The organism is Bradyrhizobium rifense, from assembly GCF_008123425.1.
GTDB lineage: Bacteria > Pseudomonadota > Alphaproteobacteria > Rhizobiales > Xanthobacteraceae > Bradyrhizobium > Bradyrhizobium rifense.
In genome coordinates this window covers 57223-286081 of record NZ_VSSS01000067.1, presented here as the reverse complement: position 1 = coordinate 286081, position 228859 = coordinate 57223, and the positions used below count along the sequence as shown (strand labels likewise).

Below are 228859 nucleotides of genomic sequence, written 5' to 3'. Positions count from 1 at the left end.
CGCATCGGCCGCATCCGGCTTTCCTCTCCGGCACACGCCCCAGCCGGAGAAAGCCCGTGACTCGCCGCCGCAAGATCATCCTCCTCACCACCACGATCGCCTGTGCCGGCCTCGCGCTCGGCGCGGCGCGGGCGCGCGATGTGCCGAAGGTTGCGACCGGCTTCATCGCCGACACGCTCTGCTCGGAGACGTTCGTCTCCGGGCTCGATCCCCAGCGCAACCTCACCGAGACCACCGATGCGATGCCGGGCGCGGGACTGTTGACCTGGGCGATGGATGTTCAGGTCGATCGCACGCGCAAGGATGTCACGGTGACGCTGTTCGGCATCGGCCGCAGCCATGCCGTCTATCGCGAGGGGCTCGGCTGCACGCTCGAGCACGGCCAGGGGATCGCCGACGTCGCGCCGCCGCCGGACGACAAGCAGCCGGCGTTGCTCCCTGAGATCGCCGGTCCGGGACTCGTGCCGCCGCAAAGCGAGGACCTGTCAGCCGCGCTCGACCGCGCCTTCGCCGAGCCCGCACAGCCGCCCTATCGCCGCACCCGCGCGATCGTCGTCATGAAGGCCGGCCGCATCATCGCCGAGCGCTACGCGGATGGTGTCGGACCGGAGACGCCGCTGCTCGGCTTCTCCATGACGAAGTCGGTGATGTCAGCGTTGACGGGCATTCTTGTGCGCCAGGGCAAGCTCAAGCTCGACGGGCCCGCGCCAATTGCCGCCTGGCAAAATCCGGATGATCCGCGTCATGCCATCACCGTCGATCAGTTGCTGCGTCACACCGCAGGCATTGCGCTCGGAAGCTCGCTGCAGGCCTCGCTCGGCTCCGCGCTCGAGCCGGTCAACACCATGAAATTCGCGGAGGACGATATGGCCACGTTTGCCGAGCGCGCGCCGTTCGCAACGGCGCCGGGCACAGCCTGGAATTATCACGACGGCAATTTCCTCATTCTCGCGCATCTGATCCGCAACGCTGCCGGCGGCAAACCTGCAGATGCGCTGCGCTTTGCGCGCCGCGAGCTGTTCGCGCCGCTCGGCATGAATCACGTCACGCTCCAGCTCGACGGTGCCGGCACGATCGAGGGCTCCAGCGAAATGCTCGCATCCGCGCGCGACTGGGCGCGCTTCGGCCAGCTCTATCTCAACGACGGCATCGCTGGCGGCAAGCGCATTCTCCCCGAGGGCTGGGTGAACTATTCCGCGACGGCCACGCCAAATGCCTGGGTCGGGATCGGTGCCGGCTTCTGGACCAACCAAGGCGACAGCTTTGGCGCGAACTTTCGCGTGGAGCACGGCTGGCCGCGCGATGCCTTCTTCGCCAAGGGCACCATCGGGCAGTATACGATCATCATCCCCTCGGAACGCCTCGTGATCGTACGCCTCGGCCGCTCGCCGAACGCGCCGCCGGAAGCGGACGGCGTGTTCGATCTGGTGCGCGATATCGTGGCGACAACGCGCGAGAAGGGGAAGCTGGCGGGAGCGAACTAGGCGACCTACTGCCGCCCGAGCTCTGTCGCCTTCGCCACGCGATCGAACCGCTCCAGCGTCATGATGGCATCGGCGAATTTGTCAGCCCGTGCATTCAGCACGGGCCGCGCCAAGGTCAGAAACTTCTGCTGCATCGCCTGCGCATCCGGGAATGATGTCGGCTCGCCCGAGGGATCAGCATAGAGGCGCTCGTGCACGCCGTCGTCGGTGGTGATGCTGACGCGTGCGCCAAAGGGATGGGTGCGGCCGACCTCGAGCCGGTCGTCCTGCACCACGTCGAACTTGTCGGCGAGCGCGTCGATCGCGGCGTCGCCGAGGCGGTTGTAATCGTCCCAGCCGAACGAGCCCTGGTCGAGCGCGAGCGCGCCGGTGAAGAACATCGAGAACTGGCCGCCGACGATCGAGGTCGGATGCCGCTTGGTGGCGGCATCGCCGGTCAGGGTGATGCCGTTGCGGTGCAGGCCGATCTCGACGCGCTTGACCTGGTCGGGCGTCAGATTGTGCTCGCGCCGCATCGCGATCAGCGCGTCGATCGCGGCATGGGTGTAGCGGCAGCTCGGATACGGTTTGACGCCGATCTTCATGGTCTCATAGCTCCTGCCGAGCCCGGCGACCGCCTTGTCGGGATGCGCGTCGTCGGTGTAGCCGGCGAGCAGGCCGTGCTTGCCTTCGACCGATTCCGTTGCGCCGACGAAATCATTGCGCGCCAGCGTCGCGGCGATCACGCCGTTCATTGCGGCAGCCCCGACCTGGTAGCGCTTGTTCCAGGCGCCGTTCATCAGAAATTGCAGCGAACCAGCGGCCTGGCTGCCGGCAACGCCGAAGGCGGCGATGATCTGCGTCTCGGAGAGGCCGTAGAGTTTTCCAGCGGCCGCCGCCGCGCCATAGGTGCCGGCGGTCGCGGTCGGATGAAAGCCGCGCGCATAATGCGACGTCGGGTCGAGCGCGTTGCCGAGCCGGCAGCACACCTCATAGCCCGCGACGATCGCCGTCAGCACGTCGCGGCCCGATGCCCCGACCATTTCGCCGACGGCAAAGGCGGCCGGAACCACCGGCGCGCTCGGATGCAGCGAGGAATCCGCATGCGTGTCGTCGAAATCGAGGGAATGGCCGAGCGCCCCGTTGAGCAGGGCCGCCACCGCCGGTGTCCAGGTCTTGGCATCGCCGAACACGGTGGAGTCGCCCTTGGTGTCGAGCGCGAGCGCTTCCAGCATCTTCAGGATCGACGGGGTCGATTCCGCCTCGCTCCGTGCCCGGATGGCGCTGCCGAGGAAATCCAGCGTCAGCACCTTGGCGCGATCCAGCACCTCCGCCGGAATATCCTGATATTTCAGGTTGGCGACATAGGCGGCAAGCGTTGCGGTTTCGTGAGCCATCGTGTTTCCTCGTTTTGGCCGGCAAGTTAGGCGGGGTGATTTTGCCTTTCAAGCGGGCTTGGGGCCGCGGGCAGCAGCTATGCTTTTGGCTGGTTACGAGGATCGGGACGTTTGACGATGACACTCGCAGGACAGCTGTTCGACTGGGTCGGGTCGCGAAAGACGCAATTGGGGCTGGCGGTCCGGGTCACGGTCGCGGCCACCGGGGCCTATGCACTTGCCACCGCTCTGCATCTGCTGTTGCCGCTCTGGGCCGTCCTCACCTCCATCATCGTGACCCAGATGAGCGTCGGGCGCTCGCTGAAGGCGACGCGCGACTACATGCTCGGCACGATCGGCGGCGCGATCTATGGTGGCGCTATCGCAATCCTGATCCCCTATTCCGGCGAATTGGGTCTTCTGGGTTTGCTGGTGCTGGCCGTCGCGCCGCTTGCCTTTGTCGCAGCGATCTATCCGAACCTGAGCTCTGCAACGGTGACGGCCGTGATCGTGCTCGTGCTTCCGAGCATGCATCATGCCGATCCCATGGCCTCGGCGATCGACCGCGTCAGCGAGGTCTCGGTCGGCGCCATCACCGGGCTCTTGGTCTCCTTCCTGGTGCTGCCGTCGCGCGCGGTGCGGCAGATCCGCGCCAGCGCGGCAAAACTGCTCGAGCTGATCGCGGAGGCTTTTACGGAACTGCTCGCCGGCCTCACCCGCGGCCGCGACAACGATGCGCTGCACCGGATCCAGGACGGCATCGGCACCGCCATGGTGGGCATGAATGCAATCGGTGCCGAGGCTGAGCGCGAGCGTTCGGCGCGGCTGTCCGGCGGTCCCGACACCGGCCCGCTGCTGCGCACGATCCTGCGGCTGCGCCACGACGTCGTGATGATCGGCCGCGCCACCGTGGTGCCGCTGCCGGTCGAGGTGCAGGTCAGGCTCGCCGGCCCGCTGGCGGAGGTCAGCGCGGCAATCGTGCGCTTCCTGAAGTCGGCGGCCGAAGCCATCCGCGCGGGCGCCGGCGCGCCGCCGATCCATCCGGTGCACGTCGCGCTTCAGCATTACGCCGAAGCGGTTGCAGCGGTGCGTCAGGACGGCGTGATCCGCGGCCATCCCGGCGACACCGCGGAGCGCTTCTTCGCGCTCGGCTTCTCGCTGGAGCAGATGCACCAGAATCTCTGCGATCTCGACCGCGTCGTCGGCGAATGGTCGGAGGTTGCGGCCGATGGGCCGGTGAAGGTCGCGGAGTGAGCTATCGTTTCGTCAGGCCCTTGCTTTGCAGGCGCCAGACCAGGAGATCGATCCGGTCCTGGCCGAAGAACGGCTCGTTCTCGAACGCGAAGGTCGGCACGCCCCAATGGCCCGACACCGCGTGGTCCTTTTCGTTCTCGGCAATCACCTGCTCGTAGCGATCCGGATCGGCGCTGATGGCGGCATCCATTGCGGTGAGATCGAAGCCGGCCTTCCCGGCGGCGCGCGCGAGATGATCGCCCTCGTTCCAGCCGGCGACCGAGCCGTCCCAGAGCACGCGCGCGATCGCATCGGTGAATGCGAGCGCGCGGCCTTCGAGCTGCGCCATCGCTCCCAGCCGGGTGAGCCGGTGGATGTAAGGCTGCTCGGCCGCGACATCGAACGTCACCTTGTCCTGCACGATCGGATCCGGTCGCGGAAAGCGGAACGGAATGCCCTCATGCTGCGCCACGCGCGTGCTGTCGAGCACGACATAGCGAATGAAATTTGGACTGGCCTTCTTGAAGAAGCCCGGCACGCGCACCGCGAGCGGATAGACCGGCCGCAGGTTGACCGCGAGATCATACTCCGCGACCAGCTTCAGCGTCTTCGGCAGCGCCAGATAGCTGAAGGGGCTGCGGAAGGAAAAGAACAGGTCGACGGACAGCGTCATCGCGCCGGCTCCACGATGCTCCCCATCATGCTGCGGGCTACGAGCTTGTGGAACGGCGTGATGAGCGCGAGGTAAGTCCGTCCGAGGAAATTGTTCGTTTTCACCAGAGTGGTCACGGTGACGTGGCGAAGCGTCGCTTCGCCGGCGACATCGACCACGATACGGAAATCGAGATGATAGTCGTCGAAGCCGGCGACCAGCCGCTCCGGCGTCTCGCTCACCACCGGAAACAGGCCAATCAGGCCGCCGGGCGCGTAGGCGCCTTCGCCCGATTTTTTCAAGCCGAAGGGTGTCACCAGAATGTTGCGCAAGCGCGTCAGCGCATCGATCCAGCGCGGCCCGTGCAGCACCATTCTTGTGCAGGCCTCGCGGGCGCTCAATTGCGTCGCGCCGACCTCCGCACGAAAGGCGTCAATGAATTGCGCGCCTGATAGCACCGTGCCGGCGTCGACATTGGGGGTGACTTCGTGAACTTGTCCGGTCATCCCGCCAGTTTGCGCGTCAGCATCGCAAAGCGCAAGATCAACAGGCCGGCATAGACGAACGATCCGATCGACAGCCCGATCCAGACGCCGACCGCACCGTGATGGGCGTGGAAGGCCAGCGCCCAGGCGATCGGGAAGCCGACGCACCAATAGCCGATCGCCGCGAACACCAGTGTCATCCTTGTGTCATTGATGCCGCGCAGCGCGCCGCCCATGATGGTCTGCAGTGCGTCCGCAATGAAGAAGGTCGCGCCGACCAGCAAAAGTGTTGCGGTCAGCTCAACGGTTGGCGCGCTGGCCTCGCTGCTGCCGAGGAACAGCCGCCCCAGTTCATAGCGGCCGAGGATGATGCCGACAGTCAGGGCCGCGACGAACGTAATCCCGAGCACCGCCGCGACGAGGCCCGCGCGGCGGACGCCGGCGGGCTCGTTACGGCCAAAGGCGTGGCCGACCCGCACGGTCGCAGCCATGCCGATGCCAAGCGGGACCATGAACAGCACGGCCGTGACCTGGAGCGCGATCTGGTGCGCGGCCAGCGCGCTGGTCGAGATCAGTCCCATCAAGAGCGCTGCCGAAGAGAACAGGCCGTATTCCAGCAACAGGGAGAATGAGATCGGCGCGCCGATCGCGATGAGCTGACGCATCAAGGGCCAGTCGATCCGCCACGGCTGGGCCAGCGGATGATAGTCGGCGAACGGCTTGCGCCACGCCGCGATGGCGAGCGCGGCGATGAAGGTGCCGAGATTGACCAGCGTCGTCGCCAGTCCGGCGCCGAACAGGCCGAGCTCCGGCAGGCCGAACAGGCCATGGATCAGGCAGTAGACCAGCACGAAATTCGCGGGGATCGCCGCGAGCGTGATCCACAGCGGCGCCTGCGGCCGGTTCACCGCGCTCATCATGCTGCGCAGCGCGATGAAGCCGAGTGCCGGCGCGATGCCCCAGGCGAGGCCATTCAGATAGCGCTGCGCGAGCGCGGCCGAATGCGGCGCCTGTCCGAGCGCAATCAGGATGTGCTGGCCATAGAGCGGCGAAGCCATCATCGGCAGCGAGATCAACAGCGCGACCCAGAGGCCGACGCGCAAGGAGAGGCGGATGCGTCTGACATCGCCGGCGCCGAACGCCTGCGCGGCCAGCGGCGAGACCGCCGCCACCAATCCAAGTCCGAAGGTGAAGCTGACGAAATAGACGGTGTGCGCAAGTGCCGCAGCGGCAACCGAATCCTCGCCGAGCCTCCCGATCAGCGCGAGATCGCTCGTGATCATCGCGATCTGTCCGAGCTGCGTCAGCATCATCGGCACGGCCAGCCGCAGCGTCTCGACGAACTCCTGCGCGAGATGGCTTTGCACGCCGGCCTGCGGCTGCGGATGAGGTTCGACGGTGTCGAGCATGGCCGCTCAATAGCACGGGCAGGCGTCGAAAACATGGCCCGAGAGCGAGACGGGTGAGGGACTCTACCCGCGAGCTCGGTTTCGTAGGGTGGGCAAAGGCGCACTTGCGCCGTGCCCACCATCTATCAAGGCTTCGAGAGAAATGGTGGGCACGCTACGCTTTGCCCACCCTACGATACTGTCGTCGCGGAGAGATCTCCTACAAGGGGAAAGACCCTCAGCCCTTCCGCTCGGGCACGCGCCGGATCTTAGCACCCAGCGCGTTCAGCCGTTCGTCGATGCGCTCATAACCGCGCTCGATCTGGTCGGCGTTGTTGATGGTGGAGGTGCCTTCAGCGCAGACGGCGGCGAGCAGCATCGCCATGCCGGCGCGGATGTCGGGCGAGCTCAGCGTCGCGCCATGCAGCCGGCTGGGGCCTGCGATGATGGCGCGATGCGGATCGCACAGCACGATACGCGCGCCCATCCCGATCAGCTTGTCGACGAAGAACATCCGCGACTCGAACATCTTCTCGAACATCAGGATCACGCCTTCGCACTGCGTGGCGGTGACGATCGCGATCGACATCAGATCGGCCGGGAAGGCCGGCCAGGGCTGGTCCTCCAGCTTCGGGACGTGGCCGCCAAAGTCGTCCTGGATCTTCAGCGTCTGGTTCGACGGCACGATGAGGTCGTCGCCCTCGACGCGGCAGACGATGCCGAGCCGCTCGAAACCCATGCGGATCGAGCGCAGATGCTCGACGCCGGCGCGCACGATACGCAGCGGCGAGCGCGTCACGGCGGCGAGACCGATCAGCGAGCCGACCTCGATATGGTCGGGCTGAATCCGGTAGGTCGTTTCGCCCAGCGTCGCCGGTCCATGCACGATCATGGTGTTGGTGCCGATGCCCTCGATCTTGGCACCGAGCGCGACGAGGAAATTGGCGAGGTCCTGCACATGCGGCTCGGAGGCCGCGTTGCGCAAATGGGTGACGCCGTCAGCCGCGACGGCGGCAACCAGCGCGTTCTCGGTCGCGGTGACGCTCGGCTCGTCCAGGAACACGTCGGCGCCGGTGAGCTTGGGGCAGCGGAATTCCAGCCGGTCGGTTGCGGTGACCTTGGCGCCAAGCTGTTCCAGCGCGAGCACATGGGTGTCGAGCCGGCGCCGGCCGATGACGTCGCCGCCGGGCGGCGGCAGCATCACCTCGCCGCAGCGCGCGAGCAGCGGGCCTGCGAGCAGGATCGAGGCGCGGATGCGGACGCAGAGCTCCGGATCGAGATCGGCGGCGCGAATGCTCTTGGCGTGGATGTGAAGCGTGTTGCGGGCGGTCCATTCCGCCGCCGCGCCGACCGAGCGGACCAGCTCGACCAGCGTCTCGGTGTCGCGGATCCGCGGCACGTTCTCTAGCGTCACCGGATGCTCGGTGAGCAGGGCGGCCGCGATGATCGGCAGCGCCGAATTCTTGTTGCCGGCCGGCTCGATCGAGCCCGAGAGCCGGTGACCGCCCTCGACGATATATTGAATGGGCGCCACGGGTTCTCTCCGTCCTGTTGCGGTGGGGCGGGCTGCTTTGGAGGCGGAAACTACCGAGATTTGGGCACGGTAGCAATTCGGGCTTGATGGGCGCCACGAAGGTGGTGCGCTCCCTCTCCCGCTTGCGGGGGAGGGCGGGGTGGGGGTGTCTCCGCGGTGGGGTTGTCGAAGTTTACAGAGAATATCCCCGCGAGGAGAAAGCCCTCACCCGCCGCGCGGGACGATGCTTCGCATCGCCCGGGGCGCGTCGACCTCTCCCGCAAGCGGGAGAGGTGCAGCGAGGTCGGGCTAGATATCGATCGTCGCGCTGAGTGAATGTTCCTGGATGAAGTCGCGGCGCGGCTCGACCACGTCGCCCATCAGCTTGGTGAAGATGTCGTCGGCCTCGTCGACCTCCTTGACCTTCACCTGCAACAGCGATCGCGCATTGATGTCCAGCGTCGTTTCCCAGAGCTGCTCCGGGTTCATCTCGCCCAGACCTTTGTAGCGCTGCAGCGTGACGCCCTTGCGGCCGGCGTCGGTGACCGCCTCGAACAAATCCACCGGTCCGTAGACCATGTGCTCGGTGTCCTTGCGGCGCAGCTTGCCGGGGCGGGCATAAACGTCCTGCAGCTTGGTCGTGTACTCGTCGAGCTTGCGCGCCTCGACGGATCCCAAGAAGGCATCGTCGATGAGGGCGGCTTCCTTGACGCCGCGCACCGTGCGCTCAAACTGGAAACCCTGTCCCTCGACGTATTGGCCGACCCAGCCGCGCTCGACTTCCTCGGCCTGGCTGTCCAGCCGGCCTGCGATGTACTGCGCAGCGGCAGCAGCTTTTTCCGGATCGCCGTAGATCGTCTTGTTGAGCACGCCGGTGATCGCCGCCTGCTCGATCACCTTGCGATTGTAGCGGCTGTGCAAATTGCGCAGGACGCCGCGGACAATTCGGGCATCGTCGACCAGCGAGCGCAGATCGCGGCCGGTGCGATCGCCGCCGTTGCCGGGGATGTAGACGCAGTCGTCGAGCCCGGTGTCGATCAGATAGTCTTCCAGTGCCCGCTCGTCCTTCAGGTACTGCTCGGACTTGCCGCGGCTGACCTTATAGAGCGGCGGCTGGGCGATATAGAGATAGCCGCCGTCGATGATGTCGCGCATCTGCCGGTAGAAGAAGGTCAGCAGCAGGGTGCGGATGTGGGCGCCGTCGACGTCGGCGTCCGTCATCACGATGATCTTGTGATAGCGCAGCTTCTCGATCGAGAACTCGTCGCTGATGCCGGTGCCGAGCGCGGTGATCAGCGTGCCGATCTGCTCGCTCCCCAGCATCTTGTCGGGGCGCACGCGCTCCACGTTGAGGATCTTGCCGCGCAGCGGCAGCACCGCCTGGAATTCACGGTTGCGGCCCTGCTTGGCGCTGCCGCCTGCCGAGTCGCCCTCGACGATGAAGAGTTCTGATTTCGCCGGATCCTTTTCCTGGCAGTCGGCGAGCTTGCCGGGCAGCGAGGAGACCGAGAGCGGGCTCTTGCGGGTCAGCTCGCGCGCTTTTCGCGCAGCTTCGCGGGCAGCGGCGGCCTGAATCACCTTGCCGACGATCATCTTGGCTTCGCCGGGGTGCTCCTCGAACCAGGCCTGGAGCGCCTCGTTGAGCACGTTCTCGACCACGGGGCGCACTTCCGAGGACACCAGCTTGTCCTTGGTCTGCGACGAGAATTTCGGATCGGGCACCTTGACCGACAGCACGGCGGTGAGGCCTTCGCGGCAATCGTCGCCGGTCAGCGCAATCTTTTCCTTCTTCGCATTGGCCTCGGCATAGCCGTTGACCTGACGCGTCAGCGCGCCGCGGAAGCCGGCGAGATGGGTGCCGCCGTCACGCTGCGGGATGTTGTTGGTGAAGCACAGCACGTTCTCATGGTAGCTGTCGTTCCACCACAATGCGGCCTCGACACCGATGCCGTTCAGCTCCGCGCGCACCATGATCGGTGCCGGCACGATCGCCTTCTTGTTGCGGTCGAGATATTTGACGAACTCCTCGACGCCGCCGGAATAGTGCATCTCCTCGCGCTTCTCGACTGCGTGACGCATGTCGGAGAGAGCGATGTTGACGCCGGAATTGAGGAAGGCGAGCTCGCGCAGCCGGTGCTCCAGCGTGGCGAAATCATATTCGATGTTCTTGAAGGTCTCGGTCGAGGCCTGGAACGTCACCTCGGTGCCGCGCTTGCCCGGCGCGTCGCCGACGACCACGAGCGGTGCCACCGCATCGCCATGGGCGAATTCGATGTAGTGCTCCTTGTTGTCGCGCCAGATGCGCAAGCCGAGCTTGCTCGACAGCGCGTTGACGACGGAGACGCCGACGCCGTGCAGGCCGCCCGAAACCTTGTAGGAATTCTGGTCGAACTTTCCGCCGGCGTGCAGCTGGGTCATGATGACCTCGGCCGCGGAAATGCCTTCGCCCTTGTGGATGTCGACGGGAATGCCGCGGCCGTCGTCGCGCACGGTGACGGAATTGTCGGCGTTGAGCACGACGTCGACGCGCGAGGCGTGGCCCGCCAGCGCTTCGTCGATGGCGTTGTCGACAACCTCGTAGACCATGTGGTGCAGGCCCGAGCCGTCATCGGTGTCACCGATATACATGCCCGGACGCTTGCGGACGGCATCGAGACCCTTGAGCACGCGGATCGATTCCGCCCCGTAATCGCTTGGATTTGAGGGCTCGTTTTCGGCAGGCGTCTGCCGAGCAGGTTCTGTCATGAGAGGCCTTCGAGATGTCGCCCGAATCAGCCGCGCAAAAGGCGCTGATTTGCAGGCTATTTGTGCCATGAAAGAGAGATTGCGCCTAGCGCAAAGTATCCTCCGGCAACCCTTTGATCAGATAGGATTTTTGGGCCGGTTTTCAAGGCGTCTGAGGGCCGATTTGGAGGCTCGCGAAAAGCCCGATTCGAGGGGTCGTTTTTGGCTTCCGAAAGGCGTGGATTTTGCGGGGACGAGAGGGTGGTTCCGAGGCGCTCCCGATCAGGATGATGCAGGGCTCAATACAGCAGCAGCGGCGACCATTCCTCGCCGTCGCGCCCGACCGTGAGCTCCCAGGTATCGCCGGCGGCAAGGTTAAGGACGTGCGTGGTGGCCGGGTGGCCCGGCACGCTCACCTCGTAGGAATATTTGCCGGGTGACAGATCCAGCGACACCGCGCGGGTGCCGGCGGCGCGCTTGAGGGTCCGGTCGTTGATGGTGAGCGTGGCGTCCGTCTCGCTGATATTGGAGAACACCAGCTTGGCCTGGCCGGGTTCGGGCATGACGTTCGCGTTGGTCGCGACAGATGCGTTCTTCTGCACGAGGTTGACAGTGGTGCTGCTATCCCTGCGGTCGAGCGCCAGCATGCCGGGTCCAACCGGGGAGACGAAGGCAAGCTGGACGTGATCGGCGGAGACCACCGCGCCGTCGCGCAGTTCCTGCCAGCCGAGCTTTCCGAGCTCGGTGCGGTAGAAGGCGAGCACGTTGCCGAGCTCAGCGGGCACGGTCGCCTCTAACGTGGTGCGGAGCGGCGTTTCAACGCCCTGCACGACGGTGGTGTGGATTCCCCGGTAGCTGTAACGGGTCGGCGCGGGCAGCTTGGCCTCGGGATCCGGCGTCAGCTCACCTGCGAACAGCGTCGCGAGATGCGGCATCCAGGCGCTGGCGGTGGCCGCGAGCATGCAGCTTGCGAGGAAGGCGAGGCCGCACACAAACGCTCGCCATCGTGCCGGAGCTTTCGCTCCGAGCCTTACCGTCCGCATGGTCACTCCTCAAGGACATCGCGCGCTGTGAGATCGCCGCGATTGCAACGGCTGCGACACCGTCGGTGCGGCCTCAGGGAGCTAGTCGCGACGGGAAATGGTCGGGTTCAACGACGGCGTCTATCGCCGGGCGGAAACGCGTCCGCTCTCGACGTCAAAGACTTCGCCGCCGGCGCCGATCTCGGCAAACGCGGCCGGGTCCGCGCCGGTCAGCCACACCTGCGCGCCAAGCTTGCGCAGCTCGTCGAAAAGCGCGGCGCGGCGGTTCGGATCGAGATGGGCGACGACCTCGTCGAGCAAGAGCAGCGGCACGATGCCGGTCATCTCGGCGACCAGCGTCGCATGCGCCAGCACGAGGCCGATCAAAAGCGCCTTCTGCTCGCCGGTCGAGGCGTCGCGCGCCGGCATGGTTTTCGGCGCATAGATCACCTGAAGATCGGTCAGATGCGGGCCGTCGGTGGTGCGGCCGGCAATCGCATCGCGCGGGCGGTTGTCGCGCAGGATCTGGCGGTAGCGGTCCTCGACCGAGGTCGCGGTCTCGGTCAGCAGCGCGTTCTCCATCCAGCCGTCGAGCGCGATCTGTGCCGACGGAAACGCGGATGCCAGCGCACGCGCGTTCAGCATGCCGGTGAGCCGCGCCGCGGTCTGGCCGCGCGTGGCGGCGACCGCGACCGCGAGCTCGGCGGTCTCGCGCTCGATCGCGTCACACCAATGGTCGTCGTAATTGCGCGTCTCGAGCAGGCGGTTGCGCGATCGCAGCGAACGTTCGAGCGCGTTGATGCGGCTGGAATGCTCGCTGTCGATCGCCAGCACCAGGCGGTCGAAAAAACGCCGCCGCTCGGAGCCCGCGCCCATGAACAGCCCGTCCATCGCCGGCGTCAGCCACACCATCCGGATATGGTCGCCGAAGGCGGCCGCCGAATTCACCGGCTCGCGGTCGATGCGGCAGCGCCGGCTGACCGCGGTATCTGCGCGCGGCGGCTCGAGGCCGGTGCCGAGCGTGGCAAGCCCCAACGCGCCCTCGACCTGCGCGGAGACGGCCCAGGAGCCGTCGCCCTGGTTGTCGGCGACGTCCTCCAGCGTGGCGCGCCTCAAGCCCCGACCCGGCGACAGGAACGAGATCGCCTCGATGCAATTGGTCTTGCCCGCCCCGTTCGGCCCGACCAGCGCCACCATGTCAGCCGCCGTCTCGAGCCCCGCCGCCCGATAATTGCGAAAATGCGTCAGCGTCAGGCGATGAATGCGGGAGGGGGTCATTTTAGCTCGTCAGTGCCAGTACCCACGTTCTTGGGCTCTCAAGACGTGGATGGCCGGGACGAGCCCGGCCATGACGGATGTAGTTAGTATGTGGCGAGGCTGGAAGGTCTCACACCCGCATCGGCATCAGCACGTACAGCGCGCTCTTGTCGTCCTTGTCCTGTACCAGGGTCGGCGAGCCCGGATCGGCGAGCTTGAGCGTCGCGACGTCGCCTTCGATCTGGGCGGCGATGTCGAGCAGATAGCGGGAGTTGAAGCCGATATCGAGCGCGTCGGAGGCGTACTCGACCTCGAGCTCCTCGGTCGCGCTGCCGGAATCCGGATTGGTGACCGACAGCACCAGCTTGCCCGGCGACAGCGACAACTTGACCGCGCGGCCGCGCTCGCTCGAGATGGTCGAGACGCGGTCGACCGCGTTCTCAAAATCCTTCTTGTCGACCACGAGCTCCTTGTCATTGCCTTGCGGAATGACGCGGCCGTAATCGGGGAAGGTGCCGTCGATCAGCTTCGAGGTCAGCACCACATTGCCGATGGTGAAGCGGATTTTCGCCTGCGACAGCTCGATCGTGACCTCGGCCTCGTTGTCCTCGATCAGGCGCTGCACCTCGCCGACGGTTTTCCGCGGCACGATCACGCCCGGCATGCCCTCGGCGCCCTTGGGCTGGACCAGGTCGAGCTGGGCGAGGCGGTGGCCGTCGGTGGCGACGCCGCGCAGGGTCGCGGCTTTCGCGGTGCCGGCGGCATGCAGATAGATGCCGTTGAGATAATAGCGCGTCTCTTCGGTCGAGATCGCGAACTGGGTGCGGTCGATCAGCCGCTTGACGTCCTTGGCGGCGAGATTGAACGAGTGCGACAGGTCGCCGGTGGCGAGATCCGGGAAATCGTTCTCCGGCAGGGTCTGCAGCGTGAAGCGCGAGCGGCCGGCGCGGATCGCCAGCACCGCGCGGTCGCCGTCGGCCTCCAGCACGATCTGCGAACCGTCCGGCAGCTTGCGCACGATGTCGTAGAACATGTGCGCCGGGACGGTGGTGGAGCCGGCGGTCGCGGTTTCCGCCGGCAGCGTCTCGGTCACCTCGAGGTCGAGGTCGGTCGCCTTCAGCGACAATTTCGCGTTCTCGGCGCGGACCAGCACGTTGCCCAGGATCGGAATTGTGTTGCGGCGCTCGACCACGCGATGGACATGGCCCAGCGACTTCAGGAGTTGCGCGCGTTCGACCGTAACCTTCATTGCACTACTCGCCCGATCCCCAAAGATGGAAAAAGCCGGGCGGAGGAAAGCGCGCCGCGGCACCGAAGACCCCGGAAAGCCGGATCATCCAGCCGATATGACCAAAGCCGTCAGGGTCGCGCAAGGTGGCTCGGATGGCCCCCGGATTCAAGGGATCGGGGGCAGTTCCCCACGATTTACCCGTAGAAACGCGACCGCCGCCCAGGCGTGGCCGGGCGGCGGGAGAATGGCAGGAGCGCCCTAGGCGTTTATTCCTGAAGCTGGCGCTTGAGCGACTCGACCTCCTCGGACAGCGCATTGTCCTTGGACACCAGGGCCTCGATCTTGCGCACGGCGTGCAGCACCGTGGTGTGGTCGCGGCCACCGAAGCGACGGCCGATCTCGGGGAGCGAGCGCAGGGTCAGCGTCTTGGCGAGGTACATCGCCACCTGGCGCGGCCGCACCACATTGGCGGTCCGGCGCGAGGACAAGAGGTCGGAGCGGCTGACATTATACTGCCGTGCCACCACGCGCTGGATGTCCTCGATCTTGATCCGCTTCGGCTCCTGCGGCCGGATCAGGTCGCGCACCTCGTGCTCGGCCATCTCCAGCGTTACCGGACGGTTGTTGAGCTTCGAGTGCGCCAGCAGGCGGTTGATCGCGCCTTCGAGGTCGCGGCCGTTATGAGTGATCGCCCGGGCCAGATAGGTCAGCACCTCCTCAGGCACCTCGAACGTTGCATGATGGGCGCGGGCGGCTGCGACGCGCGACTTGAGAATGCCGTGGCGCAACTCCTCGCCGAGCGAGGCCATCTCGACCACGAGACCGCCGGCCAGACGCGAGCGGACGCGGTCATCCAGGCTTTCGAGATCGGACGGCGGACGGTCGGCCGCGATCACGACCTGACGACCGGCGTCGATCAGCGCGTTCAGCGTGTGACAGAACTCGGCCTGCGTCGACTTGCCCTGCAGGAACTGGAGATCGTCGATGACGAGAACGTCGATGCCGCGCAGTGCTTCCTTGAAGGCGAGCGCCGTCTGCGTCTTCAGCGCGGCGACGAAGCCGTACATGAATTTTTCCGCGGTGAGATAGAGCACCTTGTGCTCGTTGCCGGAATTGCCGGCCCAGGTCACCGCCTGCAGCAGATGCGTCTTGCCCAGCCCGACGCCGGCATGGATGTAGAGCGGGTTGAACATCACGGGGTCGCCGCGACGTCCCTCGGCGACTTGACGCGCGGCGGCATGCGCCAGCGTGTTGGAGCGGCCGACGACGAAGCTTGCAAAGGTCAGACGCGGATCGAGCGGCGAGCCGCCGAGCGCATCATGATTGGCCGAGACCGGCACGGTCGCAGTCGAACGCAGCTCGGCCGCCGGCGCACGACGCGTCTCGACCAGTGCGGGCGCTTCCTTCGACTGCACCACGGGGCGCACTGCGGAGCGAACGGTGAGGTCGATGCGATGCACCTCCGGCGCCTCGGCCTGCCAGCACGACAGCACGCGCTCGGCATAATGGGCCTGGATCCAGCTCTTCAGGAAGCGGGTCGGAACCGAGAGCCGCACACTCTCCTCCTGCACGCCTTCGAGATCCATGCGCGCGAACCAGCTCGTATAGACGTCTTCACCAACGTTCGAGCGCAGCCGGCTCTTCACGCGTGACCAGCGATCCTGTTCCGATGTCGTCATCATTTGAGAACTTTTCTTGAGAGATATGGTTGCGTTGTGAGCGCCATGCAGAGTTCCTGCCAGCAGGGGTGCTGCAATGGCGCGACCTCGAGCGATTCCATCCGCGGACATAGCTTGGCCGTTCGGCGCGAACGCCGCGGTCAGATCAGCGATGTCAGAGAGGGAGTGTTCGCGAGGTCAGCGCGTACTCGGCGCCTCGTCACACGCGGGAGGCTGGAGGTCCGTGGGATCCAGAACGGCATCGTTGGAAATGGAAAATGGTTTCAATACCGCGTTGAGTCCGTAAGACATGATACCTCCCCGTCCTGCCGTGATTGCTCACGGCAAGGTCCTGCGTGTCCTAGAAGACAACTGCGACTGAAGTCGCCGATGCCCTGCCCGTCTGCACTGTTCGTCCGCTCGGCTTCGCCATCATGCGTGTCGGGGTAGCTTCATGACGTCCCTCATTTGCGCCTGGCGCGAGCGGGATTGAGAAAAATCCCGCTTGGAGACATTCAGACAAAGAACTACCGTTCCCACATTGCTATAGGTTTTGATCCGACAATCGCTTGTTGAAGCGTCGCCTACGTGCACACCGCCGCCGATTTGCACGCTCGCCCCGTTTCCAAAACCGCGCTGGTCTCAAGATCGTGGGCGCCGCGAACGACTTAAGGAATACACCAAGCGGAAAGACTCGCAACGAAATTGATTCACACTTGAGGCGTTTAAAATCTTGACCAGCGTTAACGCCGCGCAGGAGTTGTTCACAGGCTTGAGACCAAGTTTCTGGATTCGTGCACAGATTCGAAAATGCGGCGCGTCATGTGACAACAACTCCCCTACCGCCAAAAAATTTTTACAAAAGCGTCACGCACGCACCGCGCGCACGAATTTTCCAAATGCTTGGCGCCGCTATGTCGATAAGTGATTAGCGAGACATCGCTTTTTGAGTCTCGTTTCACAGGGTAACCCCAGAGCGAAACCTGTTCCGGTGAAACTACGGTGTGCAGAACTCTCGCGCGAGACAATGCGACTTAGCCCCGCCCCGCAGGGGTTTTTCGCACCGCAGTGAAAGTTTCCACTGTTGCAAAAACACGCAGGTAAAATTACGGAGCGCGCAGCATGGCGCACACGATAAAAGTCTTCCAACGGATGATTGGTCGCCCAAAGACCGCAAGCGGGAATTGTGACAGACAACAAAAAGCCCGGCGCGAAGCCGGGCTGATTGACGAACGCGATGTTCGCTTCAGCCGATCGGATGAGACGATCGACAGACTTAAGTCGCAAACTTACTTGGCAAGCTTGGCGATCTGCGCGGTGAGGCGCGAGACTTTGCGGCTGGCGTTGTTCTTGTGAATGATGTTGCGCTGCGCGGCGCGCATCAGAGCGGGCTCGGCATCCGCCAGCGCCTTCACGGCAGCGGCTCGGTCGCCGGTCGCGATGGCTTCCTCGACGGTGCGGACGCTGCCGCGCATCTGGGTGCGGCGCGACTTGTTGACGGCGGTGCGGCGGGCGATCTTGCGCGTCGCTTTCTTGGCGGAGGTGGTGTTGGCCATGGTCTCAATGTCCTTTGCGGGTACCGGTCGCGTCTTGGTCGGGTAGCGCCGGCAGCTTGACCGCGGAATCGACGCTCGGATTTAGGGTGTTCGGTTGCTGGGCCGTTCCCGGAACATGAGCGATAAGCCTTGCGGCCATCTCTGAGGCTCAAAAGAGCCTGCAACTGCTCAAAGAACAGCGGCGGCAGGATTGCGCCCACCGCCAGTTGGCGCCCTTATAGAGGGGGTCTTTGGCACCGTCAACGCTTTAGGGGCTGGAAAAGCAGGCCTGGAAGCGTGCCAAAGGGGGCCGTAACGCCCTGATGAGGTTGAATTTCTGCCGTCTCCCGGCTATTGGCTGACGGCGTTTATTGGGGTCGTCCGATCGGATGGCCTGAGAGGGTGGGGTATGATCCGCGGCTTTTTCCGACTGATTGGGCTGTTGCTGCTGGCCGGCGGGTTCTTCTTCATGGTCTATGACGGCGCCCGCTGGGTGGCCGACCAGACCCTGCGCTTCACCCGGTTCGGCCAGTTCTGGAACGATATCAACCAGGCCAGCCAGTCGGCCTTCCGGACCTGGGTCGAGGCCAAGGCGCCCTGGCTCTGGACCTCGGTGATCCGCCTGGTGCTGGACCAGCCGGTGTTCGCCGTCCTTGGCCTTCTCGGCATTTTGCTGATGATCCTGTTCCGCCCGCGCAAGCCGCTGATCGGCTATTCCCGGGATTGATCTTTCAATTCCCGCCGGGATTGATCTGCAAACGAGGCGCGGCGTAACAACACTGCCGCTTGCTGCGTAAAGACCTATATTCCCACTCGATCGCGAGCACGCCGCCCGAGCACCTGGCTCAGGCGCGCGACAGCTCGTTTTTTCGGAGATCCGATCATGCTGTTCATGCGCAAGACCACCGCACTGCCGAGCACAGCTGACGCGCTGCCCGGCCGCGCGCAACCGATTCCGACCGCGAGCATCCATTTCGTCAACGGCGCGAAGCTGGCGCCGCCTTATCCCGCAGGCCTCGAGCAGGCCGTGTTCGGGCTCGGCTGCTTCTGGGGCGCCGAGCGCAAATTCTGGGAGCTCGGCGACGGCATTTACACCACCGCGGTCGGCTATGCCGGCGGTCACACGCCGAACCCGACCTATGAAGAGACCTGTTCGGGACGCACCGGCCACACCGAAGTGGTGCTGGTCGTGTTCGATCCGAAGAAGATCCCTTTCGAGAAGCTCCTGAAGACGTTCTGGGAGAGCCACAATCCGACGCAGGGCATGCGCCAGGGCAACGACGTCGGCACGCAGTACCGAAGCGCGATCTACACGACCTCCGACGCGCAGAAGAAAGCGGCCGACGCGTCGAAGGCGCTCTATCAGAAGGCGCTCAGCGCGAAGGGTCTCGGTGCCATCACCACAGAGATCGCGCCGGCCGGCCCATTCTATTTCGCCGAGGACTATCATCAGCAATATCTGGCGAAGAACCCCGCCGGCTATTGCGGCCTCGGTGGCACCGGCGTGTCGTGCCCGATCGGTGTTGGTGTGAGCGCGTAAGTACGACTCTTTTTTACCCTCCCCTGGAGGGCAGGGGAATCGCATGTGGGTTTTACGAAGATTGTGCGGGCTTGCTCCGCCTCTCCCGCTTGCGGGAGAGGCCGACGCGCTCGCAGAGCGCGGCGGGTGAGGGCTCTCGCAACGCAGGGACATTCTCCGCAATCCGCGACAATCCCGACGCGGAGACAACCCCCACCCCAGCCCTCCCCCGCAAGCGGGAGAGGGAGCACCAGTGCCGACGCCGCTGCCTCGTGCACTCCATATGCGATTGCCCTGCCCTCCAGGGGAGGGTGCGACCGTCGCAAAAGGCCCCCCCTCAACCCTTTGTTAACCATAACAGGTGCATCACTTGAGCTGTCTCGTTCCGAGGGATGGCTCCGGTGCCGGTTGCACGCGCGTTTCGATGGTCGATCCTGGCAGCGTCCGCCGCGCTGGCCCTGGGCGGCTGCATGCAGACCGCCGGCCCCGTCGCATATTTGCAGCCCCATCCCGATCTCGACACCATGGCCTATGGCCAGCCCTATAGCGCACCGCAGCCGGTCGTCGTTGCCAACAGCGGCGGCGCCATTGCCGCGCTCAGCAATTCCTTTGCGTCGGGTCCGGTGCCGGTCGCCTATGCCGCGCCGATGATGGCAGCACCCGTGCGCTACGACGCCTCCTATCACCTCGATGCCGGCGACAAGCTGCGCGTCGTGGTCTATGGCCAGGAAGGTCTCACCAACAGTTACGCCATCGATGCCGGCGGCTCCATCACCATGCCGCTGATCGGCGCGGTGCCGGCGCGTGGCCGCACCACCGCAGGGCTAGCCGGTGAAATCGCCGCGCGCCTGCGCAACGGCTACATCCGCGAGCCGTCGGTCGCCGTGGAGATCGAGTCCTACCGCCCGTTCTTCATCCTCGGCGAAGTCGCAGCGCCCGGCCAATACCCCTACGTGCCCAACATGACGGTCGAGAGCGCTGTCGCGATCGCCGGTGGTTTCTCGCCGCGCGCCAAGCGCGACGTGGTGACTGTCACGCACACGGAAGGCGGCGGCGCCATGCGCGCAGTGGTGCCGCTCGGCACGCCCGTCAGCCCCGGCGACACCGTGTTCGTCGGCGAGCGCTGGTTCTAGGCGCTCTCGCTTCGCGTCGTTCACCGCCTGAAATCGAGCCGCCCGTTCGGAAAGCATCCGTCGATGCGCGTGGCATCGACCACGAGCCCGACCCATGGCCGCATGATTGGTCAGGTTGATGTACTTCCCGACCAGGCGATTACCGCCCTCGCGGCGCGCATCGATCAATCCGTGCCGTCGGCCGTCATCCCAATCGAACCGCAGATAGATCCGCTCGCCCATGACGCGGACCTCCGCGCGGCCCTGCTTCCATGTCTCCGGCGTATCGCCGGCGATGGTCGGATCGGCGCCGCCGTTCCAGCGGTTCGCCCAGATGCCGTCGAGCGGATCGGATGATGGGGGAATGGACGCCCAATGCGCCGCATTGCCGTCGGCGGCATCGCCGGCAAGCCGGGCGGTTGCAGCATAGTCCATGACTTCGGAATTGCCGGGCTCCGGCACGTCCATGGCGCCGAACGGATTGCGGATCACGAGGTTCGTGTTGGCCTGCTGCATGACGCTCTCCCGGCGTGACCTGGCTTGATCAGCCAGCTCTATCGCCGCGCGCCATGCTGCAGCCACCCGATTCCTGCTTGAAGAATGACGCCTACCGCGTCATTTCAAATGCTTCGCGAAAAACGCCAGGCTGCGCGGCCAGGCGATCTCGGAGCTGGCCTTGTCGTAGCTCGGCCGCTCGTCGCAATGGAAGCCGTGCTGCGCGCCGGAATAGATGAAGATCTCGACATCGGGCCGCTTCGCCTTGACGGTCTCGACATCCGTCAACGGAATACCGGCATCCTTCTCGCCGAAATGCAGCTGCGTCGGCACCTTCGGCTTCTCGTCCGCAAAGCGCACGACGGCGCCGCCGTAATAGCCGATCGCGGCCGTCAGGCCGTTAAGCCGCGTCGCCGCGACAAAGGCGACGCTGCCGCCGAGGCAGAAGCCGATGATGCCGACCGGGCCGACGCTCTTCACCGCATCGATCGCAGCCTGGGTGTCGCGCAGCATCGCCTCCCAATCCGGATTGGCGACGAATTTTCGCGCCGCCGCGACTTCATCGGGCGTATAGCCCGACTGGAAGCCCGGCGTGGTGCGGTCGAAGATCGACGGCGCGATCGCGACATAGCCTTCGCCTGCGAGGCGGTCGCAGACCGAACGGATGTGATGATTGACGCCAAAAATCTCCTGGATCACCACCACCGCGCCATTCGGCGCACCCGAGGGATCAGCGCGATAGGCGCCGAGCTGGAAATTATCCGACGCCGTCAGTTTGATGTCTTGTCCCACGCGGGTTGTCCTTTTTGATTGTCGATCTGAAATTCGCTTTCGCGCCTCATCCTGAGGAGCGCGCCCTTGCGCGCGTCTCGAAGGATGAAAGGCCGAGATGCGAGAGCGGGGCCCTTCATGGTTCGAGACGCGCCTGCGGCGCTCCTCACCATGAGGAGATACACTTCACTCCCACATCCAGTTCTCGCCATAATCTTCCTTCCATCCTGCCAGCCGTCCATGACGGAATTGCAGGAACAGGCGGTGGCGGTAAGGGATCAGTCCGCTGCCGCCGACGTCGCGGAGCGCAAGATAGATCTCGTTGCCGGGGCGCCCTTTGACGTATTGCAGGGGCTGTCCGAGGACGTGCGCGGTCTGCTCCGCATCCATCCCGAACGCCAGAGGCGTGTTGTTCGACAAGGTGTCGACGAAGGGACGGCGCTGCGGCGCCGTGCCGAACGGCTCGGCCTGCACCGACGCTGCCATTGAGAGAAGCGCTGCGCCTGCAGCCAAGATTGCCCGCTTCATTGCCGTCATCCCTGTCTCGCCGCCTATCCCGGCAAGTTCTTCAGGAAAGGCACCACGGCGTCAACAAAAGCCTTGGGCTGATCGATGTTGACGGCGTGTCCGGCCGCGGGGATCACGACCTTTTGTGTGCCGGGGATCTTTGCTGCCATGTAGTCCGACGCCGCCAGGAACGGCGTGTCGTCGGCACCGACCACGATCAGCGCCGGCACTTTGATGTCGGGGAGCAGCTCCATCACCTTGGCATCGCGCTGGGTCAGCATGCCGCGCGCGGCCAGCGCCAGGCCCTTGGCGTTGCGATGGCTGGCGGTGGCACGCTCGCGCGTCGCCGCCTTCAGCACGTCGAGCCCTTCACGATCGAGCTTGTCGGCAGTGGCGTGCGCGCGCGCATTCCAGGCCTCGCGCGCGTCGTCCTTCCTGAAGCCGGGGCCGGTGTCGATGATCAGCAGCGCGCGGGCGGTTTGCGGATGGGCGCGGTAGAACGCAAGCGACATGTAGCCGCCAAGCGAGAGCCCGCCGACGACGGCGCGCTTGGCGCCGACCGCATCGAGGATCGCCGCCATGTCGCCAACGGTCAGCGCTTCGCTGTAGGCTTTGGGATCATCGGGATAGTCGGACTGGCCGTGGCCACGCATGTCCCACAGGATCAGCTTGTAGTCCTGTGAAAGTGCATCGACCTGCCCATGCCACATCGCCGAGGTCGACGAATAGCCGTGGGTGAGCAGCAGCGGCGGTCCATCGCCATGCACTTCATAATGGATCCCGACGCCGTCCCGATCGATCCTTGGCATTGCTTCCGCCCTTGTTTTTCTAGCTTCTCATTCATCCTAGCCCGCGTGGTTACTCAGAGGAAACCGTCGCGGTCGCGATAGCATGCATGCCGAACGCACCGCTTGTTGTGTCCAGTCGCTAACATCAGCGCTGCTATCGCAACGCACAACAATCAGTCTCGATCGATTCCAAATTGCATTTGCCTCTGCGCGCGAACCCGATCATTCTCGCGCGCAAGGCGGCCGCCGACCCGGTGGGCGTCCGCTATACAAGTTGCCGCCGTAAGCGGCTTCATTGCACCGGCAAGGGAAGACGCCTATGCCAACGCTCACCATCAACGGGCGGAGTATGTCCGTGGATGCGGCAAACGACACGCCGCTCCTTTGGGCCATCCGCGAACAATTGCAGATGACCGGCACGAAATTCGGCTGCGGTGCCGGGCTGTGCGGTGCCTGCACCGTGCACGTCAACGGCGAAGCCGTACGCTCGTGCCAGACCATGGTCGGCGATGTCGCCGGCAAGAAGATCACCACCATCGAAGGTCTTTCCGCCAAGGGCGATCACCCCCTGCAGAAGGCATGGGTCGCCGAGCAGGTGCCGCAATGCGGCTACTGCCAGTCCGGGCAGATCATGCAGGCGGCGTCGCTGCTGGCGAAGAACGCCAATCCGACCAAGGAAGAGGTCGTGGCCCATATGGACGGCAATCTCTGCCGTTGCATGACCTATTCGCGGATCCAGAAGGCAATCATGCGCGCCGCCACCGAGATGCGCACCGCATCCGCCGCCGGCAACGAGCGGAGGCCCACATGAATCAGCACGTGAAAAACGTCACACCCGAGACGTCAGATCTCAGCCGCCGTTCCTTCCTGGTCGGCACCGCCGCCACCGGCCTCGTGCTCGGCTATGCCGGCGTGCCCGGCATCGGTGAAGCACTCGCTGCGGCTCCCGCCAATTTCGAGCCGAGCGTCTGGTACGCGATCTCGCCCGATGGCCTGGTCACCGTGACCTGCGGCAAGGCCGACATGGGACAGCACATCGCCTCCACCATGGCGCAGATCGTCTGCGAGGAGCTGGGCGCGAAGTGGAGCGACATGCGGGTCAACCTCGCCTCCAACGATCCAAAATTCAACGACCCCGTGCTGGGGGCGCAGATCACCGGCGGCAGTTGGTCGACCATGATGAACTTTGACGCGATGAGCCGGGCGGGCGCCGCCGGACGCATGGCGTTGACGGACGGTGCGGCCGCCGCGATGGGCGTGCCGGCAGGCGAGCTCGCAGTGCGCGATTCCATGATCGTGCATGCGAAGTCGAAGAAGCAGATGTCGTTCGCCGATGTCGTGAAGAGCGGCAAGGCGACAAAGACCTTCACGCCCGACGAGCTGAAGGCGATCAAGCTGAAGACGCCGGATCAGTACACCATGATCGGTGTGTCGGTGCCGCAGATCGACATCCCCTCCAAGACCAACGGCACGGCCAAATACGGCATCGACGTGATGATTCCGGGCATGGCCTATGGCGCGGTGGTGACGCCGCCGGTGCGCTACGGCGCGACCGTGAAATCGGTCGACGACAGCGATGCGAAGAAGGTGCCGGGCTTCATCAAGGCCGTCACCCTCGACGACAAGACCCAGACCACGACCGGCTGGGTGGTTGCGGTCGCCAACACCTATGCCAACGCCAAGAAGGCGGCCGCGGCGCTGAAGGTCAGCTATGACGGCGGCCCGAATGCGAAGGTGTCGAGCGAGTCGCTGCTCGAGGAAGCCAAGCGGCTCCAGAAGCTGGACGATTCCGGCCAGTTCTTCGTCAAGGACGGTGATCCCGCAGCAGCCCTCGGCACGGCGGCCAAGGTGCTGGAGGCGGAATACACCACCAGCATCAACATCCACGCGCCGATGGAGCCGATGAACGCCACCGCGGAGTTCAAGGGCGACATCCTGCACATCTATTCCGGCAACCAGTTCGGGACGCGCTCCGGTGCGATTGCGGCCGGCGCGGCCGGGATCGATCCGAAGTTCGTGGTGATGCACCAGATGTGGCTCGGCGGCGGTTTCGGCCGCAGGCTCGATGCCGACATGATGGTGCCGGCAGTGCAGGCGGCCAAGGCCATCGGCAAGCCGGTGAAGGTGATCTATACGCGCGAGAACGACATGACGATGGATTTCTCGCGTCCGCTCACCTACCAGAAAGTGAAAGCCGGCCTGGACGGCGACGGCAAGCTTGTCGCGCTCAGCCACGACGTGGTCTCGGCCTGGCCGACGCAGCGCTGGGGCATTCCCGACTTCCTGTCGCCTTCGGTCGACAAGAAGGGGCCGCTCGATGCGTTCACGGTGAACGGATCGGACTTCTTCTACACCGTGCCCAACCATCACGTGCGGGCGATCAAGAACGAGATGGCGCACAACGCCACCCCGTCTGGTCAGCTCCGTTCGGTGGCGCCGGGTTGGACCTTCTGGGCGGTCGAAAGCATGATCGACGAGGTGGCGATTGCGGCCGGCAAGGACCCGGCGCAATACCGCATCTCGTTGCTCGACGGTGCCGGCAAGAACGACGGCGGCGCGCAGCGGCTGCGCAACACGCTGCTCGCCGCGATGGGCCTCGCCGGCTACGGCACCAAGAAACTCCCGAAGGGAGAAGGCATGGGCGTGGCCTGCGTGTCGTCGCAGGAACGTGCGACCGCAAGCTGGACCGCTTGCGTCGCGCATGTTGCCGTCGCGCCGTCGGGCGAAGTGACCGTGAAGAAGCTCACGGTCGCAACCGATGTCGGCACGCAGGTGCATCCCGACAACATCCGTGCCCAGGTCGAGGGCGCGGCGTTGTGGGGCCTGTCGCTGGCGATGTACGAGAAGGCGACGCTGAAGGACGGTGGCATCGAACAAACGAACTTCGATGGCTACACGCCCTTGCGCATGAGCCAGATGCCGGAGGTCGCGGTCGCCGTGATCGCCAATGGCGAGAAGGCCACCGGCGTCGGCGAGCCCGCGGTGACGGTCGTGGCGCCCGCCATCGGCAACGCCATCTTCAACGCATCCGGCGCCCGCGTCCGGGGCTTGCCGATCACGGCGGAAGCCGTGAAGGGGGCGATGAAGGCGTAAGGCTGGGCTTGCGATTGAGAACAAAAAACGATCCGCCGGAGGGCAGCCTCCGGCGGTTTTTTTTGTGTGGTAGCGAAACGCTCATTCAGGCGTGCCAGAAACGGCGCCCCCGTCCGATGGTCTCTCCGAACTAGCCGGCTTGCGTGTGCAAAACCTGACCGAGGAATTTCTTGGTGCGCAGGCTTTGCGGAGCATTGAAGAACTGGGTCGGGTGAGCGACCTCGACGATCTCACCTGCATCCATGAAGATCACCCTGTCGGCCACCCTGCTCGCAAATCCCATCTCGTGAGTAACGACAAGCATCGTCATGCCGCTCTCGGCCAGTTCTACCATGACATCCAGCACCTCGCTGACCATCTCGGGATCCAGCGCTGATGTCGGCTCGTCGAACAGCATGATCTTTGGGCTCATGCAAAGCGAGCGAGCGATGGCGACCCTCTGCTGCTGGCCGCCTGAGAGTTGGATCGGATACTTCTGCGCTTGCTCAGGGATATGAACGCGCTCGAGAATTGTTCGAGCGGTCGCCTCCGCCTCCGCCTTCGAAACGCCGCGTACCCTGGTGGGCGCCAGCGTGCAGTTCTCGAGAACCGTGAGATGTGGGAAGAGATTGAAGCTCTGAAATACCATGCCGATTTCGCGGCGGATGCCGTCGATACCCCTGAGCCCGCCATGGACCGTTGTCCCGTCGATGATGATCTCGCCGGCCTGATGCTCTTCGAGCTGGTTCAAGCATCGAATCAGTGTCGACTTCCCGGAGCCTGATGGACCGCAAATGACGATGCGCTCGCCACGTGACACGGAAAGATTGATACCGCGCAGAACCTTATAATTGCCGTAGGACTTTTCGACGTTGCGCATTTCGATGATCACGTCGCCGATCTCATGACTGGCAACTGAAGGCGCATTCTCCGACATGGCGGCATCCTGAACTAATGGCTAAAAAGACCGATCGCAGATGATCTGCGTTCGTCGTACGGGGACCGTGAAGCACCTGCCCCTGCAATGACGAGCGGCTGGAGGCACTGGCTTCCATATCAGCCCCGGCATTTGTGAATGTTTGAAGCTGCGGACCTTCAATCCCTACGATTGGCTGCCGGCGGTGACGATCGAAGCGAGGGCGACGGGCGTGATGGCGTCGTCGACCTTCGCAGGTCTCTCCAGGCGCGACGACAGTCGCTGCCCAAGAATAGACACTGCCGTGCACATCAAGAAGTAGGTGAGGCCGACGACAACGTACACCTCGATGAAATTTCCCCGCCAACGAACATCGATCAGCGCCAACTTTGCCGAGTTCATGAAATCGAAGATTCCAAGCACGGCCAGGAACGAAGTGTCCTTGACGATTCCCACTGCCTGATTGACCAGTGAGGGAGCGCAAGCCCTGAAGGCCTGGGGCAGCACGATCAGGCGATTCATGTCCGTCCAGCGCAATCCGAGCGACTTCGCGGCGTCAAATTGGCCACGCGGTACGGTCAGCAGGCCGCCGCGAAAAACCTCCGATATGTATGCAGCATTGAACAGGACGATCGCCGTTGCAGCTCCATAGAGCTTGTCGAAGCTGGAAAATCCGGAGAGGAAAAGCGGCAGGACCAGAGTTGCAAAGAACAGCAACGAGACAAGGGGCACGCCCCGGATCGATTCGACCAGGACGAGAGCCAGGGAGCGCAGCATGACGCGGCCGCTACAACGTGCGAGGGCAACCGCAAGGCCGATCGGGAATGAAAACAAAATTGCAGCTTCAGACAACAGGAGTGTGAGCGGCAGTCCGCCCCAGTCGTGGGGCTCTACGTAAGTCAGGCCAAAGAGGCGACCATCGAACAGGCCCGTTGCGATGACCAAGGCGATCGCCCAACTGCATGCCAGGGCCGGCAAGCTGGGGCGGATCAATGGAATAACGAACGCTCCGAGGAGAACAGCAGTCGCGACCGAAGGACGCCAGATCTCGGCGAAAGGATAGGTGCCGAACAAGACCAGCTTCCACTGGCTCGTGATGACCGCCCAACATGCGCCGCTTGCCGCCCGGCAGTCATCGGGGCTCGCGGTGATAAAAACCGACTTCAAGAGACCCCATCGCAATAGACACGCAATGATCAGCGCCAGAATGCCGAGTCCGACCCAGCGGCGCACCGCAGAGCTTCTCTGAGTCCGGATTCGATAGACGTCCTGAATAGCGCTCATCTCGGGGCGCGCTCCGCCGGTTCACCGAAAACGCATTGCGAGACGAAAGATACGGCCAGCGAGATCGCAAGATAAGTCGCCAGGATTAGCGCAATCGCTTCTACGGCCTGACCGGTCTGATTCAATGCCGTGTTCGAGACCGTCACGAGATCAGGATAGCCTACCACGATGCCAAGGGACGTTGCCTTGGTGACGTTGACGTACTGGTTGACCATCGCTGGCGCGATACCGCGGGCGATTTGCGGGGTCATGACGAGGAAGAAGAACTGCGTCCGGGAAAGGCCAAGGGCGAAGGCGCCTTCGACCTGGCCGCGCGGAAACGATTCGATCGAGCCACGAACGATCTCCGTCACGTAGCCACCGGTGTAGAACGCGAGCGCAAGCACGAGCGCGCAGAATTCCGGCGTTATGACCCAGCCGCCCACATAGTTGAAGCCGCGCAGGACGGGCGCATTCATCGGCAAGAGGAGAAGCCAAACGAAGATGCCGCCGATGATGGATGCGGCGAGCCATGATTTCGACCAGCGCCCCATGAACAAACGAGTTACCACAATCATGCCGATTGCCGTCGCCAGTCCGATCGCAGGCTCGATCAGACCGCCATGGCCCTGAGGAATAGGTAGGATCAATCCGCGATTGCTCAGAACGATGGAGCCGAACGTGAATGCACCACGCGGGGGCGGGAGGCCTTCGCGAAACAGAGCATACCAGACCACGAGATGGAGAAGTACCGGCACGTTGCGTGTCAGGCCGACATAGCGCTTGACGGATGCTCGCCCAAACTCTCCGCCGAACGCCAGAACCAACCCGGCGCAGAGTCCAATGAGGGTGATGAGAATGCCGATTGCAGTACTGGCGACGAGCGTGTTGACGAGACCCACGAGAAGCGCTCGTCCGATGGTCATTTGCGACGAATAACGAATCCACGTTTCGCCAATCTCGAACCCTGCGGCTTGCGACAGATACCCGAAGCCGCTCGCGATGTTTCGAGCCCGGAGATTTGCCGACAGATTGACGGACGCAAGCGCAACGCCGCCGAAAATCAAGATAAATAGCAGGAGTGAAGCGATCCGCTCCGCTCCAAAACCTCGCCGCAGGAGTCGGCTCAGAGACTGCATATTGTCCTCAGCGGAACGACGGGGCGAAGATGAGGCCGCCGTCGCGCCAACTGCGGTTCGGGCCGCGCGGCAGGCCGAGTGCACTCAGATTGCGATTGTAGAATTCGTTGTAATTGCCGATCGCAGCGACGACCTGTGCCGCCCAGTCGTTTGGCAGCCCAAACGCCTTTCCAGCTTCTCCTTCAAGTCCTCGCATTCGACGGACTTCGGGGTTATCGCTCGCTACATTCGTGTCCTTGATGGTGTGGCTATCGACGCCGAGCTCATCGGCGTCGATGATGGCATTCACCACCCAACGCACGAGCGTCAGCCATTGGTCGTCACCTTGGCGGACCACCGGAGCAAACGGCGACTTCGAGATGATCTCGGGCAGAATGACCCAATCCTCCGGTGACTGGAAGCTGCGCACCTTCATTGCCGCGAGGGCCGTCAAATCCGTTGTGTAGACGTCGCAGCGGCCGGAATTGAGCGCGGAGACGATCTCCTGCTGCGATTCAATCATGACCGCCTTGAACTGCATGCCGCTCCTGCGGAAGTAGTCTGCGGCGCCTGGCGCAGCGTCCGATGCAGGCTGCAAACAGACGCTCGCGCCTTCAAGCTGCTTTGCCGATGTGACATTCAGCTTCTTCGATACGACAAAGCCCTGGCCGTCGTAGAAGTACGGATTGGCGAAGATCAGCCCCAGCCCGGTATCGCGCGAGAAGTTCTGGGTCACGGCATAGATCAGGACATCGATCGTGCCGGATTGCAGCGCGACGAAACGTTGAGTGGGGGAGGTGGTGACAAAGCGAACCTTGGCGGGATCACCGAAGATCGCAGTCGCGATGCCCCGGCACAGATCTGCGTCCATGCCGCGAAAAACACCCTGGGCATCGGGCGCCGAAAAGCCGAGCAGCGCGGCCGTGACGCCACAGTTCAAGACGCCGCGCTCACGCACTGCGGTCAGTGTGGATTCCGCCTTGGCGTCAACAGCAAAGAAAGCAGTGACAAGTGCCAGCGCGATCGCGAAGCCTCGCATTTTGTTCTCCCCTTTGAAGCAACCAAGCCTACGGCTTGAGCAAAAGGCGAGTCAACCGTAATTTTCTAGTAAGAAAAAGTTTTTCGATCGAGAGCTACATCTAAATTCGGACTTCTCAACCTCGCGCCGACCGACGAGAGGGGAGAGAGGCATCTATGAATTCTTCTGCAGTGCGTTGCTTGTGCTTGGGATCGTAGCAGATCGAGAGCATGCGCGCAGGACCGGGGCTGCACGCGACAAAGGCGTGGCGCATGCGGCTATCGATGTAGGCGCTTTGACCCTGCTTCAATCGAAACGGAGCGTAGTCGGAAAGGCGAACTTCGATCTCACCTTCGAGCACGAAAATGAACTCTTCACCGTCGTGCTGGCTCCAATCGGAAGGATTAGGCAGTCCTCGCGCCCGGATCTCCATTTCCAGCGGCACCATCGCCTTGTTCGCCAGATCGCTGGCGTGAACGCGATAGTCATAGCGGCTGCTCTTGAACTTCAGGACCTGACGTTCGCGCGTGATCGTGCGGCGAGCTGAGGTCGCCTCCGGACGGTCACCAGAGATCAATTCCTCGAAGGAGAGTTCCAGACCCTCGGCGATCCGTTTCAGCGTGCCGTACGCTGGAGCGGCTTGTCCGGTCTCGATCTTTGAAAGGGTGGACAGTCCCACGCCGCAGAGTTTCGAGGCGGCCTGAAGGGTTAACTTCCTCTCGAAGCGGATCGCGCGCAATCGGTCGCCGATGCTGACCTCAGGAGACGTTGATTTCGAGCGACGGCTGGAGGCGGGGGCTTGCACTTGTGAATTTTCCAACTAGAAAAGAATTTCCCTATAGTCGGTCATTCGCCTGTTTCGGTCAACCCGGTATCGCCAAGAACACCATGAGCAGTATTGTCAGTTCGGTCCCAAGGTTTGATCTCGATCTTCGCAGCGACATCGTGGCTCCGGCATCGGCTGCCGTTGCCAGCGCTGTCGCAGAGGCGGCGCGCAGGCCAGGCGAGTTCGCTTGGCGGGAGGATCCGATCGAGCGGGCCCTCGAACATCGTGTCTGCGATATCTTGGGTAAGTCTGCGGCGGCGCTTTTTCCAACGTGCACTGCTGCGAATATCGCAGGCCTTTTGGCCCTGGGTGCTCGCGAGCGCGCTCTCGTTCTGGAGGATACGTGTCACCTCATGACAATTGAGATGGCAGGCCTGGATTGGCTTGCAAGGCCGCGCGTTCTCTCCTACGCCCAGCACGGCGGCAGGCTTGATCTCGCCAACGGCTTGGATCAGGCGGATGCGATTTTCTGCCTTGAGAATACGCACAACCGGCGAGGCGGAACGGTGCTGAATGCTGAGGAAACCCGTGAAATCGCACAACAAGCCAAAGACAGGGGGTGGAGCGTCTTTCTCGATGGGTCGCGGCTTTGGAACGCCTCGGTAGCGTCGGGCGATTCGCCGGCCTCGCTTGCCGCCCCCGTCGACGTCGTGAGCGTGAGCTTCAACAAGGGTCTAGGAGCCCCGAATGGTGCAGCCTTGGCCGGAAGCAAAGAGACGATCAGGGCGGCCGTGGAGACGTGGCGTCTTTTGGGCGGGATTTGCCGGCCCAGCCACGTGCTGGCCGCTGGAGCGCTGGCAGCGCTCGAAGACATTCCGCTTCTGGGCAAAGATCATCGTCTCGCACGAGAGACGGCCTCCGCCATCGCTCTGCTCGGCGGCTTTTCTGTCGCCCAACCGCAGACAAATATCGTCCTGATTTCGGGGGATGAGCTCGGTTTCGACGGAACCAGGCTGTCCGCCTCTCTCGGCCAGGCTGGTTTGGGCTGCCTCGCCTTTGGTCCGCGACATGTTCGCCTGGTCTTTCATCGCGGCATCCCTCCGGACAGCGCGCCGATGATTGCTGATATCTTTCGTAAGATAGCCGGGGGCCAACAGAACGATCGAGTATCGGGCACTCACTAAGGCAGCATGGACTCCGGTTGCCACTTCCTTGTCGTAGGACATCGGCCAACTGCTCCCTGCGTGAGAGCTGCTTTACACCACGCAAAGGTCGTCTTGACTGGGCTGATGCGGGCCTCGCCTGGAGACATCGGCTCGGCCTCTTGCCTTGCAGATTTTGGCGTCGCATATTTTTCTTTCTAGAAAATATTTTTTGATATACCAATAAGCCGAACTCGTCCAATTCAGGAACGTCTATGCCCGATCATCTTTGGACGCGGTCCTCTCCGATAGAAGCCTTCGGCGCAACGGAGGCCGCAGTCATTAATCCGGCCTTGGCTGCTGCGGCGGAGAAGGAGATCAGCAGTTGGTCGCACTACCAACCCAGCCCGCTATACAGCCTGGGAGAATTGGCAAGAGCGTGCGAAGTGAGGGCGATCGACTACAAGGACGAGGGAAACCGCTTCAATCTCGGGAGTTTCAAGGCTCTCGGCGGTGCCTATGCGGTTCGCTCGATCGCCCAACGTGCACAGGACGGAAGCGGCCGAGGGACGACCGTCGCTTGTGCGACGGACGGCAACCACGGCCGATCAGTTGCTTGGGCTGCTTCGCGCTTTGGCCTCAGCGCCGCGATTTACGTTCACTCCGAGGTCAGCGAACGTCGGAAATCGGAAATCGAGCGTTATGGTGCAAGGGTTCACCGCGTCGGTGGCGTTTACGACGATGCGGTCAGGCAAGTCAAACTGGATGGGGAGCGCTTTGGCTGGACGATCGTTTCGGACACATCCTACCCAGGGTACACGGAGATTCCATCCATTGTCATGCAGGGCTACACGGTCATGCCTGCGGAAGCGGCGCGTCAACGCGAAGAGCTGCCGACCCATGTGTTCTTGCAGTGTGGGGTGGGCGCGTTGCCGGCTGCGATCTGCGCATATTACCGGGCGATTTACGGAGACGCCGCGCCGAAGATCGTTGTCGTCGAGCCGGATAACGCCGCGTGTCTGCTGGCCTCGGCGCGCGCGGGAACGCTCACCGAGTTGAGGGGTGACATCAGCACCGTCATGGCCGGCCTGGCCTGCGGACGTCCCTCGATGCTGGCGTGGGAGATCCTCTCCCGAGGCGCATTCGGCTTCATGTCTGTGCCCGACACCGAGGCGGTTCAGGCCATGCGGTTGCTCGCATCCGGCAACACGGGAGCCGCACCTATCGTCGCCGGCGAGACCGGCGCAGTTGGCCTCGCAGGCTTTCAATTTGCGAACAGATATCCGGAAATGCGTGCGCGCCTTGGAATCGACCGTTCGAGCCGGATTATGGTGATCGGCACGGAAAGCGACACAGATCCCGAGCTCTATCGTCGGATCATGAACCTGCGGGAGGACGAGGTTTCCTCCTTCTGCGAAAATCGCGCCTGGTCGCGCGCCGGGTCTTCGTAGCACGCCGTGTCTTTGCGGTCTTGGGTCGCCGTAGCCTTGGCGAAGCCAGCAGGCGGGGCATCGCGTACGCACGATGATGGACTTGTCTCGCTGTTTTGCCCGACTCCTCAAATGTCGCCGGGAGCGATGCGGCCTGTCCCTATCCGACCCATCGCGCGCTTACGGCACCAGCGAATAGCTCGTACTGCGGCCACCGGCGGCGTCCCTCTGAAGGATACTCTTGTCGATCAGATCCTCGATGTCGCGAGCAGCGGTCGCTTGCGAGACTTTGACGATCTGGGCCCATTTCGACGACGTGAGCTTGCCCTCAAAGCCATCGAGCAGGCGGTTCAGCATCAACCGCTGGCGATCGTTGAGGGAGCTCGCGCGATGGCGCTCCCAGAATCTTGCCTTGTGCAGCACGTTTCCGATGATCAACTCGGCGCCGTCGAAAGCGCGATCGAGACAGCCGAGGAACCATTGCAGCCAATTGGTGATGTCGAGCGTTCCGCGCTGGGTTCTTTCGAGGATGTCGTAATAGGCATTGCGCTCTTTGTGGATTTGAGACGACATGCTGTAGAAGCGCTGCGCACTCTGTTCCGAACGCGCGAGGACGAGATCGGTTATTGCGCGCGCAATACGGCCATTGCCGTCCTCGAACGGATGAACGGTCACAAACCAGAGATGAGCAACCGCGGCCTTGATCACAGGATCTGAGTCCCGATCGGCGTTGAACCAGCCGAGGAGTGCGCTCATCTCATTCTCGAGCCGGTTGGCCGCGGGTGCTTCGAAATGAACGTGCTCGCGGCCGACTGGCCCGGAGACGACCTGCATGGCGCCCGACTGTTCCGTGCGCCACCCGCCAGCGACTATTTTCAACATGTCGCTCCGACCCGTCGGGAACAGGGCGGCGTGCCAGCCGAACAAGCGCTCGGCGGTGACGGGCTGATCGAATTTCTGGGTGGCGTCGAGCGTCATGTCGACGACACCCTCGACGTTTCGTTCGACAGGCGCGAGCGCGCCGATATCGATGCCGAGCCGGCGGGCGATCGACGACCGGACCTGATTGCGATCGAGGATCTCACCTTCGATCTCGCTCGATTTGACGACGTCTTCCGTGAGCGTCTGGAGCGAGGCTTCTGCCTTCAAGGTGAAGCCGAGATTTTCCATCCGGCCAAGCAGGCGGCCCTGCTTGTGACGTACCTGGGCCAGCCGCGCCGCCAGCCGGTCTGCGCTCCACTGAAACGCCGGCCAGTCGGGTCTGTCGTGGATATAGACCATATTCTCTGCATCCTATGACGAGAAAATGGGGGCTATTCTCGTCATGGTCAAGCTATTCTCGTCACCTTTCGATGAGAATGGTCTGGCCCGTCTACTGTGCATGGGGTTGTTTTCGCAGTTTTGCTGAAGCCCCGCGGAACCCGAAATCCGTAAAATTGCGCCCAAATCCGACAGGTTCCATTGAGCACGCCTCTTAAGGGCCGGAGAACCTGATCCGGCTTAGGCTGACGCCAAATACACTCCCGTGCCTTTGGGGAAGCCATGAACGCGCCAGCCAAATCCGCCGCCAAACGCCGGCTTCTGCTCGCCTCCGACCGGAGCGATGCGAGCACTGAGCTCGCCAGCATTTTGAAGGCAGTCGGCGATGTCTCGACGGTGACGACGCAGGAGATCCCTGACCAGCCGTCGCGCGAACTCTCCGGCCTCGTGGTCGACATCAACCTGCGCTCGCCCGAGAGCGTGCAGCGGGTGCGCAACAAGCTGCGCGCCGAAGGCTATCGTTCGATGCCGCGTCTGTTCGTGCTGGCCGATGCCCTGCACCACGGCACCATGCAGGCCTGGGCGCTCGGCGCCACCGACACGATCTCGCGGCCGCTGCAGCCCGAGGCGATCCTGCAGCGCATCCGCGCCGCATTCCCGGACACGGCGACCTATGACGCGACCGATCGCGGCAAGACGCTCAACCGCGGCGTCGAGGCGGCGCATGCGGTGCTGAAGAAGATGTTCGAGAAGCTGCCGCTCGGCGTGCCCCTGACGTTCGACGACGTCATCGCCGCCGAGAGCAAGATTTTGAAAGCGATCAAGCACTCGTCGCTGCGTGAATGGCTCACCACGGTGGGCTGCCACCATGTCGGCAGTTATCGCCACTGCCTGTTCGTCACCGGCTTTGCGGTGTCCTTCGCGCAGCATCTCGGCATGCGCGAGGACGACCAGCGCCGGCTGACCCGTGCCGCCCTGCTGCACGATGTCGGCAAGGCCTTCGTTCCCTCCGTGCTGCTCGACAAGCCCGGCAAGCTCACCGACGAGGAGATGGCCGAGGTCCGCCAGCATCCGCGCCGCGGCTATGACGCGCTCGCAGCCCAAGGCGGCTTCCCGCCGGAAATGCTCGATGTCGTGCTGCATCACCACGAATTCCTCGACGGCAGCGGCTATCCCAACGGGCTGTCGTCGAACCAGATCAGCGACATCGTGCGGCTGACGACGATCGTCGACATCTACGCCGCCCTGGTGGAGAAGCGCGCCTACCGGATGCCGTTCACCCACTCGCGTGCCTTCACGATGATGGAAGGCATGGGCGGCAAGCTGGATCAGCAGCTGCTGCAGGCGTTCCGCCCGGTGGCGCTCGGATCGTTCTGATCCGCCGCCGCTACCCCACCATCTTCCGCAACTCCGCCTTCGCCACCTTCTCCAGCGTCGAGCGCGGCATGTCGTCGACGAGCCTGATCTCGCGCGGCACCTTGAAGTCGGCGAGGCCCTTGCGGCAGGCCGCCATCACGCGGTCCTGCAGGTCCGGCGCCGCGCCCGCGACACCGCCATGCGGGATGATGAAGACGACCGGCACCTCATCCAGCATCGGATGCTTCTTCGCCACCACCGCGGCCTCGCGCACGCCGGGCACGATTGCGATCACCTGCTCGATCTCGGAGGCCGCGACGTTCTCGCCGCCGACCTTCAGCATGTCCTTGGCGCGGTCGCCGAACCTGAGGTAGCCCTTCTCCAGCCGCGTGATGCGGTCGCCGGTGATGAAATAGCCGTCCTCATCAAAGCTCTCGCGCGTCGCCTTCTCGTTGTGCAGGTATTCAGCGAACAGCGACAGGCCGACAATACCCTTGATCGAGAGATTGCCGGTGTCGCCGGCTTCGGTCGGCCGTCCGTCATCATCGGTGATGCGGATCTGATATTCCGGCGCGGCGCGGCCGATCGACATCGGGATGTTGGGCTGGTCGACCTCGCCGATGATGCCGTGGGTGATGGTCTCGGTCATGCCCCACCAGCCGATCATCTTGACGCCGAACGCGGCAAACGCCGGCGGCTCGTTGATCGCGGTGCCCCACAGGCGGAATTTGTGGTCCCGCGGGATCTCCTGCTCGAGCAGAGCCTTCATGCAGAACGGAATCGTCGAGGTCCAGGTCGAGCCGTGCTCGCGCGCGACGCCCCAGAACCGGCTCGCGGAGAAGCGCGGCTGAATCACGCAAGTCGCCCCGACCCACAACGTCGCCAGCATGGAATAGGCCAGCGCATTGGTGTGGAACAGCGGCAGATAAGTCTGGTGCACGTCGCCGGCGTGCAGGTCTTCATGCTCCGCATTGATCTTGGCGCCCCACAGCGCGTTGGCGTGGGTCCAGAGCACCGCCTTCGGCCGCGATGTCGTGCCTGACGTGTACTGCACGCTGCATGGCGCCAGCGGATCGGTCGCGCGCTTCGGCCGGTCCGCGCTGTCGGCGAACAGCTCGTCAAAACGGTCGCCGCGTGAAATGGTTTGCGCGGCGCCCGCATCGTGCGAGGTCACCGCCATCCAGCGAATGTTGCGGCAGTTCTGCGCGACGATCTCCGCATAGGCCGGCTGCGTGATCGCGGCGACCGCGCCGCAATGATCGGCGAAATATTCGATCTCCGCCGGCGCCGACCGCGTGTTGGTGGTGACCGCGATGGCGCCGAGTTCGACGCAGGCAAACCACGCCAGCAGCGCCTCGATGCAATTGTCGAGATGAATGAGCACATACTCGCCGGGCTTGATGCCGCGCTTCGACAGCCCCGCCGCGAGCGCGCCGACCCGCTCGTGAAACTCGCCATAGCTCCAGCGCCGTGCCGGTGCCTCGAACGGCGCCCAGATCAGGAATGGATGGTCACGGCGCACCTCAGCGCGCATCCTCAGCAGCCACGGCACGTCGAGCCCGTCGAACGGGCCGACGATTCCAGCTGCGGTCTGTTGACTGGACATGGATCCCTCCCGTGCAGCCTGCATCTTGATGGCGGCTGCCTTTTGATTATTGCGTCTTCCTGCCATCGGATGGCGCGGGGCGCAAATCACGGGGAGGAGCGGGGCCGTCAGCACGTCTTGGCGGCGTGCTAATCCTCGTACGACGAAATCTCGATCAGGCTGCCATCCGGATCCCGGCAATAGACCGAGCGCAGCGTGCCGCGGGCGCCCTGCTTGGGCACCGGACCTTCCTCGATCGCGACGCCATGTGCCTTCAAATGCGCCACCACCTCGTCGGGTGTCGCGGAGGTGAGGAAGCACAGATCCTCGCTGCCGGCGGTCTGGTGGTCGGCGGTGAACCACTCCACCTTGTCGGCGTCGCGTGGCCGGACGTTGATCTTCTGTTGACCAAACTGAAGCGAGGTCCGCGGCGCTTTGCCGCCACCGGGATCGAACACCTTGACTTCCATGCCGAGGATATTGCGATACCACTCGGCGGTAATCGCGACGTCGGCGACGTTGATCACGAGGTGATCGAGGGCCTGAACCTTGACCGGCATGCCTTATCCTTTCGTCGCCATGAAGCTTGCGCACTTTCCGCGCGTGGCGGGCTTTGTTACAACGCCGCTGACGCCACGATCAAGAACAACGCCCCCTTTTAAGAACAACACTTGGGAGAACCCTTGAGATGATCACTCGCCGTTCCGCGCTCGGCCTGCTTGCCGCCACGCCTCTTGCAGCCAGCCCGCTGTCGAAAGCCTTCGCCGCCGACTATCCGTCCCGGCCGGTGAAGTTCGTGGTCGGCTATCCGCCGGGCGGCGCCACCGATATTCTGGCGCGGCTGATCGGCCAGCGGCTGTCGGAAAAGTTCGGCCAGCAATTCGTGATCGAGAACAAGCCGGGCGCCGGCAACAATATCGGCACCGAATCCGTTATCAACTCCGAGCCCGACGGCTACACCGTGCTGCTGGTCAATCCGGCCAACTACATCAACGCCACGCTCTATACGAATCTCAAGTTCAACTTCGTGCGCGACATCGCGCCGATCGCCTCGTTCCAGCGGACGCCGAATGTGATGACCGTCAACAAGGACGTGCCGGCGCAGACCGTCGCCGAGTTCATCGAGTACGTGAAGGCCAATCCCGGCAAGGTGAACATGGCTTCCTCCGGCAACGGCACCTCGGTGCACCTGTCCGGCGAGATGTTCATGTCGATGACCGGCTGCAAGATGCAGCACGTGCCCTATCGCGGCGCGGCACCCGCGATCACCGACATGCTCGGCGGCCAGGTGCAGGTGATCTTCGACAACATGCCCTCGATCATCCAGCACATCCGCTCCGGCTCGCTTCGCGCGCTCGGCGTCACCACGGCGCAGCGCTCGCCGCAGCTGCCGGACGTGCCCGCGATCGGCGAGACCGTGAAGGACTACGAGGCGAGCGCGCTGTTCGGCATGGGTGCGCCGAAGAACATGCCCAAGGACATGATCGCCAAGCTCAACAACGAGATCAATACGCTCATGAAGGAGCCCGACATGACCAAGCGCCTGGTGGAGCTCGGCGGCGACCCGCTGGTGCTGACGCCGGAGGCGTTCGGCCAGGAGATCGAGGCCGAGACCGCGAAGTGGAAGAAGGTCGTCGAGTTCGCCGGCCTCAAGGTGGAATAACGATCTCAGGAGTGACCGTGAATGGAGCCCCGCCGGAGGCGGGGCTTTTTTCTTGCGTGCTTCCCGCTTGACGGGATGGCGTTTGCGCCTATACTAAACCTTATGGTTAAGTATCAGGACGAGACGCTTGATCGTACCTTTGCGGCGCTGTCCGATCCGACGCGGCGTGCGCTGCTTGCGCGTCTCGGCGAGAAGGAGAGCCTGTCGGTGAGCGATCTGGCGGCGCCGTTTTCGATCTCGCTGCCGGCGATCATGAAGCATCTCGACGTGCTCACCGATGCGGGTCTGATCGTGCGTGAGAAGACCGGGCGCACAGTCTCCTGCAGGCTCACCGCGCAGCCGATGGAGCAGGCGATGAACTGGCTCAATCGCTACGCGCAATTCTGGTCCGAGAGTTTCGATCGCCTTGCCGCCTTTGTGGAGGACAAACCATGGCCAACGCAGCCGTCAACGCCGATCCCCGCAGCGCCGAACGCGCAACCGAAGGTCCAAGCCTCACGCTCACGCGTCGGCTCCGCGCGCGGCCGGAAAAGGTCTTCGCCGCCTGGACGCAAGCCGAGCAGCTAGTGCAATGGTTCGGACCGCCGAACATGAAGCCGGCGACGTTGGATGCCGAGCTCGATGTTCGCTCCGGCGGCCGCTACCGCATCTCGTTCACGCGCGAGGATGGCGAATATTTCGAGGCGGGCGGCCTCTATCGCGAGGTCGTGCCGAACGAGCGGCTGGTCTTCACCTGGGCCTGGCATTCGACGCCGGAGCGCGAATCGCTGGTGACGATCACGCTGAAGCCGGACAGTGCCGGCACGCTGATGATTTTTCATCACGCCCAGTTCTTCGACGAGACCGCGCGCGACAACCACCAGCGTGGCTGGAGCTCGTTCTTCGACAAGCTCGACACTTTCGTCGCCTGACCTCAAGGGGACCTCAAGGAGGACATCATGCAGCAACATCAGATCGTCTCGCGCGAGCAATGGGTCGCCGCCCGCAAGGCTCATCTTGCGCATGAGAAGGCGTTGATCCAGGCCCGCGAACGCCTTGCCGAGGAGCGCCGCGCATTGCCATGGGTTAAGGTCGACAAGAGCTATGCGTTCGACGGGCCGAACGGCAAGGTCACGCTCGGCGATCTCTTCAAGGGCAGACCGCAGCTCGTGGTTCAGCATGTGATGTTCGCGCCCGACTGGGAGGCCGCCTGCAAGAGCTGCTCGTTCTGGGCCGATGGTTTTGAGCGCATGGTGCCGCATCTGGCGGCGCGCGACACCACCATGGTCGCGATCTCGCTGGCATCAGTCGACAAGCTCGAGGCGTTCAAGCAGCGCATGGGCTGGAGCTTTGACTGGGTGTCTTCAGGCCACAACGACTTCAACTATGATTACGAGGTCTCGTTCACGCGCGAGCAGATCGATCAGGGCGCCCCGAAATACAATTTCGGCACCACGCCATTCTATGGGCCGGAGCTGCCCGGCATCAGCGTGTTCTATCGCAACGAGGCCGGCGAGATCTTTCACACCTATTCCTGCTTCGCCCGCGGCCTCGATATGATGAACGCGGCCTATCAATATCTCGATCTCACCCCGCTCGGCCGTCACGAGGAGGGTCTGCCCTATCCGATGGACTGGGTCCGCCTGCGCGACCAGTATGAGCCGCAGGCGAAGGGCGCATGCTGCCACGGGTGAGGGGGGCGGCTGCGCTGGTCCCTACAATAAGGTGTCATCGCCCGACTTGATCGGGCGATCCAGTACTCCGAGAACGCAGCGATAGAATCGACAGGCCGCGGCGTACTGGATTCCTCGCCTTCGCGGGAAGGACAGCGGTGATTGACGCGGCAGCCCGCTCTACTTCTTCGCGTCCGCCTGCTCCGTACCGGTACACGAGATCAGCATCGTGTAGGCCCGCGCATTGCCGGCGATGTCGGTGGTCTTCAGCTCGCCCTTCGGCTCGGCCGTCTGGTACGGCACTACGGAATTGTCGAGAAAGTCGCGCAGTGCGCCGGTCTTGATCGCGAAGTTGATGTTTTCGGGGATGGTGCCGGTCGCAGCGGCGATGCGCAGTACGGGGATCTTTGCGGTGACCACGCCCACGATCTGACCAGTGGTGTCGAACAGCGGGCCGCCGCTGTTGCCGGGCTGCACGGGCGCACTGATTTGCAGGAAGCGCGAATCGTTGCGCATGCCGCTGAGCGAGCTGACGATGCCCGTCGTCACGGTGAAGTCCGAGGTGAGCAGTCCGTGGAAGGGGAAACCGATCGCGACGACGGAATCGCCGGATCGGATCGAGCGGTCGCGGATCCGGGCAAACTCCTTGAATGTCGCGGTCGACGGCGCCTGCAAAAGGGCGAGATCGTTGTTCACGTCGCTCGACACGACGCGCAACACCATCGCGGCCTCGCCGGTGAGATTACCCTTAAGGTCGCTGCAACCGTCGATCACATGGTTGTTCGTGACGATGTGCCCGTTGGAGCTGACGACGAAGCCAGTGTCGAAGCCGGAGCTACTCTTGGCCTCTCTGCCGGGCTTGCTGGCAGGCGGCGCGCCTTGTTTGTCCGCCGTGGCTGCCGGTTTCGCCGCGCCTTTGGTGAAATCGCTGGCCTTGCTGAGCCCGTCGGCCTTCACGCGGGTCACGCAATTGGCCAAGGCTGCGATCACCGGCCCGGTTGAGGCCAGGTCGAAATTCAGGACTGTACGGCCGCTCGTTGCGACCATCAGGCTCGCCTTTTGGAATGTGCGCACTACATTGACAGGCATAATGGCCGTGAGCATGTTGGATTGATACGCTGTGGCGTAAAGCCTGGCTTGCTCCTGCCCGTCAAAGGTCACGTCGATCGCGGCGTTCTCGCCCTTGTTGAAGTGATAGCTGGGGCTCGCAAAAGCCAGCGACCATGTGCCGGCTGCATTTTGGCTGACGACGAGGATGACACCGCTCGCATACGGCGTTGTTGCGGCGCAATGCGAGAAGGCGCCCGTTTCATCATTGCTGAAAGCGCCACCGATCCAGTTGCCGACATTGACGGAGCCGAACGGTCCCGCCGCATGCGCCAGTTCGCCAAGACTCAGTTGCAACAGAGCCGCAACGACAAACGATCTTAACCACATAACTTCCCCCCGGAACGCTTCGGCCGCATCTTAACTGCGCGGGCAGGTGGCGCGCAACCGGCAGTTGTCCGATCGGGTCGCGTCCCTTGCGGACGACTTTCAGGCTTGCCTTTACTTTGTAGCGCGGTATACTTTGCGATACAAAGTGATCGGGCAATGCCGGTCCGTGAACTGGGTGGAGCGGAGTTTTGGCGTTGCCGATGCGCGATCTCGACAAGGCACTGGCCGACATCGTGGCGATCCGCAGCCAGATTGCGGCCGGTACGGCGTTCCGCGGTTACGGTCCGGCGACGATGGCTGCGACCGGTGCTGTCGCGCTTGTCACCGCAATCCTGCAATTCTGGCTGCTCGGCGATCCCACCGGCGCGCCGCTCGGCTTCTTTCTCGGCTGGTTCGTTGCGGCTGCGCTGTCCGGCCTGATCATCTGGATCGAGATGCGCGCGCGTTCGCGTCGTCATCATTCGGGCCTTGCCGACGCCATGATCCACCAGGCGGTCGAGCAGTTCTTGCCCGCTGGCGTCGCCGGAATCCTGCTCGCGGTGGTGATGTGGAAGTTCGCGGCCGAAACGCTGTGGCTCCTGCCGGGGCTGTGGCAGATCCTGGTGTCGCTCGGCATTTTTGCCTCGGTCCGCTCGTTGCCGCGCAGCGTGGCATTTGCCGGGGCCTGGTACTTCATCTCGGGTTTTGCAGTGGTGGTGCTGGCGAGCCGGACTCACATGCTGTCGCCATGGACCATGGGACTACCTTTCGTGATCGGCCAGTCGGTGATGGCGGCCATTCTGTATGTCGCGTCCGGAGAGAATGATGTCGAAGAGTGACAGCGCGCCTTTCTCCTATGAAGGGCTCGACCGTGTGATCCACGAGAAGGCGAGGCTCGGGCTTCTGACCTCGCTGATGGCGCACCCGAAGGGGCTTGCCTTCGCCGATCTCAAGCAGCTCTGCGGCCTCACCGACGGCAATCTCAGCCGGCACCTCGCCGTGCTCCAGGAGGCCGGCCTGGTCGAGGTGACCAAAGGCTACGAGGGCAATCGCCCGCACACCACTTGCCGTCTGACCAAGACCGGCCGCCGCCGCTTTCTCGACTATCTCGCCGTGCTCGAGCGTCTCGTGCGCGATGCCGCCAAGGCCGCCGGCCGCGAGGCACCGCCACTTGGCCGCCTCGGCATTCTCCCGACCTGATCGTCCCCCTTTTTGACTGGAGGCTTTGCAATGCAAAGTGACGTCACGTCCCACAATGAGAAGCTTCATGTCGGCATCATCATGGACGGCAACGGACGATGGGCGACGCGGCGCGGCCTGTCGCGCCTGCGCGGCCACGAGGCCGGCGTCGAGACCATCCGCCGCATCGTCGAGGTCGCGCCTAAGCAGGGCATCGGCACGCTGACGCTCTATGCGTTCTCGACCGACAATTGGCGCCGGCCGAAGGCCGAGGTCGCAGCGCTGATGACGCTACTGCGGTTCTATCTTGCCAATGAGGTGCAAAGCCTGGTGAAGAACGGCGTGCGGCTCAACGTGATCGGCCGCCGCGACCGCTTGCCGGACGGCATTGCCACCGCCATCGCGCGCGCGGAGGCGGCCACTGCCCACGGCACCTCGCTGCACCTGCGCATCGCCGTCGATTATTCCGCGCGCGATGCCATCCTGAATGCCGCGGCGAAGGCGGCCGCGCTGACCAGCCTCACCCGCGAAGCCTTCTCGCAATTGGTTACCGGTGAGGCCGGCTTGCGTGACGTCGATCTCATCATCCGCACGTCAGGCGAAAAGCGCCTGTCGGACTTCCTGCTTTGGGAAGGCGCCTATGCCGAGCTGCATTTCACCGAACGGATGTGGCCGGAATTCGATGCGGGCGATCTCGCCACGGCGCTCGCCTCGTTCCACGGCCGCGAGCGGCGCTTTGGCGGCCTTCAGGCCATCATGCCTGAGGAGGTGCCCTCACTTTCTCGGGTGTGAGGCTGACCAAGCGGAGCCGAGCAAGGGGTCTCCGCAGCAGTCACGCACGATGTCTTCGGGTTCAGTCGGGGGATTGGGCTTCTTCGTAGAAGTGGGACGGACGATCACGCCAACCAAAGCGGGAGCGAAAGTCCATGCGTGTTCTTCTTATCAACGTGCCTCATCCCTCGATCGGAAGCCGGATTCCGGACGATCATCTGCCGCCGCTCGGCCTGCTTGCGATCGGCGGGACCGGCGAATGCCAGTTTCTGGCTGTCGCTGGATTTGTGCAAGATTTATTGCAGCTTGAGCAGCGTCCCTGACGGCCGGGTTTTGATCTGGGCGATCGCTTGCGCGGCTGCAGTGATATAGATCATCGGCCGCCCCCTGCCGAATTCAATTCTTGAAATGGCTCATGTGCAAACATCACCCCAGTGAGATTTGGTCCGACCCACTCGGAGCGAGGAATATTCGCGAGAAGAGGGCTATCGAGTAGCCCTTCGGAAATCTCTGAAATTATGATGCGCGCGCCTGCTTGTGAGATGCGTGCGATATCGGATTCGTTGATCCAGATCTTGCACACCGGACCTAAGTTGCTCTCACTATTCGGATCGTCCTTTTGTTTGCCAACGAACGCTCCTGCTCGATAAGCGTGAAATTCAAAGGCGAGACCGTGCCCGGAAAACTCGAAGATCCATACTCCGCGCGCCGAAGCGCCAAAGAAGCCCAGCTTCGTTTTCGCGTCGTTCTGAACGTAATATTGCACTGGCTACTCCGAAGGATCGAACCGATCAGGCCAATCCCGAACTCCGTGGATCTCATGAAAGAACTGCCAAGTCATCGTTTTGCCCAACTTTGTTCGATGGAACAGCTAAGCTGTCGAGCGACTACGTGTGTCGCCGCTCTTTTCCAACTCTACGAGCAACTTCAAGTCCAGCCAGAAACACGCCAGAATCTTTCTGGATTTCGTATCCCGGTCAACACTTTCGCCAAGGCCAGGCATGAACATCAAGGCCATGCCGCGCGTGCTGGTCTATGGCGGCGTCTTCTCGATCCATCACTGGCGCGACATCCCGCGAGATGAGCCCTATTTCGGCGTGATCGTATTGGCTGGGAATTGATCAATCGTACGCGCTACAGCTATTGGGGCGGCATGCGCGCCGTGGTCGCGCAGTTCTCGCGCGGCTGCCCGCATCTGTGCAATAGATGGGCCGCAGGGTCTGGCCGCACGAGATCCTCGAATTCCTGCGCGCGCGACGGCTGAGATGGGGGCCCACGGTGCGGGAGTTCTGGGGCCGGCCGCAGGACGCCGAGGAGCAGTCGATGACGGCAACACGGCCCGAGCGGCGTGTCGGCAAGCGCGAAGCTGCATGAGCGCGCCCCCTGTGTGATGTCGGGCACAGGACAACGCGCTGTTCGCTTCTGGCCGCGAGATTGGCAGCCCTGTCCAAGCGGCAAATACGCGGCCTCGGCTAGGTGTGCGGTCCACGCAACCTGCCGAGAGCTTCGCGCATGTCACGGCTGTCTCCGGATGCCGTTGTTGAGCCGAATGAAACGAATGGTGCAGTCTGGATCAGGGCTGCCAATGCATCCGACGTGGAGAGCCTCTCGATCTATTTCACCGGCCTGTCCACGACAACGCGCAACAAGCGCTTCATGGGGGCGCGGGCGGACCTGGCCGTCGTCGCGGCCGAATGCGTAGCCAAGGTCAGCGATCCCGATTATTTCACCTTGCTTGCGGAGCTCAGGCTGGATGAGGGGCAAAGCACCATCATCGGAGAAACGCGATACGCTTATGACGCGGTCGCCCGTCATGGCGATTTCGCTATCTCGGTTGCCGATGTCTTTCAGCGGAAAGGCGTCGGCCTGCAGATGATGACAGCGATGGAGAGACGCGCGAGCGATCTCGGTCACGAGATGATCGCGGCTGAGACCGCGCGGGCTAATGCCGAAATGCGCGGTCTTGCGAAAAGGGCGGGCTTTAGCGACACTGGCCTTGGGGACTGGCAATCAGTGCACTTCGCAAAACGCCTATCGGAATAGCCGGACGCAGGTTGATTTGCCGCATGGCATGGATCGTGCTCTAGTATCGCCAGGGTATCCCCAGCGATGGGAGCTTTCGGCGATGCGCGCAGTTCTGGATTATTGCACCGGTGGGACGGAGCGGCAGGTTGCGGCCGGTACGCATCTGGTGACCGAAGGCGGGGCCTCCGGCCATCTCTATGTGCTGATGAGCGGCAAGCTCGAGGTGCTCAAGGGCGAGATGGTGGTCGCCACCATTGCCGAGCCCGGTGCGGTGCTGGGCGAGATGTCCGTGCTGCTGGGGCTGCCGCACACGGCGACGGTGCGGGCCTGTTCCGACACGGTCGTCTACGAATTCGAGGATGCTGCCTCGCTCTTCAGGCGGGAGCCTGAGGTCGCGCTGTTGATCGCGCGCATGCTGGCGCAGCGGCTCAATGCCGCCAACACCTATCTCGCCGATCTCAAGCGGCAATATGCCGGCCACGGCACGCATCTCGCCATGGTCGGCGAGGTGTTGCAGAGCATGATCAACCTGCCGCCGCTCGAGGTTTCGCCAGGCTCGGATCGGCAATCCGACCCAAGGATGTAAGCCAGTCCGGCGGCTCCTCGATGTAAGAAGCCGGCCGCTTGAGCGGCGCGTCGAGATCGATCCACTGCGCCTCGCCTGCCGCCAGCCAGAACGCCTTGTTCTCATCCAGGTCCAGCACGATGTGCGTCGGCGGCCGTCCGGGCTGCAGGCCGGCATTGAACACCCAGGTCTGGCCCAGCCGGTCGAACCACGAGCCGTCCGTGATGAAGGGGGATTGATGCACATGGCCCGAGATCACCATCGACGGCTGATACTGCATGATCCACTGCACCAGCTCGACATCGCCGAAGAAGCGCTTGCCGCCCCAGCTTGTCGGTGAATTCGCCGGCGGTGCGTGATGCGCCCAGATCCATCGCTGCGGACGGTTGCGCGAGGCATCGCGCAGCTGGTCGGCGATGCGCTGCTTGACCAGCGGCCCGTCCCACCACGGGCACACCGTGAACAGCGTATTGCCGATAGTCAGATTGTCGCCGTCGCAGGCGATGCCGAGCTCTCGCACCTCCGAGATCCAGCGCGAGATCTTCTCGCCCTCCGCGTTGCGCTCGTCGAGGTCGTGATTGCCGGAGCAGAGAATGACCCTGGTCTGGGCCCCGATCAGCGCGAGGTACTTCTTCACCACCACGATCTGGGCGCGGAAATCCACCATCGAGCCGATGTCGAGCGCATCGCCGGCGAAGATCACAAGGTCGAATTGCGGCGCCGCGCTGACCAGCCAGTCGAGCTGCGGCAACGAGTAGTGCAGGTCGGCCACGACCAGGCAGCGCATCGGGAATCCGTCGGAGAGAGTGTGAAATGTCTGGGAATTCCAAATTGTTATCAAGCAAGAAGCAGACCAGCGCGGCCGCCTCGTTCGGCCAAACCGGCAAGACGGAAGCATGCTGCGACGCGCGGGAGCGCGCAAGTGGCGGTGCGTCGCAGGGCTGGACCGGATCGTCGAATTCTGGTGTCGTGGCACGCCTTCAACGCGAGTGATCGCATGACCTCCTTCAAGACCATTCGTGCCCGTGCCGAGAAGCGCAAGGGCGGGCCCAAGGCGCTCGACCAACTGATGCCCGACAAGCCCGACCTGAAGGGTCTTGCAAAACTCGGCGACGATCGCATCCTTGCGGAGATGACCAGGCGGGTGTTTTGCGCGGGCTTTGCCTGGAGCGTGATCGATGCGAAGTGGGATGGCTTTGAAGACGCCTTCCTGCGCTTCCAGCCGGCCAAGCTCAGCTTCCAGCCCGAAGATTATTGGGAAGCCCTGCTGCGCGATACGCGGATCGTGCGCAATGGCGCCAAGATCATGTCGGTGCGCGACAACGCCGCCTTCGTGCAGGAGATCGCGAAGGAGCACAGCAGCTTCGGCAAGTTTCTGGCGAATTGGCCGCCGTCCAACGAGATCGCTTTGCTCGATCTCCTGACCAAGCGCGGCTCCCGGCTTGGCGGCAACACCGGCCAGATGCTGCTGCGTTTCGTCGGCTGGGACGGTTTCGTCACCTCGAAGGATGTCGTCGCCTGCCTGCGCGACGCCGGGCTCGACATCGCCGAAGAGGTCAGGTCGAAGGGCGATCTCGCCAAGGTGCAGGCGCAGTTCAACGCCTGGGCGGAGGAGACGGGCCTGCCCTACACCCATCTGTCACGCATCTGCGCGCTGTCCGTTGGCGAAAATCGGAGCGAGCATTAGCTCCGTCGATCAGATCGTGGACATCGTGTGGCGATCTCGTGCCGTCGGCGCGGCAGATGCAACACGCGATCACGAAATGCATTCTGCAGGAACATTTGTGCGCAGCACCCGTTCGGGAGTTTGAGCCAGGCGACACAGGTGCAGGGAACATGCGCTCCGGCCAGGCCTTGGTTCAAGCCATGAAACCGACATGACAGAAACGGAGCAGCTCATGAAGCTCACATCCGAACAGGTGAAGCAGACCGTCAACCAGCTCGGCGCCCAGGTGCTGCCCGACGAGCATCCCGCCATGCCGCAGCTCCACAGCATGTTCGGGGAACACACTTTCTTCGTCGACGAGACGGGATTGAAAGTTCTCGAGCCAACGCCGTCGGTGAGTGCGGAACGTCAGACCGGTGAAGTCGTCAGCCTCGCCGACTGGAGCGATGCGGATCTGACGCGCCTGATGGCGCACGAGCCCGAGCCGACCGGCGTGATCGTGGTGTTCGAGCATGTCAGGCACTGAGGCCGCGAGGACGAGGGCCGCGTACGGCCCCCGTCCCGATCGCAGCTGAGATCAGGGGCGGTCGAGCGGACGGCGAAGATCGCCGGGGCCGCCGAGCAGGCCACGGAAGAAGCCGGCAATGCTGCCCCAGAAACTTCCACCGGCGATCGTCTCGAGCTCCGTCTCCGTCAATTCGCGAGCCATGTTCTGCATGGCAGTCTCCTCATTTCAGATCGCGCGGACCATTCCGCGCGATGCGAGAAGAATGATGCCGGGAGGCCGTGCCGCCGTGACTCGGGACACAGAGGAGAACCAATACCGCTCCAGCCACCTTTCGGCGTCCCGAAGGGTGGCTGGATCAGGCGTATGGTGCGTCGCTGAAATCAGATCCGGTCGTTGAGCAGGACGCCGGACAGCGAGGGGTCGGCGGGATTGGACGTTCCGTTCGATCCCGTCCCGCTATAGGTCGAATCCGCAAGCGAGGCTTTCAGCGATTCCAGGAATTTCTCAAGCAGGTCTGTCGTCGAAGTGCCGGTCGACGACGACGCGTTTGCACCGGTCGTGTTGCCCTGGTCCGTTGTGCCGGACGAGGTCGAACCCGTCAGCGAGCTTTGCAGCGTCTGCAGGAATTGCTGCAGCAGGTCGACGACCGAGTTGGCACTTGACGAGCTGTCGCTGCCGCCGGCCGGCGGCGGTCCGCCTGCTCCACCCGGGCCGCCCGGTCCGTGCAAGAACGCAGACTTGAAGACACCTTGCAGCTCGGTGGCCTGCTGGCCGGTGAGCTTGCCGGACGATACTTCCTGCTGGATCAGATCATCGATCTTCGACTTGATGCCGTCGGGTCCGCTGCCGCTGGATTGATCGCTTGTCCCGTCTGATTGCAGGGAGGAGTCGATATCGTTGAGCGCGGAGGACAGCGCCGACTGATCGGACGCACTGATCGTGCCGGAACTGACTTCCGATTGCAGCTCGTCTTGCAGTCGCTGCGACGGTGACGTGTGCTGGTGGTGATGGGTGGAGAGCGCCGAAATCGAGGTCATGGTTGCTTTCCGTGCTTTTGGTGGACTTGGACTGATCGTGCCGAAGTCACATCCGGTCCTGGGTTCGCAGTCCTGAGTTCACAGTCCTGATTTCACCTTGGGCGGTTGGATTTGCCCGGTCGGACGGTGGTAGGCACGGGAGCTGGCGCGGAGCCGTTGCAACCAGGCGGCACCGGTTGCCAAATATTGCCATTGAACAATCAGAAACATTCAGAAACAAATAGATGAGCTTGATGCGATACTCTTTCCTGTCCCTTTCCCAAAGACGATCTCAATCGGACCGCTGAATCGCATGTCGACCCTGGAAGCCGCATTGCGAGGAGGAGCGGTCGTCATTCTTCTTTTTCGCGTCGCGATTGCCGCGCGCGATGCACGGCGCAATCCCGTCAGCCGCTATTCCGCACTGCTGAATTTGAGCATCGCGGCCTATATCATCGGATCGGCATCCGGCTTCGAGACGTTGTCTCTGCCACTGCGCGTTCCGGTCAATCTCGTCAGCGGCGGCATGCCGGCCGTATTCTGGATTGCGGTGAGCGCCATCTTCGTCGATGAATTTCGGCTGCGCTGGTACCATTTGCTCGGCGGGCTCGCATTGATGGGGCTCGCATGGATCGACATGTCCAGGCATCCGATGTCCGTCGATGTGGCGCGCACCGCTCTGTCCGTTTCGCTTCTGTCGCTCGGCATCTGGCATGCGCTGTCGGGACGCGCGTCCGACCTGGTGGAGAAGCGGCGACGGCTCCGCGTCTGGTATGCAATTGTCACCGCGCTCTATGCCCTGTTCATCATTGCCTCGGACTGGCTTTGGCCCGGTGGTCTCTCGGCGTCATCGCTCAGCCTCGCCAACGCAGCCGGCCTGATGGCGCTGATCTTTCTGTTCGCCGTGCTGGGCACGCTGTCCTCGACTGAACCAACGCCGGTGCCCGTGCCTGTGCAGGCAAACCAGCCGGTCGCGATTTCGCGTGATCAACCGGCAGCAGTACCCGCAGCCGAACCCGACGCAGCCCAATTCGCGGCGCTGCGCCGCCTGCTCGACCACGACAAGGTCTTTCGCGAGCCCGACCTGAGCATCGCAACATTGTCACAAAAGCTCGACATTCCGGAATACCGCCTGCGCCATCTGATCAACCGGCAGCTCGGCCATCGCAATTTCAGCGCCTTCGTCAACAGCTATCGCCTGGCTGAGGCCGAAGCCGCGCTGAGCGATCCCTCGCAAGCCGCCGTGCCGATCCTGACCATTGCGCTCGACGCCGGCTTCGGTTCGATCGGGCCCTTCAATCGCGCCTTCAAGGTGCATACCGGCCTGACGCCGTCCGAGTATCGGCGGGCTCGCGCCGGCGGCATGACAGGGGCCGAAACCTAGCCGTTTCCTGATTTGACGGGCCTTTTGCAGGAATCGGCCAGTCCCGGTTCAGGAATCGGCGCGCCGCCGCGCGGCCCTCGTGCAACTTATTGTCCTGCGGGCGAGACGCCTGCGGATGCGGGGTTGCGATGAAGCCATTGATTTCCGTTCTGCAATTCTCCCTTCCCGCCGTGATCGTGATCGCGACACTGGAGGGTCTCGTCCTGGCCCTGGTGATGCGCCGTGACTACAATTGGCGCGCCTATTGGGCCTCGTAGGCCGATGCGCTCGGCCGCCAATATCTCGTCTACACGCTGTTGCCGCTCAGCATCGCGCAGCCGCTGGTCGATCTGGCCTGGAACCACCGGCTGTTCACCATCCCGCTCAACGGCGTGCTGTCAGTGGTCGTGCTCGTGATCGCCCAGGACTTCAGCTACTACTGGTTCCATCGTGCCAGCCATCGCGTCCGGTGGTTCTGGGCGACACATGCGATCCACCATTCCTCGAACGAGTTCAACCTCGCGGCGTCCTATCGCTTCGGCTGGACCGGGCGGCTGACAGGTGCTGCGGTCTTCTACGTGCCGATGATCTGGCTCGGCTTCGCACCGGGACCCGTGTTCATCGCGGCCGGCATCAATCTGCTCTACCAGTTCTGGCTGCACGCGGAGTGGATCCCGAAACTCGGCTGGCTGGAATATGTGCTCAACACGCCCTCGCATCATCGCGTGCACCACGCCTGCAACGCCGAGTATCTCGACCGCAATTACGGCGGCATCTTCATCGTGTTCGACCGGATGTTCGGCACCTTCGTCGCCGAACGCGACGACCTGCCGTGTCACTACGGCCTGGTGAAGCCGCTGCGCTCCAACAATCCGGTCGTCATCGCGTTTCACGAATGGGCAGCGCTCGGGCGCGATCTCTGGCGATCGCCGACCTGGCGGGGGCGGCTCGCCTGCCTGATCGGCCCGCCGGGTGACGATCCGGCGACGCCGGCCGTCAAATCCGGTGAGCGCCGGGAAGATCGAAAATTGACGTTCGGTTAACGAGGGTGCGGTAATCATCAATGTCTTTACCCCAGTGGTAAACGAAAGGAGCGGCAGGGGATGCAGGCCCCCGATTTGGCCAACGTGCAAGATCGCGGCTTCGTTGAGGTGGCGCGGACGGCGCTCGTAAAGCTGCATGTCCTCGATTGCCTCCGCTGCGCTGTGGTCGTGGCAACATTGCTTTGTGTGCTGGTCACACTCGAGCCGTTCAAGGATCTGACAATCATCGACGATGCTTCGGGCAAGCTGGCCGCCACCTATCTCTGTTTTGCCGTCCTCTCTGCGGCAGGTGTGCTGCTTTCAGCATCGCAAAATGTCCCGGCCTTCAGGACTCTCTGGACGCCCTTGCATCTCTGTTTCCTCGCCTGGATGGCGCTGAATATCCTCTTCTCCGAAAATCCGGCGATCTCGCTGCAGCGATTTGCATTGACCGCGAGCGTCATGTCGCTGGCCATCATGATGCCCCTGCTGCCATCAAGCCTGACCTCCTTCAATCAATGCTTCGCCGTGGCGGCAATCGGACTGCTGCTGCTCTGCTATCTCGGTGTGATTCTGGCGCCCGGCGTTTCAATTCACAATGCGAGGGACGCGGCAGAGCCGGCCCTCGCCGGCGACTGGCGTGGAACTTTCGAGCACAAGAACGTCGCATCGCCCGTGATGGCGATCCTGGTTTATTTTGGGGCCTATCTTATCTCGGCGGGGGCGTTTCTATCCGGACCGACCATCCTCGTCCTTGCCGCCGTCTTCTTGTTCTTTACCGGGGGCAAGACGGCCAGCCTGCTTTGCCTGATCGTCTGGGGGATGGCGTCGGTCGTCTGGGCAACGAAGGGCTTGTGGCAGAAATGCGCGATTTGCTTCGTGCCGTTGCTTCTGATGAATCTGCTGACCGTCGGCAGCGTCGTCAGCCCGCAACTGGCGAAGCTCACCGATGCGCTTCCCATCGATTCGACCTTTACCGGGCGTAGCGAAGTCTGGGAATTCGCGCTGGGCGCGGTTGCCGAAAAGCCCTTCGTCGGCCACGGCTACTCGGCTTTCTGGGACGGCGTCAGAGAGAAGCACACCGAGCAGGGAGCCGAGTGGGTGGCCACAGTCGCTCACAGTCATAACAGCTACCTCGACCTCGCCGTCACCATTGGCCTGCCTGGGTTGCTTCTCGTCGTTTTCATATTCGTATGGGCGCCTCTGAAGAATTTCCAAATGATCCAGAGCCGTGGTGCCAGCCAGCCTTTAGCCCGGTTTTATCTGGTCGTGTGGCTATTCGGGCTTTACTACGCGACGACGGAGACGTTTCTGCTCGATCGGATAAATCCGACGTGGTTCATGTTCGTGGTCGCGGTCGGCGGGTTGCATTTTCTCGCGCGATTTGGCGTGAGATCCTGAACCCGGCTTTCGGGCGGCGCCCGATGACGCGGGACATCCGCGCAGCGTCAATGATTGAGTAACCGTTTTTGTTAAGGCAAACGCGCGCTGCGAAGCTGCCGCGAGTTCATTAACGACGCAGTGCTAATTGGCTTCTGTAGAAGGCCATCTTTGATAAATTGCGGATATGAGCGCAGTCGCTACGGCTGGATTCGCTATGCCTCGCCAGAAGCCGACCACGCCGCCGGTAGGCCGCTTCCCTTGGACAGCGAATTCAGGCGCGAACTGTCCATGGACGTGATCAACCAGTTCACCGGCAAGGAGAGATGAGATGCAGGTCAGATCCGCGCTTCAGATCAATTTGCATCCGCTGGACGTGCGCCATGCGGTCCACACACTTCCGCATCAGCTCGACGTGTGGGGCGATCAGGTCGATCGTATCGTATTCACAGTTGACACCAGGCAGAGCAAGAGCGGCCGCTACAGCGGTCTTGCTTACGAGGAGTACCGCGGACGCCTGTTTGCACTGCTGGAGGCCATCGCGCAGCGGTCGCCGAAGGCGGAGATTTCCGAGGTCGACTATTCGCCGGCGGCGCTCGAGTCCGTGCGGCAGCGCTATTTCTCGACAAGCCGCGTCTATCCGGAAAAGGCCTTCGATGGCGGACCGTTCCATGCCTATTTCCACGGTCTCTCGAAGGCGGACGCGGACTATGTGGTCCACATGGACAGCGACATGCTGTTCGGCGGCGGCAGTCAGGTCTGGCTGGATGAGGCGATCGGCTGGCTGAGCAGGACGCCGGATGCGCTGTTTGCCGGACCACTTCCCGGTCCGCCCCGCGCTGACGGCACACTCGCCGATTTGCATGGGGCTTTCCCGGGGTTGACCGGCTTCCAACCGCCCGAGCGGCTGGAAGCCGCCTACCCGGCTTACCGCTTTCGCAGCGTGAGCACGCGCATCTTCGTTCTTGATCAAAACAAGTTCGATGCATCGGTCGGCGCGCTGGAGCTGGTGCGGCCGAATCTCCGGCGCCGGATCCGCGCAAAATTGTTTCGCCAGTCGCCGCTGACCATGCCGGCCGAGGAGATCATCTCCGCGGCCATGATGCGCAAGGGACTTTCCCGCATCGACTTTCTCGGTTCGGGAGCCGGGCTCTATTCTCTCCATCCACCGTATCGCACGGACACATTCTATCGGGAATTGCCGCACCTGATCGCACGCATCGTGGCCGGTGCGATCCCGGAAGCCCAGCGCGGCGAGTACGATGTCAACTCAAGCATGTTCGACTGGACGGAGGCACTGAGGCAGAAGACCACCGGTCGTCGCCTTGCCCGCGCTGTCCGCGCGCTGCTGTCGAGCTAATCATCGCGGTCGAAAGCTTGCGCCAGCGGCCAACCCACGCCTCGGGTTCATAAATCTGTTCAGGAATGGCGCGCGACGGCCGATGAAGATAGGCTACTGCTTCGCCGTGACGCGATGATGGAGCAGCCAGCTAAGCGCTACAATCGGCAAAGCTGCGACGGCCTGCGATCCAGCGCTACGCCTTTTAGATTCCTATTCGTGGGACGGTTCGATTGAACCCTCAATAGCGGCCATCCCCACCAGCCTGCGGGACAAACGAGAGGGGCCATAAGACGTGACTTTACTCAAGGATCGTGATCAGTGCCCAGCTGCCAAAGTCAGGCTGCTGGAACGCTTCTCCGAATACGGTCAGCAACAATTTGCAAGGTGTCTTGGCTGTCAGTCATCAACGCAAGATAGCTGAGCGAGTGTTCATAGTAGATCCGGAGTGACGTGCTTCGAAACCGAAGCGTGCCTTCGACGAAGTCCTCCCAGACCTCGTAAGGTGGTAGCTCCAGATCATTGTGAGGGTGGGCCGCTAATTCTCGTCTGCGGCGGTCGGACACGGAAGCGACCCCGCCCAGCGGATAGCTCGGTAGGGCCGCCTGCTTCCCGGAGGCCCGGGGCTGGAAGTGTAAGAGCCGGCCCGGTTGGCCAGTTCAGTTTATGCCGGTGCAATGGAAAAGATGACTGCCCAAAGGGGGCACTCCGTTGGGAACCGAGCTGCTTCACAAAGTCGAGACCTCCGAAAGTGTCATCGATTCTCGGCATAGATCGAGCAGGCTAGTTTGGATCCGGGATTTGCTAGTTCCTCCCGGGACTTGGAACCTTTTATTCAAAGGAAATTCCATGCCATCGTCTGTTGAACAGATTGTTTCCGTCTACGTTCGATTGAAAAATAGACCTGCATTGGAAGACATGCGCATGCACCGGCGCCAGCTGCTAACTGATCTCCAAAGCAGGACTGGTGTCGATCCTAGGCAATCGGTTCTGGCTCTGCAGGGGGACCTCAAGCTGATCGAAGCAGGGCTGAGGCAGATTGGACAGGATTAATCGGCGGCAACGGCTGCGACTGTCTTTCACCCGCTCGGATCGAGCGCTTGAACACCGCTAAGAAACATAGCCCGCCGGTCACGCTGGCGGGCCGCCGGGCTTGCAACGCGACGCCCGTGCCATCCCAAAATATTTTTGAACCATTCGCCGCGCCATCCGTCTGACTCTGCGGAGGTAGCACCAATGATGCCAGACCAACTAGCCCGCCAGGAGCAAATCGCAGTTCGTTTGGCGCAATCCAAGCGCTTGCTGAAAGCCGTGAACGATCCCACGACCACAGAGCGCATCGGAAAGCTGATCAGCGACCTTGAGCACGAACAGGCGGAAGAAAAAGAGAAGTAAGCCGCCTCAGGCTGCCCGGTATGTATCCGGATCCGCCCGTCAGCCGCAGCTGTGGTTCTTGGCGTGCAGCGTGGTGCGGTCTCCCATCATCTCTTGCGCATCCGCTCTTTGTGGTACGCCTTCGCGGCTGCGCGGTTCTCTGCATCAGCCCCGCGTCGACGAACTCGCGCGCATCGAGCGCGATCGGCAGCAGATGACGGCGGTCACCGGCTGAGGCGGTAGATCAAGAGGCCCCGCCGGTTCACGCTGGCGGGCCACTCTGCTTAGTTCGCCCGAGTGCTATAATTCGGAGGATCGATTCTTCGAGCAGTCGGTTGGATGGGCATGCGCATCCGCATCTTGATATCGGCAGGTTCGCTGACCCTTGTCAGCCTCCTCATCTCTGCTTGCGCAAATTCAGGTGGCCCCGTATCGCGGTCAGCAATTCGTTCTGGCGCGCCATGGGCCCGAGATCTCAGCGAACCGCCCCCTAGTCGAGAGCCCATCAATGAGGCTGTCCCGCAGACAAAGGCGGCCCTGAATGCCGCGCGCGAGAGAGCTTTACGTTAGTCCGAGCTTTGAGGTGGGTGCCCGGGGCTTCGGTCCCGCGCTCACGCGGCCGGTGCAGACATCGGGCCTATTGCTTTAGCCCGACGGGCTTTTCTTTTGGCTTTTGCGGGCGCGGCAACCTGGGGCCTTTCAGGCCGCTGTTCTTGTGCTCTGGTTGGTTGCTTCGGGCAGAGGAACCTCGCGGACCATCGCCGCTCGAATCTTCGTTGGACGTCCAGAGGGACGGCAGACATCGGAAAATCTCCTCGCCCCCGGGGTTCGTTGCATTAACGCGGAGGGAGCTCCAAAGGTCCTCACCATGCGCCCTTGGTCATCGCGTGTTTCGATACCCCAAGATTGCAAGCTGCGGGTTGGCCCCGCTCAATGTCAGGCCGAGCCCGCCGTTTCACGCGTCTTTGCTAATTGGCGGTGCTGCCGCTCTTGGCCTTGGACGACTGCTTCACAACCGGCTTGGCCGGCGCGGCCGACTTCTTCGACGCATCATCGCCGCGGGCAGTTCCCCACGGATCGACCGGCTTCTGTTCCGGAACATTGTTGAGGGAGCGTTGGTAGGCGCGTTCAGCCCGATCATCGGCCGCTTTCTGCGACGCCGTCTTCTCCTTGGGCTCCTCGCCAGGCCCTAGAACATGGTCCTGCGCCAGCGCGGGACCGGCCATCAGGGCAAGCAAGACGGCGACGGCGATTTTGTGCATCGAGAAACTCCCCGTTCTGCGACGAGCATAACACCGCGCCGATTGTGGTAGCAATGCAGCCGAGCGTGAGTTGGGTATGACGTTGATCGCATGATGCGCGCGCTAGTAGCCCTCAACCGTATTCGTGGCGATCGCGTCCGCGCCGGTATTCCTTGGCGCTGTGGTTCACGGCGCCATGGCTCGTGAAGTGCGCGCCAAGCTGCATGTCCAACGGCTTTCGTCAGTCTCGACGACGGTTTCGCGGTTGACGTTCTCGCGCACAATCTTGATGATCTCGTTGAGCGTCACGGCATCGATATTGGAGCTGCGGGCCGCGCCGCCGCGATCCACAAGCGCTACGGCCGATGCATGTCTCGTCGATTTCCGCGGTGGCACCAGAACCGCCCATGGGCGCAAGCTTCCCGCGGGCATGACTGACGCCATACTGTTTGGAATTTTACGAAGGTTCTCGGACGAGCCTGCGCCATCGATCCAGAAGCAGCACTAGTCCCCGATATCAGTCGTCTCGACTTCAATCGTTGATCGAAACGCCAAGCGCTCAGAAAACAGTTCTGTTGCTTACCCGACGGGCGAAGCAGCGAACGCAAAGTCCAATAACTATTTGATTTTGCTGGCGCACCCGACACGATTCGAACGTGTGACCTTTGCCTTCGGAGGGCAACGCTCTATCCAGCTGAGCTACGGGTGCAGCGAGGGTTCATGTAGCCGATTGGCGAGGGGTGGGCAACCGGTCTCGCCGCGACAATCGCCGCGCTTAGGCCGATTTGCGCGGGGCCAGGCCAGGAACTTGACGACCAACCGGAGCGCTGACCGGCACATTGTCCCGGCCGAGGCCTGCGAATTCGGCCAGAATCCGCTCGGAGCAGACGACACGGTTGCGGCCGAGCCGCTTGGCGGCATAGAGCGCCTGGTCGGCCGCACCCAGCAGCCGGTCGGGGGCGCCGTCGGCCTCGCCGGGGATGTGACTGGCGACGCCGACACTGAGGGTCACGTGGTTGCCGGCCCCATGGGCGCCATGGGCGATCCGTAACGCCATCACGGCACCGCGGATCTCCTCGGCGATGGCGCAGGCATCGTCGCAGCCCAGGTCGGGCAGGATCAGCGCAAATTCCTCGCCGCCATAGCGGCTGGCGAGGTCAAGCGGGCGCACCGCGTGGTGGCTGACGACGCGCGCGACCTCGCGCAGGCATTCGTCGCCGGACTGGTGGCCGTGCTCGTCGTTGAACAGCTTGAAATGATCGACGTCGACGAACAGCAGCGCCAACGGCTTCTGCGTCCGCTGCGCGCGCGCCCATTCGGTCATCAGCATCTGGTCGAAGGAGCGGCGGTTCGACAGCCCGGTCAGCCCGTCCTTGGTGGCGAGCTCCTTCAGCGCCATCTCGGCGCGCTTCTGGTCGGTGAGGTCGCGCAGCGTCTCCACCACGGCGATCAGATGGCCGGCCTCGTCATGGATTGGGCCTGCGTCGATCGCGAGATAGAGCTGGCTGCCGAGCTTCGGCATCACGCACCAGTTCTCCGCGCTGAAGCCGAGTCCGTTGTGGCCGCGTGCGGCGTACTCCGAATAGAATTCCGGTAGCTGTTCGGGCCGGTCGAGTGCGACCAGATCGGCAAGGCAAGGGCGCTTGGTCTCATAGAAGGCCTGCCAGTGCTTGCTGGTGCCGATTACCTCGGAGGCGGCAACGCCGGTCAGCCGCTCGCATGCCCGGTTCCAGATCACGACGCGGCGCTTCGGGTCGATCACGAAGGTCGGCACCACCAGATGCTGCATCAGCCGCACCGCGTAGGAATCCGCCACGTCGACGGTCTTTGCAGGAATCTTTCCAGCGAGGGTCTTGATGAGTTTTACCATCTCAGGCCACCGCCGCGACGGGCATGGCGTCGCCCGGGCCGAACAGCCCGCGCACTTCCGCCGCCGGCTTCGGCTTGCTGAACAGATAGCCCTGCATCTCCGTGCAGCCGAGCGCGCGCAGCATCTCGCGCTGGGCTTCAGTCTCGACGCCTTCGGCAACCGTGGTCATGTTGCTGGCGGAGGCGATGTTCACCACCGCCTGCACGATCACGGGTGACCCGCCGGAATCGGCGATGTCGGCGACAAAGCAGCGGTCGATCTTGATCTTGTCGAACGGGAAGCGCTTCAGATAGCTCAGCGAGGAATAGCCGGTGCCGAAATCGTCGAGCGCGATGCGCACGCCGATCGAGCGAAGCTGGTGCAGGATCGAGAGGGCCGCTTCGTCGTCGCGGATCAGCACGGCCTCGGTGATCTCGAGCTCGAGCCGCCGCGGCTCAAGCCCGGAGGCGGCCAGCGCACCCGCGATCCGCAGCGCCAGCGTGTCGCATTTGAGCTGCACCGGCGAGACGTTGACGGCGATGCGCACATGGGCGGGCCAGGTCGCGGCTTCGTTGCAGGCCGTGCGCAGCACCCAATCACCGAGCTCGTTGATCAGGCCGGTGTCTTCGGCGATCGGAATGAATTCGGCCGGCGAGACCATGCCGCGTTCGGGATGGCGCCAGCGCAGCAGCGCTTCGCAGCCGGAGACCTCGCCCGAATGCAGATTGACCAGCGGCTGGTAGTGGATCTCGAAGCCGCCGTCGATCAGCGCCTGCCGCAGATCCTGCTCCAGGGTGAGGCGGGCCTTGGCGCTCGCATCCATCTCCGGCACGAAGAAGCGGTAGGTGCGCCGCCCCTCCGCCTTGGCGCCGTACATTGCGAGGTCGGCATTCTTGATGAGCTGGTCGAGATCGGCGCCGTCCTGCGGCGCCAGCGCGATGCCGATGCTGGCATCGGTGGAGAGCTGATGGCCGAGGCAGTGAAAGGGGCGGCGGATCGCTTCATGGATCTGCGTCACGAAGGCCAGCACGTCGGCGGACGATTCGATTTTGGTCTGGATCACCGCGAACTCGTCGCCGCCGAGCCGCGCGATCAGATCACCCGGCTTGAGGCAGGCGCGGATGCGGCCCGCGATCGCCTTCAGCAACTCGTCGCCGACATGGTGGCCGAGCGAATCGTTTATGCCCTTGAACTCGTCGACGTCGATGTAGAGCAGTGCGAACTGTTCGCTGCCGGCGACCTTCTCCAGCTCGCGCTCGATCTGCGCGCGGAACAGCGTGCGGTTCGGCAGGTCGGTCAGCGCATCGTAATGCGCCATATGCGCGATCTTGTCATGGGCGCGCCGCCGCTCGGTGACATCCTCGACGACATTGATGAGGTAGCGCGGCTCGCCGGAGGAGTCGCGGATGCCGATCCGGGTCGAGGTGATGTAGCGCAGTCCCATGGTCTGGCTCGGCCAGGCATGTTCGTCCTTGGACAATCCTTCGATTGTCTGCAGCGCCTTGCTGTCGTCTTCAGTGACGACCCTGGCGGTGTCGACCGGGTAGATGTCGAAGGGGGTCTTGCCGACGATGGCTTCGCGCGATTGGCCGAATTGCTCTGCAGCGGTGCTGTTGATCAGCAGATATTGCCGTGTCCGGGCGTCCTTCACCGTGATCTGCGACGGGATGTGATCGATGATCTCGCGGAGGAACGTGTAGTTGCGATCGCGCTCCTGTTCCAGATTGAGCCGTTCGGTGATTTCCTCGATCGTGGCGACCCATCCGCCCTGCGCGAGCGGCGTGTTGATGACCTGAAAGGCGCGGCCGTTGGGCAATTGATGGGTTTTTGCGGCGACCTTGCCTTCGGCGACGCCCCTCATGACGTCGGCGCAAAACGCCTCGACATCGCCGCTGAACGCGTTGCGCTCCTTGCGGTGGTGCATCGCTTCGGTGATGTGACAGCCGGGCTTGATGACGTCGTGCGAAAGGCCGAACATGTCGGCATAGCGGCGGTTGCAGGTGACGATGTATCCGGCGGCGTCGTACAGGATCAGTCCTTGCGACATATTGTTGAGGGCGGTGTCGAGCCGCAGTCGCTCCGCTTCCAGCCGCTGCTGGGCTTCGCGGTTCTGCCGGTTGATCTGACGGATGATCATGAAGAGCATCAGCGCGATCACCGCCGCGGAGAGCGTCGCGGTGGTCACCATGAAGCCGGTCTGCTGCCGCCAGTCGGCGAGCGCGGCCGACATGGTATTGGTCGCGACGATGACCAGCGGGAAATGCGTGAGCGACGCGGCCGAGCCGAGCCGCTCCTCTCCGTCAACGGGACTCTTGACGCGAAGCGTGTGCTGGCCGCCCCGGGCCAGCACCTTCTGCATCAGCGGCGCGTTCTTGTAGTTGGTTCCGATCAGGGATTCGACATGCGGGTAGCGCGCCAACATGACGCCTTCGCGATCGAACAGCGAGATGGCGGCGCCTTCGGCCAGCGCGACCGACGCGAAATAGCGTTGGTAGCTGTCGGGATCGATCCGCCGGACCAGTGCGCCGACGAAAGTACCGTCCGGCAGGCTCAGCCGTCGCGCCACGATCGTGGTCCATTTGCCGTTCAGGAAGCTGCGCACGGATTCCAGCAGCACCGGTTCCGACATTGGATTCGATTTGAAGGTCTGGAAGTAGGCGCGCGAAGACACGTTGATCTTGGGAAGTGGCTGGGCGCGCGACCAGGAGATCAGGTTGCCGTCGGCATCGTAGACCGCGATGTCGCCGAGATAGGAGACCGCGCTGATCTTGCCCCTGAGCATACGGTGGGCCTCAAGCCCCGACATGCGCTCGCGGAACATCTGCGGCGAGGTGATCTCCGGCAGGTGCATCTGCCCGATCAAATCGGCGGCGACGACATCGGAATCTTCAAACTGCTGATCGAAGTGCCGTGCGATCAGCTGCACGGTGTTTTCCAGCTCTCGCTCGCGGTTGGTGAGCGTCTTCTCGCGAAACTCGCCAACGGCCATCGCGGTCACGGCGAAAATGCCGGCGACCAGCAGCGCGCCCGAGAGTGTCAGCCACAGCACGGGGCCGCGCCGCATGACAGCGTCCCAGCCGCTTCGCGCGGCCGAGAATATCGCAGCTGCCATCCCTGAAAAAATCTGGCGCATCCCACTCCCCTGGACGACCAGAAATACTACGGACAGATGGCGCAATGCTTAGGAAAGCCGGTTACTCATGGCTTAAACCGGTTGCGGATTTATACGGATATCCACCCACGCGGGAACCGCGCAGCATCACGCCACGGTTGTACGTCGCCTGCACGGCGCGCTGCGCCGCATCGTTAATCGAGGCTTAATGCGAGGCGCCCGCGCTCTTGTGGCCGCCGCCATTGCGCAGCCGCCCAACCACGCCGGTCGGGAAGAAATAGACGCTGGCAATGAAGAGCAGCCCGAGCCAGAGCAGCCAGCGGTCGGGATGGAGCAGGCCCGGCAGCAACGGTAGACCGGCTTCAGACGCTGCCTTGGAGGCAACGCCCATCAGCGATTGCAGATAGTTCTGGGCGAGGATGAAGATGGTGGCACCGATGATCGCGCCGTAGATCGTGCCCATGCCGCCGATCACCACCATCAAGAGAATGTCCAGCATGATGGAGAAGCTCAGCGAGGTGTCCGGGCCGGCGTAGCGCAGCCACAGCGCGTTGAGGATGCCGGCGCCGGCGGCAACGAGGGCAGCGAGGCAGTTGGCATAGGTCAAATGGAACACGGTGCGGAAGCCGAGCGCCTCGGCGCGAAAGCGGTTCTCGCGGATCGCCTGCAGCACGCGCCCGAACGGCGAGTTCACCACACGCAGCAGCGCGAGGATCATCAGGGCCGAGACGGCGAACACCAGGTAGAAGGTCAGGATGCGGCCGTTGATCTCGAAGCCGAACAGACTCTTCGAAACCAGCACCGTGCCGGGACGGAGCAGCTCAGGCAGCTGGAAGCTGCGCCCGTCTTCGCCGCCCGTGAGCCAGGACAGTTGCGAGGCCAACACCTGGAAGGCGGAGGCAACTGCGAGCGTGATCATGGCAAAGAAGATCGCGGCAACCCGTAGCGAGAACAGGCCGATCGCAAGCGCGAGCAGTGCCGCGAGCGGCAGGCCGACGACGATGCCGGTGGCGACCGCGGCCCAGTTCGGGCCCATGCCGTACAGCGCAATCGCGATCGCATAGCTGCCGATGCCGTAGAACATCGTATGCGCGAACGACACCGAGCCGGTATAGCCGAGCAGCAAATCGTAGGACGCCACCAGCGCGGCGAACACGCAGATCTTGGCCGCGACGTTCAGCGCTTTTGCACCTGGGAACAGGAACGGCGTCGCCGCCAGCGCCAGGATGATAACGACGAGAACGAGCGTGAGCACGCGGCTCCGCGGCGGATCGCCCGAGAGAAGCATCATCGGCTGGTCACCGCATAGAGGCCGCGCGGCCGCCACATCAGAATGGCGACCATCAGCAGGATGTTGGAGACGAGGGCGAGTTTCGGCACCAGGAAGCCGCCGTAATTGGCGACCAAGGCCACCAGGATCGCGCCGATGAAGCAGCCGCCGATCGATCCGAGCCCGCCGATGATGACGACGACGAAAATCAAGACCGTAAGCTCGTCGCTCATGGAGGCGTGGACCTGCTCGCGATAGAGCGCCCACATCACGCCGCCGAGGCCGGCCAGCGCCGAGCCCGTCATGAACACGCCGAGGAACAGGCGGCGGATGCGATAACCGAGCGCCTCGACCATCTCGCGGTTCTCGACGCCCGCGCGGATCAGCAGGCCGAGCTTGGTGCGGTTGAGCACGAGCTGGATCGCGATGAACACGGCAAGCCCGATCAGCGTCGCCAGCACGCGGTATTTCGCGATCGCGACGTCACCAAGGATGAAAGAGCCGCGCAGCGAGGTCGGCAGCGGCATCGGGATGATCTGCGGTCCCCACAGCGCATAGAGCGTCTGTTCTGCGACAATGAGACCGCCTGTCGTCATCAGGATCTGCTTCAGATGCTGGCCGTACACAGGAAGGATCAGCACGCGCTCGACGACCAGGCCGAGCGCGCCGGATACCGCCATCGACAGCAGCGCCGCGGGCGCCAGCACCGCAAGGTTCACCCAGAGCGAATCCGCCTGCACGGAGGCTGCGAACGGCGCGAATACCAGCGTTGCGATGTAGGCGCCGACTGCGATGAAGGCGCCGTGGCCGAAATTCAGCACGTCCATCAGGCCGAACACCAGCGTCAAGCCAGAGGCCATGATGAAGATCATCATACCCATCGCGAGGCTTGCCGCGGTCAGCGTCAGCCAGGTTGAGGGCGAGCCGATCAGGGGGATCGTGACAAGCGCGAGCGCGATCGGCAGCAGGATCGGCGCGATGTCGCGCTTCGGCTTGGGCAGCGGATCGGTTGCGGCGAGTTCAGTCACTGATGCGCCTCCAGGCTCAGGCCGAGCAGCCGCTCCTGCAGCGGCACGTCAGAGGCCAAGGCCGCCATCTCGCCGCGGTGGACGATGGTGCCGTTGTCCATCACCAGCACGTTGTCACCGAGCTCGCGGGCGGCAAAGAAATTCTGTTCGACCAGCAGGATCGTCGCACCCTTGCGCTTGATCTCCTTCAGGCACTCGATCAGCGCCATCACGATGGCGGGCGCCAGCCCCTTGGTCGGCTCATCGATCAGCAAGAGCTTGCGCGGCTCGATGATCGCGCGCGCGATCGACAACATCTGCTTCTGTCCGCCCGAGAGGCTTCCCGCGCGCGACAGCCAGAATCGGCGCAGCGCCGGGAAGAAGCCAAAGATCCATTCCAGCTGCTTGTCGTCCATCGGCCCGTCGCGAGCGGCGAGGACCAGATTTTCTTTCACGGTCAGATCTGAGAACACCGCCATGCTCTCCGGCACGTAGCTGACGCCGCGTTGTGCGATGTCGGGCGTGGCGCGACTCTCGATGCGCTCGCCGCCGAGCGTGATCTCGCCGGAAGAGGCCGGCCACAGGCCCATGATGGTGCGCAGCGTCGTGGTCTTGCCGGCGCCGTTGCGGCCGAGCAGCATCGTGACCTGCCCCTGCGGGGCGGCGAGGTCGATGCCCTGGAGAATGTGATAGCGGCCGATATGGGTGTGCACGCCGGAGAGTTTGAGCAGATCGGTCATGCGGCACCCTCGGCAACTTTCCTGGGTGCGACGCCGAGATAGGCTTCCTGCACGATCGGCGAAGCGATCACCTCGGCCGGCGGGCCATCTGCAACAAGTTGCCCGTTATGCAGCACGATAATGCGATCGGCGAGCGAGCGCACCACCTCCATCTTGTGCTCGACCAGCAGGATGATCTTGCTCTTGTCCTGCTTCAGCTGCGCGATCAGGTTCAGCACGACCGGCACCTCGTCGATGCTCATGCCCGCGGTCGGCTCGTCGAACATGAAGACTTTTGGTTCGAGCGCGATCATCAGCGCGACCTCGAGCTTGCGCTGGTCGCCATGCGACAGCGCGGTCGCGGCCACGCCGCGGCGATTGCCGAGCGCGACCTGGTCGAGGATGCCATCGGCGCGCGCGATCAGATCGCGCCGCACCATCCAGGGCCGCAGCATGTCGTAATGCGTACCGCTGGCCGCCTGCACCGCGAGGCGGACGTTCTCTTCCACGGACAGGTTCGGGAAGAGATTGGTGAGCTGGAAGGCGCGTCCGAGACCCGCACGGGTCCGCAGCGGTGCGGAGTGCCCCGTGATGTCGGTGCCGTCGAACAGGATGTTGCCGCTGGAAGCACGCAGCTGACCCGAGATCAGGTTGAAATAAGTGGTCTTGCCGGCGCCGTTCGGCCCGACAATGGCGGTGAGCTCGCCCGGGCGAAACGTGCAGGTGACGTTGTTGACCGCGACGTGGCCGCCGAAGCGGATGGTGAGGTCGCGGGTTTCGAGAGTCAGCGTCATTGGTTTGGTAAAATGATGAGAGGAGAATGTTTCCGCGATCACGCTGCGCTCCCTCTCCCGCTTGCGGGGGAGGGCTGGGGTGGGGGTGCCTCCACAGGCGAGAACCCCCAAGAGGACAAAACCCTCTCCCGGCCTCCCCCGCAAGCGGGGGAGGTGAAGCAAGAAAGCTCAGCGCTTGTTCTTGATCGGAACGTCCATGTCCTCGATCTTCAGCTCGCGCACCGGTTCGAGCACGGCCCAGGCGACGTTCGGATCGACCTTGACCTTGAAGTGATACATGCTCTGCAGCGCCTGATGGTCCTCCTTGCGAAACACCATCTTGCCCTTCGGCGTGTCGAACTCCAGGCCTTCCATCGCCGTGATCAGCTTCTCGGTGTCGGTCGACTTCGCCTTGGTGACGGCGGCGACGACCGACATCGCGGCGGCAAAGCCACCTGCGGTGAAGAAGTCCGGCGGCGCGTTGAAGCGCTTCTGGTGCTCGGCGACGAGCCAGTCGTTCACCGGGTTCTTCGGAATGTCGTAGTAGTAATAGGTCGCGCCTTCCATGCCCGGCATGCCCTTATAGGCCGCGAGCGCCGGCAGGATGTTGCCGCCGGTGGAGAGCTCGATGCCGTAGCGCTTCGGATCCATGTCCTGAAGCTTGGACGGCGGGTTGCCGGCGCCGGCCCAGATCATCCAGATGATCTTGCGGCCTGGCTTGTCCTTCAGCGCGTCGAACAGGCGCTGCGCGATGGCGGTGAAGTCGGTCGTGTTGGCGGGTGCATATTCCTCGGTCGCGAGCGTCGCGCCGGTCTTGGCGAGCGCTTCCCTGAAAGCGGCAACGCCGTCGCGGCCGAAGGCGTTATCCTGCGCCAGCGTGGCCACGGTCACGCCCTGCTTGCCGATCGCGACCGCGTTCGAGATCGCGTCCTGCGACGAATTGCGCCCGGTGCGGAAGATGTAGCGATTCCACTTCTCGCCGGTAATCTGGTCCGCGACTGCGGGCTCGACGATCAGGATCTTCTTGTTTTCCTCGGCGACGGGGAGAATGGCCAGTGCCGCGGCCGACGAGGTCGTGCCGATCGCGATGTCGGCCTTGTCGTCCTGATAGGCTTCCGCGAGCGCGGCCTTCGACAGGTCCGGCTTGCCCTGGTCGTCCTTGGTGATGATGACGATCTTGCGGCCGTCGAGCATCATCGTGCCCTTGGTGGCGTATTCAAAGCCCATCTGCAGGCCGGTCTCGGTCTGCTTGGCATAGGCTTCCAGCGGGCCGGTCTTGCCGTAGATCAGCGCGACCTTGAGATCGTCTGCGTGTGCGGAGGTGCTCGCTGCCAAGCCGAGGACGGCTGCTGTGAGAATGAGTGATCGACGCACGATGGTCCCTCCCTGTTCAACTATCTTGAGCAACAGCGATTTGCACAACGGTGCGAACATTGCAATTCCACCTTCCGGCGGTGCTTGCGACGAGCTTGTGTGACACTGCCTTGACGCGCCCGCAACGGATTGCGGCTGCCGAAGAAATCGGCAGGCACAAGCGTTGATGTCACCCTTGGATCGGGTCGCTCTGGCTTTGCAAATTAAAGGTGAAGGCGCGAGCCCCCACCGCCGATACCTGCTCGCCCGCGATTTATCTCCCGTCACCCAGAGGTGCCGGAGCGTAGCGTAGGCCTCGAAGGGCGACGGGCCCGGCAGACAGCTCGGCCGTTCATCCTTCGAGGCTCTGCCCACGATGCTTCGCATCGCGGGCCTCGCACCTCAGGATGACGGAACGATCAGCTGACGCGTGATCGAGGAAGACGCCCCTACCGCCGATACCCGCTCGCCCGCGAATAGCCCTGGCGGTTCTGCTGCATCGGGCGGGCGGAGACGCTGGCGCGGGATTCGCTCGAGGCAGGCGTGGCGAGCTTCAGCTCCTCCAGGAAGATCGGGCGGGCGAAATAATAGCCCTGCGCGTAGCGGATCTTGGTCGCGGCCTGGAGGTAGGCGAGCTCCTCGTAGGATTCGAGGCCTTCGGCGATCACCGTCATGCCCAGCGCTTCGCTCAAGGATTCGATCGCGCGCAAGATGCCCTGGCTGCGCGGGCGCTTATGGATGTCGGTGATGAAGGAGCGGTCGATCTTGATCTCGTCGGCGGTGATGTCGGCGAGCGCCGACAGCGACGAATAGCCGGTGCCGAAATCGTCGATCGAGATGCCGACGCCGAGCTTGCGGAACATCGGCAGGATTTCCGACTGGAAATGACTCTCGGCGACGAAGGCGTCTTCCGTCACCTCGATCATGAAGCGCTGGGGAAAGCCGGTGTCGTCAAGCGCCTGCGCAAAGCTGCGCATGAACTCTGGCTTGCCGGCCTGCTTGGCGGCGACGTTGATGCTGATGGAGGCTTCCGCACCGAACGTGTCGTTGATCAGGTCGATCGACTTGACGATCTCGGCCAGCACGAGATGGGTCAGCTCGTCGATCAGCCCGAGCTCGCTTGCGAGGTTGATGAATGAGCCCGGCGCCTGGATCACGCCCTCGTCGTCGCGCAGGCGCACCAGCGCCTCGATGCCCGTCACGGCCTGGGTGCGGATATCAACCTTGGACTGGAAGGCGCAGCAGAAGCGCTTTTCGAGAATCGCGAGCCGCAGCGACTGCTCGATCTTCATCCGCGCCAGTGCCTCGCGCTCCATGCCGGCATCGAAGAAGGCGGCGGACCCCTTGCCGTTGTTCTTGATGCGGTACATCGCGATGTCGGCGTTCTGGCGTAGCGTCTCGAAGCTGCGGCCATGATCGGGATAGAGGCTGACGCCGACGGAGGTCGAGGCGAAGACTTCCGAATTGTCGATGAAGAACGGCGCGGTCAGCCGCTCCAGCATCGATTGCATGAATTCGGCGACCTCTTCCTGGCTCCGGATCGGCGAGAGCAGCAGCAGGAATTCGTCGCCGGAGATGCGCGACAGCATGTCGGATTCGCGCAGGTCGCGGCCGAGCCGCTTCGACAGCTCGACCAGCAGCGCGTCGCCGACGGTGTGGCCGTAATAGTCGTTGATGTGCTTGAAATTGTCGACGTCGAGAAAGGCGAGTGCAAAACGCTCACCGCGATCGCCTGCGAGCAGGCTGTTGGCGCGATGCTCGATCACACGCCGCGAGGGCAGCCCGGTCAGCTCGTCGAAATAGGCCGAGCGAAACAGCTGGTCCTCGAAATTCTTCTGCTCGGTGATATCGGCCGAGGCCGAGATCAAGAGCTCGCGGCCGGCGAGCTGGACCGGCCGATGGGTCGTCAGCAGCACCTGGCGTGCGGCGCCGTCCTGGAGCGCTTCTTCGGAGGTGACGGGGTGTCCGGCCCTCAGCGCGCGCTCGCAGGCTTCGCGGCGCTGCGCGAGGTCGGGCGATGGGCAGCTGCCATCCATGCCGAGCTGGGCGGCCGCGACATCGTTAACCAGGAGAAGCTTGCCTTGCGCGTCCTGCACGGTCAGGCCGGCAGGCAGCATTCTAACGATTTCCTTGAGAAATCCGAGTTCAGCTTCACTCGCGCCGTTATGTGCATTGTCGTTCATAGAATTCATGAATCTTGTTGTTTCAGCGCGCCTTTGCAATGCACGCGATCATGCGCAGTTCCCTCTTAGGTTTGGTTAAGGGGTCCGCAGAAATACGGGGGTGTTTTGGGAGAAACTTGTGGCGTCGCGAGGCGCGCCGCCGATCGTCATTAACAGAAAGTCAACGGCGCTTGCGAAAGCGTGAGCGCGGCGCGCGATCCGGTTTCGCTTTTGCTGCGGCTATTCGCCGATCACTCGCTCTTGGGAATGCGACATTGCATGATGCAATGCAGCCCGGTCTTCAAATACGAAACCTCGGTCTTGCCGTCGAAGGCGGATAACGCCGACTTCAGCAGCTTGGTGCCGAAACCGGGCTCCGAGACCTTGTCGACGCTCGGTCCTCCGGTTTCGTCCCACGTGACGGTCAGGCGATCGTCGCTCACGGTCCATGACACCTGCAGCAATCCGCGCGGTGAGGAAAACGCGCCGTATTTGCCGGCGTTGGTGGCGAGTTCGTGAAACATCAGTGACAGCGTCACCGCAAGCTTCGGCGGCAGGAACAGCCGGTCGCCGTTGAGTGTAAAGCGGACATGGCCGTAAGGGCCGAGCTCGGAGATCAGGAGATCGCGGATGTCGCAGCCCGCTTTATCGATCCGCGAGATCAAATCGTCGGTCGCGGCCAGCGAGCGCAGCCGCGGGTCGATGCGGGCCCAGACCTGCGGTTGGTCATGCAGCACCTGGTGCAGCACGGCGTGCACGGTCGACAGCTTGTTCTTCAGCCGGTGCTGGAGCTCGTCGACCAGGACCTTGCGATAGTCTTCTTCCTCGATCAGGCGCTTGGAGATCCGGCGCTGCTCCGCCAGCATCGTGCGATAATGCTCGACACCCCAGATGGTCAGCGCGGAGACGCCCCAATAGAGCGTGAGCAGGGCGAACCGCGCGCGATCGGCAAAGGCATCGCCGAAATTGACGACGACACCGAGTACGCCGCCGATCAGCGCCGTCACGACGCCGATCCGCAAGCCTCCGAAGGCGGCAGCAAAGAACACCGCCGGAAAGTACGGCGTGAAGTAGACGTCGGGCCGCACATGCGCGAGCCCCCATCGCGCCAGGGTCGCGACCAGCACGCAGGCCACCGCGAACGCAATGCTCAGGCTGAGCGATGGCGGTGCCACGCCCTGCCAGCCTTTGCGGAATTCGTCGATCAGCTTCCCCATGCGCAGCCCGGTTGCGATAGACGTCCGAAAATCGAGAGACGGGCCATGATGTTACGCATCTCGCATGCGCAAGCAAAGCTTGCCTTGTCGGGACCCGGCAGGAATAGTGATTGTTGCGGCGCCGATTGTCGTCGTGACGTCATCGATCGGTGTCCGCCATTTGGCTTCAAATCATTCGAAATCGGGGAAATTCCATGGGCAGGCTTGACGGCAAGGTTGCGGTGATCACGGGTGCGACGAGCGGGATCGGATTGCGTACCGCGGAAGTCTTCGTTGCCGAAGGTGCCAAAATTGTGATCGCGGGCCGCCGTATACCGGAAGGCGAGGCGCTGGCGAAGCAGCTCGGCGCTTCCTGCGTTTTCCGCCAGACGGATGTGACTGTCGAAGCGCAGATGCAGGCACTGATTGCGCTCGCGGTGGAAAAATTCGGCCGGATCGACTGCCTCTTCAACAATGCCGGCGGCCCGGCGCAGACCGGCGGCATCGAAGGCCTCGAGGTCGAGCGCTTCGATGCGGCGATGGCGACCCTGGTGCGCAGTGTCATGCTCGGCATGAAGCACGCTGCGCCCTACATGAAGAAGCTGGGATCGGGCAGCATCATCAACAATGGCAGCATTGCAGGCCGTCTTGCCGGCTTCTCCTCCTCGGTCGCGTATGGTGCGGCCAAGGCAGCGGTGATCCATCTCACCAAATGCGTGGCGATGGAGCTCGGCGAGTCCAATGTGCGCGTCAATTCGATCTCGCCCGGCGCGATCGCAACCGGCATCTTTGGCAAGGCGCTGGGGCTCTCGACGGAAGACGCCGAGAAGACGCCGGCGGTGATGCGCAATGTCTATAAGACCGCACAGCCGATTCCGCGCGCCGGCATCCCCGACGACATCGCCCACGCCGCAGTATTTTTGGCGAGCGACGAATCCAGCTTCATCAACGGCCACGACCTCGTCATCGACGGCGCCATCACCGGCGGCCGCAACTGGAGCCAGCAGCAGCAGGGCTATGTCGCCCTGCGCAAGGCGTTCGATGGGGGGGCGTAGCGGCGAGAGACGGTGCCGTAGGGTGGGCAAAGGCGCGCTCTTCGCGCGCCGTGCCCACCAACGATGTTCAAATGTGGAGAGACATGGTGGGCACGCTTCGCTTTGCCCACCCTACGAGAGCGGTGCTCAAACCGCCTTCACCCTGACCTTCAACCCATCCTTCGGCTTCGGGATCGGCCACATCTGCCAGTCCGGCTTGTAGCCGGGCTCCAGCGACACCTCGATGTTCTGCAGGAAGTGCCGGGCAAAACATTTCGCCTGCATGTAAGCGAAGTGCAGGCCGAGGCACATATGCGCGCCGCCGCCGAACGGCACCCAGGCGAAGCGGTGGCGGTTGCGCTGGGCCTCCTCGGTGAAGCGCAGGGGATCGAAGCGATCGGGTTCCGGCCAGATGTCCTTCATGTGGTGTGTAAAGAGCGGATTGACGCCGACTGCCGTGCCGGCGGGGATCGTATAGCCCTTGAAGGTGAAATCGCGCATCGCGCGGCGCGGCATCGAGGGCACCGGCGGCTTGATCCGCAGCGCTTCCTTGAACGCCATCTCCGTCAACGGCATCTTTTCGAGATCGTCGAAGCTGCTCGGCGCGCCCGGCGCGAGCCCGAGCGCGAGAACTTCCGCGCGCAGCCTGCTCTGCCAGTCCGGATTGGCGGCGAGCTCGCCGATGAAGGACGTCAGCGACGAGGTCAGCGTGTCGTGCGCCGCCATCATCAGGAAGCTCATGTGGTCGATGATGTCCTGGTCGGACAGGAGCGCGCCATCCTCATGGGTGGCTCGGCAGAGGTGCGAGAACAGATCATCGCCGCCGTGATTGCCGCGGCGGAGCGGGATCTGCTCGCGGAAATAGGCGATGATGCGTTTGCGTCCCCTCACGCCGGCCGCCATCTGCGTGCCGGGCAGGGGACGGCGGATCGGGGCGACCGCAGCGGCGACCATGTCGACGAAGGCGCGGTTGATCTCGTCGACCTCGGGCCCGATGTCTGCGCCGAGGAACGACGCTGCGGCAAGATCCAGCGTGAGCTGTTTCATCGCCGGATAGAGCTGCATCTCGCCGGGCTTGGCCTTCCACCGCGCGACGCGCGCCGAAATGCCGCGGTCGAGATCGCTGAGATAGGATTTCATCGGTCCTGACTTGAACGCGACCGAGAGCGCCCTGCGATGCAGCCGGTGCTCGTCGAAATCCAGCAGCATCAATCCGCGCGGAAACAGCAAGCCGAGCACCTTGCTCCAGCCATGGGTCGACGAAAACAGCTTTTGCTGGTCGAACAGCACGAGCTCATTCGCTTCAGGTCCGAGCAGCACGATGTTGGTCTCGCCGAAAATGTGGGTGCGATAGACGAGCCCGTACTTGTCGCCGTTCCTCTCGATATGCCCCTTGGGGTCGGCGAGCACCTTGAAGGTCATGCCGACGATCGGCCAGCCTTCGTCGCCCGGGATGTGCGTCAGCTGATTGCGCTTGGGCGCGGTGTACTCAAGCTCAGACGAGGCCACATTCTGCATCGACATGACGAATGCTCCGGTTGGCTGACCGACAGGAATCGCGCGACCGCGGCAACAATACGGCCTGCGTCAGGCTGACCGTCATCAGCATAGCACAGGTCGGGATGTCCTGCTTGTGAACGTCGTTACAAGCGTAGCCCTGAGCCCTACCGCTTGGCCGCTTCCTTCTGCAAATCCGGCGCGTTGACGGCGGGAATGGCGACGCGGCCGGGGCCGGTCACCTTCAGCGCCTCTGCAGCTTTCTCGTTCTGCATGATCTTGGCCATCACGGCCTGACCGGCGCGCTCGAAGATCGCGCGGTTCTCGATCACGAATTTTTGCGACTTGCGCAGGCCATCGACGTAGCCGTTGATCTCCGGCACGACGTAGCGTGCGACCATGTCCCAGCTCCGGCGCGTGGCTTCCGGATTGGCCCAGTCGTGCACGAAGCCGATGACGGCGCCGACGCCGCCGGACACGTCCATCACGTTCTTGATGGTTTTGACGAGATCGTCGGGCGTGCCGATGGTCGAGGCCGCGCCCTCGACGAAGGCGGTCTTGTCCACGGCCTCATCGGGCGAGGAGAATGCCGTGAGGCCCGGCCGCTGCAGCGTGCCGACATTATATTCGTTGTGCCAGCGCATCAGCCCGGCACCGGCTTCCTTGCGCGCCTGCTCGCGGCTCTCGGCGATGTGGAAGCTCAGCAGCACGCGCCAGTCGGCGCGGCTGACCGTGGTGCCGTGCTTCTTGGCGGCATCCTCGGCGAACTGCCATTGCTGTTGCAGCGACATCAGGCCCTGCGTCGTCATCGAACCCAGCGAGATGATGCCGATGCCGTATTTGCCGGCGAGTGTCATGCCCGACGGCGAGATCTGCGACGCCACCACGAACGGCATCTCCTCCTGCAGCGGCAGGATCTGCAGCGCGGCGTCGTTCATGGTGAACCAGTCGCTCTTGGCGGTGACGCGCTCGCCGTTGAAGAGACGGCGGATAACGCCGATCGCCTCGTCCTGACGGTCGCGCTGCGTCATCGGGTCGATGCCGAGCGTGTGCGCGTCGGAAGCCAGCGCGCCGGGGCCGGAGCCGAAGATGGCGCGGCCGCCGGTCATGTGGTCGAGCTGCACCATGCGCTGGGCCACGTTGAAGGGATGGTGATAGGGCAGCGACACCACGCCGGTGCCGAGCTTGATCCGCTTGGTGCGCTCACCGGCCGCAGCCAGAAACATCTCGGGCGAGGCGATCATCTCCCAGCCGGAGGAATGATGCTCGCCACACCAGAACTCGTCGTAACCGAGCGCATCGAGCTGCTCGACCAGGTCGAGATCGCGCCGGAACTGAAGCATCGGATGCTCCCCGATCGGGTGATGCGGGGCAAGAAAGGCTCCAAACTTCAGGCGCGCCATGGCGTTCTCTCCGGCTGTTATTTTCTATTTGTTAGGTAGGCGGAGGCTACGTGCCCGATGCCACGAACGCAATCACGCGATGTCCCGCGCAGCGGAATGCAGGCATGCGTTAAGACGCTGCCGCGACGTACTCGGCCTGCATGGTTCGAGACGCCCGCGTTGCGGGCTCCTCACCATGAGGGTCTAAGACCTCGCTGCGAAACGAGACCTCATCCTGAGGAGGCGCGTAGCACCGTCTCGAAGGATGGCCGCAAAGGGATTGCTCGCTAAGCTCCCGCTACCGCGTCATCCTGTTCCACGCGTCCAGCCCGGCGATCTTGTAGGCCTCGGCCAGCGTCGGATAGTTGAACGTGTTCTGGATGAAGTAGTCGATCGTGCCTTTGAGGTTCAGCACGGCCTGGCCGATATGGATCAGCTCGGTGGCGCCTTCGCCCAGGATGTGCACGCCGAGCAGGCGGCGGGTCTTGGTCGAGAAGATCATCTTCATCATCCCGCTGTTCAGCCCCATGATGTGGCCGCGCGAGGTCTCGCGGAAGCGCGCGATGCCGACCTCGTAGGGAATGCCGCGCGTGCGCACCTCTTCCTCTGTCAGGCCCGTGGTCGAGATCTCCGGCACCGAATAGATGCCGTAGGGGAAGAATTCCGGCGGCGCCATCGGCTCCATGCCGAGCGCATGGCAGGCGGCGACGCGGCCCTGCTCCATCGAGGTCGAGGCGAGGCTCGGAAAGCCGATCACGTCGCCGGCCGCGTAGATATGCGGCACGCTGGTCTGCAAGGTCACGGGATCAACCTTAATGCGCCCGCGATGGTCGACAACGATGCCGGCGGCTTCGAGATTGAGCCGGTCGGTGGCGCCGACGCGGCCGGCCGCGAACAGCAGCATTTCTGTGGTGACGTGCCGTCCATCGGAGAGGTTGGTGACGATGCTGCCTTGCGCGGTTTTCTCGATCGAGTTGACCTTGGAGCCGAGCCGCAGCGCGACATTGCGATCGCGCAATTCGTGCATGAACTCATCGATCAATTCCTTGTCGATGAAGTCGAGGAAGGTCGGCCGCGGCTCGATCAGCGTCACCGGCACATCGAGTGCGCTGAAGATGGTGGCGTATTCGACGCCGATCACGCCGGCGCCGATGACGGCCAGGCTGCGCGGCAGCTTTGGCAGCTCGATGATCTCGTCGCTGTCGAGCACGGTGGCGCCGTCGAACGGCACGTAGTCGGGACGGAACGGACGCGTGCCGCAGGCGATCAGGATGAAGGCGGCGGATACAGTCTTGGTCTCACCGATCGCGCTCGTGATCTCGACCTCGTGCGGCGAGACCAGGCGCGCCTCGCCATTGGCGGTGCGCACCAGATTGCGGCTGAACTGATGCTCGAGCACCTCGACCTCATGGTCGAGGGTCTTCTGTAGCCGGGTCATCAGATCGCTCGCCGCGATGTCGTGCTTGACCCGGTAGGAGCGGCCGTAGAAGCCGCGTTCGCGCCAGCCGGAGAGATTGAGCACGGTCTCGCGCAGCGTTTTCGAGGGGATCGTGCCGGTGTGAACCGAGACGCCGCCGACCCGCCGGCCCTTCTCCACCACCAGCACGGCCTTGCCGAGCTTGGCACATTGCACCGCGGCCCGGCGCCCCGACGGGCCCGAGCCGATCACCACCATGTCGTAGTCGTACATCGGATTTGCTTCCAAAGGATTTGCCTTCAAAGCCTTGCAAAATCAGCGGGAACCGACATGCAGCAATCGGGCCACAGCGGCAAGTCCTACCTCTGAGGTAATCGCAGAGGTGATGCTGATCTGCGAGCATCGGGCGCAAATAAATCCCCGAAAGCTCGCTTGAAGATGCATCAAACCGTCACAAAGCCTGTCGATTCGACCCGCCGCTGGTGGGTGCTGGCGATCGTCGTCGCTGCACAGTTCATGTTCGGCGTCGACGCCTTCATCGTGAATGTCGCGATTCCCACCATCGCGGTCGATCTGACACCGGCACAGATCGAATCCGTCATTGCGATCTATCTGATCGCCTATGCGACGCTGGTCGTCACAGGCGGTCGCCTCGGCGACATTCATGGCACCAAGAATGTCTTCCTCGCCGGCGTGCTCGGCTTCACGGCGACGTCGCTGTGGTGTGGCCTCGCGCAATCCGGCGCGGAGCTGATTATCGCCCGGCTGGCGCAGGGCGCCACCGCGACGCTGATGGTGCCGCAGGTGCTGGCGACGCTGCATCTGCTGTTCACCGACGAGTCGCGCGGCCGCGCCTTCGGCATCTACGGCATCGTGCTCGGGCTTGCGGGGGCCGCCGGCTTCCTGCTCGGGGGCCTCCTGGTGACACTCGATCTCGCCGGCACCGGCTGGCGTTCGGTGTTCTTCGTCAACGTACCCTGCGGAATAGTCATCGCCGCTGCCGCGTGGCGTATCATGCCGTCGGTGCCGCGCCGGGCTGGCACCAGGCTCGACATCAAGGGCAGCCTGGTGCTGTTTGCGGGATTGCTGTGCCTGATCGGCCCGCTGCTGTTTGGTCACGATGTCGGCTGGGCGCCGTGGCTGTGGGCGGTGATGGCGATCGGTGGCGTGATCTTGTTCGCATTTCCAAGGCTCGAGCATGCGGTCGCGAGCGCTGGCGGCATGCCGCTGATTGATCTGACGCTGCTGGCGGACGCCGCTTTCCTGCGCGGGCTCGGTGCGGCCTTCTTTTTCTTCGTCGCCAATCTCTCGTTCTACCTGGTGATGACGCTGTTCATGCAGCGCGGGCTGAGGATCCCGCCGCTCGCCGCCGGCCTCGCCTTCGTTCCGCTCGCGCTCGCGTTCGTGGTGGCCTCGCGCCACAGCGGCGCGCGGGCAAAGCATCGCGGCACCAAAGTGTTGATCGAGGGCTGCGCGTTGCAGATCGCCGGCCTCGCCGCGCTCGCGCTTCTGGCCGGCTCTGTCGATGCGCCGAGCCCGATCGCGCTTGCGCTCATCATGCTCATCTTCGGCTACGGCCAGGGCATGGTGATGGCGCCGCTCTCCGGCGCGGTGCTCTCGACCGTCAAACCCGTTGCGGCAGGCGCTGCGTCGGGCATGTACGGCACCACAGCACAGATCGGAAATGCGGCCGGAGTGGCCGCAATCGGCGCGGCGTTCTTCGCAATCGAATCGTTGCAATCAGCGCGCGCAGGTTTTCTTGTTTCGCTTGCGCTGTTTGCGGCGTTAATCATGATCTGCGCCGCATTCCTGACGTGGATGCGCCGCGCATCTGCACGAAGTTGAGGCACTGCGGTTAATACGTGCGGAAATCTGCGGGATTTTGCGTGATTCCCGGCATGTCGACAGCACACGGTCTTTTCATTTTGCACTGCAGCAACTATCTGGTCTGGGTAAACGTTGAAAGCCGCCCACCAGGAATTTGCCGTGTCATTAGCCCGTAATGTCGACCTCTTGAGACATCTGCCAAGGATGGATGGTCTGCGCTTGCCCGATTTTGGCGCGAGCACTGACGCCTCCAGTCCGCTGGAGGAAGTCACTGGCTTCGGCGACAATCCCGGCAATCTTCGCATGTTCGCGTTCGTGCCGGCGCAATTGCAGAAGCCGCGCGCGCTCGTCGTCGTGCTGCACGGCTGCGGCCAGACCGCCGCTGGCTACGATCTCGGCGCGGGCTGGTCGACGCTCGCGCGTCACTATGGCTTTGCGCTGGTGATGCCCGAGCAGCAGCGCATCAACAACGGCAACACCTGCTTCAACTGGTTCAATCCCGAAGACACCGCGCGCGACGGCGGCGAGGCGCGTTCGATCCGCGAGATGGTCGCGCATATGGTCGGGACGCACCGGATCGATCCCAGGCGTGTCTTCATCACCGGTCTGTCCGCCGGCGGCGGCATGACCTCGGTGATGCTCGCGACCTATCCGGACGTGTTTTCCGCCGGTGCGATCATCGCAGGCCTTCCCTACGGCATCGCGTCGAATCTGCGCGAGGCGCTGGATGGCATGTTTCATTCCCCGGCGCGGCCCGAGCGCGAGCTCGGCGATTTCGTGCGGCGGGCTTCGAACCATCGCGGGCCGTGGCCGAAGGTGTCGGTGTGGCACGGCAGCGTGGATCGCACCGTCAATCCCGGCAATGCCAACGAGATCGTCAAGCAATGGCTCGATCTGCACGACCTGCCGATGACGCCGATGGCCGAGATCAATGTCGACGGCTATCCGCGCCAGGCCTGGTGGAACAAGGATGGCGAGACGCTGGTCGAATCCTATGCCATCACCGGCATGGCCCACGGCACGCCGCTGGGGCTTGCCGACAACGACCAGCGCTACGGTGTCGAAGGCGCGTTCCTGATCGAGGCCGGCATTTCGTCGTCCTATCACATCGCGAAGTTCTTCGGTCTGACCGGATGGATTCCGGATGCGGCCAGGAAGAAGGCGGAGGCGAAGCCAGTGCCGGCGCGCTCGCCGGCCCCGCATCTCGCCCGCTCGATCCGCGCCGCGGTTGCAGAAGAGCAGGCCGAGCCGAAGCGCGAGCAGTCCCGCGGCATCGATCTCGGCCAGATCATCACGCGCGCGCTGACGGCCGCGGGATTGATGAAGTAGTCCGCGCCGCCGCTACATCTCGCCGGTGATGAACGGATTGGTCATCCGCTCCTGGCCGATGCTCGAGCCGGCACCGTGGCCGCAGATAAAACCGACATCGTCGCCGAGCGGGAGCAGCTTTGTCATGATCGAGTTGATCAGCGTCGCGTGACTGCCGCCGGGCAGATCGGTGCGCCCGACCGAGCCCGCGAACAGCACGTCGCCGACATGGGCAAACCGCAGATCCTTGTTGAAGAACACCACGCTGCCCGGCGAGTGGCCGGGGCAGTGCAGGATGTCGAAGGTCAGGCCGCCGATCGACACGGTGTCGCCTTCGTCGAGCCAGCGATCCGGTTCGAAATTGCGCCCGCCGGTCATGCCGAAGCGCGCGCCGCTCTCGACCACGCTGTCGAGCAGATATTTGTCCGCGGCATGCGGGCCCTCGATCGGCACCTTCAGCGCATCGCGCAACTCGGCCGCGCCGCCGACATGGTCGATATGGCCGTGGGTCAGCCAGATTTTCTCGACGGTCACGCCGGTCTGCTTGATCGCGTCCAAAATCTTCGGCACGTCGCCGCCGGGATCGATCACCACGGCCTTCTTGCCGGGCTCGTCCCAGATGATGGTGCAGTTCTGCTCGAACAGCGTCACGGGGACGATGATCGCTCCGGCCTTGGCCTGTTGGGTGTCGCTTTGCTCGGTCATGGCGCGACAATGCCGATTTTTGCTGCGCCGCCAAGCAAAATAGTCGTGGTCCGGCGGCGGAACGGCCGCGCCCGCCGTCACACGGCCGTCCCAATTAGCTTGCTGGTTTGAACCGGGACGTTGCTTCCGCGTTCTCTCGCGCAAGGACAATTGTTGAGACACAGATTTCCGGATGGGTTTTCCGACATGGCTCAGGGCGGCGAGAACTGGTGGCGCGACGGCATCTTCTATCAGATTTATCCGCGCTCCTTTCAGGACAGTGACGGCGACGGCGTCGGCGATCTCGCCGGCATTTTGCGGCGGCTGCCCTACGTGAAATCGCTCGGCGTCGACGCGATCTGGCTGTCGCCGATCTTCCCCTCGCCAATGGCCGATTTTGGCTATGACATCTCCGACTATACCGGCATCGATCCGCTGTTCGGCACGATGGCGGATTTCGATGCGCTGCTCGCGGCCGCGCATGACAATGGCTTGAGGCTGATCCTCGACCTCGTGCCGAACCACACCTCGGACCAGCATCCCTGGTTCGTCGAGAGCCGCTCCTCGCGCGATAATCCCAAGCGCGATTGGTACATCTGGCGCGATCCCGCCCCCGATGGCGGCGTGCCGAACAACTGGCTGTCCGAATTCGGCGGCAGCGCATGGCAGGTCGACGCCGCGACAGGTCAATATTACTACCACGCCTTCCTGGCCCAGCAGCCCGACCTCAACTGGCGCAATCCGGAGGTCCGCGCCGCGATCTACGACGTGATGCGGTTCTGGCTGGAGAAGGGCGTCGACGGCTTTCGCGTCGACGTGATCTGGCACCTGATCAAGGATGCCGGGTTTCGCGACAATCCGCCCAACCCGCATTATGTCGAAGGCCGCCCGCCCAACGAAAAGATCCTCACCCAATACTCCACCGACCAGGCGGAGGTGTTTGACGTCATCGCCGAGATGCGGCGTGTCACCGATGCCTTTGGCGCGCGCGTGCTGATCGGCGAGGTCTATCTGCCGCTGCATCGCCTCATGGCCTATTACGGCAATGACCTCACCGGCGCGCAGATGCCGTTCAATTTCGCGTTGCTCTCGACCTTCTGGAGCGCGCGCTCGATCGAGAAGATCATCGACGACTATGAGAAGGCGCTGCCCACGGGCGCGTGGCCGAACTGGGTGCTCGGCAATCACGATCGCCCGCGCGTCGCCAGCCGCGTCGGCCCCGAGCAGGCCCGTGTCGCCGCCATGCTGCTGCTGACCTTGCGCGGCACGCCCACGCTCTATTACGGCGACGAGATCGGCATGCATCAGCTCGCGATCGCGCCTGAGGATGTGCGCGATCCCTTCGAGAAGAACGTGCCCGGCATCGGGGTAGGGCGCGACGGCTGCCGCACGCCGATGCAGTGGGATTCGTCGAACTATTCCGGCTTCTCGGAAGCGAGGCCGTGGCTGCCGCTGCCGGAAGATCATATAAGCGAGAACGTCGTCAATCTCGACGCCGACACGCGCTCGATCCTGAGCCTCTACAAGCGCCTGATCGCGTTGCGCAGCACCTGCCCGCCGCTGGTCGCCGGCGACTATCATCCGATCGCCGCGCAAGGCGATTTGCTGGTCTATCGTCGCGAGGCCGAAGGCAGGGCGCTCATCGTCGTGCTCAATCTCGGGCCTGAGCCGATTGCGGTCACCACGAGCTCTATTCGTTTCGGCAGCGAGGTTTTGCTCTCGACATTCCTGGATCGCGAGGGCGAGCGCCTGGAAGGCGTGCTGGATCTGCGGGGCAATGAGGGCGTGATCGTCGCGCCGCCCTCGTAGCGGTCGATTTCACCGGGGCAACGGTGGAGCGGATGAACGGCGCTCTCTCCTCGTCATTGCGAGGAGCCCTTGCAGCGAAGCAATCCAGACTGCCGCCGCGGAAAGATTCTGGATTGCTTCGCTGCGCTCGCAATGACGACCGTGGAAACAACGGAGCAAACTACGGCATCTCGACATCACCCCGGATGCTTGTTGCCTGCTGCATTTTCGTCGATATCACTGCGCTTCAGCAGATAATCCAGCCCGCCAACCCGGTACCAGCGATACCCATACGGCTCCAGCACGATGCGATGCTGGCCGCGCTTGTCGGCGTGGCTGTGGTCCTCCGCGAGCAGGTTGATCAGGTGCTCGCCGGCATCGCCGGGCAGCCCCACCGAGAACGCCGTCTCGCGCGGCTTCTCATCGAGGTTATGCACGAACAGCACCGAATTGTTGCGCCAATCATAACGCAGGATGAACACGGCGGGATCGCGCGTTGCGATGATGGCGAAATCGCCCCAGCCGATCTCGGGCACTTCCTTGCGCATGCGGACGATGCGCTCGGTCCAGTTCAGCATCGAGTTGGGATCGCGCCGCTGTTTGGCGACGTTGACGTGCTGGTAGCCGTAAGGCCCTTTGTCGATGACGGGGTTCGCCGGCTTGTCGCTTTTGGTAAAACCGCCCTGCGGCTCGGTCGACCATTGCATCGGCGTGCGCGCGCAATTGCGCTCCGGCAGCGAGAGATCATCGCCCATCGCGATCTCGTCGCCGTAGCGGATCACGGGCGTTCCCGGCAGCGTGCACATCAGGCTGTAGGCGAGCTCGAGCCGCCTGCGGTCGCCACCCAGCATCGGCGCAAGCCGGCGACGAATGCCGCGATCGTAGAGCTGCATGTCCTTGTCGGGGCCGAACGCTCCGAACACGGTGTCGCGCTGCGCCTTGGTCAGCCGTCCCAGATCGAGTTCGTCATGATTGCGCAGGAACAGGCCCCATTGCGCCGAGGCCGGCCGCGGTTTTGTTGCTTTCAGCGCCTTGGCCAGCGGCCGCGAGTCGCCGGAAGCGAGCGCATAGAAGAGGTGCTGGTTGACGTGAAAATTGAACATCATGTGCATGCGGTCGGCATCGTCGCCGAAATATTCCATGTCCGTTTCCGGCAGCACATTTGCTTCAGCCAGGATGATGGCGTCGCCCTCGCGCCACTGCAGGAATTCCCGGAAGGTGCGCAGCATGTCGTATTGTTCGACCGGCTTTTTCACCTTCGCGCCCTTGGTCGCGATGATGAAGGGCACGGCGTCCATGCGGAAACCGGAGACGCCGAGCTGGATCCAGAAGCCCATGATCTTCAGGATCTCCGCCTGCACATGCGGATTCGAGGTGTTGAGATCGGGCTGGAAATCATAGAAGCGGTGGAAATAATACGCGCCGGCCTCCTTGTCGCGGGTCCAGGTCGACTTCTGCACGCCGGGAAACACCATGCCCTTGTTGGCATTGGCCGGCTTCTTGTCCGACCAGACGTACCAGTCGCGATAGGGCGAGTTCTTGTCGCGCCGCGCCTCCTTGAACCAGTGATGCTGGTCGGAGGTGTGGTTGACCACGAGGTCGATGATGATCCGGATGCCGCGCTGCTTGCAGCCATGGGCGAATTCGACGAAATCGCCGAGCGTGCCGTAGCGGGAATCGACGCTGTAATAGTCGGCGACGTCGTAACCGTCATCGCGGCCCGGTGAGGTCTGGAACGGCATCAGCCAGATCGTGGTGATGCCGAGACCGTGCAGGTAATCGAGCCGCCGCAACAGCCCCTTGAAGTCGCCGATGCCGTCGCCGTTGGCGTCCATATAGGTGCCGACGGAGAGGCAATAGATGATGGCGTTCTTGTACCAGAGATCGTCGATCATATCGGGACAGCCCTATCCGGTCCGCCCGCGACCGTCGGCGGCTGCGTGATAAGTGCGAGGGGGAGGGGAGGTTCCCGCGTCGCGCGCCCCGGAATGACGGGCGCGGAGGAATCGGCTAATCTCCCCCCATGGAAAATCCCGCCCGCATCGCCCTTGTTCCGCCGCCGGACCGTCGTCAATCCGAGACGGCGCTCGCGATCGCGCGCGGCACGGCGCGGCTCTTACGCTCGCTCGGCTTTTCCTGCATCAGCGAATTGCCGCTGCCGTCGGGCCGGCGCGCCGATCTTGTCGCGCTGAACGAGCGTGGCGAGATCTGGATCGTCGAGATCAAATCGTCGGTGGAGGATCTGCGCGCTGATCAGAAATGGCACGAATACCGCGCCCATTGCGACCGGCTGTTCTTTGCATTCACGCAGGATCTGCCGTGCGAGATTTTCCCCGAAGGCACCGGCCTGATCATCGCGGACGCCTATGGCGCGCACATGCATTGCGAGGCGCCGGAGCACAAGATCGCGGCCGCCACGCGCAAGCAGATGACGGTGCGGTTTGGCATGGCGGCGGCGTTGCGGATCAACCGGCTGGTCGATCCGCAAGGGCACGCGGATTTTTGGGAGTAGCGGCAGGCGGAACTAGCGACCCGTCATCCTGAGGTGCGAGGCTTGCGATGCGTTCGCATCGCAAGTGGAGCCTCGAAGGATGCACGGCCCCGATGCAGCCGGGCCGTCGCCCTTCGAGGCTCGCCGAAGAGGCGAGCACCTCAGGGTGACGGAGAGAGTTGTGATTGCCGGAATTACCTTGGCGCGCGCTTGGCCAGAATCCGCTGCAGCGTACGGCGGTGCATGTTCAGCCGCCGCGCCGTTTCCGAGACGTTGCGGTTGCACATCTCGTAGATGCGCTGGATGTGTTCCCAGCGCACGCGGTCGGCCGACATCGGGTTCGCCGGCAGCTCGGATTTGTCCGTGCTGGTCGAGAGCAGCGCGGCGACGACGTCGTCGGCATCCGCGGGCTTCGAGAGATAATCGATCGCGCCCATCTTCACGGCGGTGACGGCGGTGGCGATGTTGCCATAGCCGGTCAGCACGATGGCGCGGGCTTCGGGGCGCTTCTTCTTCAGCGCGGAGACGACGTCGAGACCGTTGCCATCGCCGAGGCGAAGATCGACCACGGCGAAGGCCGGCGCGGACTTGCCGATCTGCGCGAGACCATCGGAGACCGTGTCACACGACGTCACCGCAAAGCCGCGTGTCTCCATGGCGCGCGACAGGCGCTCCAGGAACGGCTTGTCGTCCTCCACGATGAGAAGCGAGCGGTCGGTCTGTTCGTTCAGTTCAACGATGGCGTTCAAGGTTTTGTCCTCTCTCTGCACATCTACATATGGCGTCGCAATCAGGCGGTGCCAAGGCCGCCAATAGTCGATCGGGCCTCATGTGCGACGCAAGGTCGCGCCCTATCCTATTGTTTCTTCTAGGCTCTCGATAGTCTCAAAACGCTCCTTCGGCCACGCGATCTGTACCACTGCACCGTGTTCCGGAAAGGTCCGATTGGTAAACGAGACCTTGGCGCCGGTGCGTTCGAGCAGCGTGCGGGCGATGAACACGCCGAGTCCGAGGCCGCCGCCGGCATCCTGGGTGCGCCGCCGCGACAGGTAAGGCTCGCCGATCCGTTTCATGAGATCGGGCGGAATGCCCGGGCCGTCGTCGGAGATCACGATCTCGATGGTCTCATTGTTCCACCACGCGTTGACCTCGACCGTCGAGTTGGCGAAATCGACAGCGTTCTCGATGATGTTGCCGACGCCATAGAGGACTGCCGGATTGCGCGATCCGACCGGCTCGGCCGCGGCGGCGATCGCGATCCGCACCTTGATGTCGACGCCGAAATCGCGGTGCGGTGCCACCACTTCTTCGATCAGCTCCGACAGCTTCATGCGGTCGAACGGCGCGCCGGTGGAGGAGAGCTGGGTGATCTTGCTCAAGATGTCGCGGCAGCGTTGCGTCTGCTCGCGCAGCGTCTTCAGATCCGCCGCGAAGACCGGATCCGTCACGGTTTTTTCCAGCTCGCGCGAGATCAGGAAGATGGTGGCAAGCGGCGTGCCGAGCTCGTGCGCGGCGGCCGCGGCCAGGCCGTCGAGCTGGGTCAGATGCTGCTCGCGCGTCAGCACCAGCTCGGTCGCGGCCAACGCGTCGGCAAGCTTGCGTGCCTCCTCGGTCACCTGGAACGAGTAGAGGCTGGTGACGCCGATCGCCAGCACGATCGAAAGCCAGACGCCGAGCAGATAGATCGGCGGCAGCACCACGGGATCTTCGGAGTCCCATGGCAGCGGGAAATGAAAGAAGAACAGGACCGAGGCACACGCCACGGCCAGTACACCGATAGCGAAAGTCAGCCGGGCCGGCAGCGCGGTGGCAGAAATCAGGACAGGTGCGAGAAACAGGAACGAGAACGGGTTCTGCAATCCGCCGGTGAAGAACAACAGCCCCGCCAGTTCCACGATGTTCAGCGCCAGCAGCCCGGCCGCGTGAAGCGGCTCCAGCCGCTGCATCGGGTTGGCCACGGTTTGCAGAGCCAGGTTGAGCGCCGCCGACAGGCCGATGATGCTGACACAGGGGACAATGGCGACATCGAACTCCAGCCCCTGCGCCACGATGAAGATCGCGGCGAGCTGGCCCAGCACGGCGAGCCAGCGCAGCCGCAGGATGGTGTCCAGGCGGATGTGTCGTTGCGACGGGCGGAAGTCGGAGGCGGCGGTCTCGGTCATGACAGGCCAATCTAGCGGTGCGCGTGTCGGATCACAAACACGCTGGCCCACTGATTCCAACGAGTTACAAGCCTTGGACCTACAAGCCCTGGACCCACAAGCCTTGGCGTTACAAGTCTTGCACTCCACCGCGCAATGGCGGAAGAACGCCCTTAGCATGACTGAGAACTCCAAGGCTTCAAGTCGGCCGACTGTCGCGGACAGCACTTTGTCCGCGGCCATCGAGGTCGATCGCCTCGTCAAGCTCTACAAGCAGACCCGTGCGGTTGACGGCATCTCCTTTACGCTTCCCCGCGGCAGCATCACCGGGCTGCTCGGCGGCAACGGCGCCGGCAAGACCACCACCATCGCGATGATCATGGGCCTGGTGCTGCCGACCTCCGGCCGTGTGCAGGTGCTCGGGCATCGGATGCCCGAGGAGAGCGCGGCCGTGCTCGGGCGGATGAACTTCGAAAGCCCCTATGTCGACATGCCGATGCGGCTCACGGTGCGACAGAACCTCACCATTTTCGGCAAGCTCTACGCAGTCAAAAATCTCGCCGACCGCATCGCAAAACTGGCCGAGGATCTCGATCTCAACGACTTCATCGACCGCGCCAACGGAAAGCTATCCGCCGGGCAGAAGACCCGCGTCGCGCTGGCGAAGGCGCTGATCAACGAGCCCGAGCTGTTGCTGCTGGATGAGCCGACCGCCTCGCTCGACCCTGATACGGCCGACTGGGTGCGGGCGCATCTGGAGCGCTATCGCAAGGACAACAACGCCACCATCCTGCTGGCGTCACACAACATGCTCGAGGTGGAGCGGCTGTGCGACCGCGTCATCATCATGAAGCGCGGCCGCGTCGAGGACGACGACACGCCCGACGCCATCATGGCCCGCTACAACCGCACCACGCTGGAGGAGGTATTTCTGGACGTCGCGCGCGGGCGGACCAATGGAGCCAGAGAGGACGCGGCGCGATGAGCGAGCTTTCCCTCCACCGCGGCATCTCCGTCCAGCGTATCGGCGCGATGATCCTGCGCTACTGGTATCTCCTGATGTCGTCCTGGCCGCGGCTGCTCGAGCTGCTGTACTGGCCGGCACTGCAGATCATCACCTGGGGCTTTCTTCAGCTCTACATCGCGCAGAACGCCAATTTCTTTGCGCGCGCCGGCGGCACGCTGATCGGCGCTGTCATTCTTTGGGACATCCTGTTCCGCGGCCAGCTCGGCTTCTCCATCTCCTTCCTGGAGGAAATGTGGGCGCGCAATCTCGGCAACCTCATGATGAGCCCGCTGAAGCCGATCGAGTTTCTGCTCTCGCTGATGGCGATGAGCCTGATCCGGCTGGCGATCGGCGTGATCCCGATGACGCTGCTCGCGATCGCGTTCTTTCACTTCAATGTCTACAGCCTCGGCCTGCCGCTGATCGCCTTCTTCTGCAATCTGATCTTCACCAGCTGGTCGGTCGGCATCTTCGTCTCGGGCCTGGTGTTGCGGAACGGGCTCGGCGCCGAGAGCATCGTCTGGACGTTGATGTTCGCGATCATGCCGCTCGCCTGCATCTACTATCCCGTCAGCGTGCTGCCCGGCTGGCTGCAATATGTCGCCTGGTCTTTGCCGCCGACCTACGTGTTCGAGGGGATGCGGGCGCTGCTGATCGAGCAAACCTTCAGAACCGATCTGATGCTGGACGCGTTAGCCATCAATGCGGTGCTTCTTGCTGCTTCTTTTTGGGCATTCCTTGCCCTTTTGCGCAGCGCCCGAAAGCACGGCTCGCTGCTCGCGGGCGGCGAATAACGTCACTTTCCCGTGGATTTCGGCTGGTTTAACCCCTTCGGATACGTACATGTACGGAAGCATGCATTGACGCAATATTACGCATTCGGCAGTATGCTGCGATGCGAAGAGGAATTTGATCATGCCGATTGGTGAGTTTGGCGGCGTACCGCTCCAGGCGAATGAAGGCAGTCCGGTCCTGACGACGCCGATGTACTGGATGTACGAGATGGCGCAGGCCTCTCTCAATCCGGCCCGCGCCGTCACCGATGCGACCAAGCTGCTGTTTCAGAACCCGCTGAATCCCTGGGCGCGCACCGAGGTTGGCAAGTCTGTCGCCGCGGCCTGCGAATTGTTCGAGCGCACCACGCGCCGTTACGGCAAGCCGGAATGGGGTCTCAACGACACCGAGGTCAACGGCATCCGCGTCCCCGTCGAGGTCCGCTCCGTCTGGGAAAAGCCGTTCTGCAAGCTGCTCTACTTCGATCGCAAGTTCGCCCGTCCGCTGCGCAGCCCGCAGCCGCGCGTGCTGATCGTGGCGCCGATGTCCGGGCATTACGCGACGCTGCTGCGCGGCACGGTCGAGGCCTTCCTGCCGGCGCATGAGGTCTACATCACCGATTGGGCCGATGCCCGCATGGTGCCCTTGAGCGAAGGCCGCTTCGATCTCGACGATTACATCGATTACGTCATCGAGATGCTGCATGTGCTGGGCGGCAACACCCATGTGCTGGCGGTGTGCCAGCCCTCCGTGCCCGTCGTCGCCGCCGTCTCGATCATGGAAGCGGGCCGCGATCCCTTCGTGCCGACCTCGATGACGCTGATGGGCGGCCCGATCGACACCCGTCGCAATCCGACCGGGGTGAACCAGCTTGCGCAGGAGCGCGGCATCGACTGGTTCCGCAACACCGTCATCACCAAGGTGCCGTTCCCGCATCCGGGCATGATGCGCGACGTTTATCCGGGTTTCCTGCAGCTCAACGGGTTCATCAGCATGAACCTCGACCGCCACATGGACGCTCACAAGCGCCTGTTCGCCAATCTGGTGAAGGGTGACGGCGACCTCGTCGACAAGCATCGCGACTTCTATGACGAATATCTCGCGGTGATGGACCTGTCGGCCGAGTATTATCTGCAGACGGTCGACACCGTGTTCGTGAAGCATTCGCTGCCAAAGGGCGAGATGATGCATCGTGGAACTCGCGTCGATCCTTCCAAGGTGACGCGCGTTGCGTTGATGACGGTCGAAGGCGAGAACGACGACATCTCAGGTCTCGGTCAGACCGAAGCAACGCATACATTATGTAGTGCAATCCCCGATCATCGCCGCGTTCATTACGTCCAGAAGGGCGTTGGACATTACGGCGTGTTCAACGGCTCGCGCTTCAAGTCGGAAATCGTGCCGCGCATCCATGATTTCATGGTCTCGGCTGCGACTCCGAGCTCGTTGCAGGCGCTTGCGGCTGAATAAGCGCCGTTTTCGGCTTTCCCGTCGAAAAATCACGCCCTGCCGGAGGCTCCGGGAGAGCCTGAGTCCTGCCAGATTCGAGGTATTTAGGTAGTCTTATAGGAGTGAGTCATCCCTCACCTCTTGGGGGTGTCGCATGCGTCCAGCGGGGGCGAAAAAAGCGGGTTCCAACCCCAGTCTGTAGGGTCTCCCGGACGCCAGACCCCTGTATATTGGGCAAATGATTTGTTTTTGCGCCGAGCGCTTTCCCTGGCGGCGGTTATGGCAGAATCCGGGCGAACTCTTGCTCCCCGGACTGACAGACATGGCCACTCGCGCGCTCCTCTATCGTCGGCCCCACGAACCAAAGACCCTCGTCATCAGCCATGGATCGCAATTCTTTGCGATTCGGCTGCGCAGGCACCGTCGAGCGCGCCGTTACACGCTCAGAATTCATCCGAGCGACCGCGAAGCAATCCTCACGATCCCGCCGCGCGGCACGCTCGCTGAAGCAAAAGACTTCGCGCAGCGTCACGGTGCGTGGATCGCGGCGCGTCTTGGTCGTTTGCCGAAAGCTGCACCGTTCCAGCCTGGCACAGTGATACCGCTCCGCGGCGTTCCCCATCGCATCGTGCATCGCGCCGGCACGCGCGGCACGGTGTGGACCGAAATTCGCGACAGCGGTGAACGCATTCTCTGCGCCGCCGGCGGCCTCGAGCATGTCGATCGGCGCGTCAGCGACTTCCTCAAGCGCGAGGCGCGCCACGATCTGCAGCGTTCGGCGCAGACCCACGCCGTCGAGCTCGGCGTCAAGGTGAAGCGGCTCTCGATCCGCGATCAGTCCAGCCGCTGGGGCTCCTGCACCTCGGCCGGCTCGCTGTCGTTCTCCTGGCGCCTGATCCTCGCGCCGCCCTACGTGCTCGACTACCTCGCCGCGCATGAAGTCGCCCATCTTGTCGAGATGAACCACTCGGCCCGCTTCTGGCGCGTCTGCGGCAAGATCTGTCCGTCAATGGAGCGCGCCAAGAAGTGGCTCGACACCTACGGCAACGATCTGCACCGGTACGGGGTCGAGGATTAGGGCGCGCAGCTAGCGTCTTGGAAGGTGTCATCGCCCGCCTTGTGCGCACTTGCGCACTGGAGCGGGCGATCGCGTTTTTGCGCCGTCGCATCAAGGCCTTCGACCAATCCACCGTGCATCACGCCGCAACACGCCGGCTACTGTGCATGGGGTTGTTTTCGCGATTTTTATTCTGAGGCCTCCAAGGCCTCAGCTCGCAGCTACCGATTTCCGCCAAACAGCCGGTCCATCAGCCAGCCATCAAGCCCCGCGGCTGCTTCCGGCCGCACATTGGCGCGCGTCGGCGGCGGGGCGCGATAGCCGCCATTGCTGACCGGCGCCGGTGCGGGTCCAAGTCCAGCTCCTGGCGCCGCCGCTTGTGTCGGCGGCGACACCTGCGATGAGATCTGCACGAGGTTCGCCGGCCCCCAATTGTTTTGCAGGTTCGGCAGGGCGGCCACCTGCACGCCCTCGTGCGCGGTGCGCATGAAGCGGGTCCAGACTTCCACCGGCAGCCCGCCGCCGGTCGCCTTCTTGGTCGGCGAGTTGTCGTCATTGCCGAGCCAGACGCCGGTGACGAGGTTCGACGTGTAGCCGATGAACCAGGCGTCGCGATAATCCTGGCTGGTGCCGGTCTTGCCGGCCGCCTGCCAGCCGGGGATCTCGGCCTTCTTGGCGGTGCCTGAGATCAGCGTCTCCCGCATCATCGTGTTCATCATGCCGACATAGCGCGGCTCGATCACCTGGTTGTGCTCGTCGGGCTGGCGCATGTAGAGCAGCTTGCCGTCGAGCGTTTTGATCCGCGTCACCACATGCGGCGCGGCGGCAAAGCCGCCATTGGCGAACGGTGCATAGGCGCCGACGAGTTCGACGACGGACACTTCGGACGTGCCCAGCGCGATCGAGGCGTTGGGCTCGAGCTTCGAGGAGATGCCGAGCCGGTGCGCGGTGCGCACCACGTTCTTCGGCCCGACCTCGAGGCCGAGACGGATGGCGACGCTGTTGAGCGACATCGCCAGCGCCTGCGTCAGCGTCACCGCGCCGAAATATTCATGGGTGTAGTTCTCGGGCTTCCAGCCCTTGACCTCGATCGGCGCGTCCTGGCGAACGGTATCGGGCGTCAGGCCCTGCTCCATCGCCGTCAGATAGACGAACGGCTTGAACGACGAGCCCGGCTGGCGCTTCGCGGTGACCGCGCGGTTGTACTGGCTGTCGGAGTAGTTCCGGCCGCCCACCATGGCGCGCACCGCGCCGTCGGGCGTCATCGCCACCAGCGCGCCCTGGCTGACATTGAACTTCACGCTCTTGGCCGCGAGCTCATCGATGACGGCGGTCTCCGCCACGGCCTGGAGTTTCGGATCGATCGTGGTCTCGACCTTGATGCTGTCGTCGATCTGGCCGACGAGATCGTCCAGCACCTCGCCGATCCAGTCGGCGACGTAGTTCACGGTGCCGGCGCCGACCGGCTTCACATTGTAGGAGGGGTGGCCAATCGAAGCCTGGGCCTGCGCCTCGGTGATGAAATTTGCATCCGCCATCGCCGCGAGCACGATTTTCGCGCGCGCTTCCGCGCCTTCGGGATTGCGGTTCGGCGCCAGCCGCGACGGCGATTTGACCAGGCCGGCCAGCATCGCGGCTTCCGCCACGTTCACGCTCTTCGCCGGCTTGCCGAAATATTTTTGCGCGGCGGCTTCGACGCCGTAGGCGCCGGAGCCGAAATAGACGCGGTTGAGATAGAGCTCCAGGATCTCGTTCTTGGAATGCTTGCGCTCGAGCCAGATCGCGAGCTCCGCCTCCTGCAGCTTGCGCGCCATGGTGCGTTCCTGGGTCAGGAACAGGTTTTTGGCGAGCTGCTGCGTCAGCGTCGAGCCGCCCTGCGATACGCCGCGATGAAGCACGTTGGTGACGAGCGCGCGCAGGATGCCGATGGGGTCGATGCCGAAATGCGAATAGAAGCGGCGGTCTTCGATGGCGATGAAGGCCTTGGGCAGAAAAGGAGGCAGGTCCTTCAGCGACACGTTGGCGCCGGCCATCTCGCCGCGCTGCGCCAGCAGGCTGCCGTCCATGCCGACGATCTGGATCGTCGGCGGTCGCTTGGGAATCTCCAGCGACTGGATCGGCGGCAGATGGGCGCCAACCCAGATCACGACGCCGATCACGGCGATCACACCCCACAGGCTCAACACGGCGCCCCAATAGACGAGGCGGCCGAGGCCGGCGCTGAAGGACGATTTAGACCGGCGCTTGGCGCCGCTGCTTTTGGCCTGCGCCTTCCGCTCGCGCGGCGGCTCGTCGTCGGATGGTTCGGCTTTGCGCTTGCCGGCGGATTTCTTCGGCTTGTCGTCGCCGCCGCCGGGAATGCGGTCGGCCGCCGTCAGGCGCAGATCGGCGAGCGCCGCGGGCAAGCCGAACAACGGCTCCTTCCGCCCACCCTTTTTCTTTCCCGACCCCATACGCAAACGCCCGGTCATCCCGCCCCGCCGCACGCTAGCGGTCGGGGTTTAAGGCCCGGTTACCCCGACGTTAACGCGTGATTAGGAGGTGCGGCATTCCCAGGTCGCAGTTCCGCTCATTCCGCGGCAGGGCTAGGATCGCGGCCATAAAGAAGAGGGAACCCCGCGCATGGGCCACATCGATCCGACCAAGGACATCTTCGCGCAATTCCGGGACAACGACCGTCCCGGCCCGATCCACATGCTCAACCTGGTGCGGCTGCGCAAAGAGGCGGCGTATCCCGACGGACGGAAAGCGTCCGGCGCGGAAGCCTATGCGGCCTATGGTCGCGAAAGCGGCCCGGTGTTCGAACGCCTCGGCGGCCGCATCGTCTGGCAGGGCAGGTTCGAGCTGATGCTGATCGGTCCGCAAGAGGAGCGCTGGGATCATTGCTTCATCGCCGAATACCCCAGCGTCGCCGCCTTCGTCGAGATGATCCGCGACCCCGTCTATCGCGAGGCGGTCAAGCACCGCCAGGCGGGGGTGGAGGACTCGCGGTTGATCCGGCACGCGGTGCTGCCGGTGGGGAAGAACTTTGGGGAGATACCAACGTAGACGCTACTCGAAGCGATGATCTCTGCCCCGTCATCCTGAGGTGCGAGCCCTTGCGAGCCTCGAAGGATGCAGGGCCCGGATGCTTCCGCGCGGCGACCAGTCGGGCCGTCGCCCTTCGAGGGCCGCCGAAGGCGGCGGCCACCTCAGGGTGATGGTGATGTATTAGATCAAGCTCAAAGAAGTCGGCGGCCCAGAGGCCGCCGATCGCATTCCAGAATTCAAGCAGCGTCTAACCCGCCGGACCCGCATCCTCCAGGATCGGGCCGAACAACTCCCAGCGCTCGCCGTTGAACTTCATCATCTGAAGCTGCTTGTTGACGCGGTAGTCGGCCGCGGAGGTGTTGGCCTTGATGCCGGGCAGCGCGACGTCGCTCGCAACGTCCTTCAGCGAAGCCGCCTGCTTCATGACGTTCTCCCGCGTCAGGTCGTCGCCACACTGCTTCAGGACATGGACCAGGAGCTGGGCGGTGCCATAACCATAGGTGTTGAAGTTCGAATCCTTGTCGCCATCCGGATAGTACTTGGCCATGAAGTCGAAATACCTCTTCAGACCGGCATCGTCCTTCCAGGTCGGATCCAGCGGCTCCTTGCCGTAGTTGACGCTGATCAGGTCCTTGGCGGCATCGAGGCCCGCGGGCTTCAGCACCGCGCCGACCGAGGTGGCGTTGATGTCGACGATCTGGACCGGATGCCAGCCCATCTCGGCGATCTTCTTGATCGCCTGCGCGGCCTGCTTCGGCGTCGTCGCGCTGAAGAACAGGTCTGCACCGGCATCCTTGATCTTGAGGATCTGCGAATCGACTGTGGGATCGGAGACTTCGTAGGACGCTTCGGTCACGATCATCTTGGCGGCCTTGTCGCCGAGGCCGGCCTTGATGCCGTTCAGATAGTCCTTGCCGAGGTCGTCATTCTGATAGAGCACGCCGATCTTCGCGTTCGGATGCTCCTTCAGAATGTACTGGCCGTAGATGCGGCCCTCGACGAAGTAATTCGGATTGTATCCCATGGTCCACGGGAAGTTCTTCGGGTCGGTGAACCGCGAGGCGCCGGTGGCCGCGAACAGCTGCGGCACTTTCTTGGAATTGAGATATTTCTGGACGGCCGCGTTCACGGGCGTGCCGATGATCTGGAAGGTCAGCAGCACCTCGTCGCTCTCGACGAGCTTGCGGATCTGCTCCACGGCTTTCGGCGGCGAATAGGCGTCGTCGTACTGGATCAGATTGATCTTGCGGCCATTGATGCCGCCCTGGTCGTTGATCATCTTGAAATAGGCGGCCTGCGTCTTGCCGATCGACGAATAGGCCGACGCCGGTCCCGAAAACGGCATGGTCTGTCCGACCTTGATCTCGGTGTCGCTGGCGCCCGGATCATATTTCTTCTGGGCATTGGCCGCAGAGATCGACAGCGCCAGGGTCAGCGCCGTTGCCGCGGCCAGATGCAGAATTCCATTCCTCATTCGCAATTTCCTCAGTTTGTTATTGCAGATGGTCTGCCGGACGCACTGCGCGTCCGGCGCCATCGCTGAGGGCGAGTGTGGCGGAGTGGTTGTTGCAAGGCAAGGCGGGGAGGTGCTGGCCGTTCGTAGGGTGGGTTACATGACCCACCCTACACAATTGCTAGCCCGCCGGGCCGGAGTCCTCGATGATCGGTCCGAACAGCTCCCAGCGCTCGCCGTTGAACTTCATCATCTGCATCTGCTTGTTGACGCGGTAGTCGTTCGGCCCGGTGTTGATCTTGATGCCGGGCAGTGCGAAGCTCGGGGTGAAGTCCTTGATGTTGGCGACCTGCTTCATGATGTTCTCGCGCGAGAGGTCGTCGCCGCATTGCTTCAGCACCTGGACCAGCAGCTCCGCCACCGAATAGGCGTAGGTGTTGACGGTGTTGAGCTTGTCACCATCGGGGAAATACTTGTCCATGAAGGCGAAGAAGGCCTTCACGCCCGGATCGTCCTTCCACTGCGGATCACCTGGCTCCTTGCCATATTGGGTCGAGATGATGCCTTTGGAGATATCGAGGCCGGCCGGCTTGAGCGTCGCCGAGATCGGACTCGCATTGATGTCGACGATATGCACTGGCATCCAGCCGAGGTCGGCCAGCTTCTTGATCGCCTGCGCGGCGAATTTCGGCGTCGACGCGTCATAGAACAGGTCGGCCCCCATCGATTTCAGCTTCACCACCTGGGAGTCCACCGTCGGATCGGTCACCTCGTAGGACACCTCGCCGACGATCATGCTGGCGGCCTTGTCACCGAGACCGCTCTTCAGGCCGGCAAGATAGTCTCGGCCCATGTCGTCATTCTGGTAGAGCACGCCGATCTTGGCGTTCGGATGCTCCTTGAGAATGTACTTGGCGTAGATGCGTCCCTCGGAGATGTAGTTGGGATTGTAGGCAATGGTCCAGGGATAGTTCTGCGGATCGTTGAAGCGCGCAGCGCCAGTCGAGGCGAGGAGCTGCGGGATCTTCTTGCCGTTGAGATATTTCTGCACGGCGGCGTTTGCCGCGGTGCCGATGATCTGGAAGGTGAAGAGCACTTCGTCGCCTTCGACGAGCTTGCGGATCTGCTCGACGGTCTTCGGCGGCGAATAGGCGTCGTCATACTGGATCAGGTTGATCTTGCGGCCGTTGATGCCGCCCTGATCGTTGACCATCTTGAAGTAGGCCGCCTGGGTCTTGCCGATATTGGCGTAGACGGAATAGGCGCCGGAGAACGGCACGGTCTGGCCGATCTTGATCTCGGTGTCGCTCGCACCGGTGTCGTATTTCTTCTGGGCGAGGGCTTGGTTGGCGGAGAACGCGAAGGCGAGCGCCGCCGTGGCAGCTATGAAGGCTCTGCGATTGCTCATGTTGGGTTGTTCCTCCTGACGGAATTTTCCGGCTGACGGTCTTTTCCCGTTGGTTGCAACGGTCGCCATCGCTGCCGAAGAGTGTGGAGGAAGGCGAGGGGCCGCGCAAGGATCGCGGCGCTGCGCCGTAGCGTCTCAGGCGAAGGTCTTAGGCTAGGAACAAAGCGACCAGTGCGATTGCCGCCGGCAGCGCCTGCACGATCAGGATACGCGTGCTGACGGTCGCCGCGCCATAGGCGCCCGCGACGATCACGCAGAGCAGAAAGAACACCTTGATCTGGAACGCGAAGGCCGGGTTGCCGTGTATCAGACCCCAGATCAGGCCGGCGACGAGGAAGCCGTTATAGAGGCCCTGGTTGGCGGCCAGCACCTTCGTGATCTCGGCCTTTTCGGGCGTATTGCGGAAGACCTTCAGGCCCTGCGGCTTGTCCCAGAGGAACATCTCCAGGATCAGGAAGTAGGCGTGCAGTGCGGCGACAAGCGCCACCAGAATATTGGCGATCAGAATCAAGTTGAGCCCCCAAAGCGTCAGCTTTCGGGTGGACGTTAGCATGGCCGGCATGGCAAGTGCGACGTGTGTTTCGATGCAAAGGTGTCGCAATGGCCGCTCGATCAGCACCTCCGCCCGAAAGCTTTGGCCTCGATCGCCTGGCAACGCCGATCGGGATCGCGCTGCTCGTCACCGACGCCGAGGGTGCGCTGCGCGCGCTCGACTGGGACGATTACGAGCACCGCATGCGCGAGCTGCTGCGGCTGCATTACGGCGCGGTAGATTTGCGCGAGCGTTCCGCGCCGGCTGCGATGAAGGCCGCGCTGTCGGATTACTTCGCCGGTGATCTCGGACAGCTTTCAGCGATCGCCTGGCGCATCGCGGGCACGCCGTTTCAGCAAAAGGTCTGGACTGCGCTGGCAAAAATCCCCGCCGGCACCACGATGAGCTATGGCGCACTCGCCGCAAAGATCGAGATGCCCAAGGCCATTCGCGCCGTCGGCCACGCCAACGGCTCCAACCCGATCAGCGTGGTGTTGCCGTGCCATCGGCTGATCGGCGCCGATGGATCGCTGGTGAAATATGGCGGCGGCCTCGAGCGCAAGCGCTGGCTGCTCCGGCATGAGGGGGTGGAGGTTTAGGCCCTACTCACGCCGCTGGCTGAACCGCCTTGTCGCCGGCCATGACATGGGTCAGCGCGCTCTTGATCGCGGATTGCCGGGTCGGCGCGTTGATCTGCGCACCGAGCAGGTCGGTGACGTAGAACACGTCGCGGGCGCGTTCGCCGAAGGTCGCGACATGGGCCGAGGCGATGTTGAGATTGAGTTTCGAGATCGCGGTGGTCAGCTCGTAGAGCAGGCCGGGGCGGTCGAGACCGGAGACTTCGATCACGGTGTAGCGGTCGGACCACTGGTTGTTGATGGTCACTTCCGGCTCGATCACGAACGGCCGCGCCTTGCTGCGCACGGTGCGCCGCGCCACCACTTCGGGCAGGCGCAGCTTGCCTTCCAGCACGTCCTCGATCATCTCGCCGATGCGCGTGGCGCGGCGGCCCTCGTCCTCGTCGCGGTCGTATTCCCGGGAGATCGAGATCGTGTCCAGCGCGCGGCCGTCGGTCGTGGTGTAGATTTGGGCGTCGACGATGTTGGCGCCGGCGGAAGCACAGGCGCCGGCAATGATCGACAGCAGCCAGGGATGGTCGGCGGCGAAGATGGTGAGCTCGGTGACGCCGCGCACCTCGTCGAAGCCGACATTGATCGCGAGCTTGTGGCCGGCCTGTTCGCTCGAACGCACGAAGCGGGCGTGGCGAATCTTGCGCGGCAGCTCGACCTTGAGCCAATAGGCCGGATAGTGCCGGCCGATATAGGCATCGAGCTCGTCCGCCGGCCATTCGGCGAAGGCGTACCGGAATTCGGCGTAGGCGGCCGTGAGGCGCTTGCCGCGGTCGACCTCCGAGAAGCCGCCGGTCAGCACCGGTTCGGTCTCGTAATAAAGCGAGCGCAGCAGCTGCGCCTTCCAACCGTTCCACACGCCCGGACCGACGCCGCGGATGTCGGCGGTGGTCAGGATCGTGAGCAGCTTCATCTGCTCGACCGATTGCACCACTGCGGCGAAATTCTCGATGGTCTTGCGGTCGGAGAGATCGCGCGACTGCGCGACGGTGGACATCGTGAGATGCTCCTCGATCAGCCAGGCCACGAGCTCGGTGTCGGCTGCGCTGAAGCCGAGCCGTGGGCAGAGCCGCCGCGCGACCTTGGCGCCCGCGATCGAATGATCCTCGGGCCGTCCCTTGGCGATGTCGTGCAGCAGCGTCGTGATGTAGATCACCGAGCGGTGCTCAGGCCGGATCTTGCGCATCAGATCGCTGGCGACCGCAAATTCCTCGGCGCCGCCGCGCTCGATGTCCTGGAGGAAGCCGACGCAGCGGATCAGATGCTCGTCGACAGTGTAGTGATGATACATGTTGAACTGCATCATCGAGACGATCTTGCCGAAGGCGCGGATGAAATGGCCGAGCACGCCGGTCTCGTTCATTCGCCGCAGCACGATCTCGGCGTTGTCGGAGGTCAGGATCTCCATGAACAGCCGGTTGGCCTCGGGATTCTCGCGCATCTGCGCGTTGATCAGGCCGAGCGAGCGCGTCACGTCGCGCATCGCGTCCGGGTGGAAGGCGAGGTTGTTCTTCTGCGCCAGGCGGAAGATGCGGATCAGATTGACCGGATCGTGCTTGAAGACGTCGGGCGCGGCGACGTTGATGCGGTTGTTGTCGACGATGAAGTCGTCGCTGTCAGGGACGCGCCGCTTCACAGGCGTGGGGCGAAGCCGCGCCATCATCCGGCTCAGCACCGGTGCGGGCTTGGCCTGCTGGTCCTCGAGCTTGGCGCAGAGGATGGCGGTGAGGTTGCCGACTTCCTTGGCGACCAGGAAGTAGTGCTTCATGAAGCGCTCGACGTCCTGCATGCCGGGATGCGAGGTGTAGCCGAGCCGGATCGCGATCTCGCGCTGGAGGTCGAAGGACAGGCGCTCTTCGGCGCGCCCGGAGCAGAAATGCAGATTGCAGCGCACCGACCAGAGGAAATCGGCGCAGCGCCGGAAGCTGCGGTATTCCTGCGCGTCGAACACGCCGCGCTCGGCCAGCTCGTCGGTGTCGCGCACGCGATAGACGTATTTGGCGATCCAGAACAGCGTGTGCAGGTCGCGTAGCGCCCCCTTGCCGTCCTTGACGTTGGGCTCGACCAGATAGCGCGACTGTCCGCCGCGGCGATGCCGCTCCTCGCGCTCGGCGAGCTTTGCGGTGACGAATTCGGACGCGGTGCCCTGCACCACCTCCTTGTCGAAGCGTTCGACCAGCTCGTCATAGAGTGGCTGGTCGCCGGTGAGGAAGCGCGTCTCCAGGATCGCGGTGCGGATGGTCATGTCGCCGCGCGCCTGCCGGATCGATTCATCGACCGAGCGCGTGGCGTGGCCGACCTTCAGCCCCATGTCCCAGAGGCAATAGAGAATGGCTTCAGCGACCTGCTCGCCCCAGGCGGTCTGCTTGTAGGGCAGGATGAACAGGAGATCGATGTCGGATTCGGGGGCCATCAGGCCGCGGCCATAGCCGCCGGTCGCGACCACCGCCATGCGCTCCGCGCCGCTCGGGATCGGCGAGCGGTAGAGATGACGGGTCGCGGCCGAATAGAGGATGCGGATGATCTCATCCTGCACGTGGCACAGCCGCTCGGCGCAGCGGCGGCCGTGGCGGTCTTTCAGCAGGATTGCCTGCGCTGCGGCGCGCGCGGCGATCAGCTCGGCCTTGAGCAGTTGCGCGGTCGCGGTGCGGAACGTGTCCTCGCGGCCCTGATGCTTTTCGGCAAGCGCATCGACCGCGGCGGTGATCCGCGCGGTGTCGAAGCGATCATCCAGCTGTGGCTTGTGCTCGGTCGCAACGCTGTCCATGTCTCACCGGATATAAGAGGCGACAGGCGCTGTCACCCGCCATTCTCTGGCAATAGTCGTTCCATGCTGGAAAAGGCCGGCATCGAGCAAAATTGTTCTCAGGCCGCGCGCTTTCAAGGGTGGGATTTTCTCGTTGACCTCTAGATATAACTCATTGAAAAACAATGAAGTTTTGGAGGATTCTGGGCATGACCAACATAACACGACGTATTCTCTTGGCGGGAGCCGTTGCGTTCGCCATGACCCCCGCGGCACGGGCTGCTGATGCGCTCAAGGAAATCCGCATCGACTGGGCGACCTACAATCCGGTGTCGATGGTCCTGAAGCAGAAGGGGCTCCTGGAGAAGGAGTTCGCCAAGGACGGTATCACCATCACCTGGGTGCAGTCGGCCGGCTCCAACAAGGCGCTCGAATTCCTCAATGCCGGCTCGATCGATTTCGGCTCGACCGCGGGCTCTGCGGCGCTGGTCGCGCGCATTAACGGCAACCCGATCAAGTCGATCTATGTCTATTCGCGCCCCGAGTGGACGGCGCTGGTCACGGGCAAGGATTCCAAGATCGCGAGCGTTGCTGACCTCAAGGGCAAGCGCGTCGCGGTGACGCGCGGCACCGATCCGCACATCTTCCTGGTGCGCGCGCTGCTTGGCGCGGGTCTCACCGAAAAGGACATCACCCCGGTGCTGCTCCAGCACGCCGACGGCAAGACTGCGCTGATCCGCGGCGACGTCGATGCCTGGGCCGGTCTCGATCCGATGATGGCGCAGGCCGAGGTTGAGGAAGGCGCAAAGCTGTTCTATCGCAAGGCGGACGCCAACACCTGGGGCATCCTCAATGTGCGCGAGCAGTTCCTGAAGGACTATCCGGACGCCGCCCGCCGCGTGCTCGCGGTGTACGAGGAGGCGCGGAAATACTCGCTGGCGAATTACGATGATCTCAAGAAGACCTTTATCGCGGTCACAAAACTGCCCGACGCCGTCGTGGACAAGCAGCTCAAGGAGCGCACCGAGCTCACCCATAGCCGCATTGGCGCTTCCCAGCGCGAGTCGATCCTCGCCGCAGGCCTTGCCCTGCAACAGGCCGGCGTCGTCGACGCCAAGGTCGACGTGAAGGCGACACTGGATGCGTTGATCGACGATCAGGTCCCGCTACCGACGAATTGAGGTTGGATCCGTAGCGCGGATGGAGCGCAGCGAAATCCGGGATTCTTTTCGCGCGGCACGGCCCCGGATTGCGCTTCGCTCCATCCGGGCTACGCAGGTGGATAGAGGCGCGCCCTTGCATTCCCTCACAAGACGCGCTTCCTACCGGCCATGATTTCCGACGCGCCAGTCTTACAGCAGTCCTCGGAACCGGCCGAGACCGCCGCCGCGCCCTCGCGGCTGTCGCGTTATGCGCGGCCGATGCTGGGGCTGCTGCTGCCGTTGATCCTCGCGCTTGGCTGGGAGCTCGTGGTCTGGCTCGGCTGGTCCAATGGAAGGCTGGTGCCGCCGCCCTCGCGGGTCTTTGCCACCATCGCCGATCTCGCCCGCTCCGGCGAGCTGGTCCGCCACATCGTTGCGACGCTGTGGCGTGTCGGTCTCGGCTTCGCCTTCGGCGTCATCGCGGGCACGCTGCTCGGCGCCATCTCCGGCTATTGGTCGCTGGCACGGCGGCTGCTCGATCCGACCGTGCAGGCGCTGCGTGCGATTCCGTCGCTGGCCTGGGTACCGCTGTTTATCCTCTGGCTCGGTATTTTCGAGACCTCCAAGATCGTGCTGATCGCGGTCGGCGTGTTCTTCCCGGTCTATCTCGGCGTGATGGGCGCGATCCTCATCGTCGACCGCAAGATCGTCGAGGTCGGTCGCACCTTCCGCCTCTCTGGCTTCGCGATGATCCGCCGTATCCTGCTGCCCGCGGTGCTGCCGGCCTATGTCGTCTCCTTGCGCGTTGGTCTGGGTCTCGGCTGGATGTTCGTGGTGGCGGCCGAGTTGATCGGCGCCTCCGAAGGCCTCGGCTATCTCCTGCTCGACGGCCAGCAGCTCGGCAAGCCCGCGCAGATCCTCGCCGCGATCGTGATCTTCGCCATTCTCGGCAAGTTGACCGACTGGCTGATCGAGGTCGCGGCCGCTCCGTTCCTGCGCTGGCAGGACGCCTTCGGGCGCGTGAGGGGAGCGTAACGCGATGCTGGCGCTCGACCGGGTCAGCAAGACCTATCCGAATGGTGTGCACGCGTTGGCGCGCTTCTCGGCCGAGATCAGGCAGGGCGAGATCGTCGCCATCATCGGCGGCTCCGGTTGCGGCAAATCAACATTGCTCCGCGCCATCGCCGGCCTCGATCGCGCCAGCTCCGGCACGGTGACGCTCGACAGCGAGGCGATCGCCTCGCCACACGCCAAGATCGGCATCATCTTCCAGGAGCCGCGGCTGCTGCCCTGGCTCAGCGTCGCCGACAATATCGGCTTTGGACTTGCCGACCTGCCTGCGACGGAGCGGCGCGAGAAGGTGGCGCGTGCGCTGGCCCGCGTCGGCCTTGCCGACATGGCGCAAGCCTGGCCGCGCGAGCTCTCGGGCGGGCAGGCCCAGCGTGTCGCGATCGCGCGGGCGCTGGTGCCGCAACCCGAGGTGCTCTTGCTCGACGAGCCGTTCTCCGCGCTCGATGCCTTCACCCGCCGCGACCTCCAGGATCATCTGCTCGACCTCTGGGCCGACACGCGGCCGACGCTCATCCTCGTCACACATGACGTTGACGAGGCCGTGGTGCTGGCCGATCGCGTGCTGGTGATGCGGCCGCGGCCGGGCCGGCTGTTCGACCAGATCGAGATCAATCTGGGCCGTCCGCGCGACCGTAACTCGCCGCTGTTCGAGAATTTCAAGCGAAATGTGCTGACGTCACTCGACCGTTCGCTCGATCGCAGCGTGCCTGACCGTGACGCAACCCAGGGTCCCGGTCAGGCCATGTGGTGGTGACATTTTCTCTCCGAGCCGGTACATCGAGGGTCAATTTTCCGGGAGAGAATAAGATGGACGCCGCAGAACTGCGCCAGATGCAGGCCCCGATCAAGGAACGCTACAAGACCGATCCCAAGACCGCGATGATCACGCTGAAGGCCAAGGGCTCGACCGACGGCGAAGGCATCGCCTGCAAGGTCGAGACCGGCCGCGCCATCGCGCTTGCTGGCCTGCATCCCGCCACCGGCGGCTCCGGCCTCGAGCTCTGCTCCGGCGACATGTTGCTGGAAGCGCTTGTGGCCTGCGCCGGAGTCACGCTGAAGTCGGTCGCGACCGCGATCGAGGTGCCGCTCAAGACCGGTAACGTCTACGCCGAGGGCGATCTCGATTTTCGCGGCACGCTCGGCGTCGACAAGGAGACCCCGGTCGGCTTCGCCGAGATCCGCCTGCGCTTCGAGGTCGATACCGATGCGCCGCAAGACAAGCTCGATCTCCTGCTCAAACTCGCCGAGCGCTATTGCGTGGTCTATCAGACCATCAAAAACGGCCCGAAGGTTTCGGTGTCGATGCAGCGGATGTAGCTGCCACCCTCCCTTTGAGGGAGGGCAAGAAGAAGAAAATGCCTGCCGAACTGTCTTACATCCTCTTCCTTCTGCTGCGCATGGCGGTTGCGGCCGCGTTCGTGGTGTCGGCGTCTGTTATCACCGAGCGCTCCGGCCCGGTGATCGGTGCGCTGGTGGCGACGCTGCCGATCTCGGCCGGTCCCTCCTACGTCTTCCTCGCGATCGACCATGACGCTGCCTTCATCGCGCAGGGTGCGCTGTCGAGCCTCCCGGTCAATGCCGCGACGATCTTCATGGGTCTCACCTATGTCGTGCTGGCGCAGCGGCACAGTGTGGTGGTGAGTTGCGGATGCGCGTTCGCGGTCTGGATCGCGATCGCCTCGGTCATCCGCATGTTCGACTGGACGCTCATCGCCGGGCTCGCCGTGAATTTCATCGCGTTCGGCATCTGCATTCCGCTGCTCGCGGGCTATCGCCATGTGAAGATGCCGCTGGTGATGCGCCGCTGGTACGACATCCCGATGCGGGCCGCGCTGGTCGCGACCCTCGTCGCCGTCGTCGTCTCGACGTCGGGCTGGGTCGGCCCGAAGATCAGCGGCATCGTTGCGCTGTATCCAGTCGTGTTCTCCAGCATGATGGTGATCCTGCATCCCCGCATCGGCGGTCCGCCGACCGCCGCGGTGCTGGCCAATTCGGCCTGGGGCCTGCTCGGATTCGGAATGGCGATCGCGGTGGTGCATAGTGCGGTGGTGCAGTTCGGTTCCGCGATCGGCCTCAGCATGGGCCTCGCCACCTGCATCGTGTGGAATCTGACGCTGTGGTGGAACGGGCGAAGGAAGCGGCTGGCGCATTAGCCTCCGGAAGCACTGTCACTGCTTCGGCAGCTTGGCCTTCAGCGCATAGAGCGCATCTAGCGCCTCGCGCGGGGACATCTCGTCGGGGTGTAGCGCCTTTACCGTGTCTATCAACAGCTCGGCCTCGGTCGGCGGTGCGGCTTCCGCGGCGGCGCGTGAGGGCACCGCGAACAGCGGAAGGTCGTCGGCGAGCGCGCGGGCGGTCTGGCCGCGGTCTTGCGCCTCGAGCTTTGCCAGCACGGATTTCGCGCGATTGATCACGGCCGGCGGCAGGCCGGCGAGCTTGGCGACCTGGATGCCGTAGGAGCGATCGGCCGAGCCCGGCAGTACCTCGTGCAGGAACACGACATTGCCCTGCCACTCCTTGACCCGCACGGTCGCGTTGAACATGCGCGGCAGCTTTGCCGAGAGCGCGGTCAGCTCGTGATAATGCGTCGCGAACAGCGTGCGGCAGCGGTTGCTTTCGTGCAGATGCTCGATCGCGGCCCATGCAATGGAGAGGCCGTCGAAGGTCGCGGTGCCGCGGCCGATCTCGTCGAGGATCACCAGCGCGCGCTCGCCGGCCTGGTTGAGGATCGCAGCCGTCTCGACCATCTCCACCATGAAGGTGGAGCGGCCGCGCGCGAGATCGTCGGCGGCGCCGACGCGCGAGAACAGGCGGTCGATGATGCCGATCCGCGCGCGCGTGGCCGGCACGAAGCTGCCGATCTGCGCCAGCAGCGCAATCAGCGCGTTCTGGCGCAGGAAGGTCGATTTACCCGCCATGTTCGGACCGGTCAGCAGCCAGAGCTGGCCGGATTTTTGTGCAGGGCTAGGCGACAGATCGCAGGCATTGGCGATGAATGGCTCACCATTGCGCTTCAAAGCCTGCTCGACCACGGGATGGCGGCCGGCTTCGATGGCGAAGCCGAGGGAACCATCGACCTCGGGCCGCACGTAGTTTTCATCGACCGCGAGCTTGGCCAGCGACGTCGCAACGTCGAGCAGCGCAAAGCCTTGCGCTGCGGCGCGCAGATCGTCACTGATCTCGAGCGCCTTGGTGCAGAGCCGCTCGAAGATTTCGAGCTCGAGCCCGAGCGCGCGGTCGCCGGCATTGGCGATCTTGGCTTCAATCTCGCCAAGCTCTGAGGTGGTGAAGCGCACCTGGCCCGCCAGCGTCTGGCGATGGATGAAGGTCGCGTTCAGCGGCGCCGACATCAGCTTGTCGCCGTGCTGGGCTGTAACCTCGACGAAATAGCCGAGCACGTTGTTGTGCCGGATCTTGAGGCCCTTCACGCCCGTGTTGTCGGCGTAGCGCGCCTGCATCGAGGCCACCACCAGGCGTGAGGCATCGCGCAGGTTTCGCGCTTCATCAAGGGCCGGCTCGTAGCCGGCACGAACGAAGCCGCCATCGCGCTTGATCAGCGGCAGCTGCTCGTCGAGCGCACGCGCAAATTCGGCCGCGAGCTCGCGCGAGGGACGCTTGAGTGCCGCCATGACGGCCGCGATCTCCTGCGGCGGCTGGTCGAGCTCGCCGAGCCGCGCCAGCACCTGGTCGGCGGCGATGATGCCGTCGCGCACGCCCGCAAGGTCGCGCGGTCCGCCGCGGCCGACCGAGAGACGGGCGAGCGCGCGCGACATGTCGGGCGCGCCGCGCAAGATGCTGCGGATGTCCTCGCGCGTGGCCGAATCCGCGACGAAGGCGCTGACGGCATCGAGCCGCCGCGCGATCGCCGGCGCATCGGTCAAGGGTGCCGCGAGCCGTTGCGCCAGCAGGCGCGAGCCCGCTGACGTCACCGTACAATCGATGGCATCGAGCAGCGAGCCGCGGCGTTCGCCGGCGAGCGTCCGCGTCAGTTCGAGATTGGCGCGCGTGGCCGGGTCGATCGCCATGGTCGCGCCCGAGGCTTCGCGTGCGGGCGGCGACAGCGGCGGATGCTTGCCGACCTGGGTGCGGTCGACATAGGTGACGGCGGCGGCAGCAGCCGTGGCCTCCAGCCGCGAGAGCTGGGCCAGCCCGTCCATGGTCGCGACCGCGAAGTAATCGCACAGCCGCTTCTCGGCCGTGGCGCCATCGAAGACGTCGCGGGTCACCGGCGTGACCGCCGGCAGCTCGCGTAAGGTTTGTCCGAGCTCGTTGTCGCTATAAAGCGCGTCGGTGACGATGGCTTCGTTCGGGTTGATGCGCGCCAGCGTCGCGGCGAGCTCACCGCTAGAGCATTCCGTCACCGTGAATTCGGCGGTCGAGATGTCGATCCAGGCGAGACCAAAGCGGTCGCCGCCAGCGGACGAACGCGCTCGCGCAATCGCCAGCAAATAATTGTTGGCGCGGGCGTCGAGCAGCGTGTCTTCGGTCAGCGTGCCCGGCGTGACCAGCCGGACAACACCGCGGCGCACGACGCTCTTGTTGCCACGCGCTTTCGCAGCGGCGGGATCCTCGGTCTGCTCGCACACGGCGACGCGGTGGCCGGCGCTGATCAGGCGATGCAGATAATCCTCGGAGCGCTCGACCGGCACGCCGCACATCGGGATGTCGTTGCCCTGATGCTTGCCGCGCTTGGTCAGCACGATGCCGAGCGTCTTCGAGGCGATCTCGGCGTCCTCGAAGAACAGCTCGTAGAAATCGCCCATCCGGTAGAACAGCAACAGGCCCTGATGCGCCGCCTTGATCTCCAGGTACTGTTCCATCATCGGCGTGACGCGCGCGGCGGCGTCCGCCTGCGGCGCGGGGGTGGGTTCAGGCTCTGGCGCTTGGATGGGCTGTTGCATGGTCATGGGCGGCGCAACCTACAAAATTTCGCCTCCTGCTCCTATCGCTTTGGCCGGGGAGGGGAGGTTTTCCACGTTGTCCGCACCGCGGCATGCGCTGGCGGCGTGGATACCCCTCGGAACACGCAAGAAACCGTCAATTGACCTGCCGCGGGCGCCCTCCTAAAACTCCGCCGACATTGAAGAATTTTCGCCGAACCGCGGCAGTCAGGGAGAACAACGATGCGTGACGTCTTTATCTGCGATGCCGTGCGGACCCCGATCGGCCGTTTCGGCGGCTCGCTTGCCAAGGTGCGCGCCGACGACCTCGCCGCGGCCCCGATCAAGGCGCTGATGGCCAAGCACCCCAATCTCGACTGGGCGCAGGTTGACGAAGTCTTCTTCGGTTGCGCCAACCAGGCCGGCGAGGACAACCGCAACGTCGCGCGCATGGCGCTGCTGCTCGCGGGGCTGCCGGACTCGGTTCCCGGCCAGACCCTGAACCGGCTTTGCGCCTCCGGCCTCGATGCGGTCGGTGCTGCGGGGCGCGCCATTCGCTCCGGCGAGATCGAGCTTGCGATCGCCGGCGGCGTGGAATCCATGACCCGCGCGCCGTTCGTGATGGGCAAGGCGCAGGAGGCCTTCTCGCGCTCGGCCGAGATCTTCGACACCACGATCGGCTGGCGCTTCATCAATCCGCTGCTCAAGGCGCAGTATGGCGTCGATGCGATGCCGGAGACCGGCGAGAACGTTGCCGAGGAATTCCAGGTCTCGCGCGCCGACCAGGATGCCTTCGCCATCCGCTCGCAGCAGCGCGCGGGTGCGGCGATCGCAGCCGGCTATTTCGCGGAAGAAATCACCCCGATCACCATTCCCGGCGGCAAGGCCGGTCCTGTTACCATCGACAAGGACGAGCATCCGCGTCCCGAGACCACGCTGGAAGGCCTGGCCAAGCTGAAGCCGATCGTGCGCAATCCCGGCACGGTGACGGCCGGCAATGCGTCGGGCGTCAATGACGGCGCGGCCGCGATGATCCTGGCCTCTGAGGCTGCGGTGAAAAAGCATGGCCTCACGCCGCGCGCCCGCATCCTTGGCCTCGCCTCGGCCGGCGTGCCGCCGCGCATCATGGGCATCGGTCCCGTGCCCGCGACCCGCAAGCTGATGGAACGTCTCGGCAAGAAGATCAGTGATTTCGACCTGATCGAGCTCAATGAAGCCTTTGCCTCGCAGGGCATCGCCTGCATGCGCCAGCTCGGCGTTGCCGACGATGCCGATTTCGTCAATCCGCATGGCGGCGCCATCGCGCTTGGCCATCCCCTCGGCATGAGCGGCGCGCGCCTCGCGCTCACCGCCGTGCACGGCATGGAAAAGCGCGGCGGCAAGCTTGCGCTGGCCACCATGTGCGTCGGCGTCGGCCAGGGTGTTGCCGTTGCGATCGAGAAGCTGAACTAGGCTCTCGCCCTCTCCCCCGCTTGCGGGGAGAGGGCTCTCAGGGACCATCCCATGATCATCGAGCGCGAGCAGGACGTCACGGCCGCCGCACTTGCGGTGATGGAGCGGACGTCCGATCCGCGGATGCGGCAGATCATGGTCTCGCTGGTCAAGCATTTGCACGGCTTTGTCCGTGACGTGCGCCTGACCGAGAAGGAATTCCGCGACGCCACCGCTGTGATCGTCGAACTCGGCAAGCTGACCACCGACACGCACAACGAAGTCGTGCTGATGGCTGGCTCGCTCGGCGTCTCGCCGCTGGTTTGCCTGCTCAACAACGGCGATCAGGGCAACACCGAAACCGATCAGTCGCTGCTCGGTCCGTTCTGGCGGCTGAATTCGCCCCGGGTGGAGAATGGCGGATCGATCGTCCGCTCGCAGACGCCGGGCGCGTCGCTGTTCGTCAACGGCCACGTCGTCGACAAGGACGGCCGCCCCGTCGCGGGTGCGGAGGTCGATGTCTGGCACGCCTCGCCGGTTGGTCTGTATGAGAACCAGGACCCCGAGCAGGCCGACATGAACCTGCGCGGCAAGTTCACGACCGATCAGGACGGGCGCTTCGCCTTCCGCTCGGTGATGATGGTGGGCTATCCGATTCCGACCAACGGCGTCGTCGGCCGCCTGCTCGAAGCGCAGAGCCGGCACCCCTATCGTCCCGCGCATCTGCACGCCCTGATCTTCAAGCCCGGCTTCAAGGTGCTGATCTCGCAGGTCTACGATCCCAACGATCCCCATATCGACAGCGACGTGCAGTTCGGCGTGACACAAGCGCTGATCGGCAAATTCGTGCGCCACGAGACGCCGCATTCGACCGCGCGTGACGTTTCGACACCATGGTATTCGCTCGACCACACCTACCGGCTTGAGGCCGGGGAGGCCGTGCTGCCGCGTGCGCCGATCAAGTAAGGCTTGGTGACGGATGATGTCGGGTTCGCGGGAGGCCGCTAAACCCGCTTCCCTAGATTAGTTATATTCTATAATGATTGGCGCAAATGTTGACCGGCTGGACCAAAATGGCCGGGGAGGAGTTCGCCAATGACATTCATCTATCCCACTGACAGCAACAAGGCGCATCCGCTGCCGCTGTCGCCCGAATACAAGAGCTCGATCAAGCGCGCGCCGAGCAAGCCCTTGATCCCGATGCGCCACACGCTGTCGGAACTGACCGGCCCGGTCTATGGCCACGAGACCGTGCGCGACGGCGACAACGACCTCACCACCCAGCACAAGGGCGAGCCGCTCGGCGAGCGCATCATCGTGCACGGCCATGTCCGTGACGAGGACGGCCGCGGCGTGCCGAACTCGCTGGTCGAGATCTGGCAGGCCAATGCCTGCGGCCGCTACGTCCATGTCCGCGATCAGCATCCCGCGCCGCTCGACCCCAACTTTACCGGCGCGGGCCGCACCCAGAGCGATGCTTCCGGCTACTATCGCTTCGTCACTATCAAGCCCGGCGCCTATCCCTGGGGCAATCACCACAATGCATGGCGGCCGGCTCACATCCATCTCTCGGTGTTCGGCCATTCCTTCGTCACCCGCCTGGTGACGCAGATGTATTTCCCGGGCGATCCGCTGTTCCCGTTCGATCCGATCTTCAACTCGGTGCCGGACGAGAAGGCGCGGATGCGAATGGTGTCGTCGTTCGATCTGGAGAATACCAAGCCGGAATGGGCGCTGTGCTATCGCTTCGACATCGTGCTGCGTGGCAAGGATGCCACCCCCATGGAGAACCACTAACGTGCAAGACTCTGTGAAGCCCAACGGGATTACCCCATCGCAGACCGTCGGTCCGTTCTTCAAATACGGCCTGACGCCGACCGGCGATTACGCCTGGAACGACGCGTTCACCAACTCGACGCTGACCCCTGACGTTACAGGCGATCGCGTCCGCATCGAGGGCCGGGTGTTCGATGGCGACGGTGCCGTCGTGCCGGACGCCATGCTGGAGATCTGGCAGGCCGATGCACAGGGCCGCTTTGCTGACCCGCAGGACAAGCGCGCATTGCCGAATGCCAGCTTCCGCGGTTTTGCCCGCTGCGGCACCGACAAGGACGGCAATTATTCCTTCGACACCGTCAAGCCGGGCGTCGTGCCCGATCCCGACGGCAAGCCGCAGGCACCGCACATCGTTCTGGCGGTGTTCGCGCGCGGCATGTTGCGGCATCTCTATACCCGCATCTATTTCAGCGACGAGGCCGGCAACGCCGCCGATCCCGTGCTGGGATTGGTGCCGGCCGACCGCCGCGCCACGCTGATCGCGGTGCGCGAGGCCGGCAAGGCGGTCTATAAGCTCGACCTGCGCCTGCAGGGCGACAACGAGACGGTATTCTTCGACGTGTGACGTCTCGCCGCCTTCCTGTGAAGGCCGCTGTCGCGCGCTGGCGCTTCCCCGTGTGATCATGCAGTATGGCTGCAGCACCGGGGGGCGCGATTCATGACATCCTCACAACTGCGGGCGGTCGCTGAACCCGGTTACCTCACGGCTGCGCTGCGCAAGGCCGGCGCACTGGACGCCGGCGCTGTGCGCGAAGTGAAGGTGCTGGATGAGCGCGACACCGTCGTATCGCATATCACCCGGCTCGGCCTGCGTTATGTCGGGGAGTCCGCCGGCTCTCCGCAGACGCTGATCCTCAAGACGTCGCATGCCGATTTTGCCAAAACGCTCGCCAATGGCGGCCGGCACGAGGTGGCATTTTATACGAAGCTCGCACCGAAAATGCCTCGGGGACTGGTGCTGCGCTGTTTCGACGGGCGTTTCGATGAGGAGGGTTCGAACTGGCACCTCCTGCTCGAAGACCTCACCGATAGTCATGAACTCGCGACCGTACCGACGCTGCCGCCGTCGCGAGATCAGTCGATGGCAATCGTCACGACGCTGGCGGGCATGCATGCGGCGTGGTGGGATCATCCTGATCTCGGCGAGACCGCCGGCACCTGGGCGAGCCCCGAGGACAGCGCGCAACACTTGGAGGTCTTCGCCGGTCATTATGACCGCTTTGCCGATGAGCTCGGCGACCGCCTCAGTGAGGAGCGACGTATCCTCTACCGCCGTCTCATCGAGCAGTCGTCGCGGCTATCCCAGCGCTATCATTCGCGTCGCCACGTCACGATTACTCACGGCGATGCGCACACCTGGAATTTCCTATTGCCGCGTGCCGGCGTCGCGAACTCCGTGCGCATCTTCGATTTCGACCTGTGGGGCATCAATGTGCCCACCCACGATCTCGCCTATATGATGGCGATCCAATGGTATCCGGAGCGCCGGCAGGCGCTCGAGCGGGCGTTGCTCAACCGCTACCACGAGACGCTGCTCGCACACGGTGTGGCCGGCTACACGCGCGGCGCGCTCGACCAGGATTATCGCTGGTCGGTGCTCTGGCACATCACCAAGCCGGTCTGGCAATGGAGCATCAACATCCCGCCGGGAATCTGGTGGAACAATCTGGAGCGGGTGATGATGGCGGTCGAGGATCTCGGGTGCGAGGAGTTGTTGTAGGGGACGCTGGAGCGCGACAGCGGTTCAACTTTCTCGGTGTCGTCCCCGCGAACGCGCGGACCCATAACCACAGGGAGAAGTCGTGGCTCGAAGCTGGTAACTCCAAGTCTTCGTCAAATCACTCCCTGTGGTTATGGGTCCCGGATCTGCTTGTCCGGGACGACAGGGGAGATTGCCGCTCGACTGCAGCTACTCCATCACCGCATGTTCCGGTGCCGCGGTCTGCTTGCGCAGCATGGCCTTGCTCGAGCCGATCATGAATGCCAGCGGGATGGTGCAGAGGATGAAGAACATCACGAGCTGGTAGTCACGCGCAAAGGCGATGATTTGCGCCTGGAGGCCGACGATCCTGTCGGCCATGGCGCGGCCGGCATCGGTGGAGAGGTTGATCATGCCGCTCACGTCGGGCATCTGGAGTGCGTGGTTGAACGGGTTGATGTGCTCGGACAGGACCGCGTAGGTCTTGCGCGTGCCCTGGGTCAACTGGGCGATGACGATGGAGATGCCGACCGAGCTCGCGACGTTGCGCAGCAGCGTCAGCATCGAGGTGCCGTCGGTGCGTAAGTGGTTCGGCAGCGTCATGAAAGCGACCGTCGAGAGCGGCACGAAGACGAGGCCGAAGCCAAAACCCTGGATCACGCTGACGATGATGATCTCCGGCACCTGGGTCTGGTCGGTCCATCCGGTCATCTGGAACAGCGACGCCGCCGTCAGCGTCAGCCCGGAGATGATCAGCGTGCGCGCCTCGATGTAGCGCATGATGCGGCCGACCATCATCATGGCGAAGAAGGTGCCGAAGCCGCGGCTCGCAAGCAGGCCACCGGCGGTCATGATGGGATAGCCGATGACGTTCTGCAGGTAGGGCGAGGCCAGCGCCATGGTGGAGTACAGCACGAGCCCCATCACCGTCATGAAGATGCAGCCGGTGAGGAAGTTGCGATCCCGGAACAACGCGAACTGGATGAAGGGACGTGAGGTCGTGAAGGAGTGCGCGAAGAAGTAATAGAAGGCGATTCCCGAGACCACGAACTCGGTCACGATCTCGACCGATTCGAACCAGTCGAGCTGCTCGCCGCGGTCGAGCGCAAGCTGTAGCGCGCCAATGCCGATCGCCAGCGCCGCGAAGCCGAACCAGTCGAATTTGAGGCTGGTATCCTGCTTGGTCTCGTCCATGAAGATGCTGAGTCCAAGCACGGTGATCGCGCCGAACGGCAGATTGACGAAGAACACCCAGTGCCAGGAATAGGTCTCGGTCAGCCAGGCGCCGAGCGAGGGGCCCATGATCGGGCCCATCATCACGCCCATGCCCCAGATCGACATCGCCTTGGCGCGTTCCTGCAGCGTGTAATAGTCGAGCATCACCGACTGCGACAGCGGCACCAGCGCTGCTCCGAACACGCCTTGCAGCAGGCGGAACAGCACCATCTGGTTGATGTCCTGTGCGAGGCCGCACAGCACGGAGGCGAAGGTGAAGCCGGCGGCGCAGATGATGAAGATGCGCTTGCGGCCGAAGCGGTTGGAGATCCAGCCGACCGGCGCCGTCATGATGGCGGCGGCGACGATGTAGGAGGTCAAGACCCAGTTGATCTGGTCCTGCGACGCCGACAGCGTGCCCTGCATGTAGGGCAGCGCGACGTTGGCGATGGTGGTGTCCAGCGCCTGCATGATGGTCGCGGTCATGGCGCAGATCGTCACCATGTTCCGGCGCAGGCCGGGGACCATCAAAGCGGGGTTGGACTCCGCCATCGGATCAGTCCTTGTCCTGGTTCGCCGTCGCCGACAATCCGAGCAGTCCGGCAAGCGAGCGCTGGTGGCCGGTGTCGATGGTGGCATAGACGCTCATGCCGGCCTTCAGCTTCTTCACGTATTTGTCGCTCTCGTCGAAATAGATCCGGATCGGCACGCGCTGCACCACCTTGACGAAGTTACCGGTGGCGTTCTGCGGCGGCAGGATCGCGAATTGTGCGCCGGTGCCGGGCGACAGCGAGCCGATCTTGCCCTTGAAGAGGTGGTTCGGGAACGCATCGACCTCGAGCGTGACGGCTTGTCCCTCGGTGACGTGGGTGAGGTCGCTCTCCTTCGGATTGGCGTCGACCCAGGGATGGGCGACGTCGATGATGGAGAACACCGCCATGCCGGCGGAGACGTAGCGGCCAAGCTGGATCTGCTCGACCTGCGTCGCCACGCCGCCCATCGGCGCGCGCACCACGGCGTGGTCGAGATTGCGCTCGGCGTTTTCGAGCTTGGACTTGGCCTGCGCGTAAGGCGGGAATTTCTCCAGGGGCAGGTCGGTGTCGCCGAGCAGCTGGGTCTTGGCGGTCGAGATCTGCTGCTTGACGTATTGCGCGATCGAGCCCGACGTAACCAGCGCGTTCGAGGCGTTGTCGAGATCGAGCTGCGAGCCGTAGCTGTTCTTCACCAGCGACTGCTTGCGCTCGACGTCGCGCTGCTTCAGGTCGACGCCCTTCTGGGCGAGGTCGAGCATGTCGCCGTAGATCTTGATGTTGGCGCGGAGGTTGTCATAGGTCGACTGCGCCTGCATCAGCTGCGCCTTGGCCTCGTCCACGGCGAGGCGGAACGGCACGGGGTCGATCTCGAACAGCTCGTCGCCCTGCTTGACCAGCTGGCCCTCCTTGACGACGACCTTCTGGATCTTGCCGGAGATGTCCGGCGTCACCAGCACCTTCTGCGCGCCGACATAGGCGTCATCGGTGCCGACATAGCGGCCGCCATTGAGATAGAAGGTGAAGCCGGCGATCGCGATAACGATCGGCAGAACGACCATCAGCAAAAAGCGGCGATAGCGCCGCAGGCCCGCGACCAGGCGGCGGCGCGGGTTGGTGCCGGCCTTCTTGGTGGGCTTGCCGCTGTCGATCTTCTGTTCGGGCTGGAACTTGAGAACCTGATCAGCCATAGCGCTGCTCCTTACGCGCTTGTTCCGCTCCGGACGTCTGGATCGCGTTACGCACGTTTTCTTTCATAGATTCGAGTTGGGTGAGGAGACGGTGGGCGTCCGCCGGGCTGATGCCGTCGAGCGCGTTCGCCGTGAGTTCCGATTTCAGGCCGCTCATCTTGCCGAGCAGCGCACGGCCGGCCCTCTTCAGATAAAGCCGCTTGACGCGGCGGTCCGAGGCGTCGTTGCGGCGCTCGATCCAGTCGCTGTCGCAGAGCTTGTCGATCAGCCGCGTCAGCGTGATCGGCTGCATCTCCAGCAGTTCGGCGAGTTCCGACTGTTTCATGCCCTCGCTGCGCTCGACCTTGGCCAGCACCGCCCATTGTGCGCGGGTGATGCCGAAGCGCGAGGCCTCCTTGTCGGCATAGACGCGCAACAGTCGGTACAGCTCACCGAGCGTGAACAGGAAGTTCTGGTCGACAGACCCGCGGGTCATGAGCTTGGTCTCCAATAAGCTATGATATAATAAGCAAGCTTATGATTATTTCATGGCGGGTTAATGCGATGCTGTCCCGCAGCAAAAGCATGGCTGACCGCCGCGGCGCCGGTCGTGCTTTGGGTTCCCCGGCCGAAATGCTAGAAGGCGGGCCGAATGACCCTCGCAAAGCCGGCATTTCCGACGCCCGACCACGATCACGGCCGCTGCACCGCGGACGCGCTGGCGCATGCGGAAGCGGTTTGCGCGCAGCGGACGCAGAAATTTACGCCGATCCGCCGCCAGGTGCTGGGCACATTGCTTTCCAGCCACCGGCCGCTGGGCGCTTACGAGGTGATCGACGAATTGGCAAAATCGATGGCGCGACCGGCGCCGATCACGGTCTACCGTGCTCTCGATTTTTTGATGGCGAACGGCCTCGTGCACCGCATCGAAAGCCGCAACGCCTATCTCGCCTGCGCCGCCCACGACCATGACGCGACCTCGGCGGTCGCGTTCCTGATCTGCGAGCGCTGCGGTCTTGTCGGCGAGATCCCGTCGGGGTCCTTTGCCAAGGAGCTCAACGCCGCGGCGCGCGCGTCAGGCTTCGCGCCAAAACTGTCCGTGGTTGAGATCACGGGTGTCTGCACCCATTGTCAAAAGACGTCTTGAAGCAACAACGGCGCAAAGCCGGATCCCGGGAAGAAATGTCCTCACCTCAAGCCATCCAATCTGCCGGCCGCCCCCTCAGTGCCGGCGCCATCGCGCTGATGCTCATGCTGTGCCTGACCTGGGCCTTCAACCAGATCGCGATCAAGCTGGTGCTGCCGGATGTCCCGCCGATGCTGCAGGCGATGATCCGTTCGATGGGCGCGTTGCCGGTGCTGTTCATCATCGGCACCGTGCGTGGCGTCAAATTCTTCGAGCGCGACGGCACCTGGAAGCCGGGTCTTATTGCCGGGCTGATGTTCGGCATCGAATTCGTGCTGATCTTCCAGGGCCTGCGCCTGACCTCGGCCTCCCGCGCGGTCGTGTTTCTCTACACCGCGCCGTTCTTCGTCGCGCTCGGCTCCTATCAGGTGCTCGGCGAGCGCCTTGGCAGCACGCAATGGCTGGGGCTGGCGATCAGCTTTGCCGGTGTGGCGCTCGCAATCGGCGTGCCGCAGGCCAATGTCGACTCACACGTCCTTCTCGGCGATCTCATGATCGTCGCCGGCGCTTCACTTTGGGCTGCGACCACGCTGGTCGCCAAGGGGACGCGGCTGCGCTTCGCCGCACCTGAAAAGGCATTGGGCTATCAGGTCGCGACCTCGATCCCGATCCTGGGAGCGGCTGCCCTGCTGTCCGGAGAATCCATCACCCACACCCCGTCGCCGCTGTCGTTCGCCTTGATGGCCTTCCAGGCCATCTGGGTGGTTGGAACCACGTTCACGCTTTGGTTCGCGCTGGTGAAGGCCTATTCGGCCAGCAAATTGTCGGCTTTTACCTTCATCACCCCTTTGTTTGGCGTGGTGGGTAGCTATTTCATCATGCACGATCACCTGAGCCTGGCTTTCGGGGCGGCAGCTGTCCTTGTAATTGCTGGGCTTTTTCTGGTTAACCGTCCCAGCCAAACGGCCGCGGCGCCAGCTGATGCATTGCTGAACGTCACCAAAACCTGATATTTGGACCCCATGAACAAGCTCGAAAACCCCCTCGATTCCGACATCGCAGGCCCGGCGCCGCGTCATCGCACAACCCAGGTCAAGGTCGGCGACGTCGCCGTTGGCGGCGGTGCGCCGATCGTCGTGCAGTCGATGACCAACACCGATACCGCCGACATCGACGGCACCATCGCCCAGGTCGCAGCGCTCGCGCGCGCCGGCTCCGAAATGGTCCGCATCACCGTGGACCGCGAGGAAGCTGCTGCCGCCGTCCCGCATATCCGCGACGGTCTGGCCAAGCGCGGCATCACCACGCCCTTGATCGGCGACTTCCACTATATCGGCCACAAGCTGCTCGCGGCCTATCCGGCCTGCGCCGAGGCGCTGGCCAAATACCGCATCAATCCCGGCAATGTCGGCTTTAAGGACAAGCGCGACACCCAGTTCGCCGACATCATCGAGATCGCGAACAAGAACAACAAGCCGGTGCGCATCGGCGCCAATTGGGGTTCGCTCGACCAGGAGCTGCTGACCAAGCTGATGGACGAGAACGCCGCGTCGGCCGATCCGCGCGACGTGCGCGCGGTGACGCGCGAGGCGATGGTGCAGTCGGCGCTGCTCTCGGCCGCGCGTGCCGAAGAGCTCGGCATGCCCAAGAATCGCATCATCCTTTCCGCAAAGGTCTCGGCGGTGCAGGATCTCATCGCGGTCTATCAGGATCTCGCCAGCCGTTCCGACTACGCCATCCATCTCGGCCTCACCGAAGCCGGCATGGGCACCAAGGGCATCGTCGCGTCCTCGGCCGCGCTCGGCATCCTGTTGCAGCAGGGCATCGGCGACACCATCCGCATCTCGCTGACGCCGGAGCCCGGCGGCGACCGCACCCGTGAGGTGCAGGTCGGCCAGGAGCTCCTGCAGACCATGGGCTTCCGCACCTTCGTGCCGCTGGTTGCCGCGTGCCCCGGCTGCGGCCGCACCACATCGACCACGTTCCAGGAACTGGCCAGCTCGATCCAGGGTTTCATCCGCGACGAGATGCCGAACTGGAAAACGAAGTATCCGGGCGTCGAAGAGCTCAACGTCGCGGTGATGGGCTGCATCGTCAACGGCCCCGGCGAATCCAAGCACGCCAATATCGGCATTTCCCTGCCCGGCACCGGCGAGGCGCCGGCCGCACCGGTCTTCGTCGACGGCAAGAAGTTCCGCACGCTGCGCGGCCCCACGATCTCCGCCGACTTCAAGGCACTCGTGATCGACTACATCGACCAGCGTTACGGCCAGGGCGCCAAGGTGCCGGCGGCCGAGTAGGCATTTCCAAATATCGAATGCGTAGGGCGGGTTAGCGAAGCGTAACCCGCCTTATTTTTTTGCGCGCGCGAAGTGGCGGGTTACGCTTCGCTAACCTGCCCTACATTGCTACGATGCTCTCAATCAACAACGATCGGGAGACACGCCATGAGCTCACTCGCCGGCAAGCAAGGTCCGCGTTACCGCCACACGGCTGAGGATGGCGCGCCTTACGAGACCATCGCGGTCGAAAAGCTCACCCCCATCATCGGCGCGGAAATTTCCGGTGTCGACATCGGCAGGCTCGTCTCGGACGATGCGCGCTCCAACCAGCAGATGGACGAGATCCACCGCGCGCTCGCCGAAAACCTCGTGATCTTTTTCCGCGACCAGACCATCACGCCGCAGCAGCATCTCGCCTTCGGCCGCAAGTTCGGCGAGCTGCATTTTCATCCCGCCGCGCCGCACGAGGACGAAGACCCGGCGCTGATGAAGATCTATGCGGATGCGAACTCGCCGCGCGCCAACGGCGAAGGCTGGCACTCCGACGTCTCCTGCGATCTCGAGCCGCCGATGGGCTCGATCCTCTACATCAAGCAGTGCCCGCCGCGCGGCGGCGACACGCTGTTCGCCAACATGTACGCGGCCTATGAGGCGCTGTCCGATCGCATGAAGGCCTATCTCGACGGCCTGACCGCGCTGCATGACGGCGAGCCGATCTATCGCGGGCTCTACGCCAATTACGGTGTCGCCGATCGCCCCTCCTATCCGAACGCCGAGCACCCGGTGGTGCGCACCCATCCGGTCACGGGCAAGAAGGCGCTCTACGTCAATCGTGGCTTCACCCGTCACATCAACGGCATCCCGCGCGACGAGAGCGATGCGATGCTCGCCTATCTCTATCAGCACGCCGAGAACCCGCTGTTCCAGTGCCGCTTCCGCTGGACCGAGAACGCCATCGCCTTTTGGGACAACCGCTGCGCCCAGCACCGCGCCATATGGGACTACTGGCCGCACACGCGCTCGGGTACGCGCGTGACGGTGAAGGGGGAACGGCCGGTGTGAGAATGTCGTGGCGCATCACCGCCGCTATCGCTGTTTCGCTGATCCCGCTTTTGGTTTTGCCGGCTGACCAGGGCGAGGCGGCTGCTGCGCGGAAGGCGGCGAAGGCACGACCAAAGCCGCCCGCCCCGGAGCCATGCGAGCCGCGCAAATTCAAGATCATCCTCGATGTCGGACACACCTCGGAATCGCAAGGCGCCACCAGCGCGCGCAACGATGTGGAATTTGGCTTCAACCTGCATTTGGCGCGGCTGATCAGAGAGCGCTTGAAGTCGGCGGGCTTTGCCGCGACCCGCGTGCTGGTGACCGACGGCAAGGCGCGGGCAAGCCTGCTCAAGCGTGTCGGAACCGCCAACGCCGCGCATGCCGATTTCTTCCTGTCGATCCACCACGATTCCGTGCCGGACAAGATGCTCGAAGCATGGGAGTTCGAGGGCGCCAAGAGCTATTTCAGCGACCGCTTCAGCGGCCATTCGCTGTTCGTGTCCGAGCGCAATCCGCACTTCGCAGCCAGCCTCGCCTTCGCCCGGTTACTGGGCCGGGAGCTGAAGGAGAAGGGTCTGCAATACGCCACCCAATACAGCCTGCCGCTGATGGGCCGTTACCGGCATCCCCTGCTCGACAAGGATGTCGGCGTCTACCGCTATGACGGGCTCGTGGTGCTCTCGCAAACGAACAGCGCCGCGGTGCTGCTGGAAGCAGGCTCCATCATCAACCGCGACGAGGAGATGGCGATGAATTCGCCGGAGCGGCAGGAGCTGGTTGCGACGGCCGTGGTGATGGCGATGCGGGCGTATTGCGAGAAGCGGTAGGTCGCTCCGATGTTTCAACAGCCGTCATTGCGAGCGCAGCGAAGCAATCCAGAATCTTTCCGGGGAGGCAGTCTGGATTGCTTCGCTGCGCTCGCAATGACGAAGAGTTACAGCGGCGCCCCCTGATACTCCCGGTTCGCCAGGCTCGCCTCTTCCAGATCCAGATCGCGCTCGATCCGGCGTCGTGTCTCGTCCGTGATCTGACCGTCGCGCAGGAGGTCGTGGATGAACTTGCGCTCGGCGCCGATCAGGTCGCGGGTCAATGCGGTGCCGGCGGCGGAAACGTCGTGGTGGCCCGGGTCGAGCGAGTCCGGAAGCTGGTTGGCGCGGATTTCGTGGCGCGCGCGCAGGAGCCGCATTACCTCATCCGACACGTTCTTCTCCTCGGTCAGCGCATCGAGCGATTTCAGCGCGGCGTCGAGCGCCTGGCGACGTGCCGCGATCTCGGCCTCGTGCTCGGCGACATGCTCGTTGCGACCGGCCTCCGCGATGCCGAGCCAGCGAACCACCGGCGGCAGCGTCAGGCCGACGCCGATCAGGGTGATGAAGATGACGCCAAACGCAACGAACAGGATCAGGTCGCGATACGGGAAGGCATCGCTATCGGGCAGCGTGAACGGCAGCGCCAGCGCGGCGGCCAACGACACCGAGCCGCGCACGCCGGTGAATGCGAGCGTGAACACCCATTGCCAGGGCGGCGACGGATCGCGCGCGCGCAACGACTTGCTCAGGATCCGCGGCAGATAGGTCGCGGGAAAGAGCCAGGCAAAGCGCGCGATGACGATGACCACCATCACGATGGCGGTCGCGATCATGATGTCGTCGAGCGGAAACGCCTTCGACTTCTCGTAGAGCGCCCGCATCTGGAAGCCGGTGAGCAGGAACAGCAGGCCCTCGATCAGGTAGATGATGAGGTCCCAGAAGAAGATGCCTTGCAGCCGCGTCGAGGCGGATATCCACAGCGGGCCGTTCCAGCTCACATAGAGGCCGCAGACTACGGTAGCGATCACGCCGGAGCCGCCGACATGCTCGGGCAGCCAGAAGGAGACGTAAGGCGTGATCAGCGACAGCGTGAGCTCGACCTGCGGATCGTGAGCCCATTTGCGGGCGCGCAAAGAGAGCCAGCCGACGCCGATGCCGAAGACGATCTCGCCGGCGACGATGAGGGAAAATTCGCCGGCCGCCTTCGGCAGCGAGAAATGGCCGACCATGATCGCGGCGAGCGCAAAGCGGTAGAGGATCAGCGCGGTGGCGTCATTGGCGAGCCCCTCGCCCTGGAGCACGACCAGGATCCGGCGCGGCAAGTGCAGCCGGCGCGCGATCGCGAGCGGTGCCACCACGTCGGGCGGCGCGACGATGGCCCCCAACAGAAAGCCGATGCTCCAGGGCAGGCCGATCAGATAGTGGGTCGCGGCCGCCACCAGCGCCGCGGTGAAGATCACGGCGCCGACCGCGAGCAGCACGATCGGGCGAAGATTGTTCCTGAACTCGCGCCAGCTCATCGCGACGCTCGCCGAGTAGATCAGCGGCGGCAGCACCATCAGCAGCACCAGTTCCGGCGGCAGTTCCACCGGCGGCATGCCCGGCACGAAAGCGAGGCCGATGCCGGAGAGCATCAGCAGAATGGCGGGCGCCATGTTGAAGCGGCGGGCGACGAGTGCGGTGCCGGCGAGCACGGCGAGCAGGATGAGGAAGGTCTGGAATTTCGCTGCGATCATGGCCTGTCTTGGCCCGGAAGCGGCCAAGAGGTCAATGCGAAGCGGCTTACGCCAGCCGTTCGGCCACCATGCGCCCGATGCGCGCGAACACGGCCTCGATCTGTGTTGGGTTCGGCGTGCCGCCCTGAGTATAGGCCGCGATCAGGATCGGTGCATCCGGTTTGGCCCAGGCGATCGCGATATCGCCCGATGCATCCTTGCCGTTGTTGCCGGTCTTGTCGCCGATCTTCCAGGCTGCCGGCAGGCCGCCGCGCAGCCGGTTCGCGCCGGTCTTGCAGCCCACCATCCAGTCGGTGAGCTGGGCCCGCGAGGCCGGCGACAGCGCTTCGCCCGTGACGAGCCGCTTCAGATTGCCGGCCATCGCCACCGGCGTCGTGGTGTCATGGGGATCGCCGGGCGGCGAGCGGTTCAGCTCGGGCTCATTGTGGTCGAGCCGCGATGTGGTGTCGCCGAGCGACCGCCAGAAGGCGGTGAGCGCGGCGGGTCCGCCGATCCGCGCCAGCAGCAGATTGGCGCAGGTGTTGTCGCTGAGCTCGACGCTCGCCTTGCACATGTCCGCGACCGACATCGCGCCGGCCGACAGGTTCTGCTTCGCGACCGGCGCGTACTCCAGCAGGTCGGTCTTGCCATAGGAGATCATCGCGGCCAGCTTCTCCTCGCCGCGATCGACCCGCGCCAGCACGCAAGCCGCGAGCGAAGCCTTGAAGGTCGAGCACATCACGAAGCGCTCGTCGGCCCGCCAGGCGAGCTTTGCGCCGGTCGCAAGATTCTCCGCGTAGACCCCGATCCGCCCGCCGCTCTCGCGCTCATAGGATTCGAGCTCAGGCGGTGCATCCGCGGCGAGAGCGGGAGAAGCGGCCATCCAGCACAGCGAGGCGAGCAGGGAACGGCGGTCGAGCAGCATGGGGGACTTTCGGGCGGGAGAGGTGGGAAGGATGCGACGTACGCGCTACCCGCGTCCGTCATTGCGAGCGCAGCGAAGCAATCCAGTCTGTCACCGCGGCGGGATTCTGGATTGCTTGGCTGCGCTCGCAATGACGGAGAAATGAGAGACGATTGTGCCTGATTTCAGGCAGCGAAAGCCTCACTCCTTCAGATCATACCGATAGGATTTCGACACGATCTGCCAGCCGTCGGCGAGCTTCATCGCCACCAGATAATCCGTGAAAAAACGCGGAGGCAGCTGGCATCTGACCTTGATGAAGGCGGTCTTGTCGTCCGAGCGGTCGATGGTAACGATGAAATCCTCGCGCGGTTTGCCTTCCGCCTTGGCCGAGGCGCGCTTGCGCACGCGGTCGAGCCAGTCGGGCACGGTCAGCACCTGGAGTTCGCCCTTTTCGACCCAGCGCAGATCGGCTGAGGGGTGGAAAATGGCACCGAGCTTTTCGGCGTCGCCTTCGTAAAGCCCGTCGAAATAGGATTGCACGACGGCTTCGACGCTCGAACGAATTGGGCTCATGGGTCATCCCTTTGAATGATGGCGCGCCGCGAACTTAGTGGTACGCATCGAATTGCGCTATGGGTGTCCTCCGCCATTTGTGCGAGGGCATCGTCATGACCGGATCAGAAAAATCGAACGCTCGCATCCTTGCCGGCGAATGCTATTGCCGCGCCGTCCGCTACGAGGTGGCGGATGCGTTTTCCTATGCGCTGAACTGCCATTGCTCGAACTGCCGCCGCACCACCGGTTCCGCCTTCAAGCCGTTCGCCGGCGTCGAATACAGCCAGCTTCGCCTCGTCAGGGGCGAGGACCAGCGGATGATTTATGGGGACGACACCACCCATGACGCGCACTGCGCCCGCTGCGGCTCGCTGCTCTATTCCCGGGTTCGCGAAGGAAAATGGGTTCATGTCGCCATGGGAACCCTGGTCGATGCCCCCACAATCCGCCCCAGCGCCCATATTTTCGTCGGCTCCAAAGCGCCGTGGCACGAGATCGAGGACGATCTGCCGCAGTACCGGGGGCACATCGGGGATGCCTAGGGCAAACCAGCTCGAGCGCATTGGGCGGCGAACCGCCAACGCACTGGCGCGACTAACAAAAGGGGTGCCTCGGCGTGTCGCCGGCGCTGTCTTGGTGACCTCCATCACAAGCGCAGGCTGCGGATCTTGCTAAGGCTATCCCTGAGGGTGTGAACTGCCGCGAATTTTTGGAAGTCGTGTCATGCGCAATTTGTTCAGGCTTTGCCCGTTTCTCCTCGCCGTCGCGCTGTTGTTCGGCGCCGGGCCCGCCTTCGCTGGAAAGCGCGTCGCGCTGGTGCTCGCCAACTCGGCCTATCAGCACGCGCCGCAGCTCACCAATCCCGTCAACGACGGTTCGGTGATGGCGAAGACGCTGAAGGACGCCGGCTTCGATGTGGTCGATTCCCGCCACGATCTGACCGCGCTCGACACGCGGCGCGTGCTGCGCGACTTCGCTGATTCAACCCGCGATGCCGACATCGCCGTGGTCTACTATGCCGGCCATGGCATCGAGGTCGAAGGTTCCAACTACCTGATCCCGGTGGATGCCAAGCTCGAGCGCGACACCGATGTCTATGACGAGGCGCTCTCGCTCGATCGCGTTCTGGTCGCAGTCGAGCCGGCGAAGCAGCTGCGCCTGGTGATCCTCGATGCCTGTCGTGACAATCCGTTCGGCAGGACCATGAAGCGCACGCTTGCCTCGCGCGGCATCGGGCGTGGTCTGGCCCAGGTCGAGCCGACCAGCTCCAATACGCTGATCGCCTATTCGGCCAAGGCCGGCTTCACGGCGCAGGATGGCGACGGCGCCAACAGCCCGTTCACGATCGCGCTGTCGAAGCACCTGACCACGCCGGGCCTCGACGTTCGCCGCGCCTTCGGTTTCGTGCGCGACGACGTGCTCAAGTCGACCGGCAACAAGCAGGAGCCGTTCGTCTACGGTTCGCTCGGCGGCGAAGACGTGCCGCTGGTGCCGGTGAAGGCGACGCCCGTGATCGCAGCGGCGCCCGCGCCCGTGGTGAATCCGCAGGCCGACATGCGCCGCGACTATGAACTCGCGCTCCAGGTCGGCAACAAGCCGGCATGGGAAGCCTTCCTGGCGCAGCATCCGGACGGCTTCTATGCGAACCTTGCCAAGCTTCAGCTCGACAAGATCCAAGCCGAGCAGGCTCATGCGGCGGCGATCGAGAAGGCGAAGCAGGCCGACGCCGAACGCGACCGTCTCGCCGCCCTCGGCGCCCAGAAGGACGCCCAGGCCAAGGCTGCTGCCGACGCGAAGGCAGCCGAGCAGGCCCAGCTTGCCGCGCAGAAGGCCAAGGAGCAGGCGCAGCAGCAGGCTGCCGCCGCCGAGCAGCAGCGCGTCAATCTCGCCGCGACAGCACCGAGCGCCGCGCCGGCCAGCACGGCGAGCCCGGCCGGCACCAATGTCGCTTCGCTGACGCCAACAGTCACGCCGGCCGATCTCAACCGCTCGGTGCAGACCGAGCTCGGCCGCGTCGGCTGTTTCTCCGGTCAGGCTGACGGCAACTGGAGCACGTCCGCGCAGCGGTCGCTGTCGCAGTTCAACCGCTATGCCGGCACCAAGCTCGACGTGAAGGTCGCAAGCACGGATGCGCTCGACACGGTCAAGTCAAAGCAGTCGCGCGTCTGCCCGCTGGTCTGCGATCACGGCTTCAAGGCTGACGGCGACAAATGCACCAAGATCGTCTGCGGCGACGGCTATGCGCTGAACGACGACAATGAATGCGAGAAGCAGCGTGCTGCCAAGCCGACCAAGCCTGCAACCGCCAGGCGCGACGACGGCGATGACCGTCCCGCGCGGCAGCGTCGTCAGTCCGGTGGCGCGGCCGCTGGAGCGGCGGCCGGTATCGCTGCGGCCGGCGCGGGTCGCGCCTCAGGCGGCGGGGGGCAGATTTTTTGCAATGACCTGCTCTGCCGTCCGGTCAGGCCTGGCTGCCACCTCGTCTATCGCGGTGGCGGCGGCCCTCACGTTGATGCCAATGCCGAGGTCTGCAATTAAGGGGACTGCTTCCCCTGACATTGTTCCGGCGAAGCCGGGACAATGTCGTCGGGATCATGTCGCGATCGCACTCGCCGCGATGTTCACCGTCAGCGCCAACAGGGCCGTGTTGTAGATGAAGGATACGATGCCGTGCGCCGTGGCGGTGCGGCGGATGGTCTTGTCGGTGATGCCGACGTCGGAGACCTGTGCGGTCATGCCGATCACGAACGAGAAATAGACGAAGTCCCAATAGTCGGCGTGGTCTTCCTTGTCGCCGCTGGGGAATTGCAAGCCGCCCGGCGGATGGCGGTAATAGTCATGGGCATAATGCAGTGCGAACGTCGTGTGCACGGCGGCCCAGGACAGCGCGATGGTGGTGATGGCGATGGTCAGCTCCGCAGCGCCGCGATGGGCGCCGAGCTCCGCGACGATCGCCGCGATGCTCGCGAACGCGCCAATCGCCGTCACCAGCAGGATCACGAAGCGGCCGTCGTCCTGCATCGCGGCGCTGCGGCGGATGTGCTGGTGGTCGTTGCACAGCATCATGCTGTAGACCAGCACGAGATACACTGCGATCAGCGCATCCCAGCCGAGCACAAGCCGCGTCGTCAGCCGGAGCGAGCTTGGCAGAAGCAGGCAGACGAGGATGCCGATACCGAACGAGATGAACGTCCGCGGCCGCGCATAGATCAGCCGCATCGGCCGCGACATCTGGCGGAAGCGGGCGAGGACGGGGTCTTCTTTGCCCTCGGCCGCCATCGATGCGCGTCAGTTCTTGCGTTCGGCGACGAAGCGCGCGGCGGCTTGCAGCACGGCGGCGCGATCGCCGAAGATCGAGACGGCGCTGTCGGCGCGCGCCAGCAGATCACGCACGCGCTGCTTGGCGCCTTCGATGCCGAGCTGCGTCACGAAAGTGGTCTTGCCGAGCGCGGCATCGGCGCCGGCCGGCTTGCCGAGCGCGGCGGCATCGCCTTCGACGTCGAGCAGGTCGTCGGCGATCTGGAAGGCTTCGCCGAGCGCGCGGCCGTAATCGTCGAGCGCCTGATATTCCTTCTGCGAGGCCTGGCCGAGGAGGGCACCGGCGATGCAGCCGTAGCGCAACAGCGCGCCGGTCTTCATCTGCTGGATGCGCGCGACATCGATCGGCTCGTTGCCGCCAAAGCGGCCTTCGCCGGCGAGATCGAGGATCTGGCCGCCGACCATGCCGCCGATGCCGGCGCAGCGCGCCAGCGCGCGCGTCAGCAGGAGGCGTACATTGGCGTCGCGATGGATTTCGTCGCGGGTGACGATGTCGAAGGCGAGCGTCAGCAGGCCGTCGCCGGCGAGAATCGCGGTCGCGTCATCGGTCTGCTTGTGCAGGGTGGGGCGGCCACGGCGCAGGTCCGAATTGTCCATTGCCGGCAGATCGTCATGGATCAGCGAATAGCAGTGGATGCATTCGAGCGCGGCGCCGACGAGCAGCGCTGCTTCGCGGGGAATGCCGAATACGGCGGCGCTCTCGACCACCAGGAATGGCCGCAGGCGCTTGCCGCCATTCAGGCTCGAATAGCGCATTGCGTCCATCAGTCGCTTGGGACGGGCGATCTCATCGTGCAGGATGTCGTCCGACAGGAGGCGCCCGAGCAGGGCTTCGGTGTCATCAGCGGTCTTGTCCAGACGTTTGGCGAAATCGGACGGGGACGTGCCGGTCATCAAGAAAGGCTCCAGAACCAAAATTCGGCGGGACAATCCTTTATGAGCCGGCCCCAGTCAATCGTTTGGAAGGCCTAAAAAGTGCTGGAAAAGGCCCAGATTATCACAGACTTAATGGCGGGATTCGCGGCCAGGTTTCAGTTTGCGCCGGAAAGGTCGATTTGCGCATCGTCAAAATCCTGCTGGTGATGGTCGCGGTCGCGTTGCTGGCGCCCTATGTGATCGCGCCATTCTACCGCACCGGACATCCGGTTTCGACGCTGATGGCCTGGCGCTCGCTGACGGGCGCGCCGATGCATCGGGAGTGGATCGATCTGGCGGCGATGTCGCCCTATGTGCCGCGCTCGGTGGTGGCGGCCGAGGACGCCCATTTCTGCAAGCACCACGGCATCGACTGGGGCGCGCTGCGCGAGGCCATCGACGACGCCAAGGAGGACGGCACGCCGTTCCGCGGCGCCTCCACCATCACCCAGCAGGTCGCGAAAAACCTGTTCCTCTGGCAGGGGCGGGATTTCGTCCGCAAGGCGCTGGAATTCCCGCTGGCGCTCTGGATCGATTTCGTCCTGCCCAAGCAGCGGATCCTGGAAATTTACCTCAACATTGCCGAGCTCGGCCCGCAGGGCCAGTTTGGGGTCGAGACGGGCAGCGCCTATGCCTTCGGCAAGTCGGCGGCCAACCTCTCCCCCCGCGAAGCGGCTCTTTTGGCCTCGATCCTGCCGAATCCGGTCAAACGCAGCGCCAGGACCCCGGGACCTGGCGTCCGGCGGCTGGCCGGGACCTATGTGGCAAGAGGACAGGCCTCCTCGCTTTTGACCTGTTGGCGGGAAAATCGCTGATTTCGGGCCGTTTTCGGGCGCATTTTCCGGCCCAAGAGCCTAGATTTACGGCCAGCCTTCCTCTATAAGCCCGGCCTTGATCGGCATTTCGCTCGCCCCGTTTGGGTGCTGAGCCGTCCCCCGCGGACGATGCCCTGATGACACCAATCCCTAGAGGATATTGAAATGGCCGTTCCGAGACGAAAAACTTCGCCGTCGCGCCGTGGCATGCGCCGCTCGGCAGACGCCATCAAGAAGCCGACCTATGTGGAAGACAAGGACTCCGGCGAGCTCCGTCGTCCGCACCATCTCGACCTCAAGACCGGCATGTACAAGGGCCGTCAGGTCCTGAAGAAGAAAGAGTCCTAAAGACTCTTCTCAGGCAGGGTTATCCTCGATCAGGATGACGTGACCTGCCTGATTTCGGCCAATCCATGAGATATGACGGTGTCGGCGGCGGAGCGAATGCTTCGCCGTCGCGTTGTCTTGCCCGGACATCTTGATCGAGAAGGCGCTTTGCCGATGGTCGGTTTCCCGCTGCTTCTGATTCCGCTCGCGGTCTACAACATCATCGCCTTCCTGATGCCCAGCGTGTCCTTCTCGGACGTGCTGTTCAAGGTGCCGATGATCACCGGCGAGACCTGGCCGGTCACGCTTGCCGACCTGCTGCTCGCGCTTGGCGTGCTGCTGCTGCTGCTCGAAGTGGTCAAGGGGGCGCGGCCCGGCGCGAAATTCCTGATGGATCATCTGCTGTCGCTGATCCTGTTCGGCACGGCCGCAGCCGAATTCGTGATGTGGCCCAAATTCGGCAATTCCACTTTTTTCCTGCTGGCGCTGCTTTCGATGGCCGATTTCCTCGGCGGCATCGCCCAACGTGCACGCCGCCGCATCGCCTACGTTGCCGCCGAGACGGTGGCGCTGCCGCGCAAGGCGAAGCGCCAGGCCGAGGCGCCGCCGCCAGCAACGGTGTTCGAGCCGAAGCTCGATCCCGTGCCTGCGCGGCAGCCTGAGGCGCCGCCTGCGCCCTCGGCGCAATCGGTTGCCGAATCCGTTTTGATGGATCACCCCGCGCCGAAGCCGGGCATCGTGGCGTCGCCGGAAATTCCCTCGCCGCATTTGCAGCCGGGCAACGGCACGCCGTCCTCGCCCGAAGAGCCGCGCTGATCGGTGCTACGCCACCTGACGTGTGCGTGAGGTGACGCTCGGAAGCGGGCCCTTGCCGCCATAGGCCATGCGTGCGTCCTCGGACGAGCCGCGGCGCAGCCGGCTTGCCTGGGGCAGGTGCTCGGCATTGGCGATCAGCTGGGTGACGAAGCTCGGATCGGGGCGCGTCAGCGGCACCTTGCGGACCAACTGTAAAACGGGCGTCAGCGGCACCACCGCGGTGCCCATCGTCCGCTCCGCTTCGTCCGATTTATCAGTCGTCACCATCGTAACACCGTCAGGCCGGTCAACTGTCGCGTTTCGAGACGAAGCGCGCTGTGCCTGTGATGGGTCTCGCAAGGCCTATGCCGGTCGAGCCTATATGGTTCCGGGGGCCCGCAGAACGTGGTTTCCAAATTGTTTATGAACTTTGCCTAGGGTCGGAGGCGAATCTGGCCGTATTCTGTGCCGGCTCAGGACTCCCCGCTGTCCCGAAACGAGGCGCTTTTGACCCCCGCATTGCCGCAAGCCTCCGAAATCCTGGCCGCTCTCGGTCAGGCCGTGTTCGTCTGGGATCTCGCCAGTGACGCCATCGTCTGGGGCGAGCAGGCCGGCGCCATCTTCCCCGGCATTCCGGCCGAGCGCCTCGCGACCGGCGCCGAGTTCGCCAAGCTGATCGAGCCCGCGCAGACGCTGCGGAGCGCGGCGCTGGCCCAGACATCCGCGGTGTACGGCACCGACGGCACGCCCTACCGGGTCGAATATGGCGTGCGCATGAGCGCGTCCGATCCCGTGGTCTGGATCGAGGAGACCGGCCGCTGGTTCGCCGGTGCCGACGGCCGCCCGATGCGCGCGATCGGCTCCGTCCGCATCAACAATGAGCGGCGCGCCCGTGACGAGGAGCTGACCAAGCTTGCCCGGCTTGATCCCTTGACCGGCGAGCTCAACCGCTCTCACCTGATCGCGGCGCTGGCCGAAGCTATCGAGGAGACTAGCCGCTTCCGCTCGACCGCAGCCTTCCTGCTGGTCGGCATCGATCATCTTGCCCGCGTCAACGACGCCTTCGGCTTCGACGTTGCCGATGCCGTGATCCTCGATGTCGCCAAGCGCATTCGCGCGCGCTTGCGCGGTGGTGATGTGCTCGGCCGCTTCTCCGGCAACAAGTTCGGCCTGATCCTGAAGAACTGCACCGTCGACGACATGAACGTTGCCGCGGAGCGCTTTCTCGCCGGCGTCCGTGACGAGGTGGTGCCGACCAAATCCGGTCCGGTCTCGGTCACCGTCTCGATCGGCGCGGTCAGCCTGCCGCGCTATGCCCGCAACGCCGACGAGGCCGTCAACCGTGCCCACGAGACGCTGGATGCCGCCAAGCGCCGCCGCGCCGGCTCGTTCGCCGCCTGGCGTCCGAATGCCGAGCGCGACGCCCAGCGCCGCGTCAACATTCGCGTCACCGACGAGATCGTCACCGCGCTCAACGAGCGCCGCATCAAGCTCGCTTATGAGCCGGTGGTATCGGCTGCCACGCGCGAGGGCGCGTTCCACGAATGCCTGGTACGGATGGACCAGGGCGACGGTCAGGTGCTGCTCGCGCCCGACATCGTTCCCGTCGCCGAGCGGCTCGGCCTCATTCGGCTCGTCGATCACCGCGTGCTCGAGCTCGTGGTTGCCGAGCTCGCGGCCGCGCCCGACATCCGCCTCAGCCTCAACATCTCGCCGGATACCACGATGGATCCGGACTGGTGGGCCGGAATCGAATCGCTGATGCGCGCCCATCCCGGCGTCGCCGAGCGCCTGATCGTCGAGATCACCGAGACGGTCGCGATCCAGGACATCGACGATGTCCGCGCTTTCGTCAGCCGCCTCAAGAACTTCGGCAGCCGCATCGCCATCGACGATTTCGGCGCCGGCTACACCTCGTTCCGCAATTTGCGCAAGCTCGGCGTGGATATCGTCAAGATCGACGGCGCGTTCGTGCAGAACATCACGCATTCCGCCGACGACCGCGCCTTCGTGCAGACGCTGATCGACCTCGCCCGCCGCCTCGACATCAAGACCGTCGCCGAATGGGTGCAGGACGAGGAGGCCGCCAACATGCTGCGCGACTGGGGCTGCGACTACATCCAGGGCCGCCTGATCGGCCTCGCTTCAAGTGACCGCCCATGGAGCGCACCGCCGGACAGCGTGCTGCCTGCGGCGGGGTAGGGTGGGAAAGGCGCATTTGCGCCGTGCCCACCATTTCGCACCGAATGCGACGAATTTCTCCTTTGAAATCAACGCCCCTTCTACTGTGCATGGGGTTGTTTTCGCGGCACGAGAAGGACGAGGCTCACGCCACGCGGCGGACGGTGTTCAGCCGCTCGATAGCGCGCTCTACCTCGGCCGCCGGGCACGGCTTGCCGAAATAATAACCCTGCACTGCGGTGCAGCCGCATTCGCGGACGAAGTCGAGCTGCTCCACCGTCTCGACGCCTTCCGCCGTGGTCTCGACGCCAAGCACGGAGCCGAGGCTCGCGATGGTGCGGACGATGGCGACACTCTCCGGACTTTCGCCGAGCGTGCCGACGAAGGAGCGGTCGATCTTGATCCGGTCGAACGGAAATTTGCGCAGGTAACTCAGCGAAGAATAGCCGACGCCGAAATCGTCGAGGCTGACGCGCACGCCGAGGGCGCGGAGCTGGTGCAGGATCCCGATCGTCGCTTCGCTGTCGTCGAGCAGCGCCGTCTCGGTGACCTCGAGCTCGAGCCGCTGCGGCGGCAGGCCGGCTTCTGCAAGTGCGCTCGTCACCATCGACACCAGTCCGCGCGAGCGGAACTGCACCGGCGACAGGTTCACTGCGACCGTGACATCCGGCCATGAGGCCGCTGTGGCGCAGGCCGTGCGCAGCACCCATTCGCCGATCGGAACGATCAACCCGTTCTCTTCGGCGATCGGAATGAATTCGGCCGGCGAGACGAGGCCGCGCGACGGATGTTTCCAGCGCAGCAGCGCCTCGAAGCCGGTCAGCTCGGTGGTGTCGAGCCGCACCTGCGGCTGGAACACCAGATGGAATTCGTTGGCTCCCAGCGCGCTGCGCAGGTCATGTTCCAGCGCGTGCCGGCTGCGCGCCTCTTCTTCCATCTCAGGCTCGAACAGCTGATAGGCGCCGCGTCCCTTGGCCTTGGCCTGGTACAGCGCGAGATCTGCGCATTTCATCAACTCGTCGGCGTCGAGGCCGTGATCGGGTGCGATCGCGATGCCGACGGAGGCGCCGACATGGATCGACTGGCTCTCCAGCGGCGGCGGATGGCCGATGATCTCGACCAGGCGTCGTGCAAGCCGCTCCGCCGATTGCGGCTGCGGTCCGCGCTGGAGCACGGCGAACTCGTCGCCGCCGAGACGGGCGACGGTGTCGTGCTCGCCGACATTCTCCTTCAGCCGCGCCGCGACCCAGCGCAGCAGCCGGTCGCCGGCGGCGTGGCCGAGCCGGTCGTTGACGGTCTTGAAATTGTCGAGGTCGAAGCACAGCACCGCCATGGCGCCGCCGGCGATCGCGACCTGGTTCAACCCCTCTCCCATCTTCTCGCGGAACAGCGTGCGGTTGGGAAGATCGGTGAGGGAATCGTGCTGCGCCATGTGCGCGACCCGGGCCTGGGCCTTGTGACGCTCGGTGACGTCCTCATAGGTGACGACCCAGCCGCCATGCTCCATCCGCTTGTGGTTGAGCTTGATGATGCGGCCGTCGGTCAAATGGCGGTGCAGCGTGTGCTCGCCCTCGCGCAGCCGCTCGACATAGTCGGCATAGATCTTGGCGGCGGTCGTGTTCGGATGGATGCCGAGATCGCAGCTGTGCTCCATGATCTCGCGCATCGAGACGCCGGGCTTCACGATGTCAGGCGACAGGCCGTACATCTCGATGTAGCGGCGGTTGCAGACGATCACGTGCAGGCTCGCGTCGAGCATGCACAGGCCCTGGCTCATGTTGTTCAGCGCCGCGTCGAAGCGGCGATACTGCTCACTCAGCTCCTCGACCGCGCGTTCGCGTTCGGTGATGTCCTCATAGGTGGCGACGAAGCCGCCCTCGGGCAGCGCGCAATAGCGCACCGAGATCATCGTGTCGTTGGTCATGCTCCGCCGCATCGGCGAGGAGTCGTTGCTGTCGATTCGCGCCTTGGCGGCTTCCAGAATCTGCTGTGGGCTGTATTCGGAGGAGAAGGCGCCATTCGCCATCGAGCGCTCGATCAGCTCGGCGAGATGCGTGCCGGGCTTGCTCTCCTCCGGCGACAGCCGGTAGATCTCCTGGTAGGTGGAGTTGCAGATGCGCAGGCGCATGTCGCTGTCGTAGAAGGCGAGCCCATGCGCCATGTTTTCGAGCGCGGCATCCAGCATGAGGTTCTGCTGCTTCAGCGTCTCTTCGTGCTGCAGCCGTTCGGTGACGTCCTCGTGCACGGTGACCCAGCCGCCGTCGGGCATGAATCGGGATACGGCCTGGACCCTGCGGCCGTCATAGCGCGTCACGAGAACGGTTTTCGGGCTCCTGGTCAGGACGTCGTTCATCCGGGCATCGCGGAACTCGTCTCCGGACATGTCCGCCTTGTTACCGCGCGACAGCCAGTGCTCGATCGCCGTGCTGTGCAAGATGCCGGGTTTAATGACCTTGGGGTCGAGATCGTAGAATTGCAGGAAGCGTTCGTTGCAAACGACGACGCGGCTATTGGCGTCATACATGATGAGGCCGTGCGACATGTTCGCGAGCGCGTGCTGACTGCGCTCGGTCTGAAGTTGCAGCTCGGTCTCGAGTCGGGCGAGGCGGCTGACATCGTCGCAGATCGTCATCCAGCCGCCATCGGGAAGCGGCTTCAGCTCAAGCGTGATGACAAGGCCGCTCGCGAGCGTCTGCCGAGTGCGGAATGGCTTGCCGGTAGTGATCAATGCGATCCGGGAAGCGTAGAGCGCGTCAACCTCACCTGCCGGGATATTGCCGAGCGCCACGCTGTGGCCGAGCACGTCGCGGTAGCGCGTTCCGATCCTGACGATGTCGGCCGACATCTCGAACAGTTCGATGTACCGGCGGTTGACCAGCACGATCCGGTTGTCGGCATCGTAAACGCAGACGCCCTGTTCCATGCCATCGAGCGCAAGCTGACTCAGCGAGAGCAGGGCCTGCTGGCCTTGCTCGCGGCTTGCACCGAGCTCGTTGTCGCGGGTCGACGTCATGGGATCAGTGGATCTCGGTGGCAATAGACTTAACGCAACGTAATTCAGCCACTGAGGGTAGCGAAGAGGCGGGAAAATTCCCTTAAGCGCCGTAGTTTACGGAGGGTGACTGGTGATGAAGAGAGTGAGGATCTCAAGCAACAGATCCCGGTGTCATCCCGGCCTTCGCCGGGACAACACCGTTTCTGCTGTAAGGTACCGCCCCTACGGCCCGTAGAGGACGAGTTCCGTATCCGTGAGATCAGCCAACCGCGGGCGGTGCGGGCCCTTGAAATATTTGCGACCGCGTCGCTCGGTATAAATACCGACAAGGCCGGGGATGGGCTCGTTGGAATCGACGATCACCGAGATCTTGCCCAGCCGCAACAGCAGCCGGCCGATGCGGCCGGCGCAGGCGGCGTATTCGGCGGCGCTGCGGCAGTAGATCAATTGCATCGCCGGCGGTGCGATGAAACCGCGGCGGATGCGCATCGGTTGCAGGATGAAGGGGAAAACGCCCTTCGGCGTGCGGCAAACCAGGCTCAGGCAATTGTAGCGCGCATGCCGCGTCAGCAGCTCGGTCTCTTCGTCGGAGAGTCCTTCGATCTGCTTGGTATGCTGCGAGATCACCTCGATCTTGCTCCAGCGCGGCGCGCGCGACAGCGCCGGCACCGAGATGAACAGGCCGCGGCAATAGGCGCGAAAGCCCTGCGTCTCGATGATCGGCCAGGTCCGCACCGCCGGGCTGATGTTGAGATAGGTCACGTGCTTGTGCCGCTGCGCGATCTTGGTCAGCAGCGACGCGTAATTGCGGTACGCCGGCTCGACATACCAGCTCGACAGATTGCACTGGATGGCGGTCTCCTCGCCATCCTTGCGCGTGGTGTAGATCAGCAGCAGCACGCCGACCGGCTCGCCGTCATTGTCGAGCATGTAGCCGAAGCGCGGATAGCCGTCCGGCACCGGCCGGAAGGCCTGCCGGCGCAGGCCCTGGATCCAATAGTTGCGCGAGCGGCCGACGAAGCCGCGCGTCAACAGGTCCGCGACCGCATCGACGTCGGCTTCGGTGATCTCGCGACATCGGACCTTGGTGTGGATCACGCTCGTCTTACCCGTGGAAATGATCGGCCTCTTATCTTAGCGCCAGCCTTCGCCGTGGGCGTCAGCCGGAGCTAGCGGCTGCATGCCCAGAAGGTCCCGCACCTTGGCGGGCCAGGCGGAGAGATCGGTGCCGTGGGTGTGGAACATCGCGACGGCAAGGCGATCCATGCCGAAGGCGACGCAGCCGGTGTGTGCGGGCTCGCCATTGGCGTCCTGGATGCCCCAGGTCGTGCCGAAATGCTCGCGATGATAGTTGAAGCTCATGCATGCGGTCGGCTGCTCTTCCGAACGCAGCGGGATCAGAAGCTCGAACTTGAGCTGCTGCTGCTTCTGGCTCACCGCCTTCATCTGGCCGACGCGGCCGAAGAAGGGGTCGCTGGCATAGTCGACGCGGAAGGTCAGGCCGAGATCGGTCGCGATCGCCTGGGCGCGAACCATCCAGCGCTCGCGGAAATCGGCGACGTCGTCGGCTGTGCCGATGCAGACATATTCGCGCATCCGGAACGATTGCAGCCGGTCGAGATGCTTTGACGGCTCGCGGCGGAAGCAGTCGGCCGCGACGTCGAAGCGCAGGCCGCCCTTCGGCAGCTGGCCGCGGCTCGCCGCGATCGGATAGACGGGATAGCAGGCCGCGGGCGACAGCACGAGATCGGCCGGCGACAGCGACGTGGTCCAGTCGCCGCCGGCATCGAAGCGGCTCACCGCGGCGTTGATCTCGCGTTCGGTGCCATGCAGGCCGCAGACGCAGCCGAGCAGGTTCGGAAAGCTCTTGAGGTAGCCGGATTTTTCAAGCTGGCTGCGGCTCATCACCGGCGGAAAGCGCATCACCTCGGTGCCGGCTTCGCGATTGCTCGTGATCAGCGCGGCGAGCTTCTCGACGATACCTTCATAGAGCGCGGTGCGGGCATAGACGCCGTCCGAACCCATCGGGTGGAACAGCTTGTCGGCGAGATGATCGAGCGGATCCGTGGCCTGCGGCGCGGTCTCGGGCGAATTGGGGAGAACAGCAATGTTCATGTTCGACTTCCTGTTATCGGCAATTATTCTTGTTGGTCTCGAAAGCACGTCAGTCGCAAGGCTTGTTAGTCACGAAGACTTGTTAGTCACGAAGACTTGCCGGAATGCCGCTCATCAGCGTCGAGGTGGCGGCGTTGGCCAGAATGCGGTCGTTGTTGATCATGATCGGCGACGACAGCACGTCGCGAAGATGGCGGCCCATCGTGAACTCGCCGTCGTTTCGGTAGCCGGACAGGCCCGCGGTGCGCATCGCATGCATCACGGTCTCGACCGCAAGCTCGGAGGCCTGCACCTTCAAAAGCGTGATCGAGGACTGGAAATCGAGCGAGCCGAGCGCGCGCTCGTCATGCTCGGCGCGGGCGAAGGCGTCGAGATTGGCCGATATCAATGCGCGCAGTTTGGCGAGCGACATTTTCGCGGCCGTGAAGTGCGCGGCCGCCGGCGGCATCTGGCCACCGGAAGTGCGGGCCGCCTTGCGGACGAAGGCCTGCGCGCGCGTGACCGAGGCAGCGGCAATGCCGGCCCAGGTCGACGACCAGCACAGATGCGCGAACGGCGTCATGGTCTGGGCGTGGATCTTGTCATACGCTTCCGGGAAGACACGGTCCGCGGGGCAATCGACCTTCAGCTCGAAACCGGTCGAGCAGGTGCCGCGCATGCCGAGCGTTTCCCACCCCTGCGTCTGCTTCAGCGAATAATCGTCCTTGGCGAGCGCCAGCAGCACCTGGTCCGACGACGCCGCATCAGTGGCACGTCGGGCGATGGTGACGAGGCCGTCGGCTTGGGCGCCGTAGGAGATCACGGTGGCGTCGCGCACCAGCGAGACGGTGTCGCCGGCCTGGTCGACCGCGGCTGCGCTGGCGCGGATGTTGCCGCCGTTCTGGCCTTCGGTGGTGGAGGAGGCCAGCAGCCACTGGTCGCGGGCAACCCGGCGCATCATGGTTTCCATCCAGGGGATGCCGTGACCGTGGCGGATCACGCAGGCGACCTTGGTCGTATGCATCGCGTAGATCATCGCGGTCGAGGCGCAGGCGCGTCCGAGCGTGTAGCAGATGTCGGTGACGTCATGGATCGAGGCGCCGAAGCCGCCGAACTCGACCGGAATCATCACGCCGAGCAGCTTCTGCTCGCGCGCGGCATCGAAAGCCTTGTGGGGGAAACGGGCGTCTTGATCGACGCCGTCGGCGTCGGCTGCCGCCACGGTGGCGGTGTGAGCCGCGCGTTCGATCAAGGAGGGGCCTTCGAGAAGGCTCGCTTGCGTCTCGTCGACAGTCAGGACTGCTTCACGCACGTTCATGCTCGTCCGCCTCCGTTTCGTCGTTCGAGACCGCAGGCATCATTTGCGATGCCGTTCGCGATCATCCGACCATCTTTGCTTGTGATTGGAGGCTACGGATTTAATTCAAATTCGTCGATGAAATAGAGGGTAAACGATCCGCAATTCCAAATGAACAGTTAAGGCGCGGTTGTTTGCATCGCCCAAACTCCCGGTATCGCGTTAGCGAATTGGAAGAAGCACGGATTTTAGTCAATCTGAGTCATCGTTTACTAAGAAACGCGAAGTAGTGGTGCCGCCCATTGCGGGATCGGCCCGTCGTGCCCATCGTACCCGGCAACCGGCCGACCTTTTAGAGACAGATGGGAATTTGCCGATGCAGGCCTTCGATACCGATTTGCGCAATCGCATCACCAAGCTGGTGAAGGGCATCCTCGCGCAGAACTCGCTCACCGCCGATGTCACGCCGTCGACGAAACTCGTCGATGCCGGCCTGACCTCGATGGACATGGTCAATCTGATGCTGGGCGTCGAAGCCGAGTTCGACTTCACCATTCCGCAAACCGAGATTACGCCGGAGAATTTCCAGTCCGTCGAGACGCTGGAGCGCATGGTCGCGACCCAGCTGCAGCCCGCGACCGCGGCTTAGGTTAAGTATACCGCCGCCTCCCTGCAGGGTCTCCACCCCCGGTTCCAAAACCGCCGCAAAACTGGCATAGCTTAACCATGTCGCACGTAGCTGACAGGGTGGAGCAGGCATGGCGCAGGCGGTATTGGGTATCATCGGCGGCTCCGGCATCTACGATTTGCCGGGACTCGAGGGCGCGCACGAAGAGGTGATCAAGAGCCCCTGGGGCGAGCCGTCGGCGCCCGTGCGGCGCGGTACCATCGCAGGCCTGCCGATCGTGTTCCTGCCGCGTCATGACAAGGGCCACCGCCTGTCGCCCTCCGACATCAACTACCGCGCCAATATCGACGTGCTGAAGCGCGCCGGCGTCACCGACCTGATCTCACTGTCGGCCTGCGGTTCCTTCAAGGAGGAGATGCCGCCCGGCACGTTCGTTCTCGTCGATCAGTTCGTCGATCGCACCCACAAGCGCGAGAGCTCGTTCTTCGGCAAGGGCTGCGTCGCGCATGTCTCGATGGCGCATCCTGTCTCGCCGCGGCTGCGCATCCATTTGGCCGCAGCGGCCGAAGCCGAGAGCATCGCGATCGCGCGGGGTGGCACCTATGTCTGCATGGAGGGGCCGCAATTCTCCACCTATGCGGAGAGCATGACCTACAAGACGCTGGGCTATTCCGTGATCGGCATGACCAACATGCCCGAGGCAAAACTCGCCCGCGAGGCCGAAATCTGCTACGCGACGGTCGCGATGGTGACGGATTTCGATTGCTGGCATCCCGATCACGACGCCGTCACCGTGCAGGATATCATCCGCGTGCTGACGTCCAACGCCGACAAGGCCAAGGCGCTGGTGGCCCGGCTGGCCAAGGACTTTCCGCGCGAGCACGAGCCGTGCCCGATCGGTTCGGACCGTGCGCTCGACACCGCGCTGATCACCGCGCCCGAAGCGCGCGATCCCGAGCTTCTGAAGAAGCTCGATGCGGTCGCCGGGCGCATCCTGCGCGGTTGAGACGAAAGGCAGAATGCCATGAAGGTCGACGGCAAGCATTTCCGCAGCATCTGGCGCGAGCGTGACGGCTGGTCGGTCGGCGCGATCGACCAGCGCCGGCTGCCGCATGAATTCATCGTTGCAAAGCTGACCTCGTGCGACGACGCGGCGGTTGCGATCCGCGACATGCTGGTGCGTGGCGCGCCGCTGATCGGCGCGACGGCGGCCTACGGCATGGCACTTGCGATGCGCGAGGACAGCTCCGATCCGGGCCTGAGGCGCGCTTACGCGACGCTGGTCGTGGCACGGCCGACCGCGATCAATCTGAAATGGGCGCTGGACGAGATGCGTGCGACGCTCGCGCCGATCGATCCGGTCGAACGGGCGGAAGCAGCGTACGCCAGGGCCGACGAGATCGTCGAGCAGGATGTCGAGATCAACCGTGGCATCGCCGCCAACGGTCTTACGCTGATCGAGGCGATCGTCGCGAAGAAGAAGCCGGGCGAGACGGTCAACGTGCTCACCCATTGCAACGCCGGCTGGCTCGCCACCGTCGACTGGGGCACCGCGACCGCGCCGATCTATCTTGCGCATGAGCGCGGCATCAGGATCCATGTCTGGGTGGACGAGACTCGCCCGCGCAATCAGGGTGCTTCACTCACGGCGTGGGAGCTTGGCCATCACGGCGTGCCACATACGGTGATCCCCGATAATACCGGCGGGCATCTGATGCAGCATGGCATGGTCGATCTCGCCATCGTCGGCACCGACCGCGTCGCCGCCAATGGCGACGTCTGCAACAAGATCGGCACCTATCTGAAGGCGCTCGCCGCGCATGACAACAACGTGCCGTTCTACGTCGCGCTGCCGTCGCCGACGATTGATTTCGCGGTCGATGACGGCATTCGCGACATTCCGATCGAGCAGCGCAGCGGCACTGAGGTCACCGACATGACCGGCCGCACCGCCGACGGCCGATTGGAAACGGTGCGCATCGTGCCGGAGGGTTCGCCGGTCGCGAACTACGCCTTCGACGTGACCCCAGCGCGACTGGTGACAGGCCTGATCACCGAGCGCGGCGTGCTGAAACCGGATAGAGCTTCGCTCGCGGCTGCCTTCCCCGAGCGCACCGCCGCTTCGGCGGAGTAGCTCTCGTAGGGTGGGCAAGGGCGCGGAAGCGCCGTGCCCACCATATGCTTGGTGGGCACGCTTCGCTTTGCCCACCCTACGGCATTTGCGAACTAGGTCAGCTTCAACCCCGTCGCCGCCTCCAGCTCGGCGATCGCCTGCGCGCCGCTCGTAACCTTGATCGTGGTCATGCCCATTTCGCGCGCGGGCTTCAAATTGACGCCGAGGTCGTCGAGATAGACGCAGTTCTTCGGATCGACCTTCAGCGCCTCAACCATCAGTTGGTAAATGCGCGGGTCGGGCTTGCGCAGGCCGATCTTGGCGGATTCGATGACGTGGTCGAACAGCACCATGACCTCGGCGACGTAGAGCGAGCGCCCGGTCATGCTGCCGATGGTGTTGGCCGGCAAATTGTTGGTGATGCAGCCGGTCTTGAATTGTGCCTTGATGCGCTTCAGCGCCTCGACCATTTCGGGGCGCAGATCGCCTTGGAGCAGCGGCAGCACCTCGCGGCCGCGCACTTCGGCACCGAGTGCGCGCGATTCGTCTGCGAACAAATCATCGAACGTGTCGACGTCGACCTCGGCGCGCTCGAACTTGGCCCAGGCGTTTTCCAGATGATTGGCGGCGTTGGTGCGCCGGATGATGTCGACGGGCAGGCCGCGCTCGGTCTCGAACCGCGAAAACGCCTCGAACGGCGAGCTCGTCAACACGCCGCCAAAATCAAAGATCACAGCCTCGATCGCCAATGCTCCGCCCTCGTCAATTCCTTTCCAAGAGGGCTAGCATGCGCTATCGGCAAGGGCCAGTCCTGCCGAGCCCGAGCGTGTTCTCATGAAGAAGCTTGCCACTCTCACCGTAGCCGCGCTGCTGCTCGCCACGCCCGCTCATGCCATCGTCGGCGGCGGCACGCCGCAGACCGACGGCGTCGCGCGCGCGGTCGTCACCATCGTGGGCTCGCGCGGCAATTTCTGCACCGGCAGTCTGATCGCACCAAAGCTGGTGCTCACCGTCGCGCACTGCGTGCAGCCCGGCGCTGACTACAAGATCGTCGATCGTGGCGCCGATGGCACGCCCCAATTGCTGAACGTCCGCACGGTCGCGATCCACCCGAGCTTCACCATGCAGGCGATGCAGGCGCATCGCGCCACGGCAGACGTGGCATTGCTGCAACTGGAAATTCCACTCAAGGAAAAATCGACGGTGCCGGTCGGGATGCCGAATATTCCAATCCAGGTCGGCAGCCGCTTCACCATCGCCGGTATCGGCGTCACCGTGCGCGGTGATGGCAAGAGCGGCGGCTCGACGCGGGTTGCTGCGCTCGTCGCTACCGGCCAGCCCGGCACATTCCAGATCCGCCTGGTCGATCCCGTAACCAACGGTGTTCGCGACGGAATCGGCGCCTGTACCGGTGATTCCGGTGGCCCCGTGTTCGAGGACAGGCCGAACGGTGCCATGCTCGTCGGTGTCATCAGCTGGTCGACGGGGCCGAATAATGCCGCCGGCTGCGGCGGATTGACGGGGGTCACGCCGCTGACGCTCTATCGCGACTGGATCTTGCAGACGGCGCGGAGCTGGGGCGCGGCGTTGTAGTTTGATCGCGGCTTGATCTATGTCATTTTGCAGAGGAAGCGCGGTTGGCGACAATGCCCGTCGCGGAGGAAACGCGTCGCCAGTCAACGGCGGCCTGAAAAGACAAGGCATAGAAGCAACAATGAATGTCGCTGTTCGCAGTCAAGCTACGGCCAAACAGGCTTCAGAACATTTCGACGTGCTGATCGTCGGCGCCGGCATCTCCGGCATCGGCAGCGCCTATCACGTTACGAAGCAGCTTCCGGGCACGAGCTACGTCATCCTGGAGACGCAGGCGACGTTCGGCGGCACCTGGAGCACGCATCGCTATCCCGGCATTCGCTCGGACAGCGATCTTCACACCTTCGGCTACAGCTTCAAGCCCTGGGTCGGGCCGCCGATTGCGACCGCCGATGAAATCCTCGCTTACATGAACGAGGTGATCGACGACAACGATATCGCCCGCCACATCCGCTACAAACACAAGATCAATTCGGCGAGCTGGTCGAGCGAGCGAAATCTCTGGACCATCGAGGCGGTCGTGACCGACACCGGTGAGCCAAAAATCTTCACCGCCAACTTCCTCTGGATGTGCCAGGGCTATTATCGCCATTCCGAAGGCTATACGCCGGAATGGAGGGGCACGGACCGCTTCAAGGGGCGCATCGTGCATCCGCAGACCTGGCCGGATGACATCGATCTCAAGGGCAAGAAGGTCGTTGTGATCGGCTCGGGCGCGACCGCAGCGACGCTGGTGCCGAACATCGCGGACACATGCGCGCATGTCACCATGCTGCAGCGCTCGCCGACCTATTTCCGGCTCGGCCGCAACGCCATTGAGATCGCGGAGGAGCTACGCCGGCTTCAGATCGACGAGGCCTGGATCCACGAGATCGTCCGGCGCAAGATCCTGTTCGAGCAGGATGCGTTCACAAAACTCTGCCTGTCCAAGCCGGAGCAGGTGAAGAAAGAGCTGATCGGCCAGATCAGCGCGGTCCTCGGTGCAGACTACGACGTCGAAACGCATTTCACGCCGAGCTATCGGCCGTGGCGGCAGCGCATCGCCTTCGTGCCCGATGCCGATCTGTTCAAGGGCATCGCCGGCGGCAAGGCCTCGGTCGTCACCGACGAGATCGAATGCTTCGTCGAGAACGGCATCCAGCTCAAATCCGGCAAGCTGCTGGAGGCCGACGTCATCGTCACCGCGACCGGCTTCAATCTCTCGGCGCTCGGCGACATCGCCTTCGAGATCGACGGCAAGCCGCTCGCCTTCGGCGACACCGTCACCTATCGCGGCATGATGTTCACGGGCGTGCCGAACATGGTCTGGGTTTTCGGCTATTTCCGCGCGAGCTGGACGCTACGCGTGGATCTCGTTGCAGACTTCGTCTGCCGGCTGCTCGGCCACATGAAGGCGAAGGGCAGCAAGAAGGTCGAGGTGAGCTTGCGCGCCGAAGACCACAACATGCCGATCCTGCCCTGGATCGATCCGGAGAACTTTAATCCCGGCTACATCATGCGCGACATGAACCTATTGCCCAAGCGCGGCGACAAGCCGGAATGGCAGCACAGCCAGGATTACTGGACCGAGAAGGACGAAATCCCGAAGACGGATCTGGACGACAAGGCGTTTGTGTATGGGTGAGGGGACAGGGCGGTGTAGCTACGAATTCCTTCGCGTCGCATTCGTGGCAATCGCTGCCGCCGCGGTCCGGTTCTCCACGCCAAGCTTGGCGTAAATCTGCTCCAGATGCTTGTCGACCGTGCGCGGGCTCAACCCCAAAATCTGCGCGATGTCGCGGTTGGTCTTGCCTTTGCTGAGCCAGGCCAGCACTTCGCCTTCGCGGGTGGTGAGGCCGAGCTCGCTGGTGAACTCGGGCGGCAGCGCTGTGCCGGATTCCTTGGAGAGCCGCAGCAGGAACTCGTTCGGCGCGGTTTCGCCCATGTAATAGAACCGGAGCTGCGGATTGTCGGGCAGCGAAGCGGCTTGCGTCTTCGCGCTGCCCTTGCCCTTCGTCTGGTCCAGCCATTGCAGCAGGGACGGCGGCAGGACGAAGTCGTCGGCCTGCGCGCCGTGATGATCGGCCAGCAGCTTCTGGGCTTGTGGTGTTGCCCACAGGATGTGGCCCTGGCGGTTGACCGCGAACAGGAAGCGTCCGGAGACGTCGAGCGCGGTGCGCGCGCTCTGGGTCAGCCGCGCATTGCCGAGATGGACGCGGATGCGGGCCAGCATCTCCTCGATCACGATCGGCTTGGTCACGTAGTCGACGCCGCCGGCATCCAGCCCGCGCACGATGTGCTCGGTTTCGGCGAGGCCCGTCATGAAGATCACGGGGACATTGGCAAGGCCCGCGTCGCGCTTGAGCCGCCGGCACGTCTCGAAGCCGTCGATGCCGGGCATCACGGCATCGAGCAGCACGATGTCGGGTGTGATCTGGTCGACGATGCGCATCGCGGCCGCGCCGTCCATCGCCACCATCACCGTCATGCCTGCGCCGTCGAGCGCATCGGTGAGCAGCCGCAGCGTTTCGGGGGAGTCGTCGACCACGAGCACGACGTCGCGCTTTTTCGTCTCAATGCTCATAAGCATGCAGTGTTTTCAATGTTGTCATGTACTGGTCGAGATCGAAGCGATCGACCAGCGATCGCATTTCGGCGACGAAATCGGCATGCTCCGGATGTTCGCTGCCGATCTCTTCGAGCTTTAACTGGATGGCCTTGACGTAGCCGATCTGGCCGAGCCCGATCAGCGCCTCGACGTGCCTGACCGGTGGTCGCGAGCCGCTGTCCGGCCGCCACAGCGGCACGACGATCTCGTCGGAGCCGTATTGCCATTCGATCCTGAGGAGCTGTCGGATGGTCTCCAGCAGCCGTGGAATGTCGATCGGCTTCATCAGATAGCCGTCGTGGAAGGGCTGTGCCAGCGGTGCGCCGTGCGCCTCCAGCGCGCTCGCCGACACCATCAGGATACGCGCCTGGTGGTGGCCGTCGGCGCGCAGCTGTTCCGCCACAGTCCAACCGTCCATACCGGGCATCGAGATGTCGAGCAGGAACAGATCGGGCCTGCAATGCTGCGCCAGCGCAAGACAGCCAGGGCCGTCGGCGGCACTGAGCAGGATAAAGCCGAGCGGCGTCAGCACTTCGCGCAGGAGATCGCGATGCACGGGATCGTCGTCGGTGATGAGAATGGTCTTGCGCGCGCCGTGATAGCCGGAGACGGGGGTCTCCACCGGCGCGATGCGCCTGGGGTTGCTGACCTCCGATAGCAGCATCTTCACCTTGAAGGTGCTGCCGCGGCCAACGGTGCTGGCAACCTTGATGTCGCCGCCCATCACGCCGGCAAGCAGCCGGCTGATGGTGAGCCCAAGTCCCGTGCCCGTCTGCGGTTGCGAAACCCCGAGCGCGCCGCGCTCGAACGGCGCAAAAATGCGTTCGAGATCGTCGCCCTGGATACCGGGGCCGGTATCGGTCACCTCGAACTCGGCGACGGGACTGCGGTAGTGCACGATAAACTGCACGCTGCCGGTCTGGGTGAATTTGATGGCGTTGGAGAGGAGGTTGATCAGCACCTGACGCAGCCGCTTCTCATCGGCATAGACCACCGTCGGCAATGTCGCCGGCCGCCGGAACACGAAGTCGATGCCCTTGGCGCCAGCCTGGAGACGGAACATGCCGACGAGCTGATGGAGGAATTCGCTCAGATGGACCTCGTCGCGGGAGAGGTAAAGCCGCCCCGCCTCGATCTTGGAAATGTCCAAAATGCCGTCGATCAGGCCGGAGAGATGATCGGCGCTGCGGCGGACGACGCGGACCTGGTCGCGTGGCTTGGTGTTCAACGTTGCATCCTGCTCCAGCAGCTGGGCATAGCCGCTGATCGCGTTCAGCGGCGAGCGCAGCTCATGGCTCAGCCCCACCACATAGCGGCTCTTGGCGAGATTGGCGGATTCGGCGACTTCTTTGGCGCGCTGGAGCTCGGCGTCGGTGCGCTTATGCGCGTCGATCTCCTGGATCAGCAGCGTCGTCTGCCGCCGTGTCTCGGCCTCGGCCGCACGGCGGCTCTGCTGCGCCAGCACGAACAGCCAGGCGACCACGCCGATGATGATGCTGAGCGAGAAGAACACCTTCCACAGCACGTTGGAGACGAGCGAGTTCTCGCCATGCACGCTCGCCGAGGTCTGCAGATAGATCAGCCCGAGCACCAATGCGACGAGGCCGGCGGAGACCACGAAAACACCGACGTAATGGCCAAACTGCGAGTTGATCCGCTGATAGATCGGTTGCGGCAGGATCCTGCTGAGCGCATCCGCAAATTGCACCTGCGCCCGCGCATGCGGTTTGCAGAGGTCGTGGCAGCGTGCATCGAGCGAGCAGCACAAGGAGCAGATCGGGCCGGCATAGGCGGGGCAGGACGACATGTCCTCCGGTTCAAAACTGTGCTCGCAGATACAGCACTGGATCGCCTCGATGTTGGCCCAGCTCCGTTTCGGCTTGCGCGCGATGTAGAATTTCCCGTCGGTCAGCCACGCAATGATCGGTGCGGTGACGAAGGCTACCGTCAGCGCGACGAAGGCGGCAAGCGCCTTCAGGGTCGGGCCGAACAGACCGTAAAATGCTGCGATCGAGACGATGATCGCGAGCGTCATGGCGCCGACGCCGACCGGATTGATGTCGTAGAGATGCGCCCGCTTGAACTCCATCTGCGGCGGACGGAGCCCGAGCGGCTTGTTGATGACGAGATCGGATACCAGCGCGCCGACCCAGGCGATCGCGACGTTGGAGTAGAGCGCGAGCGTCTGCTCCAGCGCCTTGTAGACGCCGATCTCCATCAGCAGCAGCGCGACCATCACGTTGAACACCAGCCAGACCACGCGTCCGGGATGGCTATGCGTCAGGCGGGAGAAGAAATTCGACCAGGCGATCGAGCCGGCATAGGCGTTGGTGACGTTGATCTTGATCTGCGACAGCACCACGAAAAACCCGGTCAGCGCCAGGGCGAGATCCGGGTCCGACAGCACGTAGCGAAACGCCACGAGATACATGTGGGCGGGCTCGGCCGCCTCTTCGGGCGGTACGCCGTGGCTCAGTGCGAAGAAGGCGAGGAACGAGCCGGCCAGAAGTTTCAGCGCGCCGAGCACGATCCAGCCCGGTCCTGCGCTCATCAGGGCGATCCACCACGACGCCCTGGAGGTGCGGCGGTCGCGCGGCAGAAATCGCAGGAAGTCGACCTGCTCGCCGATCTGCGCCACCAGCGAGAATACCACGGAGGATGCGACGCCGAACAGCAACAGGTCGAAATGGCCGCCGAGGTCGCCGTGCTCGCCGGCGAATTTATGCCATTCCGTGAAGGAGTGCGGGCTGGCCCACGCGATCGCGGCAAAGGGCAGGATGTGCAGGACGACCCAGAGCGGCTGCGTCCAGAGCTGGAAGCGGCTGATCAGCGTGATGCCGTAGGTCACCAGCGGGATGATCGCGACCGCGCTGATGAGGTAGCCGATCGGGCGGGGGATGCCGAGACACATCTCCAGCGCGGTCGCCAGGATCACCGCCTCGATCGCGAAGAAGATGAAGGTGAAGGAGGCGTAGATCAGCGAGGTGATTGTCGAGCCGATATAGCCGAAGCCGGCGCCGCGCGTGAGGAGGTCAATGTCGATGCCGCATTTGGCTGCATAATAGGCAATCGGCACGCCGCAGAAGAAGATGATGGTGGAGACGACGAGGATCGCGGCCGCGGCGTTGGTGACGCCGTAATTGAGGGTGATGGTGCCGCCGATCGCCTCCAGCACCAGGAAGGAGATCGCACCGATTGCGGTGTTGGCGACGCGGGCGGCGGACCAGCGCCGCGCGCTTTTGGCGGTGAAGCGCAGCGCGTAGTCTTCCAGCGTCTGGTTGGCGACCCATTGATTGTACTGGCGCCTGACGCGGTCTATTCGCTGCCGCCCTGCCACTTAAACCCCACTCCCGAACTCGTCCGAACCTCTCGTGAACTCGCAAATCCCGTACCAAAAGCCTACGTCGGTATTTTGCGGTGCAGTATACGCGATCTTGCGTATGCTTGCGGTGCACAAATTCGAGCCATCCTCACGGCACCAAACGCGTGTCCTCGAACAAACAGTGGGGTGCTCATGTCAGACGAAGAAACCAAGGGCCTGTTGTCGCCGCTCCGGCGCAAACTATTGATGGGAATGGCGGCCATCCCGGCCATCACGATGCTGCCGCGGGCGTCCTTTGCGCAGACCCCGGCGACCTCGGCGGTCAACACCACCGGCCTCGCGGTCACTGACACAGAGGTGACGGTCGGCATCCTGCATTCGGCGACCGGCACCATGGCGATCTCCGAAACCGGCTCGATCGAGGCCGAAAAGCTCGCCATCGAGCAGATCAACGCCGCCGGCGGCGTGCTCGGCCGCAAGATCAAGTTCATCCAGGAAGACGGCGCTAGCGACTGGCCGACCTTCGCGGAAAAAGCCAAGAAGCTGCTCGTCAACGACAAGGTCGCGGCGATCATGGGTTGCTGGACCTCGGCCTCGCGCAAGGCGGTGCTGCCGGTCGTCGAGCAGTACAATGGCATGCTCTATTACCCGACCTTTTACGAAGGCCTCGAGCAGTCCAAGAACGTGATCTACACCGGCCAGGAGGCGACCCAGCAGATTCTCGCCGGCCTGAACTGGATCGCCAAGGAGAAGGGCGCCAAGTCGTTCTTCTTCGTCGGCTCCGACTACATCTGGCCGCGCACGTCGAACAAGATCGCGCGCAAGCACGTCGAGAACGTGCTGAAGGGCAAGGTCGTCGGCGAGGAATACTATCCGCTCGGCAACACCCAGTTCAACTCGGTCATCAACAAGATCAAGTTGACCAAGCCCGACGTGATCTTCACCGACGTGGTCGGTGGCTCCAACGTCGCCTTCTACAAGCAGCTCAAGGCCGCCGGTATCGACCTCTCCAAGCAGGCGCTGCTGACGATCTCGGTCACCGAGGACGAGATCGACGGCATCGGTGGTGAGAACATCGCGGGCGCCTATGCCTGCATGAAGTACTTCCAGTCGCTCGACAACGCGAACAACAAGGCCTTCGTGCCGGCGTTCAAGAAGATGTGGGGCGAAAAGACTGTTATCGGAGACGTCACCCAGGCTGCCTATCTCGGCCCGTGGCTGTGGAAGTTGACGGTCGAGAAGGCCGGCTCCTTCGACGTCGACAAGATCGCGGCGGCTTCGCCGGGCGTCGAGTTCAAGGGCGCGCCGGAAGGCTATGTGCGCATCCATGAAAACCATCACCTCTGGTCGAAGACCCGGGTGGGACGCGCCAAGCTCGATGGCCAGTTCGAGCTGATCTACGAGACCGCCGATCTCGTCGAGCCTGATCCGTTCCCCAAGGGCTACCAGTAAGAGCGCTGCCAGTAAGCCACGCGGCGTCGATCGCCGTTTCCCTCAAGGCAAAACCTCTCCCTGGCGTGGACAGCAAATCCACGCCCAAGACCCCCGCGTCGCGAATTTTCTCGCGACGCGGGACCTCATCCCTGACGGAGGACATCGATGTTCGGCGACTACTCGCTTGGTGACCTTGGCTCCATCTTCGTCATGCAGGGTTTTGCAGGACTGATCCTGTTCTCTGTCTATGTGCTGATGGCGCTCGGTCTTGCGATCATCTTCGGCCAGATGGGCGTCATCAACATGGCCCATGGCGAGTTCATGATCCTCGGGGCCTACGTCACCTGGATGACCTCGAATTTCTTCCAGACCTATTTGCCGAGCCTGTTCAGCGGTTACTTCTTCCTCGCGATGATCCTGGCCTTTGTCGCATCCGGTGCGCTGGGAATGCTGGTGGAATGGGTGCTGATACGGCATCTCTACAAGCGCCCGCTCGATACGCTGCTTGCGACCTGGGGCCTCAGCCTGATGCTGCAGCAGGCCTACCGTTCCGTATTCGGCGCGCGCGAGGTCGGCGTCGAGCTGCCGCAATGGATGCTCGGCTCGCTGCACGTCAGCGACAGCATCGAGGTGCCGATCAACGGCGTCTTCGTGATGTGCCTGACCGTGCTGATTACCGTCGGTGTTGCCTATGTCATGTACAAGTCGCGCTGGGGCCGCCAGGTGCGCGCCGTTGTGCAGAACCGCATCATGGCCGGCGCGGTCGGCATCAACACGGAAAAAGTCGATCGCTATACCTATGGTCTCGGCTGCGGCATCGCCGGCGTCGCCGGCAGTGCCTTCACGATGATCGGCTCGACCGGGCCGACCTCCGGGCAGCTCTACATCGTCGACACGTTCCTGGTGGTCGTGTTCGGCGGCGCTGCAAGCCTGCTCGGCACCATCGCCTCGGCCTTCTCGATCTCGCAGACGCAATCCACCCTCGAGTTCTTCATGTCGGGCTCGATGGCCAAGGTGCTGACGCTGCTCGCCGTTGTCGGAATCCTGATGCTGCGGCCGCAAGGGCTGTTCGCCCTCAAGGTCCGCAAGTGAGAAATAGAGGCTGATGCAATGACCGACAATCGGTTCTTCAATCGATCGGAGCTCATCGGAATTCTGGTGCTCGCGGTCTTCCTGGTGGTGGTGCTGCCGCTCACGCTCGATGTCTTCAGGCTCAACCTGGTCGCGAAATATCTGACCTATGCCTTCGTGGCGCTCGGGCTGGTGGTCTGCTGGGGCTACGGCGGCATTCTCAGCCTCGGCCAGGGCGTGTTCTTCGGGCTCGGCGGTTACTGCATGGCGATGTTCCTCAAGCTCGAGGCATCGAGCGTCGAGAACACCAAGATCCAGTCGACCCCCGGCATTCCCGATTTCATGGACTGGAATCAGATCACCTCACTGCCGCTGTTCTGGAAGCCCTTCCACAGCCTCACCTTCACTATCGCCGCCATCATCCTGGTGCCGGGCATCTTCGCGCTGATCATCGGCACCGCGATGTTCAAGCGCCGGGTCGGCGGGACTTATTTCGCCATCATCACCCAGGCGGTCGCGGCCATCCTCACCATCCTGATCGTGGGCCAGCAGGGCTACACTGGCGGCATCAATGGCATGACCGATCTGCGGACGCTGAAGGGATGGGACATCCGTCCTGATCACGCCAAGGTCGTGCTGTACTTCTTCGAAGTCGGATGTCTGTTCGTCTGCATCATGATCGCGCAATTCGTCCGGCACTCCAAGCTCGGCCGCATCCTGGTCGCGATGCGCGAGAAGGAAGACCGGGTTCGCTTCTCCGGCTACAGCGTCGCGAACTTCAAGATCTTCGCCTTCTGCATCGCCGCCGTGTTCGCCGCGATCGGCGGCGCCATGTTCGCGCTCAATGTCGGCTTCATGTCACCGTCCTTCGTCGGCATCGTGCCGTCGATCGAGATGGTGATCTACACCGCGGTCGGTGGCCGACTTTCGATCCTCGGTGCCATCTACGGTACGCTGCTGGTCAATTTCGCCAAGACCAGCCTCTCGGAAACCTTTCCCGAATTGTGGCTGTTCGGCCTCGGCGGCTTGTTCATCGCCGTGGTGTTGGCCTTCCCGAACGGCCTTGCCGGGATCTGGGGCGACTATGTGCAGCCGCGCATCGATCGCCTGATCTCGTCGCGCAAACCCAAACCCGAAGGCTGGACCGACAGCTCGGTCGCCGACGGCGCCCCGGCCGAGTGAGGAGATCATCATGCTCGTAGGTCATCAGCCCAAGGAATTCCTGCTCGCTGTCGAGGCGCTGACCGTCTCGTTCGACGGGTTTAAGGCGGTCAACGATCTCTCCTTCTATGTCGACGAGAACGAGATCCGCGTCATCATCGGCCCTAACGGTGCCGGCAAGACTACGGTGCTCGACCTGATCTGCGGCAAGACCAAAGCGACGTCGGGCTCGATCCAGTTCCGCGGCAAGGAGCTGACGCGGATGAAGGAGAACGAGATCGTCAAGACCGGCGTCGGCCGCAAATTCCAGAACCCGTCGATCTACGACGATCTCACGGTGTTCGAGAATCTGGAGATCTCCTACCCGCGCGGGCGCTCGGTGTTCGGTGCGCTGACCTTCACCCGCGATGCCGCCGTGCGCGACCGGGTGCATGAAGTCGCCGAAATGATCTTCCTGAAGGATCGGCTGAACATGAGCGCCGATCTGCTCAGCCACGGCCAGAAGCAATGGCTCGAGATCGGCATGCTGCTGATCCAGGACCCAGACCTATTGATGCTGGACGAGCCCGTTGCCGGGATGAGCGTGTCCGAGCGGACCAAGACCGCGGAGCTTCTCAATCGCATCATCAAGAACCGGTCGGTGCTGGTGATCGAGCACGACATGAAGTTCGTCGAGGACATCGCGCACAAGGTCACCGTGCTGCATCAGGGCCAGATCCTCTCCGAGGGGACCATGGAGAAGGTGCAGAACGATCCCAAGGTTATCGAAGTCTATTTGGGCCATTAAGGAGGCGTGACGGATGCTGGCTATTTCGGATCTCCACGTCGCCTACGGGCAGAGCGAGGTGCTGCACGGGCTCAACGTCAAGGTCGCGCCCAACGAGATCGTTGCGATCATGGGCCGCAACGGCATGGGCAAGACCACGCTGATGAAATCGCTGATGGGCATCCTCCCGGCGAAAAGCGGCTCGGTGACAATGGACGGCGCCGAGCTCGGCGGGCTGCCGAGCTATGAGCGCGTGGCCAAAGGCCTCGCCTATGTGCCGCAGGGCCGCATGATCTTCTCGACCATGACGGTGAAGGAGAACATCGAGACGGGTCTTGTCGTCTCAGGCGGGACCGAGGTGCCAGCTGACATCTACGAATTGTTTCCCGTGCTGCTGGAGATGAAAGGCCGCCGCGGCGGTAATCTCTCCGGCGGGCAACAACAACAATTGGCGATTGCCCGTGCGCTCGCGACCAAGCCGAAGGTGTTGCTGCTCGACGAGCCGACCGAAGGCATCCAGCCGTCGATCATCAAGGACATGGCGCGGACGCTCAAGCGCATCCGCGATGAAAAGGGCCTGTCGATCGTCGTGTCCGAGCAGGTCCTGAGCTTCGCGCTCGATATCGCCGACCGTGTGCTCGTCATCGAGAACGGCGCGATCGTGCGCGATGACCCGCGCGACAGCGTCGATGCCGCGCAGGTCTCGAAATATCTGTCCGTCTAACCAACCGTAGTAAAGGGGAGCTTCTCGATGCCAGAGACACTGATCAAGGTCGATCTCACCAAGTCGGCTTACGAAAATGACATGGTGCACAATCGCTGGCACCCCGACATTCCGATCGTGGCCTGGGTCAATCCCGGCGACGATTTCATCATCGAGACCTATGACTGGACCGGCGGCTTCATCAAGAACAACGATTCCGCCGATGACGTGCGCGACATCGATCTCTCGATCGTGCACTTCCTCTCCGGTCCGATCGGCGTCAAGGGCGCCGAGCCCGGCGATCTCCTTGTGGTGGACTTGCTCGACGTCGGTCCGATGAAGGAAAGCCTCTGGGGTTTCAACGGCTTCTTCTCCAAGCAGAATGGCGGCGGCTTCCTCACCGACCATTTCCCGCTGGCGCAGAAGTCGATTTGGGACATCAAGGGTCTCTACACCTCGTCGCGCCACGTCCCGGGCGTCAACTTTGCCGGGCTGATTCATCCCGGCCTGATCGGCTGCCTGCCCGATCCGAAGATGCTGGAGACCTGGAACAAGCGTGAGGCCGAGCTGATCTCGACCAACCCGACCCGCGTGCCCGGCCTGGCCAATCCGCCGTTCGCGGCGACCGCCCATGGCGGCCGTGCCAAGGGCGATGTGAAAGCCAAGATCGGTGCGGAAGGTGCGCGCACCGTGCCGCCGCGCGAGCATGGCGGCAATTGCGACATCAAGGATCTCTCGCGCGGCTCAAAAATCTACTTCCCGGTCTATGTACCCGGCGCCGGTCTCTCGATGGGCGATCTGCACTTCAGCCAGGGCGACGGCGAGATCACCTTCTGCGGCGCCATCGAGATGGCCGGCTGGCTGCATCTGAAGGTCGAGGTGATCAAGGACGGCATGTCGAAATACGGCATCAAGAATCCGATCTTCAAGCCGTCGCCGATCACGCCGAACTACAAGGATTATCTGATCTTCGAGGGCATCTCGGTCGACGAGCAAGGCAAGCAGCATTATCTCGACGTTCACATCGCCTATCGGCAGGCGTGTTTGAACGCGATCGAGTATCTGAAGAAGTTCGGCTACTCCGGCGCCCAGGCCTATTCGATCCTCGGCACCGCCCCGTGTCAGGGCCACATCTCCGGCGTGGTCGACGTGCCCAATGCCTGCGCCACGCTATGGCTGCCGACCGAGATCTTCGACTTCGATGTGATGCCGTCGGCGGCAGGTCCCATCAAGCACATCACCGGCGATATCCAGATGCCGATCTCGCCAGACAAGTGACGCTGCGCTCCCTCTCCCCGTCCTCACGGGGAGAGGTCAGCGGACATCACCGAGCGCGAAGGGACACAAGATGCCGGTCTATGAATATCTCTGCGACGATTGCGGTCCGTTCAAGGATCTCCGCCCGATGGCGGAATGCGACGATCCGCAAAACTGTCCGCACTGTGAGACGATGGCGCCGCGCGTCATCCTGACCGCACCGAACTTCTTCTGCATGCCGGCGGAAAAGCGAAAAGCCCACGCCGTCAATGAGCGCAGCACGCACGCGCCGCAGACGCTCGCGCAATACAAGGCCTCGCACGGCCCCGGTTGCGGTTGCTGCTCGTCGGGCAAGACCGTGAAGGACAAGAACGGGTCCGACCAGAAGAAGCCGGCGCGGCTGGTGACCAAGACCAAAAGCGGCGCCAAGGGCTTCCCCACCGCGCGGCCCTGGATGATCAGCCACTAACGCCACGCAATGACCTCAAACGAATAAAAGACAGGAGCGCTCAACATGCTTCACGGCGATATTTCCAGCAGCAACGACACCGTCGGCGTCGCAGTGGTGAACTACAAGATGCCCCGCCTGCACACCAAGGCGGAGGTGCTCGACAACGCCCGCAAGATCGCGGACATGCTGGTGGGCATGAAGGCCGGCCTGCCCGGCATGGACCTGGTGATCTTCCCGGAATACTCCACGCAAGGCATCATGTACGACTCCAAGGAGATGTACGAGACCGCCTCCGCAGTGCCGGGCGAGGAGACCGCGATCTTCGCGGAGGCCTGCCGCAAGGCCAAAGTGTGGGGCGTGTTCTCGCTGACCGGCGAGCGTCACGAGGAGCATCCGCACAAGGCGCCCTACAACACCCTGATCCTGATGAACGACAAGGGTGAGATCGTGCAGAAGTATCGCAAGATAATGCCCTGGGTGCCGATCGAGGGCTGGTATCCCGGCAATTGCACCTATGTCTCCGAAGGCCCGAAAGGCATGAAGGTCAGCCTGATCATCTGCGACGACGGCAATTTTCCGGAGATCTGGCGCGACTGCGCCATGAAGGGCGCCGAGCTGATCGTGCGCTGCCAGGGCTACATGTATCCGGCCAAGGAGCAGCAGATCCTGATCTCCAAGGCGATGGCGTGGGCCAACAATGTCTATGTCGCGGTCGCCAATACCGCCGGCTTCGACGGCGTCTATTCCTATTTCGGTCACTCCGCGATCATCGGCTTCGACGGCCGCACGCTCGGCGAGTGCGGCGAGGAGGATTACGGTATTCAATACGCCCAGCTCTCGAAGCATCTGATCCGCGATGCCCGCCGCAATGGCCAGTCGCAGAACCACCTCTACAAGCTGGTCCACCGCGGCTACACCGGCATGATCAATTCCGGCGAAAGCCCGCGCGGCGTCGCGGCCTGCCCCTATGATTTCTACAAGAACTGGATCGCCGATCCCGAAGGCACGCGCGACATGGTCGAGGCGATGACCCGCTCGACGCCGGGGACTGACGAGTGCCCGATCGACGGCATCCCGAACGAGGCCGCGCCGAGTAATTACTGAAGCACTGCCTGACCGGGGCACCCGGAATCGTGCTCTGGTTGCGAAGGGCGGTCGAATGAGCGTTGCGCGGGTGCAACACCGAGCCTGAAAAGTTCCCGTTTTCCGAGCAATGCGGCAAAATACGGAAACGTAACCGCAAAACTACGGAACACGACGTGCTAACCATCGTCCCGGTGGCGCCGCAGAGCGCTCACGGGAATGGGGTTGGGGCGTGCGTTTCCGATTGACCAGACTTGGCCGGGTTCGGCCGGGGAGGATATCCGTCGCGACCGTGTCAGCGGCGCTTCTGGTGATCGCGGCTGCACCGGTGTCGGCGCAGGACGCCACCTGGTTCGGCGGGACACCCAGCGCGGCGAGCAGTGATTATTTTGTGTCGTCCAACTGGACCCCGGCCACGGTGCCGACCGGCATCGCAACCTTTGGCGCGTCCGCAAATACCAACATTTCGTTCGGGAGCACATCAACCGTTGGCGGTTGGACCTTCAGTCCGGGAGCTTCTGCTTACACCATCACAGTTGGGGGCGCCCTCGGTGAGCTCGATTTCACCGGCGCCGGCATCACCGTCAATGGCGGCAGCGCCACCATCATCAACAATTTTATCACGCAGTTTCACAATTCGAGCAGCGCGGGTGCCGCCAGCATCACCAACAACTTCGCACTGGATTTTTGGGACACAAGCAGCGCCGGCAGCGCCAACATCACCACCACGCACGCCATTGAGTTCTTCAACAACAGCTCTCCCGGCAGCGCCGCCATAACAGCCACAGGACCGCTCGCCAGCGTCCGATTCGACTTCACATCGGGGCTCAACGGAGATTACAAGCTGACCGTCGGCTCGATCGCTGGAGACGGCACATTCAACATCGGCCACAACCAGTTGACTGTCGGCAGCAACAATCTCTCAACGACCGTTGATGGCCTCATCACCGACGGCGGATTCGGCGCCAATGGCTCGCTGGTCAAGGTCGGCACCGGCACGCTGACGCTGACTGCTGCCAACTCCTATGCGGGCGGCACCACGGTCTCCGACGGCATCCTGCAGGTTGGTCACAACAGCGCGGTCGGCACCGGGACGGTGACCCTGGATGGCGGTCTGTTCCAGGCCGACGGTACCACCGATCTGACCATCGCCAACAATTTCAAGATCAACAACACGCTGGCCGGCGGCGCGATCGACGCCAACGGCGTCGCGCTGACGATCGGGGGCAACATCAGTGATGGTGTGGGAGCCGGTAAACTCACCGTGCTGGATTCGGCCGGTGGTGGTGTTCTGATTCTCGCGGGTACCAACACCTATAGCGGCGGCACCACGATCTGCTTTTGCGGCACGCTCCAGCTAGGCGACGCCACGCACACGGGGTCGATGGTCGGAGACATCACGAACGAGGGGCTGTTCAACGTCGTCAATGCCAATACCACCGGCATCACCTCGCTCACCAACGACGGCGGCCTGACGACGTTCAACAATACGACGTCCGCCGCCACGATCGCGATCACCAACAAGAACGGCGGCGGAACCGAATTTTTCGACAGCAGCAGCGCGGGCAGCGCCACGATCGTCAATCGCACGGGCGGTGTGACAATCTTCAGCAATACCAGCACCGCGGCCGACGCCAGCATCACCAACAGGTCCTCCGGCGTGACGGTGTTCACCGACAACAGCACCGCCGGCAACGCCACCATCACCACGCTCAACGGCGCCGAGACGCTGTTCTTCGTGGCCGCAACGGGCGGCAATGCGCAATTCATCACCAATGGGTCCGGCGTTGTCGATTTTTCCGGCACCACCGGTCCGAACGGCGACGGGCGCATCAGCGCTGGATCGATCGCGGGCTCGGGCAGCTACCTGATCGGCGCCGGCAACACGCTGGTGGTCGGCAGCAACAATCTTTCGACGGAGGTGAGCGGTGTCATCGCCGATTCCTGCGGCTGTGGACCGGGAGCCGGTTCGCTCGAAAAGGTCGGCAGCGGAACGCTGACCCTGTCCGGCGCCAACGTTTACACCGGCACGACTACGGTGAACGGCGGTGTTCTCCAGGTCGACGGCTCCATCGCGTCGTCGATCCTGACCACGGCGAATGCCGGCGGTGCACTGACGGGCATCGGCACGGTCGGCAATACCATGGTCGCCAATGGCGGCATTTTCCTGCCCGGCAACGGCACGCCGGGCACGTCGATGACTGTTGCCGGCAATCTCGCCTTCCAGTCCGGCGCGCTCTATCTCGTCGCGCTGAACTCCACCAGTTCGAGCTTTGCCGCCGTCACCGGCAATGCCGCGTTGAACGGCACAGTCGTGGCATCGTTAGCGCCCGGCAGCACCGTACGGTCTCAATATACGATCATGCAGGTTGGTTCGGCCACCGGCAACTTTGCCGGCGTCGCCGCGCCCGGCGGCCTCGTCGGTACGACCACGCAGGGCGCCGGTGTCGTCTATCTCAATTTCGCGCTCGACTATGGCGCGAAGAACAATCTCAACATCAACCAAAGCAACGTTGCCACCACGCTGCAGAATTTCTTCAAGACTAATGGCGGCCTGTCCGCCATTTTCATAGGCCTTGGGCCCGGCGGACTGACGCAAGCCTCAGGCGAGTCAGGGACGGGATCGCAGCAGACCACGTTCAATGCGATGAACCAGTTCCTCGGCCTGTTGACCGATGTCTTCAATACGGGCCGCAGTGGCACACCGGGCGCCACGCCGTATGCCGACGAGACGAACGCGACTGCCTATGCCGCGACCCGCAAGACCGCGAGCGACGCGCTTGCGTCAATCTATCGCAAGGCACCGACACCGACATTCGAGCAGCGCTGGGATGTCTGGGCCGCCGGCTATGGCGGCTCGCAGACCACCGACGGCAATGCGGCGCTCGGCTCGAACAACACCAGCAGCAGCGTGTACGGCACTGCGGTCGGTCTGGATTATCGCTTCTCGCCATCGACAATCGCGGGCTTTGCGCTCGCTGGTGGTGGCACAGGCTTCAACGTCAACGGGCTTGGCTGGGGTCGCTCGGATTTGTTCCAGGCCGGCGCCTTCGTGCGCCACAACGCGGGACCTGCCTATGTCACGGCGGCGCTGGCCTATGGCTGGCAGGATGTCACGACCAACCGCATCGTCACCGCCGCCGGCACCGACCAGCTGCGTGCACAGTTCAATGCCAACGCCGTTTCAGGCCGCATCGAGGGCGGCTATCGCCAGGCCACGCAGTGGATCGGGCTGACGCCCTATGCCGCGGTTCAGGCCACCATGTTCAGCCTGCCGAGCTATTCGGAATTCGCCGTGGTCGGCAGCAACAATTTCGCGCTCAACTATGCCGCCAAGGACGTGACCAGCACCCGCATCGAGCTCGGCCTGCGCGCCGACAGATCGTTTGCCGCCGCCGGCGGCGTGGTGACGCTGCGCGGCCGCGCCGCCTGGGCGCATGATTTCAATCCGGATCGCACGGTCGGCGCAGTGTTCCAGGCGCTGCCAGGATCGGCCTTCGTCGTGAACGGCGCCGCGCAGGCGCGCGATTCCGCGCTGACCACGGCGTCGGTGCAAATGAATTGGATGAACGGCTGGTCTGCGGCACTGACCTTCGAGGGCGAGTTCTCGAACGTCACCCGCTCCTACGCCGGCAAGGGCGTCGTGCGCTACGCGTGGTAGGCTCTACCGCTTCTGCTGTGCTGGCTTGCGCGGCGGACGCGGGGCGGCGGCGGGCGCAGGCGTCCCGCTCATCTTGTTGGCGGCCTCGCTGACATCGAGCAGCGAGCGGCGGGTGTCCTCGAGGAAGCTTGCCGATTTCTTCTTCATGGTGTCGGCGAGCTCGTGCAGTCCCTTCACCTTTTCGAACAACTCGTCGGCCTTGCCGTCGACGAAGCCGGGGACCACACCTTCGATCTTGGTGACCGCCTTGTCGAAGCCGGCAAACGCATTGTCGACCTTGAGCATGACCGCGTCGATCTCGTCGCCTTTGCCGCGGAGGTCGGCGGTATAGTTTTCGAACGTGCGCAGGCCGTCCTTGATCGCGGGCGCGTTGTTGACGATGGTACGATCGACGCTGTGCAGCGTGTCGACGATGGATTCGGCGTCGCTGAGATCGGCGGTCAGCACGGGAATGCCGTCCGAGTCCAACGGCACCGGCGGCGCAGACGGGGCGCCGCCGATCAGCGAGACCGCAGCGACACCGGTGAGGCCCAGGAACTCGATGCCGGCGACCGTGTCCTTGCGGATCGGCGCGGTGTTGTCGAGCGACACCAGCGCCACGACCTTGCGCGGACTGTCGAGCTTGATCGACAGGATCTGACCGGCGGGTACACCGTCGAAATTGACCGGGCCGCCGCGGCGCAGGCCGCTCGCGGAACCGCCTTCGAACACGACGCGCAACGGGCTGCGGCTCTGGATGGTGCGCCATTTCTGCACGCCGAGCAGGCCGCCGAACGCCACGGCGATCACCGCCAGCGTCGTCGTTCCGATCACCAGATTGCTCGCGCGTGCCATGCGGATGCGATTTTACGACCAAAGCGGGGAAGTTGGAAGGAGCCGCGATGGTACGTAGGGCGGGTTAGCGAAGCGTAACCCGCCGTTTACCCGTCAACCATCGCGTAATCCAGCGGATTGCGCTGTGCTAATCCGCCCTGCGCGACATCAGTGTCCGGCTGCGCGCTTTGCGGCCGCGTTGTTCAACACGATCAGCGCATCGACCGCGACGCCGGTTTTGGCATTGATCAGGAACGGATTGACGTCGATCGAGGCGATCCGGTCGCCGGCATCCGCGATCAAATTGGACAGGCCGACCAGTGCCTTCACGGCGGAGGCCTCGTGCAACGCCGGCTTGCCGCGATAGCCGCGCATCTTGATGCCGGCTTTGGTGCGGCCGATCAGGAGCCGCGCCTCGGCCTCGTCCAGCGGCGCGCCGGCAAGCGCCACGTCCTTCATCAGCTCGATATCGATGCCGCCGGTGCCGAACAGCACAACCGGTCCCATCTCGGCATCGAGCGACGCCCCGACCACGAGCTCGAGGTCGGCCTTGACCTGCTGCGCGATCAGGATGCCGTCGAGCTTCGGCTTGCCCCTCAGGTTGTTCACGCGCGCGGTGATGTCGGCAAAAGCTCTCTTCACCTCGGTCGCGCTGTTGAGGTTCAGCACCACACCGCCGATATCGGATTTGTGCAGGATCTCGGCGCTGACGAGTTTGGCCACGACAGGAAAGCCGATCTGCTTGGCGATCTTCACGGCTTCCGCTGATGTCTGCGCGATTCCCTCCTTCGAGACCGGAATGCCATACGCCTCTAGCAGCTTCTTCGAGGCGACCTCGTCGAGCGCGTCGCCGCTCGCCGATGCCAGCGCTTTCTCCAGCACGGCGCGCGCGGCGGGCTTCGAGCTTGAGACGATGTCGGGCACCTCCTTGCGCAGCCTGGCATAGGAGAGCAGCGATTTGATCGCGGTCACCGCGCGATCCATGCCCTGCATCACCGCGAGGTGCGGCAGCGATTTGCGCAGGCCCTTGGTGAACTCGGTGAAGCCCACCGACATCGCGCTGATATAGATCACGGGTTTTGCGGCCCGGCTCGCCATCTCGTTGACGATGCGCAAATTGCGCTCGCGCTGCTCGTGCGGCGCTTTTGGAAACTCGGCATCGACGATGACGATGTCGATATCGGGATCGTCGATCATCAGCTTGATCGACTTCATGTAGACGGAGGGATCGACCACCGCCGCAAAGCCGGCATCGAGCGGATTGCCGACGATCGATCCCGGTCCGAGCATCTTTGCAAGCTCGGAGCCGACGTGCGGGCTCAGCGGCGCAAAGTTCAGGCCTTCGGCATAGAAGGCGTCGAGCAGCATGCCGCGTTTGCCGCCGGACAGCGTGACCGCCGCAAGCCGGTCGCCCCTGGGCACGGCGGCGTGGACGAAGCATTCGGTGGTCTCGATCAATTCGTCGAGCCCACCCACGCGGATCGCGCCTTCGCGGGTTGCGATCGCGTCGAACGTCTCGATCGAGCCCGCTAGCGCGCCGGTGTGCGCCATCGCGGCGGCGCGACCGCCTTCCGACGATCCGAGCTTGAGTGCGATCACCGGCTTGCTCGCGGCACGCGCGGCCTTGCAGGCGTCGCGAAACGCCTTGGTGTTGCGCACGCCTTCGAGATAGACCACGATCACCTTGACGCTCGGATCTTCGGCGAAATAGCGCATCAGGTCGGGTGTCTCGAGCCCGGTCTCGTTGCCTGTTGTCACCATGTAGCCGACACCGACGCCGCGATCCTCCAGCGCCTGCCGGATTGCCATGACGATAGCGCCGGATTGGCCGGCGATTGCCACCGCGCCCTGTTCCATGGTGACGATGCGGTCGTCGATATTGGTGAAGAGCTTCTCGCCGGCGCTCAGATTGCCGAGGCAGTTGGGGCCGGTGACGGCAAGCCCCGTCTCACGCACGGCCTGTTGCAGCTCCATGGCGAGCTTCTGGCTCTCATCATCCTGCAACTCGCTGAAGCCCGACGTGACGATGGTCGCGGATCGCGCACCGGCAGCGGCGGCGTCGCGGATCACCTGCACGGCAAAGCGCGCGGGCACCAGCACCAAAACGTGATCAGGCTTCTCGGGGAGGCTCGCAAAATCCTTGTAGCAGGGCACGCCCCAGATGGTTTCGCGCTTGGCGTTGACAGGATAGAGCCCGCCCTCGAAGCCGTATCTGACCAGATTGTTCCAGATGCGCTCGGCGTAATTGCCCGGCTTGTCGGTCGCACCCACCAGCACGATGTTGTGCGGATGCAGCATGGCGTGGATGCCCTTGACGATGTCACTGGCATCGGGCGGCGGCGACCATGAGCGGGCAGGAACCGACGCAGCAGAGGCCTGCGCTTGAGAGACCTGGGCTTCCATGGCGTGACCTCACCTTTTGTTCTTCTTGGTGGCGCGTCACCTGGTTGTATGGCGAGTTGGGTGGAGTGGCAACCGGCAGGGCTGCATGCCGCATGGCGGAATGCGCGGCGGTTCGCAAGCGACGACTTCAATCGCCGGCTCGCGTCGCTTCCGCGTCAGTATCGCAGGACACCGAGCTTGTAGGCATAGTGATAGGCCAGCTGCCGGACGAGATAAGGCGCGATGGCGCGCCGGATCTGCATCTGCGTCGGATCGAATCCGAGAACGCGGCGCCGCAAGATGCCCATCTCCCTGACGCCGATCGCGTAAGTGGCTGCCGTCTTCTGCGCGTCGTGGATACGGAAGCAGGACAGAAATCGCGGCAGCCGGACGAACTTGAATCCGGCGGCCTGCGCCCGCAGGATGAAGTCCCAATCCATCGCGTAGTGGAAGCTTTCGTCGATCGGACCAAGCCTGTCCCACACGCGCTTGCGCCAGAACATCGTCTCCTGCGGAATGTAGTCGGCATATCGCAGTGTCTTGCCGTCGTGGCGGGGCAACACGGCGCGGCCAACCTCGAGCCCTTCGCGATCGATGAAGATGCGGTTGCCGTAGACGATGTCGACATCGGGATGCGACATGAAATAGTTGACGACGTGAGCGAGCGTACCTGGCAGTAGCACGTCGTCGCTGTTGAGATAGGCCATGATCTCGCAGTCGACGCCGGCAAGGCCAAGATTGATGGCGTTGGACTGGCCCTTGTCTGGTTCGCTCTTCCAGCTGACGCTGTCGCCGCGGTTCTTCAGGAGATCGACCGTACCGTCGATCGAGGCGCCGTCCTGCACGTGATAATAGAGGTTCGGATAAGCCTGGCTCAGGATACTATCGATCGCAGCGCCGAGATATTGCGCGTGATTGTAGCTTGGCGTGACCATCGCGATCCGCGGCGCATTCGCAGGGATCGCGGGTGCGGAGTTGAACGCGTTCAGGTTGAGCATTCGCGCCGGATATTGCTCGAAGGTCCACATCGGCGGACGCCGCCAGAGGCTGCGAAGCGAGGATCGTCTCTGACCGGCCGCGATGAGATCCAGATTCCGTTCCAGTAGCGCGACGCGATTTTCGAGCTGCTCCAATCGCTGGTCGAGACGCTGCCTAAACTCTTCGTCCATTTACCCCTTCTTCCCCGCCCAGCTCCGCTGCGGAAGTCGCCGGCCTTCTCATTGGTCTACGGTCGGCAGCGCCAGTTCAGCGGTTCCAGTGGCGCGATTGTCGCGCGCCAAAGCATGGTTTGCGAGAGCTCGATCGATCCCGAACGGGTCGATTGCGAACGGCTATTCACCGTCTCCGATCAGGGTGGCATGCAGGAGGTAACGTTCGGCGCCGGACGTAACGGCGTCGAACGGCCAACATGTCGCAAGCACAAGCTCGAAATCCTGCGTCGCGGGATCGATGCCGGATGCGTCGAAACGGACAATCGCGGAGGAATCCGCGCGATAGCGAAAGCGTTTACCGTCACTGCGTGTGACATCGATCACGTCACCAATGGCAACATCCCGCAGGAAGCGGAAGTGTGTATCGCGATGAGCAGCATATATAGCAACGCCGCGCTCGCCGGCATCAACCGTTTGGTGGAGATGACCGGGGCCGAAAGCGAGCGCCTGGCCGCTCGTGCCTTCCAGCACGATAGTGCTGGCGCCGATCCGTTTCACCTCGATCCGCGCCACCGGCCAGGTATCGGCCCAGGACCATGGCTTGACCGGCTGGCCGGTCGCAACGCTCCGGTCGAACGCACGCTCCAGGAGCATCTGCGCGAGCCAGGCCTTGGCGTGGATGTAGGCGCCGTCGCCGAACAGGATCGTTCCGACAAGCGCCAGGACCAGAGGCGAGATGAGGCGGGGCATGAGGTCCATCAGGAAAAAGGCGCGCGCGGCCGTTGGTATCGGGACGGGCAGCCGCGCGCGCCAAGCAAGAGGAGTTCGGGGGGCTCCTCTCTCAAGCGGCGTCAGTGAGCAAGTGCTGACGCCGGTTGAACACGAACAGGATCAGGGCGAGAACGATCATGATCAGGCCTGCGATCATCTTCAGCTCAGCCGAGGTCGCGGTCTTGGGCAGGCGGATCGCATCAGGGGTGACAGGAGCCAGTCGTCTTGCTGCAGGCTGGCCTGCATCGACACGGCGCTCGCGCAACTGTGTCGGCGTCAACTGCGGCCGTTCGCCGAACACCTTGGCGAAATCCCAGCCGGCCGGCAGGTTGATCGGCAGCTCGCTGAGCTTGAGCGGCTGGCCTTCGGGACGGCTCGGTGTCTTGTCGATCGCGACGAGACTGGTCAGTCGCGTGACGATCTGATGGTCGAGCGCCAGCGCAAGGATCGTCTTGTCGGTGTCCTCGGGCGTCATCTCGTGGAGTGTCCGCGCCACTTCGGCATCGCCGATCTTGCGCCTGGCCCAGAGTTTTGACAGGCCTTTGCCCTCGGCGGCGTTTTGCAGCGGCAGCGTCACCGACCACGGCCGGTCGCCGACGCGGCCCTTGATCTCCAGCGAGCCCGCAAGCTTGTCGAGCTTTGCTGCGAGCACCAGCGGCTCGTCGCGATAGATGTCGGGAATGATCGCGGGCGTGACGTCGGCTTTGGCGTCCGAGAATTTTGCGGTGAGGCCGGTCACCGCAGGATTCTCCAGCTTGGCGAACAGGCCGCGCATGCGCTCCTCGACCTGCTCGACGGAGCCGATATGGGTGAAGGCGCCGCGGCCGAGTTCGGAAGCCCGCGTCATCAGATAGGTGTTGGGCGCGGAGCCGATGCCGACCATGAAGATGCGCGAGCGGCCGCGCATCGCGGTGATGGTCTCGAACAATTGCTGCTCGTTGCCGATCGCGCCGTCGGTCAGGAACACGATCTGGCGAACCATGTTGGTGTCGCCGATCTTGTCGGTCAGTGCAGCACGCATCGCCGGCACCATCTCGGTGCCGCCGCGCGCCTGCAACGCGCCGACGAATGACGTCGCTTCACCGACATGCGCGGTATCGGCTGGCACCGAGGTCGGAAACAGCACGTCCATGGTGTCGTCGAAACGGATCACGTTGAAGCGGTCGTTCGGTTGGAGGCGGCCGAGCGCATAGAGCAGGCTCGCCTTGGCCTGCTCGATCGAGGTGCCGCCCATCGAGCCGGAATTGTCGATCACGAACGCCACTTCGCGTGGCAGCGGCTTCTGCGCTGTTTGCTCGGCGGCGGGCGGTGTGACGAAGGCGAGCAGATAGTCGGCATCGCCGACATGCTCGCGGAATAGCCCGACCGACGGCGCCTTCTCGGCGGCTGGCTTCCAGGTCAGCTCGAAGTCGCGGTCGGCCGGTACGGTGCCGTCGGCAAGCGTCACGACGCGCGTCGTGCTGTCCGGGCTCTCGATCTTGACGTTGTGATGGTGGCTTTTCACCTCGGCAAGCGCATAACCGGCTTTCAGGTGCACCGTGATGCTGGTCGGATTGATCGGCGCATTCTTGGCCGGATCGAGAACCGGCGGCGAGATGCGGTCACGGTCGGGCACCGGGTCTGAATTGGTCGCGCCCCAGCCGGAGCCGTCCTTGCGGAAGTCGACACTCTGCACGATCGGCGCCGGATTGTAGCGCGGCCCGACCACGAGCGGCACGCGCAGCGAATATTCGTTGCCGGACTGATGCACCGGCTCCTGATATTCGATCTGTACCAGCAAGGTTTCGCCGGGACCGATATTGGCGACCGAGTTGGTGAAGATGTTGGGCCGCTCCTGCTCGGTGAGTGCGGCCTTCTGTCCGTTGCGGCGCGCCTGCTCGTAGATTGCGCGGGCCTGCTGACGCTCCTTGATGTCGCCGACGATGATGCGGTCGCCGACCACCATCTTCAGCGTGTCGACGGCGCCGTCGGTGGCCAACGGATAGACATAGGTCGCCTCGACCCAGTCCTTGGTCGGGTTACGGAAGACCTGCGTGACACGGGTGCGCAGCGTCGGGCCTGATACCGTGATGTCGATATCGATCCCGAGGCGGATGGCTTCGATGTAAGCGCCGTCGTCCTTCAGGAGGAGGCTGCCGGACTTGGCATCGCCGGGCTGAAGCAGGCTTGCCTGCTCGGTCGCCGCCGACCAGCCCGGCGCGAAGCTCACCAGCAGGGCCACGAAGCTGACCAGGAGTACGGCGATGCCCTGTGCCAGGAGGAACAGTCCGACCTTGACCAGCCTCCCGAGCCAGGGGTGCTCATTGCTATCGACCGTGTCGTAATTGCTCATTGGCCTGCTCCCGAAAGGTGTTTGACGACGCCAAGCATCGGTCGGGAGGGGGTGATTTCGCGAGCAGAATGAACGGCAATGTTCCGCCGCGGCTGGCCTTGCCGGGCCACCGCTTTGGCGGCCATGTCCGGTTTTGTGCTGACTTGTCCGCCCTGCTAGACTGGCGGCCGTGGAGCAGGGTTAACGATGCAGACGCCGGATAAACTCAACGACGGGCAGCTTTCGGACGACCAAAGCCGGGAGGTCGCGGAGACGATCCGCGAGGAGATCGCCAGGCGCCGGATTTCACGGCAGGCGCTGGCCGAGCAGGCCAAGCTCAGCCTGTCGACGCTGGAGAAAGCGCTCGGCGGCCGCCGCCCGTTCACGCTGGCAACTACGGTCCGGCTCGAGCAGGCGCTGGGTGTCTCCCTGCGCAAGAGCACGGTTGCGCCGTCGCCCACGGCTGGCAACGATGTCGCGCCCGACAGCCTCGGCTCCTATTCGCATCGCGCGGTGACCTGGATCGAGGACCTGTACATCACGCTGCGGCCGTCCTTTGGCGACAAGGATGCGATCTTCGCCTATCGCACCGAGATCGTCTGGGAGCCGAAGGTTTCCTCGCTGGTCTTCCGCGAGGGCGAGCGGACCGATGCGGCCTATGAGCACACCGGCGAAGTTGCAGTGCCGCACCAGTCGGGGTTCATCTATCTTGTCATCAACAAGCATGGCCAGCATCGCGTGATCACGGTATCGCGGCCAACCGTGTCTGGCGCGATGTATGGCATCATCTCGACGCTGCGCGCCGGTGCCGGCTCGCAACTGACGCCGGTCGCAGCACCCATAGCCTATGTGCCGGCACGGAATATCGTTGATCCGGCTGTGGGCCGGATCGCGCCCGACCACACGAATTACAAGCTGTATCGCGATCACCTTCGGCGTACTGTCGACGAGTCTTTTGCGCTCTTTTTGCCTGCCTGAACCAGCGCCCGAATCGGCGTCTCGCGCGATCATGTTGAGGAGTGAAATCCGGCATGGGTCCCGACTGGCCGCTGTTCTCCGTTATCATCCCGCTTAGAGATCACCGCGGGCAGTGGGAACAGTGCTGGCTCGGCTGGACATCGCAGACAGTTGACAGGTCTCTCTACGAGATCATCCTGGTCATGCCGCCGGATTTTACCGCGCACGCGGAGCTGAAGGCGCTCGTCGCCGGCCAGGCGCGCCTCGAATCCACCGACTGCGTTCACGACATCGAGCTCAGCGCTATCGGGGCGGCCAGGGCTCGCGGACGCTATCTGTTCTTCACGGAATCGCATTGCTGGCCCGAGCCCGACGTGATCGAGCTTTGCATCCGCGCGATCGATGACCATCCCGATTGGGTCGGATTTTCCTGCCGCTCACTTCCGATCTGCCATAACCGCCTGTCAGAGGCGGAAGCTGCGATGTACCAGGCCGACATCGACTTCGGCTTGAAACAGCATCCCTGGCGCAAGGTGCTCGACCAGTGCTTCGTGACGCGGCGCGACGTCTACGAGGAGTGCGGGGGCCTGCGCGAAGAATTCGGGCATTTCGCCGAATGGGTGCTCGCCGCTGGATATTTTGCGCGAGGCTACGCCGTCGGTTATCTCGAGGAAGCGCGCTTCCATCATTATTACGTCGGCCGGATCGGCGAGCTGAAGACATTCACGCTCGACTTCGTGCAAGGCGAGATCCGCTATCTCAGCGGGGATCGGCGTGATCCGGGTTGGGAGCTGCTCGAGATTCCCCACGAATGGAGCGAGCGGGATAATGTCGATGATGATGCGCTTGCCCTCCACGCCCTAAACGCGCTGATGCGCTACAGGGGATGGAAGCGGCCCGACGAGAAGCTGCGGGCCTCGTGGCGCTGGATCGCGCCGGCGCTGTTTGGTGATCTCCATGCGCGTGTCGCCGCGCGCCTCGCCGTCGCACATGCGCGAACGATGCTGACGGCGCTGGCGGTGGTCGGGTCGAGCGACGCCATGGCGCGATGGATGAGGCGCTACATCTCATCGCTGATCCGCTTTCAGCGGCTCGAATCTATCCGTCGCACTCGTGGGCATGCCAGGCTTGCGCCGAAACTGCTCGGTGATCATGTCCTCGCGGAGCTTGGATTTCACGCCGTGGAGACGGCGGCCGGCCATACATTTCGCTGGAGCGAGCCGCAGGCGGCCGTCCGCATCAAGGGGCTGCCTGGGCGCAACACGGTCTGCATCCGAAGTCCGGCGCTGCGTGCGCCGCTCGATGAAATCGGCACGCAGTTCTATTTCGACGGCGCGCGTGTCGATCCCGCCGCGATTGATATCGGTTGTGACCGCTATACGCTGAACCTGGATCTGCCAAAGTCAGGCGTCGCCACTTTGGCATGGGCTTGCCCCGTGCTCAAAGGTGTCGGCGATGTGCGCCGTCTCGGACTTTCCGTCGTGGCCATCGATGTGAGCCAGGACGCGTGCGATCGCGATCAAAAAGATAGCGGCCTTTCGGCCGCTATCTCGCGTGTGCGGTAATTTCCGATCGAAACTAGCCGCTCGGCTCGGCGCTGATGATGGGGCCGAACAATTCCCACTGGCCGCTCTTGAAACGCCACATCTTGAGCTGCTCGATCGGTGCGAAATCGGTGGCCGAGGTGTTGATCGTGATCCCCGGGATCAGCGTGTCGGGGGTGAAGTCCTTCAGGCTGGCGGCCTGCTTCATCACGTTCTCGCGGGTGAGATTGTCGCCCGCCTGCTTCAGCACCTGAACCATCGTCTGGGCTGCGGCGTAGCCGTAAACCAGATTGGCGTCCGAGATGTTCGCGCCCGGCATGTACTTCTCGATGAAGGCCATGAACTTCTTCATGCCGGCATCGTCCTTCCACTGCGGATCCGAGGCATCCTTGAGGTAGCCGGCCGAGAGCACGCCCTCGGAGGCCTCGAGGCCGGCCGGTTTCATCACTGCGCCGATCGACACCGAGACGTCGGTCATCAGATGCATCGGCTTCCAGCCGAGCTCGGCGATCTTCTTGATCGCCTGCGCCGCGAATTTCGGGGTCGCAATATTCACGAACGTATCGGCGCCGGTGTCCTTGAGCTTGACGATATGGGCGTCGATCGAGGGCTCGGACGTCTCGTAGCTTTCTTCGGCCACGATCAGCTTGGATGCCTTGTCGCCGAACACGTCCTTGATGCCGGCAAGGTAGTCTTTGCCGAAATCGTCGTTGGCATAGAAGATCGCGACCTTCGCGTCCGGCTTCTCCTTCAGGATGTATTTGGCGAAGATCCGGGCCTCGACTCGGTAGCTCGGCTGGAAGCCCATGGTCCAGGGGAAGTTGTGCGGATCGTTCCACTTGCTGGCGCCGGTGGCGAGGAACAGCTGCGGCACCTTCTTCGAGTTGTGATATTTCTGAACGGCGGTCTGGGTCGGCGTGCCCAGCGCGTTGAACACCAGGAAGACCTCGTCGCTCTCGATCAGCTTGCGGATCTGCTCCACCGTCTTCGGCGGCGAGTAGCCGTCGTCATAGGAGATCCAGTTGATCTTGCGGCCGTTCATGCCGCCCTGGTCATTGATCATCTTGAAATAGGCTTCCTCGGTCTTGCCGATGACGCCGTAGGCGGAAGCAGGGCCGGAATAGGCTTCGACATTGCCAAGCTTGATCTCGGTGTCGGTGACGCCGGTATCGTACGCCTTCTGTGCCTGGGCGCCCTGGGCCGTGAACAATGCCAGGGCCGCTGTAGCGGCGAGCAGGGAGAGTTTCCTCTTCATAAAATTTCCTTGGGTTTCTTGGTTGGAGTCAGGCACGTCAGAAACAAAGAAGCGCCCACAAGAGGGCGCTTTGATCAGGCGTTGGCGACTTTCTTGTCGACCTCGGACGAGACCGAGAATTCCTTGCGGAGGGTCGGCTTGTGGATCTTGCCGGTGGCGTTGCGTGGCAGCGCTTCGACGAAGCGAACCTGGCGCGGACATTTGAAGCGCGCGAGATTGGCCGCGCAATGCGCAAAGACATCGGCCTCGGTCAGCAGCTGCCCCTGTTTGACCGCAACGATGGCGAGGCCGACCTCGCCCCATTGCGGATCGGGAATGCCGATCACGGCCGCTTCCGCGATCGCGGTGAGCTGATGCAGGACGTTCTCCACTTCAGCCGGATAGACGTTTTCGCCGCCGGAGATGTACATGTCCTTCCAGCGATCGACGATGTAGTAGAAGCCTTCTTCGTCCACGCGCGTCGCATCGCCCGTATGCAGCCAGCCGTCGGTGAAGGAGGATTTGTTTGCCTCCGGCCGGTTCCAGTAGCCCGGCGTGATGTTCGGTCCCTTGACCCAGAGCTCACCGAGCTCGCCGACATCGGCAGCGCTGCCGTCGGGACGGACGATGCGGACCTCGGTGTGCAGCACCGGCTTGCCGGCGGAGCCGGCCTTGCGTGCTGCGTCCTCGCGATCGAGCACCAGCACGGCGGGCGACGTCTCGGTCATGCCGTAACCCTGTTGGAGCGCGACGCCGCGCGCCTCCCACACCTTCAGCAGCGGCACCGGCATCGGAGCGCCGCCGACACCGCAGACGATCAGTCGGGAAAGGTCGGTCGTCGCGAAGGCCGGTTGTTGCGCCATGAACTGGTAGATCGCGGGCACGCCGAAGAACACGTTGATGCCACGCGCGGGATCGTTGATCAGGCAAAGCGCCGTGCCGGGATCGAACGCGCGCATGATCATCACGGTGCCGCCGGCATGCAGCACGGGTTTAGTGTAGCAGTTGAGCCCGCCGGTGTGGAACAGCGGCAGCACGGTGAGCAGCACCGAGGACGGTCCGATGCAGGCTGGGCCGCCAAGATTGACGCAATTCCAGAAGGTCATGCCATGGGTGATGGTCGCGCCCTTCGGATGGCCCGTGGTGCCCGACGTGTACATGATGGTCGAGACGTCATCGAGCGTGACGTTCTCGGCGCGGTCGAGCGGCTTGGCAGAGGCGATGCCGGCCTCATAGGCGCCGCCGGGGCCGAGCAGCAGGCTGATGGCGACGTTGCAGAGTTTTGCAACGGTAAGCGCGGTCTCGGCGAGATCAGTGTCGTGGATCATCACCTTCGGCGCGCAATCGCCGGTGATGAACTGAAGCTCGGGAACGGTGAGGCGGGTGTTCAGCGGCACGAAGACGGCACCAAGCCGTCCGCAGGCGAACTGCACCTCCAGCGTATCGGTCGTGTTCAGCGCCAGCACCGCGACGCGATCGCCGCGCGAGATCTTGAGCGCGTGGTGGAAGAATGAGGCGAGGCGCGAGACGCGGTTGTCGAGCTGCGCATAAGTGAAGCGGCGCTCGCTCGCGAGGTCGATGGCCGCAACCCTGTGAGGTGCGCGGCGCGCGTGATGGGCGATCCAGTCGTAATAACGAACGGCCAACAATCCCTCCCTCGGCGGTCTTGTGCCGCCTGCCTTTTTATTGCTGTGCACCATGCCCGGCATGGCCCTGGGAGGCCAGCCGGAGTTTTGTGCAGCAGTCTTTTTTTGATTTGGAGTTGGCCTGCGGGGGACGAAAATCGTCTTGCGTTGAGTTGCTAGGGCTTGGGCCGGCGAGGCGCCACGCCCCACCCAGCCACTCGGCGCAAGTGAGCCGCCAATGTTCCGGCCATGGTGGAACGCGAAGAGAGAAAGCGCGCATGCAATGAAGAGCCCGTTCTATACCGCCGAGCACGACGCCTTCCGCGACGTCATGAGCCGCTTCGTCGACAAGGAGATCGCACCCTTCGCCCATGAATGGGACGAAGCCGGCGAATTCCCCCGCGCGCTCTATCGCAGGGCGGCCGAGATCGGCCTGTTGGGGCTGGGATTCCCCGAGGAACATGGCGGGATCGCCGCCGACCAGTTCATGAAGATCGTGGCCAGCCAGGAACTGGCGCGGGCAGGAGCCGGCGGCATCAGCGCGAGCCTGATGAGCCACACCATTGGCTCGCCGCCGATCGCACGCGCAGCGCGCCCCGAAGTAAAGGCGCGCGTGCTGCCGCAAGTGCTCTCGGGAGAGAAGATCTCCGCGCTCGCCATCACCGAGCCGGGCGGTGGTTCTGATGTCGCGAACCTCCGGACCAGGGCGCGGCGCGACGGCAATCACTACGTCGTGAGTGGCGAAAAGACCTTCATCACCTCAGGGATGCGCGCCGATTATCTGACCGTTGCGGCGCGTACCGGCGGCGAAGGCGCCGGCGGCGTCAGCCTGCTCCTGATCGAGGGCGATACGCCCGGCCTGTCGCGCACCAAGCTGAAGAAGATGGGCTGGTGGGCCTCCGACACTGCAACGCTGCATTTCGACGATTGCCGCGTGCCGGCCGAAAACCTGATCGGCGAGGAGGGCCAGGGCTTCAAGATCATCATGCAGAATTTCAACAGCGAGCGCATCGGCATGGCCGCAGGCTGTACCGCCTTCGCGCGCGTCTGCCTCGATGAGGCCGTCGCCTATGCCAAGGAACGAAAAACCTTCGGCAAGCCGCTCGCCCAGCACCAGGTCATCCGCCACAAGATCGTCGACATGGCGCAGAAGGTCGCAGCCTCGCAAGCGATGCTGGAAATGCTGGCCTGGCGGCTGGAGCAGGGCGAGAGCCCGGTCGCTGAAATCTGCATGATGAAGAACCAGGCGACGCAGACCATGGCGTTCTGCGCCTCGGAAGCCGTGCAGATCTTTGGCGGCGCCGGCTTCATGCGCGGCATCAAGGCCGAGCGCATCTACCGCGAGGTCAAGGTCAACGCCATCGGCGGCGGCACCGAGGAGATCATGAAGGATCTCGCCAGCCGGCAGATGGGGCTGTGAAGCACGAGGCTGAGAAAGAATGCTGTTTACCGCCGACCACGACGACATCCGTCGTTCCCTGCAGAAATTCATCACCAACGAGATCAATCCGCATGTCGATGAATGGGAGAAGGCCGATATCTTCCCGGCGCACGAGCTGTTCAAGAAGATGGGCAGCCTCGGCTTCCTCGGCCTGAACAAGCCGGTCGAGTTCGGCGGCTCCGGTCTCGATTACTCCTACGCGCTGATGATGGCGGAAGAGCTCGGCGCTATCACCTGTGGCGGCGTGCCGATGGCGATCGGGGTGCAGACCGACATGGCGACGCCCGCTTTGGCGCGATTCGGCTCGGACGAGGTGCGGCGCGAGTTTCTCAGCCCCTCGATCTCCGGCGACTACGTCGCCTGCATCGGCGTCTCCGAGCCTGGCGCTGGTTCGGACGTCGCCTCGATCAAGACCAGCGCGCGCTCCGATGGCGACGACTACCTCATCACCGGCGGCAAGATGTGGATCACCAACGGCACGCAGGCTGATTGGATCTGCCTGCTGGCCAATACCGGCGATGGCCCCGTTCACCGCAACAAATCGCTGATCTGCGTGCCCATGAAGAGCAAGGGCGTCACCGTCGCTCGCAAGCTCGACAAGATGGGCATGCGCTCCTCGGACACCGCGCAAATCTTCTTCGACAATGTCCGCGTGCCCAAGCGCAACCGGATCGGCGAGGAGGACAAGGGTTTTACCTACCAGATGATCCAGTTCCAGGAGGAGCGGCTCTGGGGCGCGGCGGCCTGCCTGAAAGCGCACGAATACATCATCAACGAGACCATCGAATACACAAGCAACCGCAAGGCGTTCGGGAAGTCGATCCTCGACAACCAGGTCGTGCACTTCAAGCTCGCGGAGATGCAGACCGAGGTCGAGCTGCTGCGTGCGCTGATTTATCGCGCCGCCGAGCAGCTGGTCGCCGGAGAGGACGTCACCAAACTTGCGACCATGGCCAAGCTGAAGGCTGGCCGGCTCGGCCGCGAACTCACCGACGCCTGCTTGCAATATTGGGGCGGAATGGGCTTTACCAACGAGACGCCGGTCAGCCGCGCCTATCGCGACAGCCGCCTGACCTCGATCGGCGGCGGCGCCGACGAGGTCATGCTGATGGTCCTGTGCAAGATGATGGGTACGCTGCCGGGTAGTAAGGGAAACGCCTGATGATCACGCTCTATCACTGCGACGCCGCGCGCTCGTTCCGCCCGCTCTGGATGCTGGAGGAGATGGGACTGCCTTATGAGCTGAAGATGCTGCCGTTCCCGCCGCGGGTCTTCGCCAAGGAATACCTCGCGCTCAATCCGCTGGGCACGATTCCTTTCATGGTCGACGGCGAGACCAAGATGACGGAGTCCTCCGGCATCTGCCACTATCTCGGCGTCAAATACGGCCCGACGCCGCTGATGGTCGGCCCCGAGGATCCCGCCTATGGCGCCTTCCTGAACTGGATGTATTTCAGCGACGCCACGTTAACCTTCCCGCAGACGCTGGTGCTCCGCTACACCCAGCTCGAGCCGGAGGAGCGCCGCAATCCGCAGGTCGCCACCGACTACGCCAAATGGTTCCTGGGGCGGCTGCGCGCCGTCGAGGCGGCGACCGCCAATACCGAAACCTTGTGCGCCGGCCGCTTCACCGCCGCCGACATCGTCATCGGCTACGCGCTCCGCCTCGCGGATAACATCGGTCTCGCCAAGGATTTCGGGCCGAATGTCGCGGCCTATTGGGCACGCTTGCAGCAGCGCGACGGTTTCAAGCGCGCGGTTGCTGCGGAGCAGAAGGCCGGCGTCGAGCAGAATGTTGCGCCGCGCGTAAGGGCGTAAGCATTCCGCAGGATGGGACTGCGGTCTCATCGCGGTTCCGGGACGGCCGACCGCCGTCCCGGAATGGTAATCTTTTGCGCGCCATGACAGCGCTATCCCGTCGTGACAGCGCCCAAATTTCGGCTAAGGTGACCTCCGTCCGCAGCGGCCAAAGAGCCGCGCGAGGAGGATCCCAATGGAAGATAAAGGTCGCGAATCCGACCATCTGATGCTGATCACGCCGGAGCGGGTCTTTTATGCCGGCTTGCTCGGCCGCCCTCGCAAGCGGACTCCAGGTTGCTGCCACGTCTATGTCGCCGTGAAAGGCAGCCTGCATCTGACCATCGATGACGTCCTCGCCACCGCCGAACTGTTCGTCACCCTGCCGAATCAGCGGCATTCCATTGCCAGCGACTACCGCACTGCAATCAGCGTGACGCTCGAGCCGGAAAGCATGCCGGATGGCGTGATCGAGACCTTGGCCCAGCGACTGATGGGACCGGACCGGGCGGTCTATGCCCGCAAGATTCTCGCCGCCTACGCGCTGCTGCGCCAGCGCCGCTATAACGACATCAACACCGCTGAATTCGATGAGATGTGCTTTGGCGAGGCGCTGCCGCGCCGCGTGCTCGACCCGCGGGTCACGCGCGCGGTTGCCCGCATCGGGCGCTTCACCGGTGAGCCGGTGACGGCGGATACGTGCGCGGCCGAGGCGGGTCTTTCAGCCTCGCGCTTCCTGCATCTGTTCAAGGAGGAGACCGGCATCTCGTTCCGCTCCTTCCGGGCCTGGAAGCGTGCGCGGCATTTGCTGCACTTCGCCAATCAGGACCTCAACCTCGCCCACCTCGCGCAGGATATCGGCTATCCCGACTCGACCCATTTCAGCCACTCGATCCGCCGCTTCTACGGATTGAAGCCGCGCGCGATCTTCGTCGGCTCGCGCGATCTCGCGATCTATCGCAGCAGCGAGACGGTGCGGCTCGATATCGCTTCGTAGGGTGGGTTAGCCCTGCAGATGCGCGAAGCGCATCTGCTCGGCGTAACCCACCACTTCTGCCTCCGCTGAAACTAAAGAGGTGGGTTACGCCTTCGGCTAACCCACCCTACGGCATCTCGTTTTCCAGCTTCTCCGCGCAAGAAGCCGCATGCCGCGCATCACATGATCGCTACCGTTGAATTCTCAACGTGCGAGACATCTGTGGTATGAGCGACAAGGCCGTCATCACCTGCGCGCTGAACGGCGTGCTCACCGACCCGAAGCAGCACAACGTGCCTGTGACGCCCGAGCAGATGGCGCGCGAGGCCAAGGCTGCGTTCGATGCGGGTGCGTCCATCATGCACATCCATCTGCGTCAGCAGGCGCCGAACAAGGGGCATCTGCCGTCCTGGGAGGTTGCCGTCAGCAAGGAGATCCAGCAGGCGATCCGTGAAGCCTGCCCCGGCGTCATCATCAATCACACCTCGGGCGTCTCCGGGCCGAACTACTCCGGCGCGCTGGATTGCATCCGCGAGACCAGGCCCGAGATCGCCGCCTGCAACGCCGGCTCGCTGAACTACCTGAAGGTCAAGGCCGACAACTCTTGGGCTTGGCCGCCGATGATGTTCGATAACGCGGTCGAGAAGGTGAAGGACTATCTCGACGTCATGAACGCGGTCGGCACCATCCCCGAGTTCGAATGTTTTGACGTCGGCATCGTCCGCTGCGTCGGCATGTACCACCAGGTCGGCATGTACAAGGGCCCGCTCGAGTATAACTTCGTGATGGGCGTCGCTTCGGGGATGCCGTCGGATCCCGATCTGTTGCCGATCCTGATCAAGCTGAAGCGTCCCGAAGCGCATTTTCAGGTCACTGCGATCGGCCGCGAGGAGATCTGGCCGCTGCACCAACGCTGCGCCGAGCTTGGCGGACATCTGCGCACTGGCCTCGAGGACGCCTTCTATCTCGCCGACGGCAAGAAGGTGACGTCGAACGGCCAGCTGATCGAGGCCATCGCCGCCTGCGCCCGTCGCGCCGGCCGCGAGATCGCAAGCCCCGCCGAAGCGCGAAAGATCTTTGGGACGAATCGCTGAACGTAGCCCCAGCCGTCATTGCGAGCGAAGCGAAGCAATCCAGAGTGCATCCGCGGCAACAGACTGGATTGCTTCGTCGCTTTGCTCCTCGCAATGACGGGTAGGATAGAGTCATGTCCATTCTCGAAAACACCATCTCCCCCGGCAGCGCTGCCTACCACGCCAACCGTGACGGCATGCTCGCGCTGATCGACCGCATGCGCGCGCTGGAAGAACGCACGCGCGCGGCGTCAGCGGCGGCAAAGGATCGCTTCCACAAGCGCGGCCAGCTGCTGCCGCGCGAGCGCGTCGCGCTGGTGCTCGATCCCGGTGCGCCCTTCATCGAGCTGTCGACGCTCGCCGGCTACATGTTCGACGTGCCGGATGCGAATAAGAGCGTGCCCGGCGGCGGCGTCATTGCCGGCATCGGCTTCGTGTCGGGTATCCGCTGCATGGTCAGCGCCAACGATGCCGGCATCGATGCCGGCGCGCTCCAGCCTTACGGCCTCGACAAGACGCTGCGGGTGCAGGAGCTCGCGCTGGAGAACAAGCTGCCTTACGTGCAGCTTGTCGAAAGCGCCGGCGCCAATCTCTTGCGCTATCGCGTCGAGGATTTTGTCCGCGGCGGCAACATCTTTCGCAATCTCGCGCGGCTTTCGGCGGCGGGCCTCCCCGTCGTCACAGTCACGCATGGTTCGTCGACCGCAGGCGGCGCCTACCAGACCGGCCTCTCTGACTACATCGTCATGGTTCGCGGCCGCACCCGCGCCTTCCTTGCCGGGCCGCCGCTGCTGAAGGCCGCGACCGGCGAGATCGCGACGGAAGAAGAGCTCGGCGGCGCCGAGATGCACACGCAAATCTCCGGTCTCGGCGACTATCTCGCCGAGGACGATCGCGACGCGTTGCGTATCGCGCGTGAGATCATGGCGGCGCTGGAATGGGAGCGGCCGGGCAGGGCGGCGTCGCAATTCAAGGCGCCGCGCTACGATCAGGACGAGCTGCTCGGCATCATGCCGATGGACCACAAGCGCCCCGTCGACATGAAGCAGGTGATCGCGCGCATCATCGACGATTCCGATTTTACCGAGATGGCGCCGAACTACGGCCCGGCCACCGTCTGCGGCCGTGCCCGCATCGAGGGCCAGGCGATCGGCATCGTCACCAACAACGGCCCGCTCGATCCCGCCGGCGCCAACAAGGCGACGCATTTCATCCAGGCCTGCTGCCAGACCCGCACGCCGATCCTCTATCTCAACAACACCACCGGCTACATGGTCGGTAAGGCCTATGAAGAAGCCGGCATGATCAAGCACGGCTCGAAGATGATCCAGGCGGTGACCTCGGCGACCGTGCCGCAGATCACGATCTATTGCGGCGCCTCGTTCGGTGCCGGCAATTACGGCATGTGCGGGCGCGGCTTCCATCCGCGCTTCTGCTTCTCCTGGCCCAACGCCAAGACCGCCGTGATGGGTGGCGAGCAGGCCGCCGAGACCATGGCGATCGTGACGGAAGCCGCCGCCGCGCGCCGCGGCAAGCCGGTCGAGAAAGAAAAGCTCGACGCCATGAAGGCGCAGATCATCGGCGTGTTCGACGGCCAGATGGACGTGTTCTCGACCAGCGCGCGCGTGCTCGACGACGGCGTGATCGATCCGCGCGATACCCGCGCGGTGCTGTCCGAGGCGCTCGCGATCTGCCGCGAAGGCGATGCACGCACGCCCCAGCGCATGCAATTCTCGGTGGCCCGGCCATGAGGAACGGATCAGTGCAGCACCGACCGTTCTTCAAAGTCCTAGTCGCGAATCGCGGCGAGATCGCGCTGCGCGTGATGCGGAGTGCACGGCAGCTCGGCCTCGGTGTCGTTGCCGTCTATTCGGACGCCGATCGCGACGCGCTCCATGTGCGCCAGGCCGATCAGGCGGTGCGGATCGGCGAAGCCCTGCCGGCGCAGTCCTATCTCAACATTCCTGCGATCATTGCAGCGGCCAAGGCGAGTGGCGCGGATGCTGTCCATCCCGGCTACGGTTTCCTCGCCGAGAATGAGGAGTTTGCGCAAGCGTGCAAGGACGCCGGACTCGTCTTCATCGGCCCGTCGCCGCAGGCGATCGAGGCGATGGGCAACAAGGCCGGCGCCAAGGAGATCATGAAGAAGGCCGGCGTGCCCTGCGTGCCCGGCTATCAGGGTGCCGACCAGGGCGACGAGGTGATGCTCGCGGAAGCCAGGAAAATCGGCTTCCCCGTGATGATCAAGGCGGTTGCCGGTGGTGGCGGCCGCGGCATGCGTCTCGTCACCGACGCCGCATCCTTCGCCGATGCGCTGCGCAGCGCGCGGTCGGAAGCGAAGGCCGCGTTCGGCGATCCCACGGTCATTCTCGAGCGCGCCATCCAGAATCCCCGCCACATCGAAATCCAGGTGTTCGGCGACAGCCACGGCAACGCCATCCATCTCGGCGAACGCGATTGCTCTGTGCAGCGGCGGCACCAGAAGCTGATCGAGGAGGCGCCATCGCCCGCCGTGACGCCGGAGCTGCGCGCGAAAATGGGTGAGGTTGCGGTCGCCGCCGTGAAGGCGCTGCGTTACGAGGGCGCCGGCACGCTGGAATTTTTGCTCGATGCCTGCGGCGAGTTCTACTTCATGGAGATGAATACGCGGCTCCAGGTCGAGCACCCCGTGACCGAAGCGATTACCGGGCTCGATCTGGTCGAGCTGCAACTGCGCGTCGCGCGCGGCGAGCCATTGCCGGTGAAGCAGCAGGATATCCGTTTTGCAGGCCACGCCATCGAGGTGCGGCTGTGCTCGGAAGATGCCGCGCAGGATTTCACGCCGCAGTCCGGCCGCATGGCGCGCTGGCAGGTGCCTGATGGCATCCGCGTCGAGCACGCGCTGCAATCGGGCTCGGAGATCCCGCCGTTCTACGATTCCATGATCGCCAAGGTGATCAGCCATGGCGCCACGCGCGAGGAGGCGAGAGGGCGGCTGATCGTCGGCCTGGAGCAGCTCACCGCGCTTGGCGTGACGACCAATCAGGCATTCCTGATGTCGTGCCTGCGTCATCCCGGCTTTGCCAGGGGTGAGGCGACGACGGCGTTCGTCGGCGCGTATCGCGACGAACTGCTGGCGCCGCGCGTGGACGGTGCATTCGATACGGCGCTGGCGGGCCTGCTGCTCTACGTGACGAATCCACGTGCGCCTGAGTGGCGCAGTGGCCGGAGCTTGTCGGCAACGTTCCCGCTGCCTGCGAAACTCGAGATCGCAGGCCACGCGCTTGAGCTCGACGTCACGCGTGAGCGCGATGGCAGCTACACCGTCGCCACCGTCGGTCGGCAGGACAAATTCGAGATCGAGCAACTCGATCCTGACGCCATCCGCTTCCGCCACGACGGCGTGATGGACAGCGCAAGATTCCTGCGCGACGGCGATCGGCTTGACCTCCGGCACCGCGGCATCCCACTCGCCGTCACCGATCTAACCCTCGCCGCGCCGAAGGCCGCCGCAAGCAATGGCGGCGACGGCAAGGTCCGCGCCGCCATGAACGGCCGCGTCGTCGCCGTCCTGGTCAAGCCGGGTGACCGCGTCAGCGCCGGCCAGCCGGTGCTAATGCTGGAGGCGATGAAGATGGAGCACGTCCACAAGGCTGGCATCGATGGCGTGGTCGCGGCGATCGACGTCACCGAGGGCGAGCAGGTGACCACAGGCAGGATCGTCGCGGAGATTGGGGCCGGTTAGCGCGGCAAACGCGGTGTCGTGGGCAAAGGCGCAAAGCGCCGTGCCCACGATCCTGCGTCGATGGCATGCAGTGGTGGGCACGCTTCGCTTTGCCCATCCTACGGGCACTTGCGGCTTGGAGAAAATAGCTAGATATTTCAATGTAATATCGTCTTCGTGAGTCGTGGTTAGATTTAAATTGAACATCGTTCATTTTTGAGTTACGAATGTTGAACGATGTTCAATTCATTTGGAGGCCGTGATGTTGCCCGCGACTGATCTCGCCCGAGAGATCGATGCCACACCAACGCCCCGTCGGCTCTCGTTCGTCGTGCCGCAAGCTCGAGAAAAATACCTGCTCGGCGCTCTCCTCGTCCTCGCAGTGGCAGCGCTCCTCGCGCCCGCACTGCCCGCTGCCGCGTGGCACATCCCACATTTCGTCGACACGCGCTCTTGGCTCGGCGTGCCCAACGCCGGCGATGTGCTGAGCAATCTCGCCTTCCTCGCGCTGGGCGTTTGGGGCACGGAACGGCTGCGCGGCCGCAATGATGCGCCCGTGGGCGCCAGCTGGTTTTTCGTGGGATTGATCCTCACGTGCCTGGGATCAGGCTTCTACCATCTGGACCCCGACATGCCGCAACGGCTCGTGGCCGATCGTCTCGGCATGGCCGTGGCATTCGCGGGCTTTCTGGGCATCGCGGCCAGCGAGCGCATCAGCGTGCGCGCAGGCGAGGCGGTGCTGGTGCTGATGATGATTGCGGGCCTGCTCGCAGCCTGGGTGGCGCGCGAGAATCTCACGCCTTGGGTCGTCGTGCAGTTCGGCGGCATGGCGCTCGCCGTGGGACTGGCGTTGACGAAGCCCCGGGCTGGCGCGCTCGGCGTGCCGCTCGGTGGCGTGATATTCTTTTACGTGCTGGCCAAGCTTTTCGAGCTTGGCGACGTGACCGTGTTCGAAGCCACCGGGCACATTGTCTCGGGCCACACGCTGAAGCATCTCTCCGCCGCGCTCGCGGCGTGGCCGGTAATCCGGGCGTTGGGGCTTACTGGCTCTGCCCCGTCCCGTCATTGAGCAAGCACGCCACCTGGTGCCCGTCGCCTGCATCCATCAGCACCGGCCGCTCAATCCTGCACCGCTCCATCGCAAACCGGCAGCGCGTGTGAAACGCGCAGCCGGGCGGCGGATTGACTGGGCTCGGCACGTCACCGTCGACCAGTGGCGCGAGCTTCTTCGCCAGCGGATTGGCGATCGGCACGGAGGCGAGCAGGGCCTGCGTGTAGGGATGGCGCGGGTTGCGGAACAGCTCGTCCTTGTCGGCGATCTCGACGATCCGGCCGAGATACATCACGGCGACGCGGTGGCTGATATGCGCGACCACGGCGAGGTCGTGCGCGATGAAGAGATAGGAGAAGCCGTGCTGCTTCTGCAGGTCGATCAGCAGATTGATTACCTGTGCCTGGATCGAGACATCGAGCGCGGACACCGGCTCGTCGCAGACGATCAGGCGCGGCCCGAGCGCCAGCGCCCGCGCGATGCAGATGCGCTGGCGCTGGCCGCCGGAGAATTGATGCGGAAAATTGCGCATCTGGTCGGGCCGGAGACCAACCTGCTCGAACAGTTTTGCGACGCGCGCCTCCAGCGCCTTGCCGCTTGCGAGGCCATGCACGGCCAGCGGCTCGCCGACGATATCGCCCGCTATCATGCGCGGGTTGAGCGAGGCGAACGGGTCCTGAAATACGATCTGCATCGAACGGCGATGCCGGCGCAGCGCCGTCTTGGACAGGTGCGTGATGTCCTCACCGTCGAGGCGGATCTGACCCGAGGTCGGTTCGATCAGCCGCAGCACACTGCGCGCCACGGTCGACTTGCCGCAGCCGGATTCGCCGACGAGCCCGAGCGTCTCGCCCGCGCCAAGCGAAAACGAGACGCCGTCGACCGAGTGTACGGTGCCGACCTGCCGGCGCAGCACGCCGGCGCGCACCGGATAATGCTTCTTGAGGTCGGTGACTTCGAGAAGTCGCTCCGTCATGCCACCTCCGCCACTTCAGCCGCGCGCCAGCACGCCGCGAGATGGCCGCCGCCCCAATCGGTCAGCGGCGGATATTCGGCCTCGCAGCGCTTGATCGCGAGGGTGCAGCGCGGCGCGAAAGCGCAGCCTTTCGGCAGTCGCACCAGCGACGGCACGGTGCCGGAAATTTCGTTCAGCCGCTCCGGCGCGGCGACGCCGGACGCCGGCACGGCCGGGATCGAGGCCATCAAGCCACGCGTGTAGGGATGTTTTGGTGCGGCGAACAACGCCTCGACACTGGCTTCCTCGACCTTCCGGCCCGCATACATCACGATCACGCGTTGCGCGGTCTGCGCAACCACGCCGAGGTCATGGGTGATCAGCACGAGGCCGGTGCCGAGCTCCTTTTGGAGATCGAGGATCAGCGCCAGAATCTGCGCCTGGATGGTGACGTCGAGCGCGGTGGTTGGCTCGTCCGCGATCAGCAGCGCCGGCCGGCACGCCAGCGCCATCGCGATCATCGCGCGCTGGCGCATGCCGCCGGAGAGCTGATGCGGATATTCGCGCGCGCGCCGCACCGGCTCGGGGATGCGCACCAGCCGCAGCATCTCGACCGCGATGTTCTGGGCTTCCCTCGACGATAAGTTCCGGTGAAGCCGCACGGCCTCGACGATCTGGTCGCCGATCCGCATCACCGGGTTGAGCGAGGTCATCGGCTCCTGGAAGATCATGGAGATGCGATCGCCCCGGATCTTGCGCATCTCGGCCTCGCTCAGCGCCAGCAGATCGGTGTCTTCGAGCGTGACGGTGCCACCGACGATACGACCCGGCGGATCGGGCACCAGCCGCATCAGTGACAGCGCGGTGACGCTCTTGCCGCAACCGGATTCGCCGACGATCGCCAGCGTTTCGCCGCGGCTTACGGTGAAGGAGACGTCGTCGACCGCTTTGAACAGGCCGGAGTTGGTGAAGAACACCGTCTTCAGGTTCTTCACGTCGAGCACGAGATCGGAGGTGTCAGCCATCAGCCGCGCTGCCGGGGATCGAGGATGTCGCGCAAGGCGTCACCGAACAAATTGGCGCCGAACACGGCGAGGCTAATCGCAATGCCCGGGAAGATCACCAGCCATGGCGCGGTGCGGACATATTCGGCCGAGGATTCCGACAGCATGCGTCCCCAGGACGGATAAGGCTCGGGAATGCCGAGGCCGAGGAAAGACAGCGAGGCCTCGGTCAAAATGGTCGAGCCGAGCTGGGCGGTCGCGAGCACGATCAGCGGCGCCAGCGTGTTCGGCAGCACATGGCAGAGTGCGATCCGCACCTCGCTCATGCCGATCGATTTTGCCGCTTCGACGAACGGCTGCTCGCGCAGCGCCAGCGTGTTGGCGCGGGTGACGCGTGAGACGGTCGGGATCAGCGGAATGGCAATGGCGAGGATGACATTCGGTAGCGACGGGCCGAGGGCCGCCGTCATGATCAGGGCCAGAACCAGCAGCGGCAGTGCCTGCAGGATGTCGGAAACGCGCTGGAACACGAGGTCGACCCAGCCGGAGAGGTAGCCGGAGGTCAGACCGACGATGACGCCGATCGAGCCGCCGAGCGCGGTCGAGCCGATGCCGACCGCGAGCGAAATCCGCGCGCCGTGGATGATGCGGCTGAACACGTCGCGGCCGAAGGAATCCGTGCCCATCCAGTGCGCGAGGCTCGGACGCAAGAGTGCGTGGGCGGAATCGACGCTCAGGGGATCGTAACGTGCGATGAAGTCGGCGAAGATCGCCGTGAGCACGAACGCGATCATGATGACGAGACCGGCAGCGCCCAGCACGTGCCGCTGCGCCAAAAACAGCACGCGCCGCCAGCCGCCGGTGGCATGCGCGCCGGCTCGCCTCAGTTCAACGTCGAAGTCGATCGCAGCCAAGCTGATCTCCTAATCCGTGTATCTGATACGTGGATCGAACACGGCGTAGAGCATGTCGACGATGAAATTCGCGCTGACCACCACGACCGCAATCAGCATCACCAGGTTCTGCACGATCGGATAATCCCGCCAGCGGATCGCCTCGACCAGGAAGCGTGCGACGCCGGGGATGTTGAACACGGTCTCTGTGACGATCAGGCCGCCAATCAAAAATGCCGCCTCGATGCCGATCACGGTGATGACGGGCAGGATCGCGTTCTTCAGCGCGTGCTTATAATTCACGGCAGCATCGGAGGCGCCCTTGGCGCGCGCGGTGCGGATATAATCCTGCCGCAGCACTTCCAGCATGGAGGATCGCGTGATGCGCATGGTCAGCGCGGCGCTGCGGAAGCCGACGGCGGCGGCCGGCACGGCATAGGTTGCGAACGCCTCGAGCCAGGTCGCCGGATTGGGATTGAAGATCGGGATCTGGCCGAACATCGCCACCGATGCGGTGAGGATCAGCAGGCCGAGCCAGAACGAGGGCAGCGACAATCCGCTCAAGCTCACCACGCGCAGCGCGTAGTCGAGCCGCGTGCCTTGTTTGACCGCGCTGATGACTCCAAGCGGAATGCCGATCGAGGCCGAGAACAGCAGCGCGAGGCCAGCGAGCCGCGCCGTAATCGGGATCCGCGGCAATATCTCCTGAAGCGCCGGCTTCTCCGACACATAGGAGTAACCAAAATCGCCGCGCAGGAAACCGCTGATCCAGTGCCAATACTGTACGATCAGCGGCTGATCGATGCCGAGCTCCTTCTCCAGATTGGCCTTGTCGGCGGGATCGACATAACCGGCCGCCGCGAACAGGATGTCGACGATATTGCCGGGCACGATGCGCAACAGAAAGAAGATGACGACCGAGATCCCGAACAGGGTCACGAGCATCAGGAACAGGCGCCGTACCAGATAGGCAAACATTCGCGCCCTCCCGCCGAGCTGTCTCGTCCGTTCGCTGCGCTACTTGTCCATCCACAAATCTTCGTACCGGTACCCATTATAGGAGCTGTTGGTCATCACAGTCACGCCCTTCACATAGGGCTGCCAGCAGGTGCCGGTACGCGCGTGGAAGATGATCGGACGGGCAACGTCCTCCTGCAGCTTCTTGTCGATGTCCCACACCAGTTTCTTGCGCTTGGCGATGTCGGTCTCTTGCGACTGCACGTCGAACAGCTTTTCGATCTCCTTGTTGCAGTAATTGGTGTAGTTGCGCTCGGAGCCGCAGGAATAGTTCTCGTAGAACGACTGGTCGGGATCATCGACCGCGTTGCCGGTGAGGTTGAGTCCGAGCATGTAGTCCTTGCGCGCGATCTTCGGGAACCAGTTCGCGGTCTCGACCACGTCGAGCTCGCCGTCGATATAGATGCTCTTGAGCTGGTCGATCAGGATCACGGCAGGGTCGCGGTAAACGGGGATGTTGCGGGTTGAGACCTTGACGGCAAGATGCTTGTCCGGGCCATAGCCCGCCTTCTGCATCAGCTTTTTGGCCTCCTCGCGGTTGGCGTTGATGTCGGGACCGTAACCGGGAATGGTCTCCAGCATCTCCTTCGGCATGCCCCACAGCCCGTTCGGTGGCGGCAGCATGGTGCCGCCGACGTCGCCCTGGCCCTCGAACATGATCGAGATGAACGCCTTGCGGTCCAGCGACAGCGCCATGGCCTTGCGGATGTCGATATTGTCGAACGGCGGCGCGGATGAATTGACGATGATGTTGGTCGCGACGTTGTTCGGCTCGACCTCGCAGATCGCATTCGGCGCCTGCGATTTCACGTCCTTCAGCAGCGGAATGCTCACCTCGGTCGGGAAGGTCATGTCGAACTTGCCGGCGACGAAGGCGAGGATCGCGGTCGAGCGGTTCGGGATGATGGTGAACTCGATGCCGTCGAGATAGGGCCGGCCTTTGCGCCAATAGTCCGTATTCCGTGTCAGCTTGATCGATTCATTGGCCTTGAACTCGACGAACTTGAACGGGCCTGTGCCGATCGGATGCGTGCGCATGTCGCCGGGCGAGACGTGGCAGGGATAGACCGGCGTGTAGCCGGAGGCGAGCAGCGCCAGCAGCGACGGCTGCGGTCGCTTCAGGTTGAAGGAGACTTCGAGATCGCCGTTGGTCGAAATATCGTTGACCTGGTCGTACCAGCTCTTGCGCGGGTTCTGCCGGAATTTTTGCTGCGACTTGCCCATCAGCATGTCGAAGGTGCATTTGACGTCGGCCGAGGTGAGCGGCTTGCCGTCGTGCCATTTGACGCCCTGGCGCAGCCTGAAGGTCAGCGTCTTGTTGTCGTTGACCCAGGCCCAGCTCTTTGCGAGCTCGGGGACGATGTTCTCCATCGTGTTCTGGGCCTCGTCCTGCTTGTAGATGACGAGGTTGTTGAACACCGGCATGAAGGGAACATTGAGCGAATAGGTCGCACCCTCATGGATCGAGGCGTTGCCGGGGCTGTCGCGGTGATACATCCGCAGGATTCCGCCCTGTTTGGGCTCACCGGCGAAGGTCGTCGTCGAAAACGCCAGCAAAGATAGCGCCGCCGTCGCGGCGAGCGCCCACACGCTCCGCATCCTCGGTCCTCCCTGGACATCAGTCTTTTGGGCCATTTGTGGCCTGTTTGACCGGACGATAGCCGACGCGCGTGGAGGGAGGCAACCCGCAACGGCGTTTGCTCTCTTGGCAATTCGGATGACGGATGGCCGCAGGTATTTCTCTCACCATGTGAGAGAAGTTCCTCGGCTCACACAATCCGTGACGTCTTGTTGCCCCAATACCGGTCCCGCAGCAGCCGCTTGTACAGTTTCCCCGTCGGCAGGCGCGGCAATTCCTTCTCGAAATCGACCGAGCGCGGTACCTTCTGCCGCGCCAGTGACGCCCCGCAGAAGGCGATCAGCTCCTCGGCGAGCGCGTCGCCCGGCATCACGCCGGGCATCGGCTGCACCACCGCCTTCACCTCCTCGCCGAGATCGGCATTGGGCACGCCGAACACCGCGGCATCTGCAACCTTGGGATGGGTGATCAGCAGATTCTCGCATTCCTGCGGATAGATGTTCACGCCTCCTGAAATGATCATGAAGGTCGCGCGATCGGTGAGATAGAGGAAGCGGTCCTCGTCGACATAGCCGACATCGCCGACCGTGCTCATGCTGCCGTCGGCCGAGCGCGCCTCCTTGGTCTTCTCCGGATCGTTGAAATATTCGAACGGCGATCCGGTCTTGAACCAGACCTGGCCGGGCGTGCCGGTCGGACACGGCTTCATGTCCTCGTCGAGAATGTGGAGGTCGCCGAGCAGCACCTTGCCGACAGTGCCGCGATGAGCGAGCCATTCCTCGCTGTTGCAGGCCGTGAAGCCGAGGCCTTCGGTCGCGCCGTAATATTCGTGGATGATCGGCCCCCACCATTTGATGATGTCGTCTTTGACCAGCGCGGGGCACGGCGCTGCGGCATGGATCGCGATCTCGAGCGAGGAGAGGTCGTAGCGGGAGCGCACCTCTTCCGGCAGCTTCAGCATCCGTGAGAACATCGTCGGGACCAGCTGCGTGTGGGTGATGCCCCATTGTTGCACGAGCTGGAGGTAGCGCTCGGGGTCGAACGTCTCCATGATGATCGCGGTGCCGCCCATGCGGATCGTGAGGTTCACCGCGGCCTGCGGCGCTGAGTGATAAAGCGGAGCCGGCGACAGATAGACCATGCCTTCTCGATAGTGCCAAAGTTTGGTCAGGAAATCGAACAGCGCCAGATTGTGCTTTGGTGGCTCCTCCGGAAGCGGCCGAATAATGCCCTTGGGACGACCAGTCGTGCCCGACGAATAGAGCATGGAGGTGCCGAGCCACTCATCCGCAATCGGCGTCTTCGGAAGGTCTGCGGTAACGTCCGCCAAGCCGACGATGCGATCGCTTTGGCCCGGGCCGTCGGCAACGATGCAGAGCTTGATGTCGGGACAAGCCTGGATCGCCTCACGCGCGATGTCGAGTTTCGCCACCGACGTGATCAGGATCTTGGACTGGCTGTTGACGAGGAGATAGGCGAGCTCGCCCGCAGTGAGAAAGGAGTTGATGCAGGTATAGTAGAGGCCGGATCGCTCGCCCGCCCCGCAGGCTTCGAGATAGCGGGAATTGTTCTCCATGAAGATCGAGTAGTGATCGAGCCGCTTCAAGCCGTGCTTGCGAAACAGATGCGCCAGCCGGTTGCTGCGCGCATCGAACTCGCGATAGGTGACGGCTTCTCCCGTCGCCGCCATGATGAAGGCGGGTTGCAGCGGGCGTAGACGGGCATGCTGACCTGGATACATCAGTCCTCCGGCTCTGGATTATGCGGCTAGAAGCAGGATTTCGCGCACCTGCGCCGGGCTCTCGATCTTGCGCGGATTGCGCGGGATCCAGTTCGTGCGCATCGCCTGTTCGGCGATGGCGTCGAAATGCTCCGGTGAGACGCGGACGTCGGCGAGGCTGCGCGGCATGCCGAGCGAGCGGATGAAGGCATCGAGCACGTCGGCGGCGCTATGGCCGGGAAAGCCCATGGCGGCAGCGACGATCATCTGCCGCTCGGCGTTTGCGCTCGCGTTCCAGCGCATCACCGCCGGCAGCATGATGCAGGAGGTGTAGCCGTGCGGCACGTCGAAGGCGGCACCCAGCACGTAACCGATGCCGTGGCTCGCGCCCATCGGCACGCCGGCCGCAAGCGCCCCCATCGACAGCCAGGTGCCGATCTGCGCATCCATCCGCGCGTCGAGATCGCTTGCGTCGGCCTTTACCCGCGGCAGCGCGTCGGCGAGCATGGCGAGGCCCTTCACCGATTGCGCGTCGGCATAAGGGTGGGTCTCGCGCGAGCAGATCGCCTCGACGCAATGGTCGATGGCGCGGATGCCGGTCGAGAGGAACAGCCATTCGGGCGTGTGCACGGTGATGGCGGGATCGAGGATGGTCGCGCGCGGCACGGTGAGCGGATGCCGCAGCATCTGCTTCACATGCGTGCTGCGGTCGGTGACACCCGCGATTGACGAGAACTCGCCGCCGGCAATCGTGGTCGGCACGCTGATCTGGCGCACGGTCGGCGGCGTCATCTCCGGTGCGACGCCCTTGTGGACGCGGATACGCTCGATGCCGTCAATGTCGTCGATGCCGTTGGCAAGGCAAAGCTGTACCGCCTTGGCGCCATCGGTGATAGAGCCGCCGCCCACGGTGACGATGAGGTCGGCGCCGACCTCGCGCGCCGCATTGGTTGCCGCGATCACCGCCTCGCGCGGCGTGTGCGCGGGCATCGCATCGAACAGCCCGGCGCAGCGCGGACCCAGCGCCTGGACGATTTTTGCGATCTCGTCGGTCTGGCGGTTCAACGTGCCTGACACCATCAGGAAGGCGCGACGGGTGCCGAGCCGGTCCATCTGCGCGACAACGGCCTCAGTCGCCGGATGGCCGAACACGACCTCCTCGATCGCGCCGTAAACGACACGTCCCTGATGCACGCCTGTCCTCCCCGGACAATTCGTCTTGTTTTGTAAGGGGTAGTCTAGCGAAGCCCGCCGCGTCCGTCATGTGCGAAGACGCTGGCGCTTCCTCCCCTCTCCCCGCGTACGGCAGGGCAATCGCATATGGTGTGCACCATGCGGCGGCATCGGCACTGGGCTCCCTCTCCCGCTTGCGGGGGAGGGCTGGGGTGGGGGTGTCTCCGCGTCGGGATTGTTGAGAATTGCGGAGGACGTCCCTGCGTGGCGAGAGCCCTCACCCGCCGCGCTCCGCGAGCGCGTCAGCCTCTCCCGCAAAGCGGGAGAGGCTGAGCAAGCCCTGTCAACCCGTCATCCGGTTAGGACCTCGTACCGAGCATTGCGTGCGCATTCGTCTTGAAGATTTCATCATGGTGACCCATGTTGTGTCCCCCGCGGGTAGGCGCTTACCCTGCATTTCCGCGGCTTTTATGCGAGGACCTGGGATGACTGGACCGGACGGAAGCGAGCAATTTGTCAAAACGCACGATTTCGTTCAGCCCAGGCCCTATGTAGTGCCTTACGCCATAGCCGGCCTCCTCGCAGCCGCGTTCGCGCTCAGCGGTTGCGGACAGCCGAGCTCGCAAGCCGCCGCGCCGCCACCGCCGCCGGTCACCGTGGCCCAGCCGGTCAAGCGCACCGTCACCGATTGGGACGAGTTCACCGGCCGCTTCGAGGCGGTCGAGGAGGTGCAGGTGCGCCCCCGCGTCGGCGGCTTCGTCAACTCAGTCGAGTTCCAGGACGGCGCGATCGTGCACCAGGGCGACCTGCTCTACGTCATCGACCCGCGTCCGTTCGAGGCGGTGGCCGAGCAGGCGGACGGCCAGCTCTCCGACGCCCGCGCCAAGGTGGAGCTCGCCAAGCGCGAGCTCGACCGCGGCCTAAACCTGGTGCAGACCAGTGCGGTGTCCGAGCAGGTCGTCGACCAGCGCCGCCAGGCCTTGCAGGCCGCGCACGCCTCGGTGACCCAGGCCGAGGGCGCGCTGAAGGCCGCCCGGCTCAATATCGAGTTCACGCATGTGACCGCGCCGCTGACCGGCCGCGTCAGCCGCCATCTCGTCAGCCCCGGCAACCTCGTGCAGGGCAGCGACACCGGGACGTCGACGCTGCTGACCTCGATCGTCTCGCTCGATCCGATCTACGTCTATTTCGACATGGATGAGACCACCTTCATCAAATACAGCAAGCTGTGGTTCGAGGGTAAGCGCCCGAGCTCGCGCGACACCGCGAACCCGGTGCAGGTGACGCTGGCCGGCGAGACAAAGCCGTCGCATGACGGCGCCATCAACTTCCTCGACAACCGCCTCGACGTCTCCACAGGCACGCTGCGCAGCCGCGCCGTGGTCAAGAACACCGATCTCTCGATCCTGCCCGGCCAGTTCGGCCGCGTCCGCCTGATCGGCAGCGCGCCTTACGAGGCGCTGCTGATCCCCGACGTCGCGGTCGCGACCGACCAGTCACGCAAGATCGTGTTCGTGGTGAAGCCCGACGACACCGTCGAGGCGCGCCCCGTGGTGCTGGGGCCGCTCGATGAAGGCCTGCGCGTGATCCGCGAAGGGCTGAACGCGGAGGACCGCGTTATCGTCAACGGCATCCAGCGCGCCCGCGTCGGCGCCAAGGTCGCCCCGTCTCCCGCTCAAGCGCCGGCCGGTGCCAAGACCGGTGCGAAGGCGGGTGACAAGTCATGAATCTTGGCCGCCTCTCCATCAACCAGCCCATTTTGGCGATGGTGCTGTCGATCGTGCTCCTGATCGTCGGCGCGCTCGCCTATTCCACGCTGCCGGTCTCCGAATATCCGCAAGTGGTGCCGCCAACCGTCGTCGTCACCACGCAATATCCGGGCGCATCGGCGCAAACCGTGTCCGATACCGTGGCCGCTCCGATTGAGCAGCAGATCAACGGCGTCGAGGACATGCTGTATCTCTACAGCCAGGCGACCTCGAACGGCCAGCTCACCATTACCGTCACCTTCAAGCTCGGCACCGATCTCGACAAGGCGCAGGTGCTGGTGCAGAACCGCGTCGCGATCGCGCAGCCGCAGCTGCCGGACGAGGTGCAGCGCAACGGCGTCGTCACCCGCAAGAACTCGCCCGACATTTTGATGGTCGTGTTCATGCTGTCGCCCGACGACACGTTCGACCAGCTCTACATCTCCAACTACGCCCTGCTCCAGGTTCGCGACCAGCTGCTGCGCATCGACGGCGTCGGCGACATCCAGATCTTTGGCGCGCGCGACTATTCGATGCGGTTGTGGCTCGATCCTGACCGCATCGCCAATCTCGGCCTGACCTCGACCGAGGTGCTGGCCGCGATCCGTGCCCAGAACGTGCAGATCGCGGGCGGCCAGATCGCCGAGCCTCCGATCGCCGACCGCGCCTTCCAGCCCAACCTCGTTTTCACGGGCCGGTTGAAAGACCAGAAGCAGTTCGAGGACATCCTGATCAAGGCCGGCTCCGATGGCCGCACTGTGCGCCTGCGCGATGTCGCCCGCATTGAGCTCGGTGCGCTGGCCTACTCGACCAATAGTTTCTTGCTACGCAAGTCAGCGGTTGCCATGCTGGTGACGCAGCGGCCGGGATCGAATGCGCTTGCGACGGCGAAAAACATCTCCGACACCATGTCGACGCTCAAGCAAAGCTTTCCGAAGGGCCTCGACTACAACATTGGCTATAACCCGACGGAGTTCATCGCGCAGTCCGTTCACGAGCTGATCAAGACCATCTACGAGGCCATGCTGCTCGTGGTCGTCGTGGTGCTGGTGTTCCTGCAGGGCTGGCGGCCGGCGATCATTCCGATCATCGCTATTCCTGTGTCGCTGGTCGGCACCTTCGCGGTGATGGCAGCGCTAGGCTTCTCCATCAACAATCTCACGCTGTTCGGGCTGGTGCTTGCCGTCGGCATCGTCGTCGACGACGCCATCGTCGTGGTCGAGAATGTCGAAAGGCATCTCGAGCATGGCCTGAGTCGACGGGACGCAGCGCTGAAGACCATGGAAGAGGTCGGCGGCGCGCTGGTCTCGATCGCACTGGTGCTCTGCGCCGTGTTCGTGCCGACGGCGTTCATCGGCGGCATTTCCGGACAGTTCTTCCAGCAATTCGCCGTCACCATTGCGGTGGCGACCGCGATCTCCTGCTTCTGCTCGCTGACGCTGTCGCCGGCGCTGGCTTCGCAGATACTGACGCCGCACGAGGAGAAGCGGCCACCGGCCGCCTGGAATCTGATCGCACGCGCGTGGAATGGCTTCACCGGCGCCTTCAACCGTCTGTTCGATCGGCTCTCGCATGGCTATGCCGGCGTCGCCAATTTCGTGATCCGGCACTCGGTGGTGATGCTGCTGATCTATGTCGTGCTGATCGGCAGCGCTGGCTGGCTGATCGGGACGACGTCGCAGGGCTTCATCCCCGCGCAAGACCGCGGCTACGTCATCATCTCTGTGCAATTGCCCGGAGCGGCGTCGCTCGCGCGCACCACGGAGATCGTGCGAGAGATCGAGCGGATTTCGCTGGATACGCCGGGTATCATCCGCGTTGCCGCTTTCGCGGGCTTCTCCGGCGCGACGCGCACGCAGGCCGGCAACGCGGCCGCACTGTTCCCGGTGTTCGATGAACCAGAGGTACGCCTGAAGAAGGGGTTGACCGCGAATGCCATCACGGCCGAGCTGCGCAAGCGCCTCGCCGCGATACAGGGCGCCTTCATCATCGTCATTCCGCCACCGGCCGTGCCCGGCATCGGCACCGGCGGCGGCTTCACCATCCGCATCCAGGATCGCCAGGGTCGCGGGCCCGAGTTGCTGGCGTCAGCAACCGACGAACTCGTCGCCGCCGCGCGCAAATCGCCCTTGCTCCTCGGCCCCACGGTGTTCTCGCCGTTCTCGGCCAGTACGCCGCAGCTGTTCGTCGACATCGACCGCACCAAGGCGCAGAAGCTCGGCGTACCCATCGCCAACATCAACGACACGATCCAGACCTATTTCGGATCGACCTATGTCAACGACTTCAACCTGTTCGGCCGTACCTATCACGTCACCGCGCAGGCTGATTTCCCGTTCCGCAAAGAGCCTGCCGATCTCTCGCGCTTGCGCACGCGAAATGCCTCCGGCGACATGGTGATGCTCGGCAGCGTGGTCGACTTCAAGGATGTCTCAGGTCCCGACCGCGTCGCGCGCTATAACCTTTACGCTGCGTCCGAGCTGCAGGGTGAGCCTGCGCCGGGCACGAGCTCGACCACGGCGCTCAACACCATCAAGAAGCTCGCCGACGACATCTTGCCGAGCGGCTTCACGTTCGAATGGACGGACCTGTCCTATCAGCAGGTCACCGGCGGTAATGCCGGCCTTTACGTGTTCCCGATCTGCGTGCTGTTCGTCTATCTCGTGCTCGCCGCCCAATATGGCAGCTGGACGCTGCCGTTCGCGGTGATCCTGATCGTGCCGATGTGCCTGCTGGCTGCCACCATCGGCGTGCGCGTCATGGGCCAGGACGTCAACATCCTGACCCAGATCGGCTTCGTCGTGCTGGTGGGGCTTGCGGCGAAAAACGCGATCCTGATCGTCGAGTTCGCGCGCGACATCGAGAAGGAGGGCAAACCGCGGCTGGAGGCTGTGATCGAGGCCTGCCGATTGCGGCTGCGACCGATCCTGATGACGTCCTTCGCCTTCATCCTCGGCGTGCTGCCGCTGGTGATCTCGTCCGGTTCAGGTTCGGAGATGCGGCAAGCCGTCGGCGTCGCCGTGTTCTTCGGCATGATCGGCGTCACGCTGTTCGGGCTGCTGTTCACCCCGATCTTCTATGTGGTGGTGCGGAACCTCGCGGAGGGGAAGAACGAGGGGAAGCCGGGGACGGTTGCCTGATTGCTCCCACGTCGTCCTGGCTTTGGCCAGGACGACGCCATCTCATCAAATGCTGCTCACCATACTAACGGCCTACGCAAAAGCGATGGGCACGCGCGCCGTTCTTCACTAGTATCCGCGCGATTTCAAAACAGAACACTGCTGGGAGCTAACAGATGAAATCAACACTTTTGGCCGCTGTCGCAACGTCGGCTCTGTTGCTGGCCGCGCCGGCCTCCGCGCAGGGCGTCAAGATCGGCATCCTGAACGATCAGTCCGGCGTCTATGCCGATTACGGCGGAAAATATTCGGTCGAAGCCGCCAAGATGGCGATCGAGGATTTTGGCGGCGAGGTACTCGGCCACAAGGTCGAGATGATCACCGCCGATCACCAGAACAAGCCCGATCTCGCCACCTCCATCGCGCGGCGTTGGTATGACGCCGACAATGTCGACATGATCACCGAGCTGACGACGTCGTCGGTGGCGCTCGCCGTGCAGGACCTGTCGAAGGAAAAGAAGAAGATCGACATCGTGGTCGGTGCGGCGACCTCGAGCATCACCGGTTCTGCGTGCTCGCCCTATGGCTTCCACTGGGCGTTCGACACCCACGCGCTCGCGGTCGGCACCGGCGGCGCGCTGACCAAGGCGGGCGGCGACAGCTGGTTCTTCCTCACCGCGGACTACGCCTTCGGCTATGCGCTGGAAAAGGACACCAGCGAGATCGTCACCGCCAATGGCGGCAAGGTGCTGGGCTCGGTCCGCGTGCCCCTCAACTCGTCCGACTTCTCCTCCTTTCTGCTGCAGGCGCAGAGCTCGAAGGCGAAGATCGTCGGCCTCGCCAATGCCGGCCAGGACACCACCAACTCGATCAAGCAGGCGGCTGAATTCGGCATCGTCCAGGGCGGCCAGAAGCTCGCCGGCCTGCTGATGACGCTCGCCGAGGTGAACGGTCTCGGCTTGCAGGCGGCGCAGGGCCTGGTGCTGACAGAGGGCTTCTATTGGGACCATGACGACACCACGCGCGCCTTCGCCGAGCGCTTTTTCAAGCGCACTAACCGGATGCCGAGCATGATCCACGCCGGCACCTATTCGGCGACGCTAAGCTATCTCAAGGCGGTGAAGGCCGCCGGCACCAAGGACTCTGAGGCGGTCGCCAAGAAGCTGAAGGAGCTGCCGGTCGACGACGCCTTCGCCAAGGGCAAGGTGCTCGAGAACGGCCGCATGGTCCACGACATGTATCTGTTCGAGGTCAAGAAGCCATCCGAGTCGAAGAAGCCGTGGGATTACTACAAGGAACTCGCGACCGTCCCCGGCGACAAGGCGTTCTTCACCGCCAAGGAAAGCGGCTGCCCGCTGACGAAGTAAGGCCGTCATTACTGAATGCGAATGCCGCGCTAACGCGCGGCATTTTGCGTTGTAGCGGTGTGTCGCCTCACACCAACCTTAACACCACCGCGCCCAGCGCCCCAGCCCACAGCGCGATGGCGGCGATGCCCTGGATCGCAAAGCCCGGGCCGCGCTTGGCGGCAGCCTGCGAATAGCCGATGAAATAGACGATGCGGCCGATGATCCAGACCGCGCCAATGCCGGCCGCGATCGGGTCACTGATATAGATCGCGAACAGCCAGAGCGACGGCAGGAAGATCGGCATCCATTCCAGCGTGTTCATCTGGATGCGGAAGGCGCGCTCGAAATCCGGATGGCCTGACATCGCCGGCACCTTGATGCCAGTCTTGGTTCGCGACCGCGAGACATTCATGCACGTGAAGAAGAAAAACAGAACAGCGAGCAGCGTGACGAGCGCAGTCAGGTGGTACATTGAAGCCTCCGGCAATCAGATGCAGCTCAATAGCCGGTCAGCTCGAGATAGCCAACGCCATCATGCGTGCCGGCAAAGCTGATCGGTCCCTCCCAGTAAGAAAAGCCGGTCCCCATCCATGCCTTTGGATTGAGCGGCTTGCAGGCAATCGAGAACGCGCGGGACGGGATCGCGATCTGCCATTCCACCGGCAGCTTGCGGCCCGCCACGTCCGCTGTCGCCTTCGGACTCATGTGGATGTCGCTACCCGCAATCATCTGCGTCTCGCCATTGGCGCTGATCCAGTTGCCGAACGGATAATCCTTACCGTCCTTCTGGCGTAGCCGGTACAGCATCAGCTTATCGCCGGAGGCAAGATGCAGCGACAGCCAGTCCCAGCCGGTCTGGTCGGTATCGAGCGGCTGGCTGCTCCATTCCCGGTCCATCCAGGCCTGGCCGGACACATCGATCGGTTTGTCGTCGATGGTGAGCGTGCCGCGTGCGCGGTAGAACGGCTGGCTGTAATAGTAGGATGCTTGTCCGCGCTCGGACTTGCGGCTGTAACCGCCGTCGCCCTGCAAGACGACCGGCCGATCGGCCTCAAGGGTCAGCGCGTAGCTGAAATCGGTTCCGGATGCCTTCAGCATCACGGGTGACAGAGTGCGATCATCCGTGCGCCCAGAACCCTTCATCTCCCAATCGTCGATCCACGCCGCGAACGGTTTGGCCTCGACGTTGGCCTGCCCGATACCGCCGCGCGAAAACAGCTCATTGAAACGGTGGGTGTCGGCGCGCGTCACCGCGGCATGCGCCATCCAGATCTGCTGATTGGCCCAGCCCTCGGCTTGCGGTCCCGGCTTGGCGGCCTGGCGAAACAGCGTCCATTGCAGCCCGCAAGCAGCGCCATTGCTGTCGACGAGGTTTGCGGTGAGATACCACCACTCGATGCGGAACGCCGGATGTGGCCCGTGATCGGCGGGGAAGCTGAACGTCTTTCCTGGCGTCACCTTCGCAAAGCCGTCGGCGGTCTCGCCGAGCCCGGCATAGCCCTGCGCACGTGCGCGGCGTGCGAGGGTGAGTGCGGCGATGCCGCCGGCAAAGGCGCGACGCGAGAGTCTGTCAGCGCTCATTGGCAAACACCTTGACGAGGCTTGCCGGCTGCATCCGCGCCAGCCGGATCATCGGCAGCAGCGCCGCCAGCAGCGAGGCGATCAGCGCGACGGCGACCAGCTCGACCAGTTGCAGTGGAAATACATGGAACGGCAGCCGCCAGCCGAACGCCTTCACGTTGACGATCGCGATCAGGCACCACGCTACCAGCAGCCCGAGCGGCACCGCCAGCAGCGATGTGAACAGTGCAACCGACAGCGTCTTGGTTAGCTCGATCGCCGCAAGGCGCGGCCGCGTGATGCCGATCGCCCAGAGCGGCGCGAGCTGCGGCAGCCGCGAATTCGCCAGCGTCAGCAGGCTGGTCAACAGCGCGATGCCGGCGACGCCGAGCGTAAAGGCATTCAGCGCCGAGGTCACCGCAAAGGTGCGATTGAAGATGCGGATTGACTCCGCCTTTACGGTCGCCTGATCGGCGACGCTGCGATCATCGAGTGAAAACTGCTTCTGCAATGCCGCGATCAATCCCGGAATTTTGTCGCGCGGGACGATGAGCCCGATCCTTGTCTGCGGCGTTTGCGGAAACTGTCGGATCAGCGCCGCGACGTTCACCGCGAGCTGTCCCTTGGGGTTGCCGTAATCGGCATAGATGCCGACGATGTCGAGCTCCCAGGTCCCGCCCGGCGCCGGCACCTCGATCACATCGCCGACGCGGACGTTGAGGCGACGGCTCAGCTGCTCGCTGATGAAGGCGGCATTGCCCGGCACCAGCTGGGTCCAGGCGCGCGGCGCGGTTTCCAAGAGCGGCCAGCGCTCGCGATAGAGCGCGTGATCGGGCAGGCCGAGCAATTCCACCGGCTGTCCCTGGACTTGCGTCTCTGCGCGGCCGCCCGACAGGATGGCCTGAACCTCACTGCGCTCCTTCAGCCAATTGCGGATCGCGACGCCTTGCGCATTATCGGACGCGCTGATGTAGACGTCGGCGGCGAGCCGTCCGTCGAGCCAGCCGATAAAAGTGCGGCTGAACGTTTCCACCATCGTGGACACCCCGACATTGACGGCCAGCGCGAGCAGCAGCGCCATCAGCGCCAGCGATAATCCCGAAAGCTGCTGCCGGCTGTCGGCCCAGAACCACAGCGCCAGCGGGCCGCGCGCAAAACGCTGGCCGGCGAGCAGGAGGATATCGAGGAAGGCCGGCAGGATCAGTGCTGCGCCGAGTATCAGCGCCGCTAGCAGGCCAAAGCCCGCGATCAGCGATTGCCCGTATTGGAGCAGCAGCAGTGCGACCGCGAATACGGCGCAGGCAGCAAGACTTTGCAGCATCAGCCAGCGGCGCTGCCGCTGCTGCCAGGCGTACGGCTGCGCGGTCGCCAGCACCGGCATCCTGATCGCCTTGATCAGGCTGGTCGCAGCCGCCACGATCGCGCCGGCGACGCTGATGCCGATCCCGGCGAGCCACCATTCAGGCCGGAGCGTGAGCTGCCCCGGAATTTGCGCGCCATAGAGCCCGCGCAGCGACGCTGCGACATCAGGCAGCAGCGCCGCGGCGATGACGTAACCGCAAACGAGCCCGATCAAGCCCGCGACCAGCGCCAGCGCCACCAGCTCGATCACCAGCACCGTATTGACCAGCCGCGCCGAGGCGCCGCAGGCCCGCAAGGTTCGCAGCATCGGCAGCCGCTGCTCGAAGGCGAGGCTGACGGCGGAATTGACGATGAAGAGGCCGACGAAGAACGACAGCAGGCCGAAGGCGGTGAGGTTGAGATGAAAGCTGTCGGTCAGCCGCTCCAGCTCGGTCTCGGCGGTCGGCTCGACCCGCTGTAGCTGATCGCCGACGACGCTCTGCAGCGGTGCAGGCTTGCCCTTTGCCTTGCCGATCAGCAGGCGCGACAGCTGATCTGGCTTGTTAAGGAGCCGCTGCGCCACGCCGATATCGACCACCAACACCTCAGGCACGAGCTGCGGCAGCACATGCAGCGGCGGCAGCTTTGCACCGCTGCTGATCGACGGCGTAGCGCCGTCCTGCTCGTGCAAATCGCCCAGCGTCTCCTGCGCGACCAGCGTCTGGCCGGGCGCGGCAACAAAGCTGCTGAGATCGGCCGCTCCGAGGCGCGGCGCGTTGCCGACGTCAGCTGGAAGCGTCACCGGCTCGATGCCGAGCAGTCGCATCGAGCGTCCATTGATTTGAACCCGGCCTTCCAGCACCGGCGACACCGGCCAGCCCGCGCGGCGGAGTTTTATGAACAGCTCTTGCGGGAAGGTCGCCGTATTGGGCGCGACCAGCATGGCCGTGCGGACACCGCCAAAGGTCGCTGCCGCACGGTCATAGGCGCTGCGGGCCTGCTGGTTGATCGCCTGCACACCGCTCCACAGCGCGGTCGCGGCGATCAATCCGATCAGAAGCGTGGCGAACTGCATCCTGTGCCGTCGCCAATGACTGAGCAGCACGGCGAGCACCCACAGCGCGCGCCTCATGCGATCCGCCCCGCATGCAGGACGATGTGACGGTCGAGCGTGCCTGCCAGATGCAGGCTGTGCGTCACCATCAGGAAGCCGCAGCCGGTGCGCGCGACGAGGTCGCGCGTCAGTGCCAGCACGTCGTCGGCAGTGGCTTCGTCCAGATTGCCGGTCGGCTCGTCCGCTAGCAGCAGCGATGGTTTGGTCGCCAGCGCTCGTCCGATCGCGACCCGCTGCTGCTGGCCGCCTGATATTTGCTCTGGATAACGCTTGAGCAGACTGCCGAGCCCGAGCCGCTCGGTTAACTCCCTGGTCCAGGTCGCATCGTGCCGACCGGCGATACGCGCCTGGAAAGCGAGGTTGTCGGCGACCGACAGGCTCGGGATCAGGTTGTACTGCTGAAAAACCAGGCCGATCCGGTCGCGACGCAACGCGGCGCGGCCGGCATCGGAGAGCTTCGTGACCTCGGTGTCCTCCAGGTGGATCGTACCGCCATCGGCGGCATCCAGCCCGGCGATCAGGTGCAGCAGCGTGCTCTTGCCGCTGCCGGATTCGCCGGTCAGCGCAACGCGCTCGCCGGCCTTCAGGTCGAGATCGACGCCGCGCAGCACATGGACCGGCTCGGCGGCCGCGGAGAAGGTTTTGGAGAGGTTTCGGATGCTCAGCAAGATCAATGCGCCGGACGGAATTAGCTCAATGCTGCGTAGCACACCTGCCGTGGAAATGCCGGGGTTGCGTTGCCGTTCAAGCCGTTGTTAGCTCGCAAGACGGTCAAATCAAAAGTACCGACAAAAAGACATACGGGGAGAATGATGAGCGCTCAGGGAACGCCCACTACGGCGGGCAGGACGGCAGGGGTGTCCCAAGGGACCACGAAGGAAACGCCGAAGGGCGCCTGGACCGTTACTTTTCTTCTCTTTCTCTTCATGCTGGTGAACTTCGCCGACAAGATCGTCGTCGGTCTCGCCGGCGTTCCGATCATGACCGATTTGAAGCTCGAGCCGGAGCAGTTCGGCCTGCTGGGCTCGTCGTTCTTCTTCCTGTTTTCAATCTCGGCCATCGTGGTCGGCTTCATCGTCAACAAGGTGGCGACGCGCTGGGTGCTGCTGACGCTCGCGGTGATCTGGGCGCTGGCGCAGTTTCCGATGGTCGGCACCGTCTCCTTCACCACTCTGCTGATCTGCCGCATCGTGCTTGGCGCCGGCGAAGGTCCGGCCGCTTCCGTGGCGATGCACGCCGTCTACAAATGGTTCCCCGACGAGAAGCGCACGCTACCGACCGCGATCCTGTCACAGGGTTCGGCTTTCGGCGTCATCCTCGCAGTGCCGATGCTGAACTGGATCATCGTCAACCATTCCTGGCACTATGCGTTCGGTGCGCTCGGCGTGGTCGGCCTGATCTGGGTTTGCGCCTGGCTCATCTTCGGCAAGGAAGGCCCGCTCGAAAACACCCGGGTCCTCGCGGCCACAGAGACGAAAATTCCCTACGTTCAGCTACTCACCTCGCGCACCTTCCTCGGCTGCGTGGCCGCGACCTTCGGCGCCTATTGGGCGCTGTCGCTCGGGCTCACCTGGTTCACGTCCTTCATCGTCAAGGGGCTCGGCTTCTCGCAATCGGACGCCGGCTGGATCTCGATCCTGCCCTGGGTGTTCGGCGCCACCATCGTGATCCTGACCGGCTGGATCTCGCAGGTGATGATGGCGCGCGGCTACACCACCCGAATCTCCCGCGGCGTGCTCGGCTCGGTGCCGCTGATCATCGGCGGCCTGATCCTGGCAACGATGCCGTACGTCCCGGGCGTAGGGCTGAAGATCGTGATGCTCGTGGTCGGCCCTGGGCTCTGCGGCGCGATCTATGTCGTCTGCCCGCCGATGCTCGGTGAATTCACCCCGGCATCGCAGCGCGGCGCCATCCTCGCGATCTACGGCGCGCTCTACACACTCTCGGGCATCATTGCGCCGAACGTGATGGGCACCGTGATCCAGCGCTCCGGCAGCATAGTCGACGGCTACATGACCGGCTTCACCATCAACGCCGTGATCATGATTGGCTCCGGCCTGCTCGGCCTGCTGCTGCTCTGGCCGAACACGGAAAAGGCGCGGCTGACGCGTGGTCCAGCGCCTCGGGAAGCCGAGCTGAAGGGCGCGGTGTCGCCGACGTAGGGGGCGGTGCCAGCGCAACGAACACTGTCGCCCCGGCCCCGTGCCCAATTGCGCTCTAGGCCGGGACGACAGTCGAATTTGTAGCTACGCCTTGGCTTGCTTCCGCTCCGTGAACGGCGACAGCACGACGGTTGCGACCATGAAGATCACGGAGGCCCCGAACACCCAATGCGGCGCGCTCTGGTCCATGATCCAGCCGAACAGCAGCGGGCTGACGATGCCGCCGAGATTGAAGCCGGTGGAGACGATGCCGAAGGCGCGGCCGGCGGCACCCGGAGGCGCGGCATTGCGCACCAGCATATCTCGCGACGGCGCGATCACGCCGGAGAGGAAGCCCGCACTCGCCATCGTCGCGGTCAAGGCCCAGCCCGGCAGCGTGACCAGCGCGATCAGCAGCACGATGGCGGCATTCACGGCAAAGCAGGCGGCGGCGACATAGCCGTGGCGCTCGGTGTGGTCGGCGAGGAAGCCGCCCGCGAGCACACCCGCGGCGCTGGAGCCGAGGAACGCGGTCAGCGCGACGTTGGCGGCGGAGTAGGTCGCGCCGTAGCCGCTCATCAGCGCCACCACGCCGAAATTGTTGATGCCGGCGACCGACAGGCTGAGCAGCATGAACAGCGCGGTCAGCGTGATCAGCGCCGGCGTGATGACGGCCTGCTTCGGCATGTCCGCGTTGCCCGGCTTGGTCTTGTGCGCGCCGGCATCGGGAATGTTCATGGCGACCAGCAGCAGCGCCACCAGCACGCCGATCGCGCCTGATGCGATCAGCGCGCCGACGCCGCCGGACAATGTGATCAGTGCCGCGACGATCGCCGGCGCAACGGCGCCGCCAAAATAGCCGGCAAAGGTGTGGATCGAGAACGCGCGGCCCATCCGCGCCTCGTCCATGTGCTCGGCCAGGATCGCGTAATCCGCGGGATGATAGACGCTGTTGGCGAGGCCGAGCAGCACGGCGCAGGCGATCAGCGAGGTGTAGCTCAGATGCAGGCCGAGCATGATCAGCGCGAGCCCACCCAGCGTCAGTCCGCCGAGCAGGATTTTGCGCGCGCCAAAATGGTCGACGAGATAGCCGGTCGGCGCCTGCGTCAGCCCGGAGACGACGGCAGAGACGGTCAGCGCGAAGCCGAGCTCGACATAGCCGACGCCGAGCTGACCTTTAAGGAACGGGAACAGCATCGGCAGGACCAGCAGATGGAAATGGCTGACCCAATGCGCGATCGAAATCCCGGTCAGCGTGCGCAGCGCACTGTCCGCCTTGCCTTGTTGCGGTGCGGCGAGAACGTCGACCATTGCAGTTCCGATTCAGTCTCAGGAGGCGCGCAAACTATCGGGGACGGCGGTTATTTGTCCATGAACGCAGGCGCATGGCAGGTAGTGCGGGTGGGGGCGTGAGCATGAACGGTGGTGCAGCGAGGCACACTGAGGCGAGCTTCACCTCCTCACAACGGCTCGTCATCGTTCCCATAACGATCGCGCTTCGGCGTGGCGATGTCGCCGTCCTCGTCATCGTCGTCGGTGTCGGGCGGCGGCTTCGGCCTCTTCGCCTTGTCGTCCGCGGTTTTCGTCTTCGGCGGCGCGCCCGGCTTGGCGGTCGTATTCCCGGTCTTGGCCATGACTGATTCCGGATGGTGATGCGTCATCCGACCCTACCCGCAAATGCTCTGCGGTTCCTGACTTATCTCAAGCCCGCGACGATGAACGTCAGGCGTGCAGCACCGGCCCGCCCGCCTTCTTCCAGGCATCGATGCCGCCGGCGATGTGGGCGGTGTTGGAAAGGCCAGCCTCCTTGGCAGCGGCAACAGCCATCGCCGAGCGCTCGCCGAAGGCGCAGAAGAACACGACGCGGCGCCCCGTCGCGGCGGCGACCTCGCGCAGCATGCCGCCGGGCTTGAGGCTCTCCTCGACCGACGGATAGGGCGTGTGCAGCGCGCCTTCTAGCATGCCGTGCTTCATCCGCTCATTGCTCTCGCGCAGATCGACCAGCAGCATGTCCGGCCGGCCGAGCGAACGGATCGCTTCGATCGCGCTGAGCACGCGGCCCTCTTTCTCCAGCTCCTCCTGGTGCAGGCCGACATGCATGTTGGCGGGCACCGCCACGTCCATCATCTTCGGATTGGGCAGCTTCAGGTTCGCCATCAGCTCGATATATTCGTCGACCGAGCGCACCTGCAGTCGCGGATTGTAGCGCTTCTCCTCGCCGATGGTGGAGACGGTGTCGCCCTTGTAGTCGTGCGCCGGGAAGACCATCGTCTCATCCGGCAGCTTCAGCAGCCGGTTGAAGATCGACTCGTACTGCGCGCGCGACGAACCGTTCTGGAAATCGGTGCGGCCGGTGCCGCGGATCAAAAGCGTATCGCCGGTGAAGACGCGGTCGCCCATCAGATAGGAATAGGAATCATCGGTGTGGCCCGGCGTGTACATCACGTCGAGCGAGAGGCCCTCGATCGTCACCTTGTCGCCGTCGGCAACGCGCATGGCGACCACGTCCGCCTTGGTCTGGTCGCCCATCACGGTCATGCAATGGGTGCGGTCGCGCAGCTCGCCGAGGCCGGTGACGTGATCGGCGTGCAGATGGGTATCGACGGCCTTGACCAGCTTGAGGTCCAACTCGCGCAGCAGCTGGCAGTAGCGGTCGACCTTCTCCAGCACGGGATCAAGGATCAGCGCCTCGCCGCCGGGGCGGCTGGCAAGGACGTAGCTGTAGGTGCCCGAAACGCTGTCGAAGAGCTGGCGAAAGATCATGGCGGGATCCGGCGTGGAGTGGCTTCGAGGATTCTACTACACCGGGGGCCGACAAGAGAAGTAATGTACTGTTGAAATAAGAAAATTTAGAAGATTTTTATTGCGGGGGTGGGGATGGGTGGGGCGCTTGGGTCGATGGCCGGTCCCCCAAAACCGGTGTCGTCCCTGCACCCGTGCGCAATTGCGCACTAGGCAGGGACGACAGCGGAGGGTGCGGCTAAGACCTACGGCACCACCACCACATACCCATTCTCCGCCAGAAACAGGATCTGCCCGACGCCCACCTGCACCGGCGTCGCCGCCGGAATGAACTCCGGCCGCTTCCCGGTCTCCCGTTCGATCGTGTCGACCGTGTTGAGGCAGATGTCGAAGCGCACGCCCTGCGCGATCAGGCTCTCGACCTGCTTGCGGCGCTCGCTGCCGGACAGCAGCAGATCGATGCCGGGACCGAAGGCGACGACCTCGACCGCGATCTTGTCGGGGTCGTAGGCCTTCAGGAGGTTGTTGGCGACGCTCAGCACCAGCGCCTGCTTCTTCGCATCGCCGTCAGAGAGCTGCAGCACGATCTTGTGCTCGGCGAACGGCTTGTCCTGGAGCGGCACCTGCTGCGCAAAGGCGAGCGGCGCGGCCGCCCAGACGAGCAGCGCCAGCAGCATCGCGCGAAAAACTTGCGACGGCATCATCCCTATCCTGCAATGCCTGGATTGCCGTCGACGCCCTTGAGCGAGACGCCGGTGCCGAGGCGCTCCCGAAACATCCGGCCCGAGCGCAGATATTTGCCGACGACGTCCCACACCGGTGCGCCCTGCTGGCCGTTGACCGAGGCCCAGCCCGCGACCTTGTAGTGGCGGCTGGCGCTGAGCGCCTTGCCATTGGTGAGCTTGAGCTCGGAGATGCGGCTGCCGATCGCGTTGGTCGGGCTGCAGGTGTAGCTGAGCCCACCGGCGCGCACCATGTCGCCGCCCTGCTGGTAATAGGGATCGGGATTGAAGAGATTGTCGCAGATGTCTTCCAGCACGTCCTTGATCTCTGTGCCCGTCATCTCCTGCACATAGGTCTCGGGATAGGTGATCGCGGTTTCCGCCAGCACATCCTCCATGGTCAGCGGCTGGCCGGAGAGCGCGGTGATGCCCCAGCGGAAACCCGGTGACAGAGCGATCTCGGCGTCGAGCTCGCTGCGTAGCGCGGTGCAGATCAACTCGTCGATGGGGCCGGCGAAATTGTCGCGGCGATAGAGCAGCCGGTCGGGCGTTGCGATCTTGTCCACCCAGTCGGTCACGTGCGGCGCGCGCAGCTTTCCGATCAGCTCGGCCATTGCAGGGTCGGGCTTCAGCAGCTCGGAATACACCGGCAGCAGATGATACTTGACGTCGCTGACCTTGCCCTTGTCGAGCGCGAGATCAAGCACGCCCAAAAATTTCCCGTTGGAGCCGGCATTGGTGACGAGCGTCGTACCGCCAGCATTCTTCACGGCGATCGGTTGCGGCACGGCATCATGGGTGTGGCCGCCGAGGATGACATCGATGCCGGTGACGCGGCTTGCGAGCTTGAGGTCGACGTCTATGCCGTTGTGCGACAGCAGGATCACCGCATCGACCTTGTCGGCGCCGCGCAACGCATCGACATGCTTCTGCAGCTCTTCCTCGCGGATGCCGAAGGTCCAGTCCGGCGTGAAGCGCTTGGGATGCGCGATCGGCACGTAGGGAAAGGCCTGGCCGATGATCGCGACGCGATGGCCTCCGATCTCCCTGATGGTCGACGGCTTGAACACGCGCCCCGTCGCCTTGTCGAAGGCGGGGGCATCGTTGAACGCCGCTTCCTCGGTCAGGAAGACGTTCTGCGCCAGAAACTCGCCCTTGAAGTGCTCGAGATTCTCACGCAGCACCTGCTCGCCATAGGTGAACTCCCAATGCCCGGTCATCGCCTCGATGCCGAGCAGATTGGCGACCTCGACCATGTCGCGACCCTGCATGATGTTGGCGAGCCCGGTGCCCTGCCAGAGATCGCCGCCGTCGACCAGCATGGCGTGCTTGTCGCCGACATCACTGCGCAGGCGGTCGATCAGCGTCTTCAGATGGGCGAAGCCGCCGAGCTTGCCGAAGCGTCCGGCGGACTTCTCGAACTCGACAGAGGTGAAGGCATAGGCGTCGGCGCTGTCGGGCCGGATGCCAAAGTGCTCCAGGAAAGCGTGACCGACCAGATGCGGCGGCCGTCCCGTCATCTCGCCAATGCCGATATTGACGCTGGGCTCGCGGAAATAGACCGGGTTGAGCTGCGCATGCGTGTCGGTGAGATGCAGGATCCGCGCATTGCCGAACCGCTCGATGTCGTAAATGCTCGCGGTTTCGGTGCCGCGCGCAAACCGCGGCAGCACCAGCGATGCGGCAGCAATTGCTGAGCTCTTCAGGAAATCGCGGCGGCGGATCGCCATCCCTAATTCTCCGCGCCTATTCTCGGCAGTTCGACGGTTCCACTGTCATTCTAGCGGATTTCCATCGCCTTCCAGGTTTCTTTTTCAGAGGTCGCCTGGAAGACGGATGCTTTCGCCAGCGCTTCAGCCTCTTTTGCTGCGGCCACGGCACGGTCGAAATCGCCGCCATCGCCCGCCTTTTTGGCGGCTGCCAGCGTCGAGACGGTCGTGGTCCACTGGTTGCGCATGCCGGCTGCCTCCTTGGACGCAGCCTCCGCGGCAGCATAGGCCGCCTTGTAGTCTGCCTCGGTTGCCGCGCGCGCCATCGGCGCGAAGCTCAGGGCCAGCAACATGGCCAAGGTAAGTGACCGCTTCATGGCCGCGCTCCCGGTCCGGAAATCGGCAGGCCGTTGGCGACGTAGGAGAGGAAATATTCGACGTCGCGATATTCATCCGCCTGCGGCTCCAGCGGAACCGCGCGGGTCTGGCTGTTGCAGGTGATGAAGCGACGGCTGGTGGTGCCCATGCCACTCCATTCGGAGCGGTAGATCGGCAGCGCGTTGAGGATGCCGAGTGCCGGCGCCAGCACTTCAGCGCGGATGCGCTCGCCCGGGCTCTGCACATGGCAGCTCGCGCAGGAGAAGTTCATCTGACCGCGGCGGGTGTAGAAATAACGCTTGCCGTTCTCGAACGCTTCCAGCGCGCGGCGATCATCGGGAATCCTGATGTCCATCGCCTTGCCGCGCGAGGTGAAGGCCATGTACGCCGTGAGCGAGGCCATCTCGTCCTTGACGTAGGAGTAGGGCGCCTCGCCATTGGCCTCGCGGCAGCGATTGAGCGCGAGCTCCAGCGTGACGACCTTGCCTTCCCCAGTGTCGAAGTAGGGGTAGTTCTGGCGAATGCCGATGCCGCCGTTCGGGAAGCAATCGGCGTAGGTCTTGCCGTTCTTGAACGGCGTCGCAAACATCTCCTTGCCGGCATCGAGCGCAAACTCGTAGGGCGGAAATTCTTCCTTCTCCTGCCATTGCCGCTTCATGTCCTCATTCATGGAATAAGGACCGTTGACGAAATCCTCGTGCTTCACGTTCGGAAATTTCTGGAAGAAGAAGTTCTGGAACGCCTTGGCATCGGCGACGGGATCGACCTTGTCGGCCGCGACCACGCGCGGAGATGTGAGCGCAAACGCGACCAGCGCGGCGCTCAACGAACCAAGCAGGAGGGCAGTGCGGGCCTTCATCATGCGATCTTCGCGGTGGTCTCGTCAGACCCACCCTTGTTGTCGGTCCAGGAGATCTTCAAATCGTCACCCTTCTTGGCGCTCTTGAAGCTGAACTTGACGTAGGGGTCCTTGGAAATCGCGGTGCCCCAATTGGCGACGAAGACGTCCTTGCCGTTACATGCGAACTTCAGCTCCTGGATGTAGTGCGCAGGGATCAGCTCGCCCTTGGCGTCCTTGACCAGGCCGGTATCCATGGGGTGCTGGATCAGCGTCTGCACCTCGGTGATGTCGCCGTTGGATGTTGCGCGTACGCGAATGCTGGATGCCATGTTGATTCCTCTAACCGCCGCAGCCGCCCACGGTGACCTTCACTTCCTTGGTCGCGCTGTAGAGCTTGCCGTCGGCTTCCACGATTGCGGTCACGCTGCTGGTCTTCGCCATCTTCAGGCGATTGGCGACAGCGGGGATCGTGCCGTCAGGAATCTTGTAGCTTGCTGCGAGCGCGTTCGGGTTCTCGGCGACGAAGAACGAGATCGACGTGACCTTGTCGAGCGTCGTCGTCACCGAGATCGGCACCACGCCGCCATTCTCGGCGATCTCGGGTGCATCGAGCTTGATCTTGTCGGACGGCTCAGCGGTCTTGCCATAGAGGGCCTTGATCGCGTCGGCCTCGTTCTTCAGCTTGAACGCCTCTTCCGGATATTTGTCATTGGCCGCGGCGCGTGCGGGCGCGAACGGCAGATTGCCGAGGCCGATCAGCGCGACCGAGGCCGCGCCTTGAAGGATCAGGCGCCGCGTCGGATGAGGGCCGGTATGTGTGGTCATCTCAAATCTCCTGGGCCCGCCATTACAGCGTCTGCAGGAAATCAACGATCGCGCTGATCTCCTGGTCGGTCAAAAGCCGGTTGCGGCCGAACGGCGGCATCATGGTCTGCGGATTGCGCTTGGTCTCGTCGAACAGGATCGCGACCAGCTCGTTGCGGTCGGGGTATTTGGCCTTGATGTCCTTCAGCTCCGGCCCGATCGTGCCCGGCAAATCGCCGCCCTTGATGACGTGACAGGTCAGGCAATTGCCCTTGCCGCGGTCGAACGCGAGCTTTTCGCCCTCCGCGATTGCGGACTGCGCACCAGCCGGGTGCGCGGCGAGGCCCGTGAGGACGACCAGCGCGAGGAGCAGGGCGGGCTTGCGAGGAAAGGCGGTCAAGGCGTCGTTCCGAGGCTTAAGATATCTGCAAAAGATAGTGTTCAAAAGCACAAAGGGCATGCCCTGACAATCAAGACTATGCAGGGCGCAAAATGGCGTTAATATCTTTTGCATTGCAACTGAAGAGATAAATCGTTCATCAAGCCGGCTTCAACCGGCAAAGTCTGGGGGCGTTTTGCCCTCGTTGCGTTTTGGTCTGCTTTCTCGTTTTCCGGGGACATGAATTGGCTGAATATGTCGTTGAATTTGGCAGGGACGGCGGGAGGGTCGAATCCGACGGCCGTCTCGATGCGCCGGCCTTCCATCGCAATCACGAACCGCTCTGGGCGGCGCTCGGAAAGCACCTCGCGGGACGGTCGGGCGACGTGGTCGAGGTCGGCAGCGGAACCGGCCAGCACGTGGTCCATTTCGCCCGCCATACGCCTGATCTCGTCTGGTGGCCGAGCGATCTCAACCAGCGCCATGTGAAGAGCATCGAGGCCTGGCGCGTGCATTCGGGCCTGTCCAATGTCCGCTCGCCGTTGCGGATCGATCTTGTCGATCCCGACTGGTGCCCGGAGATGAAGAGCGGGCGGGGGCCGAATAATCTGGCCGCCGTGTTCTGCGCCAACGTCATTCACATCGCACCATGGACCGTGGCCGAAGGCCTGTTCGCCGGCGCCGGCCGTTACTTGCGGTCCGACGGCCAGCTTTTCCTCTACGGCCCGTTCAAGCGCGACGGCAAGCACACCGCACTCAGCAACGCCGTGTTCGACACCTCCTTGCGCGAAGGCAATCCCGACTGGGGCGTGCGCGACGTCGGCGATGTCGAGGCGCTCGCACGTGGTGCGGGGCTTCGTCTCATCGATACCATCGACATGCCCGCAAACAATCTGACGCTGGTGTTTGGGCGCGGGTGAGGCGCGACGCCCTCACACCTCGCCGTCCCGCCACCCGATCTTCTCCTTCAAGAACTGAAATCCCAGCACCTGGAAGCCGGCGCGTTCCTTGTTGTCCTTGCCGTAGCCGTGGCCGCCGGCGGCCGGCTCGTAGAACCAGGCCTCATAGCCCATCGCCTGCAGCTTTGCCGCCATCTTGCGCGCGTGGCCGGGATGGACGCGGTCGTCGCGTCGTGTGGTGGCAATCAGGATCGGCGGATAGGGCTGGCCGGGCTTTGCGTTGTGGTAGGCGGAGTAGGTCTTCAGCCACTCCCATTCCTCGGGCTTGTCGGGATCGCCATATTCCGCGATCCAGCTCGCGCCGGCGAGCAGCTTTGTGTAGCGGCGCATGTCGATCAGCGGGATGGTGCAGAACAACGCGCCGAAGCGCTCGGGGTATCGCACCAGCATGTTGGTGATGAGGATGCCGCCGTTCGATCCGCCTTGGGCGGCGATACGTTTTGGCTGCGTCACGCCGCGGCGCACGAGATCGGCAGCAACTGCTGCGAAATCATCATGCGACAGCTTCTTGCCGGCGTATCGCCCCGCATCGTGCCAGCGCGTACCGAACTCGCCGCCGCCGCGCAAATTCGCCTGCACCGTGGTGCCGCCGCGCTCCAGCCAGAGCTTGCCGAGCGACGAATTGTATTGCGGCTTCACCGCGAGACCGAAGCCGCCATAGGCGCTCATATAGACCGGCGCATCGCCGGTCTCGCCGGCGGGACCGGTCTGGACATAGGGAATGCGCTCGCCGTCGATCGAGATCGCCTCGTGCTGCGTGACGACGAGGCCGTCAGCGTTGAACGTCTTCGGCGCCTGCTTCAGCACCGTCGGACTTTCGACGCCGCGCTCGATCAGCATCAGCGACGGCGGCGTGAGCGGATCCTGCACATTGGCGAGCAGGTCACCATTGCTCTCGGATTCGTGGTGATCGAAGCGCCAGACATCGACGACGCCGATCCCGGGGAGCCCGCGCAGGGTTTCGCGGCTCCAGCCCGAGGCCGACGGCGTGCAGATCTCGAACACCGGCCGCAGCTCGTCGAGAATGGACAGCAGCAGCTTGCCGTCGGCCCAGGAAAATCCCTGGAGCGCGCGGCGCGCGCCTGGTGCGAAGACGACGGTGAAGTTGCGATCTCCGGCGAGAAAGGCCGACAGCGAAATGCCAAGCACGCTGTCCGCGGTATGGGTGACGCCGGCCACGCTCCAAGCCGAGCGCAGCTTGATCGCGAACCAGTCACGGTGAGCCTGCAGCCAGATATCGGAGGGAAGGTCGAGCTTGACGGTCGCGCCGGTTTCGGTGCCCAGCCAGACGTCGAACTTGAAGAAGTCGAGCCGGTCGATGAACCAGAACCGAGGCGCCTCGCCGGTGCGGTCGACGTCGCAGGATGCGCTCATGCGATCCGGCGTGGTTTCGAAGACCACGCGAGCATTCTCGACAGGCTCGCCGCGCCGCCACAACCGCACCGTCCGCGAATAGCCGGAGCTCGTCGCCATGTCGTCGCCTCCATAAGCGCTCGACAACAGCAGCGTGTCGGCATCGACCCAATCGACGCCGCCCTTGGCTTCCGGCAGCGTGAAGCCTCCGGCAACGAAGCTCTTCGTGTTGAGGTCGAACTCGCGCAAGGTGACGGCGTCGCTGCCGCCGCGCGACAGGCTCAGGATCGTCTGCGGCGCGTCGCCCGGAAACGAGCTCGACCAATTTAGAAGCCAGTCCTCGCCTTCTTCCGCCGCGAGTTTGTCGATGTCGAGCAGCGTCTCCCAGGACGTCTCGGGCTTGCGAAATTCCGCCATCGTGGTTCGCCGCCACAGGCCGCGCGGGTTTTTCGCGTCCTTCCAGAGATTGTAGAGCAGGCCGTCGCTGCGGCTGACATAGGGAATGTTGTCCGATCGGTCGTAGATCGCGGCAAGGATGTCGGTGTCGCGTTCGAACGCCGCGCCGCCGAATTTGTCCAGCGTCAGGCGGTTCTGCTGCTCGACGAAATCGAGCGCGCGGGCGCCTTCGACCTCCTCCAGCCAGAGCCAGGGATCGTCGTCGGGAGCGCTGAGCGTAGGCCGGTTATCGACGGACATGAACGGACTCCCTGAGATCGCGCGGCGGATAGGATTTGATCGAGCGCAAGCCGTCAAGAGCGCGGTGCGGTATGGTCCATCCGATTGCGTCAGAGGCATGGCCTGCGCCCGTTTGCGCCGGTTGCCCGCCCTCCCGCGCCCCTCCATAGTGCCGGGAATCACCAAGGCTTTTACTTAAAAGACCCTGCGGGCGGAAATGCCGATGTTAGATGTGACTTCAGCCGATGAGATTGCCGACGACGTCCGCGTGCGTAGCAATGTGGTGCGCCTCGCTGCCGCCCAGGCGCTGACTGGCGCCAACTCGGCGGTGATCTTCGCCACCGGCTCGATCGTCGGCGCCACGCTCGCGCCCGATATGTCGTTCGCGACCGTGCCGATCTCGATGTATGTGGTGGGCCTCGCCGCCGGCACGCTGCCGACCGGTGCGATCTCGCGCCGCTTCGGCCGTCGCGCGGCCTTCGTTGTCGGCACCGGCCTCGGCACGCTCACCGGTCTCATCGGCTCGTTCGCGATCCTGCACGCCTCGTTCGCGCTGTTCTGTCTAGCGACCTTCCTCGGCGGCCTCTACGGCTCGGTGGCGCAATCCTATCGCTTCGCAGCCGCCGACGGCGCCAGCGCGGCCTATCGGCCTAAGGCCGTGTCGTGGGTGATGGCGGGTGGCGTGTTCGCCGGCGTGCTCGGTCCGCAGCTGGTGCAATGGACCATGGACATCTGGTCGCCCTATCTGTTCGCCTTCAGCTTCCTGGTTCAGGCGGCGGTCGCGCTGGTCGCGATGGGCATCGTTGCCGGCGTCGACATGCCGAAGCCGGCCCCTGCCGATCTGCATGGCGGACGGCCGCTGCTCACCATCGTGACCCAGCCGCGCTTCATCGCAGCAGCCCTTTGCGGCGTCATCTCCTATCCCATGATGAATTTGGTGATGACCTCGGCGCCGCTCGCCATGAAGATGTGCGGGCTGAGCCTGTCCGATTCCAATTTCGGCATTCAATGGCACATCGTCGCCATGTACGGCCCGAGCTTCTTCACCGGCGCGTTGATCGCCCGCTTCGGCGCGCCGAAGATCGTTGCCGCAGGTCTACTGCTGGAAGCGGGCGCCGCCACCATCGGCCTCTCCGGCATCACGGCGATGCATTTCTGGGCCACGCTGATCGTGCTCGGTATCGGCTGGAATTTCTCCTTCATCGGCGCGTCCGCGCTGGTGCTGGAGACCCATCGCCCGCAGGAGCGCAACAAGGTGCAGGCGTTCAATGATTTCCTGGTGTTCGGGATGATGGCGATCGGCTCGTTCTCATCGGGACAGCTGCTTGCGAATTACGGCTGGTCCGCGGTGAACATGGTGGTGTTCCCGCCGGTGTTGCTCGGTCTCGCCGCGCTCTCGCTCGCCTCCTTTGCCCGCCGCCGCAAGGCGCGGCTGGAATCGGCGATGGGCGAGTTCCCGGACGCGATTTAAGTTTGGCAGGAGGCTGTCAGCAACGTTGATACTTCGATCGCTGTCGAAGTGATTTTCTGATCCCACATCGCTACATGATGGTCGTCATGGACAGAAGATCGCAACGCGGGGAACACGAAGGAGAAGCGCAAATGCTCGACAATCCCCGGCATACCTCGCGAATCGACGAATCCTCGCTCCGCTACGAAGGCTGGCGCATCGTCGCCGTCTGCTTCCTGCTTGCGACCTTCGGCTGGGGGCTCGGCTTCTACGGCCAGAGCGTCTATGTCGCCGAACTGCAGCGCGCGCGGGGCTGGCCGGCCTCGCTGATCTCGTCCGGCACCACGTTCTTCTATCTGTTCGGCGCACTGCTGGTCGTCTTCGTCGGCGAGGCCGTCAGAAAATATGGCCCGCGGCTTTGTCTCATCGCCGGCACGCTGGCGATGGCGGCCGCAGCGGTCGCGATCGGCGCGGTGCGCGAGCCCTGGCAGCTTTATCTGGCCGATGCCGTGCTCGCCTTCGGCTGGGCCGGCACCAGCCTCGCCATGATCACCAACACGATCAGCCTCTGGTTCGACCAGAAGCGCGGCATGGCGATCAGCCTGGCGCTGAACGGCGCCAGTTTTGGCGGCATCGTCGGCGTGCCGCTGCTGGTGACGATGATCAGTCATATCGGCTTCGGAAACGCGATGTTCGCCACGTCCGCAGCCATGCTGGTGCTGCTCCTGCCGGTGATCTTGCTGGTCGTCGGTCGGCCGCCCGACCTCCATGGCTGCCATGGCGCGGCGAAAGCAAAGCCGCAATCATCGGCAGAGATCCGCTCGCGCGCGCTGCGCGATATCGGATTCCTCACGGTGACGATTGCCTTCGCGCTGGTGCTGTTCGCGCAGGTCGGCTTCATCGTGCACCTGATCTCGTTCCTCGATCCCATCATCGGCCGCGAACGTGCCGCCGTCGCAGTCGCGGTGCTCACTGCGATGGCGGTGATCGGCCGTGTGCTGTTCTCGATGGTGATCGACCGCCTCAACCAGCGGCTGGCGTCGGCGCTGTCGTTCCTGAGCCAGGCGGTCGCGTTGTGCGTCGTCATCAATCTGCACAATGACTATGTGCTGATCACAGCCTGCGCGGTGTTCGGCTTCTCCGTCGGCAATCTCATCACGATGCCGTCGCTGATCGTGCAGCGGGAATTCGACTCCGCCTCGTTCGGCGTGCTGATCAGCCTGAACACCGCGATCAACCAGGTGACCTACGCGTTCGGCCCCGGGGTGGTCGGGGCCTTGCGCGATTTCTCCGGCGGGTATGCGCTGCCGTTCTATCTCTGTATTGCGCTGGAGGTGGTGGCTGCGGCGTTGATCATGGTGCGGGGAAGGCCAAAAGCGCGGCTCTCGTAGGGTGGCAAAGGCGCTTAGCGCCGTGCCCACCACCTGTCTCCGTCGCGAGAGATGGTGGGCACGCTTCGCTTTGCCCACCCTACGCAACTGCGCTCGCAATGACGGGGAGAGAACGGAGTTTACCCTTCCCGCTGTTTCAGCAACCCTTCAACATCCAGCCTCTTGGTAAACATCGCAAGCTTCCCATCCGGCCCGAACGGCCATTGCTCCCGCGGCTTGTCCCAATACAGCTCCACGCCGTTCTCATCGGGATCACGCAGATACAGCGCCTCGGACACGCCGTGGTCACTGGCGCCATCGAGAGCAATGCCGGCCGTCAGCACCCGGTGCAGCGCGTCCGCCAGCGCCGGCCGGGTCGGATAGAGGATCGCGGTGTGAAACAGCCCTGTCGTGCCTGGCGGCGGCGGCGAGCCGCCCTTGCTCTCCCAGGTGTTGAGCCCGATATGGTGGTGATAACCGCCGGCCGAGATGAAGGCCGCGCCCAAGCCCATCCGCTGCATCAGCTCGAAGCCGAGCACGCCGCAATAGAAGCCGAGCGCGCGATCGAGATCGGCGACCTTGAGATGGACGTGGCCGATCCTTGTGCCGGCGGCGACGGCAGGGGCTTGCGACATGTGGATGCTCCGTTGGTCTGCTCCAGATAGGCCCGGTTTCGGGACAGCGCTACGGCCCTATCCCGAAACCCATCGTTTCCGGATGCGAAACTATGACAGCTCCGGCACCTCGCCCTCGGGCAGTTCGAACTCAAAGGTGTTCAGCGTCATCGACACCATCGTGTAATAGCCGCACAGGCCAATCACCTCGACGACGCCGCGCTCGCTCAGCAGCTTCACCGCCTCATCGTAGAGCCCCTTCTCCACGCCGTGGCCCTCATGCAGCGACTTCGCGACGTCGTAGATCATCTTGCCCTTGGGATCGTCGAACTCCGGCGTGCGGCGATCGCGGATCGCGTCAATGATGTCAGGCTTCATGCCGCCGGCGAGCGCGAGGCGCTTGTGCGCATACCATTCGTAATGCGCGGTCCAGTGCCGCGCCGTCACCAGGATCGCGATCTCCGAAAGCTTTGCCGGAAAGATCGTGTCGTAGCGCAGGACTTCGCCGAGCCGCGTGGCGTGACGGGCCATGTCGGGACTGTTGAGCCAGGCCATCATCGGCGCCGGAGGCTTGCCGCGCTTGCCGGTAATCGACTCGTCATAGGTCTGCCGCTGGCTCTCGTTCATTTCGCCAGGCGAAAGAAGTTTCAGGCGCATTCTCGTTTCCTCTTTGTTTTCAAGCACCGTCGCGGCCGCGACTATAGCGGATGACGGGCTGCGGAAGTGGTTGAATTCCACAGTGCGATGGCCCAGAGTCGCGCCCAACAAGTCGATTGTGATTGATGGAAACGACCAATGACTGACCCCAAAACCAGTGAAGCTGAGAACGACGATCTCGAAACATTCCGCGGCGAAACGCGCGCCTGGCTCGAGGCCAACTGTCCGCCGGAAATGCGTAAGCCCGCGACGTCGGACACCGACGTGTTCTGGGGCGGACGCAACGCAAAGTTCTCGTCCGAGCCGCAACGCATCTGGTTCGAGCGCATGCGCGACAAGGGCTGGACCGTGCCGGACTGGCCGAAAGAATACGGCGGCGGTGGCCTCAGCGCCGCCGAGCACAAGGTGCTGCGTTCCGAGATGGCCAGGATGGGCGCGCGTCCGCCGCTGTCGAGCTTCGGCATCTGGATGCTTGGGCCGGCGCTGCTGAAATACGGCAACGAGGCGCAGAAGAAGGAGCATCTGCCGAAAATCGCGGCGGGCCTGATCCGCTGGTGCCAGGGTTATTCCGAGCCGAACGCCGGCTCCGATCTTGCTTCGCTGCAGACCCGCGCCGAAAGCGACGGCGAAGATTTCGTCATCACGGGTTCGAAGATCTGGACCTCCTACGCCAACTACGCCGACTGGATCTTCTGCCTGGTGCGCACCGACTCGGCCGCGAAGAAGCACGACGGCATCAGCTTCATCCTGTTCGACATGACGTCCAAGGGCGTGACGACCAAGCCGATCCTTCTGATCTCCGGCTATTCGCCGTTCTGCGAGACCTTCTTCGACGGCGTCCGCGTGCCGAAGTCGCATGTGGTTGGCACCGTCAACCGTGGCTGGGACGTCGCAAAATATCTGCTCCAGCACGAGCGTGCGATGATCTCGGGCATGGGCGAGCGCGGTGTCGGCCGTCCGCTCGGCCAGATCGCGGCCGACTCGGTCGGTACCGATCCGCAAGGCAAGCTCGATGATTCCATGCTGCGTGGCCGGATCGCGAGCTTCGACGTCGACGAAGCCGCGCTTGCGGCCTGCGCCGAGCGCGCCGTCGATCTCGCCAAGGCCGGACAAGCGCATCCGGCGTTCTCGTCGGCGATGAAATATTACGGCACCGAGCTCAACAAGCGCCGCTACGAGATTTTGATGTCGGCCGGCGGCGTCGATGCGCTGGAATGGGAGAGCGAGCGTTCGCGCCAAGGCGCCCGCCCGCGCGCCTGGCTGCGGACCAAGGCCAACTCGATCGAGGGCGGCACCACCGAGGTCATGCTCGGCATCGTCGCCAAGCGCATCCTGGATTTGCCGGGGGCTTGAGGCGCAGTCCTCATCCTGAGGAGCGGCCGCAAGGCCGCGTTTCGAAGGATGGCCTCGTGGTTCGAGACGGCGCTAACGCGCCTCATCACCATGAGGGTCACCACTGAATTCAATCGAACAGAACCTTGTTGGAGCCCACATGGCCCTCGTCCTCACCGAAGAACAATCGATGCTCCGCGATAGCGCGCGCGGGCTGATCAGCGACAAGGCGCCGGTGTCGCACCTGCGATCTTTGCGCGATAGCAAAGATCCCACCGGCTTCTCGAAGGAGCTGTGGCACTCCTTCGCCGAGATGGGCTTTGCCGGCCTGCTGGTGCCGGAAGAGTTCGGCGGTAGCGGTCTCGGTTTCATGGAAGCCGGGATCGTGATGGAGGAGATCGGCCGCACCTTGATGCCGTCGCCCTTCCTCGCCACCAGCGTGGTCGCTGCCTCGGCGCTGAACCGTGGCGGCAATGTCGCGCAGAAATCGGAGTACCTGCCAAAAATTTCCAACGGCTCGCTGCTCGCGACGCTTGCGATCGATGAGGGCGTAAAGCATCGCCCGCTGCAGACGAATCTGCAGGCCGTGCGCGCCGGCAACGGTTTCAAGCTCTCGGGTGCCAAGGCGCTCGTCGTGGACGGCCACGTCGCCGATCTCTTCATCGTTGCCGCGCGCACCGCCGGCTCCGCCGGCGAGCGCGACGGCCTGACGCTGTTCCTGGTCAACCCCAGGGCCAAGGGCGTCGCGGTCGAGCGCACCATCATGGTCGACGCGCACAACGCGGCGCGCATCGAGCTCGCCAATGTCGAGGTCAATGCCGATAGTGTGCTCGGCGAGGTCGATCAGGGTGCCGTCTTGCTCGACGGCGTGCTCGATATCGGCCGCGGCGCTGTGGCTTCCGAAATGGTGGGCCTGAGCGAGGAAGTCTTCAATCGCACCGTCGAGTATCTCAAGAACAGAAAGCAGTTCGGCAAGCTGATCGGCGAATTCCAGGCGCTGCAGCACCGCGCCGCCGAGCTCTATGTCGACATCGAGATCACCCGCGCCGCCACGATGAAGGCGCTGCAGGCGTTGGATGCTGATATCGCCAAGGCCGCCTCAGCCGTCGCCGTGGCAAAGGCGCGCGCCGGCACCACCGCCACCCGCGCGGTGCAGGAAGGCGTGCAGATGCATGGCGGCATGGGCATGACCGACCAGTTCGACATCGGCTTCTTCATGAAGCGCGCACGCGTGTGCGAGGAGCTGTTCGGCGATGCGAACTACCACACCGAGCAGCTGGCGAAGGCGCGGGGGTATTGAGCTCGTAGCCCGGATGGAGCGCAGCGAAATCCGGGAAAGTCCTTCTGTGACGTGAAGGCCCCGGATTGCACTGCGCTCCATCCGGGCTACGGCAGATGAGAGGGCGGTAAGTGCCCGTCCCGAACTCGTCATTGCGAGGAGCTCTTGCGACGAAGCAATCCAGAATCTTTCCTCGGAGGCAGTCTGGATTGCTTCGCTTCGCTCGCAATGACGCGGCTAGAGCCGTCGCCCTTACCTCACCGGCGGTGCATACTGCACGCCACCCGCGTTCCACAGCTGGTTCATGCCGCGCGGAATCTTCAGCTGCGACTTGTCGCCGATATTGCGCTCGTACATCTCGCCGTAATTGCCGACGCGGCGGATGATGCGCACGGCCCAGTCCTTGGTCAGGCCGAGCTGCTCGCCATAATTACCCTCGGTGCCGACCAGCCGCATCACTTCCGGCTTCTTCGACTTCAGGGCGTCGTCGATGTTCTCCGAGGTGACGCCGAGCTCTTCGGCGTTGATCATGGCGTAGAGCGTCCATTTCACGATCATCATCCAGTCGTCGTCGCGCTGGCGCACGACGGGGGCGAGCGGCTCCTTGGAGATCATGTCGGGCAGGATCATGTGGTCGCCGGGCTTGGACATGTTCAACCGCAGCGCATAGAGCTGCGAGACGTCGGCGGTGAGCGTGTCGCATTTGCCGGTGTCGTAGGCCTTCACCACGTCTTCCAGCTTGTCGAACTTCACCAGCTCATACTTCATGTTGTTGGCACGGAAGTAGTCGGCGAGGTTGAGCAGCGTGGTGGTGCCTGATTGCACGCAGACCTTGCTGTCGGCGAGGTCCAGCGACGTCTCCTTGTTGCGGGAGCGCGGCACCATAAAGCCTTCGCCGTCGTAATAGGCGACGGCCGGGAAGTAGAGATCGTAGTCGAGCTCACGCGACATGCTCCAGGTCGAGTTGCGCGAGAGGATGTCGACCTTGCGGCTCTGCAATTCCTTGAAGCGCTCGCTGGCGTCGAGCGGCACGAAGCGCGCCTTGCTCGGGTCGTCGAAGATCGCGGCCGCCACTGCGCGGCAGAAATCGACGTCGAAACCGGTCCAGTTGCCCTTGTCGTCGGGGATCGAGAAGCCCGGCAGGCCCTTGTTGACGCCGCACAGCACTTCGCCGCGGCGCACCGTGCGCTTCAGCGTGCGGGTGTCGTAGAATTCGTAGGTGATGGCGAAGGCGGCGACCAGCACGGCGACCGCGAGCCCGATCAGCAGGCCGCCTCGAAATGTGCGCATCATGTTGCTCTCTCGAATCAATCGGGAAAAGGAATTCTGGAAGAGGCGGGATATTTAGAGTTCAGGCTTCTGCCGGATGACCACTTTGGTTCCGACCGGGACGCGATCGTAGAGATCGGCGACGTCATTGTTGACGAGACGGAAGCAGCCCGAGGACACCTTGGTGCCGATCGTATCGGGACGGTTGGTGCCATGGATGCGGTAGACGGTGGTGCCGAGATACATGGCGCGGGCGCCGAGTGGATTGCCGGGGCCGCCGGCCATGAAGCGCGGAAGATAGGGCTGGCGCTGGATCATCTCCGGCGGCGGCGTCCAATCCGGCCACTCCTTCTTGTTGGTGATGTTCACCAGCCCCTGCCACTGAAAACCGTCGCGGCCGACGCCGATGCCGTAGCGGATCGCGCGTCCACCGGGCTGCACCAGATAGAGGTGGCGCTCGGTGGTCGAGATAATGATGGTGCCCGGCGCTTCGGTCGTACGGTAGTAGACGACCTGCTTCTGCCATTCCGGATCGAGCTCATAGCTGTCATCGGCGATCAGGCCCGGCTCGTCGCCGCGGTCCGGCTGCTGGGCGAAGGCCTGCGGCGCGGACAGGATCAGGCCGATCGCAGCCACAAACGCCCCGGTCAGGCGACGAAAATCCGTCATTTCAAGCTCTCCCAGCTGCCCCAGCGCAAATCGTCAGGAACCATCTGAACTCAGGGGCAGCTTCGTGGCAAGTTCAAGGCGCGCCCGTCTGGTATGTCACGAGAATGCTTTGGTTTTTTGACGAAGCCCGGCAATCCATGAACGGGGGATGGCGCGAAAAGCACAGATTGCTACCGCGAAGGTGGTGCGCTCCCTCCCCCGCTTGCGGGGGAGGGTCGGGGAGAGGGTGCTTCCGCAATGGGACACTCCCGATGCGGAGAGAGCCCTCACCCGGCGCTACGCCAGAGCCAAGGCCTCGGCCTTGGCGTCTCTTAAAAGCACGGCCGCCGAAGGCGGCCCATACCTCTCCCGCAAGCGGGAGAGGCTCAGACTGAACGCGCGGTGAGGTCAACTTCGCCAACAGGTCATATCTGACTGGCCTCCGCCCCAATCCCAAGCCGCCGGACGATCTCGGCGCCCACGGCGCGGGCCTCGTTGCGCGAGCCGATTCGGGGGCTGCGAAACCTCCGCCCCGACTGCAATCGGATCGCCACGATGCAGTGCTCGTCCTCGGACCGGCCGCGGCGTTCGATCGTGATCGCTTTCACGTTCTGCCCTTCGATATGGTCGGCCCGCATCTCGCCATTGCCCCGCAGGCGTTCGACGCGGATATCGCCCTCGCGGATGATCCAGAAGGCGCCGGTGACGAGATTGGCAAATCTGTAGACCGCGAGCGCGGCGACCACGCCAAGCGGCAGCAGCATGATGTCGATCCAATTGGGCGGCAAACCGCGCCAGAGCCTGTAGGCGTAAGGCGCGACGCTCAGTGCAACCGCGATCAAGGCCGCGATCCGGATGTCTCTCTGCGAAAACGGTTCGACGGGGTCGCCAAGACGCATCTCGGGGTTGCTGGCATCGAGCGGATTGACGGGGGCTTCGACGTCGGGAACGTCGAATTGCGCGGCGATCCGCGCCACGGTGTCGCGCACATGCGTGACGTCGGAGAGAGGCGGGGAGGTCAGGCGCTCGCCCGAGGCCAGCGTGAAGGCCAGCTGGAAGCGGGCTTTTGCGGTTTTGCTGCCGGGAACCTGAAGTCCTGTGATGTCGTCTTTCGTGACGATCCTGGTCTGCAGCTTCCCGAACGGACGTTGCCGTCCGATCAGGATTTCATCCGGCGTGATGATCCACACCACCGCCGGCGCCAGCATGATGACGCCGACGAAGGCCGCGCCCGCCAGTAGCGCGACCACGGAGATGATCACTTCGATGATGTCGTGCGTGAACAGGCCGGGCGTGAAACACAGCGCAACGGCCGCCGCAGGGCCGGCCACGACCAGCCGCTGCGCGATCGAGGAGCCTTCGCGAAGGCGGATGTCGTTGCTGGTGGTCGCGTCGTCCATTGCAGCGGCTGATTTGCGTCGCGGCGAACCTCCACGGAGGGGGCCGTGGAGTCAAGCAACAACGCAAAGCCGCAGCAGGCGGCATCAGCTGCTGGCGTTCAGCAGCCTGGCCACCGTGCGGTCGATCTCGTCATAACGGCCTTCGCCTTCGTGCTGGAACACGATCTTGCCGCTCTGGTCGATGATGTACTGCGCTGGCCAATATTGGTTGCGGTAGGCGTTCCAGGTTTGGGAATCATTGTCCTGCGCAACGGGATAGGTGATGCCGTGGCGCTTCAGTGCGGCCTGCACGTTGGACGCCGAGCGCTCGAACGGGAATTCCGGCGTGTGCACGCCGACTACGACGAGGCCTTTATCCTTGTACTTGGCGTAGAGATCGGTGACGTGCGGCAGTGTGTTGACGCAGTTGACGCAGCCATAGGTCCAGAAGTCGACCAGCACGACCTTGCCGCGGAGGTCGGCGATGTTCAGCGGCTTCGAGTTGAACCAGTTGCTGATGCCGGCGAAGTCGGGCGCGGTCGTCGTTTGGCTTGCGGCAGCGACCTTGACCAGCGCGGCGGGCGTGGCCTCGTCGCAGAAGCCGGGGATGACGGCGCCGGTGACGGCGAAGCCGATCAGTGCGGCGGAGACGGCGAGCAGTTTGAAGGTCATGGACTTGTTCTCCGTTGAGAGGTGAAGCGATCACAGGCCGATCTGGCCGGTGGGGTAGAAGCCGGTGAGCCACGCCACGATCAGCGTGTCGTATTGGAAGTAGGCGGCGAGCGCGAAGGCGATCACGACCACGCCAAAGCCCTGCTGCAGCCGCGGCGAGATCCGCGCGAGACTGCGCACGCGTGTGGTCGCGGCCTGTCCGCCATAGGCGATCGCCAGCATCGGGATCGCAGCACCGATCGCGTAGGCGACCAGCAGCGTGCTGGCCCAGGGCAGACTCTTCGAGGTCGCGACCAGCGTCAGGATCGAGCCGAGCACCGGGCCGGCGCAGGGCGTCCAGACCAGGCCCAGCGTCGTCCCGAGCACGAGACCGCCGAGCGCGCTCTCGCGCTGCATGCCGCCCGCATTGCCGAGATTGAGCCAGCCATTGAGCCGGATCGACAGCCATTCGAACGGCGCCGGCCACAGCATCAACAGGCCGAAGCCGATCAGCAGGATCGACGCCGCCTCGCGCAGCACATTCGGATCGAAATCGAACAACCGCGTCAGCGCGCCGAGCAGCAGCGCGACCGCGGAGAAGGACACGACGAAGCCGAGCGCGATCATCGCGGGGCGAAGATGCGAGGTGCGTCCGATCGAGGCGCCGAGCAGGATCGGCAACATCGGCAGCGTGCAGGGGGCCGCGATGGTGAGGATGCCGGCGAGGACAGCGAAGAGGAGTTCGAGCATGGGGCACTCGTGATGGGGGTCACGAGGGCAGTTCGGGATGGGGGCGGGGATCGTTACGCGGTGTCACGCGCTCGTGACGGGGGAGACGCTTACCCAGCCCCAAATACAAAACGACCCGGAGGGGGGCATCCCGTCCGGGTCGTTGGAGGTCTTGGGAGGTTTAACGAAACCGTATGCGATCTTTATAGGGCCGAAGTTTTTCCGCCTGATGTTGTGGTTTGTTTCATTTGTTTCGTCGGTGGTAACGCTTTCGTGTCCCGGGATGGGGCCGGTGAGCCGGTCCTATCACATTGAAATCCCTGATCTTAGGCGGCGAAGCGGTCGACGCCGCAATTCTTAAGCAGATCGGCGAGCTGCTTGCGGGCGTAGAACATCCGGGTCTTCACCGTGCTCTGGGGGATACCGATGATCTGCCCGACCTCCTCCACCGACTTCTCATGGTAGTAGACGAGGGTAATGATCTCGCGATGCGCGGGTGACAGTTTTTGCACGCAGGCGCGCAGGATGGCGCTGGTGTCGCTGCGGTCGAGCGAGGTCTCGGGCGTGTCGCAACTGTCCGGGATCTGGCGCACATCTTCCTGGTCGATATCCTCGAACCGGCGCTGGCGCATTGCGGTCAGCGCCTTGAAGCGGGCGATCGAGAGCAGCCAGGTCGAGACCTGCGAGCGGCCCTGGAACTGGCCGGCGGTCCGCCACACGTCCAGGAACACCTGGCTGACCAGGTCTTCGGCCGTGGTCGCATCACGCACGATGCGGAGAATGAAGCGGTAAACCCGCACGTTGTGACGGCAATAAAGGATGTGCATGGACGTCCGGTTGCCGTCGGCAATGCTCTCCAGGAGCATGTCGTCCGAGGTCGCCTGAGCGGCAATGATGCTCTGGCTGGCTTGGGCGTTGATGGCGATGACGTTCGGCATTGACTTAGCTCCCCGGTGCGCCGCAACCGAGCGGCGTTTCCTTGGACCAAAGTGTTAATGAGCCAACGTTTCGGGACGTCTGCACGAAAAGGGGAAAATGGTTTCGTGCGCCACCAAATTGTTTCGTCGGACAAGCCGCGACGAAACATTCGGACCAAAAAAGCGTGGAATTTCAATGTGTGGAAAATACGGTATCGGCGATTTGGACTAGGCGGAACGAATTTCCGGGTCTTGCGTTCGCCGCGCGCCACACACATCGGTGCCGTGGGCAAAGGCGCACTTCGCGCCGTGCCCACGATCTTTCTGCAGATGCTGTGAGAATGGTGGGCACGCTTCGCCGTTGCCCACCCTACGGCACCTGGTGACGCGTCTACGCCTTCTCGCCCGCGGGCGAGAACAGATAGCCGCCGCCGCGGATGGTGCGGATCACGGCGGGCTTGGTCGGGTCGGGCTCGATCTTGCGGCGGATGCGCATGATGCGGAGATCGACGGCGCGGTCGAAGGCTTCGGCGTCGCGCGCATTGGCCAGCTCCAGCAGGCGCTCGCGCGACAGCACGCGCTTCGGATTGGCCGCAAACACCTTGAGCAGTCCGAATTCGGACGCGGTCAAAGGATGCTCGTTGCCCTCGTCGTCGCGCAGGGCCTGGGCCTCGAGGTCGAGCCATTTGGTGCCGAAGCGCACCAATTGATCCTTGTCCGATTTCGCGGGCGCCGTCTCAGCGCTGGCGGCTTTCGCCGGCGCGCTCCGCCGCAGCACCGAGCGAATGCGCGCCATCAATTCACGCAGCTCACAGGGTTTTGCGACGTAATCGTCGGCGCCGAGCTCGAGGCCGACGACGCGGTCGATCGGGCTCGCGGTCGCCGTAAGCATGATGACGGGAACGTTGATGCGGCTCTTGAGGTCGCGGATGATCGAGAGGCCGTCTTCCTCGGGCATGTTGAGGTCGAGCACGACGAGGTCGGGCATGCTGCCGTCGATCGCGGTGCGCAAGCTCTTTCCGCCATCGCACAGCGTCACGGTGAAGCCGTGCATCTTGAGGTAATCGCCGACCATCTCCCGGGCCGGGGCCTCGTCGTCGACGATCATGATGTGCTGGCTTTGTGTCATGTCACTCAGATCTCGGCACTCAAGGTTACGATAGTTCGGTCGCGGGCAGGGTGATGGTGAAGGTCGAGCCCTTGCCCGGGCCGTCGCTCTCGGCGGTTACCTCGCCGCCATGCATGTCGATAATACGCTTGACGATGGACAACCCAAGCCCCGTCGAGCTCTCACCTGCTGTCGGTTTTGCGGATAGCCGCTGGAACCGGCCGAACAGGCGGCCGAGATCCTCCGGTGACAGGCCGGCGCCCTCGTCGCTGACGCGGATGACGGTGTCATTGCCCTCATGGGTGACCGCGACGGTGATCTTGCCGGCGATCGGCGAGTATTTGATGGCGTTGCTGATCAGATTGTCGATCGCTTCGCGGATACGGTCGGTGTCGCACATGGTGACGAAATTGGGCGGCGCCGTGACGCTGATCGCCTGCTGCTT

202 protein-coding genes, 1 tRNA gene and 1 pseudogene (1 of these 204 cut by a window edge) are annotated in these 228859 nt (G+C 63.8%); 97 read left to right on the top strand and 107 right to left on the bottom strand.

The genetic code is table 11. From position 1 onward, the window contains the following. Nucleotides 1–56: 56 nt before the first annotated feature. Nucleotides 57–1484 (top strand): serine hydrolase domain-containing protein, encoded by a 1428-nt coding sequence (locus FXB40_RS39145; RefSeq protein WP_148777594.1) that lies wholly within the window; start codon nucleotides 57–59, stop codon nucleotides 1482–1484. A 5-nt stretch (nucleotides 1485–1489) separates the two neighbouring features. Here FXB40_RS39145 and FXB40_RS39140 read toward each other — a convergent pair whose 3' ends face one another. Beyond that, entirely contained in the window at nucleotides 1490–2860 is a 1371-nt protein-coding gene (locus tag FXB40_RS39140) for an MmgE/PrpD family protein (RefSeq protein WP_148777593.1), read from the bottom strand. Between the two features lie 117 nt (nucleotides 2861–2977). On the opposite strand from FXB40_RS39140, the gene FXB40_RS39135 reads away from it, so the two are divergent. Next, nucleotides 2978–4093 (top strand): FUSC family protein, encoded by a 1116-nt coding sequence (locus FXB40_RS39135; RefSeq protein WP_148777592.1) that lies wholly within the window; start codon nucleotides 2978–2980, stop codon nucleotides 4091–4093. Nucleotide 4094: 1 nt separating this feature from the next. Here the strand turns inward: FXB40_RS39135 and FXB40_RS39130 are convergent, their stop codons facing one another. The 10 genes from FXB40_RS39130 to rpsT form a co-directional block, all read right to left on the bottom strand. Next, nucleotides 4095–4745 carry a 2-hydroxychromene-2-carboxylate isomerase gene (locus FXB40_RS39130; RefSeq protein ID WP_148777591.1) on the bottom strand — a complete coding sequence of 217 codons (651 nt, stop codon included), beginning with the start codon at nucleotides 4743–4745 and terminating at the stop codon, nucleotides 4095–4097. After that, entirely contained in the window at nucleotides 4742–5230 is a 489-nt protein-coding gene (locus FXB40_RS39125; protein ID WP_148777590.1) for a DUF2867 domain-containing protein, read from the bottom strand. The genes FXB40_RS39130 and FXB40_RS39125 overlap by 4 nt, the downstream gene beginning before the upstream one ends. Continuing rightward, nucleotides 5227–6618, bottom strand: a complete 1392-nt coding sequence (locus FXB40_RS39120; RefSeq protein WP_148777589.1) for an MATE family efflux transporter — start codon at nucleotides 6616–6618, stop codon at nucleotides 5227–5229. The genes FXB40_RS39125 and FXB40_RS39120 overlap by 4 nt, the downstream gene beginning before the upstream one ends. A 217-nt stretch (nucleotides 6619–6835) precedes the next feature. After that, nucleotides 6836–8131: a UDP-N-acetylglucosamine 1-carboxyvinyltransferase gene (gene murA, locus FXB40_RS39110; protein WP_148777588.1), complete on the bottom strand. Its 1296-nt coding sequence runs from the start codon at nucleotides 8129–8131 to the stop codon at nucleotides 6836–6838. A gap of 288 nt (nucleotides 8132–8419) precedes the next feature. Then, nucleotides 8420–10855 carry a DNA topoisomerase (ATP-hydrolyzing) subunit B gene (gyrB, locus tag FXB40_RS39105; RefSeq protein WP_148777587.1) on the bottom strand — a complete coding sequence of 812 codons (2436 nt, stop codon included), beginning with the start codon at nucleotides 10853–10855 and terminating at the stop codon, nucleotides 8420–8422. 278 nt (nucleotides 10856–11133) lie between these two features. Continuing rightward, on the bottom strand, nucleotides 11134–11877 hold the full coding sequence (locus FXB40_RS39100) for a hypothetical protein (RefSeq protein ID WP_148777586.1): 744 nt from the start codon (nucleotides 11875–11877) through the stop codon (nucleotides 11134–11136). Nucleotides 11878–11997: 120 nt separating this feature from the next. After that, on the bottom strand, nucleotides 11998–13134 hold the full coding sequence (recF, locus tag FXB40_RS39095; protein ID WP_148777585.1) for a DNA replication/repair protein RecF: 1137 nt from the start codon (nucleotides 13132–13134) through the stop codon (nucleotides 11998–12000). 109 nt (nucleotides 13135–13243) lie between these two features. Continuing rightward, nucleotides 13244–14362: a DNA polymerase III subunit beta gene (gene dnaN, locus FXB40_RS39090; RefSeq protein WP_148777584.1), complete on the bottom strand. Its 1119-nt coding sequence runs from the start codon at nucleotides 14360–14362 to the stop codon at nucleotides 13244–13246. 248 nt (nucleotides 14363–14610) lie between these two features. Next, nucleotides 14611–16023, bottom strand: a complete 1413-nt coding sequence (dnaA, locus tag FXB40_RS39085; protein ID WP_246208242.1) for a chromosomal replication initiator protein DnaA — start codon at nucleotides 16021–16023, stop codon at nucleotides 14611–14613. A 1268-nt stretch (nucleotides 16024–17291) separates the two neighbouring features. Further along, nucleotides 17292–17558 (bottom strand): 30S ribosomal protein S20, encoded by a 267-nt coding sequence (gene rpsT, locus FXB40_RS39075; protein ID WP_148777583.1) that lies wholly within the window; start codon nucleotides 17556–17558, stop codon nucleotides 17292–17294. A 388-nt stretch (nucleotides 17559–17946) separates the two neighbouring features. Here rpsT and FXB40_RS39070 point away from each other — a divergent pair, with 388 nt between their 5' ends. The 5 genes from FXB40_RS39070 to FXB40_RS48400 all read left to right on the top strand — a co-directional run bounded on the left by FXB40_RS39070 (nucleotide 17947) and on the right by FXB40_RS48400 (nucleotide 20702). Then, nucleotides 17947–18264, top strand: a complete 318-nt coding sequence (locus FXB40_RS39070; protein WP_057754029.1) for a hypothetical protein — start codon at nucleotides 17947–17949, stop codon at nucleotides 18262–18264. A 156-nt stretch (nucleotides 18265–18420) separates the two neighbouring features. Beyond that, nucleotides 18421–19077 carry a peptide-methionine (S)-S-oxide reductase MsrA gene (msrA, locus tag FXB40_RS39065; RefSeq protein WP_148777582.1) on the top strand — a complete coding sequence of 219 codons (657 nt, stop codon included), beginning with the start codon at nucleotides 18421–18423 and terminating at the stop codon, nucleotides 19075–19077. Between the two features lie 380 nt (nucleotides 19078–19457). Beyond that, nucleotides 19458–20189 carry a polysaccharide biosynthesis/export family protein gene (locus tag FXB40_RS39060; protein ID WP_148777581.1) on the top strand — a complete coding sequence of 244 codons (732 nt, stop codon included), beginning with the start codon at nucleotides 19458–19460 and terminating at the stop codon, nucleotides 20187–20189. Nucleotides 20190–20252: 63 nt separating this feature from the next. Beyond that, nucleotides 20253–20525: a hypothetical protein gene (locus FXB40_RS48405; protein ID WP_187437455.1), complete on the top strand. Its 273-nt coding sequence runs from the start codon at nucleotides 20253–20255 to the stop codon at nucleotides 20523–20525. An 18-nt stretch (nucleotides 20526–20543) separates the two neighbouring features. After that, entirely contained in the window at nucleotides 20544–20702 is a 159-nt protein-coding gene (locus tag FXB40_RS48400) for a hypothetical protein (protein WP_187437454.1), read from the top strand. A gap of 81 nt (nucleotides 20703–20783) precedes the next feature. Here the strand turns inward: FXB40_RS48400 and FXB40_RS39050 are convergent, their stop codons facing one another. The 3 genes from FXB40_RS39050 to FXB40_RS39040 form a co-directional block, all read right to left on the bottom strand. Then, nucleotides 20784–21455, bottom strand: coding sequence for a dienelactone hydrolase family protein (locus FXB40_RS39050; RefSeq protein WP_148777580.1), 672 nt, complete (start codon nucleotides 21453–21455; stop codon nucleotides 20784–20786). 165 nt (nucleotides 21456–21620) lie between these two features. Next, the gene (locus FXB40_RS39045) at nucleotides 21621–21962 is read right to left on the bottom strand and encodes a hypothetical protein (protein ID WP_148777579.1); all 342 of its coding nucleotides are present in this window, start codon (nucleotides 21960–21962) and stop codon (nucleotides 21621–21623) included. Between the two features lie 23 nt (nucleotides 21963–21985). Next, nucleotides 21986–22750: an alpha/beta fold hydrolase gene (locus tag FXB40_RS39040; protein WP_148777578.1), complete on the bottom strand. Its 765-nt coding sequence runs from the start codon at nucleotides 22748–22750 to the stop codon at nucleotides 21986–21988. 298 nt (nucleotides 22751–23048) lie between these two features. Here FXB40_RS39040 and FXB40_RS39035 point away from each other — a divergent pair, with 298 nt between their 5' ends. Then, complete coding sequence (locus FXB40_RS39035; RefSeq protein ID WP_148777577.1) at nucleotides 23049–23540, top strand: (2Fe-2S)-binding protein; 492 nt, start codon at nucleotides 23049–23051, stop codon at nucleotides 23538–23540. After that, nucleotides 23537–25822 carry a xanthine dehydrogenase family protein molybdopterin-binding subunit gene (locus FXB40_RS39030; protein WP_148777576.1) on the top strand — a complete coding sequence of 762 codons (2286 nt, stop codon included), beginning with the start codon at nucleotides 23537–23539 and terminating at the stop codon, nucleotides 25820–25822. The genes FXB40_RS39035 and FXB40_RS39030 overlap by 4 nt, the downstream gene beginning before the upstream one ends. Nucleotides 25823–25952: 130 nt before the next feature. Here FXB40_RS39030 and FXB40_RS39025 read toward each other — a convergent pair whose 3' ends face one another. The 5 genes from FXB40_RS39025 to FXB40_RS39005 all read right to left on the bottom strand — a co-directional run bounded on the left by FXB40_RS39025 (nucleotide 25953) and on the right by FXB40_RS39005 (nucleotide 30921). After that, complete coding sequence (locus FXB40_RS39025) at nucleotides 25953–26738, bottom strand: amino acid ABC transporter ATP-binding protein (RefSeq protein ID WP_187437453.1); 786 nt, start codon at nucleotides 26736–26738, stop codon at nucleotides 25953–25955. A gap of 165 nt (nucleotides 26739–26903) precedes the next feature. Then, on the bottom strand, nucleotides 26904–28001 hold the full coding sequence (locus tag FXB40_RS39020; protein WP_148777575.1) for an amino acid ABC transporter permease: 1098 nt from the start codon (nucleotides 27999–28001) through the stop codon (nucleotides 26904–26906). Beyond that, a complete protein-coding gene (locus FXB40_RS39015; protein WP_148777574.1) occupies nucleotides 27998–29119 on the bottom strand; it encodes an ABC transporter permease subunit in 1122 nt (373 codons plus the stop codon). Before FXB40_RS39015 ends, FXB40_RS39020 begins: the two co-directional genes overlap by 4 nt. A gap of 7 nt (nucleotides 29120–29126) precedes the next feature. Further along, nucleotides 29127–30137, bottom strand: a complete 1011-nt coding sequence (locus tag FXB40_RS39010) for an amino acid ABC transporter substrate-binding protein (RefSeq protein WP_148777573.1) — start codon at nucleotides 30135–30137, stop codon at nucleotides 29127–29129. Nucleotides 30138–30252: 115 nt separating this feature from the next. Continuing rightward, nucleotides 30253–30921 (bottom strand): helix-turn-helix domain-containing protein, encoded by a 669-nt coding sequence (locus FXB40_RS39005; RefSeq protein WP_187437452.1) that lies wholly within the window; start codon nucleotides 30919–30921, stop codon nucleotides 30253–30255. Between the two features lie 2 nt (nucleotides 30922–30923). On the opposite strand from FXB40_RS39005, the gene FXB40_RS39000 reads away from it, so the two are divergent. Both FXB40_RS39000 and FXB40_RS38995 read left to right on the top strand, forming a co-directional pair. Continuing rightward, nucleotides 30924–32066, top strand: a complete 1143-nt coding sequence (locus FXB40_RS39000; protein WP_187437451.1) for a threonine aldolase family protein — start codon at nucleotides 30924–30926, stop codon at nucleotides 32064–32066. A gap of 233 nt (nucleotides 32067–32299) precedes the next feature. Continuing rightward, on the top strand, nucleotides 32300–33475 hold the full coding sequence (locus FXB40_RS38995) for a diaminopropionate ammonia-lyase (RefSeq protein ID WP_148777570.1): 1176 nt from the start codon (nucleotides 32300–32302) through the stop codon (nucleotides 33473–33475). A gap of 159 nt (nucleotides 33476–33634) precedes the next feature. Here the strand turns inward: FXB40_RS38995 and FXB40_RS38990 are convergent, their stop codons facing one another. Then, nucleotides 33635–34735, bottom strand: a complete 1101-nt coding sequence (locus FXB40_RS38990) for a Fic family protein (protein WP_148777569.1) — start codon at nucleotides 34733–34735, stop codon at nucleotides 33635–33637. A gap of 261 nt (nucleotides 34736–34996) precedes the next feature. On the opposite strand from FXB40_RS38990, the gene FXB40_RS38985 reads away from it, so the two are divergent. Then, nucleotides 34997–36091 carry an HD domain-containing protein gene (locus FXB40_RS38985; RefSeq protein WP_148777568.1) on the top strand — a complete coding sequence of 365 codons (1095 nt, stop codon included), beginning with the start codon at nucleotides 34997–34999 and terminating at the stop codon, nucleotides 36089–36091. Between the two features lie 10 nt (nucleotides 36092–36101). Here FXB40_RS38985 and FXB40_RS38980 read toward each other — a convergent pair whose 3' ends face one another. Both FXB40_RS38980 and FXB40_RS38975 read right to left on the bottom strand, forming a co-directional pair. Further along, nucleotides 36102–37676, bottom strand: coding sequence for an ATP-dependent acyl-CoA ligase (locus tag FXB40_RS38980; protein ID WP_148777567.1), 1575 nt, complete (start codon nucleotides 37674–37676; stop codon nucleotides 36102–36104). Between the two features lie 128 nt (nucleotides 37677–37804). Further along, on the bottom strand, nucleotides 37805–38215 hold the full coding sequence (locus FXB40_RS38975; RefSeq protein ID WP_148777566.1) for a VOC family protein: 411 nt from the start codon (nucleotides 38213–38215) through the stop codon (nucleotides 37805–37807). Between the two features lie 128 nt (nucleotides 38216–38343). On the opposite strand from FXB40_RS38975, the gene FXB40_RS38970 reads away from it, so the two are divergent. From FXB40_RS38970 to FXB40_RS38955, 4 genes are all read left to right on the top strand, one after another. Next, nucleotides 38344–39318, top strand: a complete 975-nt coding sequence (locus tag FXB40_RS38970) for a Bug family tripartite tricarboxylate transporter substrate binding protein (protein WP_148777565.1) — start codon at nucleotides 38344–38346, stop codon at nucleotides 39316–39318. Nucleotides 39319–39420: 102 nt separating this feature from the next. Further along, the gene (locus FXB40_RS38965; RefSeq protein ID WP_148777564.1) at nucleotides 39421–39885 is read left to right on the top strand and encodes an ArsR/SmtB family transcription factor; all 465 of its coding nucleotides are present in this window, start codon (nucleotides 39421–39423) and stop codon (nucleotides 39883–39885) included. Next, on the top strand, nucleotides 39885–40229 hold the full coding sequence (locus FXB40_RS38960; protein ID WP_246208240.1) for an SRPBCC family protein: 345 nt from the start codon (nucleotides 39885–39887) through the stop codon (nucleotides 40227–40229). The genes FXB40_RS38965 and FXB40_RS38960 overlap by 1 nt, the downstream gene beginning before the upstream one ends. Nucleotides 40230–40256: 27 nt before the next feature. Then, nucleotides 40257–40991 (top strand): DUF899 domain-containing protein, encoded by a 735-nt coding sequence (locus FXB40_RS38955; RefSeq protein WP_148777562.1) that lies wholly within the window; start codon nucleotides 40257–40259, stop codon nucleotides 40989–40991. Nucleotides 40992–41150: 159 nt separating this feature from the next. Here FXB40_RS38955 and FXB40_RS38950 read toward each other — a convergent pair whose 3' ends face one another. Beyond that, nucleotides 41151–42407, bottom strand: coding sequence for a S1C family serine protease (locus FXB40_RS38950; protein ID WP_148777561.1), 1257 nt, complete (start codon nucleotides 42405–42407; stop codon nucleotides 41151–41153). A gap of 200 nt (nucleotides 42408–42607) precedes the next feature. Between FXB40_RS38950 and FXB40_RS38945 the strand changes: the two genes are divergently transcribed. The 4 genes from FXB40_RS38945 to FXB40_RS48395 all read left to right on the top strand — a co-directional run bounded on the left by FXB40_RS38945 (nucleotide 42608) and on the right by FXB40_RS48395 (nucleotide 44659). Next, complete coding sequence (locus FXB40_RS38945; protein WP_148777560.1) at nucleotides 42608–43225, top strand: hypothetical protein; 618 nt, start codon at nucleotides 42608–42610, stop codon at nucleotides 43223–43225. Further along, complete coding sequence (locus FXB40_RS38940; RefSeq protein ID WP_187437450.1) at nucleotides 43212–43586, top strand: winged helix-turn-helix domain-containing protein; 375 nt, start codon at nucleotides 43212–43214, stop codon at nucleotides 43584–43586. The genes FXB40_RS38945 and FXB40_RS38940 overlap by 14 nt, the downstream gene beginning before the upstream one ends. Nucleotides 43587–43616: 30 nt before the next feature. After that, nucleotides 43617–44357 carry a di-trans,poly-cis-decaprenylcistransferase gene (locus tag FXB40_RS38935; protein ID WP_148777558.1) on the top strand — a complete coding sequence of 247 codons (741 nt, stop codon included), beginning with the start codon at nucleotides 43617–43619 and terminating at the stop codon, nucleotides 44355–44357. Between the two features lie 134 nt (nucleotides 44358–44491). Beyond that, the gene (locus tag FXB40_RS48395; RefSeq protein ID WP_187437461.1) at nucleotides 44492–44659 is read left to right on the top strand and encodes a hypothetical protein; all 168 of its coding nucleotides are present in this window, start codon (nucleotides 44492–44494) and stop codon (nucleotides 44657–44659) included. 50 nt (nucleotides 44660–44709) lie between these two features. Here FXB40_RS48395 and FXB40_RS38930 read toward each other — a convergent pair whose 3' ends face one another. Then, nucleotides 44710–45102, bottom strand: a complete 393-nt coding sequence (locus FXB40_RS38930) for a hypothetical protein (RefSeq protein WP_148777557.1) — start codon at nucleotides 45100–45102, stop codon at nucleotides 44710–44712. 247 nt (nucleotides 45103–45349) lie between these two features. Here FXB40_RS38930 and FXB40_RS50590 point away from each other — a divergent pair. The 4 genes and pseudogenes from FXB40_RS50590 to FXB40_RS38915 all read left to right on the top strand — a co-directional run. Then, nucleotides 45350–45540: pseudogene (locus FXB40_RS50590) on the top strand (magnesium-protoporphyrin IX monomethyl ester cyclase); the annotation flags it as partial. 2 nt (nucleotides 45541–45542) lie between these two features. After that, nucleotides 45543–45710, top strand: a complete 168-nt coding sequence (locus FXB40_RS50585) for a hypothetical protein (RefSeq protein ID WP_246208239.1) — start codon at nucleotides 45543–45545, stop codon at nucleotides 45708–45710. 138 nt (nucleotides 45711–45848) lie between these two features. Continuing rightward, nucleotides 45849–46379 carry a GNAT family N-acetyltransferase gene (locus FXB40_RS38920; RefSeq protein ID WP_187437449.1) on the top strand — a complete coding sequence of 177 codons (531 nt, stop codon included), beginning with the start codon at nucleotides 45849–45851 and terminating at the stop codon, nucleotides 46377–46379. 82 nt (nucleotides 46380–46461) lie between these two features. Further along, nucleotides 46462–46947 (top strand): Crp/Fnr family transcriptional regulator, encoded by a 486-nt coding sequence (locus FXB40_RS38915; RefSeq protein WP_148777555.1) that lies wholly within the window; start codon nucleotides 46462–46464, stop codon nucleotides 46945–46947. Here the strand turns inward: FXB40_RS38915 and FXB40_RS38910 are convergent. Next, nucleotides 46886–47713 (bottom strand): metallophosphoesterase family protein, encoded by an 828-nt coding sequence (locus tag FXB40_RS38910; RefSeq protein WP_148777554.1) that lies wholly within the window; start codon nucleotides 47711–47713, stop codon nucleotides 46886–46888. The two genes, FXB40_RS38915 and FXB40_RS38910, sit on opposite strands and share 62 nt — an antisense overlap. Before the next feature lie 210 nt (nucleotides 47714–47923). Between FXB40_RS38910 and FXB40_RS38905 the strand changes: the two genes are divergently transcribed. Beyond that, nucleotides 47924–48613: a DNA-3-methyladenine glycosylase I gene (locus FXB40_RS38905; protein ID WP_148777553.1), complete on the top strand. Its 690-nt coding sequence runs from the start codon at nucleotides 47924–47926 to the stop codon at nucleotides 48611–48613. A gap of 211 nt (nucleotides 48614–48824) precedes the next feature. Next, on the top strand, nucleotides 48825–49118 hold the full coding sequence (locus FXB40_RS38900; protein WP_148777552.1) for a hypothetical protein: 294 nt from the start codon (nucleotides 48825–48827) through the stop codon (nucleotides 49116–49118). A gap of 51 nt (nucleotides 49119–49169) precedes the next feature. On the opposite strand, the gene FXB40_RS38895 is transcribed toward FXB40_RS38900, so the two are convergent. Both FXB40_RS38895 and FXB40_RS38890 read right to left on the bottom strand, forming a co-directional pair. Further along, the gene (locus FXB40_RS38895; RefSeq protein ID WP_148777551.1) at nucleotides 49170–49310 is read right to left on the bottom strand and encodes a ComC/BlpC family leader-containing pheromone/bacteriocin; all 141 of its coding nucleotides are present in this window, start codon (nucleotides 49308–49310) and stop codon (nucleotides 49170–49172) included. A 170-nt stretch (nucleotides 49311–49480) separates the two neighbouring features. After that, nucleotides 49481–50137 (bottom strand): hypothetical protein, encoded by a 657-nt coding sequence (locus FXB40_RS38890; protein ID WP_148777550.1) that lies wholly within the window; start codon nucleotides 50135–50137, stop codon nucleotides 49481–49483. Nucleotides 50138–50429: 292 nt separating this feature from the next. Here FXB40_RS38890 and FXB40_RS38885 point away from each other — a divergent pair, with 292 nt between their 5' ends. From FXB40_RS38885 to FXB40_RS48390, 6 genes are all read left to right on the top strand, one after another. Then, the gene (locus FXB40_RS38885; protein WP_148777549.1) at nucleotides 50430–51500 is read left to right on the top strand and encodes an AraC family transcriptional regulator; all 1071 of its coding nucleotides are present in this window, start codon (nucleotides 50430–50432) and stop codon (nucleotides 51498–51500) included. A 128-nt stretch (nucleotides 51501–51628) separates the two neighbouring features. Beyond that, nucleotides 51629–51757, top strand: coding sequence for a hypothetical protein (locus FXB40_RS50015; protein WP_283813011.1), 129 nt, complete (start codon nucleotides 51629–51631; stop codon nucleotides 51755–51757). Nucleotides 51758–51796: 39 nt separating this feature from the next. Beyond that, entirely contained in the window at nucleotides 51797–52522 is a 726-nt protein-coding gene (locus tag FXB40_RS38880; RefSeq protein ID WP_187437448.1) for a sterol desaturase family protein, read from the top strand. 60 nt (nucleotides 52523–52582) lie between these two features. Then, complete coding sequence (locus FXB40_RS38875) at nucleotides 52583–53902, top strand: O-antigen ligase family protein (RefSeq protein WP_148777547.1); 1320 nt, start codon at nucleotides 52583–52585, stop codon at nucleotides 53900–53902. Nucleotides 53903–54212: 310 nt separating this feature from the next. Next, the gene (locus FXB40_RS38870) at nucleotides 54213–55241 is read left to right on the top strand and encodes a glycosyltransferase family A protein (RefSeq protein ID WP_148777546.1); all 1029 of its coding nucleotides are present in this window, start codon (nucleotides 54213–54215) and stop codon (nucleotides 55239–55241) included. 1215 nt (nucleotides 55242–56456) lie between these two features. After that, nucleotides 56457–56615 carry a hypothetical protein gene (locus tag FXB40_RS48390; protein ID WP_187437447.1) on the top strand — a complete coding sequence of 53 codons (159 nt, stop codon included), beginning with the start codon at nucleotides 56457–56459 and terminating at the stop codon, nucleotides 56613–56615. 947 nt (nucleotides 56616–57562) lie between these two features. Here the strand turns inward: FXB40_RS48390 and FXB40_RS38860 are convergent. The 12 genes from FXB40_RS38860 to FXB40_RS38805 all read right to left on the bottom strand — a co-directional run bounded on the left by FXB40_RS38860 (nucleotide 57563) and on the right by FXB40_RS38805 (nucleotide 71297). Beyond that, nucleotides 57563–57856, bottom strand: coding sequence for a hypothetical protein (locus FXB40_RS38860; protein WP_148777544.1), 294 nt, complete (start codon nucleotides 57854–57856; stop codon nucleotides 57563–57565). 165 nt (nucleotides 57857–58021) lie between these two features. Beyond that, nucleotides 58022–58186 carry a hypothetical protein gene (locus FXB40_RS48385; protein WP_187437446.1) on the bottom strand — a complete coding sequence of 55 codons (165 nt, stop codon included), beginning with the start codon at nucleotides 58184–58186 and terminating at the stop codon, nucleotides 58022–58024. A 281-nt stretch (nucleotides 58187–58467) separates the two neighbouring features. Then, nucleotides 58468–58544: transfer RNA gene (locus FXB40_RS38855), tRNA-Arg, on the bottom strand. Between the two features lie 66 nt (nucleotides 58545–58610). Further along, the gene (locus FXB40_RS38850; protein WP_148777543.1) at nucleotides 58611–59705 is read right to left on the bottom strand and encodes a sensor domain-containing diguanylate cyclase; all 1095 of its coding nucleotides are present in this window, start codon (nucleotides 59703–59705) and stop codon (nucleotides 58611–58613) included. Nucleotide 59706: 1 nt separating this feature from the next. Next, nucleotides 59707–62817, bottom strand: coding sequence for a bifunctional diguanylate cyclase/phosphodiesterase (locus FXB40_RS38845; RefSeq protein ID WP_187437445.1), 3111 nt, complete (start codon nucleotides 62815–62817; stop codon nucleotides 59707–59709). A 184-nt stretch (nucleotides 62818–63001) separates the two neighbouring features. Continuing rightward, nucleotides 63002–64087, bottom strand: a complete 1086-nt coding sequence (locus tag FXB40_RS38840; protein ID WP_187437444.1) for a branched-chain amino acid ABC transporter permease — start codon at nucleotides 64085–64087, stop codon at nucleotides 63002–63004. Then, nucleotides 64084–65094 carry a branched-chain amino acid ABC transporter permease gene (locus tag FXB40_RS38835; RefSeq protein WP_148777541.1) on the bottom strand — a complete coding sequence of 337 codons (1011 nt, stop codon included), beginning with the start codon at nucleotides 65092–65094 and terminating at the stop codon, nucleotides 64084–64086. The genes FXB40_RS38840 and FXB40_RS38835 overlap by 4 nt, the downstream gene beginning before the upstream one ends. Further along, nucleotides 65091–65813: an ABC transporter ATP-binding protein gene (locus FXB40_RS38830; RefSeq protein WP_148777540.1), complete on the bottom strand. Its 723-nt coding sequence runs from the start codon at nucleotides 65811–65813 to the stop codon at nucleotides 65091–65093. Before FXB40_RS38830 ends, FXB40_RS38835 begins: the two co-directional genes overlap by 4 nt. After that, the gene (locus tag FXB40_RS38825; protein WP_148777539.1) at nucleotides 65810–66586 is read right to left on the bottom strand and encodes an ABC transporter ATP-binding protein; all 777 of its coding nucleotides are present in this window, start codon (nucleotides 66584–66586) and stop codon (nucleotides 65810–65812) included. The genes FXB40_RS38830 and FXB40_RS38825 overlap by 4 nt, the downstream gene beginning before the upstream one ends. A gap of 168 nt (nucleotides 66587–66754) precedes the next feature. Then, the gene (locus FXB40_RS38815) at nucleotides 66755–67939 is read right to left on the bottom strand and encodes a substrate-binding domain-containing protein (protein WP_187437443.1); all 1185 of its coding nucleotides are present in this window, start codon (nucleotides 67937–67939) and stop codon (nucleotides 66755–66757) included. Between the two features lie 428 nt (nucleotides 67940–68367). Continuing rightward, entirely contained in the window at nucleotides 68368–70101 is a 1734-nt protein-coding gene (locus FXB40_RS38810) for a putative bifunctional diguanylate cyclase/phosphodiesterase (RefSeq protein ID WP_187437442.1), read from the bottom strand. Between the two features lie 230 nt (nucleotides 70102–70331). Next, on the bottom strand, nucleotides 70332–71297 hold the full coding sequence (locus FXB40_RS38805) for a sensor histidine kinase (RefSeq protein WP_148777536.1): 966 nt from the start codon (nucleotides 71295–71297) through the stop codon (nucleotides 70332–70334). Nucleotides 71298–71491: 194 nt separating this feature from the next. On the opposite strand from FXB40_RS38805, the gene FXB40_RS38800 reads away from it, so the two are divergent. Next, complete coding sequence (locus FXB40_RS38800; RefSeq protein ID WP_148777535.1) at nucleotides 71492–72331, top strand: SDR family NAD(P)-dependent oxidoreductase; 840 nt, start codon at nucleotides 71492–71494, stop codon at nucleotides 72329–72331. A 126-nt stretch (nucleotides 72332–72457) separates the two neighbouring features. On the opposite strand, the gene FXB40_RS38795 is transcribed toward FXB40_RS38800, so the two are convergent. The 3 genes from FXB40_RS38795 to sthA all read right to left on the bottom strand — a co-directional run bounded on the left by FXB40_RS38795 (nucleotide 72458) and on the right by sthA (nucleotide 76879). Next, complete coding sequence (locus tag FXB40_RS38795) at nucleotides 72458–73834, bottom strand: cytochrome P450 (RefSeq protein WP_148777534.1); 1377 nt, start codon at nucleotides 73832–73834, stop codon at nucleotides 72458–72460. 140 nt (nucleotides 73835–73974) lie between these two features. Next, nucleotides 73975–75210, bottom strand: a complete 1236-nt coding sequence (locus tag FXB40_RS38790; protein WP_148777533.1) for an LLM class flavin-dependent oxidoreductase — start codon at nucleotides 75208–75210, stop codon at nucleotides 73975–73977. Nucleotides 75211–75487: 277 nt separating this feature from the next. After that, on the bottom strand, nucleotides 75488–76879 hold the full coding sequence (sthA, locus tag FXB40_RS38785) for a Si-specific NAD(P)(+) transhydrogenase (protein ID WP_148777532.1): 1392 nt from the start codon (nucleotides 76877–76879) through the stop codon (nucleotides 75488–75490). A gap of 165 nt (nucleotides 76880–77044) precedes the next feature. On the opposite strand from sthA, the gene FXB40_RS38780 reads away from it, so the two are divergent. Beyond that, the gene (locus tag FXB40_RS38780; protein ID WP_148777610.1) at nucleotides 77045–78451 is read left to right on the top strand and encodes an MFS transporter; all 1407 of its coding nucleotides are present in this window, start codon (nucleotides 77045–77047) and stop codon (nucleotides 78449–78451) included. Between the two features lie 141 nt (nucleotides 78452–78592). Next, a complete protein-coding gene (locus tag FXB40_RS38775; RefSeq protein WP_148777531.1) occupies nucleotides 78593–79762 on the top strand; it encodes an extracellular catalytic domain type 1 short-chain-length polyhydroxyalkanoate depolymerase in 1170 nt (389 codons plus the stop codon). Nucleotides 79763–79774: 12 nt separating this feature from the next. Here the strand turns inward: FXB40_RS38775 and FXB40_RS38770 are convergent, their stop codons facing one another. After that, nucleotides 79775–80446, bottom strand: a complete 672-nt coding sequence (locus tag FXB40_RS38770) for an MBL fold metallo-hydrolase (RefSeq protein WP_148777530.1) — start codon at nucleotides 80444–80446, stop codon at nucleotides 79775–79777. A 186-nt stretch (nucleotides 80447–80632) separates the two neighbouring features. Between FXB40_RS38770 and FXB40_RS38765 the strand changes: the two genes are divergently transcribed. Then, complete coding sequence (locus FXB40_RS38765; protein ID WP_148777609.1) at nucleotides 80633–82234, top strand: alpha-amylase family glycosyl hydrolase; 1602 nt, start codon at nucleotides 80633–80635, stop codon at nucleotides 82232–82234. 176 nt (nucleotides 82235–82410) lie between these two features. Here the strand turns inward: FXB40_RS38765 and FXB40_RS38755 are convergent, their stop codons facing one another. Next, nucleotides 82411–84108 carry an alpha-amylase family protein gene (locus tag FXB40_RS38755; protein WP_148777528.1) on the bottom strand — a complete coding sequence of 566 codons (1698 nt, stop codon included), beginning with the start codon at nucleotides 84106–84108 and terminating at the stop codon, nucleotides 82411–82413. Nucleotides 84109–84236: 128 nt separating this feature from the next. On the opposite strand from FXB40_RS38755, the gene FXB40_RS38750 reads away from it, so the two are divergent. Beyond that, a complete protein-coding gene (locus FXB40_RS38750) occupies nucleotides 84237–84725 on the top strand; it encodes an MmcB family DNA repair protein (protein ID WP_148777527.1) in 489 nt (162 codons plus the stop codon). 173 nt (nucleotides 84726–84898) lie between these two features. Here FXB40_RS38750 and FXB40_RS38745 read toward each other — a convergent pair whose 3' ends face one another. Continuing rightward, nucleotides 84899–85453: an ActR/PrrA/RegA family redox response regulator transcription factor gene (locus FXB40_RS38745; RefSeq protein ID WP_148777526.1), complete on the bottom strand. Its 555-nt coding sequence runs from the start codon at nucleotides 85451–85453 to the stop codon at nucleotides 84899–84901. Between the two features lie 102 nt (nucleotides 85454–85555). Then, complete coding sequence (locus FXB40_RS38740) at nucleotides 85556–86866, bottom strand: ActS/PrrB/RegB family redox-sensitive histidine kinase (protein ID WP_148777525.1); 1311 nt, start codon at nucleotides 86864–86866, stop codon at nucleotides 85556–85558. A gap of 157 nt (nucleotides 86867–87023) precedes the next feature. On the opposite strand from FXB40_RS38740, the gene FXB40_RS38735 reads away from it, so the two are divergent. The 4 genes from FXB40_RS38735 (at nucleotide 87024) to FXB40_RS38720 (ending at nucleotide 91152) form a co-directional block, all read left to right on the top strand. Further along, nucleotides 87024–87830: an ABC transporter ATP-binding protein gene (locus FXB40_RS38735; protein ID WP_187437441.1), complete on the top strand. Its 807-nt coding sequence runs from the start codon at nucleotides 87024–87026 to the stop codon at nucleotides 87828–87830. Then, nucleotides 87827–88645, top strand: a complete 819-nt coding sequence (locus FXB40_RS38730) for an ABC transporter permease (protein WP_148777524.1) — start codon at nucleotides 87827–87829, stop codon at nucleotides 88643–88645. The genes FXB40_RS38735 and FXB40_RS38730 overlap by 4 nt, the downstream gene beginning before the upstream one ends. A 121-nt stretch (nucleotides 88646–88766) precedes the next feature. After that, a complete protein-coding gene (locus FXB40_RS38725; protein WP_148777523.1) occupies nucleotides 88767–90095 on the top strand; it encodes a polyhydroxyalkanoate depolymerase in 1329 nt (442 codons plus the stop codon). Nucleotides 90096–90312: 217 nt separating this feature from the next. Beyond that, on the top strand, nucleotides 90313–91152 hold the full coding sequence (locus tag FXB40_RS38720) for a M48 family metallopeptidase (RefSeq protein WP_148777522.1): 840 nt from the start codon (nucleotides 90313–90315) through the stop codon (nucleotides 91150–91152). A 200-nt stretch (nucleotides 91153–91352) separates the two neighbouring features. Here the strand turns inward: FXB40_RS38720 and FXB40_RS38715 are convergent, their stop codons facing one another. Then, entirely contained in the window at nucleotides 91353–93584 is a 2232-nt protein-coding gene (locus tag FXB40_RS38715; RefSeq protein WP_148777521.1) for a transglycosylase domain-containing protein, read from the bottom strand. Nucleotides 93585–93753: 169 nt separating this feature from the next. Here FXB40_RS38715 and FXB40_RS38710 point away from each other — a divergent pair, with 169 nt between their 5' ends. Continuing rightward, nucleotides 93754–94179 carry a DUF1330 domain-containing protein gene (locus FXB40_RS38710; RefSeq protein WP_148777520.1) on the top strand — a complete coding sequence of 142 codons (426 nt, stop codon included), beginning with the start codon at nucleotides 93754–93756 and terminating at the stop codon, nucleotides 94177–94179. 229 nt (nucleotides 94180–94408) lie between these two features. On the opposite strand, the gene FXB40_RS38705 is transcribed toward FXB40_RS38710, so the two are convergent. The 3 genes from FXB40_RS38705 to FXB40_RS38695 all read right to left on the bottom strand — a co-directional run bounded on the left by FXB40_RS38705 (nucleotide 94409) and on the right by FXB40_RS38695 (nucleotide 97527). Then, nucleotides 94409–95635, bottom strand: a complete 1227-nt coding sequence (locus tag FXB40_RS38705; protein WP_187437440.1) for an ABC transporter substrate-binding protein — start codon at nucleotides 95633–95635, stop codon at nucleotides 94409–94411. A gap of 160 nt (nucleotides 95636–95795) precedes the next feature. After that, nucleotides 95796–97022 (bottom strand): ABC transporter substrate-binding protein, encoded by a 1227-nt coding sequence (locus FXB40_RS38700; protein ID WP_148777518.1) that lies wholly within the window; start codon nucleotides 97020–97022, stop codon nucleotides 95796–95798. A gap of 148 nt (nucleotides 97023–97170) precedes the next feature. Beyond that, nucleotides 97171–97527, bottom strand: coding sequence for a DUF1304 domain-containing protein (locus FXB40_RS38695; protein ID WP_430648179.1), 357 nt, complete (start codon nucleotides 97525–97527; stop codon nucleotides 97171–97173). 95 nt (nucleotides 97528–97622) lie between these two features. Between FXB40_RS38695 and FXB40_RS38690 the strand changes: the two genes are divergently transcribed. After that, nucleotides 97623–98153, top strand: coding sequence for a methylated-DNA--[protein]-cysteine S-methyltransferase (locus tag FXB40_RS38690; RefSeq protein ID WP_148777517.1), 531 nt, complete (start codon nucleotides 97623–97625; stop codon nucleotides 98151–98153). A gap of 7 nt (nucleotides 98154–98160) precedes the next feature. Here the strand turns inward: FXB40_RS38690 and FXB40_RS38685 are convergent, their stop codons facing one another. Beyond that, a complete protein-coding gene (locus FXB40_RS38685; RefSeq protein ID WP_148777516.1) occupies nucleotides 98161–100950 on the bottom strand; it encodes a [protein-PII] uridylyltransferase in 2790 nt (929 codons plus the stop codon). A 188-nt stretch (nucleotides 100951–101138) separates the two neighbouring features. Between FXB40_RS38685 and FXB40_RS38680 the strand changes: the two genes are divergently transcribed. From FXB40_RS38680 to FXB40_RS38660, 5 genes are all read left to right on the top strand, one after another. Further along, nucleotides 101139–102110 (top strand): aliphatic sulfonate ABC transporter substrate-binding protein, encoded by a 972-nt coding sequence (locus FXB40_RS38680; RefSeq protein ID WP_187437438.1) that lies wholly within the window; start codon nucleotides 101139–101141, stop codon nucleotides 102108–102110. A gap of 150 nt (nucleotides 102111–102260) precedes the next feature. Beyond that, nucleotides 102261–103106 carry an ABC transporter permease gene (locus tag FXB40_RS38675; protein ID WP_148777514.1) on the top strand — a complete coding sequence of 282 codons (846 nt, stop codon included), beginning with the start codon at nucleotides 102261–102263 and terminating at the stop codon, nucleotides 103104–103106. Between the two features lie 4 nt (nucleotides 103107–103110). Beyond that, complete coding sequence (locus FXB40_RS38670) at nucleotides 103111–103896, top strand: ABC transporter ATP-binding protein (RefSeq protein WP_148777513.1); 786 nt, start codon at nucleotides 103111–103113, stop codon at nucleotides 103894–103896. 53 nt (nucleotides 103897–103949) lie between these two features. After that, nucleotides 103950–104459, top strand: a complete 510-nt coding sequence (locus FXB40_RS38665; protein ID WP_148777512.1) for an OsmC family protein — start codon at nucleotides 103950–103952, stop codon at nucleotides 104457–104459. A 38-nt stretch (nucleotides 104460–104497) separates the two neighbouring features. Then, nucleotides 104498–105295, top strand: a complete 798-nt coding sequence (locus tag FXB40_RS38660) for a hypothetical protein (protein ID WP_148777511.1) — start codon at nucleotides 104498–104500, stop codon at nucleotides 105293–105295. Nucleotides 105296–105310: 15 nt separating this feature from the next. Here FXB40_RS38660 and mutS read toward each other — a convergent pair whose 3' ends face one another. Then, complete coding sequence (gene mutS, locus FXB40_RS38655; RefSeq protein WP_148777510.1) at nucleotides 105311–108049, bottom strand: DNA mismatch repair protein MutS; 2739 nt, start codon at nucleotides 108047–108049, stop codon at nucleotides 105311–105313. Nucleotides 108050–108265: 216 nt separating this feature from the next. On the opposite strand from mutS, the gene pcaF reads away from it, so the two are divergent. From pcaF to FXB40_RS38630, 5 genes are all read left to right on the top strand, one after another. Then, complete coding sequence (gene pcaF, locus FXB40_RS38650; RefSeq protein WP_148777509.1) at nucleotides 108266–109474, top strand: 3-oxoadipyl-CoA thiolase; 1209 nt, start codon at nucleotides 108266–108268, stop codon at nucleotides 109472–109474. 51 nt (nucleotides 109475–109525) lie between these two features. Beyond that, nucleotides 109526–110419, top strand: coding sequence for a dioxygenase family protein (locus FXB40_RS38645; RefSeq protein ID WP_148777508.1), 894 nt, complete (start codon nucleotides 109526–109528; stop codon nucleotides 110417–110419). A gap of 129 nt (nucleotides 110420–110548) precedes the next feature. Continuing rightward, nucleotides 110549–111250: a protocatechuate 3,4-dioxygenase subunit beta gene (gene pcaH / locus FXB40_RS38640; RefSeq protein ID WP_148777507.1), complete on the top strand. Its 702-nt coding sequence runs from the start codon at nucleotides 110549–110551 to the stop codon at nucleotides 111248–111250. Between the two features lies 1 nt (nucleotide 111251). Beyond that, the gene (gene pcaG / locus FXB40_RS38635) at nucleotides 111252–111854 is read left to right on the top strand and encodes a protocatechuate 3,4-dioxygenase subunit alpha (protein ID WP_148777506.1); all 603 of its coding nucleotides are present in this window, start codon (nucleotides 111252–111254) and stop codon (nucleotides 111852–111854) included. Between the two features lie 93 nt (nucleotides 111855–111947). Beyond that, nucleotides 111948–113009, top strand: a complete 1062-nt coding sequence (locus FXB40_RS38630; protein ID WP_148777505.1) for a phosphotransferase — start codon at nucleotides 111948–111950, stop codon at nucleotides 113007–113009. A gap of 189 nt (nucleotides 113010–113198) precedes the next feature. Here the strand turns inward: FXB40_RS38630 and FXB40_RS38625 are convergent, their stop codons facing one another. Genes FXB40_RS38625 through FXB40_RS38615 form a run of 3 tightly spaced genes read right to left on the bottom strand, consistent with a single transcriptional unit; the run spans nucleotide 113199 to nucleotide 116398 of the window. Beyond that, nucleotides 113199–114755, bottom strand: a complete 1557-nt coding sequence (locus FXB40_RS38625) for an MDR family MFS transporter (RefSeq protein WP_148777504.1) — start codon at nucleotides 114753–114755, stop codon at nucleotides 113199–113201. A gap of 4 nt (nucleotides 114756–114759) precedes the next feature. Further along, nucleotides 114760–115923 (bottom strand): HlyD family secretion protein, encoded by a 1164-nt coding sequence (locus tag FXB40_RS38620; RefSeq protein WP_148777503.1) that lies wholly within the window; start codon nucleotides 115921–115923, stop codon nucleotides 114760–114762. Further along, complete coding sequence (locus FXB40_RS38615) at nucleotides 115916–116398, bottom strand: MarR family winged helix-turn-helix transcriptional regulator (RefSeq protein WP_148777502.1); 483 nt, start codon at nucleotides 116396–116398, stop codon at nucleotides 115916–115918. Before FXB40_RS38615 ends, FXB40_RS38620 begins: the two co-directional genes overlap by 8 nt. Before the next feature lie 156 nt (nucleotides 116399–116554). Here FXB40_RS38615 and FXB40_RS38610 point away from each other — a divergent pair, with 156 nt between their 5' ends. The 5 genes from FXB40_RS38610 to FXB40_RS38590 all read left to right on the top strand — a co-directional run bounded on the left by FXB40_RS38610 (nucleotide 116555) and on the right by FXB40_RS38590 (nucleotide 121181). Then, nucleotides 116555–117049 (top strand): Fur family transcriptional regulator, encoded by a 495-nt coding sequence (locus FXB40_RS38610; protein WP_148777501.1) that lies wholly within the window; start codon nucleotides 116555–116557, stop codon nucleotides 117047–117049. Nucleotides 117050–117084: 35 nt separating this feature from the next. Further along, nucleotides 117085–118038 carry a DMT family transporter gene (locus tag FXB40_RS38605; RefSeq protein WP_148777606.1) on the top strand — a complete coding sequence of 318 codons (954 nt, stop codon included), beginning with the start codon at nucleotides 117085–117087 and terminating at the stop codon, nucleotides 118036–118038. Between the two features lie 12 nt (nucleotides 118039–118050). After that, nucleotides 118051–119328: a flavodoxin-dependent (E)-4-hydroxy-3-methylbut-2-enyl-diphosphate synthase gene (ispG, locus tag FXB40_RS38600; RefSeq protein ID WP_148777500.1), complete on the top strand. Its 1278-nt coding sequence runs from the start codon at nucleotides 118051–118053 to the stop codon at nucleotides 119326–119328. Nucleotides 119329–119475: 147 nt separating this feature from the next. Further along, the gene (locus FXB40_RS38595; protein WP_148777499.1) at nucleotides 119476–120372 is read left to right on the top strand and encodes a TauD/TfdA dioxygenase family protein; all 897 of its coding nucleotides are present in this window, start codon (nucleotides 119476–119478) and stop codon (nucleotides 120370–120372) included. Between the two features lie 2 nt (nucleotides 120373–120374). Further along, the gene (locus FXB40_RS38590) at nucleotides 120375–121181 is read left to right on the top strand and encodes an N-acetylmuramoyl-L-alanine amidase (RefSeq protein ID WP_148777498.1); all 807 of its coding nucleotides are present in this window, start codon (nucleotides 120375–120377) and stop codon (nucleotides 121179–121181) included. Between the two features lie 107 nt (nucleotides 121182–121288). Here the strand turns inward: FXB40_RS38590 and FXB40_RS38585 are convergent, their stop codons facing one another. The 3 genes from FXB40_RS38585 to FXB40_RS38575 form a co-directional block, all read right to left on the bottom strand. After that, nucleotides 121289–122899 (bottom strand): Na+/H+ antiporter, encoded by a 1611-nt coding sequence (locus FXB40_RS38585; RefSeq protein ID WP_148777497.1) that lies wholly within the window; start codon nucleotides 122897–122899, stop codon nucleotides 121289–121291. Nucleotides 122900–122945: 46 nt separating this feature from the next. After that, nucleotides 122946–123803, bottom strand: a complete 858-nt coding sequence (bla, locus tag FXB40_RS38580) for a class A beta-lactamase (protein WP_148777496.1) — start codon at nucleotides 123801–123803, stop codon at nucleotides 122946–122948. A 180-nt stretch (nucleotides 123804–123983) separates the two neighbouring features. Then, nucleotides 123984–124358, bottom strand: coding sequence for a nuclear transport factor 2 family protein (locus tag FXB40_RS38575; protein WP_148777495.1), 375 nt, complete (start codon nucleotides 124356–124358; stop codon nucleotides 123984–123986). Between the two features lie 95 nt (nucleotides 124359–124453). Between FXB40_RS38575 and FXB40_RS38570 the strand changes: the two genes are divergently transcribed. Both FXB40_RS38570 and FXB40_RS38565 read left to right on the top strand, forming a co-directional pair. Continuing rightward, entirely contained in the window at nucleotides 124454–124882 is a 429-nt protein-coding gene (locus FXB40_RS38570; RefSeq protein WP_148777494.1) for a GFA family protein, read from the top strand. Nucleotides 124883–125063: 181 nt separating this feature from the next. Further along, nucleotides 125064–126878, top strand: a complete 1815-nt coding sequence (locus FXB40_RS38565; protein WP_148777493.1) for a caspase family protein — start codon at nucleotides 125064–125066, stop codon at nucleotides 126876–126878. A gap of 54 nt (nucleotides 126879–126932) precedes the next feature. On the opposite strand, the gene FXB40_RS38560 is transcribed toward FXB40_RS38565, so the two are convergent. Continuing rightward, nucleotides 126933–127619 (bottom strand): DUF1345 domain-containing protein, encoded by a 687-nt coding sequence (locus FXB40_RS38560; RefSeq protein ID WP_148777492.1) that lies wholly within the window; start codon nucleotides 127617–127619, stop codon nucleotides 126933–126935. Nucleotides 127620–127628: 9 nt separating this feature from the next. Continuing rightward, on the bottom strand, nucleotides 127629–128552 hold the full coding sequence (locus tag FXB40_RS38555; protein ID WP_148777491.1) for a polyprenyl synthetase family protein: 924 nt from the start codon (nucleotides 128550–128552) through the stop codon (nucleotides 127629–127631). A 161-nt stretch (nucleotides 128553–128713) separates the two neighbouring features. Here FXB40_RS38555 and mtgA point away from each other — a divergent pair, with 161 nt between their 5' ends. From mtgA to FXB40_RS38540, 3 genes are all read left to right on the top strand, one after another. After that, entirely contained in the window at nucleotides 128714–129388 is a 675-nt protein-coding gene (gene mtgA, locus FXB40_RS38550; RefSeq protein ID WP_148777490.1) for a monofunctional biosynthetic peptidoglycan transglycosylase, read from the top strand. A gap of 165 nt (nucleotides 129389–129553) precedes the next feature. Then, nucleotides 129554–129736, top strand: coding sequence for a 50S ribosomal protein L32 (rpmF, locus tag FXB40_RS38545; protein ID WP_007598106.1), 183 nt, complete (start codon nucleotides 129554–129556; stop codon nucleotides 129734–129736). A gap of 153 nt (nucleotides 129737–129889) precedes the next feature. After that, nucleotides 129890–130531 (top strand): hypothetical protein, encoded by a 642-nt coding sequence (locus FXB40_RS38540; protein WP_187437436.1) that lies wholly within the window; start codon nucleotides 129890–129892, stop codon nucleotides 130529–130531. Nucleotides 130532–130537: 6 nt separating this feature from the next. Here FXB40_RS38540 and FXB40_RS38535 read toward each other — a convergent pair whose 3' ends face one another. Further along, nucleotides 130538–130798 (bottom strand): hypothetical protein, encoded by a 261-nt coding sequence (locus tag FXB40_RS38535; protein ID WP_148777488.1) that lies wholly within the window; start codon nucleotides 130796–130798, stop codon nucleotides 130538–130540. Between the two features lie 219 nt (nucleotides 130799–131017). On the opposite strand from FXB40_RS38535, the gene FXB40_RS38530 reads away from it, so the two are divergent. Next, entirely contained in the window at nucleotides 131018–132712 is a 1695-nt protein-coding gene (locus FXB40_RS38530; protein WP_187437435.1) for a putative bifunctional diguanylate cyclase/phosphodiesterase, read from the top strand. Nucleotides 132713–132836: 124 nt separating this feature from the next. Here the strand turns inward: FXB40_RS38530 and FXB40_RS38525 are convergent, their stop codons facing one another. The 4 genes from FXB40_RS38525 to FXB40_RS38510 form a co-directional block, all read right to left on the bottom strand. Next, a complete protein-coding gene (locus tag FXB40_RS38525; protein ID WP_148777486.1) occupies nucleotides 132837–135704 on the bottom strand; it encodes a PAS-domain containing protein in 2868 nt (955 codons plus the stop codon). A gap of 204 nt (nucleotides 135705–135908) precedes the next feature. Next, entirely contained in the window at nucleotides 135909–136784 is an 876-nt protein-coding gene (locus FXB40_RS38520; protein WP_148777485.1) for an acyl-CoA acyltransferase, read from the bottom strand. 36 nt (nucleotides 136785–136820) lie between these two features. After that, the gene (locus tag FXB40_RS38515; RefSeq protein WP_148777484.1) at nucleotides 136821–137801 is read right to left on the bottom strand and encodes an amino acid--[acyl-carrier-protein] ligase; all 981 of its coding nucleotides are present in this window, start codon (nucleotides 137799–137801) and stop codon (nucleotides 136821–136823) included. 82 nt (nucleotides 137802–137883) lie between these two features. Then, on the bottom strand, nucleotides 137884–139098 hold the full coding sequence (locus tag FXB40_RS38510; RefSeq protein WP_148777483.1) for an acyl-CoA dehydrogenase family protein: 1215 nt from the start codon (nucleotides 139096–139098) through the stop codon (nucleotides 137884–137886). Nucleotides 139099–139453: 355 nt separating this feature from the next. Here FXB40_RS38510 and FXB40_RS38505 point away from each other — a divergent pair, with 355 nt between their 5' ends. The 3 genes from FXB40_RS38505 (at nucleotide 139454) to mtnA (ending at nucleotide 141839) form a co-directional block, all read left to right on the top strand. Beyond that, nucleotides 139454–139726, top strand: a complete 273-nt coding sequence (locus FXB40_RS38505; protein WP_148777482.1) for a phosphopantetheine-binding protein — start codon at nucleotides 139454–139456, stop codon at nucleotides 139724–139726. 109 nt (nucleotides 139727–139835) lie between these two features. Then, nucleotides 139836–140711 (top strand): S-methyl-5'-thioadenosine phosphorylase, encoded by an 876-nt coding sequence (locus tag FXB40_RS38500; protein ID WP_148777481.1) that lies wholly within the window; start codon nucleotides 139836–139838, stop codon nucleotides 140709–140711. A gap of 18 nt (nucleotides 140712–140729) precedes the next feature. Next, nucleotides 140730–141839 carry an S-methyl-5-thioribose-1-phosphate isomerase gene (mtnA, locus tag FXB40_RS38495; RefSeq protein WP_148777480.1) on the top strand — a complete coding sequence of 370 codons (1110 nt, stop codon included), beginning with the start codon at nucleotides 140730–140732 and terminating at the stop codon, nucleotides 141837–141839. Between the two features lie 92 nt (nucleotides 141840–141931). Here the strand turns inward: mtnA and FXB40_RS38490 are convergent, their stop codons facing one another. Beyond that, on the bottom strand, nucleotides 141932–142567 hold the full coding sequence (locus FXB40_RS38490) for an HAD-IA family hydrolase (RefSeq protein ID WP_187437434.1): 636 nt from the start codon (nucleotides 142565–142567) through the stop codon (nucleotides 141932–141934). Between the two features lie 85 nt (nucleotides 142568–142652). Here FXB40_RS38490 and FXB40_RS38485 point away from each other — a divergent pair, with 85 nt between their 5' ends. Continuing rightward, complete coding sequence (locus FXB40_RS38485) at nucleotides 142653–143411, top strand: S1 family peptidase (RefSeq protein ID WP_148777479.1); 759 nt, start codon at nucleotides 142653–142655, stop codon at nucleotides 143409–143411. A 121-nt stretch (nucleotides 143412–143532) separates the two neighbouring features. Beyond that, nucleotides 143533–145035, top strand: a complete 1503-nt coding sequence (locus tag FXB40_RS38480; RefSeq protein WP_148777478.1) for a flavin-containing monooxygenase — start codon at nucleotides 143533–143535, stop codon at nucleotides 145033–145035. Nucleotides 145036–145053: 18 nt separating this feature from the next. Here the strand turns inward: FXB40_RS38480 and FXB40_RS38475 are convergent, their stop codons facing one another. Then, on the bottom strand, nucleotides 145054–145980 hold the full coding sequence (locus FXB40_RS38475) for a response regulator (protein ID WP_430648177.1): 927 nt from the start codon (nucleotides 145978–145980) through the stop codon (nucleotides 145054–145056). Continuing rightward, nucleotides 145964–149335 (bottom strand): hybrid sensor histidine kinase/response regulator, encoded by a 3372-nt coding sequence (locus tag FXB40_RS38470; RefSeq protein ID WP_148777477.1) that lies wholly within the window; start codon nucleotides 149333–149335, stop codon nucleotides 145964–145966. Before FXB40_RS38470 ends, FXB40_RS38475 begins: the two co-directional genes overlap by 17 nt. A 177-nt stretch (nucleotides 149336–149512) precedes the next feature. Here FXB40_RS38470 and urtA point away from each other — a divergent pair, with 177 nt between their 5' ends. From urtA to FXB40_RS38425, 9 genes are all read left to right on the top strand, one after another. Then, the gene (gene urtA, locus FXB40_RS38465) at nucleotides 149513–150772 is read left to right on the top strand and encodes an urea ABC transporter substrate-binding protein (RefSeq protein WP_148777476.1); all 1260 of its coding nucleotides are present in this window, start codon (nucleotides 149513–149515) and stop codon (nucleotides 150770–150772) included. Between the two features lie 147 nt (nucleotides 150773–150919). Further along, nucleotides 150920–151846, top strand: coding sequence for an urea ABC transporter permease subunit UrtB (urtB, locus tag FXB40_RS38460; protein WP_148777475.1), 927 nt, complete (start codon nucleotides 150920–150922; stop codon nucleotides 151844–151846). A gap of 18 nt (nucleotides 151847–151864) precedes the next feature. Beyond that, the gene (urtC, locus tag FXB40_RS38455; protein ID WP_148777474.1) at nucleotides 151865–153007 is read left to right on the top strand and encodes an urea ABC transporter permease subunit UrtC; all 1143 of its coding nucleotides are present in this window, start codon (nucleotides 151865–151867) and stop codon (nucleotides 153005–153007) included. A 10-nt stretch (nucleotides 153008–153017) separates the two neighbouring features. Then, on the top strand, nucleotides 153018–153773 hold the full coding sequence (gene urtD / locus FXB40_RS38450) for an urea ABC transporter ATP-binding protein UrtD (RefSeq protein WP_027531396.1): 756 nt from the start codon (nucleotides 153018–153020) through the stop codon (nucleotides 153771–153773). Nucleotides 153774–153786: 13 nt separating this feature from the next. After that, a complete protein-coding gene (gene urtE / locus FXB40_RS38445) occupies nucleotides 153787–154476 on the top strand; it encodes an urea ABC transporter ATP-binding subunit UrtE (protein WP_148777473.1) in 690 nt (229 codons plus the stop codon). Nucleotides 154477–154503: 27 nt separating this feature from the next. Next, entirely contained in the window at nucleotides 154504–155733 is a 1230-nt protein-coding gene (gene fmdA / locus FXB40_RS38440; RefSeq protein WP_028139663.1) for a formamidase, read from the top strand. A gap of 70 nt (nucleotides 155734–155803) precedes the next feature. Next, on the top strand, nucleotides 155804–156181 hold the full coding sequence (locus tag FXB40_RS38435; RefSeq protein WP_148777472.1) for an FmdB family zinc ribbon protein: 378 nt from the start codon (nucleotides 155804–155806) through the stop codon (nucleotides 156179–156181). Nucleotides 156182–156226: 45 nt separating this feature from the next. Continuing rightward, nucleotides 156227–157267 carry an aliphatic amidase gene (locus tag FXB40_RS38430; protein ID WP_148777471.1) on the top strand — a complete coding sequence of 347 codons (1041 nt, stop codon included), beginning with the start codon at nucleotides 156227–156229 and terminating at the stop codon, nucleotides 157265–157267. Nucleotides 157268–157538: 271 nt separating this feature from the next. Continuing rightward, nucleotides 157539–160907 carry an autotransporter outer membrane beta-barrel domain-containing protein gene (locus FXB40_RS38425; protein ID WP_246208238.1) on the top strand — a complete coding sequence of 1123 codons (3369 nt, stop codon included), beginning with the start codon at nucleotides 157539–157541 and terminating at the stop codon, nucleotides 160905–160907. A gap of 3 nt (nucleotides 160908–160910) precedes the next feature. On the opposite strand, the gene FXB40_RS38420 is transcribed toward FXB40_RS38425, so the two are convergent. From FXB40_RS38420 to FXB40_RS38400, 5 genes are all read right to left on the bottom strand, one after another. Further along, nucleotides 160911–161741, bottom strand: coding sequence for an MlaD family protein (locus FXB40_RS38420; protein ID WP_148777470.1), 831 nt, complete (start codon nucleotides 161739–161741; stop codon nucleotides 160911–160913). A gap of 147 nt (nucleotides 161742–161888) precedes the next feature. Further along, nucleotides 161889–164123 (bottom strand): acetate--CoA ligase family protein, encoded by a 2235-nt coding sequence (locus FXB40_RS38415; protein ID WP_148777469.1) that lies wholly within the window; start codon nucleotides 164121–164123, stop codon nucleotides 161889–161891. A 155-nt stretch (nucleotides 164124–164278) separates the two neighbouring features. Then, nucleotides 164279–165271, bottom strand: a complete 993-nt coding sequence (locus tag FXB40_RS38410; protein ID WP_148777468.1) for a glycosyltransferase family 2 protein — start codon at nucleotides 165269–165271, stop codon at nucleotides 164279–164281. A gap of 162 nt (nucleotides 165272–165433) precedes the next feature. Next, on the bottom strand, nucleotides 165434–166003 hold the full coding sequence (locus FXB40_RS38405) for a class GN sortase (protein WP_148777467.1): 570 nt from the start codon (nucleotides 166001–166003) through the stop codon (nucleotides 165434–165436). A gap of 91 nt (nucleotides 166004–166094) precedes the next feature. After that, nucleotides 166095–168356 carry a marine proteobacterial sortase target protein gene (locus FXB40_RS38400; protein WP_148777466.1) on the bottom strand — a complete coding sequence of 754 codons (2262 nt, stop codon included), beginning with the start codon at nucleotides 168354–168356 and terminating at the stop codon, nucleotides 166095–166097. A gap of 186 nt (nucleotides 168357–168542) precedes the next feature. On the opposite strand from FXB40_RS38400, the gene FXB40_RS38395 reads away from it, so the two are divergent. Together FXB40_RS38395 and FXB40_RS38390 are read left to right on the top strand one after the other, a co-directional pair. Continuing rightward, complete coding sequence (locus FXB40_RS38395) at nucleotides 168543–169313, top strand: helix-turn-helix domain-containing protein (protein WP_148777465.1); 771 nt, start codon at nucleotides 168543–168545, stop codon at nucleotides 169311–169313. Nucleotides 169314–169366: 53 nt separating this feature from the next. Then, the gene (locus FXB40_RS38390; protein ID WP_148777464.1) at nucleotides 169367–170857 is read left to right on the top strand and encodes a glycosyltransferase family 2 protein; all 1491 of its coding nucleotides are present in this window, start codon (nucleotides 169367–169369) and stop codon (nucleotides 170855–170857) included. A 13-nt stretch (nucleotides 170858–170870) separates the two neighbouring features. Here the strand turns inward: FXB40_RS38390 and FXB40_RS38385 are convergent, their stop codons facing one another. Next, nucleotides 170871–172091: an ABC transporter substrate-binding protein gene (locus FXB40_RS38385; protein WP_148777463.1), complete on the bottom strand. Its 1221-nt coding sequence runs from the start codon at nucleotides 172089–172091 to the stop codon at nucleotides 170871–170873. Between the two features lie 74 nt (nucleotides 172092–172165). Further along, nucleotides 172166–173716 (bottom strand): acyl-CoA synthetase, encoded by a 1551-nt coding sequence (locus FXB40_RS38380; RefSeq protein WP_187437433.1) that lies wholly within the window; start codon nucleotides 173714–173716, stop codon nucleotides 172166–172168. Between the two features lie 262 nt (nucleotides 173717–173978). Here FXB40_RS38380 and FXB40_RS38375 point away from each other — a divergent pair, with 262 nt between their 5' ends. The 8 genes from FXB40_RS38375 (at nucleotide 173979) to FXB40_RS38340 (ending at nucleotide 183754) form a co-directional block, all read left to right on the top strand. After that, nucleotides 173979–175115, top strand: a complete 1137-nt coding sequence (locus FXB40_RS38375) for an acyl-CoA dehydrogenase family protein (RefSeq protein ID WP_187437432.1) — start codon at nucleotides 173979–173981, stop codon at nucleotides 175113–175115. Nucleotides 175116–175134: 19 nt separating this feature from the next. Further along, nucleotides 175135–176298 carry an acyl-CoA dehydrogenase family protein gene (locus FXB40_RS38370; protein WP_148777460.1) on the top strand — a complete coding sequence of 388 codons (1164 nt, stop codon included), beginning with the start codon at nucleotides 175135–175137 and terminating at the stop codon, nucleotides 176296–176298. Next, the gene (locus tag FXB40_RS38365; RefSeq protein ID WP_148777459.1) at nucleotides 176298–176954 is read left to right on the top strand and encodes a glutathione S-transferase family protein; all 657 of its coding nucleotides are present in this window, start codon (nucleotides 176298–176300) and stop codon (nucleotides 176952–176954) included. The genes FXB40_RS38370 and FXB40_RS38365 overlap by 1 nt, the downstream gene beginning before the upstream one ends. A 175-nt stretch (nucleotides 176955–177129) precedes the next feature. After that, nucleotides 177130–177930 carry an AraC family transcriptional regulator gene (locus FXB40_RS38360; protein ID WP_148777458.1) on the top strand — a complete coding sequence of 267 codons (801 nt, stop codon included), beginning with the start codon at nucleotides 177130–177132 and terminating at the stop codon, nucleotides 177928–177930. Nucleotides 177931–178136: 206 nt separating this feature from the next. Continuing rightward, a complete protein-coding gene (locus FXB40_RS38355) occupies nucleotides 178137–179003 on the top strand; it encodes a beta-keto acid cleavage family enzyme (protein WP_148777457.1) in 867 nt (288 codons plus the stop codon). A gap of 113 nt (nucleotides 179004–179116) precedes the next feature. Next, complete coding sequence (locus tag FXB40_RS38350; RefSeq protein ID WP_148777456.1) at nucleotides 179117–180733, top strand: acyl-CoA carboxylase subunit beta; 1617 nt, start codon at nucleotides 179117–179119, stop codon at nucleotides 180731–180733. After that, nucleotides 180730–182706, top strand: coding sequence for an acetyl/propionyl/methylcrotonyl-CoA carboxylase subunit alpha (locus FXB40_RS38345; RefSeq protein ID WP_148777455.1), 1977 nt, complete (start codon nucleotides 180730–180732; stop codon nucleotides 182704–182706). The genes FXB40_RS38350 and FXB40_RS38345 overlap by 4 nt, the downstream gene beginning before the upstream one ends. 241 nt (nucleotides 182707–182947) lie before the next feature. Beyond that, nucleotides 182948–183754, top strand: a complete 807-nt coding sequence (locus FXB40_RS38340; protein WP_148777602.1) for a hypothetical protein — start codon at nucleotides 182948–182950, stop codon at nucleotides 183752–183754. Here the strand turns inward: FXB40_RS38340 and FXB40_RS38335 are convergent. From FXB40_RS38335 to FXB40_RS38305, 7 genes are all read right to left on the bottom strand, one after another. Continuing rightward, nucleotides 183726–184712: an ABC transporter ATP-binding protein gene (locus FXB40_RS38335; RefSeq protein ID WP_148777454.1), complete on the bottom strand. Its 987-nt coding sequence runs from the start codon at nucleotides 184710–184712 to the stop codon at nucleotides 183726–183728. The genes FXB40_RS38340 and FXB40_RS38335 overlap by 29 nt on opposite strands. Beyond that, on the bottom strand, nucleotides 184709–185716 hold the full coding sequence (locus tag FXB40_RS38330) for an ABC transporter ATP-binding protein (RefSeq protein WP_148777453.1): 1008 nt from the start codon (nucleotides 185714–185716) through the stop codon (nucleotides 184709–184711). The genes FXB40_RS38335 and FXB40_RS38330 overlap by 4 nt, the downstream gene beginning before the upstream one ends. Beyond that, complete coding sequence (locus FXB40_RS38325; RefSeq protein ID WP_148777452.1) at nucleotides 185716–186609, bottom strand: ABC transporter permease; 894 nt, start codon at nucleotides 186607–186609, stop codon at nucleotides 185716–185718. Before FXB40_RS38325 ends, FXB40_RS38330 begins: the two co-directional genes overlap by 1 nt. A gap of 9 nt (nucleotides 186610–186618) precedes the next feature. Beyond that, nucleotides 186619–187566: an ABC transporter permease gene (locus FXB40_RS38320; protein ID WP_148777451.1), complete on the bottom strand. Its 948-nt coding sequence runs from the start codon at nucleotides 187564–187566 to the stop codon at nucleotides 186619–186621. Between the two features lie 39 nt (nucleotides 187567–187605). After that, a complete protein-coding gene (locus FXB40_RS38315; protein ID WP_148777450.1) occupies nucleotides 187606–189204 on the bottom strand; it encodes an ABC transporter substrate-binding protein in 1599 nt (532 codons plus the stop codon). Between the two features lie 170 nt (nucleotides 189205–189374). Further along, nucleotides 189375–190925: an AMP-binding protein gene (locus FXB40_RS38310; protein ID WP_148777449.1), complete on the bottom strand. Its 1551-nt coding sequence runs from the start codon at nucleotides 190923–190925 to the stop codon at nucleotides 189375–189377. A gap of 18 nt (nucleotides 190926–190943) precedes the next feature. Beyond that, nucleotides 190944–192098 (bottom strand): iron-containing alcohol dehydrogenase, encoded by a 1155-nt coding sequence (locus FXB40_RS38305; protein ID WP_148777448.1) that lies wholly within the window; start codon nucleotides 192096–192098, stop codon nucleotides 190944–190946. Nucleotides 192099–192562: 464 nt separating this feature from the next. Between FXB40_RS38305 and FXB40_RS38300 the strand changes: the two genes are divergently transcribed. The 3 genes from FXB40_RS38300 (at nucleotide 192563) to FXB40_RS38290 (ending at nucleotide 198311) form a co-directional block, all read left to right on the top strand. Beyond that, nucleotides 192563–193804 carry an efflux RND transporter periplasmic adaptor subunit gene (locus FXB40_RS38300; RefSeq protein WP_187437431.1) on the top strand — a complete coding sequence of 414 codons (1242 nt, stop codon included), beginning with the start codon at nucleotides 192563–192565 and terminating at the stop codon, nucleotides 193802–193804. Continuing rightward, entirely contained in the window at nucleotides 193801–196965 is a 3165-nt protein-coding gene (locus tag FXB40_RS38295; protein WP_148777446.1) for an efflux RND transporter permease subunit, read from the top strand. Before FXB40_RS38300 ends, FXB40_RS38295 begins: the two co-directional genes overlap by 4 nt. Nucleotides 196966–197120: 155 nt before the next feature. After that, the gene (locus FXB40_RS38290; protein ID WP_148777445.1) at nucleotides 197121–198311 is read left to right on the top strand and encodes an ABC transporter substrate-binding protein; all 1191 of its coding nucleotides are present in this window, start codon (nucleotides 197121–197123) and stop codon (nucleotides 198309–198311) included. A 67-nt stretch (nucleotides 198312–198378) separates the two neighbouring features. On the opposite strand, the gene FXB40_RS38285 is transcribed toward FXB40_RS38290, so the two are convergent. The 4 genes from FXB40_RS38285 to FXB40_RS38270 are packed head-to-tail and all read right to left on the bottom strand — an operon-like array spanning nucleotide 198379 to nucleotide 202976. Beyond that, nucleotides 198379–198765, bottom strand: coding sequence for an MAPEG family protein (locus tag FXB40_RS38285; RefSeq protein WP_148777444.1), 387 nt, complete (start codon nucleotides 198763–198765; stop codon nucleotides 198379–198381). A gap of 26 nt (nucleotides 198766–198791) precedes the next feature. After that, nucleotides 198792–199874, bottom strand: coding sequence for a lipocalin-like domain-containing protein (locus FXB40_RS38280; RefSeq protein ID WP_148777443.1), 1083 nt, complete (start codon nucleotides 199872–199874; stop codon nucleotides 198792–198794). Beyond that, entirely contained in the window at nucleotides 199864–202326 is a 2463-nt protein-coding gene (locus FXB40_RS38275) for an FtsX-like permease family protein (RefSeq protein ID WP_148777442.1), read from the bottom strand. Before FXB40_RS38275 ends, FXB40_RS38280 begins: the two co-directional genes overlap by 11 nt. Further along, nucleotides 202323–202976, bottom strand: coding sequence for an ABC transporter ATP-binding protein (locus FXB40_RS38270; protein ID WP_148777441.1), 654 nt, complete (start codon nucleotides 202974–202976; stop codon nucleotides 202323–202325). Before FXB40_RS38270 ends, FXB40_RS38275 begins: the two co-directional genes overlap by 4 nt. Before the next feature lie 144 nt (nucleotides 202977–203120). On the opposite strand from FXB40_RS38270, the gene FXB40_RS38265 reads away from it, so the two are divergent. Then, nucleotides 203121–204470, top strand: a complete 1350-nt coding sequence (locus FXB40_RS38265) for an MFS transporter (protein WP_148777440.1) — start codon at nucleotides 203121–203123, stop codon at nucleotides 204468–204470. A gap of 84 nt (nucleotides 204471–204554) precedes the next feature. Here the strand turns inward: FXB40_RS38265 and FXB40_RS38260 are convergent, their stop codons facing one another. From FXB40_RS38260 to soxX, 10 genes are all read right to left on the bottom strand, one after another. After that, a complete protein-coding gene (locus tag FXB40_RS38260) occupies nucleotides 204555–205760 on the bottom strand; it encodes an MFS transporter (RefSeq protein WP_148777439.1) in 1206 nt (401 codons plus the stop codon). 149 nt (nucleotides 205761–205909) lie between these two features. Further along, complete coding sequence (locus tag FXB40_RS38255) at nucleotides 205910–206083, bottom strand: hypothetical protein (protein WP_187437430.1); 174 nt, start codon at nucleotides 206081–206083, stop codon at nucleotides 205910–205912. A gap of 88 nt (nucleotides 206084–206171) precedes the next feature. After that, entirely contained in the window at nucleotides 206172–207212 is a 1041-nt protein-coding gene (locus FXB40_RS38250) for an MBL fold metallo-hydrolase (RefSeq protein WP_148777437.1), read from the bottom strand. A 224-nt stretch (nucleotides 207213–207436) separates the two neighbouring features. Next, nucleotides 207437–207895, bottom strand: a complete 459-nt coding sequence (locus FXB40_RS38245) for a DsrE family protein (RefSeq protein WP_148777436.1) — start codon at nucleotides 207893–207895, stop codon at nucleotides 207437–207439. A gap of 2 nt (nucleotides 207896–207897) precedes the next feature. After that, nucleotides 207898–209643, bottom strand: a complete 1746-nt coding sequence (gene soxB / locus FXB40_RS38240) for a thiosulfohydrolase SoxB (protein WP_148777435.1) — start codon at nucleotides 209641–209643, stop codon at nucleotides 207898–207900. 50 nt (nucleotides 209644–209693) lie between these two features. After that, nucleotides 209694–209999, bottom strand: coding sequence for a hypothetical protein (locus FXB40_RS38235; protein ID WP_148777434.1), 306 nt, complete (start codon nucleotides 209997–209999; stop codon nucleotides 209694–209696). Next, a complete protein-coding gene (gene soxA / locus FXB40_RS38230) occupies nucleotides 209996–210859 on the bottom strand; it encodes a sulfur oxidation c-type cytochrome SoxA (RefSeq protein ID WP_187437459.1) in 864 nt (287 codons plus the stop codon). Before soxA ends, FXB40_RS38235 begins: the two co-directional genes overlap by 4 nt. Then, entirely contained in the window at nucleotides 210859–211170 is a 312-nt protein-coding gene (soxZ, locus tag FXB40_RS38225; RefSeq protein ID WP_148777432.1) for a thiosulfate oxidation carrier complex protein SoxZ, read from the bottom strand. Before soxZ ends, soxA begins: the two co-directional genes overlap by 1 nt. Before the next feature lie 10 nt (nucleotides 211171–211180). Next, nucleotides 211181–211666, bottom strand: coding sequence for a thiosulfate oxidation carrier protein SoxY (gene soxY / locus FXB40_RS38220; RefSeq protein ID WP_148777431.1), 486 nt, complete (start codon nucleotides 211664–211666; stop codon nucleotides 211181–211183). A 22-nt stretch (nucleotides 211667–211688) separates the two neighbouring features. Beyond that, the gene (gene soxX / locus FXB40_RS38215) at nucleotides 211689–212045 is read right to left on the bottom strand and encodes a sulfur oxidation c-type cytochrome SoxX (protein ID WP_187437429.1); all 357 of its coding nucleotides are present in this window, start codon (nucleotides 212043–212045) and stop codon (nucleotides 211689–211691) included. 224 nt (nucleotides 212046–212269) lie between these two features. Between soxX and FXB40_RS38210 the strand changes: the two genes are divergently transcribed. Beyond that, a complete protein-coding gene (locus FXB40_RS38210) occupies nucleotides 212270–212944 on the top strand; it encodes a DUF938 domain-containing protein (protein WP_148777429.1) in 675 nt (224 codons plus the stop codon). Nucleotides 212945–212956: 12 nt separating this feature from the next. On the opposite strand, the gene FXB40_RS38205 is transcribed toward FXB40_RS38210, so the two are convergent. After that, nucleotides 212957–215032, bottom strand: a complete 2076-nt coding sequence (locus FXB40_RS38205; protein ID WP_148777428.1) for a prolyl oligopeptidase family serine peptidase — start codon at nucleotides 215030–215032, stop codon at nucleotides 212957–212959. 202 nt (nucleotides 215033–215234) lie between these two features. On the opposite strand from FXB40_RS38205, the gene FXB40_RS38200 reads away from it, so the two are divergent. After that, complete coding sequence (locus FXB40_RS38200; protein WP_187437428.1) at nucleotides 215235–216482, top strand: MFS transporter; 1248 nt, start codon at nucleotides 215235–215237, stop codon at nucleotides 216480–216482. A 131-nt stretch (nucleotides 216483–216613) separates the two neighbouring features. Then, entirely contained in the window at nucleotides 216614–217852 is a 1239-nt protein-coding gene (locus FXB40_RS38195) for an MFS transporter (protein WP_148777426.1), read from the top strand. 119 nt (nucleotides 217853–217971) lie between these two features. Here the strand turns inward: FXB40_RS38195 and FXB40_RS38190 are convergent, their stop codons facing one another. Both FXB40_RS38190 and FXB40_RS38185 read right to left on the bottom strand, forming a co-directional pair. Further along, the gene (locus FXB40_RS38190; protein ID WP_148777425.1) at nucleotides 217972–218466 is read right to left on the bottom strand and encodes a VOC family protein; all 495 of its coding nucleotides are present in this window, start codon (nucleotides 218464–218466) and stop codon (nucleotides 217972–217974) included. A 90-nt stretch (nucleotides 218467–218556) separates the two neighbouring features. Beyond that, on the bottom strand, nucleotides 218557–219102 hold the full coding sequence (locus tag FXB40_RS38185) for a carboxymuconolactone decarboxylase family protein (RefSeq protein WP_148777424.1): 546 nt from the start codon (nucleotides 219100–219102) through the stop codon (nucleotides 218557–218559). 138 nt (nucleotides 219103–219240) lie between these two features. Here FXB40_RS38185 and FXB40_RS38180 point away from each other — a divergent pair, with 138 nt between their 5' ends. Continuing rightward, the gene (locus tag FXB40_RS38180; protein ID WP_148777423.1) at nucleotides 219241–220455 is read left to right on the top strand and encodes an acyl-CoA dehydrogenase family protein; all 1215 of its coding nucleotides are present in this window, start codon (nucleotides 219241–219243) and stop codon (nucleotides 220453–220455) included. Between the two features lie 139 nt (nucleotides 220456–220594). Further along, complete coding sequence (locus tag FXB40_RS38175; protein WP_148777422.1) at nucleotides 220595–221734, top strand: acyl-CoA dehydrogenase family protein; 1140 nt, start codon at nucleotides 220595–220597, stop codon at nucleotides 221732–221734. 231 nt (nucleotides 221735–221965) lie between these two features. On the opposite strand, the gene FXB40_RS38165 is transcribed toward FXB40_RS38175, so the two are convergent. From FXB40_RS38165 to FXB40_RS38130, 8 genes are all read right to left on the bottom strand, one after another. Continuing rightward, nucleotides 221966–223003: an amino acid ABC transporter substrate-binding protein gene (locus tag FXB40_RS38165; RefSeq protein WP_148777420.1), complete on the bottom strand. Its 1038-nt coding sequence runs from the start codon at nucleotides 223001–223003 to the stop codon at nucleotides 221966–221968. 54 nt (nucleotides 223004–223057) lie between these two features. Next, on the bottom strand, nucleotides 223058–223651 hold the full coding sequence (locus tag FXB40_RS38160) for a L,D-transpeptidase (protein ID WP_148777419.1): 594 nt from the start codon (nucleotides 223649–223651) through the stop codon (nucleotides 223058–223060). Nucleotides 223652–224055: 404 nt separating this feature from the next. After that, the gene (locus tag FXB40_RS38155) at nucleotides 224056–225030 is read right to left on the bottom strand and encodes a hypothetical protein (RefSeq protein ID WP_148777418.1); all 975 of its coding nucleotides are present in this window, start codon (nucleotides 225028–225030) and stop codon (nucleotides 224056–224058) included. 84 nt (nucleotides 225031–225114) lie between these two features. Next, a complete protein-coding gene (locus FXB40_RS38150; RefSeq protein WP_148777417.1) occupies nucleotides 225115–225681 on the bottom strand; it encodes a thioredoxin family protein in 567 nt (188 codons plus the stop codon). Nucleotides 225682–225711: 30 nt separating this feature from the next. Continuing rightward, on the bottom strand, nucleotides 225712–226410 hold the full coding sequence (locus FXB40_RS38145) for a cytochrome c biogenesis CcdA family protein (RefSeq protein WP_148777416.1): 699 nt from the start codon (nucleotides 226408–226410) through the stop codon (nucleotides 225712–225714). Between the two features lie 305 nt (nucleotides 226411–226715). After that, nucleotides 226716–227327 (bottom strand): sigma-70 family RNA polymerase sigma factor, encoded by a 612-nt coding sequence (locus FXB40_RS38140; protein WP_148777415.1) that lies wholly within the window; start codon nucleotides 227325–227327, stop codon nucleotides 226716–226718. A gap of 370 nt (nucleotides 227328–227697) precedes the next feature. After that, nucleotides 227698–228435, bottom strand: coding sequence for a response regulator (locus tag FXB40_RS38135; protein ID WP_148777414.1), 738 nt, complete (start codon nucleotides 228433–228435; stop codon nucleotides 227698–227700). A 25-nt stretch (nucleotides 228436–228460) separates the two neighbouring features. Further along, nucleotides 228461–228859 carry the end of an ATP-binding response regulator gene (locus FXB40_RS38130; RefSeq protein WP_148777413.1) on the bottom strand. 1347 nt of this gene lie beyond the right edge of the window, so 399 of the gene's 1746 nt are visible here — the last part of the coding sequence; its start codon lies off the right edge, out of view; it ends in the stop codon at nucleotides 228461–228463.

Excerpts from the sequence above, each read along its gene's own strand:
- mtnA (WP_148777480.1), top strand. The coding sequence starts at position 140,730 with ATGAAGGTCGACGGCAAGCATTTCCGCAGCATCTGGCGCGAGCGTGAC.
- FXB40_RS38350 (WP_148777456.1), top strand. The coding sequence starts at position 179,117 with ATGTCCATTCTCGAAAACACCATCTCCCCCGGCAGCGCTGCCTACCAC.
- FXB40_RS38975 (WP_148777566.1), bottom strand. The coding sequence starts at position 38,215 with ATGCCGGTCAAGGTTCAGGCCCTCGATCACCTCGTGATCAACGTCGCC.
- FXB40_RS38555 (WP_148777491.1), bottom strand. The coding sequence starts at position 128,552 with ATGACCGGCACGTCCCCGTCCGATTTCGCCAAACGTCTGGACAAGACC.
- msrA (WP_148777582.1), top strand. The coding sequence starts at position 18,421 with ATGCTGTTCATGCGCAAGACCACCGCACTGCCGAGCACAGCTGACGCG.
- rpmF (WP_007598106.1), top strand. The coding sequence starts at position 129,554 with ATGGCCGTTCCGAGACGAAAAACTTCGCCGTCGCGCCGTGGCATGCGC.
- FXB40_RS38985 (WP_148777568.1), top strand. The coding sequence starts at position 34,997 with ATGAACGCGCCAGCCAAATCCGCCGCCAAACGCCGGCTTCTGCTCGCC.
- rpsT (WP_148777583.1), bottom strand. The coding sequence starts at position 17,558 with ATGGCCAACACCACCTCCGCCAAGAAAGCGACGCGCAAGATCGCCCGC.
- FXB40_RS48400 (WP_187437454.1), top strand. The coding sequence starts at position 20,544 with ATGCGCCGCATTGCCGTCGGCGGCATCGCCGGCAAGCCGGGCGGTTGC.
- FXB40_RS38625 (WP_148777504.1), bottom strand. The coding sequence starts at position 114,755 with ATGGCGGAGTCCAACCCCGCTTTGATGGTCCCCGGCCTGCGCCGGAAC.
- FXB40_RS38665 (WP_148777512.1), top strand. The coding sequence starts at position 103,950 with ATGGACGCCGCAGAACTGCGCCAGATGCAGGCCCCGATCAAGGAACGC.
- FXB40_RS39140 (WP_148777593.1), bottom strand. The coding sequence starts at position 2,860 with ATGGCTCACGAAACCGCAACGCTTGCCGCCTATGTCGCCAACCTGAAA.
- FXB40_RS38510 (WP_148777483.1), bottom strand. The coding sequence starts at position 139,098 with ATGAACGTGCGTGAAGCAGTCCTGACTGTCGACGAGACGCAAGCGAGC.
- FXB40_RS38945 (WP_148777560.1), top strand. The coding sequence starts at position 42,608 with ATGCGCGATCTCGACAAGGCACTGGCCGACATCGTGGCGATCCGCAGC.
- FXB40_RS38525 (WP_148777486.1), bottom strand. The coding sequence starts at position 135,704 with ATGACGTCGACCCGCGACAACGAGCTCGGTGCAAGCCGCGAGCAAGGC.
- FXB40_RS38150 (WP_148777417.1), bottom strand. The coding sequence starts at position 225,681 with ATGACCTTCAAACTGCTCGCCGTCTCCGCCGCACTGATCGGCTTCGCC.
- FXB40_RS38920 (WP_187437449.1), top strand. The coding sequence starts at position 45,849 with ATGTCACGGCTGTCTCCGGATGCCGTTGTTGAGCCGAATGAAACGAAT.
- FXB40_RS38990 (WP_148777569.1), bottom strand. The coding sequence starts at position 34,735 with ATGGTCTATATCCACGACAGACCCGACTGGCCGGCGTTTCAGTGGAGC.
- FXB40_RS38590 (WP_148777498.1), top strand. The coding sequence starts at position 120,375 with ATGTCGTGGCGCATCACCGCCGCTATCGCTGTTTCGCTGATCCCGCTT.
- FXB40_RS48390 (WP_187437447.1), top strand. The coding sequence starts at position 56,457 with ATGATGCCAGACCAACTAGCCCGCCAGGAGCAAATCGCAGTTCGTTTG.
- FXB40_RS38955 (WP_148777562.1), top strand. The coding sequence starts at position 40,257 with ATGCAGCAACATCAGATCGTCTCGCGCGAGCAATGGGTCGCCGCCCGC.
- FXB40_RS38535 (WP_148777488.1), bottom strand. The coding sequence starts at position 130,798 with ATGGTGACGACTGATAAATCGGACGAAGCGGAGCGGACGATGGGCACC.
- FXB40_RS39130 (WP_148777591.1), bottom strand. The coding sequence starts at position 4,745 with ATGACGCTGTCCGTCGACCTGTTCTTTTCCTTCCGCAGCCCCTTCAGC.
- urtB (WP_148777475.1), top strand. The coding sequence starts at position 150,920 with ATGTTCGGCGACTACTCGCTTGGTGACCTTGGCTCCATCTTCGTCATG.
- FXB40_RS38845 (WP_187437445.1), bottom strand. The coding sequence starts at position 62,817 with ATGCGCCAGATTTTTTCAGGGATGGCAGCTGCGATATTCTCGGCCGCG.
- FXB40_RS38905 (WP_148777553.1), top strand. The coding sequence starts at position 47,924 with ATGACCTCCTTCAAGACCATTCGTGCCCGTGCCGAGAAGCGCAAGGGC.
- FXB40_RS38840 (WP_187437444.1), bottom strand. The coding sequence starts at position 64,087 with ATGATGCTTCTCTCGGGCGATCCGCCGCGGAGCCGCGTGCTCACGCTC.
- FXB40_RS38970 (WP_148777565.1), top strand. The coding sequence starts at position 38,344 with ATGATCACTCGCCGTTCCGCGCTCGGCCTGCTTGCCGCCACGCCTCTT.
- FXB40_RS38355 (WP_148777457.1), top strand. The coding sequence starts at position 178,137 with ATGAGCGACAAGGCCGTCATCACCTGCGCGCTGAACGGCGTGCTCACC.
- FXB40_RS38385 (WP_148777463.1), bottom strand. The coding sequence starts at position 172,091 with ATGAAGAGGAAACTCTCCCTGCTCGCCGCTACAGCGGCCCTGGCATTG.
- FXB40_RS38765 (WP_148777609.1), top strand. The coding sequence starts at position 80,633 with ATGGCTCAGGGCGGCGAGAACTGGTGGCGCGACGGCATCTTCTATCAG.
- FXB40_RS38155 (WP_148777418.1), bottom strand. The coding sequence starts at position 225,030 with ATGGACGACGCGACCACCAGCAACGACATCCGCCTTCGCGAAGGCTCC.
- FXB40_RS38895 (WP_148777551.1), bottom strand. The coding sequence starts at position 49,310 with ATGCAGAACATGGCTCGCGAATTGACGGAGACGGAGCTCGAGACGATC.
- fmdA (WP_028139663.1), top strand. The coding sequence starts at position 154,504 with ATGCCAGAGACACTGATCAAGGTCGATCTCACCAAGTCGGCTTACGAA.
- soxA (WP_187437459.1), bottom strand. The coding sequence starts at position 210,859 with ATGAAGGCCCGCACTGCCCTCCTGCTTGGTTCGTTGAGCGCCGCGCTG.
- FXB40_RS38725 (WP_148777523.1), top strand. The coding sequence starts at position 88,767 with ATGCCGATTGGTGAGTTTGGCGGCGTACCGCTCCAGGCGAATGAAGGC.
- pcaH (WP_148777507.1), top strand. The coding sequence starts at position 110,549 with ATGACATTCATCTATCCCACTGACAGCAACAAGGCGCATCCGCTGCCG.
- FXB40_RS38875 (WP_148777547.1), top strand. The coding sequence starts at position 52,583 with ATGCAGGCCCCCGATTTGGCCAACGTGCAAGATCGCGGCTTCGTTGAG.
- bla (WP_148777496.1), bottom strand. The coding sequence starts at position 123,803 with ATGCTGCTCGACCGCCGTTCCCTGCTCGCCTCGCTGTGCTGGATGGCC.
- FXB40_RS38795 (WP_148777534.1), bottom strand. The coding sequence starts at position 73,834 with ATGTCGATGCAGAATGTGGCCTCGTCTGAGCTTGAGTACACCGCGCCC.
- FXB40_RS38480 (WP_148777478.1), top strand. The coding sequence starts at position 143,533 with ATGAATGTCGCTGTTCGCAGTCAAGCTACGGCCAAACAGGCTTCAGAA.
- FXB40_RS38750 (WP_148777527.1), top strand. The coding sequence starts at position 84,237 with ATGGAAAATCCCGCCCGCATCGCCCTTGTTCCGCCGCCGGACCGTCGT.
- FXB40_RS38290 (WP_148777445.1), top strand. The coding sequence starts at position 197,121 with ATGAAATCAACACTTTTGGCCGCTGTCGCAACGTCGGCTCTGTTGCTG.
- FXB40_RS38310 (WP_148777449.1), bottom strand. The coding sequence starts at position 190,925 with ATGTATCCAGGTCAGCATGCCCGTCTACGCCCGCTGCAACCCGCCTTC.
- FXB40_RS38715 (WP_148777521.1), bottom strand. The coding sequence starts at position 93,584 with ATGGGGTCGGGAAAGAAAAAGGGTGGGCGGAAGGAGCCGTTGTTCGGC.
- FXB40_RS38560 (WP_148777492.1), bottom strand. The coding sequence starts at position 127,619 with ATGGCGGCCGAGGGCAAAGAAGACCCCGTCCTCGCCCGCTTCCGCCAG.
- FXB40_RS38770 (WP_148777530.1), bottom strand. The coding sequence starts at position 80,446 with ATGACCGAGCAAAGCGACACCCAACAGGCCAAGGCCGGAGCGATCATC.
- FXB40_RS38375 (WP_187437432.1), top strand. The coding sequence starts at position 173,979 with ATGAAGAGCCCGTTCTATACCGCCGAGCACGACGCCTTCCGCGACGTC.
- FXB40_RS38180 (WP_148777423.1), top strand. The coding sequence starts at position 219,241 with ATGACTGACCCCAAAACCAGTGAAGCTGAGAACGACGATCTCGAAACA.
- FXB40_RS38965 (WP_148777564.1), top strand. The coding sequence starts at position 39,421 with ATGGTTAAGTATCAGGACGAGACGCTTGATCGTACCTTTGCGGCGCTG.
- FXB40_RS38910 (WP_148777554.1), bottom strand. The coding sequence starts at position 47,713 with ATGCGCTGCCTGGTCGTGGCCGACCTGCACTACTCGTTGCCGCAGCTC.
- FXB40_RS38575 (WP_148777495.1), bottom strand. The coding sequence starts at position 124,358 with ATGAGCCCAATTCGTTCGAGCGTCGAAGCCGTCGTGCAATCCTATTTC.
- FXB40_RS38780 (WP_148777610.1), top strand. The coding sequence starts at position 77,045 with ATGCATCAAACCGTCACAAAGCCTGTCGATTCGACCCGCCGCTGGTGG.
- FXB40_RS39030 (WP_148777576.1), top strand. The coding sequence starts at position 23,537 with ATGAATCAGCACGTGAAAAACGTCACACCCGAGACGTCAGATCTCAGC.
- FXB40_RS38320 (WP_148777451.1), bottom strand. The coding sequence starts at position 187,566 with ATGTTTGCCTATCTGGTACGGCGCCTGTTCCTGATGCTCGTGACCCTG.
- FXB40_RS38540 (WP_187437436.1), top strand. The coding sequence starts at position 129,890 with ATGGTCGGTTTCCCGCTGCTTCTGATTCCGCTCGCGGTCTACAACATC.
- FXB40_RS38405 (WP_148777467.1), bottom strand. The coding sequence starts at position 166,003 with ATGCCCCGCCTCATCTCGCCTCTGGTCCTGGCGCTTGTCGGAACGATC.
- FXB40_RS39020 (WP_148777575.1), bottom strand. The coding sequence starts at position 28,001 with ATGAGCGCTATTCAGGACGTCTATCGAATCCGGACTCAGAGAAGCTCT.
- FXB40_RS38700 (WP_148777518.1), bottom strand. The coding sequence starts at position 97,022 with ATGAGCAATCGCAGAGCCTTCATAGCTGCCACGGCGGCGCTCGCCTTC.
- FXB40_RS38860 (WP_148777544.1), bottom strand. The coding sequence starts at position 57,856 with ATGCACAAAATCGCCGTCGCCGTCTTGCTTGCCCTGATGGCCGGTCCC.
- FXB40_RS38670 (WP_148777513.1), top strand. The coding sequence starts at position 103,111 with ATGCTGGCGCTCGACCGGGTCAGCAAGACCTATCCGAATGGTGTGCAC.
- FXB40_RS38730 (WP_148777524.1), top strand. The coding sequence starts at position 87,827 with ATGAGCGAGCTTTCCCTCCACCGCGGCATCTCCGTCCAGCGTATCGGC.
- FXB40_RS38850 (WP_148777543.1), bottom strand. The coding sequence starts at position 59,705 with ATGGTAAAACTCATCAAGACCCTCGCTGGAAAGATTCCTGCAAAGACC.
- sthA (WP_148777532.1), bottom strand. The coding sequence starts at position 76,879 with ATGTACGACTACGACATGGTGGTGATCGGCTCGGGCCCGTCGGGGCGC.
- FXB40_RS38690 (WP_148777517.1), top strand. The coding sequence starts at position 97,623 with ATGGCCGCTCGATCAGCACCTCCGCCCGAAAGCTTTGGCCTCGATCGC.
- FXB40_RS38565 (WP_148777493.1), top strand. The coding sequence starts at position 125,064 with ATGCGCAATTTGTTCAGGCTTTGCCCGTTTCTCCTCGCCGTCGCGCTG.
- FXB40_RS38340 (WP_148777602.1), top strand. The coding sequence starts at position 182,948 with ATGTTGCCCGCGACTGATCTCGCCCGAGAGATCGATGCCACACCAACG.
- FXB40_RS38995 (WP_148777570.1), top strand. The coding sequence starts at position 32,300 with ATGCCCGATCATCTTTGGACGCGGTCCTCTCCGATAGAAGCCTTCGGC.
- FXB40_RS38190 (WP_148777425.1), bottom strand. The coding sequence starts at position 218,466 with ATGTCGCAAGCCCCTGCCGTCGCCGCCGGCACAAGGATCGGCCACGTC.
- FXB40_RS39125 (WP_148777590.1), bottom strand. The coding sequence starts at position 5,230 with ATGACCGGACAAGTTCACGAAGTCACCCCCAATGTCGACGCCGGCACG.
- FXB40_RS38395 (WP_148777465.1), top strand. The coding sequence starts at position 168,543 with ATGCAGACGCCGGATAAACTCAACGACGGGCAGCTTTCGGACGACCAA.
- FXB40_RS48395 (WP_187437461.1), top strand. The coding sequence starts at position 44,492 with ATGCGTGTTCTTCTTATCAACGTGCCTCATCCCTCGATCGGAAGCCGG.
- FXB40_RS38885 (WP_148777549.1), top strand. The coding sequence starts at position 50,430 with ATGTCGACCCTGGAAGCCGCATTGCGAGGAGGAGCGGTCGTCATTCTT.
- FXB40_RS38360 (WP_148777458.1), top strand. The coding sequence starts at position 177,130 with ATGGAAGATAAAGGTCGCGAATCCGACCATCTGATGCTGATCACGCCG.
- FXB40_RS38435 (WP_148777472.1), top strand. The coding sequence starts at position 155,804 with ATGCCGGTCTATGAATATCTCTGCGACGATTGCGGTCCGTTCAAGGAT.
- FXB40_RS38140 (WP_148777415.1), bottom strand. The coding sequence starts at position 227,327 with ATGCCGAACGTCATCGCCATCAACGCCCAAGCCAGCCAGAGCATCATT.
- FXB40_RS38185 (WP_148777424.1), bottom strand. The coding sequence starts at position 219,102 with ATGCGCCTGAAACTTCTTTCGCCTGGCGAAATGAACGAGAGCCAGCGG.
- FXB40_RS38280 (WP_148777443.1), bottom strand. The coding sequence starts at position 199,874 with ATGAGCGCTGACAGACTCTCGCGTCGCGCCTTTGCCGGCGGCATCGCC.
- FXB40_RS38285 (WP_148777444.1), bottom strand. The coding sequence starts at position 198,765 with ATGTACCACCTGACTGCGCTCGTCACGCTGCTCGCTGTTCTGTTTTTC.
- FXB40_RS38790 (WP_148777533.1), bottom strand. The coding sequence starts at position 75,210 with ATGGCGCGCCTGAAGTTTGGAGCCTTTCTTGCCCCGCATCACCCGATC.
- FXB40_RS38870 (WP_148777546.1), top strand. The coding sequence starts at position 54,213 with ATGCAGGTCAGATCCGCGCTTCAGATCAATTTGCATCCGCTGGACGTG.
- FXB40_RS38630 (WP_148777505.1), top strand. The coding sequence starts at position 111,948 with ATGACATCCTCACAACTGCGGGCGGTCGCTGAACCCGGTTACCTCACG.
- urtE (WP_148777473.1), top strand. The coding sequence starts at position 153,787 with ATGCTGGCTATTTCGGATCTCCACGTCGCCTACGGGCAGAGCGAGGTG.
- FXB40_RS38400 (WP_148777466.1), bottom strand. The coding sequence starts at position 168,356 with ATGAGCAATTACGACACGGTCGATAGCAATGAGCACCCCTGGCTCGGG.
- FXB40_RS38720 (WP_148777522.1), top strand. The coding sequence starts at position 90,313 with ATGATTTGTTTTTGCGCCGAGCGCTTTCCCTGGCGGCGGTTATGGCAG.
- soxB (WP_148777435.1), bottom strand. The coding sequence starts at position 209,643 with ATGGCGATCCGCCGCCGCGATTTCCTGAAGAGCTCAGCAATTGCTGCC.
- FXB40_RS38200 (WP_187437428.1), top strand. The coding sequence starts at position 215,235 with ATGTTAGATGTGACTTCAGCCGATGAGATTGCCGACGACGTCCGCGTG.
- ispG (WP_148777500.1), top strand. The coding sequence starts at position 118,051 with ATGAACAAGCTCGAAAACCCCCTCGATTCCGACATCGCAGGCCCGGCG.
- FXB40_RS38160 (WP_148777419.1), bottom strand. The coding sequence starts at position 223,651 with ATGACGGATTTTCGTCGCCTGACCGGGGCGTTTGTGGCTGCGATCGGC.
- FXB40_RS38245 (WP_148777436.1), bottom strand. The coding sequence starts at position 207,895 with ATGATGCCGTCGCAAGTTTTTCGCGCGATGCTGCTGGCGCTGCTCGTC.
- FXB40_RS38145 (WP_148777416.1), bottom strand. The coding sequence starts at position 226,410 with ATGCTCGAACTCCTCTTCGCTGTCCTCGCCGGCATCCTCACCATCGCG.
- urtC (WP_148777474.1), top strand. The coding sequence starts at position 151,865 with ATGACCGACAATCGGTTCTTCAATCGATCGGAGCTCATCGGAATTCTG.
- dnaN (WP_148777584.1), bottom strand. The coding sequence starts at position 14,362 with ATGAAGGTTACGGTCGAACGCGCGCAACTCCTGAAGTCGCTGGGCCAT.
- FXB40_RS38800 (WP_148777535.1), top strand. The coding sequence starts at position 71,492 with ATGGGCAGGCTTGACGGCAAGGTTGCGGTGATCACGGGTGCGACGAGC.
- FXB40_RS38300 (WP_187437431.1), top strand. The coding sequence starts at position 192,563 with ATGACTGGACCGGACGGAAGCGAGCAATTTGTCAAAACGCACGATTTC.
- FXB40_RS38475 (WP_430648177.1), bottom strand. The coding sequence starts at position 145,980 with ATGCTTATGAGCATTGAGACGAAAAAGCGCGACGTCGTGCTCGTGGTC.
- FXB40_RS50585 (WP_246208239.1), top strand. The coding sequence starts at position 45,543 with ATGGGCCGCAGGGTCTGGCCGCACGAGATCCTCGAATTCCTGCGCGCG.
- FXB40_RS38935 (WP_148777558.1), top strand. The coding sequence starts at position 43,617 with ATGCAAAGTGACGTCACGTCCCACAATGAGAAGCTTCATGTCGGCATC.
- FXB40_RS39070 (WP_057754029.1), top strand. The coding sequence starts at position 17,947 with ATGATCCGCGGCTTTTTCCGACTGATTGGGCTGTTGCTGCTGGCCGGC.
- FXB40_RS38660 (WP_148777511.1), top strand. The coding sequence starts at position 104,498 with ATGCCTGCCGAACTGTCTTACATCCTCTTCCTTCTGCTGCGCATGGCG.
- FXB40_RS38265 (WP_148777440.1), top strand. The coding sequence starts at position 203,121 with ATGAGCGCTCAGGGAACGCCCACTACGGCGGGCAGGACGGCAGGGGTG.
- FXB40_RS38515 (WP_148777484.1), bottom strand. The coding sequence starts at position 137,801 with ATGAACATTGCTGTTCTCCCCAATTCGCCCGAGACCGCGCCGCAGGCC.
- FXB40_RS38705 (WP_187437440.1), bottom strand. The coding sequence starts at position 95,635 with ATGAGGAATGGAATTCTGCATCTGGCCGCGGCAACGGCGCTGACCCTG.
- FXB40_RS38420 (WP_148777470.1), bottom strand. The coding sequence starts at position 161,741 with ATGGCACGCGCGAGCAATCTGGTGATCGGAACGACGACGCTGGCGGTG.
- soxZ (WP_148777432.1), bottom strand. The coding sequence starts at position 211,170 with ATGGCATCCAGCATTCGCGTACGCGCAACATCCAACGGCGACATCACC.
- FXB40_RS38680 (WP_187437438.1), top strand. The coding sequence starts at position 101,139 with ATGACCAACATAACACGACGTATTCTCTTGGCGGGAGCCGTTGCGTTC.
- FXB40_RS39040 (WP_148777578.1), bottom strand. The coding sequence starts at position 22,750 with ATGCCAAGGATCGATCGGGACGGCGTCGGGATCCATTATGAAGTGCAT.
- FXB40_RS38595 (WP_148777499.1), top strand. The coding sequence starts at position 119,476 with ATGAGCTCACTCGCCGGCAAGCAAGGTCCGCGTTACCGCCACACGGCT.
- FXB40_RS38605 (WP_148777606.1), top strand. The coding sequence starts at position 117,085 with ATGTCCTCACCTCAAGCCATCCAATCTGCCGGCCGCCCCCTCAGTGCC.
- urtA (WP_148777476.1), top strand. The coding sequence starts at position 149,513 with ATGTCAGACGAAGAAACCAAGGGCCTGTTGTCGCCGCTCCGGCGCAAA.
- FXB40_RS38365 (WP_148777459.1), top strand. The coding sequence starts at position 176,298 with ATGATCACGCTCTATCACTGCGACGCCGCGCGCTCGTTCCGCCCGCTC.
- FXB40_RS38710 (WP_148777520.1), top strand. The coding sequence starts at position 93,754 with ATGGGCCACATCGATCCGACCAAGGACATCTTCGCGCAATTCCGGGAC.
- gyrB (WP_148777587.1), bottom strand. The coding sequence starts at position 10,855 with ATGACAGAACCTGCTCGGCAGACGCCTGCCGAAAACGAGCCCTCAAAT.
- FXB40_RS38900 (WP_148777552.1), top strand. The coding sequence starts at position 48,825 with ATGAAGCTCACATCCGAACAGGTGAAGCAGACCGTCAACCAGCTCGGC.
- FXB40_RS38570 (WP_148777494.1), top strand. The coding sequence starts at position 124,454 with ATGACCGGATCAGAAAAATCGAACGCTCGCATCCTTGCCGGCGAATGC.
- FXB40_RS38620 (WP_148777503.1), bottom strand. The coding sequence starts at position 115,923 with ATGGCTGATCAGGTTCTCAAGTTCCAGCCCGAACAGAAGATCGACAGC.
- recF (WP_148777585.1), bottom strand. The coding sequence starts at position 13,134 with ATGACCCCCTCCCGCATTCATCGCCTGACGCTGACGCATTTTCGCAAT.
- FXB40_RS39120 (WP_148777589.1), bottom strand. The coding sequence starts at position 6,618 with ATGCTCGACACCGTCGAACCTCATCCGCAGCCGCAGGCCGGCGTGCAA.
- FXB40_RS39045 (WP_148777579.1), bottom strand. The coding sequence starts at position 21,962 with ATGAAGCGGGCAATCTTGGCTGCAGGCGCAGCGCTTCTCTCAATGGCA.
- FXB40_RS39035 (WP_148777577.1), top strand. The coding sequence starts at position 23,049 with ATGCCAACGCTCACCATCAACGGGCGGAGTATGTCCGTGGATGCGGCA.
- dnaA (WP_246208242.1), bottom strand. The coding sequence starts at position 16,023 with ATGACGACATCGGAACAGGATCGCTGGTCACGCGTGAAGAGCCGGCTG.
- FXB40_RS38615 (WP_148777502.1), bottom strand. The coding sequence starts at position 116,398 with ATGACCCGCGGGTCTGTCGACCAGAACTTCCTGTTCACGCTCGGTGAG.
- FXB40_RS39015 (WP_148777574.1), bottom strand. The coding sequence starts at position 29,119 with ATGCAGTCTCTGAGCCGACTCCTGCGGCGAGGTTTTGGAGCGGAGCGG.
- FXB40_RS38610 (WP_148777501.1), top strand. The coding sequence starts at position 116,555 with ATGACCCTCGCAAAGCCGGCATTTCCGACGCCCGACCACGATCACGGC.
- FXB40_RS38295 (WP_148777446.1), top strand. The coding sequence starts at position 193,801 with ATGAATCTTGGCCGCCTCTCCATCAACCAGCCCATTTTGGCGATGGTG.
- FXB40_RS38410 (WP_148777468.1), bottom strand. The coding sequence starts at position 165,271 with ATGGACGAAGAGTTTAGGCAGCGTCTCGACCAGCGATTGGAGCAGCTC.
- FXB40_RS38260 (WP_148777439.1), bottom strand. The coding sequence starts at position 205,760 with ATGGTCGACGTTCTCGCCGCACCGCAACAAGGCAAGGCGGACAGTGCG.
- FXB40_RS38830 (WP_148777540.1), bottom strand. The coding sequence starts at position 65,813 with ATGACCGATCTGCTCAAACTCTCCGGCGTGCACACCCATATCGGCCGC.
- FXB40_RS38485 (WP_148777479.1), top strand. The coding sequence starts at position 142,653 with ATGAAGAAGCTTGCCACTCTCACCGTAGCCGCGCTGCTGCTCGCCACG.
- FXB40_RS38430 (WP_148777471.1), top strand. The coding sequence starts at position 156,227 with ATGCTTCACGGCGATATTTCCAGCAGCAACGACACCGTCGGCGTCGCA.
- FXB40_RS48405 (WP_187437455.1), top strand. The coding sequence starts at position 20,253 with ATGCGCGTGGCATCGACCACGAGCCCGACCCATGGCCGCATGATTGGT.
- FXB40_RS38390 (WP_148777464.1), top strand. The coding sequence starts at position 169,367 with ATGGGTCCCGACTGGCCGCTGTTCTCCGTTATCATCCCGCTTAGAGAT.
- FXB40_RS38805 (WP_148777536.1), bottom strand. The coding sequence starts at position 71,297 with ATGGGGAAGCTGATCGACGAATTCCGCAAAGGCTGGCAGGGCGTGGCA.
- FXB40_RS50015 (WP_283813011.1), top strand. The coding sequence starts at position 51,629 with ATGAAGCCATTGATTTCCGTTCTGCAATTCTCCCTTCCCGCCGTGATC.
- FXB40_RS38940 (WP_187437450.1), top strand. The coding sequence starts at position 43,212 with ATGTCGAAGAGTGACAGCGCGCCTTTCTCCTATGAAGGGCTCGACCGT.
- FXB40_RS38585 (WP_148777497.1), bottom strand. The coding sequence starts at position 122,899 with ATGATCGCAGCGAAATTCCAGACCTTCCTCATCCTGCTCGCCGTGCTC.
- FXB40_RS38810 (WP_187437442.1), bottom strand. The coding sequence starts at position 70,101 with ATGAACGACAATGCACATAACGGCGCGAGTGAAGCTGAACTCGGATTT.
- FXB40_RS38890 (WP_148777550.1), bottom strand. The coding sequence starts at position 50,137 with ATGACCTCGATTTCGGCGCTCTCCACCCATCACCACCAGCACACGTCA.
- FXB40_RS38335 (WP_148777454.1), bottom strand. The coding sequence starts at position 184,712 with ATGACGGAGCGACTTCTCGAAGTCACCGACCTCAAGAAGCATTATCCG.
- mutS (WP_148777510.1), bottom strand. The coding sequence starts at position 108,049 with ATGACCATGCAACAGCCCATCCAAGCGCCAGAGCCTGAACCCACCCCC.
- FXB40_RS39135 (WP_148777592.1), top strand. The coding sequence starts at position 2,978 with ATGACACTCGCAGGACAGCTGTTCGACTGGGTCGGGTCGCGAAAGACG.
- FXB40_RS38500 (WP_148777481.1), top strand. The coding sequence starts at position 139,836 with ATGGCGCAGGCGGTATTGGGTATCATCGGCGGCTCCGGCATCTACGAT.
- pcaF (WP_148777509.1), top strand. The coding sequence starts at position 108,266 with ATGCGTGACGTCTTTATCTGCGATGCCGTGCGGACCCCGATCGGCCGT.
- FXB40_RS38205 (WP_148777428.1), bottom strand. The coding sequence starts at position 215,032 with ATGTCCGTCGATAACCGGCCTACGCTCAGCGCTCCCGACGACGATCCC.
- FXB40_RS38135 (WP_148777414.1), bottom strand. The coding sequence starts at position 228,435 with ATGACACAAAGCCAGCACATCATGATCGTCGACGACGAGGCCCCGGCC.
- FXB40_RS38645 (WP_148777508.1), top strand. The coding sequence starts at position 109,526 with ATGATCATCGAGCGCGAGCAGGACGTCACGGCCGCCGCACTTGCGGTG.
- FXB40_RS39025 (WP_187437453.1), bottom strand. The coding sequence starts at position 26,738 with ATGTCGGAGAATGCGCCTTCAGTTGCCAGTCATGAGATCGGCGACGTG.
- FXB40_RS38685 (WP_148777516.1), bottom strand. The coding sequence starts at position 100,950 with ATGGACAGCGTTGCGACCGAGCACAAGCCACAGCTGGATGATCGCTTC.
- FXB40_RS38915 (WP_148777555.1), top strand. The coding sequence starts at position 46,462 with ATGCGCGCAGTTCTGGATTATTGCACCGGTGGGACGGAGCGGCAGGTT.
- FXB40_RS39010 (WP_148777573.1), bottom strand. The coding sequence starts at position 30,137 with ATGCGAGGCTTCGCGATCGCGCTGGCACTTGTCACTGCTTTCTTTGCT.
- FXB40_RS39100 (WP_148777586.1), bottom strand. The coding sequence starts at position 11,877 with ATGCGGACGGTAAGGCTCGGAGCGAAAGCTCCGGCACGATGGCGAGCG.
- soxY (WP_148777431.1), bottom strand. The coding sequence starts at position 211,666 with ATGACCACACATACCGGCCCTCATCCGACGCGGCGCCTGATCCTTCAA.
- FXB40_RS38255 (WP_187437430.1), bottom strand. The coding sequence starts at position 206,083 with ATGGCCAAGACCGGGAATACGACCGCCAAGCCGGGCGCGCCGCCGAAG.
- FXB40_RS38740 (WP_148777525.1), bottom strand. The coding sequence starts at position 86,866 with ATGACCGAGACCGCCGCCTCCGACTTCCGCCCGTCGCAACGACACATC.
- FXB40_RS38415 (WP_148777469.1), bottom strand. The coding sequence starts at position 164,123 with ATGGAAGCCCAGGTCTCTCAAGCGCAGGCCTCTGCTGCGTCGGTTCCT.
- FXB40_RS38315 (WP_148777450.1), bottom strand. The coding sequence starts at position 189,204 with ATGCGGAGCGTGTGGGCGCTCGCCGCGACGGCGGCGCTATCTTTGCTG.
- FXB40_RS38275 (WP_148777442.1), bottom strand. The coding sequence starts at position 202,326 with ATGAGGCGCGCGCTGTGGGTGCTCGCCGTGCTGCTCAGTCATTGGCGA.
- FXB40_RS38330 (WP_148777453.1), bottom strand. The coding sequence starts at position 185,716 with ATGGCTGACACCTCCGATCTCGTGCTCGACGTGAAGAACCTGAAGACG.
- FXB40_RS38250 (WP_148777437.1), bottom strand. The coding sequence starts at position 207,212 with ATGATCTTTCGCCAGCTCTTCGACAGCGTTTCGGGCACCTACAGCTAC.
- FXB40_RS38195 (WP_148777426.1), top strand. The coding sequence starts at position 216,614 with ATGCTCGACAATCCCCGGCATACCTCGCGAATCGACGAATCCTCGCTC.
- FXB40_RS38950 (WP_148777561.1), bottom strand. The coding sequence starts at position 42,407 with ATGTGGTTAAGATCGTTTGTCGTTGCGGCTCTGTTGCAACTGAGTCTT.
- FXB40_RS38370 (WP_148777460.1), top strand. The coding sequence starts at position 175,135 with ATGCTGTTTACCGCCGACCACGACGACATCCGTCGTTCCCTGCAGAAA.
- FXB40_RS38825 (WP_148777539.1), bottom strand. The coding sequence starts at position 66,586 with ATGACGCTGACTCTCGAAACCCGCGACCTCACCATCCGCTTCGGCGGC.
- FXB40_RS38165 (WP_148777420.1), bottom strand. The coding sequence starts at position 223,003 with ATGCGCACATTTCGAGGCGGCCTGCTGATCGGGCTCGCGGTCGCCGTG.
- FXB40_RS38505 (WP_148777482.1), top strand. The coding sequence starts at position 139,454 with ATGCAGGCCTTCGATACCGATTTGCGCAATCGCATCACCAAGCTGGTG.
- FXB40_RS38980 (WP_148777567.1), bottom strand. The coding sequence starts at position 37,676 with ATGTCCAGTCAACAGACCGCAGCTGGAATCGTCGGCCCGTTCGACGGG.
- FXB40_RS38175 (WP_148777422.1), top strand. The coding sequence starts at position 220,595 with ATGGCCCTCGTCCTCACCGAAGAACAATCGATGCTCCGCGATAGCGCG.
- FXB40_RS38345 (WP_148777455.1), top strand. The coding sequence starts at position 180,730 with ATGAGGAACGGATCAGTGCAGCACCGACCGTTCTTCAAAGTCCTAGTC.
- FXB40_RS38735 (WP_187437441.1), top strand. The coding sequence starts at position 87,024 with ATGACTGAGAACTCCAAGGCTTCAAGTCGGCCGACTGTCGCGGACAGC.
- FXB40_RS38675 (WP_148777514.1), top strand. The coding sequence starts at position 102,261 with ATGATTTCCGACGCGCCAGTCTTACAGCAGTCCTCGGAACCGGCCGAG.
- FXB40_RS38755 (WP_148777528.1), bottom strand. The coding sequence starts at position 84,108 with ATGATCGACGATCTCTGGTACAAGAACGCCATCATCTATTGCCTCTCC.
- FXB40_RS38235 (WP_148777434.1), bottom strand. The coding sequence starts at position 209,999 with ATGAAGCGGTCACTTACCTTGGCCATGTTGCTGGCCCTGAGCTTCGCG.
- urtD (WP_027531396.1), top strand. The coding sequence starts at position 153,018 with ATGCTCGTAGGTCATCAGCCCAAGGAATTCCTGCTCGCTGTCGAGGCG.